This window comes from Flexivirga sp. B27 (assembly GCF_052905685.1).
In genome coordinates this window covers 1,584,493-1,810,246 of the sequence record NZ_JBPYUM010000001.1, presented here as the reverse complement: position 1 = coordinate 1,810,246, position 225,754 = coordinate 1,584,493, and the positions used below count along the sequence as shown (strand labels likewise).

General features: G+C 67.6%; 224 protein-coding genes, 4 tRNA genes, 1 pseudogene and 1 riboswitch (2 of these 230 running past the window's edge). Of the genes and pseudogenes, 152 read left to right on the top strand and 77 right to left on the bottom strand.

Features of this window, described 5'->3' with window-relative positions:
- Positions 1–916, bottom strand: partial view of an EamA family transporter RarD gene (rarD, locus tag ACSZL9_RS08475; RefSeq protein ID WP_446665015.1) — the 5' portion only. The gene continues 53 nt to the left of window position 1, outside the view; 916 of the gene's 969 nt are visible here — the first part of the coding sequence; its start codon is at positions 914–916; its stop codon lies beyond the left edge, outside the window.
- A gap of 235 nt (positions 917–1,151) precedes the next feature.
- Between rarD and ACSZL9_RS08470 the strand changes: the two genes are divergently transcribed.
- Positions 1,152–2,501, top strand: coding sequence for an FAD-dependent oxidoreductase (locus ACSZL9_RS08470; RefSeq protein WP_446665014.1), 1,350 nt, complete (start codon positions 1,152–1,154; stop codon positions 2,499–2,501).
- Positions 2,502–2,519: 18 nt separating this feature from the next.
- Here the strand turns inward: ACSZL9_RS08470 and ACSZL9_RS08465 are convergent, their stop codons facing one another.
- The 3 genes from ACSZL9_RS08465 to ACSZL9_RS08455 all read right to left on the bottom strand — a co-directional run bounded on the left by ACSZL9_RS08465 (position 2,520) and on the right by ACSZL9_RS08455 (position 6,063).
- The gene (locus ACSZL9_RS08465; RefSeq protein ID WP_446665013.1) at positions 2,520–3,602 is read right to left on the bottom strand and encodes a 2-oxoacid:ferredoxin oxidoreductase subunit beta; all 1,083 of its coding nucleotides are present in this window, start codon (positions 3,600–3,602) and stop codon (positions 2,520–2,522) included.
- Positions 3,599–5,473 (bottom strand): 2-oxoacid:acceptor oxidoreductase subunit alpha, encoded by a 1,875-nt coding sequence (locus tag ACSZL9_RS08460; protein WP_446665012.1) that lies wholly within the window; start codon positions 5,471–5,473, stop codon positions 3,599–3,601. Before ACSZL9_RS08460 ends, ACSZL9_RS08465 begins: the two co-directional genes overlap by 4 nt.
- Before the next feature lie 149 nt (positions 5,474–5,622).
- Positions 5,623–6,063 (bottom strand): carboxymuconolactone decarboxylase family protein, encoded by a 441-nt coding sequence (locus ACSZL9_RS08455; protein ID WP_446665011.1) that lies wholly within the window; start codon positions 6,061–6,063, stop codon positions 5,623–5,625.
- Between the two features lie 179 nt (positions 6,064–6,242).
- Here ACSZL9_RS08455 and ACSZL9_RS08450 point away from each other — a divergent pair, with 179 nt between their 5' ends.
- The 4 genes from ACSZL9_RS08450 to ACSZL9_RS08435 all read left to right on the top strand — a co-directional run bounded on the left by ACSZL9_RS08450 (position 6,243) and on the right by ACSZL9_RS08435 (position 9,714).
- Entirely contained in the window at positions 6,243–7,004 is a 762-nt protein-coding gene (locus ACSZL9_RS08450; protein WP_446665010.1) for an alpha/beta fold hydrolase, read from the top strand.
- Between the two features lie 8 nt (positions 7,005–7,012).
- Positions 7,013–8,329, top strand: coding sequence for a cytochrome P450 (locus ACSZL9_RS08445; RefSeq protein ID WP_446665009.1), 1,317 nt, complete (start codon positions 7,013–7,015; stop codon positions 8,327–8,329).
- A gap of 87 nt (positions 8,330–8,416) precedes the next feature.
- Entirely contained in the window at positions 8,417–8,914 is a 498-nt protein-coding gene (locus ACSZL9_RS08440) for an N-acetyltransferase family protein (protein WP_446665008.1), read from the top strand.
- Positions 8,911–9,714, top strand: coding sequence for a hypothetical protein (locus tag ACSZL9_RS08435; RefSeq protein ID WP_446665007.1), 804 nt, complete (start codon positions 8,911–8,913; stop codon positions 9,712–9,714). The genes ACSZL9_RS08440 and ACSZL9_RS08435 overlap by 4 nt, the downstream gene beginning before the upstream one ends.
- A 10-nt stretch (positions 9,715–9,724) precedes the next feature.
- Here the strand turns inward: ACSZL9_RS08435 and lon are convergent, their stop codons facing one another.
- Positions 9,725–12,106, bottom strand: coding sequence for an endopeptidase La (gene lon / locus ACSZL9_RS08430; protein WP_446665006.1), 2,382 nt, complete (start codon positions 12,104–12,106; stop codon positions 9,725–9,727).
- Positions 12,107–12,218: 112 nt separating this feature from the next.
- Between lon and ACSZL9_RS08425 the strand changes: the two genes are divergently transcribed.
- A complete protein-coding gene (locus ACSZL9_RS08425; RefSeq protein ID WP_446665005.1) occupies positions 12,219–12,662 on the top strand; it encodes a VOC family protein in 444 nt (147 codons plus the stop codon).
- A complete protein-coding gene (locus ACSZL9_RS08420; protein WP_446665004.1) occupies positions 12,652–13,308 on the top strand; it encodes a class I SAM-dependent methyltransferase in 657 nt (218 codons plus the stop codon). Before ACSZL9_RS08425 ends, ACSZL9_RS08420 begins: the two co-directional genes overlap by 11 nt.
- Here the strand turns inward: ACSZL9_RS08420 and ACSZL9_RS08415 are convergent.
- Positions 13,265–13,903 carry a GNAT family N-acetyltransferase gene (locus ACSZL9_RS08415; protein ID WP_446665003.1) on the bottom strand — a complete coding sequence of 213 codons (639 nt, stop codon included), beginning with the start codon at positions 13,901–13,903 and terminating at the stop codon, positions 13,265–13,267. The two genes, ACSZL9_RS08420 and ACSZL9_RS08415, sit on opposite strands and share 44 nt — an antisense overlap.
- Positions 13,904–14,058: 155 nt before the next feature.
- Between ACSZL9_RS08415 and ACSZL9_RS08410 the strand changes: the two genes are divergently transcribed.
- Positions 14,059–15,828: an HNH endonuclease signature motif containing protein gene (locus tag ACSZL9_RS08410; RefSeq protein ID WP_446665002.1), complete on the top strand. Its 1,770-nt coding sequence runs from the start codon at positions 14,059–14,061 to the stop codon at positions 15,826–15,828.
- Between the two features lie 10 nt (positions 15,829–15,838).
- Here the strand turns inward: ACSZL9_RS08410 and ACSZL9_RS08405 are convergent, their stop codons facing one another.
- Positions 15,839–16,225 carry an SdpI family protein gene (locus tag ACSZL9_RS08405; protein WP_446665125.1) on the bottom strand — a complete coding sequence of 129 codons (387 nt, stop codon included), beginning with the start codon at positions 16,223–16,225 and terminating at the stop codon, positions 15,839–15,841.
- Positions 16,226–16,265: 40 nt separating this feature from the next.
- Positions 16,266–17,165, bottom strand: a complete 900-nt coding sequence (locus tag ACSZL9_RS08400; RefSeq protein WP_446665001.1) for a sigma-70 family RNA polymerase sigma factor — start codon at positions 17,163–17,165, stop codon at positions 16,266–16,268.
- A gap of 79 nt (positions 17,166–17,244) precedes the next feature.
- Between ACSZL9_RS08400 and ACSZL9_RS08395 the strand changes: the two genes are divergently transcribed.
- The 3 genes from ACSZL9_RS08395 to ACSZL9_RS08385 all read left to right on the top strand — a co-directional run bounded on the left by ACSZL9_RS08395 (position 17,245) and on the right by ACSZL9_RS08385 (position 19,729).
- Positions 17,245–17,688 carry a carboxymuconolactone decarboxylase family protein gene (locus ACSZL9_RS08395; RefSeq protein ID WP_446665000.1) on the top strand — a complete coding sequence of 148 codons (444 nt, stop codon included), beginning with the start codon at positions 17,245–17,247 and terminating at the stop codon, positions 17,686–17,688.
- A gap of 46 nt (positions 17,689–17,734) precedes the next feature.
- Positions 17,735–18,811, top strand: coding sequence for a DNA polymerase IV (locus ACSZL9_RS08390; protein WP_446664999.1), 1,077 nt, complete (start codon positions 17,735–17,737; stop codon positions 18,809–18,811).
- Positions 18,812–18,931: 120 nt separating this feature from the next.
- The gene (locus ACSZL9_RS08385; RefSeq protein WP_446664998.1) at positions 18,932–19,729 is read left to right on the top strand and encodes an isocitrate lyase/PEP mutase family protein; all 798 of its coding nucleotides are present in this window, start codon (positions 18,932–18,934) and stop codon (positions 19,727–19,729) included.
- Here ACSZL9_RS08385 and ACSZL9_RS08380 read toward each other — a convergent pair.
- Genes ACSZL9_RS08380 through ACSZL9_RS08370 form a run of 3 tightly spaced genes read right to left on the bottom strand, consistent with a single transcriptional unit; the run spans position 19,726 to position 22,351 of the window.
- Positions 19,726–20,388 (bottom strand): methionine ABC transporter permease, encoded by a 663-nt coding sequence (locus ACSZL9_RS08380; RefSeq protein WP_446664997.1) that lies wholly within the window; start codon positions 20,386–20,388, stop codon positions 19,726–19,728. The two genes, ACSZL9_RS08385 and ACSZL9_RS08380, sit on opposite strands and share 4 nt — an antisense overlap.
- On the bottom strand, positions 20,385–21,386 hold the full coding sequence (locus ACSZL9_RS08375; protein WP_446664996.1) for a methionine ABC transporter ATP-binding protein: 1,002 nt from the start codon (positions 21,384–21,386) through the stop codon (positions 20,385–20,387). The genes ACSZL9_RS08380 and ACSZL9_RS08375 overlap by 4 nt, the downstream gene beginning before the upstream one ends.
- Complete coding sequence (locus ACSZL9_RS08370) at positions 21,383–22,351, bottom strand: MetQ/NlpA family ABC transporter substrate-binding protein (protein WP_446664995.1); 969 nt, start codon at positions 22,349–22,351, stop codon at positions 21,383–21,385. The genes ACSZL9_RS08375 and ACSZL9_RS08370 overlap by 4 nt, the downstream gene beginning before the upstream one ends.
- A gap of 90 nt (positions 22,352–22,441) precedes the next feature.
- Positions 22,442–22,572, bottom strand: a riboswitch (SAM riboswitch).
- Positions 22,573–22,693: 121 nt separating this feature from the next.
- Between ACSZL9_RS08370 and ACSZL9_RS08365 the strand changes: the two genes are divergently transcribed.
- A complete protein-coding gene (locus tag ACSZL9_RS08365) occupies positions 22,694–23,740 on the top strand; it encodes a serine hydrolase domain-containing protein (RefSeq protein WP_446664994.1) in 1,047 nt (348 codons plus the stop codon).
- A gap of 9 nt (positions 23,741–23,749) precedes the next feature.
- Here ACSZL9_RS08365 and ACSZL9_RS08360 read toward each other — a convergent pair whose 3' ends face one another.
- Both ACSZL9_RS08360 and ACSZL9_RS08355 read right to left on the bottom strand, forming a co-directional pair.
- Positions 23,750–24,574: an ABC transporter permease gene (locus ACSZL9_RS08360; RefSeq protein WP_446664993.1), complete on the bottom strand. Its 825-nt coding sequence runs from the start codon at positions 24,572–24,574 to the stop codon at positions 23,750–23,752.
- A complete protein-coding gene (locus ACSZL9_RS08355) occupies positions 24,571–25,551 on the bottom strand; it encodes an ABC transporter ATP-binding protein (protein WP_446664992.1) in 981 nt (326 codons plus the stop codon). Before ACSZL9_RS08355 ends, ACSZL9_RS08360 begins: the two co-directional genes overlap by 4 nt.
- 132 nt (positions 25,552–25,683) lie before the next feature.
- On the opposite strand from ACSZL9_RS08355, the gene ACSZL9_RS08350 reads away from it, so the two are divergent.
- Genes ACSZL9_RS08350 through ACSZL9_RS08340 form a run of 3 tightly spaced genes read left to right on the top strand, consistent with a single transcriptional unit; the run spans position 25,684 to position 27,470 of the window.
- Positions 25,684–26,283, top strand: a complete 600-nt coding sequence (locus tag ACSZL9_RS08350) for a TetR/AcrR family transcriptional regulator (RefSeq protein WP_446664991.1) — start codon at positions 25,684–25,686, stop codon at positions 26,281–26,283.
- A gap of 9 nt (positions 26,284–26,292) precedes the next feature.
- Positions 26,293–26,697, top strand: coding sequence for an NUDIX hydrolase (locus tag ACSZL9_RS08345; RefSeq protein WP_446664990.1), 405 nt, complete (start codon positions 26,293–26,295; stop codon positions 26,695–26,697).
- A gap of 17 nt (positions 26,698–26,714) precedes the next feature.
- Positions 26,715–27,470: a tyrosine-protein phosphatase gene (locus tag ACSZL9_RS08340; protein ID WP_446664989.1), complete on the top strand. Its 756-nt coding sequence runs from the start codon at positions 26,715–26,717 to the stop codon at positions 27,468–27,470.
- A 12-nt stretch (positions 27,471–27,482) separates the two neighbouring features.
- On the opposite strand, the gene ACSZL9_RS08335 is transcribed toward ACSZL9_RS08340, so the two are convergent.
- Positions 27,483–28,256 (bottom strand): alpha/beta fold hydrolase, encoded by a 774-nt coding sequence (locus tag ACSZL9_RS08335; protein WP_446664988.1) that lies wholly within the window; start codon positions 28,254–28,256, stop codon positions 27,483–27,485.
- A 107-nt stretch (positions 28,257–28,363) separates the two neighbouring features.
- On the opposite strand from ACSZL9_RS08335, the gene ACSZL9_RS08330 reads away from it, so the two are divergent.
- Together ACSZL9_RS08330 and ACSZL9_RS08325 are read left to right on the top strand one after the other, a co-directional pair.
- Positions 28,364–28,804: a hypothetical protein gene (locus tag ACSZL9_RS08330; protein ID WP_446664987.1), complete on the top strand. Its 441-nt coding sequence runs from the start codon at positions 28,364–28,366 to the stop codon at positions 28,802–28,804.
- Entirely contained in the window at positions 28,797–28,976 is a 180-nt protein-coding gene (locus tag ACSZL9_RS08325) for a hypothetical protein (protein WP_446664986.1), read from the top strand. The genes ACSZL9_RS08330 and ACSZL9_RS08325 overlap by 8 nt, the downstream gene beginning before the upstream one ends.
- Positions 28,977–29,006: 30 nt before the next feature.
- Here ACSZL9_RS08325 and ACSZL9_RS08320 read toward each other — a convergent pair whose 3' ends face one another.
- Positions 29,007–29,468 (bottom strand): NUDIX hydrolase, encoded by a 462-nt coding sequence (locus ACSZL9_RS08320; RefSeq protein ID WP_446664985.1) that lies wholly within the window; start codon positions 29,466–29,468, stop codon positions 29,007–29,009.
- 82 nt (positions 29,469–29,550) lie between these two features.
- Here ACSZL9_RS08320 and ACSZL9_RS08315 point away from each other — a divergent pair, with 82 nt between their 5' ends.
- The 14 genes from ACSZL9_RS08315 to ACSZL9_RS08250 all read left to right on the top strand — a co-directional run bounded on the left by ACSZL9_RS08315 (position 29,551) and on the right by ACSZL9_RS08250 (position 45,192).
- Positions 29,551–30,000: an NADH-quinone oxidoreductase subunit A gene (locus tag ACSZL9_RS08315; RefSeq protein WP_446664984.1), complete on the top strand. Its 450-nt coding sequence runs from the start codon at positions 29,551–29,553 to the stop codon at positions 29,998–30,000.
- Complete coding sequence (locus ACSZL9_RS08310) at positions 29,990–30,598, top strand: NADH-quinone oxidoreductase subunit B (protein WP_446664983.1); 609 nt, start codon at positions 29,990–29,992, stop codon at positions 30,596–30,598. Before ACSZL9_RS08315 ends, ACSZL9_RS08310 begins: the two co-directional genes overlap by 11 nt.
- Positions 30,595–31,134 carry an NADH-quinone oxidoreductase subunit C gene (locus ACSZL9_RS08305; RefSeq protein WP_446664982.1) on the top strand — a complete coding sequence of 180 codons (540 nt, stop codon included), beginning with the start codon at positions 30,595–30,597 and terminating at the stop codon, positions 31,132–31,134. The genes ACSZL9_RS08310 and ACSZL9_RS08305 overlap by 4 nt, the downstream gene beginning before the upstream one ends.
- Positions 31,135–32,100: a complex I subunit 1/NuoH family protein gene (locus ACSZL9_RS08300; RefSeq protein ID WP_446664981.1), complete on the top strand. Its 966-nt coding sequence runs from the start codon at positions 31,135–31,137 to the stop codon at positions 32,098–32,100. It begins immediately after the preceding gene.
- Complete coding sequence (locus ACSZL9_RS08295) at positions 32,097–32,558, top strand: NuoI/complex I 23 kDa subunit family protein (RefSeq protein ID WP_446664980.1); 462 nt, start codon at positions 32,097–32,099, stop codon at positions 32,556–32,558. Before ACSZL9_RS08300 ends, ACSZL9_RS08295 begins: the two co-directional genes overlap by 4 nt.
- On the top strand, positions 32,555–33,085 hold the full coding sequence (locus ACSZL9_RS08290; RefSeq protein WP_446664979.1) for an NADH-quinone oxidoreductase subunit J family protein: 531 nt from the start codon (positions 32,555–32,557) through the stop codon (positions 33,083–33,085). The genes ACSZL9_RS08295 and ACSZL9_RS08290 overlap by 4 nt, the downstream gene beginning before the upstream one ends.
- Complete coding sequence (gene nuoK, locus ACSZL9_RS08285; RefSeq protein WP_446664978.1) at positions 33,082–33,387, top strand: NADH-quinone oxidoreductase subunit NuoK; 306 nt, start codon at positions 33,082–33,084, stop codon at positions 33,385–33,387. Before ACSZL9_RS08290 ends, nuoK begins: the two co-directional genes overlap by 4 nt.
- Complete coding sequence (locus tag ACSZL9_RS08280) at positions 33,384–35,438, top strand: NADH-quinone oxidoreductase subunit 5 family protein (protein WP_446664977.1); 2,055 nt, start codon at positions 33,384–33,386, stop codon at positions 35,436–35,438. The genes nuoK and ACSZL9_RS08280 overlap by 4 nt, the downstream gene beginning before the upstream one ends.
- Positions 35,432–36,934, top strand: a complete 1,503-nt coding sequence (locus ACSZL9_RS08275; RefSeq protein WP_446664976.1) for a complex I subunit 4 family protein — start codon at positions 35,432–35,434, stop codon at positions 36,932–36,934. The genes ACSZL9_RS08280 and ACSZL9_RS08275 overlap by 7 nt, the downstream gene beginning before the upstream one ends.
- Positions 36,931–38,379: an NADH-quinone oxidoreductase subunit N gene (locus ACSZL9_RS08270; protein ID WP_446664975.1), complete on the top strand. Its 1,449-nt coding sequence runs from the start codon at positions 36,931–36,933 to the stop codon at positions 38,377–38,379. The genes ACSZL9_RS08275 and ACSZL9_RS08270 overlap by 4 nt, the downstream gene beginning before the upstream one ends.
- Before the next feature lie 82 nt (positions 38,380–38,461).
- Entirely contained in the window at positions 38,462–39,340 is an 879-nt protein-coding gene (gene htpX, locus ACSZL9_RS08265) for a zinc metalloprotease HtpX (RefSeq protein WP_446664974.1), read from the top strand.
- Between the two features lie 17 nt (positions 39,341–39,357).
- Entirely contained in the window at positions 39,358–41,892 is a 2,535-nt protein-coding gene (pepN, locus tag ACSZL9_RS08260) for an aminopeptidase N (protein ID WP_446664973.1), read from the top strand.
- A 4-nt stretch (positions 41,893–41,896) separates the two neighbouring features.
- Entirely contained in the window at positions 41,897–44,380 is a 2,484-nt protein-coding gene (gene pepN, locus ACSZL9_RS08255; protein ID WP_446664972.1) for an aminopeptidase N, read from the top strand.
- Positions 44,377–45,192, top strand: coding sequence for a serine hydrolase (locus ACSZL9_RS08250; RefSeq protein ID WP_446664971.1), 816 nt, complete (start codon positions 44,377–44,379; stop codon positions 45,190–45,192). The genes pepN (ACSZL9_RS08255) and ACSZL9_RS08250 overlap by 4 nt, the downstream gene beginning before the upstream one ends.
- A gap of 5 nt (positions 45,193–45,197) precedes the next feature.
- Here ACSZL9_RS08250 and ACSZL9_RS08245 read toward each other — a convergent pair whose 3' ends face one another.
- The 5 genes from ACSZL9_RS08245 to ACSZL9_RS08225 form a co-directional block, all read right to left on the bottom strand.
- Entirely contained in the window at positions 45,198–48,074 is a 2,877-nt protein-coding gene (locus tag ACSZL9_RS08245) for a helix-turn-helix transcriptional regulator (protein WP_446664970.1), read from the bottom strand.
- Between the two features lie 59 nt (positions 48,075–48,133).
- Entirely contained in the window at positions 48,134–48,343 is a 210-nt protein-coding gene (locus tag ACSZL9_RS08240) for a hypothetical protein (RefSeq protein WP_446664969.1), read from the bottom strand.
- Between the two features lie 128 nt (positions 48,344–48,471).
- Positions 48,472–49,227, bottom strand: coding sequence for a 3-oxoacyl-ACP reductase FabG (gene fabG, locus ACSZL9_RS08235; protein ID WP_446664968.1), 756 nt, complete (start codon positions 49,225–49,227; stop codon positions 48,472–48,474).
- Positions 49,228–49,250: 23 nt separating this feature from the next.
- Positions 49,251–50,282, bottom strand: a complete 1,032-nt coding sequence (locus tag ACSZL9_RS08230; RefSeq protein ID WP_446664967.1) for an NADPH:quinone oxidoreductase family protein — start codon at positions 50,280–50,282, stop codon at positions 49,251–49,253.
- Positions 50,279–51,094 (bottom strand): SDR family oxidoreductase, encoded by an 816-nt coding sequence (locus ACSZL9_RS08225; protein ID WP_446664966.1) that lies wholly within the window; start codon positions 51,092–51,094, stop codon positions 50,279–50,281. The genes ACSZL9_RS08230 and ACSZL9_RS08225 overlap by 4 nt, the downstream gene beginning before the upstream one ends.
- Positions 51,095–51,206: 112 nt before the next feature.
- Between ACSZL9_RS08225 and ACSZL9_RS08220 the strand changes: the two genes are divergently transcribed.
- Complete coding sequence (locus ACSZL9_RS08220) at positions 51,207–51,824, top strand: TetR/AcrR family transcriptional regulator (protein ID WP_446664965.1); 618 nt, start codon at positions 51,207–51,209, stop codon at positions 51,822–51,824.
- On the opposite strand, the gene ACSZL9_RS08215 is transcribed toward ACSZL9_RS08220, so the two are convergent.
- A complete protein-coding gene (locus ACSZL9_RS08215) occupies positions 51,808–52,479 on the bottom strand; it encodes a hypothetical protein (RefSeq protein ID WP_446664964.1) in 672 nt (223 codons plus the stop codon). The two genes, ACSZL9_RS08220 and ACSZL9_RS08215, sit on opposite strands and share 17 nt — an antisense overlap.
- A 239-nt stretch (positions 52,480–52,718) precedes the next feature.
- Positions 52,719–53,216 carry a YajQ family cyclic di-GMP-binding protein gene (locus ACSZL9_RS08210; RefSeq protein WP_446664963.1) on the bottom strand — a complete coding sequence of 166 codons (498 nt, stop codon included), beginning with the start codon at positions 53,214–53,216 and terminating at the stop codon, positions 52,719–52,721.
- 127 nt (positions 53,217–53,343) lie between these two features.
- On the opposite strand from ACSZL9_RS08210, the gene ACSZL9_RS08205 reads away from it, so the two are divergent.
- Positions 53,344–53,427 (top strand) — tRNA-Tyr (locus ACSZL9_RS08205).
- Between the two features lie 75 nt (positions 53,428–53,502).
- On the opposite strand, the gene ACSZL9_RS08200 is transcribed toward ACSZL9_RS08205, so the two are convergent.
- Positions 53,503–55,191, bottom strand: coding sequence for a serine/threonine-protein kinase (locus ACSZL9_RS08200; protein ID WP_446664962.1), 1,689 nt, complete (start codon positions 55,189–55,191; stop codon positions 53,503–53,505).
- Positions 55,192–55,250: 59 nt separating this feature from the next.
- A complete protein-coding gene (locus ACSZL9_RS08195) occupies positions 55,251–56,123 on the bottom strand; it encodes an EamA family transporter (protein WP_446664961.1) in 873 nt (290 codons plus the stop codon).
- Between the two features lie 77 nt (positions 56,124–56,200).
- On the opposite strand from ACSZL9_RS08195, the gene ACSZL9_RS08190 reads away from it, so the two are divergent.
- The 5 genes from ACSZL9_RS08190 (at position 56,201) to ACSZL9_RS08170 (ending at position 59,562) form a co-directional block, all read left to right on the top strand.
- A complete protein-coding gene (locus ACSZL9_RS08190; protein WP_446664960.1) occupies positions 56,201–57,622 on the top strand; it encodes an MFS transporter in 1,422 nt (473 codons plus the stop codon).
- Positions 57,623–57,684: 62 nt separating this feature from the next.
- Positions 57,685–57,918 (top strand): hypothetical protein, encoded by a 234-nt coding sequence (locus ACSZL9_RS08185; protein WP_446664959.1) that lies wholly within the window; start codon positions 57,685–57,687, stop codon positions 57,916–57,918.
- On the top strand, positions 57,870–58,250 hold the full coding sequence (locus tag ACSZL9_RS08180; RefSeq protein ID WP_446664958.1) for a type II toxin-antitoxin system PemK/MazF family toxin: 381 nt from the start codon (positions 57,870–57,872) through the stop codon (positions 58,248–58,250). The genes ACSZL9_RS08185 and ACSZL9_RS08180 overlap by 49 nt, the downstream gene beginning before the upstream one ends.
- Before the next feature lie 211 nt (positions 58,251–58,461).
- A complete protein-coding gene (locus tag ACSZL9_RS08175) occupies positions 58,462–59,154 on the top strand; it encodes a PHP domain-containing protein (protein WP_446664957.1) in 693 nt (230 codons plus the stop codon).
- A 204-nt stretch (positions 59,155–59,358) separates the two neighbouring features.
- Entirely contained in the window at positions 59,359–59,562 is a 204-nt protein-coding gene (locus tag ACSZL9_RS08170) for a cold-shock protein (RefSeq protein WP_446664956.1), read from the top strand.
- Between the two features lie 101 nt (positions 59,563–59,663).
- On the opposite strand, the gene ACSZL9_RS08165 is transcribed toward ACSZL9_RS08170, so the two are convergent.
- The gene (locus tag ACSZL9_RS08165) at positions 59,664–60,017 is read right to left on the bottom strand and encodes an ArsR/SmtB family transcription factor (RefSeq protein WP_446664955.1); all 354 of its coding nucleotides are present in this window, start codon (positions 60,015–60,017) and stop codon (positions 59,664–59,666) included.
- 97 nt (positions 60,018–60,114) lie between these two features.
- On the opposite strand from ACSZL9_RS08165, the gene arsM reads away from it, so the two are divergent.
- The 5 genes from arsM (at position 60,115) to ACSZL9_RS08140 (ending at position 63,501) form a co-directional block, all read left to right on the top strand.
- Positions 60,115–60,924 carry an arsenite methyltransferase gene (gene arsM / locus ACSZL9_RS08160; RefSeq protein ID WP_446664954.1) on the top strand — a complete coding sequence of 270 codons (810 nt, stop codon included), beginning with the start codon at positions 60,115–60,117 and terminating at the stop codon, positions 60,922–60,924.
- Positions 60,921–61,997, top strand: a complete 1,077-nt coding sequence (gene arsB, locus ACSZL9_RS08155) for an ACR3 family arsenite efflux transporter (RefSeq protein WP_446664953.1) — start codon at positions 60,921–60,923, stop codon at positions 61,995–61,997. The genes arsM and arsB overlap by 4 nt, the downstream gene beginning before the upstream one ends.
- A 96-nt stretch (positions 61,998–62,093) precedes the next feature.
- On the top strand, positions 62,094–62,588 hold the full coding sequence (locus ACSZL9_RS08150; RefSeq protein ID WP_446664952.1) for an RNA polymerase sigma factor: 495 nt from the start codon (positions 62,094–62,096) through the stop codon (positions 62,586–62,588).
- A 2-nt stretch (positions 62,589–62,590) separates the two neighbouring features.
- On the top strand, positions 62,591–63,202 hold the full coding sequence (locus ACSZL9_RS08145) for a methylated-DNA--[protein]-cysteine S-methyltransferase (RefSeq protein WP_446665124.1): 612 nt from the start codon (positions 62,591–62,593) through the stop codon (positions 63,200–63,202).
- Positions 63,199–63,501, top strand: coding sequence for a metal-binding protein (locus tag ACSZL9_RS08140; RefSeq protein WP_446664951.1), 303 nt, complete (start codon positions 63,199–63,201; stop codon positions 63,499–63,501). The genes ACSZL9_RS08145 and ACSZL9_RS08140 overlap by 4 nt, the downstream gene beginning before the upstream one ends.
- Here the strand turns inward: ACSZL9_RS08140 and ACSZL9_RS08135 are convergent.
- A complete protein-coding gene (locus tag ACSZL9_RS08135) occupies positions 63,489–63,995 on the bottom strand; it encodes a YqeB family protein (protein ID WP_446664950.1) in 507 nt (168 codons plus the stop codon). The two genes, ACSZL9_RS08140 and ACSZL9_RS08135, sit on opposite strands and share 13 nt — an antisense overlap.
- Positions 63,996–64,189: 194 nt before the next feature.
- Between ACSZL9_RS08135 and ACSZL9_RS08130 the strand changes: the two genes are divergently transcribed.
- Positions 64,190–65,665 carry an MFS transporter gene (locus ACSZL9_RS08130; RefSeq protein ID WP_446664949.1) on the top strand — a complete coding sequence of 492 codons (1,476 nt, stop codon included), beginning with the start codon at positions 64,190–64,192 and terminating at the stop codon, positions 65,663–65,665.
- 9 nt (positions 65,666–65,674) lie between these two features.
- Here the strand turns inward: ACSZL9_RS08130 and ACSZL9_RS08125 are convergent, their stop codons facing one another.
- Both ACSZL9_RS08125 and ACSZL9_RS08120 read right to left on the bottom strand, forming a co-directional pair.
- Positions 65,675–65,950: a type II toxin-antitoxin system PemK/MazF family toxin gene (locus ACSZL9_RS08125; RefSeq protein WP_446664948.1), complete on the bottom strand. Its 276-nt coding sequence runs from the start codon at positions 65,948–65,950 to the stop codon at positions 65,675–65,677.
- A 46-nt stretch (positions 65,951–65,996) separates the two neighbouring features.
- Positions 65,997–66,194: a hypothetical protein gene (locus ACSZL9_RS08120; RefSeq protein ID WP_446664947.1), complete on the bottom strand. Its 198-nt coding sequence runs from the start codon at positions 66,192–66,194 to the stop codon at positions 65,997–65,999.
- A gap of 108 nt (positions 66,195–66,302) precedes the next feature.
- On the opposite strand from ACSZL9_RS08120, the gene ACSZL9_RS08115 reads away from it, so the two are divergent.
- Positions 66,303–67,565, top strand: a complete 1,263-nt coding sequence (locus ACSZL9_RS08115; RefSeq protein ID WP_446664946.1) for a GNAT family N-acetyltransferase — start codon at positions 66,303–66,305, stop codon at positions 67,563–67,565.
- 45 nt (positions 67,566–67,610) lie between these two features.
- Here ACSZL9_RS08115 and ACSZL9_RS08110 read toward each other — a convergent pair whose 3' ends face one another.
- Together ACSZL9_RS08110 and ACSZL9_RS08105 are read right to left on the bottom strand one after the other, a co-directional pair.
- On the bottom strand, positions 67,611–69,515 hold the full coding sequence (locus ACSZL9_RS08110; RefSeq protein WP_446664945.1) for an acyl-CoA dehydrogenase family protein: 1,905 nt from the start codon (positions 69,513–69,515) through the stop codon (positions 67,611–67,613).
- Positions 69,512–70,204 (bottom strand): TetR/AcrR family transcriptional regulator, encoded by a 693-nt coding sequence (locus tag ACSZL9_RS08105; protein WP_446664944.1) that lies wholly within the window; start codon positions 70,202–70,204, stop codon positions 69,512–69,514. Before ACSZL9_RS08105 ends, ACSZL9_RS08110 begins: the two co-directional genes overlap by 4 nt.
- Positions 70,205–70,304: 100 nt before the next feature.
- On the opposite strand from ACSZL9_RS08105, the gene ACSZL9_RS08100 reads away from it, so the two are divergent.
- The 11 genes from ACSZL9_RS08100 to ACSZL9_RS08050 all read left to right on the top strand — a co-directional run bounded on the left by ACSZL9_RS08100 (position 70,305) and on the right by ACSZL9_RS08050 (position 77,249).
- Positions 70,305–71,597, top strand: a complete 1,293-nt coding sequence (locus tag ACSZL9_RS08100; protein WP_446664943.1) for an acetyl-CoA C-acetyltransferase — start codon at positions 70,305–70,307, stop codon at positions 71,595–71,597.
- Entirely contained in the window at positions 71,594–72,961 is a 1,368-nt protein-coding gene (locus ACSZL9_RS08095; RefSeq protein WP_446664942.1) for a 3-oxoacyl-ACP reductase, read from the top strand. Before ACSZL9_RS08100 ends, ACSZL9_RS08095 begins: the two co-directional genes overlap by 4 nt.
- Positions 72,962–72,968: 7 nt before the next feature.
- Positions 72,969–73,829, top strand: a complete 861-nt coding sequence (locus ACSZL9_RS08090) for a MaoC/PaaZ C-terminal domain-containing protein (protein ID WP_446664941.1) — start codon at positions 72,969–72,971, stop codon at positions 73,827–73,829.
- Between the two features lie 77 nt (positions 73,830–73,906).
- Positions 73,907–73,979 (top strand) — tRNA-Thr (locus ACSZL9_RS08085).
- Positions 73,980–74,007: 28 nt separating this feature from the next.
- Positions 74,008–74,084: transfer RNA gene (locus tag ACSZL9_RS08080), tRNA-Met, on the top strand.
- Positions 74,085–74,128: 44 nt separating this feature from the next.
- Positions 74,129–74,299: a 50S ribosomal protein L33 gene (gene rpmG, locus ACSZL9_RS08075; protein ID WP_325550922.1), complete on the top strand. Its 171-nt coding sequence runs from the start codon at positions 74,129–74,131 to the stop codon at positions 74,297–74,299.
- Positions 74,300–74,401: 102 nt separating this feature from the next.
- Positions 74,402–74,851, top strand: a complete 450-nt coding sequence (locus tag ACSZL9_RS08070; protein ID WP_446664940.1) for an FAS1-like dehydratase domain-containing protein — start codon at positions 74,402–74,404, stop codon at positions 74,849–74,851.
- Positions 74,848–75,255 (top strand): MaoC family dehydratase, encoded by a 408-nt coding sequence (locus ACSZL9_RS08065; RefSeq protein ID WP_446664939.1) that lies wholly within the window; start codon positions 74,848–74,850, stop codon positions 75,253–75,255. Before ACSZL9_RS08070 ends, ACSZL9_RS08065 begins: the two co-directional genes overlap by 4 nt.
- Positions 75,255–76,343, top strand: a complete 1,089-nt coding sequence (locus tag ACSZL9_RS08060) for a UDP-N-acetylmuramate dehydrogenase (RefSeq protein WP_446664938.1) — start codon at positions 75,255–75,257, stop codon at positions 76,341–76,343. Before ACSZL9_RS08065 ends, ACSZL9_RS08060 begins: the two co-directional genes overlap by 1 nt.
- Positions 76,344–76,399: 56 nt before the next feature.
- Positions 76,400–76,771 (top strand): hypothetical protein, encoded by a 372-nt coding sequence (locus ACSZL9_RS08055; protein WP_446664937.1) that lies wholly within the window; start codon positions 76,400–76,402, stop codon positions 76,769–76,771.
- 43 nt (positions 76,772–76,814) lie between these two features.
- Positions 76,815–77,249: an NUDIX domain-containing protein gene (locus tag ACSZL9_RS08050; protein WP_446664936.1), complete on the top strand. Its 435-nt coding sequence runs from the start codon at positions 76,815–76,817 to the stop codon at positions 77,247–77,249.
- Here the strand turns inward: ACSZL9_RS08050 and ACSZL9_RS08045 are convergent.
- Both ACSZL9_RS08045 and ACSZL9_RS08040 read right to left on the bottom strand, forming a co-directional pair.
- Positions 77,193–78,269, bottom strand: coding sequence for an adenosine deaminase (locus ACSZL9_RS08045; protein WP_446664935.1), 1,077 nt, complete (start codon positions 78,267–78,269; stop codon positions 77,193–77,195). The genes ACSZL9_RS08050 and ACSZL9_RS08045 overlap by 57 nt on opposite strands.
- A gap of 105 nt (positions 78,270–78,374) precedes the next feature.
- Positions 78,375–80,114 (bottom strand): RICIN domain-containing protein, encoded by a 1,740-nt coding sequence (locus ACSZL9_RS08040; protein WP_446664934.1) that lies wholly within the window; start codon positions 80,112–80,114, stop codon positions 78,375–78,377.
- 165 nt (positions 80,115–80,279) lie between these two features.
- Here ACSZL9_RS08040 and ACSZL9_RS08035 point away from each other — a divergent pair, with 165 nt between their 5' ends.
- From ACSZL9_RS08035 to rplA, 6 genes are all read left to right on the top strand, one after another.
- Positions 80,280–81,125 carry a hypothetical protein gene (locus tag ACSZL9_RS08035; RefSeq protein WP_446664933.1) on the top strand — a complete coding sequence of 282 codons (846 nt, stop codon included), beginning with the start codon at positions 80,280–80,282 and terminating at the stop codon, positions 81,123–81,125.
- A 135-nt stretch (positions 81,126–81,260) separates the two neighbouring features.
- Positions 81,261–81,333 (top strand) — tRNA-Trp (locus ACSZL9_RS08030).
- A 50-nt stretch (positions 81,334–81,383) separates the two neighbouring features.
- Positions 81,384–81,626 (top strand): preprotein translocase subunit SecE, encoded by a 243-nt coding sequence (gene secE / locus ACSZL9_RS08025; RefSeq protein ID WP_446664932.1) that lies wholly within the window; start codon positions 81,384–81,386, stop codon positions 81,624–81,626.
- A gap of 373 nt (positions 81,627–81,999) precedes the next feature.
- A complete protein-coding gene (gene nusG / locus ACSZL9_RS08020; RefSeq protein WP_446665123.1) occupies positions 82,000–82,878 on the top strand; it encodes a transcription termination/antitermination protein NusG in 879 nt (292 codons plus the stop codon).
- A 93-nt stretch (positions 82,879–82,971) separates the two neighbouring features.
- Positions 82,972–83,400 carry a 50S ribosomal protein L11 gene (rplK, locus tag ACSZL9_RS08015; RefSeq protein ID WP_446664931.1) on the top strand — a complete coding sequence of 143 codons (429 nt, stop codon included), beginning with the start codon at positions 82,972–82,974 and terminating at the stop codon, positions 83,398–83,400.
- A 119-nt stretch (positions 83,401–83,519) separates the two neighbouring features.
- Entirely contained in the window at positions 83,520–84,236 is a 717-nt protein-coding gene (gene rplA, locus ACSZL9_RS08010; protein WP_446664930.1) for a 50S ribosomal protein L1, read from the top strand.
- Between the two features lie 78 nt (positions 84,237–84,314).
- Here rplA and ACSZL9_RS08005 read toward each other — a convergent pair whose 3' ends face one another.
- Entirely contained in the window at positions 84,315–85,499 is a 1,185-nt protein-coding gene (locus ACSZL9_RS08005) for a GNAT family N-acetyltransferase (RefSeq protein WP_446664929.1), read from the bottom strand.
- Between the two features lie 127 nt (positions 85,500–85,626).
- Positions 85,627–87,075 carry an MFS transporter gene (locus tag ACSZL9_RS08000; RefSeq protein WP_446664928.1) on the bottom strand — a complete coding sequence of 483 codons (1,449 nt, stop codon included), beginning with the start codon at positions 87,073–87,075 and terminating at the stop codon, positions 85,627–85,629.
- 100 nt (positions 87,076–87,175) lie between these two features.
- On the opposite strand from ACSZL9_RS08000, the gene ACSZL9_RS07995 reads away from it, so the two are divergent.
- Positions 87,176–87,967 (top strand): MerR family transcriptional regulator, encoded by a 792-nt coding sequence (locus ACSZL9_RS07995; RefSeq protein WP_446664927.1) that lies wholly within the window; start codon positions 87,176–87,178, stop codon positions 87,965–87,967.
- Positions 87,968–88,050: 83 nt separating this feature from the next.
- Here ACSZL9_RS07995 and ACSZL9_RS07990 read toward each other — a convergent pair whose 3' ends face one another.
- Both ACSZL9_RS07990 and ACSZL9_RS07985 read right to left on the bottom strand, forming a co-directional pair.
- Positions 88,051–88,590 carry a SigE family RNA polymerase sigma factor gene (locus ACSZL9_RS07990; RefSeq protein ID WP_446664926.1) on the bottom strand — a complete coding sequence of 180 codons (540 nt, stop codon included), beginning with the start codon at positions 88,588–88,590 and terminating at the stop codon, positions 88,051–88,053.
- Positions 88,587–89,528, bottom strand: a complete 942-nt coding sequence (locus ACSZL9_RS07985; RefSeq protein WP_446664925.1) for a hypothetical protein — start codon at positions 89,526–89,528, stop codon at positions 88,587–88,589. The genes ACSZL9_RS07990 and ACSZL9_RS07985 overlap by 4 nt, the downstream gene beginning before the upstream one ends.
- Positions 89,529–89,867: 339 nt before the next feature.
- On the opposite strand from ACSZL9_RS07985, the gene rplJ reads away from it, so the two are divergent.
- Together rplJ and rplL are read left to right on the top strand one after the other, a co-directional pair.
- Positions 89,868–90,488: a 50S ribosomal protein L10 gene (gene rplJ, locus ACSZL9_RS07980; protein ID WP_446664924.1), complete on the top strand. Its 621-nt coding sequence runs from the start codon at positions 89,868–89,870 to the stop codon at positions 90,486–90,488.
- A gap of 84 nt (positions 90,489–90,572) precedes the next feature.
- Positions 90,573–90,962 (top strand): 50S ribosomal protein L7/L12, encoded by a 390-nt coding sequence (gene rplL, locus ACSZL9_RS07975; RefSeq protein ID WP_446664923.1) that lies wholly within the window; start codon positions 90,573–90,575, stop codon positions 90,960–90,962.
- Positions 90,963–91,026: 64 nt separating this feature from the next.
- Here rplL and ACSZL9_RS07970 read toward each other — a convergent pair whose 3' ends face one another.
- Positions 91,027–91,851 (bottom strand): class I SAM-dependent methyltransferase, encoded by an 825-nt coding sequence (locus ACSZL9_RS07970; RefSeq protein ID WP_446664922.1) that lies wholly within the window; start codon positions 91,849–91,851, stop codon positions 91,027–91,029.
- A 156-nt stretch (positions 91,852–92,007) separates the two neighbouring features.
- On the opposite strand from ACSZL9_RS07970, the gene ACSZL9_RS07965 reads away from it, so the two are divergent.
- Positions 92,008–92,703 (top strand): winged helix-turn-helix transcriptional regulator, encoded by a 696-nt coding sequence (locus tag ACSZL9_RS07965; protein WP_446664921.1) that lies wholly within the window; start codon positions 92,008–92,010, stop codon positions 92,701–92,703.
- Here the strand turns inward: ACSZL9_RS07965 and ACSZL9_RS07960 are convergent.
- Positions 92,687–93,115 (bottom strand): cupin domain-containing protein, encoded by a 429-nt coding sequence (locus tag ACSZL9_RS07960; protein WP_446664920.1) that lies wholly within the window; start codon positions 93,113–93,115, stop codon positions 92,687–92,689. The genes ACSZL9_RS07965 and ACSZL9_RS07960 overlap by 17 nt on opposite strands.
- A gap of 59 nt (positions 93,116–93,174) precedes the next feature.
- On the opposite strand from ACSZL9_RS07960, the gene ACSZL9_RS07955 reads away from it, so the two are divergent.
- From ACSZL9_RS07955 to ACSZL9_RS07915, 9 genes and pseudogenes are all read left to right on the top strand, one after another.
- Complete coding sequence (locus ACSZL9_RS07955; RefSeq protein WP_446665122.1) at positions 93,175–94,059, top strand: aminoglycoside phosphotransferase family protein; 885 nt, start codon at positions 93,175–93,177, stop codon at positions 94,057–94,059.
- A gap of 101 nt (positions 94,060–94,160) precedes the next feature.
- Entirely contained in the window at positions 94,161–95,342 is a 1,182-nt protein-coding gene (locus tag ACSZL9_RS07950) for an acyl-CoA dehydrogenase family protein (RefSeq protein ID WP_446664919.1), read from the top strand.
- A 7-nt stretch (positions 95,343–95,349) separates the two neighbouring features.
- Positions 95,350–96,438 (top strand): acyl-CoA dehydrogenase family protein, encoded by a 1,089-nt coding sequence (locus tag ACSZL9_RS07945; RefSeq protein ID WP_446664918.1) that lies wholly within the window; start codon positions 95,350–95,352, stop codon positions 96,436–96,438.
- 267 nt (positions 96,439–96,705) lie between these two features.
- Positions 96,706–97,428, top strand: a complete 723-nt coding sequence (locus ACSZL9_RS07940; protein ID WP_446664917.1) for a S1 family peptidase — start codon at positions 96,706–96,708, stop codon at positions 97,426–97,428.
- 203 nt (positions 97,429–97,631) lie between these two features.
- Positions 97,632–98,129 (top strand): anthrone oxygenase family protein, encoded by a 498-nt coding sequence (locus ACSZL9_RS07935; RefSeq protein WP_446664916.1) that lies wholly within the window; start codon positions 97,632–97,634, stop codon positions 98,127–98,129.
- Positions 98,130–98,178: 49 nt separating this feature from the next.
- Positions 98,179–98,736, top strand: a pseudogene (locus ACSZL9_RS07930) (cupin domain-containing protein); the annotation flags it as partial.
- Positions 98,737–98,804: 68 nt separating this feature from the next.
- The gene (locus ACSZL9_RS07925) at positions 98,805–99,116 is read left to right on the top strand and encodes a helix-turn-helix transcriptional regulator (RefSeq protein ID WP_446665121.1); all 312 of its coding nucleotides are present in this window, start codon (positions 98,805–98,807) and stop codon (positions 99,114–99,116) included.
- Positions 99,117–99,504: 388 nt separating this feature from the next.
- Complete coding sequence (rpoB, locus tag ACSZL9_RS07920; protein WP_446664915.1) at positions 99,505–102,984, top strand: DNA-directed RNA polymerase subunit beta; 3,480 nt, start codon at positions 99,505–99,507, stop codon at positions 102,982–102,984.
- A gap of 110 nt (positions 102,985–103,094) precedes the next feature.
- Positions 103,095–106,991 (top strand): DNA-directed RNA polymerase subunit beta', encoded by a 3,897-nt coding sequence (locus tag ACSZL9_RS07915; RefSeq protein WP_446664914.1) that lies wholly within the window; start codon positions 103,095–103,097, stop codon positions 106,989–106,991.
- A 353-nt stretch (positions 106,992–107,344) separates the two neighbouring features.
- Here ACSZL9_RS07915 and ACSZL9_RS07910 read toward each other — a convergent pair whose 3' ends face one another.
- Positions 107,345–108,307, bottom strand: a complete 963-nt coding sequence (locus ACSZL9_RS07910; RefSeq protein ID WP_446664913.1) for a glycosyltransferase family 2 protein — start codon at positions 108,305–108,307, stop codon at positions 107,345–107,347.
- Between the two features lie 445 nt (positions 108,308–108,752).
- Between ACSZL9_RS07910 and rpsL the strand changes: the two genes are divergently transcribed.
- The 6 genes from rpsL (at position 108,753) to ACSZL9_RS07880 (ending at position 115,247) form a co-directional block, all read left to right on the top strand.
- Positions 108,753–109,127, top strand: a complete 375-nt coding sequence (gene rpsL, locus ACSZL9_RS07905) for a 30S ribosomal protein S12 (RefSeq protein WP_446664912.1) — start codon at positions 108,753–108,755, stop codon at positions 109,125–109,127.
- On the top strand, positions 109,127–109,597 hold the full coding sequence (gene rpsG / locus ACSZL9_RS07900; RefSeq protein WP_123271448.1) for a 30S ribosomal protein S7: 471 nt from the start codon (positions 109,127–109,129) through the stop codon (positions 109,595–109,597). Before rpsL ends, rpsG begins: the two co-directional genes overlap by 1 nt.
- Before the next feature lie 103 nt (positions 109,598–109,700).
- Complete coding sequence (gene fusA, locus ACSZL9_RS07895; RefSeq protein ID WP_446664911.1) at positions 109,701–111,815, top strand: elongation factor G; 2,115 nt, start codon at positions 109,701–109,703, stop codon at positions 111,813–111,815.
- A 133-nt stretch (positions 111,816–111,948) separates the two neighbouring features.
- A complete protein-coding gene (gene tuf / locus ACSZL9_RS07890) occupies positions 111,949–113,142 on the top strand; it encodes an elongation factor Tu (RefSeq protein ID WP_446664910.1) in 1,194 nt (397 codons plus the stop codon).
- Positions 113,143–113,373: 231 nt separating this feature from the next.
- Complete coding sequence (locus ACSZL9_RS07885) at positions 113,374–114,018, top strand: helix-turn-helix domain-containing protein (RefSeq protein WP_446664909.1); 645 nt, start codon at positions 113,374–113,376, stop codon at positions 114,016–114,018.
- On the top strand, positions 114,015–115,247 hold the full coding sequence (locus ACSZL9_RS07880) for an MFS transporter (protein WP_446664908.1): 1,233 nt from the start codon (positions 114,015–114,017) through the stop codon (positions 115,245–115,247). Before ACSZL9_RS07885 ends, ACSZL9_RS07880 begins: the two co-directional genes overlap by 4 nt.
- On the opposite strand, the gene ACSZL9_RS07875 is transcribed toward ACSZL9_RS07880, so the two are convergent.
- The gene (locus ACSZL9_RS07875) at positions 115,219–115,992 is read right to left on the bottom strand and encodes a DUF2785 domain-containing protein (protein WP_446664907.1); all 774 of its coding nucleotides are present in this window, start codon (positions 115,990–115,992) and stop codon (positions 115,219–115,221) included. The genes ACSZL9_RS07880 and ACSZL9_RS07875 overlap by 29 nt on opposite strands.
- A gap of 142 nt (positions 115,993–116,134) precedes the next feature.
- Here ACSZL9_RS07875 and ACSZL9_RS07870 point away from each other — a divergent pair, with 142 nt between their 5' ends.
- The 16 genes from ACSZL9_RS07870 to ACSZL9_RS07795 all read left to right on the top strand — a co-directional run bounded on the left by ACSZL9_RS07870 (position 116,135) and on the right by ACSZL9_RS07795 (position 131,561).
- Complete coding sequence (locus tag ACSZL9_RS07870) at positions 116,135–117,415, top strand: aminotransferase class I/II-fold pyridoxal phosphate-dependent enzyme (RefSeq protein ID WP_446664906.1); 1,281 nt, start codon at positions 116,135–116,137, stop codon at positions 117,413–117,415.
- Positions 117,416–117,650: 235 nt separating this feature from the next.
- Positions 117,651–118,556, top strand: coding sequence for a hypothetical protein (locus ACSZL9_RS07865; protein ID WP_446664905.1), 906 nt, complete (start codon positions 117,651–117,653; stop codon positions 118,554–118,556).
- Positions 118,557–118,814: 258 nt separating this feature from the next.
- Positions 118,815–119,678 carry a pyruvate, water dikinase regulatory protein gene (locus tag ACSZL9_RS07860; RefSeq protein WP_446664904.1) on the top strand — a complete coding sequence of 288 codons (864 nt, stop codon included), beginning with the start codon at positions 118,815–118,817 and terminating at the stop codon, positions 119,676–119,678.
- Positions 119,675–122,059 (top strand): phosphoenolpyruvate synthase, encoded by a 2,385-nt coding sequence (gene ppsA, locus ACSZL9_RS07855; RefSeq protein WP_446664903.1) that lies wholly within the window; start codon positions 119,675–119,677, stop codon positions 122,057–122,059. Before ACSZL9_RS07860 ends, ppsA begins: the two co-directional genes overlap by 4 nt.
- Before the next feature lie 182 nt (positions 122,060–122,241).
- Positions 122,242–123,144, top strand: coding sequence for an ATP-binding cassette domain-containing protein (locus ACSZL9_RS07850; RefSeq protein WP_446664902.1), 903 nt, complete (start codon positions 122,242–122,244; stop codon positions 123,142–123,144).
- Positions 123,141–123,887, top strand: coding sequence for a hypothetical protein (locus ACSZL9_RS07845; protein WP_446664901.1), 747 nt, complete (start codon positions 123,141–123,143; stop codon positions 123,885–123,887). Before ACSZL9_RS07850 ends, ACSZL9_RS07845 begins: the two co-directional genes overlap by 4 nt.
- A 59-nt stretch (positions 123,888–123,946) precedes the next feature.
- Positions 123,947–124,330 carry a helix-turn-helix domain-containing protein gene (locus ACSZL9_RS07840; protein WP_446664900.1) on the top strand — a complete coding sequence of 128 codons (384 nt, stop codon included), beginning with the start codon at positions 123,947–123,949 and terminating at the stop codon, positions 124,328–124,330.
- Complete coding sequence (locus ACSZL9_RS07835; RefSeq protein ID WP_446664899.1) at positions 124,327–124,677, top strand: hypothetical protein; 351 nt, start codon at positions 124,327–124,329, stop codon at positions 124,675–124,677. Before ACSZL9_RS07840 ends, ACSZL9_RS07835 begins: the two co-directional genes overlap by 4 nt.
- 177 nt (positions 124,678–124,854) lie before the next feature.
- Positions 124,855–125,016, top strand: a complete 162-nt coding sequence (locus ACSZL9_RS07830; RefSeq protein WP_446664898.1) for a hypothetical protein — start codon at positions 124,855–124,857, stop codon at positions 125,014–125,016.
- 30 nt (positions 125,017–125,046) lie between these two features.
- Positions 125,047–125,202, top strand: coding sequence for a hypothetical protein (locus ACSZL9_RS07825; RefSeq protein WP_446664897.1), 156 nt, complete (start codon positions 125,047–125,049; stop codon positions 125,200–125,202).
- Between the two features lie 40 nt (positions 125,203–125,242).
- Positions 125,243–125,398 carry a hypothetical protein gene (locus tag ACSZL9_RS07820; protein ID WP_446664896.1) on the top strand — a complete coding sequence of 52 codons (156 nt, stop codon included), beginning with the start codon at positions 125,243–125,245 and terminating at the stop codon, positions 125,396–125,398.
- Positions 125,399–125,961: 563 nt separating this feature from the next.
- Positions 125,962–127,074 (top strand): class V lanthionine synthetase subunit LxmK, encoded by a 1,113-nt coding sequence (gene lxmK, locus ACSZL9_RS07815; protein WP_446664895.1) that lies wholly within the window; start codon positions 125,962–125,964, stop codon positions 127,072–127,074.
- A 5-nt stretch (positions 127,075–127,079) separates the two neighbouring features.
- Positions 127,080–128,078, top strand: coding sequence for a T3SS effector HopA1 family protein (locus tag ACSZL9_RS07810; protein ID WP_446664894.1), 999 nt, complete (start codon positions 127,080–127,082; stop codon positions 128,076–128,078).
- Entirely contained in the window at positions 128,075–129,070 is a 996-nt protein-coding gene (locus ACSZL9_RS07805; protein ID WP_446664893.1) for an LLM class flavin-dependent oxidoreductase, read from the top strand. The genes ACSZL9_RS07810 and ACSZL9_RS07805 overlap by 4 nt, the downstream gene beginning before the upstream one ends.
- 215 nt (positions 129,071–129,285) lie before the next feature.
- Positions 129,286–130,293: a hypothetical protein gene (locus tag ACSZL9_RS07800; RefSeq protein ID WP_446664892.1), complete on the top strand. Its 1,008-nt coding sequence runs from the start codon at positions 129,286–129,288 to the stop codon at positions 130,291–130,293.
- Positions 130,281–131,561, top strand: coding sequence for a M16 family metallopeptidase (locus ACSZL9_RS07795; RefSeq protein ID WP_446664891.1), 1,281 nt, complete (start codon positions 130,281–130,283; stop codon positions 131,559–131,561). The genes ACSZL9_RS07800 and ACSZL9_RS07795 overlap by 13 nt, the downstream gene beginning before the upstream one ends.
- A gap of 64 nt (positions 131,562–131,625) precedes the next feature.
- On the opposite strand, the gene ACSZL9_RS07790 is transcribed toward ACSZL9_RS07795, so the two are convergent.
- From ACSZL9_RS07790 to ACSZL9_RS07780, 3 genes are all read right to left on the bottom strand, one after another.
- Complete coding sequence (locus ACSZL9_RS07790) at positions 131,626–133,560, bottom strand: helix-turn-helix transcriptional regulator (protein WP_446664890.1); 1,935 nt, start codon at positions 133,558–133,560, stop codon at positions 131,626–131,628.
- 360 nt (positions 133,561–133,920) lie between these two features.
- Complete coding sequence (locus tag ACSZL9_RS07785; protein ID WP_446664889.1) at positions 133,921–134,100, bottom strand: hypothetical protein; 180 nt, start codon at positions 134,098–134,100, stop codon at positions 133,921–133,923.
- A gap of 121 nt (positions 134,101–134,221) precedes the next feature.
- Positions 134,222–135,313, bottom strand: a complete 1,092-nt coding sequence (locus tag ACSZL9_RS07780; RefSeq protein WP_446664888.1) for a LuxR C-terminal-related transcriptional regulator — start codon at positions 135,311–135,313, stop codon at positions 134,222–134,224.
- Between the two features lie 219 nt (positions 135,314–135,532).
- On the opposite strand from ACSZL9_RS07780, the gene ACSZL9_RS07775 reads away from it, so the two are divergent.
- Genes ACSZL9_RS07775 through ACSZL9_RS07765 form a run of 3 tightly spaced genes read left to right on the top strand, consistent with a single transcriptional unit; the run spans position 135,533 to position 138,397 of the window.
- Positions 135,533–136,210 carry a FadR/GntR family transcriptional regulator gene (locus ACSZL9_RS07775; protein WP_446664887.1) on the top strand — a complete coding sequence of 226 codons (678 nt, stop codon included), beginning with the start codon at positions 135,533–135,535 and terminating at the stop codon, positions 136,208–136,210.
- Positions 136,207–137,424 carry a CynX/NimT family MFS transporter gene (locus tag ACSZL9_RS07770; RefSeq protein ID WP_446664886.1) on the top strand — a complete coding sequence of 406 codons (1,218 nt, stop codon included), beginning with the start codon at positions 136,207–136,209 and terminating at the stop codon, positions 137,422–137,424. The genes ACSZL9_RS07775 and ACSZL9_RS07770 overlap by 4 nt, the downstream gene beginning before the upstream one ends.
- Before the next feature lie 58 nt (positions 137,425–137,482).
- On the top strand, positions 137,483–138,397 hold the full coding sequence (locus ACSZL9_RS07765) for a helix-turn-helix domain-containing protein (RefSeq protein ID WP_446664885.1): 915 nt from the start codon (positions 137,483–137,485) through the stop codon (positions 138,395–138,397).
- 2 nt (positions 138,398–138,399) lie between these two features.
- Here the strand turns inward: ACSZL9_RS07765 and ACSZL9_RS07760 are convergent, their stop codons facing one another.
- The 4 genes from ACSZL9_RS07760 to ACSZL9_RS07745 are packed head-to-tail and all read right to left on the bottom strand — an operon-like array spanning position 138,400 to position 141,911.
- Positions 138,400–139,119 (bottom strand): ABC transporter permease, encoded by a 720-nt coding sequence (locus tag ACSZL9_RS07760; protein WP_446664884.1) that lies wholly within the window; start codon positions 139,117–139,119, stop codon positions 138,400–138,402.
- A 19-nt stretch (positions 139,120–139,138) separates the two neighbouring features.
- Positions 139,139–140,053, bottom strand: a complete 915-nt coding sequence (locus tag ACSZL9_RS07755; protein ID WP_446664883.1) for an ABC transporter ATP-binding protein — start codon at positions 140,051–140,053, stop codon at positions 139,139–139,141.
- Positions 140,050–140,997 (bottom strand): hypothetical protein, encoded by a 948-nt coding sequence (locus ACSZL9_RS07750; protein ID WP_446664882.1) that lies wholly within the window; start codon positions 140,995–140,997, stop codon positions 140,050–140,052. The genes ACSZL9_RS07755 and ACSZL9_RS07750 overlap by 4 nt, the downstream gene beginning before the upstream one ends.
- Positions 140,994–141,911: an ABC transporter ATP-binding protein gene (locus tag ACSZL9_RS07745; RefSeq protein WP_446664881.1), complete on the bottom strand. Its 918-nt coding sequence runs from the start codon at positions 141,909–141,911 to the stop codon at positions 140,994–140,996. Before ACSZL9_RS07745 ends, ACSZL9_RS07750 begins: the two co-directional genes overlap by 4 nt.
- Positions 141,912–142,027: 116 nt before the next feature.
- On the opposite strand from ACSZL9_RS07745, the gene ACSZL9_RS07740 reads away from it, so the two are divergent.
- The 33 genes from ACSZL9_RS07740 to rplQ all read left to right on the top strand — a co-directional run bounded on the left by ACSZL9_RS07740 (position 142,028) and on the right by rplQ (position 161,042).
- Positions 142,028–142,633, top strand: coding sequence for a heme-binding beta-barrel domain-containing protein (locus ACSZL9_RS07740; RefSeq protein WP_446664880.1), 606 nt, complete (start codon positions 142,028–142,030; stop codon positions 142,631–142,633).
- A gap of 571 nt (positions 142,634–143,204) precedes the next feature.
- Positions 143,205–143,513 carry a 30S ribosomal protein S10 gene (rpsJ, locus tag ACSZL9_RS07735; RefSeq protein ID WP_114930053.1) on the top strand — a complete coding sequence of 103 codons (309 nt, stop codon included), beginning with the start codon at positions 143,205–143,207 and terminating at the stop codon, positions 143,511–143,513.
- Positions 143,514–143,533: 20 nt separating this feature from the next.
- Positions 143,534–144,199, top strand: coding sequence for a 50S ribosomal protein L3 (gene rplC, locus ACSZL9_RS07730; RefSeq protein WP_446664879.1), 666 nt, complete (start codon positions 143,534–143,536; stop codon positions 144,197–144,199).
- A gap of 5 nt (positions 144,200–144,204) precedes the next feature.
- Positions 144,205–145,113: a 50S ribosomal protein L4, sunset domain variant gene (gene rplD, locus ACSZL9_RS07725; protein ID WP_446664878.1), complete on the top strand. Its 909-nt coding sequence runs from the start codon at positions 144,205–144,207 to the stop codon at positions 145,111–145,113.
- Between the two features lie 8 nt (positions 145,114–145,121).
- A complete protein-coding gene (gene rplW / locus ACSZL9_RS07720) occupies positions 145,122–145,421 on the top strand; it encodes a 50S ribosomal protein L23 (protein ID WP_446664877.1) in 300 nt (99 codons plus the stop codon).
- Between the two features lie 38 nt (positions 145,422–145,459).
- Complete coding sequence (rplB, locus tag ACSZL9_RS07715; RefSeq protein WP_446664876.1) at positions 145,460–146,296, top strand: 50S ribosomal protein L2; 837 nt, start codon at positions 145,460–145,462, stop codon at positions 146,294–146,296.
- 3 nt (positions 146,297–146,299) lie between these two features.
- The gene (gene rpsS / locus ACSZL9_RS07710) at positions 146,300–146,581 is read left to right on the top strand and encodes a 30S ribosomal protein S19 (protein WP_188839014.1); all 282 of its coding nucleotides are present in this window, start codon (positions 146,300–146,302) and stop codon (positions 146,579–146,581) included.
- A 1-nt stretch (position 146,582) separates the two neighbouring features.
- Positions 146,583–146,981, top strand: coding sequence for a 50S ribosomal protein L22 (rplV, locus tag ACSZL9_RS07705; protein WP_446664875.1), 399 nt, complete (start codon positions 146,583–146,585; stop codon positions 146,979–146,981).
- On the top strand, positions 146,981–147,805 hold the full coding sequence (gene rpsC / locus ACSZL9_RS07700) for a 30S ribosomal protein S3 (RefSeq protein WP_446664874.1): 825 nt from the start codon (positions 146,981–146,983) through the stop codon (positions 147,803–147,805). The genes rplV and rpsC overlap by 1 nt, the downstream gene beginning before the upstream one ends.
- Positions 147,805–148,224 (top strand): 50S ribosomal protein L16, encoded by a 420-nt coding sequence (gene rplP / locus ACSZL9_RS07695; protein WP_446664873.1) that lies wholly within the window; start codon positions 147,805–147,807, stop codon positions 148,222–148,224. The genes rpsC and rplP overlap by 1 nt, the downstream gene beginning before the upstream one ends.
- Positions 148,224–148,478 carry a 50S ribosomal protein L29 gene (gene rpmC / locus ACSZL9_RS07690; RefSeq protein WP_446664872.1) on the top strand — a complete coding sequence of 85 codons (255 nt, stop codon included), beginning with the start codon at positions 148,224–148,226 and terminating at the stop codon, positions 148,476–148,478. The genes rplP and rpmC overlap by 1 nt, the downstream gene beginning before the upstream one ends.
- Positions 148,475–148,777: a 30S ribosomal protein S17 gene (gene rpsQ, locus ACSZL9_RS07685; protein WP_446664871.1), complete on the top strand. Its 303-nt coding sequence runs from the start codon at positions 148,475–148,477 to the stop codon at positions 148,775–148,777. Before rpmC ends, rpsQ begins: the two co-directional genes overlap by 4 nt.
- Positions 148,778–148,904: 127 nt before the next feature.
- Positions 148,905–149,273 carry a 50S ribosomal protein L14 gene (gene rplN / locus ACSZL9_RS07680; protein WP_188839009.1) on the top strand — a complete coding sequence of 123 codons (369 nt, stop codon included), beginning with the start codon at positions 148,905–148,907 and terminating at the stop codon, positions 149,271–149,273.
- A 4-nt stretch (positions 149,274–149,277) separates the two neighbouring features.
- Positions 149,278–149,628, top strand: coding sequence for a 50S ribosomal protein L24 (rplX, locus tag ACSZL9_RS07675; protein ID WP_446664870.1), 351 nt, complete (start codon positions 149,278–149,280; stop codon positions 149,626–149,628).
- A gap of 1 nt (position 149,629) precedes the next feature.
- Positions 149,630–150,199 (top strand): 50S ribosomal protein L5, encoded by a 570-nt coding sequence (gene rplE, locus ACSZL9_RS07670; RefSeq protein ID WP_446664869.1) that lies wholly within the window; start codon positions 149,630–149,632, stop codon positions 150,197–150,199.
- A 2-nt stretch (positions 150,200–150,201) separates the two neighbouring features.
- Positions 150,202–150,387 carry a type Z 30S ribosomal protein S14 gene (locus ACSZL9_RS07665; protein ID WP_446664868.1) on the top strand — a complete coding sequence of 62 codons (186 nt, stop codon included), beginning with the start codon at positions 150,202–150,204 and terminating at the stop codon, positions 150,385–150,387.
- 136 nt (positions 150,388–150,523) lie between these two features.
- Positions 150,524–150,922, top strand: a complete 399-nt coding sequence (gene rpsH / locus ACSZL9_RS07660; RefSeq protein ID WP_446664867.1) for a 30S ribosomal protein S8 — start codon at positions 150,524–150,526, stop codon at positions 150,920–150,922.
- A gap of 25 nt (positions 150,923–150,947) precedes the next feature.
- Positions 150,948–151,487, top strand: a complete 540-nt coding sequence (gene rplF / locus ACSZL9_RS07655) for a 50S ribosomal protein L6 (protein ID WP_446664866.1) — start codon at positions 150,948–150,950, stop codon at positions 151,485–151,487.
- A 3-nt stretch (positions 151,488–151,490) separates the two neighbouring features.
- Positions 151,491–151,865: a 50S ribosomal protein L18 gene (rplR, locus tag ACSZL9_RS07650; protein WP_188839004.1), complete on the top strand. Its 375-nt coding sequence runs from the start codon at positions 151,491–151,493 to the stop codon at positions 151,863–151,865.
- Positions 151,866–151,899: 34 nt separating this feature from the next.
- Positions 151,900–152,571, top strand: a complete 672-nt coding sequence (rpsE, locus tag ACSZL9_RS07645) for a 30S ribosomal protein S5 (RefSeq protein ID WP_446664865.1) — start codon at positions 151,900–151,902, stop codon at positions 152,569–152,571.
- A complete protein-coding gene (gene rpmD, locus ACSZL9_RS07640) occupies positions 152,571–152,753 on the top strand; it encodes a 50S ribosomal protein L30 (protein ID WP_446664864.1) in 183 nt (60 codons plus the stop codon). The genes rpsE and rpmD overlap by 1 nt, the downstream gene beginning before the upstream one ends.
- Position 152,754: 1 nt before the next feature.
- The gene (gene rplO / locus ACSZL9_RS07635) at positions 152,755–153,213 is read left to right on the top strand and encodes a 50S ribosomal protein L15 (protein ID WP_446664863.1); all 459 of its coding nucleotides are present in this window, start codon (positions 152,755–152,757) and stop codon (positions 153,211–153,213) included.
- 347 nt (positions 153,214–153,560) lie between these two features.
- Positions 153,561–154,883 carry a preprotein translocase subunit SecY gene (secY, locus tag ACSZL9_RS07630; RefSeq protein ID WP_446664862.1) on the top strand — a complete coding sequence of 441 codons (1,323 nt, stop codon included), beginning with the start codon at positions 153,561–153,563 and terminating at the stop codon, positions 154,881–154,883.
- On the top strand, positions 154,883–155,458 hold the full coding sequence (locus ACSZL9_RS07625; protein ID WP_446664861.1) for an adenylate kinase: 576 nt from the start codon (positions 154,883–154,885) through the stop codon (positions 155,456–155,458). The genes secY and ACSZL9_RS07625 overlap by 1 nt, the downstream gene beginning before the upstream one ends.
- The gene (map, locus tag ACSZL9_RS07620) at positions 155,458–156,303 is read left to right on the top strand and encodes a type I methionyl aminopeptidase (protein ID WP_446665120.1); all 846 of its coding nucleotides are present in this window, start codon (positions 155,458–155,460) and stop codon (positions 156,301–156,303) included. The genes ACSZL9_RS07625 and map overlap by 1 nt, the downstream gene beginning before the upstream one ends.
- Before the next feature lie 63 nt (positions 156,304–156,366).
- Positions 156,367–156,528: a hypothetical protein gene (locus tag ACSZL9_RS07615; RefSeq protein ID WP_446664860.1), complete on the top strand. Its 162-nt coding sequence runs from the start codon at positions 156,367–156,369 to the stop codon at positions 156,526–156,528.
- Between the two features lie 306 nt (positions 156,529–156,834).
- Positions 156,835–157,056 (top strand): translation initiation factor IF-1, encoded by a 222-nt coding sequence (infA, locus tag ACSZL9_RS07610; RefSeq protein ID WP_006946284.1) that lies wholly within the window; start codon positions 156,835–156,837, stop codon positions 157,054–157,056.
- Between the two features lie 63 nt (positions 157,057–157,119).
- Positions 157,120–157,233 carry a 50S ribosomal protein L36 gene (gene rpmJ / locus ACSZL9_RS07605; protein WP_446664859.1) on the top strand — a complete coding sequence of 38 codons (114 nt, stop codon included), beginning with the start codon at positions 157,120–157,122 and terminating at the stop codon, positions 157,231–157,233.
- A gap of 212 nt (positions 157,234–157,445) precedes the next feature.
- Positions 157,446–157,820, top strand: coding sequence for a 30S ribosomal protein S13 (gene rpsM, locus ACSZL9_RS07600; protein ID WP_325548875.1), 375 nt, complete (start codon positions 157,446–157,448; stop codon positions 157,818–157,820).
- 62 nt (positions 157,821–157,882) lie between these two features.
- The gene (rpsK, locus tag ACSZL9_RS07595) at positions 157,883–158,287 is read left to right on the top strand and encodes a 30S ribosomal protein S11 (RefSeq protein WP_446664858.1); all 405 of its coding nucleotides are present in this window, start codon (positions 157,883–157,885) and stop codon (positions 158,285–158,287) included.
- A 33-nt stretch (positions 158,288–158,320) separates the two neighbouring features.
- On the top strand, positions 158,321–158,929 hold the full coding sequence (gene rpsD, locus ACSZL9_RS07590) for a 30S ribosomal protein S4 (protein ID WP_446664857.1): 609 nt from the start codon (positions 158,321–158,323) through the stop codon (positions 158,927–158,929).
- A 318-nt stretch (positions 158,930–159,247) separates the two neighbouring features.
- The gene (locus ACSZL9_RS07585; protein WP_446664856.1) at positions 159,248–160,267 is read left to right on the top strand and encodes a DNA-directed RNA polymerase subunit alpha; all 1,020 of its coding nucleotides are present in this window, start codon (positions 159,248–159,250) and stop codon (positions 160,265–160,267) included.
- A gap of 64 nt (positions 160,268–160,331) precedes the next feature.
- A complete protein-coding gene (gene rplQ, locus ACSZL9_RS07580) occupies positions 160,332–161,042 on the top strand; it encodes a 50S ribosomal protein L17, sunset domain variant (RefSeq protein ID WP_446664855.1) in 711 nt (236 codons plus the stop codon).
- Positions 161,043–161,270: 228 nt separating this feature from the next.
- Here rplQ and ACSZL9_RS07575 read toward each other — a convergent pair whose 3' ends face one another.
- Together ACSZL9_RS07575 and ACSZL9_RS07570 are read right to left on the bottom strand one after the other, a co-directional pair.
- The gene (locus ACSZL9_RS07575) at positions 161,271–161,765 is read right to left on the bottom strand and encodes a nucleoside deaminase (protein ID WP_446664854.1); all 495 of its coding nucleotides are present in this window, start codon (positions 161,763–161,765) and stop codon (positions 161,271–161,273) included.
- Between the two features lie 117 nt (positions 161,766–161,882).
- Positions 161,883–163,079, bottom strand: coding sequence for an MFS transporter (locus ACSZL9_RS07570; protein ID WP_446664853.1), 1,197 nt, complete (start codon positions 163,077–163,079; stop codon positions 161,883–161,885).
- A 50-nt stretch (positions 163,080–163,129) separates the two neighbouring features.
- On the opposite strand from ACSZL9_RS07570, the gene truA reads away from it, so the two are divergent.
- Positions 163,130–163,960: a tRNA pseudouridine(38-40) synthase TruA gene (gene truA / locus ACSZL9_RS07565; RefSeq protein ID WP_446664852.1), complete on the top strand. Its 831-nt coding sequence runs from the start codon at positions 163,130–163,132 to the stop codon at positions 163,958–163,960.
- On the opposite strand, the gene ACSZL9_RS07560 is transcribed toward truA, so the two are convergent.
- Positions 163,894–164,958 (bottom strand): alpha/beta hydrolase, encoded by a 1,065-nt coding sequence (locus tag ACSZL9_RS07560; protein WP_446664851.1) that lies wholly within the window; start codon positions 164,956–164,958, stop codon positions 163,894–163,896. The genes truA and ACSZL9_RS07560 overlap by 67 nt on opposite strands.
- Positions 164,959–165,084: 126 nt before the next feature.
- On the opposite strand from ACSZL9_RS07560, the gene ACSZL9_RS07555 reads away from it, so the two are divergent.
- A complete protein-coding gene (locus ACSZL9_RS07555) occupies positions 165,085–166,455 on the top strand; it encodes a WS/DGAT/MGAT family O-acyltransferase (protein WP_446664850.1) in 1,371 nt (456 codons plus the stop codon).
- A gap of 46 nt (positions 166,456–166,501) precedes the next feature.
- Here the strand turns inward: ACSZL9_RS07555 and ACSZL9_RS07550 are convergent, their stop codons facing one another.
- From ACSZL9_RS07550 to ACSZL9_RS07530, 5 genes are all read right to left on the bottom strand, one after another.
- Positions 166,502–169,954 carry a phosphodiester glycosidase family protein gene (locus ACSZL9_RS07550; protein ID WP_446664849.1) on the bottom strand — a complete coding sequence of 1,151 codons (3,453 nt, stop codon included), beginning with the start codon at positions 169,952–169,954 and terminating at the stop codon, positions 166,502–166,504.
- Positions 169,955–170,020: 66 nt separating this feature from the next.
- Entirely contained in the window at positions 170,021–170,899 is an 879-nt protein-coding gene (locus ACSZL9_RS07545) for a 5-oxoprolinase subunit C family protein (RefSeq protein ID WP_446664848.1), read from the bottom strand.
- Positions 170,896–171,552, bottom strand: a complete 657-nt coding sequence (locus ACSZL9_RS07540) for a 5-oxoprolinase subunit B family protein (protein ID WP_446664847.1) — start codon at positions 171,550–171,552, stop codon at positions 170,896–170,898. The genes ACSZL9_RS07545 and ACSZL9_RS07540 overlap by 4 nt, the downstream gene beginning before the upstream one ends.
- A complete protein-coding gene (locus ACSZL9_RS07535) occupies positions 171,549–172,307 on the bottom strand; it encodes a LamB/YcsF family protein (RefSeq protein ID WP_446664846.1) in 759 nt (252 codons plus the stop codon). Before ACSZL9_RS07535 ends, ACSZL9_RS07540 begins: the two co-directional genes overlap by 4 nt.
- A 59-nt stretch (positions 172,308–172,366) precedes the next feature.
- Complete coding sequence (locus tag ACSZL9_RS07530) at positions 172,367–172,555, bottom strand: hypothetical protein (protein ID WP_446664845.1); 189 nt, start codon at positions 172,553–172,555, stop codon at positions 172,367–172,369.
- Between the two features lie 159 nt (positions 172,556–172,714).
- Here ACSZL9_RS07530 and ACSZL9_RS07525 point away from each other — a divergent pair, with 159 nt between their 5' ends.
- Positions 172,715–174,415 (top strand): ABC-F family ATP-binding cassette domain-containing protein, encoded by a 1,701-nt coding sequence (locus ACSZL9_RS07525; protein ID WP_446664844.1) that lies wholly within the window; start codon positions 172,715–172,717, stop codon positions 174,413–174,415.
- Here the strand turns inward: ACSZL9_RS07525 and ACSZL9_RS07520 are convergent.
- Entirely contained in the window at positions 174,412–174,840 is a 429-nt protein-coding gene (locus ACSZL9_RS07520) for a PPOX class F420-dependent oxidoreductase (RefSeq protein WP_446664843.1), read from the bottom strand. The two genes, ACSZL9_RS07525 and ACSZL9_RS07520, sit on opposite strands and share 4 nt — an antisense overlap.
- A 235-nt stretch (positions 174,841–175,075) precedes the next feature.
- Between ACSZL9_RS07520 and ACSZL9_RS07515 the strand changes: the two genes are divergently transcribed.
- Complete coding sequence (locus ACSZL9_RS07515) at positions 175,076–176,020, top strand: phosphotransferase family protein (protein ID WP_446664842.1); 945 nt, start codon at positions 175,076–175,078, stop codon at positions 176,018–176,020.
- Between the two features lie 134 nt (positions 176,021–176,154).
- On the opposite strand, the gene ACSZL9_RS07510 is transcribed toward ACSZL9_RS07515, so the two are convergent.
- From ACSZL9_RS07510 to ACSZL9_RS07495, 4 genes are all read right to left on the bottom strand, one after another.
- Entirely contained in the window at positions 176,155–177,030 is an 876-nt protein-coding gene (locus ACSZL9_RS07510; RefSeq protein WP_446664841.1) for an RNA polymerase sigma-70 factor, read from the bottom strand.
- Entirely contained in the window at positions 177,027–177,608 is a 582-nt protein-coding gene (locus ACSZL9_RS07505; RefSeq protein ID WP_446664840.1) for a carboxymuconolactone decarboxylase family protein, read from the bottom strand. The genes ACSZL9_RS07510 and ACSZL9_RS07505 overlap by 4 nt, the downstream gene beginning before the upstream one ends.
- A 68-nt stretch (positions 177,609–177,676) precedes the next feature.
- The gene (locus ACSZL9_RS07500; RefSeq protein ID WP_446664839.1) at positions 177,677–178,087 is read right to left on the bottom strand and encodes a VOC family protein; all 411 of its coding nucleotides are present in this window, start codon (positions 178,085–178,087) and stop codon (positions 177,677–177,679) included.
- Between the two features lie 177 nt (positions 178,088–178,264).
- Positions 178,265–178,825, bottom strand: coding sequence for a winged helix-turn-helix domain-containing protein (locus tag ACSZL9_RS07495; protein ID WP_446664838.1), 561 nt, complete (start codon positions 178,823–178,825; stop codon positions 178,265–178,267).
- Between the two features lie 215 nt (positions 178,826–179,040).
- On the opposite strand from ACSZL9_RS07495, the gene rplM reads away from it, so the two are divergent.
- From rplM to glmM, 3 genes are all read left to right on the top strand, one after another.
- A complete protein-coding gene (gene rplM / locus ACSZL9_RS07490) occupies positions 179,041–179,490 on the top strand; it encodes a 50S ribosomal protein L13 (protein ID WP_446664837.1) in 450 nt (149 codons plus the stop codon).
- Between the two features lie 33 nt (positions 179,491–179,523).
- A complete protein-coding gene (gene rpsI / locus ACSZL9_RS07485; protein ID WP_446664836.1) occupies positions 179,524–180,030 on the top strand; it encodes a 30S ribosomal protein S9 in 507 nt (168 codons plus the stop codon).
- A 360-nt stretch (positions 180,031–180,390) separates the two neighbouring features.
- A complete protein-coding gene (gene glmM / locus ACSZL9_RS07480; protein WP_446664835.1) occupies positions 180,391–181,746 on the top strand; it encodes a phosphoglucosamine mutase in 1,356 nt (451 codons plus the stop codon).
- An 80-nt stretch (positions 181,747–181,826) separates the two neighbouring features.
- Here the strand turns inward: glmM and ACSZL9_RS07475 are convergent, their stop codons facing one another.
- Positions 181,827–182,390: an NADPH-dependent FMN reductase gene (locus tag ACSZL9_RS07475; RefSeq protein ID WP_446664834.1), complete on the bottom strand. Its 564-nt coding sequence runs from the start codon at positions 182,388–182,390 to the stop codon at positions 181,827–181,829.
- Positions 182,391–182,498: 108 nt separating this feature from the next.
- On the opposite strand from ACSZL9_RS07475, the gene ACSZL9_RS07470 reads away from it, so the two are divergent.
- Positions 182,499–183,128 (top strand): helix-turn-helix domain-containing protein, encoded by a 630-nt coding sequence (locus ACSZL9_RS07470; protein ID WP_446664833.1) that lies wholly within the window; start codon positions 182,499–182,501, stop codon positions 183,126–183,128.
- A gap of 119 nt (positions 183,129–183,247) precedes the next feature.
- Positions 183,248–183,673, top strand: a complete 426-nt coding sequence (locus ACSZL9_RS07465; RefSeq protein ID WP_446664832.1) for an Ohr family peroxiredoxin — start codon at positions 183,248–183,250, stop codon at positions 183,671–183,673.
- A 97-nt stretch (positions 183,674–183,770) separates the two neighbouring features.
- Here ACSZL9_RS07465 and ACSZL9_RS07460 read toward each other — a convergent pair whose 3' ends face one another.
- The 3 genes from ACSZL9_RS07460 to ACSZL9_RS07450 form a co-directional block, all read right to left on the bottom strand.
- Positions 183,771–184,586 carry an MOSC domain-containing protein gene (locus ACSZL9_RS07460; protein ID WP_446664831.1) on the bottom strand — a complete coding sequence of 272 codons (816 nt, stop codon included), beginning with the start codon at positions 184,584–184,586 and terminating at the stop codon, positions 183,771–183,773.
- Between the two features lie 4 nt (positions 184,587–184,590).
- Entirely contained in the window at positions 184,591–185,211 is a 621-nt protein-coding gene (locus ACSZL9_RS07455; protein ID WP_446664830.1) for a carbonic anhydrase, read from the bottom strand.
- A gap of 66 nt (positions 185,212–185,277) precedes the next feature.
- Positions 185,278–186,960, bottom strand: coding sequence for a fumarate hydratase (locus ACSZL9_RS07450; RefSeq protein WP_446664829.1), 1,683 nt, complete (start codon positions 186,958–186,960; stop codon positions 185,278–185,280).
- A gap of 222 nt (positions 186,961–187,182) precedes the next feature.
- Between ACSZL9_RS07450 and ACSZL9_RS07445 the strand changes: the two genes are divergently transcribed.
- The 5 genes from ACSZL9_RS07445 to ACSZL9_RS07425 all read left to right on the top strand — a co-directional run bounded on the left by ACSZL9_RS07445 (position 187,183) and on the right by ACSZL9_RS07425 (position 192,454).
- Positions 187,183–188,493 carry an extracellular solute-binding protein gene (locus ACSZL9_RS07445; RefSeq protein WP_446664828.1) on the top strand — a complete coding sequence of 437 codons (1,311 nt, stop codon included), beginning with the start codon at positions 187,183–187,185 and terminating at the stop codon, positions 188,491–188,493.
- On the top strand, positions 188,490–189,446 hold the full coding sequence (locus tag ACSZL9_RS07440) for a carbohydrate ABC transporter permease (protein WP_446664827.1): 957 nt from the start codon (positions 188,490–188,492) through the stop codon (positions 189,444–189,446). The genes ACSZL9_RS07445 and ACSZL9_RS07440 overlap by 4 nt, the downstream gene beginning before the upstream one ends.
- Before the next feature lie 15 nt (positions 189,447–189,461).
- Positions 189,462–190,310, top strand: coding sequence for a carbohydrate ABC transporter permease (locus tag ACSZL9_RS07435; RefSeq protein WP_446665119.1), 849 nt, complete (start codon positions 189,462–189,464; stop codon positions 190,308–190,310).
- A 22-nt stretch (positions 190,311–190,332) separates the two neighbouring features.
- A complete protein-coding gene (locus tag ACSZL9_RS07430) occupies positions 190,333–191,595 on the top strand; it encodes an ABC transporter ATP-binding protein (RefSeq protein ID WP_446664826.1) in 1,263 nt (420 codons plus the stop codon).
- A gap of 160 nt (positions 191,596–191,755) precedes the next feature.
- Positions 191,756–192,454 (top strand): SDR family oxidoreductase, encoded by a 699-nt coding sequence (locus ACSZL9_RS07425; RefSeq protein ID WP_446664825.1) that lies wholly within the window; start codon positions 191,756–191,758, stop codon positions 192,452–192,454.
- Positions 192,455–192,528: 74 nt separating this feature from the next.
- Here the strand turns inward: ACSZL9_RS07425 and ACSZL9_RS07420 are convergent, their stop codons facing one another.
- Together ACSZL9_RS07420 and glpX are read right to left on the bottom strand one after the other, a co-directional pair.
- On the bottom strand, positions 192,529–193,461 hold the full coding sequence (locus ACSZL9_RS07420) for a carbohydrate kinase family protein (protein ID WP_446664824.1): 933 nt from the start codon (positions 193,459–193,461) through the stop codon (positions 192,529–192,531).
- Positions 193,462–193,464: 3 nt separating this feature from the next.
- Positions 193,465–194,475 (bottom strand): class II fructose-bisphosphatase, encoded by a 1,011-nt coding sequence (gene glpX, locus ACSZL9_RS07415; protein WP_446664823.1) that lies wholly within the window; start codon positions 194,473–194,475, stop codon positions 193,465–193,467.
- 132 nt (positions 194,476–194,607) lie between these two features.
- Here glpX and ACSZL9_RS07410 point away from each other — a divergent pair, with 132 nt between their 5' ends.
- Positions 194,608–195,246, top strand: a complete 639-nt coding sequence (locus tag ACSZL9_RS07410) for a DUF4245 domain-containing protein (protein ID WP_446664822.1) — start codon at positions 194,608–194,610, stop codon at positions 195,244–195,246.
- A 37-nt stretch (positions 195,247–195,283) separates the two neighbouring features.
- Here ACSZL9_RS07410 and ACSZL9_RS07405 read toward each other — a convergent pair whose 3' ends face one another.
- Genes ACSZL9_RS07405 through ACSZL9_RS07365 form a run of 9 tightly spaced genes read right to left on the bottom strand, consistent with a single transcriptional unit; the run spans position 195,284 to position 220,358 of the window.
- Positions 195,284–195,583, bottom strand: coding sequence for an exodeoxyribonuclease VII small subunit (locus ACSZL9_RS07405; protein WP_446664821.1), 300 nt, complete (start codon positions 195,581–195,583; stop codon positions 195,284–195,286).
- A gap of 39 nt (positions 195,584–195,622) precedes the next feature.
- Entirely contained in the window at positions 195,623–196,852 is a 1,230-nt protein-coding gene (xseA, locus tag ACSZL9_RS07400; RefSeq protein WP_446664820.1) for an exodeoxyribonuclease VII large subunit, read from the bottom strand.
- Between the two features lie 21 nt (positions 196,853–196,873).
- Entirely contained in the window at positions 196,874–205,093 is an 8,220-nt protein-coding gene (locus tag ACSZL9_RS07395) for an amino acid adenylation domain-containing protein (protein ID WP_446664819.1), read from the bottom strand.
- Positions 205,090–205,266 (bottom strand): MbtH family protein, encoded by a 177-nt coding sequence (locus ACSZL9_RS07390; protein WP_446664818.1) that lies wholly within the window; start codon positions 205,264–205,266, stop codon positions 205,090–205,092. Before ACSZL9_RS07390 ends, ACSZL9_RS07395 begins: the two co-directional genes overlap by 4 nt.
- Positions 205,266–210,530, bottom strand: coding sequence for a beta-ketoacyl synthase N-terminal-like domain-containing protein (locus tag ACSZL9_RS07385; protein ID WP_446664817.1), 5,265 nt, complete (start codon positions 210,528–210,530; stop codon positions 205,266–205,268). Before ACSZL9_RS07385 ends, ACSZL9_RS07390 begins: the two co-directional genes overlap by 1 nt.
- Positions 210,527–213,916: an amino acid adenylation domain-containing protein gene (locus ACSZL9_RS07380; protein WP_446664816.1), complete on the bottom strand. Its 3,390-nt coding sequence runs from the start codon at positions 213,914–213,916 to the stop codon at positions 210,527–210,529. Before ACSZL9_RS07380 ends, ACSZL9_RS07385 begins: the two co-directional genes overlap by 4 nt.
- Complete coding sequence (locus tag ACSZL9_RS07375; protein WP_446664815.1) at positions 213,909–216,998, bottom strand: thioesterase domain-containing protein; 3,090 nt, start codon at positions 216,996–216,998, stop codon at positions 213,909–213,911. The genes ACSZL9_RS07380 and ACSZL9_RS07375 overlap by 8 nt, the downstream gene beginning before the upstream one ends.
- Positions 216,995–218,257 (bottom strand): beta-ketoacyl [acyl carrier protein] synthase domain-containing protein, encoded by a 1,263-nt coding sequence (locus ACSZL9_RS07370; RefSeq protein WP_446664814.1) that lies wholly within the window; start codon positions 218,255–218,257, stop codon positions 216,995–216,997. The genes ACSZL9_RS07375 and ACSZL9_RS07370 overlap by 4 nt, the downstream gene beginning before the upstream one ends.
- 4 nt (positions 218,258–218,261) lie before the next feature.
- Positions 218,262–220,358 (bottom strand): non-ribosomal peptide synthetase, encoded by a 2,097-nt coding sequence (locus ACSZL9_RS07365; RefSeq protein WP_446664813.1) that lies wholly within the window; start codon positions 220,356–220,358, stop codon positions 218,262–218,264.
- Here ACSZL9_RS07365 and ACSZL9_RS07360 point away from each other — a divergent pair.
- The 3 genes from ACSZL9_RS07360 to ACSZL9_RS07350 all read left to right on the top strand — a co-directional run bounded on the left by ACSZL9_RS07360 (position 220,307) and on the right by ACSZL9_RS07350 (position 223,480).
- Positions 220,307–221,062 carry a 4'-phosphopantetheinyl transferase family protein gene (locus tag ACSZL9_RS07360; protein ID WP_446664812.1) on the top strand — a complete coding sequence of 252 codons (756 nt, stop codon included), beginning with the start codon at positions 220,307–220,309 and terminating at the stop codon, positions 221,060–221,062. The two genes, ACSZL9_RS07365 and ACSZL9_RS07360, sit on opposite strands and share 52 nt — an antisense overlap.
- A gap of 45 nt (positions 221,063–221,107) precedes the next feature.
- Positions 221,108–222,364, top strand: coding sequence for an alpha/beta fold hydrolase (locus ACSZL9_RS07355; protein WP_446664811.1), 1,257 nt, complete (start codon positions 221,108–221,110; stop codon positions 222,362–222,364).
- A 63-nt stretch (positions 222,365–222,427) separates the two neighbouring features.
- Entirely contained in the window at positions 222,428–223,480 is a 1,053-nt protein-coding gene (locus tag ACSZL9_RS07350) for a 4-hydroxy-3-methylbut-2-enyl diphosphate reductase (protein ID WP_446664810.1), read from the top strand.
- Between the two features lie 36 nt (positions 223,481–223,516).
- Here the strand turns inward: ACSZL9_RS07350 and ACSZL9_RS07345 are convergent, their stop codons facing one another.
- Complete coding sequence (locus ACSZL9_RS07345; RefSeq protein ID WP_446664809.1) at positions 223,517–224,731, bottom strand: DNA recombination protein RmuC; 1,215 nt, start codon at positions 224,729–224,731, stop codon at positions 223,517–223,519.
- A gap of 178 nt (positions 224,732–224,909) precedes the next feature.
- Between ACSZL9_RS07345 and ACSZL9_RS07340 the strand changes: the two genes are divergently transcribed.
- The gene (locus ACSZL9_RS07340; RefSeq protein WP_446664808.1) at positions 224,910–225,518 is read left to right on the top strand and encodes a TetR/AcrR family transcriptional regulator; all 609 of its coding nucleotides are present in this window, start codon (positions 224,910–224,912) and stop codon (positions 225,516–225,518) included.
- Here ACSZL9_RS07340 and ACSZL9_RS07335 read toward each other — a convergent pair.
- Positions 225,511–225,754: the 3' portion of a DUF389 domain-containing protein gene (locus ACSZL9_RS07335; RefSeq protein WP_446664807.1), read on the bottom strand. 713 nt of this gene lie beyond the right edge of the window; the window shows 244 of its 957 coding nt (coding positions 714–957); its start codon lies off the right edge, out of view; its stop codon occupies positions 225,511–225,513. The genes ACSZL9_RS07340 and ACSZL9_RS07335 overlap by 8 nt on opposite strands.

Genomic DNA, 225,754 nt, shown 5'->3' with positions numbered 1-225,754 from the left:
CCGTGAGCGAGTCGATCGTCAACAGGATCAACGCGATCCAGACGATCCCGAAGCCGATCCATCGAGCCATCGGCATGTGCTCGTCCAGCAGCAGCACGCCGCACAGCAGCTGCAGGATCGGGGTGATGAACTGCAGCATCCCGATGGTCACCAGCGGCACCCGGCTCGCTGCCGCCGCGAAGAGCAGCAACGGCACCGCCGTCACGATGCCGGCGCAGAGCAGCAGCACGCTGTGGCCGGCGCCGTGCCCACTGAAGGTGGCGTTGCCCGTCATACCGACGACGATCAGGACGCCGATCGCGATCGGTGTGAGCACCGCGCTCTCGGCCGTGAGGCTCTCGATGGCGGTCAGCGATCCACCGATCCGCTTCTTCATGAAGCCGTAGCTGGCGAAGGACAGCGCCAGCACGACCGAGATCCACGGCGGGCGACCGTAGTCGATCGCCAGGTAGACGCAGGCCAGCGCTCCCACGCCGACGGCGACCCACTGCAGGATCCGCAGCCGTTCGCGGAGCACGACCACGCCGAGTCCGACCGTCACCAGCGGGTTAAGGAAGTAGCCGAGTGCCGCCTCGACGGTGTGGCCGGTGATGACGGCCTGGATGTAAACCGTCCAGTTGGTCGCGATGAACAGACCGGCCAGCGTGGTCGCCCCGAGCTGCCGCGGGTTGCCGGCAAGCCTGCGCAGGAAACCGAGATTGCGGGTGACCGCCAGGGCGGCAACGCAGACCACGAGGGTCCACACGATGCGGTGGGACAGCACCTCCCAGGCGCCGGCCGGCTTGAGCGCGTTGAAGTAGAGCGGGAAGGCGCCCCAGATCAGATAGGCGAGGAATCCGTATGCCGCGCCGTTGCCGCTGGGTGTCGAGGATTTCTCTGGTGAAGTCCTCGGGGAAACGGTCTGCACGGCTGCCATTCTGCCAGTGTCTCGTATGGCGATGATGAAGTACAAGCGCAAATTCCTTCACAACCATAAAGCGCTGCTGCATTGAAGTGTTCGCGTAGTGGACGGTTGCCAGAGCCGGTCCAATAGCGATGTTAGGTTTGCCTAACTCAGCGTTTCGGGAGACCCGGCAGCGTGGCCGTGAGCGTCCTACCCACAGCGCCCGAAGACACCCCACTGACCTGACGATCCCATGGGAGACGAACGCGTGCGAGACCTTCGCGTCGCGGTGATCGGTGCCGGCCCGGCCGGCATCTATGCCGCCGACATTCTGGCCAACAATCACGAGAACGCGACGATCGACATCATCGAGCGGCTGCCTGCGCCCTACGGACTGGTCCGGTATGGCGTAGCGCCCGATCATCCGCGCATCAAGGAGATCATCAAGGCGCTGCTGCGGGTGCTGCGCAAGGACCGGATCCGCTTCATCGGCAATGTCGACTATGGGAACGACGTGAAGCTCGAGGAGTTGCGCACGTTCTACGACGCGATCGTCTTCGCGACCGGCGCGATGGATGACCGACGGCTGGACATCCCGGGCATCGATCTGCCGGGCAGTCACGGCGCGGCCGACTTCGTCTCCTGGTATGACGGGCACCCCGACGTCCCGCGCGAATGGCCGTTGGACGCAGAGCAGGTGGCCGTGCTCGGTGCGGGGAACGTCGCACTGGACGTTGCACGGATGCTTGCCAAGACCGGCGACGAACAGCTGGTCACCGAGATCCCACCGAATGTGTACGAAGGGCTGAAGTCCAACAAGGCCAAGGATATTCACGTCTTTGCGCGTCGCGGGCCGGCGCAGATCAAGTTCTCGCCGCTGGAGCTGCGGGAGCTGGCGCACTCGCCGAACGTCGACGTCGTCGTGCACGCGGATGGATTCGAGATCGATGCCGGCAGCGAGCAGGCCATCCAGCGCAACCGGCAGACGAAGCAGGTCGTGAACACCCTGCTGAAGTGGCTCGACAACCCTCCGAGCACCAAGGCGCACCGGATCCACATCCACTTCTGTGAGGCGCCGGCGGAAATCCTCGGCACGGATCGGGTGGCCGGGCTGCGCACCGAGCGGATGGAGCTGACCGGGGACGGCGGCGTTCGCGGCACGGGCGAATTCACCGACTGGCCGGTCCAAGCGGTCTATCGGGCGGTCGGCTACCGGTCCGCACCGCTGCCCGACGTGCCGTTCGACCACGTGGCGGCCGTGATCCCGAACGACGCGGGCCGGGTGTTCGAGGACGACGAGCAGGTGCCGGGCATCTACACGACCGGGTGGATCAAGCGTGGTCCGGTCGGCCTGATCGGCCACACCAAGTCCGATGCGTCGCAGACCATCGACTGCATCCTGGAGGACCAGGACGCGCTCCCGCGTGCCGAGTCCCGCGAACCGGATGCCGTGCTGGAACTGTTGCGGGACAAGGGAGTCGAATTCACGACGACAGAGGGCTGGGTCAACCTCGACACGCACGAGATAGCGGTCGGCGAAGCTGCCGGGCGCACGCGCATCAAGGTCGTCGAGCGTGACGAGATGGTGCGGTTCTCGCGGGTCCCTGCTGCTGATTGACGGCCCGTCGGCGGGCGTTCAGCCGGCGACGTCCCAGGTGTCGCCGCCGTGCAGCAGCGAGATCAGCTCCTCGTCGGTGGCCGGGCCGTTCGGCGATGCGGCGGCGACCTGCGCGCGGACGCCGTCGTCATAGGTCGGCCGCTGGACATTGCGGAAGATGCCCATCGGCACGCTCGTCATCGACGCACTGTCGAGCCGGGACAGCGCGAACGCGGCCGACGGATCGTCGGCGGCAGTGTCGTGGCGCAGGATCCGCGACGGGTCGGCGGTTGCCTCGGTCGCCAACTCGAGCCCGCCCTGGTCATTGCGTATGACGACGCGGGCCTGCTCGCCCTCGCCGGCACGCACCGGCTCGCCGTCGACCAGCCGCAGGATACGTCCTTCGCCCTCGTCGGCGTCCTTGAGGATGTCGAACGCGCCGTCGTTGAAGATCGGGCAGTTCTGGTAGATCTCGACCAGCGCTGTGCCGCGATGCTCAGCGGCCGCGCGCAGGACCTCGGTCAGGTGCTTGCGGTCCGAATCCATCGTGCGCGCAACGAAAGTCGCTTCCGAGCCGAGCGCCAGCGACACCGGGTTGAAGGGCTGGTCGACCGAGCCGAGCGGCGTCGACTTGGTGATCTTGCCGACCTCGGAGGTGGGGGAGTACTGCCCCTTGGTGAGGCCGTAGATCTTGTTGTTGAAGAGCAGGATCTTGAGGTTGACGTTGCGGCGCAGTGCGTGGATCAGGTGGTTGCCGCCGATCGACAGCGCGTCGCCGTCACCGGTGACGACCCAGACCGACAGGTCGGGTCGGCTGGTGGCCAGGCCGGTTGCGATCGCCGGTGCACGACCGTGGATGGAGTGCATGCCGTAGGTGTCGAGGTAGTAGGGGAAGCGGCTCGAGCAGCCGATCCCGGAGACGAAAACGATGTTCTCCCTGCGCAATCCGAGCTCCGGCAGGAAGCTCTGCACTGCGTTGAGGATGATGTAGTCGCCGCAGCCGGGGCACCACCGGACCTCCTGGTCGGAGGTGAAGTCACGCTTGGTCTGCTTCTCACCGTCGGGCAGTTGCGGGACACCGGCGGTGCCTGTGCTCGGCATACCGAGATCGGTGGTGCTCATGAGTGGCTCCCTTCGCTCAGCGCGTCGAGGTGGTCGCCGATCACCGCGGCGATTTCCGTTGCGGTGAAAGGCAGTCCGCGCACCGCAGTGTGGCTCTGTATGTCGACCAGGTATTTGCCCCGGAGCAGCAGGGCCAGCTGCCCGAGGTTCATCTCCGGAAGCACGACGCGCTCGTAGGACCGCAGCACCTCGCCGAGGTTGCCAGGCATCGGGGCGAGGTTGCGCAGGTGCGCGCGGGCCACCTTGGCGCCTGTCGCGCGTGCGAGGCGGGCACCGGCTGCAACCGGGCCGTATGTCGAACCCCAGCCGAGGACAAGGAGTTTCGCGTCGCCACTGGGGTCGTCGACCTCGATGTCCGGGACAGTGATGCCGTCGATCTTGGCCTGCCGGGTGCGGACCATGTGGTCGTGGTTGGCCGGGTCGTAGCTGATGTTGCCGGTGCCGTCGGCCTTCTCGATGCCGCCGACCCGGTGCTCGAGGCCGGGCGTGCCGGGCACGGCCCAGGGGCGGGCCAGTGACTCGGGTTCACGCAGGTAGGGGTGGAACGCCGGATTGCCTTTGGCGTCAGTGGCATTGGGCTCGGTCGCGAAATCGACGTCGACGGTCGGCAACTGCTCGGTGTCCGTCGGCAGGCGCCACGGTTGTGAGCCGTTGGCGAGGTAACCGTCGGAGAGCAGGATGACCGGGGTGCGGTAGGTCGTCGCCATCTGCACGGCCTCGATCGCCGCGGTGAAGCAGTCGGCCGGTGAACTCGCGGCGATCACCGCGACCGGCGACTCGCCGTTGCGGCCGAACATCGCCTGAAGCAGGTCGGCCTGCTCGGTCTTGGTCGGCAGGCCGGTCGACGGGCCGCCGCGCTGCACGTCGACGATGACGAGCGGCAACTCCAGCGAGACCGCCAGGCCGATCGTCTCGGACTTCAGTGCCAGCCCCGGACCGCTGGTGGTGGTCACCCCGATCGATCCGCCGAAGGAAGCTCCGAGCGCGGCACCGATGGCCGCGATCTCGTCCTCGGCCTGGATGGTGGTGACTCCGAAGTGCTTCAGCTTCGACAGGTTGTGCAGCAGGTCGGACGCCGGAGTGATCGGGTAGCTGCCGAGCACCAGCGGCAACTTCGCCCGATGCGCCGCAGTCGTCAATCCGTATGCCGTGGCGATATTTCCGGTGATGTTGCGGTAGGTCCCGGGCTCCATCGGTGCGGGAGCGACGGCATATTGCACCGAGAAGGCCTCGGTGGTTTCGCCATACGCATGACCCGCGCGCAGTGCGGCGAGGTTGGCCTCGAGGACGTCCGGTTGCTTGGCGAACTTGGCGGCCAGGAACGCGCGCGTGCCGTCGAGGGTCCGGGTGTACATCCAGGACAGGAGTCCGAGCGCGAACATGTTCTTCGCGCGCTCCTTCTCCTTGCGACCCAGGTCGAAGTCGGCGAGCGCCTCCACGGTGATCGAGGTGAGCGGCACCGGATGGACCTGCCACGGCTCGAGCGAGTCGTCGTCGAGCGGGTTGGCGGTGTAGCCGACCTTGGCGAGGTTGCGCTTGGTGAACTCGTCGGTGTTGACGATGATTGTCGATCCGCGTGGCAGGTCGCCCAGATTTGCTTTGAGCGCAGCGGGATTCATCGCCACGAGGACGTCAGGGGCATCGCCCGGTGTGAGCACGCTGTGATCGGCGAACTGCACCTGGAAGCTCGAGACGCCCGGCAGCGTGCCCTGCGGTGCGCGGATCTCGGCGGGGAAATTCGGCAACGTCGACAGGTCGTTGCCGAGGACCGCCGAGTCGCTGGTGAAGCGGTCGCCGGTCAACTGCATGCCGTCACCCGAGTCGCCGGCGAAGCGCACGACGACACTGTTGATCTGTTTCAGCTTGCTCACGAAATCTCCCACGCGTGTCTACTACGGCAAATCTACGCGGTGGGTCGGCAGCGATTACATCCGGGTTGGATTCAATAACGAACGATTATATATCTAGTGGACTGGAGGTTTGGGTGAAACGTGATCCAGCTCACAGCATTTCGCGCACCTCAGCGGTTCGCCGGCTGCATCCGCGTCGGTATGGCGAGCCGGTTCCACACGTTGATGGTGGCAATGGCGATCAGCAGATTGGCGACCTCTTCCTCGCTGAACTCGTCGGTGACGCCGTCCCACACCTCGTCGGTGACGCCCTCCTCGCCCAGTCGGGTGACCTGGTCGACCAGCGCGAGCGCGGCCCGCTCCTTGTCGGTGTAGAGGCCGACCTCGCGCCAGGCCATCAGTTCGAAGAGACGTTGCGGGGTCTCTCCGGCCTTCATCGCATCGTGGCTGTGCATGTCGATGCAGAAGCCGCAGCCGTTGATCATCGACGCACGCAGCTTGATCAGCTCGTAGAGCGTGGGGTCGACGTGCGAGGCGGCGTACTTCTCCAGCCCGAGCACTGCCTTGTACGCCTCCGGCGCGACCTTGTTGACATCAATCCGAGGTTCCATTTGCTTGCTCCTTGATTCGGGGTTGTTACCTCAAGGTCCGGTCTACTCCTCGTCGGTGCGGGCCGGTGCACCGAGGGTCCGCGCGAGGGCGAGCTCGGTGGCCGTACGAATGCTCGCTGTCGCCATACGAACCACGCCAGATGCGTGCCGGGCCGCGCGCGACGCATTATTGTGCCCAGATGAGTGTGGGACACGTCGTCGTGGGTTCGGGTCCGGTGCGCGCGATCGCGCTGCACGGATGGTTCGGGTCGTCCAGCGGGTGGGGTGAGTTGCCGCTGCGCATCGACGGGGACCGCTACACGGTCGCGTTCCTCGACTACCGCGGCTACGGCACCCGCAAGGCAGAGACGGGTGACTACAGCCTGGCCGAGATCAGTGCCGACGCTCGGGCTCTGGCTGACGAAATCGGTTGGGACCGTTACGCATTGATCGGACACTCGATGGGTGGGTCGGCAATGATGCGCACCTTCGCGGATGCGCCGGAGCGTGTCACGGCCATGGTCGGAGTGTCTCCGGTGCCGCCGACGGGCGTGCCGTTCGACGACGACTCGTGGGCACTCTTCGACGGCGCGGCCGAGAGCGACGACAACCGCGCGGCGATCATCGACTTCACCACCGGCAATGTGCATCCCGACGAGTGGCTGCAGCAGATGGTGCGCTTCTCGGTGGAGAACTCGCGGCGCGACGCATTCGGTGCCTACCTGGTCCCGTGGGCCAGGACGGACTTCCACCAGGACGTGCCGGCGGTCGAGGTGCCGCTGCATCTCATCGTTGGTGCCCGTGACGGCGCGCTGGGGCCGCAGGTGTGCGAGGGCAGCTGGCTGCAGCTCTATCCGAATGCGCAGATGGCGGTCATCGACGATGCGGGCCACTACCCGATGTACGAATCGCCGGACGCCTTCATGGAACACCTGGGCGACGCACTGGGCGCGCTGGCCTGAGCAGCTGTATGCCGACACCGTCGACCGCGCCCCTGCACGACCCGGACACCTACACGCGAGGTGTGCCCTTCGAGCTGATCGAGCAGTTGCGCTCGGTCGCACCCGTGCACTGGGTGGATGAGCCGGATCTGCCTGGCCTGCCTGCGGGTTCGGGCTACCACCTGGTGCTCGACCACGCTTTGGTCAGCGACGTCGTCAAGGATGCCGAGACGTTCTCGTCATACCTCGGCGGCACGCAGATCCACGATCCGGCGACGCCGCGGGACCTGGCCTATGTGCGGCAGATGATGCTCAACATGGACCCGCCGGAGCACACCCGGCTGCGCAAGATGATCGCGGCGTCATTCACGCCGCGGGCGGTGCGGGCGTTGGAGGGCCGGATCGCGGGGCATGCCGAGGAGATCATCGATCGGATGCTCAACGGGCCGCACGAGTGTGACTTCGCCAAGGACGTCGCCGCGGACCTGCCACTGCTCACCCTCGCAGACATCCTCGGCGTGCCCGCGCAGGATCGGCAGCTGATGTTCGACTGGTCCAACAGGGTGATCGGCTTCTTGGATGCCGACTACGCCAGCTCGGCGAGCTTCGATGCGGCGCAGGGGACTTCACTTGCCCGGGAGGCTGTCGCGCTGCGGCCCGCACCGGATGCGGACGGGCACATGCCGGATCCGCGCGGTCGCGACGGGATGCCGGACCTCTACCGCTACGCCCACCTGTTGGGCGACGCCAAGCGCGCCGATCCGGGCGACGACGTCATGTCGATCCTGCTCGCGCAGCGGGAAGAGGACGGTGGCCAGTTGTCGGTCGAGGAGTTCGAGAACATGTTCTGGCTCTTCGCCGTCGCAGGCAACGAGACGCTGCGCAACGGGCTGCCCGGTGCGATGATCGCGCTGCTGTCGCACCCGGACGCGATGGCCGCATTACGGGCCGATCCGTCGCTCATTCCGGGAGCGGTCGACGAGTTGTTGCGGTGGTGGACACCGGTGATGACCTTCCGGCGGACGGCGACCCGCGACACGACACTCGGCGGGACGACGGTGCACGAGGGGGACAAGGTCGTCGTCTCGTACCTCGCAGCCAACCGCGACCCGGAGGTGTTCGAGCAACCGGACGAGCTGCGTCTGGGACGAAAGCCCAACAACCACAGGGTGTTCGGGCACGGGCCGCACGTTTGCGTCGGAGCGCACTTCGCGCGTGTGCAGATGACGTTGTTGTTCCAGGAATTGCTCACCCGGACGCGCGACATACAACTCGCGGGTGAACCGGCGCTGCTGCGCTCGAATTTCCAGCGCGGCGTGAAGCGGTTGCCGATCAGGTGGGCGTGAGCGACCAACTCACTGCACGTAGCCGTCGACGTCAAGCGCGGCCACCTGTTTGGCCCATCCGCCTCTGAGCCGCCCTACGGTGTCGGTATGTCCGCAACAGTCCGGCACGCGACACCCGATGATCTGCCCGCCATTCGTGCCATCTACGGCCGGGAGGTCCGCGAGACCGTCGCGACGTTCGACTTCGAGGATCCGCCCGAGTCGTATTGGCGGCACAAGCTGGACAGCACCGCTGCCGGCGACCATGTCCTCGTCGTCGAGGACGCCGGGGACATCCTCGGTTACACCTACTCCAGCTCGTTCCGACCGCGCCCGGCATACGAGCGGACAAGGGAGACATCGATCTATCTGCGGCCGGACGCAACGGGGCGGGGCTTAGGTCGGTGGGCTTACACACACCTGCTCGAGCTGCTGCGATCGGACGGCATGCACATTGCGATCGCCGTTGTGGCCGAACCGAATCCGGCGTCGTGCGCACTGCACGAGTCGCTGGGGTTCCGGCTGGTCGGCACGCTGCACGAAGTCGGTCGGAAGTTCGATCGGTGGATCGACACCCGGTGGTATCAACTCGAGCTCGCGCCATGAGCCCCCAGGTCACGACCTATCGCTACGTGCGCTGTTGCCTGCTCGCGCTGCTGCTGGCGCTGGTCGTGTCCGTGGCAGCCGAGACGACTCGCGACGGGTGGCAGACCTCGCTCAGTGCCTACTACTACACACCGGCTGGCCCGGTCTTCATCGGTGTGCTGGCCAGCGTGGGTGTCTGTCTGGTCGCGTTGCGCGGCTTCACCGACGCCGAGAACGTCTGCCTCAATCTCGCCGGGGTCAGTGCACCCATGGTGGCGTTCGTGCCGACGCCGGAGAGCGGGCATCCGCCGGATCGTGCTGCGATCACGAACAACGCAGCGACCTTCCTGACGGTGCTGGCCGTCGGTTACATCGTCGTCCTCCTTTTTGTATGGCGCAGTCGGCGCGCCGGCCACCCGATCTCCGCGTGGAGCGTGATCGGGCTGGCCTGCGTCGCGCTCGCGTGGCTGGTCGGTGTCGTCTGGCTGTCCGTGGACAGCTCGTCGTTCGCCGCGCACGCGCACACGTTGGCGGCGACCTTCACGTTCCTTCCGTTCGTGGCGGTGGTCGCGCTGAACACCGACTGGGGCGTGCGGGTCATCGCCCGCGAGTCGACTCCGAGTCGGACCCGCTTCGACGGTGCCTACTGGGTCGTGCTGGCCGGAATGCTGTGTGCGGGCGTTGTTTTCGGCCTGCTCCACGCGTGGAGCTACGCGCTGCTCGGTTTGGAGCTCTCGCTCCTCGGGCTCTTCGCGGCGTTCTGGATCCTGCAGACCATCGACCTGATGGACTCACGACGGGACGCCGCAACGGCCGCCTGACGCCTGAGCGTCAGGCGGCGGAGTGGGCGCCGGAGGACGCGTGCTCGGACGTGCCTTCGAATGCTGCCGCGAGGATCTCGGCAACGTCGCTCACTGGTCGTATGTCGAGGGCGTTCTTGACCTCGTCCGGCACGTCGTCCAAGTCCGGCTCGTTGCGCTGCGGGATGAAAACCGTCGTCAACCCTGCACGCTGGGCTGCAAGCAGCTTCTGCTTGACGCCACCGATCGGGAGGACGCGACCGTTCAGAGTCACCTCTCCCGTCATACCGACGTCGCTGCGGACCGGGCGGCCGGTCGTGAGTGATGCCAACGCGGTCACCATGGTGACGCCGGCGGACGGGCCGTCCTTCGGTGTCGCGCCGGCCGGCACGTGCAGGTGAATGGCCCCGTTGAGCGTGGCCGGGTCGACACCGTGTTCGGACCCGTGCGCGCGCAGGTAGGAGAGGGCGATCTGTGCACTCTCCTTCATCACGTCACCCAGTTGGCCGGTGAGGGTCAGGCGCGGCTCGGAGCTCGACTCGCCCTCAGCAGAGGCTGATTGGAGCTTCGCGACAGCCGGTGTGGCGGCCTCGATGAAGAGCACGTCGCCGCCCATGCCGGTGACTGCGAGACCTGTGGCGACGCCGGGGATCGCTGTGCGCTCAGGTGACTCGGGCGTGAACCGTGGCCGGCCGAGGTAGTCCTTGAGGTCCTCGACAGTCACCCGGACCGGCGCCTCCGCCTTGTCCGTCGCGAGGTTGGTGGCGACCTTGCGCAGGATCTTGCCGATCATCCGCTCCATCTGCCGGACACCGGCCTCGCGCGTGTATTCGCCTGCCATCTCACGCAATGCGGCGTCGTCGATGGTGACGTCCTCGGCGGTCAACGCCGCCCGCTCCAGCTGCCGGGGCAGCAGGTGGGTGGACGCGATGGCGACCTTGTCGTCCTCGGTGTAGCCGTCGAGGGCGACGAGCTCCATCCGGTCCAGCAGGGCACTCGGGATCGTCTCGAGGGTGTTGGCCGTGGCGATGAAGACCACGTCGGACAGGTCGAGGTCGAGCTCGAGGTAGTGGTCGCGGAAGGTGTGGTTCTGCGCCGGGTCCAGCACCTCGAGCAGCGCGGCCGCCGGGTCACCCCGGAAGTCGGAGCCGACCTTGTCGATCTCGTCCAGCAGTATGACCGGGTTCATCGAGCCGGCTTCCTTGATGGCGCGAACGATCCGGCCGGGGAGGGCCCCGACATACGTGCGCCGGTGACCGCGGATCTCGGCCTCGTCGCGCACACCGCCGAGGGCGACGCGAACGAACGACCGATCCAGGGCTCGTGCGACGCTCTCTCCGAGCGACGTCTTGCCGACCCCGGGCGGGCCGACGAGCGCCAACACGGCACCCGAGCCACGACCGCCGACGACCTGCATGCCGCGCTCGGCGCGACGCCCGCGGACCGCGAGGTATTCGACGATGCGGTCCTTCACGTCGTCCAGGCCGTGGTGGTCGGCGTCCAGCACCTCGCGTGCTGCGGTGATGTCGGTGCGGTCGGAAGTCGTGTGTTTCCAGGGCAGTTCGAGGACCGTGTCGAGCCAGGTGCGGATCCAGCCGCCCTCGGGGCTCTGCTCGCTGGAGCGCTCCAGCTTGCCGACCTCGCGCAGCGCCGCCTCGCGGACCTCGTCCGGCAGGTCGGCGGCCTCGACGCGGGATCGGTAGTCGTCGGAACCTTCGGGTTCGTTCTCACCGAGCTCCTTGCGGATCGCCTCCAGTTGCTGACGCAGCAGGAACTCGCGCTGGCTCTTCTCCATACCGTCGCGCACGTCGGTGGCGATCTTGTCCGAAACCTCTTGCTCGGCAAGGTGATCGCCGGTCCAGGTGATCAGCGTCTCGAGCCGCTTGTCGACGTCGGTCTCCTCGAGCAGCTGCACCCGCTGCTGCGGCGAGAGGTATGACGCCCAGCCGGCCAGGTCGGCGAGCGCGTGCGGGTCGGTCGTGGACTCGACATGGTCGATGACCTGCCAGGCGTTGCGGTGCTTGAGGGTCGCGACGACCAGTCGCTTGTAGTCGGTGGCGAGCTCGGTGGTGCGCTCGGTCGGGACACCGGGCTCGATGACCTCGGCCTCCACCCAGAGCGCGGCGCCCGGTCCGGCCACGCCGCGGCCGATGCGGGCGCGGTCGGTGGCGCGCAGGACAGCGGCGGGCTCGCCGTTCGGCATACGGCCGACCTGCTCGATGGTCGCGACGGCGCCGACCGTCGGGTATTTGTCGTCGATGCGCGGTGCGAGCAGCAGCTGCTCGCTGTCCGCCGCGCGTGCGGCATCGACTGCTGCGCGAGCCTCGTCGTCGAGCTCGATCGGCAGGGTCATGCCGGGCAGCGCCACCTGGTCGTGCAGAAAGAGCACCGGCAGCTGATGTGTTTGGGTCATCGCTCTCCTGGAGTCGTATGGCGGCACGGTGTGCCGCAGCGAAAGTTGAGTCTTACTCACTCAAGGCCGCCGATCGGCACTTTGTTCCCGTGGGCTCCGGCATACTCGGCTGATGGCTGACCGGGCGTTCTTCCTCTACACGCGGAGCAATGACCTGCCGGCGTCTCGGCGGTTCTACCGGGAGTTCATCGGCCTGGAGCAGATCTGGGACGAGGCGGACTCGATCGCGTTTGCCATCGACGATGTCGTGCAGCTCGCCATCGGCCTCGATGCCGAGGCGGTCCCGCTGTCCGCATGGTCGTTCCAGCCGGGTTGGGTCTACGGGTTGGAGGTCGAGCCGGCGCCGGCACACGCGGCGGCCTCCTGGAGCATTGCGCTCGCACCGGAATCGTTTGCCGGTGCGGTGGCTCGGCTGCAGGACGCAGGCATCGAAGCGCTCCGGTCGGAGCCGTTCTGGGTCGGCTACTGGAGTTATGTCGTGCGTGATCCGATGGGCCAGACGGTGGAGATCTCGGATCCGGTCAGTCCGGCGCCGGGGCGGATGGATGCCCGCTGAGCGGGGTTCGGCAGGCTGGTACGGCCAGCTGTATGTCGATGCGGGCGCCGGAGGTCCGGCGGTCGCGTGGGACCACGGGGAGCCGACGCCATACCTGGTGACCTGGCTGGGTGAGCGGTTCCCTGATGGCGTGGTCGGTCGGCGGGCCGTCGTGATCGGGTGCGCGTATGGCGACGACGCCGAGTTGGTGGCGTCATACGGGTTTGATGTGACGGCCTTCGATGTGTCGCGAACGGCTCTGGCCGAGGCGCAGTCTCGTCATGCGGAGTCGACCGTGAACTACAGGACGGCGGACCTGCTCGATCTGCCGGACGAATTATGCGGTGCGTTCGATCTGGTCATCGAGTGCACGACATTGCAGGCGCTGCCGCCGAAATTGCACGAGGCGGCTGCGGCGGGTGTTGCGTCGCTGTGCGGGCACGGGGGCGAGATTCTCGTTATCGCTCGATGCCCCGGTGACGACGATCCGCCGGGGCCGCCGTGGTTGCTGGCGAAGCCGGAGGTGCGTCGAGTAGCGACCGGTGACGTGCGGCTGACCCGAATGCGGCGCATCCCGATGCGCGGTGGCGACCGGTGGGTGGGGGAGTTCGAGCGCGCGCCGTTCAGCGCAGCCCGAAGAACGGGCGACAGGCGTCGAAGCCGTTGATTTCGAGGGAGATTCGCGCGTCTGATGCTGCCCAGTCCTCGCGGCTGAGTGCCAGATGCTGTAGGTCGACGATGCGGTCGCCGGTGTCGTGCGGGCGGACGCCGGTGTCCCGGTAGCCGAGATGCCGGCTCACGCCCAGAGATGCCTGATTGGTCGTGACTGCTGAGCTGACTGCTTGCTCGGCGCCGAGCTGCTCGAACGCGAACGCCAACACGGACGCGCGTGCTCGTATGCCGAAACCCTTGCCGCGAAACGGTTTCGCGATCCATGAGGCGGTGTCCACGGTGCGTTCGGTCGGGAAGTCGGTGCCCTCGAGGGTCTGTATGCCGACGGGTTGGTCGTGTCGCCATATGCCGAAGTCGAGTGCCCAGTCGTCGACCGACCAGCAACCGCGGTGCCGCCATACGCTCTGCGCGAAGCGGCGGGCGCGGTCGTTGCCGGGCGGCAGCTCGGGCAACGGCGGGTAGGTCGGGTCGAGGTCGAAGTCGTCCGGCAGAAGCTCGGCGAACCTCCCGATCTCGTTGTCGCGGACCGGACGCAGCATGAGGTCAGGACCGATGAGCGTCAGGTCGTCGAAGGGCCAGTTCGTGGTCACCGGAGCAGCCTTGCACGTCGAGCGTTGTCGGTCATTCCGTATAACGTGAATGTCAGTGTGCAATCGCGTCGGTAAAGCACGAAAGTAACTGGTATTGAACGAAATATACGGTGAAAACCCTTGCATTTACTATCGAACAAACATACGATATAGGTATGTCGAATCCACAGCTCCTGGTCACCGGTGAGGACATCGCCGGCGCACCTGTTGAGGAGCTGCTCGCGACCGCGCGTGCGCTGGTGAGCGAGGTGGTCGACAAAGTCCGCGCGGGCACGTCGGGCACCTCTCGGGAAGAGCTGGTCGAGCAGGTTGTCGTGTGCCAGCAGTTGCAGAGCTCCACTTGGGCGGCGCAGTCGGTCCGGTTGGCTCAGGTGGCGGCGATCGAAGAAGTGGCGGAGCCGGGGCAGGAGCTGCGAGAGGTGCGGCACGCCATCGGTTCGTATGCCGACGAGTGGCTGCCACAGGAGCTCGGAGTCCGTCTCGGTTGGTCCGACCGGCAGACGACCAATCGCCTCAGCGAGGCTGTCGGTGCGATCCGGACGGTGCCCAGGCTGTTCGAGCGGACCGTCGACGGCAGCCTCGATCCGCGCAAGCTCAACATCGTGGCGGACTCCCTCTGCGGCGTGCGTCCCAAGGTCGCGCGGAAGGTCGAGAGCCGTTTGCTCGCAGCAATCGACGATGCGCAGTCGTCGAATGATGAAGAAGACCAACCGATTTCGATGACCTCCACCAAACTCGTCCGGCGCACCAGGCGTTTGCTGGCCGACCGTGCGCCGGCCGACGCGGAGCGGGTGGCGAAGAGGAGCCGTGCCAACGCGAAGAGTGTCCGGGCCTACCCACACCACGAGCCGGGCCTCACCGCATTCCACGCCATCCTGCCCACCGAGGACGCGGTGCGCATCATGTCCGGGATCAACGAGCTCGCTCGCCAGCTGCACAAGGACACGACCACCGGCAAGTCGCTCGATGAGTGCCGGGTGGATGCCTTCATCGACCTCATGTTGCGGAACATCTCGATCAGCACGACGTGCATCTTCCAGATCCCCGTGCTGCCGACCGAGGGTGGTTCGCCGGCCGCAGGACCGGTGCCCGGCGCAGCGGTCACCGACTTCGGTCAGCGGTCGGAGTCGTCGGACTCATGGGTCGAGGCCGAGTTGGCGGATCTGCTGCGGTCGGCTGCTGAGGATGGGCTGGACACACTGACCAGGCTCGACACCCCGACCATGAACCTCGTGATCCGCACGCCTTGTGATGCTGACGCGGACCCCGAGGCCCTGGTTGCAGCAGGTAGCAGACTCGCACCACGTGTCGAGATACGTTACGGGTCAGGCCATTCCAGCTGTCCGCAGCGACATGATCGCCCGACCGGGACAAGCCCGAAGCAGCGGCGGGCGAGCCGGGTGGACCTCGACAAGCTCGGCCAGCTCGACAAGCTCGGCCAACTCGACAAACTCGGCGATCGGACCTCGACAGGCTCGGCCACCGAGAGAGGGTCGGGCGGTGCGTTCCGGGTCTCCGACGCCGTGGTCGAAGGTATCGGCGTCATACCCGCGGGTGCGCTGGTTGCGATGTGCCGGGCCTTGGGTGTGAAGCTGACGCGTGCTCTCGTCAATGTGAAAACCGGTGCGACAGTGGAGACTTCGGACATCACCTATCGTCCGGGTGCGCGGCTGCGTCGTTTCGTCGTGACGAGAGATCAGCACTGTCGGTTCCCCGGATGCACCAGGCCGGCCCGGCTCGACGACGTCGATCACGTCACTCGCTGGCCCGACGGACCGACCGCGGCCTGGAACCTCCAATGTCTGTGCCGGCACCATCATCGAGCCAAGCACGAAGGCGGCTGGCAGGTCTCGATGACACTGGACGGCGTGTGCACCTGGACCAGCCCGTCCGGGCGTCGATACGTCACCCGTCCGGCCGACTGATCGAAGCCGCTCAGCTCGGGCGCTCCTGCTCTCGCGCCGACCCGGCGTCCAGCGCACCATTGTTCGCGATCCGCACCAACGGCCAGGCACCGATCAGCACCACCCCGTAGCCGAGCACGAAGAGCACCACGATCATCGGCGGGACGGTATCGGCAAAAGACAGAGCACCCGCAACCATCAGCGCTATCCCGAGCACCCCAGCGATCGCTGCGAGCACCGAGGCACATGGCAACGCTGCACGATGCGCGGCCACCCACGCTTCGTCCGAATGCTGAGTGGTCGCCGTTCGTATGCCGATCCCGATGCCACGCGGCAACGAGCCGCGTGCGGCCGCCCACGTCGAGAAGTAAATGGCCGCGGCGCATGCCAGCAGACCGATTCCCCCGGTGAGCCCCATGAACACGTAGCCGACTGTAGACACCTCGTCGGCCGAGGCGTCATGGCGCCCCGAGCACCTCGATCTGCATCAACGCGATGGTGTCCTGATCGGCGCACCCGTCGATCGCCACGACCCGGCCGTCCTGGACGCGTATCGCGATCGCCGACACCACTTTGCCGGTCGGGGCATAGACGGCACCGATCCGCCCATCGATGAGCGCCAGTTCGGCCCCGGCCGCCTTGCCCTGGAAGGCTGCGGCCACGGCCCGCGCACCGGTCAATCGACGATCAACCTGCGGGGCGCCCTCCGGTGCAGCAGCGGCTGCAGCGACCGCCACCCGATCCGCGCGAAGCACGATCTCCGGGTCGAGGATCTCCAGCAGACCGGCCATATCCCCGTTGCGCGACGCATGCAGGAAAGCTGAGACCGCGCTGCGTTGGCTCTGCCGGGCCTTGTCCACATCGGCGTCACGCACCCGGCGGCGGGCGCGCGAGGCCAGCTGGCGCGTCGTGGCGGGAGATCGCTCGATCACCGCCGCCACCTGGTCGAACGGCACCCCGAAGACGTCGTGCAGAACGAGCGCAAGCCGCTCGGCGGGCCCGAGCCGGTCCAGCACCACAAGGAGCGCTTCGCTCACCGAATCATCCAGGACTGCAATGTTTTCCGGATCCTGCGTGGGATCGGACTCCAGCGTGTCCCGGTCATCGAGCTCGTCGAGTTCGTCCTCGGCGCGCGTGCGACGGGACCGCAGCATGTCCAGGCAGATCCGCGACACGACCGTGGTCAGCCATCCGCTCAGGTTGTCGATCCGCGACCGGTCAGCGCCGGCCAGTCGAAGCCACGCCTCCTGGACGGCGTCATCGGCGTCGCCATACGTCCCGAGGACCCGGTATGCGACAGCCCGCAACCTCGTGCGGTGAGTGTCGAACTCCTTCGCCAACAATTCGTCGTCGCTCACCTGTCACATTCTCCTTGCGCCATACGTCACCCGCTGTGAACCATCCACCCAAGCACAAGGAGATCGCATGGAACCCCGTATGACGAACCCTGCCGCGCTGCTCGACCCATCCGGCATCAAGGGTGTGCAGGCACTGGCGGCGGCCGTCCGCGGACAAGGCGTGCCCGACGCCACCCTCGAGCTCGTGCACCTGCGGGTCAGCCAGATCAACGGTTGCTCGTGGTGCCTGCAATACGGCATGGCGAACGCGAAGAAGGCCGGCGAGAGCGACGAGCGGCTCATCTCGATCGCCGGTTGGCGCGACGCGCCGTACTTCACCGACGACGAGCGCGCCGCACTGCTGCTCGCCGAGCACATGACGCGCATCGCCGACAGTCTCGACCCGGTGCCCGACTCCGTCTGGGACGAAGTCGCCGACCGGTATGACGAGCAGGCACTCGCCGCTCTCGTCACCTGGGTCGCCACCACGAACCTCTTCAACAGGATCAACGTCACCACGCGGCAGATCGCCGGCACTCGCTGAACCCCTCCGTCATACGGCAAGCTTTGCTGCAAGCGAGGTGAGCCGTATGACGAGCTGGGTCCTGCACGTCGACATGGATCAGTTTCTCGCTGCCGTCGAGATCCAGCGTCATCCCGAGCTCGCGGGCAAGCCCGTCGTGGTCGGTGGCCGCGGCGACCCGACCGAGCGAGCGGTCGTGTCGACCGCGTCCTACGAAGCCCGCGAGTTCGGCATCCGATCGGGTATGGCGCTCAAGATCGCGGTCAAGCGGTGTCCGGACGCGATCTTCCTGCCGGTGGATTTCCCTGTCTACGAAGCGGTTTCGGCGAAAGTCATGCAGGCGCTGCGTGACTTCCCGGGTGCTGTCGTGGAGGTCCTCGGCTGGGACGAGGCGTTCATGGGGCTGACTGCCGACGACCCCGTCGTTGCCGCACGCGCCGTGCAGGATGCTGTGCATGCGGCGACCGGGCTCGACTGCAGCGTCGGGATCGGCGACACCAAGGTCCGTGCCAAGGTCGCGACCGACTTCGGCAAACCCGCCGGGGTCTTCCAGCTCACCCGGGACAACTGGCTCGACGTGATGGGTGACCGCCCGGTGAAAGCACTCTGGGGCGTGGGTCCGCAGACGTCGAAACGCCTGGAAAGACACGACATTCGCACGGTGCGCGAGCTTGCCGCCGCGTCCGACGAATTGCTTGCGACCGAGTTCGGACCCAACACCGGCCCGCACATCGGCCGCCTCGGCCGGGGCGCCGGCAGCGCGACAGTCGATGACACCCCGTGGATCGCCCGGGCTCATGGTCACGAGACGACCTACCAGCAGGACCTCGTGACGCCGGATGAGATCCGTGCCGCCCTCGGTGAGCTCGCAGCGCTGATCGAGAAGGACATGCGGCGGGAGGAGCGCCCCTGTCAGCGAGTGCACCTGAAGATCCGTTTCGCGCCCTTCTTCACCTTCACGCGTGTCCGCAAACTGGCCGAGCCGACCTATGACCCGACCGTCATCGCGGATACGGCATTTGCCCTCTACACAAAACTTTCCGACGATCGACCGGTGCGTCTGCTCGGCATACGAGGCGAGATGGTGCCGCCCGAGGGCGGGTATGACGCCCCGCGCACCCACGGCCGTCGCGGCGGCCCGTGACCCGTGCTGGTTGAGTAGGTCGGGGGAGCGAAGCGGAGGAGACCGTATCGAAACCGCCTGACCACATCCATGTCGAATTTCCGCGAGTAACCAGTTGCGGGTGTCCGTACCGTGAGTCACATGACGCAGACCGAACTCGCCGCCACCTTCCACGCACTACACGACGACCTTGTCGTCCTTCCGAACTGCTGGGACGCTGCCTCCGCTGCAGTGATCCAGCAGACCGGCGCCAAGGCGCTCGCCACCTCGAGCGCAGCTGTCGCCTGGTCCCTCGGGGTCAAGGACGGCAATGTGCTCGATCGCGACCTGATGCTCGAGCATTTGCGCCGCGTCTGCTCGGTTGCGATCGTGCCGGTCTCGTGCGACATCGAGGGCGGATTCGGCGACAGCACAAGCGATCTCGCCGAAACAACGCGCTTGGTCGTTGAGGCCGGCGCTGTCGGTGTCAACCTGGAGGACGCACGCGGCGGCGCGCTACTGCCCGTCGACGAGGCCGCGGCACGCGTGCGAGCGGTCCGGAAAGCTGCGGCCGGCGCGGGCATCGATCTCTATCTCAACGCACGCACCGACGGCTACTTGTTGGGTGCGGGCGACCTCGATGACACGTTGTCACGTGCCGCGGCATACCTCGACGCCGGCGCGAGCGGGATCTTCGTCCCCGGCGTGACCGACCTGGACACCGTGGCGCGGCTGACTGCTGCCATCGACGCGCCGGTCAACATCCTCACCGGGCCGAGTGCGCCGAGCGTCGGCGATCTGCATGCCGCCGGCGCGCGGCGCATCTCAGCCGGATCATCCCTCGCTGGCGCAATCTTCGGTCACCTCGAGCGCGCAACCCGCGAGCTGCTCGGGTCCGGCACGTATGACGAGTTCGCTGGTGCGCACAGCCATGCCGAGCTGAATGCACTCTTCGGCTAGCGGCGAAGAGCCTTGCGGGCCAACGCGTTTCCGCCGAACTGCGCCAACTGCACCAGCACGATGATCACAGCGACTGCGATCCAGGTGACCGCCCAGTCGAACCGGTGATAGCCGTAGGTGATCGCGAAGTCACCGAGCCCGCCGCCGCCGACTGCACCAGCGATCGCGGTCATGTCGACGACGGCGACGAAGATGAAGGTGTAGCCGAGGATCAGCGGGCCGAGCGCCTCGGGCACGAGCACCGAGCGAACGATCTGCCACGGTCCGGCGCCCATCGCCTCCGCTGCCTCGATCACACCGGGATCGACTGAGACCAAAGACTGTTCGACGATGCGGGAGACTCCGAACGTCGCAGCGATGACGAGTGGGAAGAGCACTGCTCGGGTGCCTATCGTCGATCCCATCGCCTGCAGGGTCAACGGCGCGATCGCGGTGACGAAGATGATGAACGGGATCGGTCGCACGATGTTGACCAGCACGTTCAGCACCGTGTTGACCGCACGGTTCTCCAACAGTCCGCCACCGCGAGTGGTGAAGAGCGCGACACCGAGGAGCAGCCCGAGCAGCCCGCCGATCAGGATGGTCACGACGGCCATCAGCAGCGTCTGCCAGATGGCGGTCTGGAAGGTCGGCCAGAGCGTCGACCAGTCGGTGCTCATGACAGTGCCTCCACTGTTGCGCGCACACCCTCATCGGGACCGCGCAGCGCGACCGTGAAGGACCCGATCGACTCGTGTTTCAGGTCGGTGATGCCGCCATACACGATCTCGAAGTCGACCCCGTGGTCGCGTGCAGCAGCGCTGAGAGTGGAGCCGAATGCACGCTGGTCGGACACGTTGACTGTCACCAGCCTTTCGTCATACGACTCGCGAAGCTGTTGCAAACGCAGCGAATCCGGTCGGTTCCCGACCGTCGCGTCGACGAACCGCTGCGTCACCTCACTCTGCGGATCGCCGAGTATGTCGCGCACGGCGCCGCTCTCGACAACCCGTCCCGAGTCCAGGACCGCCACGCGATCGGCGATGGCACGCACCACGTCCATCTCGTGCGTGATCACCACGATCGTGATGCCCAACTCCTCGTTGACCTGCCTTAACAGCGCCAACACGTCGCGCGTCGTCTCCGGGTCCAGCGCCGAGGTCGACTCGTCCGCGAGCAGCAGGTCGGGATCGGACGCCAACGCGCGGGCTATCCCGACACGCTGCTTCTGCCCGCCGGACAACTCCTCCGGGTAGGACCACGCCTTCTCCAGCAGCCCGACGAACGACAGCAGCTCGGCGACCCGCTGCTCCTGCTGCGCGCGGTCCAGACCGGCCAACTGCAGGGAATAGGCGACGTTGCCGAAGACCGTGCGCGACCGCATCAGGTTGAACTGCTGGAAGACCATCCCGATGCGACGTCGTATGGCGCGCAACGGTTTTCCCTTCAATCGGGTGATGTCGAGACCGTCGACGGTGACCGTGCCGGAGGTGACCTCTTCCAACCCGTTGATGAGCCGGACCAGAGTGCTCTTGCCTGCGCCGGAGTAGCCGATGACCGCGAAGATCTCACCGCGACGGATCTCCAGGTCGATGTTGTCCAGCGCCCGGTGGGCGCTCTCGTTCTTGCCGAAGACCTTGCTGACGGAGTCGATCCGGACGAGCGGATCTGCGCTCACTTCGACGCCACCGTCTTCTCCAGGCGCGTCAGCAGCTTGCGAAGTGCAGCGGCGGGCTTACGCACCAGCACGCTGGTGTTCTTGGACTCCGCGACGACCAGCTTTGAGACGCGCGGGTCCTGGTAGAGCTCGACGACCTCGGCATACGTCGGGTTGTCGTTGTCCTGCTCGCGGGCCACGATCACGTTGATGTAGGGCTGCGCGGTCGCAGACTTCGGATTGTCAGAGTAGAGAGCGGATTTCGGGTCCAACTTGCCGTCGAGCGCGAAGTCGTTGTTGATGACTGCGCCGTCGACAGAGGACAGCGAGGTGACGGTCTGCGAGGCATCCACCGGTGTCACGCGCACCTTCGACGCGCCCTTGTCGATCTCGGCCGGCGTCGACAGGATCGTGCCGCCGCCCTTGAGCTTCAACAACCCCGCCTGCTGCAGCACCAGCAGCGCCCGCGCCTGATTGGTCGCGTCGTTTGGGATCGCGATCTTGGCGCCGGACGGGATCGACCGCACCGACTTGTGCTTGCGGGAGTAGAGGCTGAGCGGCACGACATACGTCGACCCGATGGGGGTCAGCGTCTGATGCGACTGCTGGTTGTAGGTCGCGAGGAAAACCAGGTGCTGGAAGAGGTTGAGGTCCAGTTGTCCTTGCGCCAGAGCGGGATTCGCCTGGGTGTAGTCGGAGAAATTGACCGTTTCCAACTTGATGTTGCGTTCGCGCGCGAGCTTCTTGAAGACCTTCCAGTAGTCCTGGTCGGCGTCGGTCACGCCGATCTTCACCGTGGTCAGCTTCGTGCCGGAGCCGTCCGACGACGCGCGACCGGCGGCGAAACCGCCGCCGCCCCCGAGCACGAGGCCGACGACTGCCGCGCCGATCCAGCTGCGTCGGGTGTGAATGCGGCGGGGCGGCAGGGTCGGCCGGTCCGGCAGGGACGGGACGTCGGTCGGGTCGGGGATGTTGTTGTCAGGCATGGTGTCCTCAGGGTCGCTGGTATGACGAACTGCGCCCGGCCGTGCTCAGGTCCGCCCATGCGCGATCAGCGCAAGACGGTCAAGTGGGTACTGCCGTGCTTGCCGCACTGCGAGATCGTGTGAATCACGCTCTGCGGCCTAGTCATTCACCTGGGGCACCCCGCCACGTGCGTGAGGGTTGCCGCCCAGCAAGCCAGGGCTTGTCGCTGGGTCTCGTGACTGGATCAAACATAAGTCAGCGTTACCGGAGTAGTCAAAACGGGTAGTGTTACTTCACTTTCGTGAGGTGGGTCACACGCGGTTCGAGGAGGGGCGCACACTTGCGCATGGGGGTGATGGGCATTGGTTGGGTCAGTGATCGGCGGGATCGTCGCCGTGGTCGGCCTGGTTGTGATCCTGCGATTCGTGGTCGGACTCGGCGTGGCCGCAGTGCATCGCGCTGGTGCGGTCACCGGTGATGCTGAGGTCGGGTCTGCACTCGAGCGCGCCAGGGACTGGCGGAGCCGGCGCCTCGCAGCCGCAGTGGTTGAGCCACGGCGTGACAACCCGATCCGGGTGGCGACTGTCGACTGTTCGACGGACGACGTCTTCGAGCTCGGCTCGATCAGCAAGGCGATCACCGGGATGCTGCTGGCCGACGCGGAACAGCGCGGCGAGCTCTCCATGAGCGACCAGATCGGCGATCACGTGCCGGAGCTGGCTGACCGCCCCATCGGTGCCGTCACGGTCAGCGCCCTTGCATCGCACCGCAGTGGGTTGCCGCCAATCGCGCTGGGCATCCGCGCGGTGCCCGGACTGCTCGGCTACGGCGTGCTCGGTCTCAGTCCGTATGTCGGCCAAGGAGTTTCATCGGTCGTGAGCCACGCGCGGCGAGTCAGGCTTCGGACACAGGGTGAGCAGGCCTACTCGAGTCTGGGAGCGGCGCTGACGGGTGCGGTGCTGGAGCGCGCAACCGGTTCGACATACGAGGATCTTGTCCGCGATCGACTCGCCACACCGCTCGGACTCACCCATACCTCTGCCGGGCCGAACGCGCCGCGTCGCAGCGGGTGCACCCGGTGGGGGCGATGGGCCCAGCAGTGGCGGCTGACCGGGTATGCGCCCGCCGGTGGGGTGACCAGCAGCATCGACGATCTCGCAGTCCTCGCGGCTGCCCTGCTGCGCGGCGATGCCCCGGGCGCTGCCTCGACACATCGCGACGACTGCTTCTGGGTGCGTGAGCGTATGCCGGGCGGGGGAATCGTGGTGTGGCACAACGGACAGACCGGCGGCTACGCGGCCTATCTCGTCATACGGCCGGACCTCGGCAAGGCCACGGTAGTTCTCTCCGACGTTGCGGACATGGGCCTCGTGGTCAGGGTCGCGCAGGCTGCCGCGACGTCCGATTGACCTGGGTCGCTAGCTCACATCGCGGCGAATTGTCGTCCGCACGGCAATGGCGGTGATGACGACGGCATAGCCCACGATGATCAGCGCAGCAAGCCATGGGTTGAGCAACTCGGCACCGGTTGCCGAACCGAAGGCGCGGTGCCCGGAGTATGCGAGCGACTGCACCGCACCGCCGGGCAGGTAGGGGTACGCCGGCCGGGTGAGCGAGATGCTGTTGATGGTCTGCTCGATCGCGAAGAGATAGATCAGCAACGCGCCCACGGCGGCAATCTGGTTGCGCAGCAACGCTCCCAGCGCGACACCGACGCCGGTCATCACGGCGATCGAAGCGGTGCCACCGACGACCGCGCGCGTCACCCCGGATGCCGTCAACGAGCCGCCGAGCAGGCCGCGGGCAGACAGCCAAGGGGCTGCGATGGCCGAGCAGATGGCTACGACGATGATGCCGACCAGCAGCCCGTAGCCGGTCAGGACCAGCAGTTTCGCGGTGATCAGCCGGCCACGATTCGGCACCGACAGATAGCTCGCGGTGACTGTGTGGTGCCGGTATTCGCCTGCGACTGCAGTGATCCCGACGATCGCGGTGATCATGTAGGCGGTCTGCACGCCGCCGATGAGTGCGCCGGTGAAGATGTCGAGCGGCGTGTGTCCGCTTCCCTCCGATCCGGCGACGGTCAGCACGGTCACCAAGACAGCGACGGCGATGGCTACCAGGCCGAGGACCCACCAGGTCTTGGTCGTGGTGAGCTTGCGCACCTCGGTGCGTATGGCGAGCGCCATACCCGAGGTCGCGTGTGGTTGTGCGTCGGGCACAGCGGTGGTGGCGGCGCTCATCGTGCGTTCTCCTCGGCCAGTCCGGAGGGTGTGTGCTGGTCCGTCGACTCCGTCGACTCCGTCGTGGTGTCGCCGGGCGACGAGGTGAGGCTGAAGAACAACCGCTCGAGCGTGTTGGTCTCGGTCACCAACTGACTCAGCGGGATCCCGGCCTCGTGGGCGATCAGTCCGATGCGGGTGGAATCGATCCCTCGCACCACGAGCGTGCCGCCTCCGGAGTCCTCGACCTCGACCGCCGCGCCCGCAGCAGCGCTGATTGCGGACCGCAGCGCGGCCGGATCGGCGCTGGTCGCTCGCACCGCCGTGGCCCCCACGGCCTGCACTGCGCCCTCGTGGACAAGACGTCCCTTGTCGATGATCACGACGGAGTCCACGAGCTGCTGCATCTCGGCAAGCAGGTGGCTGGACACCAGCACGGTGCGACCCTGCGCTGCCTGCTCACGCAGAAGGTCTCGCAGCCACCGGATCCCTTCCGGGTCCAGCCCGTTCGTGGGCTCGTCACAGATCAGGACCGGGGGCTCGGCCAGGATCGCCGTCGCGACACCGAGCCGCTGCCGCATCCCCAGCGAATAGCCGCGGACGTTCTGGCGAGCGGCATGCGACAGACCGACCAGGTCCAGCACCTCGTCGACCCGCCGGTCGTCCACGCCGGCGGCGAGTGCGCAGACGCGCAGGTGATCGCGACCGTTGCGACCCGGATGGAAACCGTTGGCCTCCAACAGGGCCCCGACCGTGCGCGCGGGTGCGTCCAGATCCTGGTAGCGGCGGCCGCCGATGAGGGCCTCGCCGTGCGACGGCGTGACCAGCCCAAGCAGCATGCGCAGGGTCGTCGTCTTGCCTGCGCCGTTGGCCCCGAGGAATCCGGTGACCTCACCGGGTTGGACGGTGAAGCTCAACTGGTCCACCGCGGCCAACGGTCCGAAGCGTTTGGTCAGCTCGTGCATCTCGATCGCGCACGGCTGTTGCTGGGAACGCATTCCGACTCCTCGTGTGCTCGGTCGGGCGAGGTGTCCGACTACGCTTCGGTCGTCACGTCAGCTGTCGTGTCGACATACTGACGTTGTGTCAATGGGACAATACACAGTGTCCAATTCGAGAGGGGGCCGCAGGTGGTGCAGGACGCCGACTGGTCGGCAACCGTTGCCGGGCACAAGCAACGGCAGTTGCTGAAGATCGGCAAAATTGCGGCCGAGCTCGTCAGCAGCGACGGGCTCGGTGCGGTCTCGATGAGCCGACTCGCGCGGGCTAGCGGTGTCTCTCGCGCGACCTTGTACAACTACGTCCCGGATGTCGTCAGCGCGGTCCGCGAATATCTCACCGCCCAGTCGGACGCGTTCCAGGCGACGGTGGCGGCTGCCGTAGCCGAGGAGGAGGACCCGGAAGCGCAGCTGCGGCGCTACATCGAGGAGCAGGTCGCGTATGCCGCAGGAGCGGACCATCGCGCGGCGGCGGCCCTGCTCGAGTCGGGTGCCGCACTCGGCGGCTCCGACCCGGCCGCGCATCAACGCCGTGACTTCGCAGTGCTGCAGGGCATCCTCGATCGGGGAGAGCGGGATGGGACCTTTCGGCCCGGGCACCAGGCGGCACGGCTCACGCTGATCAGTCGGCTGCTCTACAGCTCGCACGAACTCATGCAGCAACAACAGGTCAGCCGCGACGACACCGTCGCACTCATCACCGACCTCATCCTCGGCGGCATTCGCCGATAGCCTGCCGACGTGCGAGGTTCGCAGATCGTCGTCAGCGCCGTCGTCTTCCGTGACCCACAGGGGCGGGTGCTGACGGTCCGGAAGTCCGGCACCGACAAGTTCATGTTCCCCGGCGGCAAATGGGAGCCGGGGGAGAGCGCGATCGACGCTGCCGTGCGTGAGGTCGGTGAGGAGCTCGCCATTGAGGTGCAGGCGTCGGATCTGACGCTGATCGGCACGTTCACCTCGGACGCCGCCAACGAACCCGACCACACCGTCACCGCGACGGTGTTCGAACACGCCTACGTGCCGGTCGGCGACCCTGCAGCAGAGATTGCCGAACTGCGTTGGACGGGTCTGGCCGATGATGATGCGGACCTCGCACCACTACTCGCGCACCACGTCTTCCCGGCGCTGCAGCACGAAAAGTCCTGACACGTAATGTCTTTGGTATGACCAGCTCGCACGTTCCTGTCTGGCACGGCAGCCGAAACCTGCGCGAACTCGGTGGCCACCGACTTGTAGGCGGTGGGCTGACGAAGCGAAACGTCGTCTTCCGGTCCGGCGCTCCCGAGTGGCTGACTGGCGACGGCTGGCGAGCTGCGCGAGCCGACGGCTTGCGGAAGGTCGTCGATCTCCGCAACGCAGAAGAGCGTGGCCGCAGATCAGACCATCCATCGGTCGACGACAGCGCCTATGAGGGGATCGAGTTCGCGCACGTGCCGACCGAGGACCCCAACGACCCGGTGTTCCTCGCCGAGTGCGGGCAATGGCTCGATCATCCGCGCTCATGGTCTCCGAACATCGCGCTCTACCCGGGCAAATTCGCCGCCGTGTTCTCCGCGATCGCCAGTTCGCCCGGGCCGGTGCTGATCCATTGCGCCGGTGGCAGGGACCGGACCGGGATGGTGTGCGCGATGCTGCTCTCACTCGCGGGCGCCGAGCCGGAGTCGATCTGCGCCGACTACGAAGCCGGCTTTCGCGGTGCCGCCGAACACCGCGGCCACGGAATGGTTTACGACACAGCAGCCGGCCAATGGACAACGGCTGTCAACGAGAAGTGGACCGCTGAAGAACTCGACGAGTCGTTGGCCGATCGCCTGCCGGCGTTGCGCGCCTGGGTCGACGGCACTGATGTGCGGAGCTACCTCATCGAGGCTGGACTCGCCCAGCGAGATCTCGATGTGTTGACAGGTCTGCTGCGATAGCTCCGCTTCGCGCTACGCTCCGCTCCGGTCGCGCTGCGCCTGTATGACGAACGACGCGACGGCTCGGGCGTATTCGTCCGGTTGCTCGACGAATGCGAAATGTCCAGCTTGTTCGATCGTTGTCACTGCCTCGCCCGTGTCCCTCCGGTACGTCTCGATCACCGATGGCGGCGCGACAAGGTCGGCGACGCCATGAATCAGCAGGCTGGGACAGTGCAACTGGGAGAGCTCCAGTGTTCGATCCTCGTACATGTCCGCAACCAACGGCATGTGTGAGAGGCCCCGGGTCCAGTCGAGGCCGTCCGGTGCAGTCTTCATCAGGTCGGTGTAGCGAGTGCGAGTTGCTTCGCCGAAAGTGAACAGCCGCATGTAGTCGGGACCCAACTGCTGCATCGCCGTCAGGACCTCCGGCTGGAAACTGAGTCGTTCGGAGGAGCTGGCCGCGTTGCGACATACACCGGCGGCATCGTGCTTGCCAGCCTCATCCAGCAGGTCGGCCGCGACCGGGAGCCGGTAGCGGTCCGTCGCGTCGCAGTCCCATGCCGGACAGTCGAAGATCGCACCGCGGATCGAGTCCGGATGCGCCACCGCATAATCGAGGGCGTATCCGCCGCCGGCGGAGTGACCGAGGACGAACCACTCGGGGATGCCCAGGTGGGTGCGGACGGCCTCGAAATCGTCGATGAGTGACGGGACATCGATCGGAGCGCCTTCTGGCAGCGGGTCCGAGCGCAGTACCCCGCGCTGATCGATACCGATGACGCGAATGCCCTGGTCGACGAGCAAGCTCCTATCCGTATGCCGCGCGATCACGCCATGGACGGTGCGGTGCGTTGTCCACAGGGCATGTCGAGTCCACTGGGTGAGGAGTGAGTCCCCGATAGATTCAGCCTATGGTCTCCCTTCCTCTGTGGGCGGTCTTCACGGTCGCCTTCGGCTCGCCGATCCTGGCGTTCGTCGGCGTTGTCGTGGCGCAGTTGGTGAGCCGCCGGAGTGCGAACGAACTGGAGGCGAGGTCAAAGCGCGAGGAAACGATGCGGATCTTGCGTTGGGCAGCTGAGCTGGCAGTGAGCGCAGACAACCGAATAGCCAGTCTCGGTGTCGCCGAGTTGGCGACGTTGTTGGACTCTGACCTGCTCGATGACGGGGAGAAGAGTTTCGTTGAGGCCGCTTTGGACTCGGTCTACGAGGATCCGGAAGCCGCGATCGACGCACTCGGCCAGGACGCGGAAGTGATTCAGCTCTCGGCCACCGACGACTCGGACCTTTCCGGCGCTTCTGGGAGCGGCGTATCCTTGGCCACAGAGGAGAGCGGAGGTGACGAGGATGGCTAAGCAAGTCTTCGTGTCGAGCGCACAAAGAGCGGCCGCGGAGGCCATGGTCAATCGAAGCGCCATCACCGGCCGGAAGGTTTCCAAGTCCGTCCGCAAGATCGCCGAGGCCAAGATCGAACCTTCGGGCAACGCCTCCAGGCGCCGCGTGAGCAGCGGCAGCACTTCGGCTTAGTCCGCCGGAATCGTTGTCAGGGCTGCCTTCTCAGACGTTGAACGACCACGCCCGTGGCGAACCCACGGAACTCCCTCCGCGTAGGTAGGCAACCGCCGGAACCCGCAGCGGCTCGTAGGGGAGACGCTCCAACTCCTCGATCGCTGCTGACAGCGCGAACCACCGCACCTCCTCGATCAACTCGTCCGGATCGTCGGATTGCAGGGACGGCTCATCCAACTCGTCGATGTGGGCCGTGTAGTTCCAGGCCCGAGTCTGCTGAGCGCCGGACACGGTGAGCACTTCCGAGACCGGGGAGAGGTCGGCCGAGAGGATCGCCAGCCCGGTCTCCTCGGCCAGCTCACGCGCGGCACCTTCGGCAGGGGACTCACCGTCCTCGACCGCGCCGCTCGGGACGTTCCAGAAGCTGCCGCCCCACGTCGGATAGGACTCGCGCACCAGCACGATCTTGTCCCGGTGGAAAGCGAGCACACCCGCATATCGGCCACCCATTCCGCCAGGCTAATACCGGTCGTAGCGTGCATTCCGGGAGCGCCTCACGCACAAGGCACCGCCTGCTGGTTAGGCTCTCCGGGTGTCCTCGGGAGTGACCGGTTACTTGGTGCTGCTCGGCGTCGGTGTCGCCGGAGCGGTGCTTTTTGTTGCCGCGATGGTCTCTCGGCGGCTGTTGGCGCCCCGCGCGCCCAGCGTCGCAAAGCTGGCGACATATGAGTCGGGCGTCGATCCGACGACCGGCGGCTGGGCGCAGACACACTTCCGCTACATCACCTACGCGTTCTTGTATGTCGTCTTCGCGGTCGACGCCGTCTACCTCTTCCCGTGGGCTCTGGTGCTGCGCGACCACGACCTGGGCGTCGCCAGCCTGGTGGAGATGGCGATCTTCATCGTCGTCGTGCTGGTCGGCCTGTTGCACGCCGCGCGTCGGGGACTGCTGACCTGGAGCGACCGCGAGGACTCGGGGACCTCGAGACGCTCGTCCCTCGCTCCTCGGCCACCTCAGAAGGAGCAGACCAGTGACCACTGACCTGCCCATGCCGCGCGTCGGCGTCGGCCAGGCCGTCGCGCCCAAGCCGATGCGCCTGGTCCTCAACTGGGGACGCCGTTATTCGCTGTGGGTCTTCAACTTCGGACTGGCCTGCTGCGCCATCGAATTCATCTCCGCGTCGATGGCCCGCCATGACTTCATCCGGCTGGGCGTCATCCCCTTCGCACCGGGTCCGCGACAGGCCGACCTGATGGTCGTCTCCGGCACCGTCACCGACAAGATGGCCCCCGCGGTCCGCCGCCTCTACGACCAGATGCCCGAGCCCAAATACGTCATCAGCTTCGGCGCCTGCAGCAACTCCGGCGGCCCCTACTGGGACTCCTACTGCGTGACCAAGGGCGTCGACCAACTGATCCCCGTCGACGTCTACGTCCCCGGCTGCCCCCCGCGCCCCGAAGCGCTGCTGCACGGCATACGCGTCCTGCAGGAGCAGATCGCCGCCGAGAAGCTGCAGACCAAGGGCCTGCGCGCCAAGCTCGGCGGGTATGCCGGCCGCAAGGCCTCCGCCGCCGAGGTCAGCCGGCCGCTGGTGGCTCCTCCGACGCAGGAGAAGAAGACGCAGGAGAAGGAAGCGTGACCGACCAGACCTACGAGGTCCCCACGGTCACCTGCGAGCCGGGGGAGTGGCGCGAGACCCTCGAGCGCGTCCGAGGCGAGGGCTTCGACTTCTTCGACTTCCTGACCGCGGTCGACCAGACCGACGCCGACGAGCAGCCCGGCTTCGACATCGTCGTGCACCTGTATGACGCCACCCCGGGCGCTCTTCGCGAGACGCTCGTGCAGACCCGGATCGCCGACGGTGCCGCCCTGCCGAGCTGCACCTCGCTGTGGCCAGGAGCTGCCTGGCACGAGCGCGAGACCCACGAGATGTTCGGCATCGGCTTCGACGACTTCACCGACGCAAACCACGGCAAACTGCGAAAACTGTTGCTGCCGGACGGTTTCGATGGCCACCCGCTGCGTAAGTCGTTCGTCCTGGTAGCCCGCGCGAGCAAGCCGTGGCCGGGTGCGAAAGAGCCAGGTGGTGGATCGACCGACGGGAAGCCCGCCCGTGCTCCGCGCCGCCGCATGCAGCCGCCCGGCGTCCCTGACGAGTCGTGGGGTCCTAGGTAGATGGGCAGCGACATCCTGGAGATCGTGCTGCGGTCGGCCTGCGTGCTGGCCGCGTTCCTCGTGCTGCCGCTGGTCGTCGGGCAGACCGAGCACAAGGTCATGGCGCACATGCAGGGCCGCCTCGGGCCGATGGAGGCCGGCGGTTTCCACGGTTGGGCCCAGTTGCTCGCCGACGGCGTGAAGTTCGCGCAGAAGGAAGACGTCGTCCCGCTCGCTGCGGACAAGAGCGTCTTCCGCCTGGCACCCGCACTCGGCATCGTGTCCTACCTGCTGGCGCTCGCGGTGATCCCGTTCGGACCCGACTTCTTCGGCGCCAACGTCCCCGGCAGCCTGGTCTGGGTGCTCGCGGTCAGCGGCGTCGGTGCCCTCGGCACCCTCATGGCCGGGTGGTCCAGCGGCAACAAATACTCCCTGCTCGGCGGCATGCGCACCGCCGCCCAGCTGGTCTCCTACGAGCTGCCGCTGATCCTGGTCAGTGCGTCCTTCGCGATCGCCGCCGGCTCGCTGTCCCTGGTCGGCATCGCGCACGCTTGGAACCCCTGGTGGCTCATCTGGCAGCTGCCCGGCGCGCTGGTCTTCCTGGTGGCCGCGACCGCGGAGCTGCAGCGCCCGCCCTTCGACATGCCGGTCGCCGACTCCGAGTTGGTGATGGGGCCCTACACCGAATACACCGGCCTGCGCTTCGCGTTCTTCCTGCTCGCCGAATACGCCGGCATCGTCGTCATGTCGTTCCTGCTGGCCACGCTGTGGCTGGGCGGCTGGACCGGGCCGTTCGACCACGCGATCGGCTGGCTCTGGATGCTCATCAAGGGCGGCATCTTCGCCTTCCTGATCATCTGGATGCGCGTCGCCTGGCCGCGCCTTCGAGAAGACCAGTTGCAGCGTGTCGCCTGGCTCGGCCTCGTCCCGATCGCGTTGCTACAGCTGGCAATAACCGCAGTCGGAGTGGTGGTGACGAGTCAATGAGCAAGTTCCTGACAGGTCTCGCAAAGGGTATGGCGACCACGGGTCGCACCATGGTCACGCACGCGCACACCCAGCAGTACCCGCATGTGCAACCCGACCTGCCGTCCCGCAGCCGCGGCGTCATCGCGCTGCTGGAGGAGAACTGCACGTCCTGCATGCTCTGCGCCCGCGAGTGCCCCGACTGGTGCATCTACATCGACTCGCACAAGGAGACGACTCCGCCGGAGACCGAGGGCGGCCGGGCCCGCCAGCACAACGTCCTCGACCGCTTCGCGATCGACTTCAGCCTGTGCATGTATTGCGGCATCTGTGTCGACGTCTGCCCCTTCGACGCTCTCTTCTGGAGTCCGGAGTTCGAATACGCCGACGGCGACATCCGAAACCTGTTGCACGAGAAGGACAAGCTGGGCGAGTGGATGCCGACCGTTCCGCCGCCGGAGGCGGTTGATCCGTCGTGACGACATACGACGTCCTCTTCACCATCATCGGCGCGATCAGCGTCTCGTCCGCACTGCTGGCCGTCAGCACCAAGCACTTGGTCCACTCCGCGCTCTGGCTCATCGTCAGCCTGGCCGCGCTGTCCGGTTGCTACTTCGTGCTCGGCGCCGAATTCGTCGCATTGGTGCAGCTTCTCGTCTACGTCGGTGCGGTGGTCATCCTGGTGCTCTTCGCATTGATGCTCACCCGCGCGCCGATCGGGCGCAGCCAGGAGCACGACACCCCGCTGATGCAGCGGGCTGCCGCGCTCGTCGTCGGCGCCGCCACCGCAGCGCTGCTGGCGACCGTGCTGATCAGTGCGTTCGGCAACGACGCGCGACGCGTCGACGGCGGCACCACACACGCACTGGCCACGCGACTCTTCGGCACCTGGGTGTGGCCCTTCGAGGCGCTGTCGGCGCTGCTGCTGGTCGCCCTGATCGCCGCTCTTGCCCTGGCACGCCTACCGATCCGAAGCCGCGCCGGTGCGAAGGGGGCGCCCAGGTGATCCACTCCGCGCTCCCGATGGTCCTGGTCGGCCTGCTCTTCGGCATCGGGTTGTATGGCGTCCTCGCGCGCCGCAATGCCGTGCTGGTGCTGATCGGCGTCGAGCTGATGCTCGGTGCCGCAGGGTTGCTCTTCGTCACGGTCGGATCGCTGACGAGCGACGTGGTGCGTGCCGGGCAGGTCATGACGATCTTCGTCATCTCCATCGCCGCTGCCGAGATCGCCGTCGCACTCGGCGTGATCCTCGCCGTCTTCCGGGCACGCGGCAACATCGACATGGCCAAGGCCGGTGAGTCCGAATGATGCTCGGTCTCGTCCCGTCCGACGGGCGCTTCGACCCCGCCACGCTCGCAGTCGACTTCCCGGTCCAGCCCAGCCACCTCGTGGTCCTGCTGCAGGCCGCGATCCCGGTGCTGATCCTGCTGACCACCCGGCGCAGCTCTCGGGCCTTCGCAGTCGCCGGCATCTTCAGCTTCCTCGGGCTCGCCGCAGCTGTCGCACTGCTGGTCCAGCAGACCCGCGGCGGCGCGATCGCCGCACCGGACAGCATCGGGGAGCTGCCGCTCGGCCCCGGCATGGCCGCGCCGCTGCACCTGCAGGTCGACAGCCTGTCGGTGCTGGCCGCGGTCGCGGTCGCCCTCGTCTCCTGGGCGATCCAGCTCTTCACCCGCTGGTATCTCTACAGCGACCCCCGATACCGCCAGTTCGCAGCATCCGTAGGCCTGTTCACCGCTGCGATGCAGCTGGTCGTGCTCTCCGGCGACGTGCTGCTGATCCTCGTCGGCTGGGAGCTGATGGGGTGGTGCTCCTACCTGCTGATCGGGCACGAGTCCGAGCGGCCGAAGGCGAGGCGCGCGGCATACAAGGCGTTCATGGTGACCCGCATCGCCGACACCCCACTGGTGATCGGACTGGCGATCCTCTCCCTCGGTGCGCACAGCACGGGCGTCGACGACATCGTGCGGCACTGGTCGGCAGCGGCCGACACCCACGGCACGGCACTCACCGCGGCACTGCTCTGCCTGATCTGTGCCGTCGCAGGCAAGTCCGCCCAGGTGCCCTTCCAGGACTGGCTCGCCGACGCGATGGAGGGTCCGACGCCCGCGTCGGCACTCATCCACGCCGCGACCATGGTCGCCGCAGGCACCGTGGTCCTCGGCAAGCTCATCACGCTGCTCGAGCTGTCCGACGGCGCACGCGTCGCGCTGGCGGTGGTCGCGTCCGTCTCGATGGTCGGAGCCGGCATCCTGGCGTTCCTGCAGCACGACCTCAAACGACTGCTCGCCTGGTCGACGGTGTCCCAGGTCGGCCTGATGCTGCTAGGGCTCGCCGTCGTGTCCGCCGACACGGACGCCGACCTCGGCATCGCCCACCTGCTGTCGCACGCGATGTTCAAGGCACTGCTCTTCCTGATGATCGGCTGGCTGTCGGTGCTGGTGAGCGGCACCACGGTCGAGCGTCTCTCCGGCGCTCTCAGCAAGCACCCCGACGCCCGTCGGATGGTCGGCATCGGACTGCTCGCCCTGGCCGGGGTGCCGCCGTTCGTCGGGTTCGTCTCCAAGGACCTGATCGTCGACGAGGCGGCACGCCGGGGCATCGACGGTGACCTGTCCGCGCGGATCGCGTTCGCGGCGCTGGTCTGCGTAGTGCTGCTCACCGCGGCATACACGATGCGGATGTGGCTGATCCTGATCCACCGCACCGGCAGCGAGCGGGTCCAGGAGCGCGAGTGGGTCGAGGACAGCTACGACGTGCAGGACGTCGGCATCGTGGAGATGCTCACCGACCTGCCGCAGGTCGACGTCCACGGCCGGCTGGCCGACCGGACCATGGCCATGGAGCTCCCGCCGGACGACGAGATCGAGCTGTCCGACCAGCAACCCGGCGGTGGAGCACGCTTCGGGCTCCAACTGCTCAGCGTGCTCTCCGTCGTCGGCGGGTTGCTCGTGCTGTCCCCGATGCTGGACGTCGACTGGCGCCACCCCAACCTCTGGCTGATCGGTGCGTCACTGCTGCTGATGGGTGCCGTCGCGCTGCTGGTCCGGATGATGTCGGTCGGCACGGTGTATGGCGACGCGGCCGCCCGCATCCCGGTCTTCGTGCGGGCATCGGCATCCCGCGGCTTCGACGTCGACGGGCTGTATGTCGCCTTCTGCCGGCCGATCATCGCTCTCGCACAAGCGGTTTCGCGGGTTGACGACGTGTTCGACCGCCAGGTGCAGCGCTTTCCGCAACTGGTCACGACCGTCGTCCGGCGCGCCGACCGGCTGCACACCCGGCGCCCGACCAGCGGCCTGGTGGCCGTGTCCGTCGGGCTGGTCGCCGTCGGGCTGATGGGGGTGATCCTGTGGTAGCCGCGCTCTTCGCCGCTCCGCTGGCGCCTGTCGTCGCCGGACTGGCGCTCGTCGTCGGTGACCGCAGCTTCCGCTCGGTGAGCCGGCTGACGGCATACATCGTCTCGCTCGCAGCCACCGTCGTCTCGTTGCTCGCCTGCGCCCTGATCGCCTACGACCGTCCGGTCCTCGACCGGTCGTGGGTCCCCGAGATCGGCATGCGGCTACACCTCGAGGTCGACGGGATCAGCGTGCCGCTGCTGCTGATGACCGCCGCAGTCGGCGTGCTCGTCGTGCTGCACGCCCGGCACGAGCAGCCGGCGGGCGGCACACCGGCCACGTTCTACGGCTGCCTGCTGCTGGTCATCGGCGGTGGCATCGCGACGTTCCTGGTGCAGGACGCCATCAGCTTCTTCCTCGCCTTCGAGGTCGTGCTGGTGCCGATGTGGGTGCTCATCGGACGCTTCGGTGACCGCCGCAGCGCGCGCGAACGTGCGCGCGCCGCAAACACTTTCGTCCTCTACACGGTGCTCGGCTCGACGCTGATGCTGGTCGGCATCCTGACCATGACGTTCGCGGCCGGCACCAGCGACTTCGCCGGCCTGGCCGCGGCCCCGATCTCACCCGGCAAGCAGACCGCGGTCGCCGCGATCCTGCTGGTCGGCCTAGGCATCAAGGTGCCGATGTGGCCGCTGCACTCGTGGTTGCCGCGGGCGCACACCATCGCACCGACCGCCGGGTCGATGCTGCTCGCCGCGGTGCTGCTGAAGATGGGCACCTACGGCGTCGTGCGCCTGGTCATCGCGCCGCTGCCGCAGGGCGTCGAGCGGTTGGCGCCATACGTCGGGACCCTGGCGGTCATCGGCATCATCTGGGGCGGTTTGGTCTGCCTGGTCGAGCGCAGCCTCAAGCGGCTGGTCGCCTGGTCGTCGGTCGCACACATGGGATTCGTGCTGCTCGGCCTGATGAGTGGGACGACGATCGGGCTGCAGGCCGCGTTGTTCGCCAACATCGCGCACGGCGTCATCTCGGCGCTGCTCTTCGCCGTCGTCGGCGGGCTCAAGCACCGCTGGGGCGACGACGACCTGGAGACCGCTCGGCGGTCGCTGCGCGACGTGTCGCCCCGGCTGAGTCTCGCGCTGGTGATCGGCTTCGCGGCATCGATGGGACTGCCCGGCCTGACCGGGTTCTGGGGAGAGGTGCTGGCGATCTTCGGTGCATGGACACCCGGCGGTGACCGGCCGCACGGCTGGTTCCGCGTGCTGGCGATGTTCGCGTCGATCGGAGCCGTGCTCGCCGCCGGTTACGCGCTGCGCGTGCTGCGGATCGTCTGGCACGGCAACGCCGACGGCGGGCTCCCGCCGAAGCCCGAGCCGGCCGGTGACGCCCACGGCAACGAGTGGCTGGTCACCTCCGTGCTGAGCGCCGCCGCCGTCCTGCTCGGCGTCATACCCCTGATCCTGCTGCAGACCACGTCCGGTGCCGTCGACCAGCTGATGGCGGTGATCGGCCGATGAAGCTCAGCTACGACTGGTTGCTGCTGGCACCGGTCCTCATCCCGGCCGTCGGTGCCGTGCTGCTGCTCGTGGCCGATGCCGCGGCGCCACGGCTGGGCCGGGTGCACTGGGCGGCCGCCGCCGTGCTGTTGCTCGCCGGAGCCGCAGCGGCCGTGCCCGGCGCGCTGCCGTCGGCCGACAACCCGCGACGCACCCTCTGCCTGCCCGACGGCCCCTGCCTGTATGCCGTCGACCACGTCGGCGTCGGACTGCAGCTGACCGCACTGGTCAGTGGTGCGGTCGTCGCGCTGCTCGCGTTGCCGATCCGCATCCGCGCCGAGGACGCCGCGGTGCAGGCGACCCTCGTGCTCGCCGCGACTGCCGGGGCCGCCGGCGTGGTGGCGGCCCGCGACCTCGGATCGTGGTTGGTGATGCTCGAGCTGGCAACGCTTCCGGCGATCGCACTGGTCGCGTTGCGCGGTCGGCGTGCGGCGGTCGACGGAGCGCTCTCCCTGCTGACGACGTCGCTGGTCAGCTTCGCCGTGACCGCGATGGGCGCTGCGCTGTGGTTCGCGGCGACCGGATCCGCGCTCTTCTCCGGCGACGCAGTGCTGCACGCATCCAACGACCCCGACCAGCGTCGGATCCTCGTCCTGGCAGTGGTGTTCATCGTCGCCGGGCTGGCCTTCAAGATCTCGCTCGTGCCGTTCCACGCGTGGACCCCGGAAGCGTTCGGTGGGGCGTCGGTGCCGATCGGCGCCTTTCTCGCGGTGACCTCCAAGGCCGCTGCGCTCGCGGCTCTGCTGGTGATCTTCCGCGGTGTGACGGTGCTCGGCACGTCCGCGCTCGCCGCGGTCGGTGTGCTCGCCGCCCTGTCGATGACTCTCGGCAACCTGATGGCCCTGCGGGAGAAGAAGACGCTGCGCTTCCTCGCCTGGTCGACGGTGTCCCAGGCCGGCTGGGTGGTGCTGCCGCTCGCGACGGTCTCCTCGCACGCCGTCCGCTCCGCGGCGGGCTACCTGATCGTCTACGCCCTCGCGACGCTGGTCGCGTTCACCGTGGTCACCGCACTGGCCCACGCCGACGGGCGCGAGCACGCCCGCCACCTGTCGTCATACGGCGGCCTGCTGCAACGCCGCCCGCTGCTCGCGGTGACTCTCGCGCTCGCACTGCTGACGCTGATGGGCCTGCCCCCGGCGGTGATCGGCCTGGTCGCCAAGGTCGCCGCGCTCGGTCCGGTCGCAGGCTCCCGCCTGTGGGTGCTCGCCGTCATCGCCGCGATCAACGCGATGCTCGGTGTCGCGGTCTACCTGCGCTGGCTGCGGATCCTCTTCGGAGCGCGCAAGGACCCCGACAACCCGGAAGCGCTGCACCCGGTGCACCAGGCGCTGGTGATCGTGGGCGCACTCGCACTCGTGGTGACGAGCATCGCACCGCACTCGCTGCTGCAACTCGTGGGGCGCTGACCTCGACAGGCTCGGCCATCGAGTCTGGGGGCTCGGCCATCGATTCTGGAACAAACCTGCAGGTCATGGACGTTTCCTCGGTATGCACCGTCATTTCAACGGGTTGAAGACTGCTGCGCTCTTCGCCTCCATCTGGGTCGTGCTGCTCGCGATCGGCGCACTGGTCGCCGGCGGGCGCTACATCTGGATCTTCGCGTTGATCGGTGTGGCGACCACGGCATACAGCTACTGGAATTCCGACAAGCTCGCGATCAAGGCGATGCGCGCCTACCCGGTCAGCGAGATCCAGGCGCCCGAGATGTATCGCATCGTCCGCGAGCTGTCGACCAAGGCCGGCAAGCCCATGCCGCAGCTGTTCATCTCGCCGACGGATGCCCCCAACGCCTTCGCGACCGGTCGCAACCCGTCGCACGCGGCCGTGTGCTGCACCCAGGGCATCCTCGAGTTGCTCGACGAGCGTGAGCTGCGCGGTGTCCTCGGGCACGAGTTGATGCACGTCTACAACCGCGACATCCTCACCTCCTCGATCGCCGCAGCACTCGCCGGCATCATCACCTCGATCGCGCAGATGATGATGTGGTTCGGGATGTTCGGCGGCGGCAGCAACGACGACGACCGCCCCAACCCGCTGGCGATGCTCGCGATGGCGTTCCTGGCGCCGGTCGCCGCCAGCATGATCCAGCTGGCGATCAGCCGCACCCGCGAATACGACGCCGACGAGGACGGCTCCGCACTCACCGGCGACCCGCTCGCGCTCGCGTCCGCGCTGCGCAAGCTCGAGGACGGCACAGCACGCACGCCCCTCGCGCCCGAGCCGAAGGTCGTCAACGCGAGTCACATGATGATCGCCAACCCCTTTCGGGCTCAGGACGTTTCGCGGCTGATGTCCACGCACCCGCCGACCGCCGAACGCATCAAGCGACTGGAGGATCAGGCATACGGCCGGGAGATCGCTCGCTGATGTGAAAGCCTGGCGACATGGGTTCCCTCCTTCGCACTGATGCTCGCGCGCGAGCCGAGCTGATCGACGTCACGTCCTACGACATCGCACTCGATCTCGACCGCGGCAGCGACGAGTTCGGGTCCGAGACCACCATTGCGTTCAGCTGCAGGGAGCCGGGTGCGTCGACCTTCCTCGATCTGGACGCCGTCTCGATCGAGTCGATCACGCTGAACGACACCGCGATCGATCCTGCGTCGGTCGCCGACCGGCGCGTCCAACTGACCGCGCTGCGCGAGGACAACGTCGTGCGGGTCGTCTCGACCATGCGCTATCGCCGCGACGGGGAGGGTCTGCACCGGGCGGTCGACCCGGCGGATGGGCAGCACTACATCTACGGCATGTCGTTCCTGAACGCCGGGCCGTCGATCTTCGCGTGCTTCGACCAGCCCGACCTCAAGGCGCCCTACGACGTTCGTGTCCGTGCCCCGCAGGACTGGGTGGTCGCCGGCAACGGCGCCGCAGAGCAGACCGCACCCGGGGAGTGGACCCTCGCGACGACGCCACCGATGTCGACATACTTCGTGACGATCTGTGCCGGGCCGTATGCCGTCGAGCGCGACGAACACGACGGCATCCCGCTGGGCATCTATGTGCGGGCGTCGCTGGCGGAGCAGCTCGCCGAGCAGCGCGACGACCTCTTCGAGGTCACCAAGCAGTCGTTCGACTACTACCACTCGCTCTTCGGGATCCGTTATCCCTGGGGCAAATACGACCAGTTCTTCGTCCCGGAGTTCAACGCCGGCGCGATGGAGAACCCCGCATGCGTGACGCTGCGCGACCAATACATCTTCCGTGGTGCGCACACCCGCACCCAGCTGCTCAGCCGCGCCAACACCATCAGCCACGAGATGGCGCACATGTGGTTCGGCGACCTGGTCACCATGCAGTGGTGGGACGACCTGTGGCTCAACGAGTCCTTCGCCGAATACATGGCACAGCGCACGACTGCGGAGGCGACCCGCTACACCGAGGCGTGGGTCGACTTCGGCATCTCCCGCAAGACCTGGGGCTACGCCGTCGACCGCAGCCCGTCAACCCATCCCGTTGCGGGCGCACCGGCCCCGGATGCCGAGTCGGCGCTGACCAACTTCGACGGCATCTCCTACGCCAAGGGAGCCTCCGCACTACGCCAGCTCGCTGCGTATGTCGGGGACGACGCCTTCGTCCTCGGCGTGCGAAAACACTTGAGCGACCACAGTTTCGGCAACGCCACGATGGCCGACTTCCTCGGTGCGGTCGAGGCAGCGAGCGGTCGCTCGCTGGAGGAGTGGACGCACGGCTGGCTGCGCAGCTCCGGCGTCGACGACGTGCGGTTGGACGTCGACGACGACAACGGGACGATCACGCGCGCGGAGCTGGTGGTCGAGCCCACCACCGACGACCCGACCCACCGCTCGCACGTGCTCGACGTCGCTGCGGTCACCGACGGTGCCGTGAGCCGAGCCGTCCCGGTGCATGCCGACGGCAACCGCACGCCGGTCACCGAGCTGGTCGGGCAGCCGCGCCCCGCGCTGTTGCTGCCGAACTCCTCCGACCTCACCTGGGCGACAACGGTGCTCGACGAGAAGTCACTCGCCTCGATCGACACGGAGCTGCCGGCGGCGAAGGACCCGTTGATCAGGCTCGGCGTGTGGGCGGCGCTGCTGGGCGGCGCGGACACCGGGCGGATCGACCCGCGACGGGTGGTCGAGGTCTTCGCAGCCAGCTGGCCGCACGAGGAGACCGCGTCGTTGAGCGACACACTGTCCCGCCTGGTGCGCAACCTCTATCCCTATCGTCTTGTGCCGCAGCAGGATTCGGCGCACTCGCAGGCCCTGCTCGCCGACGCCGGTCGGCAGCGGCTGGAGGTTGTCGAGGACGCATCCCCGGCAGCGTTGACCGCGGCGCGGCTCATCGCAACCACCAGCACCGACGCCGAGCTGCTGGCGCGCTGGGCGGCTGACGACGGTCGACCACAGGCTGCTGCCGGCGACAAGGACTTCGGCTGGTCGGTCATCACCCGTCAGGCCGAGCTGGGCCTGATCGACGCCGCGGCGATCGCCGCGGCGGCCGAGCGCGACGACAGCATGAGCGGTCACCTCTCCCAGCTCGAAGCGCGTGCAGCGCTGCCCACCGAGGAGTCCAAGGCATGGGCCTGGGAGCAGCTCTACGGTGAGTCGGAGCTGTCCAACTACGAGGGCCTCGCGGTCGCCGGCGGCTTCTTCGCCGGGTATGGCGAAACCGACGCGACCGATCTCATGCGCGCCCACATCGACCGCTTCTTCGCCCAATTGCCCAGTGTTCCGGACAAATTCGGCGACATGGCAGCGGAGAAGTTCGTCGGTGCGGCGTTCCCGCACCGGGCGACCGAGCCGTCGGTGGCGGCCGCTGCCCGCCGGGCGATCGAGGCACCCGACAACTCCGCCGGTGTGCGCCGCGCACTGGTCGACTCGCTCGATCGGCTGGATAGGGCGTTGCTCGCGCACGAGCGCTTCCCGACGACAGCCGCCCGGCCGAGCGCGGAAGGCTGAGCCCGTGGCCGCACTGCTGCGCACCGAAGCCGAGCACCGCGCATCGCTCGTCGGCGCGGTGACCTACGACCTGGCACTGGACTTCACCCTCGGCGAGCAGATCTTCGGGTCCGCAGTCACGATCCGCTTCGACTGCGCGACGCCGGGAGCGTCCACCTTCCTGGAGTTCATGCCGCACGAGATCGGCTCGATCACGTTGAACGGCAACGAGATCGACCCCTCCCAGGTGATGGACGGCCGGTTGTGGCTGGACCGGCTCGAAGCACACAACGAGGTCGTCGTCGAGGCGACGATGAGCTACGTCCGGGACGGTGAGGGGATGCACCGCGCCGTCGATCCCCAGGACGGCCAGGCATACCTCTACGGCAGCCCCGCATCGTCGACCGCCGGGAAGATCTTCGCGTGCTTCGAGCAGCCGGACCTGAAGGCGCCATACACGGTGCGGGTGAAGGCTCCGCAGGAGTGGCGAGTGGTGGCCAACGGCGTCGCGAGCGGCCCCGCCACCGAGTGGCACACGTTCGAGACCACCCGGCCGATCGCCACCTACTTCTTCACCGTGTGTGCCGGCCCCTTCGCCGTGCAGACCGGTGAGCACGACGGCATCCCACTGGGCATCTACGTGCGGGCCACCCTGGCGGACCAGCTGGCCGAGCAGGCCGAGGAGATCTTCACCGTCACCGGGCAGGGCTTCGACTACTACCACCGCGTTTACGGCATCCGCTATCCGTGGGGCAAGTACGACCAGGTCTTCGTGCCGGAGTTCAACATGGGTGCGATGGAGAACCCCGGGTGTGTGACGCTGCGGGACGACTTCATCTTCCAGGGCAACGCATCCCGTGCCCAGCACCTGCTGCGTGCCGTCGTCGTCATTCACGAGATGGCGCACATGTGGTTCGGCGATCTGGTCACGATGCGCTGGTGGGACGACCTCTGGCTCAACGAGTCGTTCGCCGAGTTCCTCGCGCAGCAGGGCACCGCGGATGCGACGGAGTTCAGCGAGGCATGGATCGACTTCTCGGCCATGCGCAAGAACTGGGGGTATGCCGCCGACCGCGCGCCGTCCACCCACCCGATCGCCGGCACACCCGCGCCCGACGCCAATGCGGCGCTGGAGAACCTCGACGGCATCACCTACCCCAAGGGCGCTTCCGCGTTGCGGCAGCTGGCCGCCTACCTCGGCGAGGAGATCTTCCTCGACGGCGTGCGTGCCTACCTGCATGCGCACGAGTTCGGCAACGCCAGCCTGCAGGACTTCCTGCACGCGATGAGCGAGCAGAGCGGTCGGGACCTGCAGGACTGGGCGCAGGACTGGCTGCTCACACCGGGCACCGACGTGCTGTCGGTCACCGTCGAGGAAGGCGCGGCCGTGATCGCCAGGTCAGCGCCCGAGCAGTTCCCTGCGCAGCGTCCGCACGTGACCGACATTGCGGCCTTCCGGCAGGGAGTGCAGATCGCCCGGGCCGACGTGCGCATCGACGCCGACCGGACACTGGTCGAGGGGCTGCGCCTCAGTCGCGAGCCGCGCCTGCTGCTGCCCAATGCGGTCGACCGCACCTGGGCCATCGTCTCGCTCGACCCGGCCACCCAGCAGCTTCTCCCGGACGAACTGCCGCTGATCGAGGACGCGACGGCTCGCGGCGTCGTCTGGTCGTCCCTGTTCAACGGGCTGGCCATCGGCACCGTCGACCCGGCCGTGCTGTTGGACACCTTCGACGCCGCCTGGCCGGTCGAGGACGTCGACCCGCTGCTGGAGGCCGTCGGACAGATGATGGCCGGCATGCTCCCGGGCCGGTTCCTCCACGTCGCACGGACCCCGGCAGCGCTCGATCGGTTGGCCGCGACAGGGATTCGCGTCTTCGAGGCGACGTCGGCCAGTGACTCGCGACGGCTGACCGCGGCACGTCTGGTGGCGAGCAGTTCCGCAGACACGCACCTGCTGCGCGAGTGGCTCGGCGGTCGCGGACTGCCGCAGTTCCTGGCCGACGACGACCAGTTCCGCTGGTCGGTCATCAGTCGGCTGGCCTCCCTCGGCGAGATGGAGGTCGACGAGATCGAGCAGTGGCGTGCCAAGGACCCGTCGGCGGCCGGTGTGCTGCGGTCCCTGGCCGCGCGCACCCGGATCCCGACCGCGGAAGCCAAGGCGTGGGCGTGGTCCCGGCTGACCGAGTCGGCGAGCCCCAACACTCACGAGCTCAGCGCCGTCGCGCGCTCCTTCTTCGGCGCGACCGACCAGGAGATCACCAGACCCTACGTCGAGCGATTCTTCGACGAATTACCTTCGCTGGCAGGCACACTCGGCGACATTGTGTTGCACCTGCTGGCCAACCAGGGCTACCCCGACACGGTGGTCGAGCCGCAGACAATCACCTTGGCGGAGCGTGCGCTGGCCGGTGACCTGCCGCCAGGCGTCCGGCGTTCGTTCGTCGATGGCACGAGTCGATTGCACGAGCGGTTGCGCTCGCAGGAGAAGTTCGGAGGACTTGAATGACCGGTGGGATTCAGTGGTCGATCATGGCGGTTCGTCTCGACGTGCCGGACGCCGAACCGTGGTTCGCGCAGTCACCGGACCTGGTGCTCAAGACGGCATCGGTCGGCAAGCTGCTGGTGCTCGGGGACGTTGCCCGCCGGATCGGCGACGGCTCGCTGGCCGCCGACCACCGGGTCAGCAAGCAGCACGCTCCTTTCGTGCGTGATTCCGGGCTCTGGCACGCGCTCGACCAGGACGAGCTGACCGTCGTGGACGCCTGCCGGCTGGTCGGCGCCGTCAGTGACAACCTCGCGACCAACGTGTTGCTGGACCTGGTCGGGCTGGATGCCGTTGCGACATATGGTGATTCGATCGGTGCGAAGCCGATGGAGATGCTCGACTACGTGAGCGGCGAGGCGCGTGACCGGTCGGCTCCGGGCGTCCCGCCGACACTGTCCCGCGCGAGCGCGGCGTCGCTGGTGCACTACCTGCGCCGCCTGTATGACGGCACCGTCTCGCCGCGGGTCGAGGAGTGGATGTCGCTCAGCACCGACCTGTCGATGGTCGCCTCGGCCTTCGGCGAGGACCCGTTGGCGCACAACGTGATCGGCGAGCCGGACGGCGACACTGCGCACCCGACCCTGATCAACAAGACCGGCACCGATGACGGCATCCGCGCGGACGTCGGCCTGCTGCGCGACGGGGACCGTGCGGTCGGTTACGCCGCCATCGCCAACTGGCCCACCGACGAGTCGGAGCCCGGCGTCGCTGCGGTCATGGCCCGAATGCGTCGCATCGGCGAGGAGATTCGCGACCGGATGCTCCAGGGCTGAGCCGGTCAGTCCAGCAGTCCTCGCTGGCGTGCCAGGTCGACGGCCTCGGTCCGGTTGGTGGCGCCTAGCTTGGCCAGGATGTTCGACACGTGCACGCTGGCGGTCTTGGTGCTGATGAAGAGTCGTTTGGCCAGCTGGCCGTTCGTCATACCCGCCGCAACCAGCCCGAGCACGTCCCGCTCGCGCGGGGTGAGGGATCCGTCGTTGCTGCGGTCGTCACCCGAGTGACCGCGCAGCAGCGGGATAAACCGGGCCGCGCCGAGCTGGCGTGCGGTTGCCAGTGCGCGCTCGGAAACCGTTCGCGCCTCTGCCCGTTCACCGGTCGAGTGCAACGCCTTGGCGAGCAGGTATTCGGCGACCATCTGTTCGTAGGCGAAGCCGGCATGCTCGAAAAGGCGCACCGACTCTCGGTATTCGTCCAACGCCAGCGAGGTGTCGCCCGAGATCCGAGCCAGCTCGGCGCACGCTCTGGCGAACCACGCCTGTGACTCCTCACCGAGCGAGTCGCGTCGGCCACGCACCGAGAGCACGGCCTCGAGCGCGGCGTTCAGCAGCTCGGCACGGTCCGACCACTGCGCAGCCTCGCGCGGCGCCCTCGCCATGGTGTCCGCCAGGTGGGTGAGCAGCAGCGCGGTCATCCGGATCTGCGCGTCGAAGACCGGCATCCGCCAGATCTGTTTCACGGTCGCGACGGCGTCGTCGTAGGTCTCCGTCGCACCGGCCAGGTCGCCGGTGGAGCCGAGCAGGTCGATCATTGCGGGTGCGGTGTTGACCAGGACATACATGTCCTGGTGCCAGTGCCGGCGGAGCGTCTTGTAGGCGGCGCGTGCTTCGTCGTAGCGGCCGCGTGCGACCGAGACGGTCATCCGGATCGCCATGGCCGCCGCCTTCGCCAGCGGTGGCAGCTTCTCCCAGTCGGTGAGCAGTGAGTCGACCCGCTCCCAGTTGGCCATCTTCGCGGCGAGAGTCGCGGCGAAGATGATCGAGTCCAGGCCGTACATCTCGGTGCGGGCGTTGGCCTCGGCGGCTCGCCGGATGGCTTCGGCATAGGTCGCAGCGGCCTTGGTGTGGTCGTCGACCCGCGCGTGCAGCCCGGCGATCTGGTGCAGCGCACGCAACTCGGCTCGGATGTCTCCCTCAGCGACCGCGCGCTCGCGCACCTGCTCCAGCATCGCGACCGCGGCGGTCATCTCACCGGCGATGCCGTCGAGCTTGGCCTGCGTCGTCATCGCATCGGTGATGATCGACGGCTCCTCGACCGTGCGTCCGATCGTCAGCGCGTCTCCGGCCGCCACGGCCGCCTCGTCATACCGCTCGAACGCGAGCAGGTAGTGCGCCTTGAGCGCGGTCAGCTGGCCGAGCAGGACGGTGTCGTCGGTCCCGGAGGTCCACCCGATCGCGAGGTCGAGCAGCTCGTCGGCCTCGTCCGGCAGATCCTCGACGGACAGGCGGAGATGCATGGTCGGCAGGTCGGTCAGCAGCAGTGCCGACAGATAGAGGCGCAGCATCCGGGCGCGTTCGAGCGACGCGCCGCGGGAGGATCGCAACACGTCGCGCACGAGCTCGGCCGCCCGGTGCGGATCGCCTGCTGCGAGAAGGGCTTCGGCGGCCCGCTCGGACAGGTCGGTCGGCACGTCGGTCATCTCCGGGTGGCCGGCCGCGAGACTGATCGCCTTCTCGAAATGGCGCGCGGCGTTGGACGGCGCGGCGGCGTCGAGCGCGTCGTCACCGGCACGCACCCTGGCCGCCAGAGCGGTCGCGTAGCGCCCGGCCAGTTCGGCGTGTAGTGCCAGGGTCGCAGCACCGCTCGGGTCGTCCAGCCCGGCGAGTATGTCGGTCAACGTGTCGTGCAGTCGCACTCGTTGGCCCGGGAGGAGGTCGTCATACACGGCCTCGGCGAGCAGCGCGTGACGGAAGGCGAACGTGCCGTCCGGTCGAGTGATCAGCAGGTGTGCGTCGATCGCCGCGCGCAGCGCCGTGTGCAGGAGGTCGGGGGAGAGGTCGGTCAGGGCCTGCAGCGTGGTGTCGGTTGCGACCGATCCGGCGACCGACACCGCACGCAACACCTGGCGCGTGTCCGCGTCGAGCGAGTCCACCCGCACCAGCAGCAGGTCGGCCAGGTCACCAGGGATCGACGACCCGGCCAAGTCGTGCGGTTGCAACGAGGCGTTGACGAGTTCCTCTGTGAAGAAAGGGTTTCCGCCGGATCTGCGGACGATCTCGCCGGCATCCCGATCATCGACGCTGGGGAGCAGATGCTCCACGAGCGAGCGCGCCGGGGCCGCTGTCAGCGGCTCGAGCAGCACCCGGCGCACGGCAGGCAGCCGGAACCATTCGGCGAGAGCCGGGCGCAGCGGATGCCGCCGGTGCAGGTCATCGGTGCGGTATGTCGCGACAACGTGCACACCCGCAGGCACGCCACGGGTGAAGAGGTAGGTCAGCAGTTCGCGGGTCGCACGATCGGCCCAGTGCACGTCCTCGACGGCGACCAGCGCCGGCGCGAGCTGGGTGAGCTCGCCGAGCATCCCGGCGACGTTCTCGAAGTATTCGACCGGACGCGCGCCGTCGGCGGGAGCGAGCCGGTCGGCGGAGATCACCTCGTCCGCTGCGGGCAACTCCCGCAGTGACCGGGCGATGTCACCGATCGGCAGGTATGGCGCGACGCTGTCCCCGAGATCGAGACAGCGTCCCCCGACGGCAATGCCTCCTGCGGCGCGACATACGCCGGCGACCTCCTGGACGAGCCGCGTCTTGCCGATGCCGGCGTCACCGCCGAGCAACGTGATCGACGACTTCGCGGAGTCGCTGAGCAACTCCGCGAAGTCGTCGATCTGCTCGGTGCGGCCGAAGATCGGTCCGGCCGGCTCGGTGTCGGTTATCACCACGCCATTCTTGCGTGTCGGCGACTCGGGCGGACCGGTCAGGACCGATCCGCTGGAGGTCACCGCCACCCCAGCTGCCCGGGCTTGACCAGATTGGTGTTGCGACGAGGGGGCGTCGGAGCGTGGTCCTTGCGGCGGCGCCGCCCGAAGATCCGGCGGATGCTCAGCTCCCAGCCGTGTGCGACCGCGAAGTCGTGCGCGATCTGCTGCTGGCGGTAGCCGATCTCCGCCTCGACGATGGGGGAGGTGGAGTAGGAGAAGTTCATCATCAGCGTGCCTTTCGATGTCGTGTGCTCGATGACATCGAGAGTCGTTCGCTGAGGTATCGCACCGCCTCGGGCAGTTGCCCTATTTCCCGCCTGAGGTGCTACCTCAGGCGGGAACCGGCACCGCCGGATCAATCGTAGGGACCGCCCGCGACATACAGCACCTGGCCGCTGACGAAGCCGGCGTCCTCGCTGCAGAAGAAGGAAGCGGCGTTGGCGATGTCGGCCGGGCGGCCGACGCGCTGGACCGGGATCTCCTTGGCAGCGAGTTGCTGGAACTCCTCGAAGTCGATGCCGACCCGCTCGGCGGTCGCCTTGGTCATGTCGGTGACGATGAAGCCGGGCGCGATCGCGTTGGCGGTGACGCCGAACTTGCCGAGCTCGACCGCGAGGGTCTTGGTGAAGCCCTGCAGGCCGGCCTTGGCGGCCGAGTAGTTGACCTGGCCGCGGTTGCCCTGCGCGGACGTGCTCGACAGGTTGACGATGCGGCCGAACTTCGCCTCGGTCATGTACTTCTGCGCTGCGCGCGTCATCAGGAAGCTGCCGCGCAGGTGCACGTTCATCACGGTGTCCCAGTCGTCCGCGGACATCTTGAAGATCAGGTTGTCGCGCAGCACGCCGGCGTTGTTGACCAGCACGGTCGGGGCACCCAGCTCGGTCGCGACGCGCTCGACGGCCTTGGCGACCGACTCCTCGTCACTCACGTCGCAGCCGACGCCGAGCGCCTTGCCGCCGCCCTGGGTGATCTCCTCCGCGAGGACCTGGCAGGCGCCTTCGTCCAGGTCGAGGATGGCAACTGCCAGTCCGTCCGAGGCGAGGCGTCGGGCGATCTGCGCACCGATGCCGCGCGCGGCTCCGGTGACGATCGCGGTTCGCTGGTCTGTCATATCTCTCCTTCAGTGGATGGGTTTCAACTGGTCGGTCGAGTGCCGGGGGAGCGAAGCGGAGGAGGTGTATCGAGACCCGGACGCCAGACCTGTCGCCCGACGGTCGTGCCGGCAGCGAGCTCGGTCAGTCCGTCGGCCAGCTCGTCGAAGCCGAGGCGCTTGCTGATGAGGGGTTGTATGACGCCCGCGTCGGCGAGACGGGACAGCTCGGCATACCCCTGCGCGATGACCGACGGTCGCATCGTTTGGTAGTAACCCCAGTGCAATCCGAGGATCGAGTAGTTCTTCAGCAGCAGATGGTTGTGCGGCGGAGCCTGGATGCGACCACCGGAGAAGCCGACGACGACGATCCGGCCTTCGAAGGCCACGCACTTGGCCAGCAGGTCGTAGGCGTCACCGCCGACCGGGTCGAAGATGACGTCCGCGCCGCGGCCATCGGTGGCTTCCTTGACCGCCGCGATGACGTCCTGCGCCTTGCGGTCGATCACCACGTCGGCACCGAGCTCCCTTGCGGCTGCGGCCTTTTCGGGTCCTCCGACGATCGCGATGACCTGGTTGCCGTTGTGCTTCGCAAGCTGCACGGTGGCCGAGCCGACGCCCCCGGCAGCCGCCTGCACGAGCACGATGTCGTCCGGCTGCAGCTGCGCGCGGCGGAAGAGTGCGGCCCACGCGGTCTGGTAGGCGATGGTCAGGACGGCGGCCGCGTCGTCGTCCAGTGTCTCGGGGGCCAGGACGCTCTCGGCCGGCATCAGCGCGGTCTCGGCGAATGCACCATGCGGCAGTGCCGCCATCCCGATCACCCGGTCGCCGACCGCGCGGTCGGTCACGCCGTCGCCGAGGGCGGTGATCTCACCGCACAGCTCCGCACCCGGTGTGAAGGGCACCTCCGGCCGCACCTGGTAGAGGCCCTGGCACATCAACACGTCGGGGAAATTCAGCGCGGCGCTGCGCACGCGCACCTGCACCTGGCCCGCCGCGGGTTCGGGAGCGGGCAGCTCGGTCTGCTGCAACGCCTCCGCCGGCATCGCCAACTGCTGCACCTGCCATGCCTTCATCGCGCTTCTCCTGTCTCGGCGTTCGTGTGGTCGATCCTCGCCTGCAGCCGCTGCATCCCGCGCAGCCACTTGTCGGTGTCGGCTCCGCGCAGCGCGAAATACTGCTTCACCTCGGGGTGCGGCAGGACCAGGAACTCACCGGCCGCAACGGTTTCCACCAGGCGGTCGGCGACGTCCGACGGCTCGAGTGTGCCGTCGTTGCCGATCACTGCCGCGACTGGGTCGTCGCCCGGTCCGGGATACATGTCGGTGTGTACGCCCTGCGGGCAGATCGCGTGGACGTCGATCCCGCGGTGGCCGTAGGTGGCGGCCAGCCACTCGGCGAAGGACTCGGCGCCGTGCTTGGTGACCGCGTATGACGGCTGGCCCAGCACGGTCAGCAACCCTGCGGCGGAGGCGGTAATGACGAACCGGCCGGACCCGCGCTCGAGCCACTCCGGCAGCAGCAGTCGCGACGCGCGAACGTGCGCCATGACGTTGACCGCCCAGGAGGTCTCCCAGTCGGAGTCCTTAGCCTCGATGCCCTCGCCGCGTGCAACACCGGCGTTGCCGATCCACACATCGACCGCGCCCAGTCGGTCACGGGCACCGTCGACGACCGTGCGGACGCCTTCCTCCGTGGAGATGTCGGCCGGGATCGCTTGTGCGCCAATCTGATCCGCGGTTTCGTGCAGCTGTTGCTCGAGCAGGTCAGTGATCACCACGTGCGCGCCGAGGCCGGCGAGCCGGGTCGCGATCGCGGCACCGATGCCTCGTGCAGCGCCGGTGACCACCACTCGTTGATCCCGCCAGGTCGTGAGTGGTCTGGGCACGGTGCTCCTTCGAGGGCTCGGGCTACTAAGCGCTTGCTTAGCGTGGCACGCTGCGGCATGCTCGTCAACGCGTCGGTGATGGACCGGCGGATGTCGATCGGGAAGGGAGCCCATGGCCGAGCCGGTGGAGGCGCACCCGTCCGAGGCGCAGCGAAGACTGCTGGACGCCGCGCGAGATGCGTTCGGTGCCAAGGGTTTCCACGGCACGACCACACGCGACATCGCTGCCGCTGCGGGCATGTCACCGGCCGCGGTCTATGTCCATCACCGCACCAAGGAGTCGCTGCTCTTTGCGATCTCGCTGGCCGGTCACCAGTCCAGCCTGGCCGCACTGCGGGCTGCTGCAGCGCAGGAGGACACTCCGCCCGGCCAGCTCGCATCGATGATCCGGACCTTCGTGCTCGGCCACACGACCGACCACACCCTCGCCCGGGTGGTCAACTACGAGTTGGCAGCACTGACCCCCGAGCATCGCGTGGTGATTGACGCGTTGCGGCGCGACATACAGCAGACGGTGCGACAAGTGCTGGAGCGTGGCGTGGCGTCGAGGGACTTCGATTGTGCCGACGTCGGCATGACGACCAACGCGATCATGGGCATGTCCATCGACGTTGCCCGCTGGTATGACGAGCGCGAGTCCTGGAAGCCCGCCCGCATCGCCGAGCACAGTGCCCGGATGGCGTTGCGTATGGCGGGGTCCGACCCCGGCGTCGTCAGAGTCCGGCGCTGAGCGTCGTCACCGCAGCGGTGCCGGCGTCCGCGTGTGACACGGAGTTGCGTGCGAATGTCGGGCGCAGGCTGATCGGTCCGCGCTGGAAGGAGATCTGCTCGTTGTCGACGACGACGGAGCGACGGGCATAGGCCTGGATCGTGGACTGGCAGTGGCCGTAGGGCAGCGGTTCGGCAGCGAACCGCGGCTGGCCCTCGGCGTAGCTGTAGGCCGGCTTGCCGGGGGCGTCACTCGGGACGTGGACGAACCCGCCGGAGTAGCGGGTCGTGTAGGCGGTCATGCCCGTGATGGAGGGCGCCGAGGCGTCCCTGGTCAGCGGGCTCCACAGCCGGGAGCTGCCGGCGGCGTAGGACCACGTCAGCTTCAGGTTGGATGGGAAGTAGAACGTCATCGTGGCGTCGGCGATCGTCGTCGTCGGGGTCGTGTTGAAGACCCACAGGCCACGGTCCGGGTAGCTGCCCGCGCCGTCGATGGCCAGCTGCGTCCCGGGGCGCGGGCTGCAGCTCTCGGTGACGGTGACCCATCCCTGCAGTCCGGCAGGCGTGCCGGTCGTGGACGCCGATGCAGCGGGTGCCGCGACGCCGATGGCGATGACGGGAGCGGCCCAGGCGGCTGACTTGGCGACGGCGCGGCGAGACGGTGTGGAGTTGTTCATGTGACGGTGCATTCCCCTAGAAAGGCCTGCGGGCGACTTGCCCTGAGCAGCGCTGTCCCACGCCGAATTGCGTAAAGACAAGGTAAAGTTACTGAACGGTAGGGCTGCCGTACAGGACGATCGTCCAACTTCGCCTGTGATCTTGCTCATGACGCAGAATGGCGGCGGCGGGAGGTCCGTGAACCTCCCGCCGCCGCCGACGTCGTCGTACGCCGCAGCGCGCTGTCAGTGCACCGGTCTCACCGGTAGTTCGTGAACTGCAGGGCCACGTCCAGATCGGCGCCCTTGAGCAGGCGCTGGACCTCCTGCAGGTCGTCACGGGACTTGCTCGTGACGCGCAGTTCGTCGCCCTCGATGCGCGATTTGACCGACTTCGGGCCCTCGTCGCGGATTAGCTTGGAGATCTTCTTGGCGTTCTCCTGGCTGATGCCGTCCTTGAGCGTCGCTTCCAGGCGGAATTCCTTGCCGGACAACTGCGGCTCGCCGTCGTGGGACAGCTCCAGCGACTTCAGCGAGACACCGCGCTTGACCAGCTTGGTCTGGAAGACGTCGAGCACAGCCAGGGTGCGCTCCTCCGAGTTGGCCTTCATCACGATCTTGTCGCCGGACCACTCGATCCCCGCGCCGATGTTGCGGAAGTCGTAGCGGTTGGAGATCTCCTTGGCGGCCTGGTTCAGGGCGTTGCTGACCTCCTGCTTGTCGGTCTTGCTGACGATGTCGAACGACGAGTCGGCCATGATGCTGCTCCTCGGTTGAAGGGGTGCTGTGCTCGTGCCGAGTATGCCGGGCGGTCGCCGGTATGCCGGGTTGGGTATGTCGATTGGCCCGCGCCGCCCGATGCTTGTATCCTCGTCCACGCACCACGCCAGGTTGCCCGAGCGGCCAATGGGAGCGGACTGTAAATCCGTCGCGAAAGCTACCTAGGTTCGAATCCTAGACCTGGCACCAGTGCGGAAGGGCCCCGGCGAAATCGCCGGGGCCCTTCGTCGTGCACGGGTCGTCATACACGGGGTGTGCACGGGTTCAGGGTGTCTCGAAGGTGTCGAGGGTGCGGTCGAGCTGCGTCGTGCCGTCGGGACGGGTGATCGTGAGGTTGCCCTGGGTCACGGTGTATGTCGTGCCCTTGTTCGTCATCACCCAGTTGCTGCCGCTGCCGCTGATGGTCGCGCCCGCGGAGCTGGGGATCTCGACGCTCCCCGTGCCGGCCTGGTGTCCCAGGTAGTAGAACCGGCCCGATTCGCCGGAGGCGATCTCGCAGATGACGAGGTGTATGTCGCCTCCGCCGCCGATCACCACTGCTCGGTCCGTGGCATGGCACTGGGCGGTGCCGTCCGACCAGCCCTGATAGGTCCAGCTGTCGCTGGGCGCGATGGTCGGGCCGTGCAGGTCGGGTGACTCCGACGACGACTCTGAGGACTCGGACGACGATTCAGACGACTCCGAGGATTCAGACGATTCGGAAGATTCTGACGACTCCGAGGTCTCCGACGTGGCGTCAGCGGTCGACTCCTCCGGGTCGGAGGTCGCGGTGTCGGTGGCTGTGCCGGTCGGTGCGGGAGCGGTCGACTCAGCCGTCGGAGCGCCCGTCGATGCGGCCGCGTCGGAGGATCCGCCGAACGACCGGATCGCCAGCCAGCCGGCAGAGATCACGGCGGCCGTGAGGACGACCGCGGCCACGACCCACAGTGCCCGGTTGCCGTTGTCCCGGCGCGGAGCCGGGGCGGGTGCAGGCGGTGCCGACCGGTGCATCGGCTGCGTGTGTGCCGGCTGCGTGTGCGCCGGCTGCATCTGCGTCGGCTGCGGGGGAGCGGCGGCGATCGGCGCGGTGCGTGCGGTGCGCGTCGGCTCGGACGAGACGTCGGCTCCGGGACCGGCGGCCAACGCGGCGCGAGCGTCGCGCAGCATCAGTCCGGCCGAGCGATAGCGACGTGCCGGGTCCTTGTCGAGTGCGTGGAACAACACACCCTGCAGTCGTGCCGCAGACGCGGGTATGGCGTCGCCCGCCGTGTTGCTCGGCAACGGCGGTGGCGCGTCGGTGAGGTGTGCCCGGATCAGCGAGCTGACCTCGCGCTGGTTGAACGGCGGGCTCCCGGTGAGGCACTCGTGCAGGACGCAACCGAGCGAGTAGATGTCGGACGCGGCGGTGACCGGTGCGTCGCTGAACCGCTCCGGTGCCATGTAGCGAAACGAGCCGAGTGCGCTGCCTGCCTGCGTCAGCCGCTGGTCGTCGACACGTGCGGCGATGCCGAAGTCGGCGAGGTAGGCGAAGCCCTCGGACGTCACCATGATGTTCTCCGGCTTGACGTCGCGGTGCACCAGGCCGTCGGCGTGCGCCGCGTCCAGGGCCGCCCCGACCTGGCCCAGCAGGTCGAGCGCCCGCTCGGGGCGCATCGGTCCGTGGTCGCGCAGCAGGGCGCGCAGGTCGCGGCCGCGGACGAGGCGCATGTCGATGTAGAGGATGCCGTCGATCTCGCCGAAGTCGTGGATCGGGATGATGTGCGGCTCGCCGAGCCGACCCGCGATGCGCGCCTCGCGGCGGAAGCGATCCCGATAGTTGTCGTCCCTCGCGAGATCCTGCGGCAGCAGCTTCAGCGCCACGACGCGGTCATGGACCTGGTCGTAGGCCTCGTAGACCACTCCCATCCCGCCGCGTCCGAGCACCGAGCGCAGCTCGTAGTGCCCGAATGTCGTGCCGACGCGATCGTCACTCATCAGCCTCACCCCCACTCACGAGGCCCAGGGTATGTCAGCGCGCCGCGCCATACCCCTCGTCAGACGGTGATCAAGGCGATGCCGGCCAGCACCACGACCGCTCCGACGAACCTCCTGGCGGGCGCCGGCTCGTGGAACAGCTTCCACGCCAGCAGCGACCCGACCACGATGCTCGACTCGCGGGCCGGCGCGACCAGCGCGACCGATGTGGTCGTCATCGCCTGCAGCACCAGCATGTACGCAAGCGGCGAAAGCACTGCGACACAGACGATCTCGGGCCAGTGCCGGCGCACGACCTGGCGCAGGTCGGCGCCGGCGCCACGCAGCCCGGGGATCATCAGCAGCGCCTCCCAGGTCACGCTCATCGCGAAGTAGGGGATCGGCAGCAGCGCCAGACCGGTCATCGCGTGGTCGTCCCAGAGCGTGTATGCCGCAATGGCCACGCCGGTCAGCACGCCCCACTGCAGGCCGATGTATGCCGAGCGGGTATGCCGCCGCGCCCCACCCGCGGAGGGTGCCGTGGCGACGACCGCCACTCCCGCGATGATCACCAGCCCGCCGGCGATCGCGACGGCTCCGGGGCGTTCGGCGATGATCAGGATCGCGACGAGCATGGTGAGCAGCGGTCCCGTGCCGCGAGCCACGGGGTAGACCACGCTGAGATCTCCGGTGCGATAGCCGGTCTGCAGCGCGAGGCCGTAGGCGATGTGCAGCAGCCCGGACAGCGCCGTCGCGCCGAGCAGCGCCCAGCTGATGCGGGCGTCGCTCGCGGCCAGGACGATCAGCCCGATCGGCAGCCAGATGACCGCCGACAGCAGGGCGTAGGCGAAGACGAAGGCGTAGCCGCCGTGTGCGACCCGCTTCGCGGCGATGTTCCAGATCGCATGCAGCACCGCTGCGCCGAGCACGAGGAGCAGGGCTGTCGCGGACATCACTGCGACGCTACCCGGGTGTCGCGGGCACACGGGCGTCCGGGAATTATCCGTCTGCCGGTGGCCTTGTCCCGCAGGTGACCGACGAGGACGGGCCCACGCGGCTGCTCGCGATGAACGAGCCGGCCGGTCGGCGGCTGCTCGCGACGGCGGTGCTCGGCAGTGGCCTGGGTTTCCTGGACGGCACCATCGTCAATGTCGCGCTGCCGCACATCGGTGACGACCTCGACGCCGGCCTCGCCGGCCTGCAGTGGGTGGTCAACGGTTACACCCTGGCGCTGGCGTCGTTGATCCTGCTCGGCGGTTCGCTGGGTGACCGACTCGGCCGCAAGCGCGTCTACGGCCGGGGAGTGGCCGGATTCGCGGTCACGTCCGTCCTTGTCGCGCTGAGCCCGACGATCGAAATCCTGGTGATCGCGCGCATCCTGCAAGGTGTCGCTGCCGCGCTGCTGACACCGGGCTCGCTGGCGATGCTGCAGGCGTCGTTCCGGGAGGAGGACCGGATGCGGGCGGTCGGCGCCTGGACCGGCACGCTCGGCATCGCGACCGCCGGTGGCCCGATCGTCGGCGGCTGGCTGGTCGGCATCGACTGGCGGATCGCCTTTTGGATCAACGTCCCGCTCGGTGCGCTCACCCTGTGGTTGCTGCGCACCGCCCCGGAGTCGCGTGACGCGCAGGCGCCCCACCGGATCGACTGGTGGGCAGTGTTTCTCGCGCCCGTCGCGTTGGCGGGCATCACATGGGCGCTCACCGCCTGGCCGGACACCGGCGCATCCACGACGACGGTGCTGGCGCTCGCGGTCGGGATCGTCGCAGGGGCAGGTTTCGTGCTCGTCGAGCTGCGCGAGTCGCACCCGATGGTGCCGCCGTGGCTGTTCGGGTCGCGGGACTTCTCGGTGATCAACATCGTGACGGTATTCGTCTATGCGGCGCTGACCGGGTCGATGCTCTTCCTGGCGATCTTCCTGCAGGTCAGCGCGGGCTGGACTCCGTTGGAGGCGGGCGCTGCGACGGTGCCGGTCTCGGTGGTGATGTTCTTCCTCGCGTCCCGATTTGGTTCTGTGGCAACCAAATTCGGTGCCCGTATGCCGATGGTCGCCGGTGCGGCCGTGCTGATGCTCGGCTTCGGCTGGTTGGCGGTCGCGCCGAACGACCCGTCATACATCGGACAGATCCTGCCCGGCGTGATCATCATGGGGTTCGGGCTGTCGATGCTCGTCGCGCCGCTGACCGGTGCCGTGCTTGCCGCGGTGCCGGACGGCCAGACGGGCCTCGCCAGCGGCATCAACAACGCGATCTCGCGCACCGCCGGGCTGATCGCCGTCGCGGTGCTGCCGCTGCTCACCGGATTGTCGGGCACGGCATACAGGGACCCGATCGCCGTGGGCGACGCGTTCCGCGCATCGATGTGGTGGTGCGTCGCGCTCGTGCTGGTCGGTGGGTTGCTGACGTTGGTCGGGTTGCGGCGCAAGGTGGCACCCACCACGTCGGCCGTATGACGGCCGCGCGAGGCTGAAGCATTACAATTCGCCATTGTCTACATTTCGTCTACAATGGGGCCATGGCTGCAGAGACCACGACGGTGCGTGTTCGGAGACCGGACTCCGAGCGCCTGCAAGCGCTCGCTCGAAGTAGTCAGACCACGGTCGTCGACATCGTGCACGAAGCGATCGACGCACTCGAGCGCCGGGAGTTTCTTCGCGGGCTCGGTGAGGACTACCAGCGGTTGCGCCAGGACCCGGAGCGGTGGGAGCAGTACCTCGCGGAGCGGTCCGACTGGGACGAACTGACTTGATCTGGCGCGGTGAGGCCCACGCTGTCGACCTCGGCAGTCCGGTGGGGCACGAGCCGGCTCACCGACGGCCTGCTGTGATCGTCTCGGTCGACATCCTGAACAACGGGCCCGGTGGGCTGGTGGTGGTCGTCCCCGTCACGACCGTTGGTTATGGCCTGCGCAGCCACATCGAGTTGGACCCGGTCGAGAGCGGTCTCGACCACACCTCCTACGCGCGCTGCGATCAGCTCCGGACGATCTCCGTCGACCGATTGATCTCCCGGATCGGCACGATCTCGCCAGCGCCGATGCGAAGCATCGACCAGGCGCTGCGTTTCGTGCTCGACCTGTAACGGGCGAAGGATGCGGTCGCCGACGTAATGTGTTCTGAGTGTTGCTCATTGACGAGTCGACTGCGGACGCTGTTACGGCGTATGTCGCCGGTTGGGCGACAGGCGCCGACTATATGAATCGACCGGCTGGACTCTGGGTTTACCGCAGTTCGGGCTCACGAGGCACGCAGCGGGGGGCTGCTGAGCCGCCCATCGTGGCAGCATCACGTTCATGGAGCTACCCGCCGACTCCCACGTCCACAGCGAATACTCCTGGGACGCTGCCACCGACCCTGTGTCGGTCGGCCTCATGCGACGAACCTGCGAACGCGCCTGTCGCATAGGGCTTTCCACGCTGATCTTCACCGAGCACCTCGACTTCGAGGACCATTGGCGTGCGGAACCGGCCGACCTGGATCCACACGAGCGCAAGCTCATCGACGCCACGGGGCATGTGCGACTGCCGGCCTTCGACCTGACGGGATACCTGGAGTCGATCGACCGGTGTCGCCATACGTTTCCGGAGCTGCGAATCCTCACCGGCGTCGAGTTCGGCCAGCCACACCTCTGGGACGGTGCGGCGGCCGACATCATCGGTTCGGGAGAGATTAACCGGGTCAACGGATCACTGCACATGCTCCCGTATGGCGACACCGACCGCGCCGAGCCGATCACGCTCTACCGCAACCAGGATCCGACCGAGGTGATGTCTGCGTACCTCGAGGAGATTCCGCGGATGGTCGCAGGATCGGACACCTTCGCGGTCTTCACCCACATCGACTACGCAGTGCGCACCTGGCCGACGGATACTGCAGGGCCTTTCGAACCCAGCGTGATTGCCGCCAACTTCCCGGAAGCAGCTGCAATGCTTGAGCACTTCGGCTTCCGAGCCGGCACCGAGCCGGAGGACTTCTGGGCTAGGTGAAGACCAGGCTCTGCGAGCAGCCTCCTCAAGCAGCTAGGCTGTGAGGCGGTCGGCAGTTTTCCTTCACGTCTTGAGCGCGCTGGATCCATGCATCGCTCGACGCACCACCACCGTGAGTCCATTTCGGTGTGTGCGCGCGTCGTCGTATGGCCCCGTGCATCGCGCACCGTGTGCGGCTCGGAATATTTTGGAGGGATCGCCAATATGGCAACAGGCACCGTCAAGTGGTTCAACGCCGAAAAGGGCTTCGGCTTCATCGCCCCGGAGGACGGCAGCCCCGACGTCTTCGTCCACTTCTCCGCGATCAGCGGCAGCGGCTACAAGTCGCTCGACGAGAACCAGCGCGTCGAGTTCGACCCCGCTCAGGGTCAGAAGGGCCCGCAGGCCGAGAACGTTCGTCCGCTCTGAGCCACTGAGCCAAGCACCGCAACGTTGGCGGGCGCATCCCGGGAGACTTCTCCTGGGATGCGCCCGCTTCGCTCGTTCGGAGGTATGACGCGCGCGGACTGTCAGCGGCTGACGGCCGCGCGCAGCGCGTCGAACGTCTCGTCGACGATCCGGTAGTAGGCCCACTTGCCGCGTTGTTCGCGGGTGACGAGGCCGGCGTCCGCCAGCAGCTTCATGTGATGCGACACGGTCGGTTGGCTCAGGCCGACTGGCTCGGTCAGGTCACAGATGCACGCTTCCGCGCCATCGGCTGCGGCGATCAGCGAGACCAGTCGCACTCGCGTCGGGTCGCCGAGCGCCTTGAAGGTGCGGGCGAGTTGCTCCGCGGACTCGTCGTCGAGGATGCCGCCGGTCAGGGGAGCGCAGCACGCGCCGATCCCGACGGGGGGGATCGGCAGCTCGGTCCGAGTGGTCATGGCGACCAGTCTATCGATACGCATTGACGAATGTCGATGCGTGATTCAGGATGGTCATATTGAAGTTCATCGATGAATTCGCCGAAGGAGATCGACCATGACCGACACCACCGGGACCACCGACGACGTTCGCGAAGAGGTGCGCAGCCGGTATGCCGCCGCGGCGTCCGCCGTCACGCAGGGCAATCGAGAAGCGCTCGCCGTCGTGGACGCAGGCCAATCCTGTTGCTCGCCAAGCGAAAACGCCTCGTGCTGCGGCGGATCCGGCGAGGTCGACGACGCGTTCGGTGCGTCGCTCTACTCCGCCGACGAGCAGGGCACGCTGCCCGCGGAGGCTGTCGCCGCATCACTGGGCTGCGGCAACCCGATGATGGTCGCCGAGCTGCACGAGGGCGAGACCGTTCTCGATCTCGGCTCCGGAGGCGGGATCGACGTGCTGCTCTCCGCCCGTCGCGTCGGCCCGACCGGCCACGCCTACGGCGTCGACATGACCGACGAGATGCTGGAGCTCGCGGAGTCCAACAAGGCGAAGGCTGGCGCGACGAACGTCGACTTCCTCAAGGGCACCATCGAGGACGTCCCGCTGCCGGACGGGTCGGTCGACGTGGTCATCTCCAACTGCGTCATCAACCTGTCGACCGACAAGCCGGCCGTGCTGGCCGAGATGTTCCGCGTGCTGGCCCCCGGCGGCCGCATCGGCATCTCCGACGTCGTGGCCGAGGACCACCTCACGCCCGCCGACCGTGCGGAGCGCGGCTCGTATGTCGGGTGCATCGCCGGAGCACTGTCCCGGTCCGAATACCTGGACGGGTTGCAGGAGGCCGGATTCGTCGACGCCGCAGTGGAATTCACCCACGAGGCAGCAGACGGGATGCACTCCGCGCTCATCCGCGCGACGAAGCCATGAGTGAGACCCGACCGTCGATCAGGTTGTCGACGCTGGACACCTTCCTCCCCGTGTGGATCGGCGCTGCGATGGTCGCGGGCCTGTTGCTCGGGCGCGTCATACCCGGGCTCGGCTCAGCCCTGGGAGCCGTTGAGGTGCAAGGGATTTCGTTGCCTATCGCCCTCGGGCTGCTGGTGATGATGTATCCCGTCCTGGCGAAGGTGCGCTACGACCGGTTGCACACGGTCACCGCGGATCGGCGACTTATGGTCACCTCGTTGGTCCTCAACTGGGTGCTCGGACCGCTGCTGATGTTCGCGCTCGCGTGGTTGTTCCTTCCCGACCTTCCGGCATACCGCACCGGGCTCATCATCGTCGGTCTCGCCCGATGCATCGCGATGGTCATCATCTGGAACGATCTCGCCTGCGGTGACCGGGAGGCCGCCGCCGTGCTGGTGGCGATCAACTCGGTCTTCCAGGTCGTCATGTTCGCAGTGCTCGGCTGGTTCTACCTCTCCGTGCTGCCCGGATGGCTCGGTCTGCATCAGGAGCGGCTGGACGTCTCGCCGTGGCAGATCGCCGCATCGGTGCTGGTCTTCCTCGGCATACCGCTGGTTGCGGGGTTCCTCACCCGCCGGCTCGGCGAGCGGGCGAAGGGGCGTGAGTGGTACGAAGGCACCTTCCTGCCGCGACTCGGACCGTGGGCCCTCTACGGTCTGCTGTTCACGATCGTCATCCTGTTCGCGTTACAGGGCAAGCAAATCACCGCTCACCCGCTCGACGTGGCACGGATCGCGCTGCCGCTGCTCGCCTACTTCGCGCTCATGTGGGGCGGCGGCTTCGCGCTCGGCCGAGTCGTCGGGCTGCCCTACGAGCGGACCGCGACGTTGGCCTTCACCGCCGCCGGCAACAACTTCGAGCTCGCCATCGCCGTCGCGATCGCGACCTTCGGAGTCACCTCCGGTCAGGCGCTCGCGGGTGTCGTCGGGCCGCTCATCGAGGTCCCCGTGCTCGTCGCGCTGGTGTATGTCGCGCTCGCGGCACGACGGTGGTTCCCTGGCGGCGTTCGTGGCGCGGTCGGGCAGGAGCTGTGAGCGACAGCGACTGAAGTGACAGGCTGACACCAGGAGCAGGACGGTGGAACTCGTCGACCTCACGTTTCGGCGACCCACGGCGACTACCGGGTGATGATGAAGCAACCATTCGAGAACGCGATCGATGCACACGGGCCCACCGTGCTGCGGGTCTGTCGCGCTGTGCTCGGTGTGTCGCCCGATGCCGACGACGCCTGGTCGGAGACCTTCGTCGCCGCCCTGCGGGCCTGGCCCGACCTGCCCGACAACACCAACGTCGAGGCATGGTTGGTCCGGGTCGCGCACCGCAAGGCGATCGACGTGATCCGCGCACGCGGTCGGCAGCCGGTGCCGGTGGACGAGCTGCCGACAGTGGCGGCAAGCGCCGACGGCATACCCGATGAGTCGGACCCGGACCTGTGGTCCGCCGTGGCGGCGCTGCCCGAGCGGCAACGCCTCGCAGTGGCGTACCACTACGTCGGGGGACTGGCCCACAAGGACACCGCCGAGCTGATCGGCGGCACCGCGGATGCGGTCCGCCGGGCAGCAGCTGATGGCATCAAGAGCCTGCGGCAGACCTACGCATCGAACGCATCTCGGGAAGGAGCATGACGATGGGCACCACCGGCAAGACGTTCGACCTGACCGCGGCGCTTCCCGTCGCCGCAGACGAAATTGACTCTCTCCGCAGCCGATTGGCGCTCGCCGCCGATCAGGACGGCCTGCTCGATGTCACCTACCGCACCATCGACAGCCCGCTCGGCGCGCTGTTGCTCGCGGCGACCGAACGCGGCCTGGTCCGGGTCGCCTACGAGCGGGAGGACTTCGACCGGGTGCTCGGCACGATCGCCGATCGGGTCAGTCCGCGGATCCTGCGGAGCACGGCGCGATTGGACGACGCGGCTCGGGAGCTGGACGAATACTTCGCCAGTCACCGCACCACGTTCGACCTGCCCCTGGACCACGCACTGTCCTCGGGGTTTCGCGCGGAGGTGCAGCGCAGCCTGCCGTCGATCGGCTACGGCCGCACTGCGTCATACGGCGAGGTCGCAACGCTCGTCGGCCGACCGAAGGCCGTGCGTGCCGTCGGCACCGCCTGCGCGACCAACCCACTGCCGATCGTCGTCCCGTGTCACCGCGTGGTGCGCAGCGACGGCTCGCTCGGTCAGTATGTCGGGGGAGTCGATGCCAAGACGACCCTGCTGACGATGGAAGGTGCCGCATGATGAACGTGTCGCACGAAAACCGTTCCGGCGCCGGGCAATTCACCCTGGTCGACGCCGACGGAATGCCCTACCTCTCGACCAAGCCCGGGACGCTCGGTGGATATCGGCGTCGTCACATCTGCGGCCGGCTCGATTGCCCGTCCGCCCTGCGCGCGATCGCGCAGGGCGGCTACGTCGAGCACCGCGTCTTCTTCGCGGACGAGGCGACAGCGATCGCGGCTGGCTACCGGCCGTGCGGGACCTGCTTGCGGGAGAAGTATCGGGAGTGGAAGTCGCAACGTCCTGATCAGGACTCGTAGGGATAACCACGATCCAGGAAGGCGGCTCGCACCTGCTGCGCCTTGGCTTCCACTTCGTCTGCGAAGATGCGCCGCCCCTGTTTGCCGTCGATGACGATCTTCTTGCCGTCCCGATGGATCCCCACGATGTCGTCGCGTGCGATCGAGCGACGATCGTCGCCGCGCCGGATGACGAGATGGTCGTCATACACCTCGAGGCGATGGGCGGTGAGCACGATCACCAGGGCGGCGCCGACACCGAGCACGATGCCGAGCGCCGGGCGCGCGACATGCGACCACGGCTGGTCGAAGGAAGCGAGTTGGTCGAGGGCCGCGTGGAACGGCACCGCGGGGATATCGCGCAACCAGCGTGCGATCCACGGAGCCGCGCCGAGCAGGCCACCGGCCAGCACGCCGAAGATCGCCACCATCCAGAGCACGTCGTCACGGGTGAACCCGAGCTTCGCGGGTTCACCGGCGCCGTCGCTCTTGTCGAGATGTATGCCGGAGTTCATGCCTCGAACGCTACGAACCTGCCTCGCGCTGCACATCGTTCGAACGTCGACGGCCGGGTATCGAAAGTCTCACCTTCGGGCCAGCGCTGAAACCGATCCGGGAACCGGTGAAGCCGACGCGAAACCTCGCTGAAAGTCGGCGTCCATAGCTTCCCTCGCAGACCGAACTTCCCCAGCTCTGCGAGGAGGCAGCCATGACCAACGCCACTCTGACCAAACCGCCCACCGCGAAACCCCCTGGCCCGCGGACGTATTCGTCGATTCGCGCCGCGTGGATTCCACTCGCCGCACTCTGTCTCGCGTTCTTCGTCGAGATGGTCGACAACACCCTGCTGTCGATCGCGCTACCGACCATCGGCCGCGACCTCGGCAGCGGCACGACCGCGCTGCAGTGGGTCACCGGCGCCTACTCGCTGACCTTCGGCGGGCTGCTGCTGACCGCCGGATCCGTCGCCGACCGCTTCGGCCGACGACGCGTCCTGCTGATCGGACTCGGGCTCTTCGGGCTGCTCAGTCTCGGCGTAGTCTTCGTCGACTCGACCGGCCAACTCATCGTGTTGCGTGCCCTGCTCGGCGTCGCAGCCGCGATGATGGCGCCGATCACCAACTCGCTGGTGTTCCGCCTGTTCGACAGCAAGGAGCTGCGGATGCGTGCGATGACGGTGATGATCGTCGTCGGCATGTCCGGTTTCATCCTCGGCCCGCTCCTCGGCGGCACCGCGCTGGCACACATCCGCTGGGAGTGGCTGCTGGTCGTGAACGCACCGATTGCCCTCATCGCGGCCATCGGCGTATGGCGCGGTGTCGCGCCGGACACCCGTGACGGCCTCACCAAGGACAAGCTCGACCTGCCTGGTGCGGCGCTCAGCATCACCATGATCGGCCTGGCCTGCTACTCACTGACCAGCGGCGTCCAGCACGGCTGGCTGTCTGCGCAGACCGTGTTGTTGCTCGGCGGGGCAGTCACGGCAGCCCTTGCGTGGGTATGGCGTGAGCGCGCCTCCGGCGCACCGATGCTGGACCTGTCGATCCTGTCCAACGGGACGGTGCGCGGCGCCATACTCGCTCAGGTCGGTGCCGCGATCGCCATGGCAGCGGTGATGTTCGGGCTGATCCTGCACTTCCAGTACGCCTACGGCTGGAGCCCGGTGCGGGCCGGCCTGGCCAACCTGCCGATGATCGCGACCATGCTGGCGGCCACTCCCTTCTCGGAGTGGCTCGGCAAGCGCTTCGGCCACCGCATCGCCTGCCTCGTCGGCGCGGCCTGCCTGACGGTCTCGCTCGTCGGTATGGCGTGGGGCGTCGAGCACGGCTACCCGGCGGTCGCGGTCTCGATGGTCGTCATGACCGTCGGGCTGCGCACCCTGATGACGATCTGTGCCGTCGCACTCGTTGACGCGATGCCGGAGAACCGCACGTCGATGGGCACCGCGCTGAACGACACCGCCCAGGAGCTCGGCACCAGCGTCGGCACGGCACTGGTCGGCACGCTCATCGCCTCGTTGGTGACCGCGACGCTGCCGGCCGGCACCTGGAGCAGCGCTCTGGTGCACTCCTTCTTCCACGGTGAGCGGGTGACCTATCTGGTGCTGGCAGCGGTCGTCGGCATTGTCGCCGCCATCGGTGCGCTCAGCCTGACCGACTCACACTCGGTCGAGGAGCAACACTGAGCGGATGTGTCAGGCGTCGATGACGATGGCCACGATGCTCCGGACCTGCCGAAGCATGGCGGGGCCTACGTTGCCGATCCGGGAACCTACCCGGGTCGTGGCGATGGATCGGATGTGCTGGCATTGCGCGGCGGAGACGGCACCGAGCCCGTTGAGTTCGTCCGGATCGATCACGACCTCGGCTCCGCTGTCGCGGATCGTGCGGGTGAGTGGCACGACCTGGATGACATTCGGTCCGCCGTGCAGGATCCGGTCGGCGGTGATGACAATCGCGGGTCTGTGCATACCGGCCTCTGCGCCGGCGGGCGGGCCGAGGTCAAGCTCGACGACGTCACCCGGCGTCAGCATCGAGCCAGGAGATCTCGTCGTCGCGTAGCGGGGCTGAAAGGTCTTCGCCGATGGCGTCTTGTTCGAGCAGCCGGACGGCGCGCGCGACGGAGTCGGCCACGGTCTCACCACGCCGCGCAGCCAGCTCGTTGAGGACGTCGCGGGTGGTGCGACTGACCCGGATCGTCGTTGTGTCGCTCATGCCCCCAAGGCTACTCCTTGTAGACAAGGTGGTCTACAGCGCAATTTCCGGGCGGAGCCCGGGGGATATCCGGTTGCAAGAGACTCTCCCGGGCGCTTCATTGGTGGGATGGCAGACATACATGTGGGGCCGGCCCACGACGCCCGACGGTTTCTCGACACGGACGAGCTCGTCTGGTTCGCCGAGCCGTCTCGGCAGTCTCCGGCACGGGAACTCTCGGGCATCCGGGAGGACCAGCGGTTCGCGGCCGAGGTCGCGGATGGCGATCCCGCCTACTACGCAGGTGTCTACGGCGTCTACCCGCTGACGCTCACTGTGCCCGGGCCGCAGCAGAGTCTGCGGCAGCTTCCGGTGAGCGGCCTCACCTTTGTCGGTGTGCACCCTGACGAGCGCCGGCGAGGAGTCCTCACCGCGATGCTGCGCGACCACTTCGAGCGTGTGCGTGGCGGCGACTGGTCCGGACTGTCGGTCCTGCACGCCAGCGAGCCGGCGATCTACGGCCGGCACGGCTACGGCGTCGCGTCGCTGGAGACCAGGGTGACGCTCAGCAGGGGCGCGACGTTCACAGCCCCTGGCTTGGAGCAAGCGGCGTCCGAGCTTCGGACCCGTCTCGTCGCCGCGGGCACTCCGGGCGTCGCGGACCGCATGAAGGCTGCCGCGATGCACGCAGGCGCGCTCACCCTCGGCTCCGTCGTTCGGGAGCCGGAGACCTACGAGATGTTCGCCCGCGACACACCACAGACCTTGCGGGACACGGAGCCTCAGCGCCTCCTCTTCGCTGTGCGCGACGGTGTCGATGTCGGCTATGCCTGGTTCCGTCGCAAGGAGAAGTGGGACGAGGGTCGGCCCGACGGCACGGTCGAGGTCGGCGAGTTGATCGGCGACCCCGCGACCGAGCTCGCCCTGCTGCGACGCCTCGTGGACCTCGACCTCACCTCCTCGGTGGTGCTGAACCACCGAGGGATGGATGATCCGGCGTTCGCCTGGACGGGCGGGGACCGGGGCATCCACGGCCCGACATGGGACAGCTTGTGGGTCCGGCTGGTCGACCTACCCCTCGCCATGGAATGCCGTGGGTATGCCGCCCCGGTCGACCTCGTCCTCGAGGTCGAGGACAGTGCGTGTGCGTGGAACCAGGGACGCTGGCGGCTCGCCGCCGATGCGGAAGGCGCCGGGCGTATGACGCGCACCGAGGACAGCCCCGACCTGGTGCTGGACACACAGCAACTGGCCTCCGCCTACTTGGGCGCGCGCGGACTGGAGGCCGCGCGAGAGGCCGGGCTGCTCGACGAGCGACGCAGCGGTGCGGCACGGGAGTTGGATGCAGCCCTGCGGATGCCGCTGCCGCCGGCGGCAGCCGTCGGCTTCTGACCTCAGCTCCTGGTCCGCCGGCCCTCCCCGGAGCGCCACCCCCGGCTATTGCACGATGGGCGCGGTGATCAGGTCCTCGGGTATGCCGAGAGCGTCGACCAGCGTGGGGACCGCACCGCGCAGCTCACGGCACAGGTCGTTGACCGCGGCCGTGACAGCGCGACTGCGTGCCGTCGTGATGCGGCCGTGCTCGATGAACCAGGCCTTGTCTTCCTCGATCGAGCTGAGCGCGTAGAGGATCAGGACTCGCTCCAGCAGATCCTTCGCGGCGCCGTCGGCCATGGCTTGCTGCGCGTCGACGGCCGCCTCCAGCACGATCCGATCGATGTGTGTCCGGGCCGCGAGGAGCACGTGGTCCTGGGCGTTGTTGAACAGCTCGAAAGCGTTGTCCTTGGTGGCCTTTCGCAGTCGGTTTCCGAGGGTCTCCAGGACGTGGTCCGCGCGCTGCTCGAACATCGAGCCGCACCAGGCAAGGCTGTCGGTGGCGGTCTCGTCGTCGCGGCCGGTCGCAGCGTCGATCAGGCGCTGGATGCCGGCGCGGCCCGTGGTCCGCTCGACGATGCGCTCGCTGAGCTGGCCGGCGATCTTGCCGACCATGCCGGGCACGTCGAGGTCGCCCCACATCTCCTTGTAATCGGTCAGCAGGCCCTTGGCGGCCAACTGCAGTAGGACGGTGTTGTCACCCTCGAACGTCGTGAAGACATCGACATCAGCACGCATCTGGGTGAGTTGGTTCTCGGCCATGTAGCCGGCGCCGCCACATGCCTCGCGGCACGCCTGGATGGTGTCGAGCGCGTGCCACGTGGTGACGGCCTTGAGCCCGGCGACGATCGACTCCAGCTCGCGCTGGCCCTCCTGGTCCGGCAGTGCGCCCTCGCCCTGCAACGCCTGCAGGCGCTCGGTCATGGCGTTCTGGGCGAAGCTCAGGCCGATCGACTTCGCCAGCCGTGGGAGCAGTTTGCGTTGGTGCGCAAGGTAATCCAGCACCACGATCTCGTCCTGGCCATCGTCGGCGGCGAACTGTCGACGGGTCGACCCGTAGCGCAGGGCGATCGCCAGCGCCTTTTTCGCGGCGGCTCCTGAACCACCACCGACGCACACCCGACCACGCACCAGCGTGCCGAGCATGGTGAAGAAGCGACGGTTCGGGTTCTCGATGTCGGAGACGTACTTCCCGTCCTCGTCGATGTCGCCGAATGCATTGAGCAGGTTGTCCTTCGGCACGCGCACCTTGTCGAACGCGAACGTGCCGTTGTCGACGCCGGGCAGGCCACCCTTGGGTCCGTTGTCACCGATCGTCACACCGGGCAGCGCATTGCCGGACTCGTCGCGCACGGGCACCAGCACCGCGTGCACTCCGTGGCTGCCCTCGGCGGTGACCAGTTGGGCGAAGACGACCGCCATCCGCCCGTCACGTGCGGCGTTGCCGATGTAGGTCTTCACACCACCCTCGGTCGGGGTGTCGATGACGATCTCCTTGGTCGAATCGTCGTATGTCGCAGTGGTTTCCAGCTCCTGCACGTTGCTGCCGTGACCCACCTCGGTCATCGCGAAGCAGCCGAGCAGCCGGCCGGTCATGATGTCCTCGAGGTATGCCGCGTGGTGGCGCTGCGTGCCCAGTCGGGCGACCGCACCGCCGAAGAGTCCGAACTGCACGCCGGACTTGACCAGCAGCGAGAGGTCGCCCAACGCCTGCATCTCGAAGAGGATGCAGGACGCCGCGTAGTCGAGCTCGCCGCCGAAGGCGGTGGGGAATCCCACACGGCCATAACCCATTTCGGCCAGCTTCAGCAGCGACTCGGTGGTCCGTGCCCGGTGCTCCTCGACGGTCAGGCCGGGCGGTGCCAGCATCACATCGGCGGGCAACTCGGCGCGCGCCCTGCGGCGCAGCTCGAGCCAGTGCCCGTCGAGGACGTCGCGCAGCTCAGATGCGATGGGGTTGTCGGTCATGTTGTGCTCCTTGTGTCGAGGCCGAGCGCGCCGGCCAGTCCATAGGACGCGAACTGCGCCATGTGCCGGACAACGGCACTGCGTGGTAGACGATCGGGGTCGGCCAGCCATCGGTCGGCCGACTCCCGGACGAACCCGATCAGACCGTGCGCCCAGATGCGGGCGGCGGTGATCGGCTGGCCGGCTTCCCGCAGCGCGTCCTCGAAGATCGGCTGCAGCACGTCGGCAATGGTGTCACTGATCCCGATGACCGGGTCGTGCTCGGGAGAGACGTTGAGGGTGGGGCGACGGACCACGAAGCGGTAGACCTCCGGGTCGCGCTCGACCTGTGCGAAATAGCTGTCGATGACCGCCTCGATGACCGCAGGCGCGTCGCCGGTCAAACCGACCCCCGGGTCGTCTCCGGCGTGGCTGAGTGCCTGCTGCAGGTCGCCGAGGACGTTGGTGTCGACGCTCTGGCAGACCGCGAGATAGAGCCCGAGACGGTCGCCGAAATGCCGATAGATGACGGTCTTGCTCGTGCCGGCCTCGGCGGCGATCTCATCCATGCCGACGGTCGCACCATGGTTGCGGATCGCCCGCAGTGCCGCATCGGTCAGTTCGCGACGTCGTTGCTCGCGATGCTCGGTCCACCGGGCATCGCGGCCATCCACTCGGGCATTGACCCGAGTGCTCCGCGAGTTGGTCATGACAGCGAGAGTATCCGAAACCAGCTGTACCTGCTACTCTCAGTATCGGTAAATTTGTTTTCGACAAACCTTGTCTCAGCAATTCTTGGGAGATCTCTTCATGAGCGCTCGTGACCTCCGCGACGTCTATGTCCTCGGCGGCAATCGCATTCCCTTCGTCCGGTCGGGCGGCAAATACCTCAAGGCGTCCAACCAGGACATGCTGACCGCCGCGATCGACGGGCTCGTCTCGCGCTACGGCCTGGCCGGCGAGCGCCTCGGCGAGGTCGCCGCCGGCGCGGTGCTGAAGCACTCGCGCGACTTCAACCTCACCCGCGAGTCGGTCCTCGGCTCGCACCTGTCGCCCACGACGCCGGCGTATGACGTCCAGCAGGCGTGCGGCACCGGGCTCGAGGCGACCATCCTGACCGCCAACAAGATCGCGCTCGGCCAGATCGACTCCGCGATTGCCGGCGGCTCCGACACGACCTCGGACGCCCCTCTGGCCGTTAACGATTCGCTGCGCCGGACCCTGATGAAGGTCAACTACGCCAAGACGCCGCAGCAGCGCATCTCGGCACTGACCAAGATCCGCCCGGGTCAGCTCGCGCCGGACCAGCCCAGCAACGGTGAGCCGCGGACCGGCCTGTCGATGGGCGAGCACCAGGCGATCACCACCAAGGAGTGGGGCATCACCCGGGAGGCGCAGGACGAGCTGACCGCCCGCAGCCACCAGCGGCTCGCCGCGGCATACGAGCGCGGCTTCTTCGACGACCTGCTGACGCCGTTCCTCGGCGTTACGCGCGACAACAACCTGCGTCCGGACAGCTCGCCGGAGAAGCTGGCCAAGCTGAAGCCGGTCTTCGGCAAGGGCGAGGGCGCCACGATGACCGCCGGCAACTCGACGCCGCTGACCGACGGTGCCTCGGCCGTGCTGCTCGGGTCCCAGGAGTGGGCCGACGAGCACCGCATCACCCCGCTGGCCCGATTCGTCGACGGCGAGACGGCCGGTGTCGACTACGTGACCGGCAACGAAGGTCTGCTGATGGCGCCGCCATACGCCATCGCGCGGCTGCTGCAGCGCAACAACCTGTCGCTGCAGGACTTCGACTTCTACGAGATCCACGAGGCGTTCGCCTCGACAGTGCTGTGCCACCTGGCCGCGCTGGAGAGCCCGGACTTCTGCAAGGACAAGCTCGGCCTCGACGCTCCGCTCGGGACGATCGACCGGGACAAGCTCAACGTCAACGGCTCCTCGCTCGCCGCGGGGCACCCCTTCGCCGCAACAGGCGGCCGCATCGTCGCGTCGACCGCGAAGATGTTGCACGAGAAGGGATCTGGCCGTGCACTCATTTCCATCTGCGCCGCCGGCGGCATGGGCGTCGTCGCGATTCTGGAGGCTGTGAACTCATGACCGACACTTACTCGAAGATCGTCAACACCAACCCGGTCGGCAAGAAGGTCGCATCCCAGCTCGGGCTGCCCAAGCCGGCCAAGCTGCGTCGCTACGAGGAGGGTCAGGACCTGCTCGTCGGGCCGGCCGCCGTGGCCGGCATCGCAGACGCACCTGTTGCGGGCTGGGCCAAGGGCATTATCAAGGCCTCCGGCGGCGACGTCGTGGACGCGACGCCCGAGGCGTCATACGACAAGAAGCTCGGTGCGATCGTCTTCGACGCCAGCGCCGCGCGCACGCTCGACCAGCTCGACGAGCTGCGCGCGACCGTCGCGCCGGCGATCAAGAAGCTCGGTTCGTCGGCCCGGCTCATCGTGGTCGGCACCACGCCCGCCGAGCTGGAGGACGCCGAGGCCGCGGCTACGCAGCAGGCTCTCGAGGGCATCACCCGCTCGATCGGCAAGGAGATGCGGGCCGGCAGCACTGCCAACCTGCTGTGGGTCGACCAGGACGCGCAGCAGGACTCGTCCGTGCTCGCGGCCCCGCTGCGGTTCTTCCTGTCCGCCCGTTCGGCATACGTCTCGGGCCAGCCGGTGCGCGTGCGCGCCGGTGACGTGCCCGACGACATCGACTGGCGGCACCCGCTGCGCGGTCGCGTCGCCGTCATCACCGGTGCCGCCCGCGGCATCGGTGCCGAGATCGCCAAGGTCTTCGCCCGCGCCGGAGCCGACCTCATCCTGGTCGACATCCCCGCGGCGGGCGACGCGCTGAGCAAGGTCGCCAACAAGCTCGGCGCCACCGCGCTGCAGCTCGACGTGACCGCCGAGGACGCTGGTGCCCGCATCGCCGAGGCCGTCTCCCGCAAGGGCGACAAGCTGCACGTGATGGTGCACAACGCCGGCATCACCCGGGACAAGCTCTTCGTCAACACCGACGAAAACCGTTGGGGCAGTGTGCTCGACGTCAACCTGCGCGCGCAGTTCCGCATCAACAAGACGCTGCTCGACCCGTCGGTCGCCGGCGGTCTGGCAGAGGGTGGGCGGATCATCGGCGTCGCGTCTATCAGCGGCATCGGGGGCAACCGCGGCCAGGCCAACTACGCGGCATCCAAGGCCGGCGTGATCGGCATGGTCCGTCAGCTGTCGCAGAACCTCGCCGACCGTGACATCACCGTCAACGCGGTGGCGCCCGGCTTCATCGAGACCGAGATGACCGCCAAGATCCCCTTCGCCACCCGTGAGGTCGGCCGCCGACTGAACTCCCTGCTGCAGGGCGGCAGCCCGACCGACGTCGGCGAGGCGATCGCGTTCTTCGCCGAGCCCGGGTCCGCCGGTGTCACCGGACAGGTGCTCCGCGTCTGCGGCCAGAGCCAACTCGGGGCGTGAGGCGAGTATGACGAAAGTCATCGAGATCGAGGGCGAGCCGAGCCTGCCGAAGATCTTCGCGCGGGCCGTGGCGACGTCCAAGTCGCACAACGGCAAGGGTGGCCTGCCCGACGTGCAGGTCGTCCGTCGCGGCGTGCAGGTCGATCCGGGCGCGCTCGCCGACTACGACCACGTGTGCGGCTTCACGTTGCGTGAGCAGCTGCCCGCGACCTACCTGCACAACCTCGTATTTCCTTTGCAGGTCACGCTTTTCGCAGACAAGAGCTACCCCTACCCGCTGATGGGCAGCGTGCACCTGGACAACACGTTGACGGTGCATCGTCCGGTCCTGCTGGGCGAGCCGCTCGACCTGTCGACCTGGGCGACCAACGCCCGGCCGCACAAGAGCGGCGTGCAGGTCGACGTCGTGTCGCAAGCGCACGTCGGCGACGAGCTGGTGTGGGAGGGCCTGGCGACATACCTCTATCGCGGCCAGCGGGTCGAGGGAGAGGTGCCGCCGCGCCCGGAGGAGACGGAGGCTCCGGACGGCGCCGGCATGGTCTGGCGCCTCTCCGGCGACCTCGGCCGCCGGTTCAGCGCCGTGAGTGGCGACGTCAACCCGATCCACATGCGGTCGGTGACGGCGAAGGCGATGGGCTTCCCCGGCACGATCGCGCACGGCATGTGGAGTCAGGCGGCGATGCTCGCCTCGATCGAGAACCGCCTGCCCGAGTCGTATGTCGCGAAGATGTCCTTCCGCAAGCCGGTCCTGATCCCGGGCACGGTGCGTCACGTGGCGCACCAGACCGGCGAATCCTGGGACCTGGCCCTGCGGAACAACCGCAAGGGAACCGTCCTCGTCCGCGGGGAGGTTGCGCCGATTTCGTGATCGAAGAGGCTTTACGGTAGCCTTTTCGCTGCGCTGCTCGAGCAGGGCGACAGCCTTGTCGCGCTCGAGACGGCCAGGCCCCTATAGCTCAGTCGGCAGAGCGTCTCCATGGTAAGGAGAAGGTCAACGGTTCGATTCCGTTTGGGGGCTCGCAGGTGGAGAAGTTGTCCATCGCCGAGGCGGGGTAGCTCAGCTGGTTAGAGCGCACGACTCATAATCGTGAGGTCGCGGGATCGAGCCCCGCCCCCGCTACCAAGACAGACGCACCAGAGACAAGTAATTTCCGAGAGCAGGTTGCCGTGGCCAGCAAGAGCGCAGACATTCGCCCCAAGATCACCTTGGCGTGCACTGAGTGCAAAGAGCGCAACTACGTGACGAAGAAGAACCGTCGCAACAACCCCGACCGCGTGGAGTTCAAGAAGTACTGCCCGCGTGACAAGAAGCACACCGTGCACCGCGAGACCCGCTGACGACTTCTCGTCAGACGGCTCGTCATACAGCCGACGAAGCGCCCCGGACCGGCAACGGTCCCGGGGCGCTTTCGCGTTTCCGGTGCCGACTACTCTGACGCCATGGCTGTGAATCCCGAGGTGGCCGGTCGGAGCTATCCGCCGTCCCCGCCGTATGTCGTGTCCCGGGCGAAGATCGCCGAGTTCGCCAAGGCGGTCGGTGCGACCGACGAGGTCCACTTCGACCCTGCGGTCGCCCGTGAGCGCGGGTATGCCGACGTGATCGCGCCCCCGACGATGGCCGTGATGATCTCCCAGCAGGGCGATGCCAACGTGATGGCCGACCCGGAGGCAGGCATCGACTTCAGCCGTCTGGTGCACGGTGAGCAGGGCTTCGAGCACCACCGGCCGCTGGTCGCCGGCGACGAGGTGCAGGCCACCACGACCATCGAGAAGGTCCGGCAGGCCGGCGGGCACTCGATGGTCACCATGGGCACGCAGATCGCAACACTCGACGGCGAGGTCGTCACCAGCGCGACGTCGGTCGTGGTGATCCGGGGAGATGAAGCATGAGCGTCAGTGCAGGCGACGTGATCCCGTCGCGCACCATCCACGTCGACCGCGCCACGCTGATCCGGTATGCCGGGGCGAGCGGCGACTTCAACACCATCCACTGGGACGAGCAGTTCGCCAAGTCCGTCGGGCTGCCCGACGTCATCGCGCACGGCATGTGGACCATGGGCGCCGCGATCCAGCCGGTCGTCGACTGGCTGGGTGACGCCGGACGCGTGACGGCATACAGCGTGCGCTTCAGTGCGCCCGTGCCGGTGCCGCACGACGGCGGTGCCGACATCGAGGTCGGCGCGACGGTCAACTCCGTCGACGGCGACACCGCGACCGTGGACATCACTGCCACCTCGGGTGGGCAGAAGGTGCTGGTGCGCGCGCGGGCGACCGTGGCGCTGAAGTCCGCCTGATGCGCGAAGCTGCCGGGGTCGAGCTGGCCCCGTTGACGACCATGCACGTCGGTGGCCCGGCCGCGCGCCTCGTGGTCGCCGAGACCACCGACGAGATCGTCGACATCGTGCGTGAGGTCGACGACGCGGACGAGCCGCTGCTGGTGCTGTCCGGCGGGTCCAACCTGGTGATCGCCGACGACGGCTTCCCCGGCACCGTGCTGCGCATCGCCAACTCCGGCATCGAGGTCGAGTCCGACGACGCGTGCGGGGGAGTGCACGTGCGCGTCGCGGCCGGCGAGGAGTGGGACGACTTCGTGGCGCGTTGCTGCGACGAAGGTTGGTCCGGCGTCGAGGCGCTGTCCGGCATACCGGGGCTCGCGGGTGCGACGCCGGTGCAGAACGTCGGCGCCTACGGCCAGGAGGTCGCCCAGACGATCGCGTCCGTGCGGACCTGGGACCGGCAGGAGCAGCGGGTCCGGACCTTCGCCAACGCGGACTGTGAATTCGCTTATCGGCACTCCCTTTTCAAGGGTTCGTCATACCGCGGGGGAGGCCGGTATGTCGTGCTCGACGTGCTCTTCGCCCTGCGCCCGACCGAGCTGTCGCAACCCGTTGCGTATGCCGCACTCGCGCAAGGACTCGGTGTCGAGATCGGTGAGCGGGTGCCGCTCGGCGACGCACGCGACGCCGTGCTCCAGCAGCGCCGCAAGCGCGGCATGGTGCTGGCACCCGAGGACCACGACACCTGGTCGTGCGGGTCGTTCTTCACCAACCCGATCATCAGCGCCGGTGCGTATGACGACCTCGCAGCTGCCGCCGCCGAGCGGTTCGGCGCCGATGCCCCGGCGCCGCCGCAGTGGCCGACCGACGGCACCGGCGTGAAGACCAGCGCGGCCTGGCTGATCCAGCACGCGGGCTTCGACAAGGGTTACGCGATGCCCGGTCCGGCCGCGCTGTCGACCAAGCATCCGCTGGCGATCACCAACCGCGGCGACGCGACGGCCGCCGACGTGGCCGAGCTGGCGCGCGAGGTGCGCGACGGTGTGCGCGACGCCTTCGGCGTGACGCTGGTCAACGAGCCGATCTTCGTCGGGCACGAGCTGTAGCACTCGCGCCTCGGCCGCCCGGGTGCCACCATGGAAGTGGCACCTGGGAGGTCGCGATGTGGCGACTTGTCGAATATGCGGCGGCCTGTGTGGCCCCGGCTGTGATCCTCCTCGCCTGTGACAAGGCGGTGCGGGCGTGGATCGAGCCGAAGCACGCCGTGCGCGACACACCGGTGCCGGTATCACGCGACATCGCCCGGCTCTCGTCCGATCTGACCAGGCTGTATGCCGAACTCGACGTGCTGCGCACCTCCAAGGCGGCCGCGCGGGTGCACCGACTCCGCGCAACCACGCTGGCGTATGACGACGTCCTTGAATCCTGTTGCGCCGCACTGCAAGTGGACGACGGGCTGTCGCCACGGGAGTGGTCCTCGGTCGAGCGGCTAGAGGTGGAAGCGACGCTGGAGGACGCCGGGCTGCGCTGGTGAACTCCGGTGCGGGCACGCACGCGTGCGTGCGAGGATCGCGCTCATGCACTTCACGGAGTACGACACGCGCTTGGCGGCATACGCGGTCATCGTCCGGGACGACGCCATCCTGCTCAGTTGGTTCAACGGGACGACTCGGGGCAAGGCCGGGTGGACGCTGCCGGGTGGTGGCGTGGAGTTCGACGAGTCCATCGAGGACGCCGTTGTGCGCGAGTTGTTCGAGGAGACCGGCTACCGCGTCGAGGTCGGTGCGCCGCTCGCGACGGACTCGTTCACGGTCGCCGACGACGGCCGCGGGCGGCCCTTCAAATCGGTCCGGATCCTCTTCGACGCGACCATCACCGGCGGCGAACTCGGCACCACCGAGGTGGACGGCACGACCGATTTCGCGCAGTGGGTGCCGCTCGCGGAGATCGACGACTCAGGCGCCCGTGTCGGCATCGTCGACGTCGCGCTGGACTTGATCGCCCGACGCTGACGCCAACCAGGCGTCGATGTCGGCGTATGCCGCCTTGCGCACGTCCTCCGGGGCGAGCGACGCGTCGATCGATGAACGCGCCAGTGCGGCCAGCTCCTGATCGGTGAAGTCGTGGTCCTCGCGCGCCGAACGATATTGGTCCGCAAGGCGATTGCCGAAGAGCAGCGGGTCGTCGGCACCGAGCGCGATGGTGGCGCCCGCGTCGACAAGGGTGCGCAGCGGCACATCTGCCGGTGCCGTGTAGACGCCGAGAGCGACGTTCGAGCCCGGACAGACCTCCAGGGCGATGCCGGAGTCGACGACCCGGTTGAGCACCGAGTGTGACTCGACGGACCGCACCCCGTGACCCAGCCGAGTGGGCTCCAGTGACGCCACCGTCTCGGTGATCGCGTCCGGGCCGAGCAACTCGCCCGAGTGCGGCATCCGGGCCAGCCCGGCCTTGTGCGCGATCCGGAACGCCGGGGCGAAATCCGTTGTGACGCCACGGCGTTCGTCGTTCGACAGGCCGAATCCGACGACGTCGCCCGGCTGGTCTCCGGCATGTTTGGCGGCGAGCCTGGCCAGGGCACGGGCATCCATCGGGTGCTTCAGCCGGGACGCCGCGACGATCACTCCGACACCGATCGGCAGGTCGGCGCTCGCGGCCTTCGCCTCGTCCAGCACGATCTCCAGCGCGGGTGTGATCCCACCGAGTCCCGCTGCGTATGACGTCGGGTCGACCTGGATCTCCAGCCAGCGCGAGCCCTCCGCGACGTCGTCCTCCGCCGCTTCGCGGACCAACCGCCGCAGGTCGGACTCGTCCTTCACGCAGGCGCGGGCGGCGTCATACAGGCGCTGGAACCGGAACCAGCCGCGCTCGTCGCGCGCCGACAGGGTCGGCGGCCAGTCGGCCAGGAGTGCCTCGGGCAGTCGCACGTGGTGCTTGTCGGCCAGGTCGCGCAGCGAGTCGATCCGCAGCGAACCGGTGAAGTGCAGGTGCAGGTGCGCCTTGGGCAGGGTTGCCACCGAACGTTCGGGCATCCCCCGAACCTAGTCGAGCCGATCGAGAGGATCACACAGTGACCGAGGGGAGCACGAAATCCGGCAGATTTCGTGCTCCCCTCGGTGCATTGGTGCTCCTCTCGGTCAGCGGACCGCGATGAGGTGCAGCGACTGCGTCGTCGGCGTCGCGTCGCCGCCCTTCCAGTTGCGGTAGGGCTGCGTCGTGACGTTGCTGCCGGTCGCACCGGCCAGGTCGAGCACGAGACCGCTGTAGCGGTTGACTAGCCGGAAGCCGTTGCCGCCCTTGCCTTCGGTGGCCTGGATGAACCACTGCTGGCCGGCCGACGGCCCGTCGTCCGCGACCGCCGACAGGCCGGTCGTGGCACCCCACGCACGGCCCGCCTTCGCCGTGTCGTCGACCCCGAGCGCCAGACCCGAGGTGGAGTTCACGACGGTGTAGGAGCCGTCATCGTTCGACTCGAACTCCCAGTGCGCCCGTGCCGAATTGCCCCGCGTCACAACGGTTTTGGACCCGATCGCACCGAGGACTCCGCCGCCTGCACGGAGCAGATAATCCTGTCCGGCGCGGACCGGGGACTTCGCCGGCTGGTCGCTGTCGATCGTGATCGTTGCGTAGTCGCCGTAGGAGCCGTTCGCGCACGCGATCGAGCAATAGCTGCGGAAGGTCTTGCCGACCATGGTGCCCTGTGTCTTGCTGACCGGGTCGATCAGCCAGCGGTACCAACTGCTGTTGGCGTATGCCGAGCCGGTGTCACCGACCAACTGCCACTTCGGGTGCGCCAGGTCGTCCGTGGCGTAGATGCGCTGCGGGCTGTTGTCCGTCATACTCTCCGGCGTGCCGATGTACTTGCCGAGGTAGGCGTCATACGCGATGTTCAGGATGAACAGGTCGGAGTTGCCCGGCAGCGTGCCCGCCTTCTGCTGCTCGGCCCAGGTGCCCTTGTTCGTCGGGTCGTACTCGTCCTCCGGAGCGACAAACCCGGTCGGTGAGCTGTCGGTCGAGACGACGCCGCTCTCCTTGCCGCCGACGCCCGGCTGGTGCCACTTGCCGTCGTAGTACTTCTGCCACGTGCCGGTCGCCATTTTGCCGCTGATCGGCGCACGCGCGACGTGCTCGGTGAAGCCGCCCCAGCTGCCGCCCTTGTCGACGATCCGCGAGCCGTAATAGACGTAGAAATAGCCCGACTTCATGTCGACGAAAAGACGCGGGTCACCGTCGCCGTAGTAGTAGGTCTGCTCCGGGAACGCTTCGGTGTCACCGCGTTTCGTGCTGTATGGCGAGGTGATCGCGTGGCCCTTGATCTGCCACGTCTTGCCGTGGTCGGTCGACACGGCGTAGTCGATCGCGTCGTAGTGCAGGCCGTCGCCGAACGGTCTCGGCGTGAATTCGTTGTGCACCAAGCCGATCCAGTTGCCGGTGTCCGGGTCGACCCACGTGCCGACGAGGTCGCAGTAGTTGGCCAGGTCGTAGCCCGACCCGGCGGGCGCCTTGGTCGCCTCCCGCCCGGTCGGACCGTTGACGCAGCGCCAGACGGTGTCGTCGTTGCGGTCCTGTGGGTTGTCCGGGTCGGCGGCCGTGGACAGTGCCTCGTCCTTGGTCGCGGTGTCCATGTCCTTGCCGGTGTAGAACTCCCACTCGTGCGGGTCGTTCGCGCCATACAAGGCGGCGGACTGCTGGAAGTGGAAGGTGCCGTCCGCGTCGATGAACGGCGCGGCCGGTGTGTCCGTCGGGTGGTTGTAGGTGCCGATCGTCCCGACGTCGATCGTGTATGCCGCGGCGGCGCTCGCGCCCGGCGCAGCAGCGACGGTGGCGAACGCGAGCGCCGCCACTCCGGCGCTGCGGATGACTGTGTTCCGGTGCATCGTGGGTGACCTCTTCCTGGCCGCGGCGCAGCGAAGTGCTGCGTCCTGGAGCGTGTTCGAGGCTAGTGATCAACTGACGTTAGATGAGCGTTAGAGCTCGAAAACTTCAGCAAAGAGCAGATTCTTGCGCCCCATTGCGACACACCTCGCGTCTAGGCTCTGAGGGTGGACCTGACTCACGTGCTGTGGATCGGCGGCGGAAGCGGGGCAGGCAAGTCAACGCTGGCACGCCGGCTCGCCCATCGGAACGACCTGCGACTGCACCCGGTGGACGCCTACACGTTCGCCCACATCGAACGCACGGATCCGGCGACGCACCCCGCCATGGCGCGTGCGCATGCCGCGTCGTACAAGGAACAGCACGTCGACCCGAGTGCCGAGCAGCAGGCGGTGAACTTCGTCGACTACGCCGACGAGCGTTTCGCGATGATCGTCGACGACATCGAGGCGCGCGGCACCGGCCCACTCCTGGTCGTCGAGGGCCCGCAGTTGTTTCCTCATCTGGTGCAACCGGTGATGGCCAGTCCGGGCCACGGGATCTGGCTGTTGCCGACCACCGATTTCACCGCGCGCAGTCTCGGCATCCGCAACAGCCCGACGCCGTTGGCGGAGGAGAGCGACCAGGACCGCGCCCGCCGGCGCAGGTTGGAGCGGGACGCATTGCTGACCGAGCGGATCCGGCGCGACGCCGACGAGCGCAACCTCGCCGTCGTCGAGATGGACGGCCGGCAGGACGAGGACGAGAGCGAGCGGGCGCTCGCGGAGCTGTTCGGTCCGCTCCTCGGGGCTGGCCCGCGGGCCCGCGACGGCGAGGAGCGTCGCGCCATACGTCGGGAGGAGAACGCCGTCGTCAATCGTCAGATCGCTGCGTTCCGCGCATCGCTCGGCGACAAGGCTCCGCCGGAGAGCGGATTCCCCTTTGTGTGTGAGTGCACGAACCTGGGATGCGATGTGCAGGTGGAGCTCACGCCGTCGGCATACCGGGCGGCCGGGGGAGCGCTGGCGCACTGAGTGCGCGGGAACCTTGATCGATCGGCTGCCGTTTTGTGAGGAGCGGGCCACAACCCGTATGCTTGACCCACCGATCAACCTCAGGCTGATGTGGCATGCCCGAAAGAAGGCGTTCCGCACGGCCTGAACGCTCGGAGGGCACTAGCTCAATTGGCAGAGCACCGGTCTCCAAAACCGGGGGTTGGGGGTTCAAGTCCCTCGTGCCCTGCAAGACAGATCCAGCAGTAACAACAAGTCAGCGAGACAGTAGGAGTCACCGTGAGCACGAGCACCGCCTCGACGCGTGGCACCGCCGACGAGAAGCCGAAGGGCGGCATTTTCGGCAAGATCCTGCTGTTCATCCGGCAGGTCATCGACGAGCTGCGCAAGGTGGTCCGTCCGACTCGTGACGAGCTGAACACCTACACCATCGCGCTCATTGTCTTCCTGGCCGTCCTGATGGCCTACATCGTCGGACTGGACCAGCTGCTGGTGCGCCTCGTCGACTGGACCTTCGCCTGAGACGTATGACGCCGCAAGGCGAGGTGCGAGACACCGTGCGACACGGAACACAGAAGAAAGCAGGGCAATGACTGGCGAGCTGGACCCGCAGGAGACTGCGGCTGTGGATGCGACCCGCGCCGAGGAAACGGCGTGGGACGCCGACCTGACCGCTGAGGACGCCCAGGACGCCGAGGCACTGGACATCGAGCGTGCCGCCGACGCCGAAGCGCCGGCCGACGACGTGCGCGAGACGATCGAGGACGAGCTCGACGTCGCAGACGGTGACAGCGACACCGAGCAGGCTCTGGACGCCGCCGACGAGGGTGCCGACCCCGAAGACCCCGCCGAGCTCGAGGCGGTCCACGCGACCGACGAGCAGGACGGCGAGGAGATCGACGAGGCAGCGGCCGGCATTGCCGACGACCCGCAGGTCGACGCCGAGATCGCCGAGGCCGACGGTGACGTCGCCGCCGAGGCGGACGCCGAGCGCGACGAGGAGACCGTCGACGGCGCCGAAGGTTCCGAGGAGGCCGAGGCGGAGGTTGCCGGCGAGGCCGCGGACCTGGGTGAGGACGTCGCGTCCGACGAGTCGAGTGACGATGCCGAGGAAGGCACCGAGGACGAGGGTCCGGTGCTCAGCGTCGAGGAGCAGCGCGCGGCATACATCGCCGACCTGAAGATGCAGTTCGGCGAGTGGTATGTCGTGCACTCCTACGCCGGCTACGAGAAGCGCGTCAAGGCCAACCTCGAGACCCGCATGACCAGCCTCAACATGGAGGACTACATCTTCCAGGTCGAGGTGCCCATGGAGGAGTTCACCGAGATCAAGAACTCCCAGCGCAAGACCGGCACCCGCGTGCGGATGCCCGGCTACGTGCTGGTGCGCATGGACCTGACCGACGAGAGCTGGGGCGCCGTGCGGCATACGCCGGGTGTCACCGGATTCGTGGGCAACGCCCACCAGCCGTCGCCGCTGTCCATCGACGAGGTCGTGACGATGCTCAACCCGGTCTTCGAGGAGCCGGAGGGCGCCGTCGAGACGGGTGTCGCTGCCGCTGGAGCCACCGCAACGGCCAGCCGCACCACGTCGTCCGCGGACGTCGACTTCGAGGTCGGCGAGTCCGTCACCGTCATGGAGGGGCCGTTCGAGACGCTGCCCGCCTCCATCTCCGAGATCAACACCGACACCCAGAAGCTCAAGGTGCTGGTGTCCATCTTCGGCCGGGAGACTCCGGTCGAGCTGTCCTTCAACCAGGTCGCCAAGATCTGAGTCGACGACAGCACCAGCCCGCGAGGAATGCTCGCCGGGCACATTGCAACCGGGTCATCGCCCACGGCGTAGGCCCACGAAAAGGAACGAAGTATGCCTCCCAAGAAGAAGGTCTCCGGCTTCATCAAGCTGCAGATCCAGGCCGGTCAGGCCACCCCCGCCCCGCCCGTTGGTCCCGCGCTCGGTCAGCACGGCGTCAACATCATGGAGTTCGTCAAGGCGTACAACGACGCCACGGCGGACAAGCGCGGCAACGTCATCCCGGTGGAGATCACGGTCTACGAGGACCGCTCCTTCACCTTCATCACCAAGACCCCGCCGGCTGCCGAGCTGATCAAGAAGGCCGCCGGTGTCGCCAAGGGTTCCGGCGAGCCGCACAAGGACAAGGTCGGCAAGCTGACCAAGGACCAGGTGCGCGAGATCGCCAACGAGAAGATGGCCGACCTCAACGCCAACGACATCGACCAGGCGTCGAAGATCATCGCGGGCACCGCCCGCTCGATGGGCATCGAGACCGAGTGAATCGCACGCTGATCGAGTAGCGACGAAGGAGCGTATCGCCCCACTCGATGAGCGTTCATGACCAACCGTGGTTGGGCCCGCTTCGGCCCGCACAACCACAATTCCGAAAGGGAAAACGAATGAAGCACAGCAAGAGCTACCGCTCCGCAGCGGAGCAGATCGACAAGGACAAGCTCTACGCACCGCTCGAGGCGGTTCGGCTGGCCAAGTCCGGCGCCAAGACCAAGTACGACTCGACCGTCGAGGTCGCGTTCCGCCTCGGTGTCGACCCGCGCAAGGCCGACCAGATGGTGCGCGGCACCGTCAACCTGCCCCACGGCACCGGTAAGACCGCCCGCGTGCTGGTCTTCGCCAACGGTGACAAGGCTGCCGCTGCCGAGGCCGCCGGCGCGGACTTCGTCGGCTCGGACGACCTGCTGGCCAAGGTCGCCGGCGGCTGGACCGACTTCGACGCCGTCGTTGCCACGCCGGACCTGATGGGCAAGGTCGGTCGTCTCGGTAAGGTTCTGGGTCCGCGCGGCCTGATGCCGAACCCGAAGACCGGCACCGTGACGATGGACGTCGCCAAGGCTGTCTCCGACATCAAGGGCGGCAAGATCGAGTTCCGCGTCGACAAGCACTCCAACCTGCACTTCATCATCGGCAAGGCGTCCTTCGACGAGAAGGCCCTGGTCGAGAACTACGGTGCGGTGCTGGAAGAGGTCCTGCGTCTGAAGCCGGCCGCTTCCAAGGGTCGCTACATCTCCAAGGCGACGATGTCGACCACGATGGGCCCGGGCATCCCGCTCGATGCCTCCATCACGCGCAACCTGCTGGGCGAGGAGGTCGACGCCTGATCGTCGACACCACGCACAACTGAAGCGGCCGTCGTCCCTCTGGGGGCGGCGGCCGCTTTCGTCGTATGTCGAGTCGGGTCAGAAGTAGTCGCGGATGTGTGTCGGCACGTTGAACAGCGCGTCCCACACCGGGTCGTGGTCGTCCGGGCCGTTCAGCAGGCCGATCGACCGCAGGCCGGCGCAACGCTGGGCACCGCCGTACAACGCAGCGAGACCGCGTGCGTGGAAGATGGGTCCATCGCCGGAAACCGCTGAGCTGCAACGGAGTTCATCGTTCTCCGCACGTAGCAGGTAGCTGCCGTCGACGTCCTCGGCGAAACCGCCGGTCACACGGAACGGAAGTCGTGCGGACAGGCCGGGCACACCGCGCCGCGCACTCAGCGCCGCCGGTATGTCGAGCAGCGCCAGCATGTAGGGCAGTTCCTTGCTCGGCGGCGGTGGGCCGACCGGCAGCAGGGTGAGAGCCTCGTCCGTGCCCGGAAGTTCGACCTCGACCCGGCCGCTCACCGAACCGAAACTGGCCAGCAGGCGCCACAACGCGCGAGCGGCGTCCTCGGTGCGGGCGATGAAGTCTTCGACCTCGATGGCCGACGACGTGGGGTCGTATCCGGTGCCGCGTGTCCAGCGGACGCACCCGACGACCTGTCCGTCGCGGTCGACTGCGAGGGTGACGGTCGCCGTGCCGGCGAGGTAGTCGGTCGACCAGATGGGCTGGGCCGGCCCGGTCCTGGTGAGCGGCCCGAACTTGTCCGCCGCCCACGCGGCATACAGCTCGCGCACTGCGTCGAGGTCGTCGGCTGTGGCGCGCCTCAGCGAGGCATCCTCTGGCGCGCGGACCTTGGCGAGGTCGGCGACGGTGAGCAGGCGCTGCTCGAGCCCGCCGACCACCTCGTAGCCGAACCGCCGGTAGATGCCCGGCGCCGTCGGGAAGAGGGTGCTGATCGGTTGGCGCTGCTGCCGAGCCCGCTCAAAACCCGCGTGGAACAGCGGACTCAGCAGGCCGGTGCCGCGGGACTCGGCCTGCACCGCGACGCTGGCGACGCCAAGCGTCGGTACGACGTGCCCGCCGGGCACATGGGTGAGGTAGTCCTGTGCCCGGATCTTCGCCACGAGCCGATCTCCGACGCAGCTGCCGAGCACCGCCCCGCCCGTCGGCGGCAACGCGGCCGGTTGTCGGTCCGGGGCGTACCCGAACGCCTCGGCACCGAGACGGTGGTTGGCGTCGCGGTCGTCGTCGGTGAGTTCTCGGATCAGCGGCTGCATCGGAGTGACACTACGGGGTGAATTTCCGGCGAACGCCCACATGTCCGATGCCAGACGGGAGCCATAGCTCCCGTCTGGCATCGGAGAGAGTCCGATCGTGGGCGCTTGGCTGCTGTCACATGTCCCGTCACGACCGGCGCCGGACGCCCAGCACCACGCTGCCGAGCAGCAGCAGTCCGGTCACACCGATGAGGTAGAGCACACCGTGCTCGAAGGAGATCCGCAGGTCCTGCGTCGCGGCGCCGAAGAAGACGAGGCCGATCAGCGCGACGCCCACCGTGTTGCCGACCTGTTGCACGGCCGACAGCGTCCCCGACAACGATCCCGCTTCCGCCGGCTCGACCGTCGCCATGATCGTGGCGATCTGCGACGTCAGGCAGATGCCCATGCCGAAGCCGGTGACCACCACCCCGGGCGCCAGCCACAGCACACCGGCGTGCGGAGCGTCGACGACGACGAGCAGCGTCACCAGGTGCCCGGCCAGGAACACGACGGCGCCGATGACGCGCGCGACGTCGCCGAAGCGGGCGGTCAGCTTCTCCGCCTGCGCGGTGCCGACCAGGTAGGCGACCGCGAGGAAGGTGAACATGCCTCCCGAGCCGAGGGCACTCATGTCCCGCCCGCCCTGCAGGTAGATCGCCAGCACGAGGAAGTACGACGCCATACCGAGAAACAGCAGCGTCTGCATGGCCAGTCCAGTGCGCACGGTTCGTGAGCCGCGCAGCACGGCGGCGAGCATCGGCTGCTCACCACGCGCCAGCAGGACCCTGCACCGTCGGATCAGCACGCCGGTCAGCACCACCGAAGTGGCCAGCGACAACCACGTCCACTCCGGCCAGCCCAGCCGCCGACCCTCCAGCAGCGGAAGCAGCAGGGCGGTCAATGCGCCTGTCGACAGGGCGATCTCGGCCGGATCGAGCCGCGGCGGATTGGTCGACCGCGTGCCGGGCAGCTGCCGCACGAGCGCGAGTATGGCGCCCCCGATCGGCACGTTGACCAGGAAGATGGAGCGCCAGCCGAGACCGAGGACGTTCAGCTGGATCAACGCACCGCCGATCAGCTGGCCGCTCGCGGCGGCGACGCCCATGACGGTCGAGTAGGCGCCGATGGCGCGGGCCCGCGCCGGCCCCTGGTAGATCTCGCCGATCAGCGCCAGCACCATCGGGGTGATGAGTGCGCCGCCGATGCCCTGCACGATGCGTGCGCCGGTGAGCGCACCGATCGACGGGGCGAGGCCGCAGGCCGCGGATGCGACCGTGAACAACGCCACGCCGCCGGCGAACATCCGGCGCCGGCCCCAGCGGTCTCCGGCACGGGCGCCGGCCAGCAGCAGCCCGCCATACGTGAGCCCGAAGCCGGCGATGACCCATTCGACGCCGGTGTCGTCGGTGTGCAGGTCCTGCTGCATCGACGGGAGGGCGACGTTGACGATGAAGAAGTCGAGCACCACCACGAACACTCCCGCGAGCAGTGCCGCGAGCGGCAGCCAGCCGGCGGACGACTCCGGATGTGATGATGTGGGAACGGTTTTCGAGGATGGGCGGCTCACCGGCCGCGCCGTGTCTGTTGATGTCATGTCTTCAGTTGTCCGGCCTCCCCCAGGGGGAGACTCAAGCGGCGAGGACAAATTCGGTGACATTGACCCTCCCCGTGGGGGAGGGTTGAGCGTCGTGGGCATGACTCAGGAACTCAGCATCGGTGACTTCTCCCGGATGACCTTCCTCAGCGTGAAGGCGCTGCGGCACTACCACGACGTCGGGCTGCTGGAGCCCGCGCGGATCGATCAGCACTCCGGCTACCGCTACTACCGACCGGGGCAGGTGTCCGACGCACAACTCATCCGTCGGCTGCGTGACCTCGACATGCCGGTTGACGCCGTACGACGCGTGGTGTCCGCGTCCGACACGGCCGCGCGCGACGTCATCATCGCCGAACACCTGGACCGGATGGCCGAGCAACTGCGACAGACCCAGGACACCGTCGACTCGCTGCGGCGGATCCTGCAGGACGAGCAGCCCGGACTCGACGTCGAGACCGTCCACGAGCCGACGGTGCACGCGCTCGTCGTGCGAGCGCACGTCGCCGGTGACACCGCGATCGCCTGGTGGATCAACACCTTCACCGAGTTGCACCGCAAGCTACGGGTCAGCCACGGCAAGCGAACCGGACCGGACGGCGTGATCTTCCCGACCGAGTACTTCACCGAAGGGGCGGCCGACCTCGTCGCCTACCTCCCGGTCGAGCCCGGCACGCGCGGCGCGGAGGAAGTCCCTGGCGGAGAGTTCGCCGTCACCACATATGACGGGCCGTTCATCGACCTCGACCAGGCGTACGGCACGCTCGGCCAGACGGTGCTCGAGCGGGCGACATCCGGTGACGGACCGGTCCGGGAGCGCTACCTCGCGCGCGGTGACGAGTCCGACCTGCTGGACCACACCACGATCGTCTGCTGGCCGGTCGTCGCCTGAGGGGCGCCGGATGCTGACCTGCCCGGGGAGCCATGAACTGCGCTCGGCATGCGCGACGATGCCGCGCCGGTACGACAACGGCGTCACGCCCTGGCGTGCGCTGCCCGTCCGGTCGCGGTGACGGCGGGCGGGCCGTCCGGTTCGCGCAGTTTCTCCAGCCCACGGTGGCAGGTTGCGCGCACGGCGCCCTCGCGCTTGCCGAGGATGCGGGCGACCTCGGGGACCGGCAGGTCCTCCAGGTAGCGCAGCACGATGACGACCCGCTGGCTCGGCGGCAGCGTGAGCACCGCGGAGAGCAAGTCGTGGCGCTGGATGAATTGCGTTGTCGGATCACTGGATTCGGACCTGTGGTCAACAACTTCGGTGGAGACGATCTCGCTGGCCGCCCGTCGGCGCTTTCCGGACAGGAAGGTGTTGACGATGGTCCGGCGTGCGTAGCTGGTGGGTGACGCCGTGGCGGCGACCTTGTCCCAGTGCACCAACAGCTTGGCCAGGCTGTCCTGCACGAGGTCTTCGGCATCGTGCCGGTTGCCGGTCAGCGAGATCGCGATCCGACGCAACCGGTCGTACTCGCGCGTGACGAACTGCTCGAACTCGTCGTCGGACTGCGTGCCCTGCCTCATTTCAGCAGCCCGGCGGTCTTGAGGTTGGCGACCGTGTCGGTCACGCCCTGCTCGGCGGTTGCCTTCGTCTCCGAGTGTGCGGACACGATGTAGCTGCCGACGACCTGGTAGGCCACGAACCCCGGGTTCGGCCCGGGGGATCGAAGGTCGTAGACGCCGTGGTCACCGGTGATGCCGGGGACCCCGGACCATGCGACGTTCGGGGTCGTGACGTTCTTCCAGACCCAATAGAGGCCGGCTTCGCCCCGTTGGGCTCTCGAGATGGCCGACTGCGCCAATGCCGGTGTCCGGAATCGCACGATGTTCGACGACAGCGACCTGAAACTCGGCCTGGTGTCATCGGTCCCGGTCGAGGCTCCGTCGCCCACGCTCGACACGATGCCGTAGGCAGCGTTCATCTGAGCGGGGGTCGGTGAGCCATCGGTCTGGTCCGCCCCGATGAGGATCTGCACGGGGACTCCATAGCGGTAGCCGTCCGCCAGCGACGTGGCCCACGTCTTCGTGTAGTCGTAGGTGTACGTGCCGCGATACAGCATGCCGGTCGGAAGCTGGCTGCCGTGTGGCAGCAGCCGGCCGGACAGTCCGGCCAGCGGCTTGTCGGTGTCTTCCTTGGGCTGCGGCCGCTTCGTCGTGGCGGGCGGCGTCGGGATGGCAAGCGTCGGCGCGCTGGCCGAGTGAGTGTGCGCAGTCGTAGCGCCACCCGCCGGGGCGAGTCCGGTGCGGCCGCCGGACTCGGGCAGGCCGGTGGCGACCGCGACGGCGCCACCGATCACCAGGGCAGAGGCGACCCCTCCCGCACACATGGCGGTCAGGCGTCTACGCCGGATCCGGACCGCACCGCGGCGGGAGCCGGCGATCGCGCCGGCCGGATCAGCGTGGTCTTCGGGGAGTTCGGCGAAGGCCTGCCGGAGCTCGTCCTCGATGTCGATGGTCATCATGGTCCCCTACCTGGTGGTGGATGCCTACACACCCATGACGCGGTGAGGCGCTCGCCGCGTGACGGCGTGAATCGCACCGATTTGCTCCCCGGTCGCCCTGAACCGTACTCTTGCCCTACCGAAGACCGCCGGTTGTCGATGCGTTCTGCGCATCACCGAAGGTCCCGCACACGAGCGGGCGACCAGCGCAGGTGAACCAGGCAGCACGATCACGCCATACATGCGTTGTATGACGGCCGATCTTCTTGTGAGCCCCGGGCATCTGCGCCGGGGCTCTTTTTCGTGTGTCGGGCCGCGGCGCTCCATCGGGACGAACACCCACCAATGAAGGAGGTCCGCATGGCCAAGTCCGACAAGTCGGCAGCCATCGCCGAGCTCACGGACAAGTTCCGTGACTCGGGTGCGGCCGTGCTGACGGAGTACCGCGGTCTGTCCGTGGCTCAGCTCACCGAGCTGCGCAACTCCCTCCGTGAGCACGCGACCTACACCGTGGTGAAGAACACGCTCACCAAGCGCGCCGCCGAAGCGGCCGGTGTGACGGCTTTCGACGGCGACCTGCAGGGTCCGTCCGCCATCGCCTTCATCACCGGTGACCCGGTGGAGGCTGCCAAGGGACTGCGTGACTTCTCCAAGGCGAACCCTCTGCTGGTGATCAAGGGCGGCGTCATGGACGGCAAGGCCCTGTCATCGGAAGAGATCGCCAAGCTCGCGAGCCTCGAGTCTCGCGAGGTCCTGCTCGCCAAGCTGGCCGGCGCCATGAACGCGTCGCTCAGCCAGGCGGTCCGCCTCTTCGCCGCGCCGCTGTCGCAGACCGCTCGGGTCGTCGACGCGCTGCGGACCAAGGTCGAGACCGAGGGCCCGGTTGCCACCGACGCCCCGGCCGCTGCCGCCGAAGAGACCGCTGCCGAGGCTCCGTCCGAGGCTGCATCCGACGTCGCCGAGGGTGGCGACGAGAGCTGAGCCTGCACGGCCCAGTTCGCTTAAAAATCAACGCCACTCACGGCATACGACCACTGTCGTAGAAACAACGAAAGGTTGCCAACCATGGCAAAGCTCAGCACCGAAGAGCTCCTTGACCAGTTCAAGGAGATGACCCTGATCGAGCTCAGCGAGTTCGTCAAGGAGTTCGAGGACACCTTCAACGTCACCGCTGCCGCCCCGGTCGCCGTGGCCGCTGCTGGTGGCGCCGCCGCCGGCGGTGCCGCCGACGCCGCCGAGGAGAAGTCGGAGTTCGACGTCGTCCTCACCGCCGCCGGTGACAAGAAGATCCAGGTCATCAAGGAGGTCCGCGCGCTGACCTCCCTCGGCCTGAAGGAGGCCAAGGACCTGGTGGACGGCGCTCCGAAGCCGGTCCTGGAGAACGTCGACAAGGACGCGGCCGACAAGGCCAAGGAGCAGCTCGAGGGCGCCGGCGCGACCGTCGAGCTCAAGTGAGCTGACGCTTCACTGCTTCACTGAAAGGCCCCGATCCCCATGGGATCGGGGCCTTTTCGCGGCATCAGGCCCGGATGGCAGTGACTACGACGTACTCCCACTCCATGGCGAAGCTGTCGTCGCCCGCGAGGTTCGCGGCAGCGGCGACTCCTTCCACCGCTGCGTCCAGCGCCCGGGTGCGGTCCGGGTCGTCCGCGTGCAGCCGGTACGTCGCCAGCGACGGGCCGTAGTAGTGGTGGAAGTAGTCACGGAAGTCCGCCGGCCCGGCGAACTGCGCGATGGGCAGCGTATGGCGTTGCACGCTCAGGGATTTCACGCTTCCGGCGAAGAGTTCGCGCACGTGCCGTTCGTCGCCCCACAGCGGTGGCGGTGACGCACCTTCGGGCGCCGGTGGCATGAACTCGCCCATGGCCGCGAACAGCCTGCCGATGGTGCCACCGGGGGTCCACGAGGCGATGGCGATGCGGCCACCGGCTCGGCATACGCGCGTCATCTCGTCCGCGGCGCGCTGGTGGTGCGGCGCGAACATCACGCCGATGCAGGACATCACCGCGTCGAACGACCCGTCCGGGTAGGGCAGCGCCTCGGCGTCCGCGATCTCCCAGTGGATTCCGGCATCCGGCGCCTCGGCTCGTCCGGCGTCGAGCAGCTCCGGGGTCAGGTCGGACGCTGTGACGTCCGCCCCGGCGAAAGCGGCCGGAACGCTCGCGTTACCGGTGCCGGCGGCGACATCCAAAACCCTTTGACCGGGCGCCATTTCGAGCGCCTTGACCAGCTCCTGCCCGATCGGGCCGACGAGCTCGCGGGCGATCCGCGGGTAGTCGCCACCGGACCACATCGCACGGTGCCGTGCCTTCAGGTCGGCGTCGGTGGACGGTATGACGGACATGGTTTCCTCCTTCGGGACCGCAGCGGCCGAAACGGCGCCGCTGCAACCAGCATCCGGTCGTCACCGCGGCCGCTCCAGTTACGAATCTGTACTGGTCACGTCCGCCGCACGAGCGCACCATTGGAGGTGGTGGAACAGCGGGCAGGAGGCAGTCCGATGGCAGCGACATACGGCCAGTTCTGTCCGCTGGCGAAAGCCATGGAGATCCTCGACGAGCGCTGGACGCTGCTGGTGATCCGGGAGCTGCTGATGGGCAGCCGCCGCTTCAACGAGATCCGGCGCGGGGTGCCGCGTATGTCGCCGGCGCTGCTGGCCAAGCGGCTGCGCACCCTCGAGCGGCACGGCATCGTCGTGCACACGGAAGGCGGCAACTACGAGCTGACCGAATGCGGCCGCGACCTGCACGGCGCCGTCACATCGCTCGGCGTATGGGGGCTGCGATGGGTCACCGACCTCGGGGAGCAGGATCTCGACCCGCAACTGTTGATGTGGGACATCAAACGCACGTTGCCGGTCGACCGCTGGCCGGACGAACCCACTTGTGTGGCAGTGGTTTTCACCGACCTGATGCCGCAGCGCTCGCGGTGGTGGGTGGTCGTCGCACACGGTGTGCCCGACTGCTGTGACTTCGACCCCGGTGTGGAGTCGTGCGCCACGATCAGTGTGCCCCTGCCGTTGCTGACTGCCATATGGCGCGGTGAGCGCGGCTGGCACGAGGCCCTTGGTGGTCCCGACCTGCGCATCGATGGGGGCGGGGAGGTTCGTGGCGCCATACCGGGATGGTTCGGGCGATCGAGACTCGCGGATGCGCTGGCGGAGACCGGTGTCGAGCCGACTATTTCTGCAGGCTGAAGTCCGCGAAGTCGAAACCGGGGGAGACGATGCACGCGACGAGCGTCGCGCGCTCCGGGTCGGCGGGTATGGCGCTCTGCCACTCGTCCGCCTCGACGAGATGCTGGCCACCGGGGCCGAGCGTCACGCGGCCGGTCTCGGCGGGGTCGTCACCGGTGCCGCCGAGCGTGAGCTCGACCGGGCCGCCGCCGTGCCAGATCCACAACTCCGACGACCGCAACCGGTGCCAGGCCGACACATCGCCGGGCTGCAGCAGGAAGATCACCGACGTCGCCAACGCCCTTGTGCCGTATGGCGTTTCGACCGTCTGCGGGTGTCGCCAGGTCTCGCGGAACCAGCCGCCCTCCGGGTGTGGTTCCAAGCCGAGGTCTCCCGGGTCAGCTGGGATCGAGTCGGACGCGTAGGGGCTCATGGAGGCTCCGAATTCGTTTGACGACCAAGCGGTTTCGCAGCGATGTTACTGCGGTGAAGATGCACGACGCCGAACTCGACCTCTCCACCGACCTGGTCGGTGAGCTGCTGCGGGAACAACACCCCGACCTGCTCAACAGGCCGATCACGCGCGTCGCCTCGCACGGGACGGTCAACGCGATGTTCAGGACCGGTGACCTCGTCTGCCGGTTGCGACTGGAGGCGGTCGACCCGGACGCGGCGCGCAAGGCGATCGATGCGGAGGTGGACGCCGCGCGCGTGCTTTCTGCCGTCGACGTGCTCACGCCCGAGCTCGTGGCCCGTGGCGAAGCCACGGCGGCATACCCCATGCCCTGGACCGTGTGGCGCTGGATCGACGGCGAGACGGCGAGTCACGCCGACGTCGGCAGCAACGTCGAATTCGCCGAAGCCGTGGGCCGTTTCGTCATCCAGGTGCATGACTTGCCCACCGAGGGCCGGACGTTCGACGGTGTCGGGCGGGGCGGCCGTCTCGCGGACTCGGATGACTGGATCGATGAGTGCCTGCACCAGAGCAGCGGTCTCATCGACACCGCGAGCTTGCGAGCCAGGTGGCAGGAGTGGCGCCGGTTGCCGCAGGATCCCTCGATGGACCTCTGGACCCACAACGACCTGATGCCGGGGAATCTCCTGGTGCGTGGCGGTCGGCTGGTGGGCGTGATCGACGTGGGGCAGGCAGGCGTCGGGGACCCGGCGGTCGACCTGCAGCCTGCGTGGAACCTGTTCCGCGGCAACGCCCGTCGCGCGTTCCGGGACGTGCTCGGCGCGGATGACGAGCAGTGGGAACGCGGCCGCGCGTGGGCGTTCGAGCAGGCGATCGGGAGTCTCTGGTATTACCGCGAGACCAACCCCGAGATGTCGCGAACGGCATACCGGACGCTGACGGCGCTGCTCGAACATCGCTGACGGGGCGCGCAGAACCCGGCCGCCCAAACCACTAAGCAAGCGCTTAGCAGATGAGCTACTGTGAAGTAGCACACTCATGACGACCGAGGGGTTGCCCGACTATGCGCCTGCACATGTCCGACGAGGACGCTGCGTTCCAGCAGCGGATGCGTGACTTCTTCACCACCGAGGTCCCCGCCGACCTCCGGCAACGATGGGCAGCCGGGGGTGAGGTCAGCGCCGACGACATGCGGCAGGCACAACGTGTCCTGAACCAAGCCGGACTGGCGGTCCCGCACTGGCCCGTCGAGTGGGGTGGCAAGGACTGGACCCAGCTGCAACGACACCTCTACCTGCAGGAGATGCAGGCTGCGAGCGTCCCGCCGCCGCTGGCGTTCAACGCCAACATGGTCGGTCCGGTCATCGCCACCTTCGGCAGCCAGGAGCAGAAGGAACGCTTCTTGCCCGCGACCGCGAACCTCGACATCTGGTGGTGCCAGGGGTTCTCGGAGCCGAATGCCGGGTCCGACCTGGCCAGCCTGCGCACGTCGGCGGTGCTCGACGGCGACGAATGGGTCGTCAACGGCCAGAAGACCTGGACCACCCTCGGGCAGCACGCCGACTGGATCTTCGCGCTGGTGCGCACCGAGCCGGATGCGCCGAAGAAGCAGATGGGCATCTCGTTCCTGGTCTTCGACGTGAAGTCCCCGGGCGTCTCCGTCCGACCGATCCAACTCATCGACGGCGGTCACGAGGTCAACGAAGTCTTCTTCGACAACGTGCGGGTGCCGGCCGACCAGCTCATCGGTGAACGGGGCAAGGGCTGGACGATCGCGAAGTTCCTGCTCGGCAACGAGCGGGTGGGCGTCGCGCCCGTCGCCTCGATCAAGCGGGCGCTGAACGAAGCCAAGAAGCACGCGGCGGCCACCAAGTCCGGTGACGGCACCCTGCTGGACGAGCCGCTGGTCGCGCTGCGCTTCGTCGAGCTGGAGACACAGCTGGCCGCGCTCGAGCTGACCGTCCTGCGCGTCGCGGCCAACTCGCACGGCGACAAGCCGGAGCCGGCCTCGTCGATCCTGAAGCTGCGCGGGTCGCAACTGCAGCAGGACGTCCTGGAGTTCACCACCGACATCGCCGGCCCGGCCTCGCTGCAGTGGACGCAGCCCGACGACACCGACCTCGAGGCGTGGACGGCGCTCGCCGCACCGACCTATCTCAACTTCCGCAAGGCGTCGATCTACGGCGGGTCCAACGAGGTCCAGCGCAGCATCATCGCATCGGGCATCCTCGGACTGAAAGGCTGAATTGACAATGGATTTCACCTTTGACGACGAACAGAAAGCCCTTCAGGACGCCGTCCGCGAGCTGGCCTCGCGGCACGCTCCGGGCGAGGTGCACGGCGATGTCCCGGTGGGGCCCGCAGCCCACGACCCGAAGGTCTGGGCCGCCATCGCGGAGATGGGTCTCATCGCGCTGCCCTTCGGCGAGGACGTCGGCGGCGCCGGCGCCTCGACCGTCGAGGTCGCGATTGCGGCCGCCGAGCTCGGATCCGCCCGAGTGGTCACGGCATACGCCGAGGCACTGACCGCGGCTGGGTTGATCGCCCACGGCGGCACCGACGCCCAGCGAGCAGAGCTGCTGCCGGACCTGCTGGACGGTAGCTCCCTGATCGTGCCCGCCTTCGCCGAGCCCGGTCGTGCCTGGTCCCTGCAGGCGTATGACGTCACGGCTTCCGGCGCTGAGGGCGAGGTGACGCTCACCGGCACCAAGGAGCCGGTGCCCTTCGCGGAAGCCGCGGACAAGCTCGTCGTGACCGCCCGGGTGGGGGAGCGCACCGGACTCTTCCTCGTCGACGGGGCCGCCGTCTCCGGGATGCGCGTCCGCTTCGACAACACACCGGCCCTCGCGCTCGGCAGCCTCGACACCGCGGAGCGCGGCATACAGGCGGGTGTCAACCTCGGCATCCTCGCCGTCACCGCCGAGGCACTCGGTGCGATGGACGCCGCACTGCCGATGACGGTCGAATACCTCAAGACCCGAAAGCAATTCGGCGTTCCACTGGCGGCGTTCCAGACGCTCACCCAGCGCGCGGCAGACATGTATGTCTCGCTCGAGCTGGCGCGCAGCACGGTGCTCTACACCGGTATGGCGCTCGCCGCCGACCCGCACGACGCGACCGCTGCTTCCCGCGCCAAGGTCGTCGTCGGGCAGGCGGGGCGACACGTCGGCCAGGAGGCGATTCAGCTGCACGGCGGCATCGGTATGACGGCCGAGTATGCCGTGGGGCACTACACCGCCCGGATCACGGCCATCGAGCACACCTTCGGCGACACTCGGTGGCACCGGGCAGCACTCGTCGAGAGCATCGCGGACCACGAGCAGGTCGACGTCCTGGCGTGACGTCCTGGCGTGACGGAGCACCCCTGACGGGGTGCTCCGTCGACGTGTGGACCTCGACAGGCTCGGCCGTCTCGGTGGCTACCGGGGTGACCTCGGCCACCCCGGAAACCAAGAGCTTGTAAGTGGTTGGTCAAGCCGAGTCCCGGCTTTGGCAAGGTTTCCGATTCTGCCTTGTGCGCACGGTGCTGGGCCGCGAAAGTGGCTGCGCTGTAACCGAGTTGGGCTGCAGCGACAACCTGCGATCAACTGAAGAAGAAGGCAGAAACAATGCGTAGCCTCACCCGTCTGGCGCTGTCCACCGTCGCCGCTGCGGCCCTCGTGGGAGCCGGCACCGGCACAGCACTGGCCGACACCTCCAGCCCGGTCAGCCCGCACATCATCGGTGGCACGAGTGGGAGCTCGCCATACATCGTGCAGTTGGTCTTCGGGCAGAGCGGCGGCACCTACGGGTGCACCGGTGAGGCGATCTCCGCCCAGTGGGTCCTGACCGCCAAGCACTGCATCGACGGTACGCAGTGGATGGACGTCTACTACAGCAACTCGGTGACCAACCCGGGCACTCCGGTCGCGGCCGACCAAGTCGCCGGCTCCTCCAGCGGTGACGTGGCGCTGGTCCACCTGTCCTCGGCCAAGTCCCTCAACAGCTACGCACCGCTGGCGTCGTCATACTCGCCGGCCGGCGGCACCGGCACGATCTGGGGCTACGGGCTCACCGCAGGTGGCGCCCAGCCGACCCACCTCAACAAGGCGACGGTCAACGTCGTCGGCTCCAGCACGGACGCCTACGGCGGCAGCGCGATCCACGTCAAGGGCTCCGACGGTGCGTCGAACCACGGCGACTCCGGCGGTCCGCTCTTCGTCGACGGCAAGGTGGTCGGAGTGTGCTCCACCGGCGACGTCGCCGACCCGGGCAGCGACATCCATGCCGGGTCCAACTACGCCAACCTGACGGCGAGCCGCAGCTGGATCAGGTCCGTCACCGGCGTCTGACCCCGGTCGACCCACAGTCCCGACGAGCGCTGCCGGATCCGAAATTTCTCCGCGGATCCTGCGGCGCTCGTCGTATTTCTGCCGTATGCCGAGACTCGCGCACATGTCCGTGAGTGTCTGACCGATGGCTCCCGACCGCGTCTGCGGTTGGACTGGGTAGGCACGGCCCGCAACCGGTGGGCCACCTTCCAGGGAGAACCGCCATGACATCTCGAATCGCAGTCGCCGCAGGCATTTTCGGCGCACTGACCTCCGCGGTCACCGCCGGTGTCTACGTCGACTTCTCGGCGCGGATCATGCCGTCCTACGGGCGTATGGCGAACGCCGTCGGCATCGCCAGGATGCAGAGCTCCAACCGGTCGATCGAGAACGGGCCCTTCATGCTGGCGTTCTGCGGGGCGGGCCTGGCAGGTGGCTACTTGGTCTACCGCCTGCTGCGGGGTGACCGTGCAACCGCCGACGTGTTGCTCGCCGCCGGAGGCGTGGCCTACCTCGCCGGGCTGCTGCTGACGATGGTCTACAACGTGCCGCTCAACAACCGGTTGGCAGCGGTCGATCCGCAGGCCGCGTCGTCGGTCGACCTGTGGCGCGACTACCTGGCGCACTGGACCGCCGCCAACTCGGTGCGCGCGGCGCTCTCGGTCGGCGCGGTCGCCCTCCTGGTCGCCGGACTCGTGGCAGCTGCGCGTGTCCACGACTGATCTGGCGATCGTCGCGCGTCAGCACGGTCAGTCGTTAGGCTCGGCGATCATGGCCGAGCTGGCAGGGACACCCGACGTGCTCGACGGACCACGAGCCCGTGGCGCGTTCCTGCTGCGCGTGCTGATGCAGCCGCCGTGGGCACTGGAGATCACCGAGGACTCGCCGCTGACGATGATCGCGATGTTGACCGGCGGTGCCTGGCTGCGCCGCACGGACCAGCCCCCGCAGCACCTCGCCGCCGGAGACGTGCTGCTCGTGCGGGGCGGAGCCCGCTATCGGCTCGGCGACGCACCGACCACGATCCCCGAGATCCAGATCGGCCCCGGCCAGGCCTGCTCGGGCGCCGACGGCAGAGACCTGTCCGACGAACTCGCCGCAGGTGTGCGCGCGTGGGGCAACGACCCCGCCGGGCGCGACTCAATGCTGGTGGCCAGCTATCCGGCCCAGGCGCAGCTCGGCACCGCACTGTCCGCGTCGCTGCCCGAGATCGCCGTCGTCCGCGGCGCGGACAGCCCGCTGCTGCCGGTGCTGGTCGCGGAGGCGGAGCGCGACGCGCTCGGTCAGGAGGCCGTGCTGGACCGGATCCTCGACGTCGTGCTCATCTCGGTCGTCCGGAGTGGGTCGCCGCGACCCCGAGCGGTGTCGCGGGCCTGCGGGTCGTCACCGACCCCGCCGTGGCCGAGGCGGTGCGTCTCATCCGCGCCGAGCCGGCCCGTGCGTGGACCGTCGACGACCTCGCAGCGGCGGTGCGCGTCTCCCGGTCGGCGCTCGCCCGGCGCTTCCAGTCCGTGGTCGGGCTACCGCCGATCACCTACCTCGCGCAGTGGCGGTTGTCATTGGCCGCCGACCTGCTCCGCGACACCGACCGGACCCTCGGTTCGGTGTCGCGCGAGGTCGGATACGGCAGCGCCTTCAGTCTCAGCACTGCGTTCAAGAAGGCGTATGGCGTCAGCCCGACGGCATACCGGTCCGGCGTGAGCGCCTGAGCGAGCACACGGCATTGGCATGGGGGATTGGCACGCGGCATTTGGCATCCGGCGACACGCCAGACTTGCCGGTAGCCCTTGACCCGCGGCTTGGAAGGGTGCACTCTCGTGGCGTCGAATCTCGCCGCTGGGGGGCAACTGAGGTCCGACCACTACCCCGTGTGGACATAGGGTCTCTTTTCAGGTAAAGTGTTGCTTTGCGCTGCCCATATCCAGCCAACCCACCCTTGACCGCGCTCTGTCTGCGTGCCCGATCCCGCGTCGGGTATGCCGAAACTCCAGGGCAATGCTGCCGTGCCTCACGGTCGGCGAGGTCGCGGTGGGCGCCGCAGATGTCGGAAGCGCACATCGAAACGCCCGCTTAGAATGCCTGTGGAAGGATCCATCCTTGGCTGCCTCGCGCACACAATCCCTCTCCTCGGCAAAGACGGCTTCGGGCCGTCTGTCGTTCGCCACGATCCGCGAACCCCTGGAAGTTCCAGATCTGTTGGCTCTGCAGACCGACAGCTTCGACTGGTTGCTCGGCAACGAGCGTTGGCAGGCCCGCGTGGCCGAGGCCAAGTCAGCCGGCAAGGTCGACGTTCCGGACCGGTCCGGACTGGAGGAGATCTTCGAGGAGATCTCCCCGATCGAGGATTTCTCCGGCTCGATGAGCCTCTCGTTCCGCGACCACCGGTTCGAGGAAGTCAAGTACTCCATCGAGGAGTGCAAAGAGCGCGACATGACCTATGCCGCGCCGCTGTTCGTCACCGCGGAGTTCATGAACTCCAGCACCGGTGAGATCAAGAGCCAGACCGTCTTCATGGGCGACTTCCCGCTCATGACCGACCGCGGCACCTTCATCATCAACGGCACCGAGCGTGTCGTCGTCTCCCAGCTGGTCCGCAGCCCGGGCGTCTACTTCGAGCGCTCGCTCGACAAGACCTCCGACAAGGACATCTTCACCGCCAAGATCATCCCCAGCCGTGGCGCGTGGCTGGAGTTCGAGGTCGACAAGCGCGACCAGGTCGGCGTGCGCGTCGACCGCAAGCGCAAGCAGTCGGTCACCGTGCTGCTCAAGGCGCTGGGTTGGTCCGAGGCGCAGATCCTGGAGGAGTTCGGCGAGTACGAGTCCATCCGCGCGACCCTGGAGAAGGACCACACCGCCAGCCAGGACGAGGCGCTGCTGGACATCTACCGCAAGCTGCGTCCGGGCGAGCCGCCGACCCGTGAGGCCGCCCAGAACCTCCTGGACAACCTCTACTTCAACGGCAAGCGCTACGACCTGGCCAAGGTCGGTCGCTACAAGATCGACAAGAAGCTCGGCGTCGAGGCGTCCATCAACGACAGCACGCTGGCCGTCGACGACATCGTCGCGACGATCAAGTACCTCGTTGCGCTGCACGCCGGCCAGGAGACCATCAAGGGCCACCGCGAGGGCGAGGAAGTCGACCTGCGTGTCGAGGTCGACGACATCGACCACTTCGGCAACCGCCGCATCCGCAACGTCGGCGAGCTGATCCAGAACCAGGTCCGCACCGGCCTGTCCCGCATGGAGCGCGTCGTGCGCGAGCGCATGACGACGCAGGACGTCGAGGCGATCACGCCGCAGACGCTGATCAACATCCGGCCGGTCGTCGCCTCCATCAAGGAGTTCTTCGGCACCAGCCAGCTGTCGCAGTTCATGGACCAGAACAACCCGCTGTCGGGCCTGACGCACAAGCGGCGTCTGAACGCCCTCGGCCCGGGTGGTCTGTCCCGTGACCGCGCCGGCATGGAGGTCCGTGACGTCCACCCGAGCCACTACGGCCGCATGTGCCCGATCGAGACCCCTGAGGGTCCCAACATCGGTCTGATCGGTTCGCTGGCGTCATACGGCCGGATCAACGCCTTCGGTTTCATCGAGACCCCCTACCGCAAGGTCAAGAACGGCAAGGTCACCGACGAGATCCACTACCTGTCCGCCGATGAGGAGGACAACTACGTCACCGCACAGGCCAACGCCGTGCTCAACGACGACGGTTCGTTCGCCGAGGAGCGCGTGCTCAGCCGTCGCCGTGGTGGCGAGTCCGAGGACGTGCCGGCCGACGAGGTCGACTACATGGACGTCTCGCCGCGCCAGATGGTGTCGGCAGCGACCGCGTTGATCCCGTTCCTGGAGCACGACGACACCTCGCGTGCACTCATGGGCGCCAACATGCAGCGTCAGGCTGTGCCGCTGGTGCGTTCCGAGGCACCGCTGGTCGGCACCGGCATGGAGCACCGTGCGGCGCTCGACTCCGGTGACGTCGTCCGCGCCGAGAAGGCCGGCGTCGTGACCGAGGTCTCCGCCGACCTGGTGACCGTGCTCAACGACGACGGCACCCAGACGACCTACCGGATCAGCAAGTTCATCCGCTCCAACGCGGGCAACTGCTACAACCACCGCGTGGTCGTCGAGAACGGCGCTCGTCTGGAGCAGGGCGCCGTCATCGCCGACGGTCCCGCGACCGACGGCGGCGAGATGGCGCTCGGCAAGAACCTCCTCGTGGCGTTCATGTCCTGGGAGGGTCACAACTTCGAGGACGCCATCATCCTGAGCCAGCGCTTGGTGCAGGACGACACGCTGTCCTCGATCCACATCGAAGAGCACGAGATCGACGCCCGCGACACCAAGCTGGGTCCGGAGGAGATCACTCGCGACATACCCAATGTCAGCGAGGACGTGCTGGCCGACCTCGACGAGCGCGGCATCATCCGCATCGGCGCCGAGGTCCGCGACGGCGACCTGCTGGTCGGCAAGGTCACCCCCAAGGGTGAGACCGAGCTGACCCCCGAGGAGCGCCTGCTCCGCGCGATCTTCGGTGAGAAGGCGCGCGAGGTGCGCGACACCTCGATGAAGGTCCCGCACGGCGAGAACGGCACCGTCATCGGCGTCAAGGTCTTCGACCGTGAGGAGGGCGACGAGCTGCCCCCGGGCGTCAACCAGCTGGTTCGCGTGTATGTCGCCAACAAGCGCAAGGTGACCGACGGTGACAAGCTCGCCGGCCGCCACGGCAACAAGGGCGTCATCTCCAAGATCCTGCCGGTCGAGGACATGCCGTTCCTGGAGGACGGCACGCCGGTCGACGTCGTGCTCAACCCGCACGGCGTGCCGCGTCGTATGAATCTCGGCCAGATCCTGGAGCTGCACCTGGGTTGGTCGGCCTCGCGCGGCTGGAAGATCGAGGGTGATCCCGACTTCGCCAAGCAGATCGCGCCGGACGCGCACGAGGCTCCGCCGAACTCCCGTGTCGCGTCGCCGGTCTTCGACGGTGCGTCCGAGGACGTCGTCACCGGTCTGCTGGACGCGACGTTGCCGACCCGCGACGGCGTGCGCCTGCTGGACCACACCGGCAAGACCCGCCTCTTCGACGGCCGCTCCGGCGAGCCGTTCCCGGAGCCGGTGTCGGTGGGCTACATGTACATCCTGAAGCTCCACCACCTGGTCGACGACAAGATCCACGCACGCTCCACCGGCCCCTACTCGATGATCACCCAGCAGCCGCTCGGCGGTAAGGCCCAGTTCGGTGGCCAGCGCTTCGGTGAGATGGAGGTCTGGGCGCTCGAGGCGTATGGCGCCGCCTACGCCCTGCAGGAGTTGCTGACGATCAAGTCGGACGACGTGACCGGCCGCGTGAAGGTCTACGAGGCCATCGTCAAGGGCGAGAACATCCCCGAGCCCGGCATTCCGGAGTCGTTCAAGGTCCTGATCAAGGAAATGCAGTCGCTGTGCCTCAACGTCGAGGTGCTCTCCAGCGACGGCAGCCTGATCGACCTGCGCGACTCCGACCAGGAGGTCTTCCGCGCGGCGGAGGAGCTCGGCATCGACCTGAGCCGGCGTGAGCCGTCCTCGGTCGAGGAAGTCTGAAAACAGACAACCGGTTGAGGTATGCCGGGCCCAGCTCGGCATACCTCGCCAACACCGTTTAATCCCAACTCTTTTCAGACTTCGCTAGAACACGAGAAGGAAGGCACAACGTGCTGGACGTCAACTTCTTCGACGAGCTGCGCATCGGCCTCGCCACTGCTGAATCCATCCGCGGATGGAGCCATGGCGAGGTGAAGAAGCCCGAAACCATCAACTACCGCACCCTGAAGCCGGAGAAGGACGGACTCTTCTGCGAGAAGATCTTCGGTCCGACCCGCGACTGGGAGTGCTACTGCGGCAAGTACAAGCGCGTCCGCTTCAAGGGCATCATCTGTGAGCGCTGCGGCGTCGAGGTGACCCGTTCGGCCGTCCGCCGTGAGCGGATGGGCCACATCGAGCTGGCCGCGCCGGTGACCCACATCTGGTACTTCAAGGGCGTTCCGTCGCGCTTGGGTTACCTGCTCGACCTCGCCCCGAAGGACCTGGAGAAGGTCATCTACTTCGCGGCATACATGATCACGTCCGTCGACGTCGACCAGCGTCACAAGGACATGCCCTCGCTCGAGGCGCAGATCGAGGTCGAGAAGAAGGAGCTGGAGAACTCCCGCGACAACGCGGTCAACACCCGCGCCGCGAAGCTCGAGACCGACCTGGCCGAGCTGGAGAAGGAAGGCGCCAAGGCCGACGCGCGCCGCAAGGTGCGTGAGTCCGCCGAGCGCGAGATGAACCAGCTGCGCAAGCGCGCCGACCAGCAGATCGAGCGCCTGGAGCAGGTCTGGGACCGCTTCAAGAACCTCAAGGTCCAGGACCTCGAGGGCGACGAGGTGCTCTACCGCGAGATGCGCGACCGGTTCGGCCTCTACTTCGAGGGCGGCATGGGCGCCGAGGCGCTGCAGAAGCGCCTGGAGACCTTCGACCTCGAGGCCGAGGCGGAGTCGCTGCGCGAGACCATCGCGACCGGCAAGGGCCAGCGCAAGACGCGCGCCCTGAAGCGCCTGCGTGTGGTCACCGCGTTCCTGCAGACCAAGAACCACCCGACCGGGATGGTGCTGGACTGCGTGCCGGTCATCCCGCCGGACCTGCGCCCGATGGTGCAGCTGGATGGTGGCCGCTTCGCGACCTCCGACCTGAACGACCTCTACCGCCGGGTCATCAACCGCAACAACCGGTTGAAGCGACTGCTCGACCTGGGCGCGCCGGAGATCATCGTCAACAACGAGAAGCGCATGCTGCAGGAAGCTGTCGACTCGCTGTTCGACAACGGCCGTCGCGGCCGTCCGGTCACCGGACCGGGCAACCGTCCGCTGAAGTCGCTGTCCGACATGCTCAAGGGCAAGCAGGGTCGCTTCCGTCAGAACCTGCTCGGTAAGCGTGTCGACTACTCGGGCCGTTCGGTCATCGTCGTCGGTCCGCAGCTGAAGCTGCACCAGTGCGGTCTGCCCAAGCAGATGGCGCTGGAGCTGTTCAAGCCGTTCGTGATGAAGCGCCTGGTCGACCTGGACCTGGCCCAGAACATCAAGTCGGCCAAGCGCATGGTCGAGCGCCAGCGCGCCGAGGTGTGGGACGTCCTCGAGGAAGTCATCACCGAGCACCCGGTGCTGCTGAACCGCGCGCCCACGCTGCACCGCCTGGGCATCCAGGCCTTCGAGCCGCAGCTGGTCGAGGGCAAGGCCATCCAGATCCACCCGCTGGTCTGCACCGCGTTCAACGCAGACTTCGACGGTGACCAGATGGCTGTGCATGTGCCGCTGTCCGCGGAGGCGCAGGCCGAGGCCCGCATCCTGATGCTCTCGAGCAACAACGTGCTCAAGCCCGCCGACGGTCGCCCCGTGACCATGCCCAGCCAGGACATGATCACCGGCCTCTACTTCCTGTCCGCCCAGGACGGGGAGGCCAAGGCAGGCGACGGCGAGCACCTGCGTGCGTTCTCGTCCCCGGCCGAGGCCCGTATGGCGTTCGACCGCGGTGAGATCAACCTGGGTTCGCTGGCGAAGATCCGCATCTTCGACTACGTCCCGCCGGCCGGTTACGAGATCCCCGAGGGCGTCGAGCCCGACGAGATGGGCCGACTGAAGTCCTTCGAGCTGGACACCACCCTGGGTCGCGTCCTGTTCAACGAGACGCTCCCGGAGGACTACCCCTTCCTCAACAAGGACATCGACAAGAAGGCACTCTCGGGTGTCGTCAACGACCTTGCCGAGCGCTACCCGAAGGTCCAGGTCGCGGCGTCCCTCGACGCGTTGAAGGCGGCCGGTTTCCACTGGGCGACCCGTTCGGGCTGCACCGTGGCGATCAGCGACGTGCAGACGTCGTCGAACAAGTGGGCCATCCTGGCCGGCCACGAGGAGAAGGCCGCCAAGATCCAGACGCAGTTCGACCGCGGTCTGATCACCGACGACGAGCGCCGTCAGGAGCTCGTGGAGATCTGGACCCAGGCGACCAACGAGGTCGCGACGGACATGCAGAACAACTTCGACAAGAAGAACCCCATCTACCGGATGGTGTCCTCGGGCGCCGGCGGTAACTGGTTCCAGGTCCGGCAGATCGCCGGTGCGCGTGGTCTGATGGCCAACCCGAACGGTGAGATCATCCCGCGTCCGATCAAAGCCAACTTCCGAGAGGGCCTGTCGGTGCTGGAGTTCTTCATCTCCACCCACGGTGCCCGTAAGGGTCTGGCCGACACCGCGCTGCGTACCGCCGACTCGGGTTACCTGACCCGACGCCTGGTGGACGTCTCGCAGGACGTCATCATCCGTGAGGACGACTGCGGTACCGACCGCGGCCTGACGCTGCCCATCGGGCAGCAGGGTCCGGACGGCACATTGGTGGAGCACGAGAACGTCGAGACCTCGGTCTACGCCCGCACGCTGGCGACCGACGTCGAGGTCGACGGCACCGTGCTCGCCGCTGCGGGTGCCGACCTGGGTGACGTCAACCTCGACAAGCTGCTCGCTGCAGGTGTCGAGGAGGTCAAGGTCCGTTCGGTGCTCACCTGTGAGTCCCGTGTCGGCACCTGCGCCAAGTGCTACGGCCGTTCGCTGGCCACCGGCAAGCTGGTCGACATCGGTGAGGCTGTCGGCATCATCGCCGCGCAGTCGATCGGTGAGCCCGGCACGCAGCTGACGATGCGCACCTTCCACACCGGTGGTGCCGCGGGTGACGACATCACCCAGGGTCTGCCGCGTGTTGTCGAGCTCTTCGAGGCTCGCACCCCGAAGGGTGTCGCGCCGATCGCCGAGGCGAGCGGCCGCATCCAGCTGGAGGAGACCGACAAGGCCCGCCGCATCCTGCTGACCCCGGACGACGGCTCGGACGAGCACGCCTACCCGATCAGCAAGCGCGGTCGGCTGTTGGTCCAGGACGGCGACCACGTCGAGGTCGGCACGCTGCTCGTGCAGGGTGCGATCGACCCCAAGCAGGTGCTGCGCATCCAGGGCGCCCGCGACGTCCAGAAGCACCTGGTCGACGAGGTCCAGAACGTCTACCGCCAGCAGGGTGTGTCGATCCACGACAAGCACATCGAGGTCATCGTGCGGCAGATGCTGCGCCGGATCACGATCATCGAGGCCGGCGACACCGACCTGCTGCCCGGCGAGCTCGCCGACCGCGGCCGGTTCGAGGACGCGTCCCGTCGCGCCCTCGCCGAGGGTGGTCGCCCGGCGTCCGGTCGGCCGGAACTGATGGGCATCACCAAGGCGTCGCTGGCCACGGACTCGTGGCTGTCGGCGGCATCGTTCCAGGAGACGACGCGAGTCCTCACCGAGGCGGCAATGCACGCCAAGAGCGACCCGCTGCTCGGCCTCAAGGAGAACGTCATCCTCGGTAAGTTGATCCCGGCCGGCACCGGTCTGCCGCGTTACCGCAACGTGAAGGTCGAGCCGACGGAGGAAGCCAAGGCTGCGCTCTACGCGCTGCCCGACTACCAGCCGTACGACTACCCGGTCTTCGGCCCGGGCTCCGGCGAGGCCGTCCGTCTGGACGACGCGTCGCTCGGGTTCGACAGCTGAGTTTTCGGCTTCGGCTCCTCGCAAAACGGCGGCGGCCCGCAACGAACAAGTTCGTTGCGGGCCGCCGCCGTTTTGGTCGTCGCCTTCGCGGCCGTCGGCGTCTCCTTCGGTCACCTTGGTGTGGGCTGTTGCGGACTGTGTCCGGCATACCTGCGCACAAGCCTCAACGGTCGCGGGTTGTGCGCGGGATTCGGGCTGAATGGTGTGCACAAGCCTCAACGGTCGCGGGTTGTGCGCGGGATTCGGGCTGATTGTGTGCACAAGCCTCAACAGTTGCGGGTTGTGCGCCGGATCTGTTCCGAAGTGCCGACGGTCGGTATGTCGGGACGGGTATGGCGCGCCCCGGTATGCCGTCAGTCGACCGGGTCGTCGGTCTCCGCGGAACCGAGCGGGCCGGTGTGCTCGGAGTCGTAGGCGACGTAGTAGCTCGGGCGCTGCTGCAGGGCGGTGTAGGTGCGGCCGACATACTCGCCCAGGATCCCCAGGCAGAGCAGTTGCAGCGCGGAGAAGACGGTCAGGATCACCACGGTGGACGCCCATCCCGAGGTGGTGCCGCCGTTCAGCTTGCTGATCACGACGTAGACCAGGACGGCGGCCGCCACGACGAAACCCAGCAGGCTGAACCACGTCGCGAAGCGCAGCGGTGCTTGCGAGAAGCCGGTGACCGAGTCGAGGGTGAGCCGGATCATCTTCGACAACGGGTATTTGGAGTCACCGGCGGCGCGTACGTCCCGGCGGTATTCGACGGTGGTGGACGGGAAGCCGAGGGTCGGCACGACCAGCCGCAGCACCCGGTTGTGCTCCGGCAGCGCGATGATCGCGTCGACGGTGGAGCGCGACATCATCCGGAAGTCACCGGCGTCCTGGGAGATGTCCAGCTTGGCCAGTCGTCGCATCATCCGGTAGAACGCGCCGGCCGTATGCCGCTTGAACGCCGAGTCCGTGGTGCGGTCGGTCCGGACCCCGTAGACGACGTCGACGTCGCGGGAGATCGCAGCGTCATACATGCGGGTGATGACTTCCGGCGGGTCCTGCAGGTCGGCGTCGATCGTGACCACCCAATCGCCGCGCGAGCGTTGCAGGCCGGCCGAAATCGCTGCCTGGTGACCGGAATTCGCGCGCAGCCGCACCATGCGCAGGCCCGGCCAGTCCCGCATCGCGCGCTGCAGCAGCACCGGCGTGTTGTCGGTCGACCCGTCGTCGACGACGACGACCTCGTAGCGAACGGACAGGTCGTCCAGCACGGGCCGCAACCGCTCGACGAACAACGGCAGCACGTCCTGCTCGTCATACATCGGCACAACGACGGACAGCACTGGACGTGAGGTGGGTTCGGTTCCCGGCACGGACGAGTCGACTTCCAAGTGGTGAGGTGAACGGTGGCACCCGCAAATCTGCCAGATCGCTGGGTGCTGCGTCCGCGCGAGGGCAAGGATCGCATCGATTTTGCGGCGGTGTTGCCGGACGGTAGGATTGCTAGCCGTGCGTGGGCTCTGCCCTGCCCGTCGGTCCTCGGCCCGCTCGAAGCGGTTCATCAGATCGTACGTGGCACCAGACCACCACACGCTCTCGCCGGGCAGCTCATCGGGCGTCGGCCGGTCGGTTTCCGACAGGTCTCCTCGTCAAACGGGAAGTGCGGGGGAGGGCGCCGGTCCGACACTCCCGACTGCGGGGGTCGCGCGGAGCGGGAAACCCAAGGAGTTGGACACGGTGCGAACCCGTGCCAGCAGACAAGATTCGATCAGTTACGGAGACAGTAGGTTGCCTACAATCAACCAGCTCGTCCGCAAGGGTCGGCAGGACAAGATCGGTAAGATCACGACGCCGGCCCTCAAGGGCAGCCCCCAGCGACGCGGTGTGTGCACCCGCGTCTACACCACGACCCCGAAGAAGCCGAACTCCGCGCTTCGCAAGGTCGCGCGTGTCCGCCTCACCTCGGGCATCGAGGTCACTGCTTACATCCCGGGCGTCGGCCACAACCTGCAGGAGCACTCGATCGTGCTCGTGCGCGGTGGTCGTGTGAAGGACCTGCCGGGTGTGCGTTACAAGATCGTCCGCGGCTCCCTCGACACCCAGGGTGTCAAGGGTCGCCAGCAGGCTCGTTCCAAGTACGGCGCGAAGAAGGAGAAGAAGTAATGCCTCGCAAGGGCCCCGCTCCCAAGCGCCCCCTCGTCGTCGACCCGGTCTACGGTTCGCCGCTGGTGACCCAGCTGGTCAACAAGATCCTGCTGGACGGCAAGAAGTCCATCGCCGAGCGCATCGTGTATGGCGCCCTCGAAGGCTGCCGCGAGAAGACCGGCACCGACCCGGTCGTGACCCTCAAGCGCGCGCTGGACAACGTCAAGCCGAGCCTCGAGGTCAAGAGCCGCCGTGTCGGTGGTGCGACCTACCAGGTCCCCGTCGAGGTCAAGCCGGGCCGCGCGACCACGCTGTCGCTGCGCTGGCTGGTCGGCTACGCCCGGCAGCGCCGCGAGAAGACGATGACCGAGCGCCTGATGAACGAGATCCTCGACGCGAGCAACGGCCTGGGCGCCGCGGTGAAGCGTCGCGAGGACACTCACAAGATGGCCGAGTCCAACCGGGCCTTCGCGCACTACCGCTGGTGATGCGTCCGCTGTCCGGTGCGTCACGCACCGGACAGCGCCCGGCCGGCAGACCGCCGTCCACCTATTCGAGTCTGATCAACTTCAACTCACGAAAGAAGACAACGTGGCACTCGACGTGCTGACCGACCTGAAAAAGGTCCGCAACATCGGCATCATGGCGCACATCGATGCCGGTAAGACCACGACCACTGAGCGCATCCTGTTCTACACCGGTGTCAACCACAAGATCGGCGAGACCCACGACGGTGCTTCGACGACCGACTGGATGGAGCAGGAGAAGGAGCGGGGGATCACCATCACCTCCGCCGCCGTGACCTCCTTCTGGGAGGGCACCCAGATCAACATCATCGACACCCCCGGGCACGTCGACTTCACCGTCGAGGTGGAGCGCAGCCTGCGCGTCCTGGACGGCGCTGTCGCCGTCTTCGACGGCAAGGAGGGCGTCGAGCCGCAGTCCGAGACCGTGTGGCGCCAGGCCGACAAGTACGACGTCCCGCGCATCGCGTTCGTCAACAAGATGGACAAGATGGGCGCCGACTTCTACTTCACCGTGCAGACGGTCAAGGACCGCTTGGGCGCCGAGCCGCTGGTGCTGCAGCTGCCGATCGGGTCCGAGGCCGACTTCGTCGGTGTCGTCGACCTGGTCGAGATGCGTGCACTGGTGTGGCCGGGTGACGCCAAGGGTGACGTCACCATGGGTGCGAAGTACGAGACCCGCGAGATCCCGGACGACCTGAAGGCGAAGGCGGACGAATACCGCCAGGCGCTCGTCGAGCGTGTTGCCGAGGCCGATGACGCCCTGATGGAGAAGTACCTCGACGGCGGCGAGCTGACCACGGACGAGATCAAGGCGGGCATCCGCAAGCTCACGGTCAACTCCGAGCTCTACCCGATCCTGTGTGGTTCGGCGTTCAAGAACCGCGGCGTGCAGCCGATGCTCGACGCGGTCGTCGATTACCTGCCGTCGCCGCTGGACGTGCCGCCGATGATCGGTCACAAGCCGGGCGACGAGGACACCGAGATCACTCGTGAGCCGAGCAAGGAGGCGCCGTTCTCCGCGCTGGCCTTCAAGATCGCCTCGCACCCGTTCTTCGGCACGCTCACCTTCATCCGGGTCTACTCGGGTCGGGTCAACGCGGGCAGCCAGGTCTTCAACACGACCAAGGGCAAGAAGGAGCGCATCGGGAAGCTCTTCCAGATGCACGCCAACAAGGAGAACCCCGTGGAGGAGGCCGTCGCCGGCCACATCTACGCGGCGATCGGTCTGAAGGACGTCACCACCGGTGACACGCTCAGCGACCCCAACGAGCAGATCGTGCTGGAGTCGATGAGCTTCCCGGAGCCGGTCATCCACGTGGCGATCGAGCCGAAGACCAAGAGCGACCAGGAGAAGCTGGGCACCGCCATTCAGCGGCTCGCCCAGGAGGACCCGACGTTCACGGTCAGCCTCAACGAGGAGACCGGCCAGACCATCATCGGTGGCATGGGCGAGCTGATGCTCGACATCCTCGTGGACCGTATGAAGCGCGAGTTCAAGGTCGAGGCCAACGTCGGTGCGCCGCAGGTCGCCTACCGCGAGACGATCAAGTCCTCGGTCGAGAAGTACGACTACACGCACAAGAAGCAGACCGGTGGATCGGGTCAGTTCGCGAAGGTGCAGATGACCTTCGAGCCGCTGGACACGACCGAGGGCGAGCTCTACGAGTTCGAGAACAAGGTCACCGGTGGTCGCGTGCCGCGCGAATACATCCCGTCGGTCGACCAGGGCATCCAGGAGGCCATGCAGCTCGGTGTCCTCGCCGGCTACCCGCTGGTGGGCATCAAGGCCACCCTGCTCGACGGTGCTTACCACGACGTCGACTCCTCGGAGATGGCGTTCAAGATCGCCGGTTCGATGGTGCTCAAGGAGGCCGTCCGCAAGGCCAACCCGGTCCTGCTCGAGCCCGTGATGGCCGTCGAGGTGCGCACGCCCGAGGAGTACATGGGCGACGTCATCGGCGACCTCAACTCCCGCCGTGGCCAGATCCAGGCCATGGAGGACATCAGTGGTGCGAAGGTCGTCAAGGCGGTCGTGCCGTTGTCCGAGATGTTCGGGTATGTCGGTGACCTGCGGTCCAAGACCCAGGGTCGTGCCAACTACACGATGCAGTTCGACTCCTACGCCGAGGTTCCCAAGAGCGTCGCCGAGGAGATCATCAAGAAGATCCGGGGCGAGTGACGCTGGTGTTGCGGCATACAGAATTGAACGCCGTGTGCCGCAACGCCTATCGTCAGCCCGGTTTGTAAAACACAACACAACCAATCCAGGCGCCGCCCCGGCGTCAGCGACAGTCCTTGAAGGAGGACCCCAAGTGGCTAAGGCCAAGTTCGAGCGGACAAAGCCGCACGTCAACATCGGAACCATCGGTCACGTCGACCACGGCAAGACCACGTTGACGGCTGCTATCACCAAGGTGCTGGCGGACAAGTTCCCCGACCTGAACAACGCTTCTGCGTTCGAGGACATCGACAACGCTCCCGAGGAGCGCCAGCGCGGTATCACCATCAACGTCTCGCACCAGGAGTACGAGACCGACAAGCGTCACTACGCGCACGTCGACGCCCCGGGTCACGCTGACTACGTCAAGAACATGATCACCGGTGCTGCTCAGATGGACGGCGCCATCCTGGTCGTCGCGGCCACTGACGGCCCGATGCCGCAGACCCGTGAGCACGTGCTGCTGGCCCGCCAGGTCGGCGTCCCCTACATCCTGGTGGCGCTGAACAAGTCCGACATGGTCGACGACGAGGAGATCCTCGAGCTCGTCGAGATGGAGGTCCGCGAGCTGCTGTCCAGCCAGGACTTCGACGGCGACAACGCCCCGGTCATCAAGGTCTCGGCGCTGAAGGCGCTCGAGGGCGACGCTGAGTGGGTCAAGTCGGTCGAGGACCTCATGGACGCTGTCGACGAGTCGATCCCGGACCCGGTCCGCGACACCGACAAGCCGTTCCTGATGCCGATCGAGGACGTCTTCACGATCACCGGTCGTGGCACCGTCGTCACCGGCCGTATCGAGCGTGGCGTCCTGAACGTCAACGACGAGGTCGAGATCGTCGGCATCAAGGAGAAGTCGCAGAAGACCACGGTCACCGGCATCGAGATGTTCCGCAAGCTGCTCGACGAGGGTCGTGCGGGTGAGAACGTCGGTCTGCTGCTCCGCGGCACCAAGCGCGAGGACGTCGAGCGCGGTCAGGTCGTCGTGAAGCCGGGTTCGATCACCCCGCACACCGAGTTCGAGGGTCAGGTCTACATCCTGGGCAAGGACGAGGGTGGCCGTCACACGCCGTTCTACGACAACTACCGCCCGCAGTTCTACTTCCGGACCACGGACGTCACGGGTGTCGTGACGCTGCCGGAGGGCACCGAGATGGTCATGCCCGGTGACAACACCGAGATGTCCGTCCAGCTGATCCAGCCGATCGCCATGGAGGAGGGCCTGCGCTTCGCCATCCGCGAGGGCGGCCGCACCGTCGGCGCCGGCCGGGTCACCAAGATCATCAAGTGACCTCGTAGCACATCGCCGAAAGGCCCCGTCCCCACGTCGGTGGGGGCGGGGCCTTTCGTCATACCCGCGTGCGCCCACCCCCACGTCGACAGGCCCCCCGATGGTCGACAGGCCCGGCGATTGTGCCGATTTTCGACCCGAATCGGCGGTCCGCTCGGTGATCGGGGGGCCTGTCGGCGAGTTATACAAGAGCTCTTGTGTATGACGGGCGGGGCGGTCACGATATATCGCATGCCACGTAGAACAGCCGCCGAGCGGCACACCGACTCCGCGCCCCCCAACGGGTTGCCGGCGATGCCGGAGGGAGCGGCCCTCATCGATGCCTTGCTCGCGTTGCACCACCCGCTGCGCCGGCGGATCTACGAGATCCTCGGCAACGACGGCCCGGCGACCGTCGGGCAACTTGCCGCGCGGCTCGACATCGCCGTCGGCTCGGTCAGCCATCACCTCAAGCCGATGCACAAGGTCGGCTTCATCGAACCGGCGCCCGAGCTCGCGCGCGACACCCGTGAATCGTGGTGGCGTGCCCACCGGCGCCGGTTGTCCTGGAGCACCGACGACTACGAGGGCGGTAGTTTCGCCCGACAGGTGGCCGACGCGGCGGAGCGGGCGAACCTGGAGTACCTCAACGCCGCGACGGTCCAGTGGATGCGCACCCGCGACGAGCTGCCGATCGAATGGCGCGAAGGCCTCGCGACCGACAACTTCGACCTGGCGACCGTGGCCCAGATGGCGGACCTGAAGTCGCGGCTGCGCGACCTCATTGACCAGTGGTCGCAGGAGGTGCGCGCCGACGCCGAGCAGCATCCCGACGAGGAGCGCCGGCCGGTGCGCTTCATCGCGCGGGTCTTCCCCAGTGAGCCCGGTGCGGTATGACGGCGCCGACTCGCAGTGAGCCGCAGCTGACCACGGCTCCGCCGCCTCCGGTGCGGCGCGACCGGATGGTCCAGGCCTACGTGCTGGCCGTGATCGTCTCCGCGGCGGGGGACACCGTCTTCGCGATCGGCCTCGCGTGGACCGCGGTGCACCTCTTCTCGCCGGGTCTGGCCGGTTTCGTGCTGGGCGTCGAAATGTTGCCGCAGGCGATCTGCACCCTGCTCGGCGGCGTCATCGCGGACCGCTACGACACCCGCCGGGTGATGATGCTGGGCGAGCTCGCGCGGGTCGTCGTGCTGGTCGCCGCCGCAATGTGTTGGCAGAGCGGATTGCACGCCGGCGCAGTGCTTTTCGCGGTCGCCATCTGTTTCGGCACCGTCAGCGGTCTGAGTGGCCCGGCGGCGCGGACGCTCGTGCGGCAACTGGTCCGCACCGACGATCTGGTGACGGTGAGCGGCTGGGCGCAGACCGGTGCGCGGCTCGCCCGGCTGCTCGGTGCACCGCTGGGCGCCATCGTGATCCATTGGGGCTTCGGCTTCTCCATGCTCGCGGACGCACTGACCTTCCTCGTGGTCCTGCTCGTGCTGCGCCTCGTCGTGCACACCAGGTTCCGGTTGCCGCGGACACGCCAGGAGACGGTGCGGCAGTCGCTGCGCTCCTGCTGGGACTACATCCGCGGGTCGGAGGTCGCGCGCATCTTCCTGCTCGGACTCGCCGCGTTGAACGTCTTCGTCACGCCGGTGATGTCGGTGGGTGTCGCGCTCCGGGTGTCCCAATCCCATTGGGGTTCGGGCTGGTTGGGCGCATCAGAAGCGATCTTCGCGATCGGCGCGATCGTCGGCTCCGTCGTAGGGACCAAGTGGCAGGGCGACTACCTGCCACGGCGGTCGTTCCGGTTGCTGATACTGCAGGGGATCGGACTCACCGCGGTCGGTATGCCGACCCGGGTGGGCCTCGTCATCGGTATGACGATCGTGGGCGTCACCGCCGGGCTGGCCTCGGTGTGGCTCAGCGGATCGTTCCAGCGCGTGATCGCACCGAGCCATCTGGGTCGGGTCGGATCGGTCAGCAACCTCGGCGATCTGGTGTTGATACCGGCGTCGACCCCGATATTCGGACTGCTCGCCGGGGCGTCATCGGTGCTGACCGCGACGACCGCGTGCGGCCTCGCGATGGCTGCGCTCTGTGCGGTCTTCGCGCTCAACCCACAGATCCGACAGCTGCGCTGAACAGCCAGGGCGTGGTGGGCTGGAGCGTCGCGGCGATGTGGCGCTGGAGCTCGGCCGCGTGCGAAATGGCCACGGGCTCACCGGTTTCCGGGTGCACGACGGTGTTGCCGAGGGCGACATACAGGCTGCGCAGTGTATGCATCGAGTTGCTGGCTGCGGGCGGCACGGGGCCGGGTTGTCCGGTCGCAAACATCGCGGCGATCGGGGCGAGGAGCGGCTGCAGGCCGGCACTGCCGTCACCCAGGAGTATGGCGACCACCGCCGCCGCGACGCGGTCGTCCTCCTGGTCGCGCCAGACGAAATCCGTTGGGGCCGTGAGACGTTCGCCGATGATTGCCAGTAGTCGACCTGTCGGCGCGAGGCCGACGGCCCCGAGCGTCCCGACGGCGTCGGCGCCGTGCGCGACCGCGTGGACCCAGCCGACCGGCTCGGCATACCCGCGCAGGTCCTGCTCCGCCGGCCACCACGTGAGCACGGCGTCGGTCCACCGGTCCGGCCACGGGCCGTCCTCGGACGACCAGGTCGACGCCAGCACCGCGAGGATCAGCGCTGCGAAGGAGCGCGCGTGGGACGCGGAGTGGCTGAGGCGTTCGACCATCTGCTCGCCGAGCCAGTGCCGCTGGTCGCGCGAGAGGCTGCCGTCCGAGAGTGCCGACGCCAGCTGTCCATACGCGCGCTCGTCACGGATGGCCGGATCTTCGGAGGCGAGGTCCTCGGCGAGGCGCTCGACGGTGGCGGTGTCCATCGCCACAGCCTACGAACCCTCGCGGCGACGGTGCTGTGGGGCGGGTCACACGCCGTCCGTCATACGGTCCCTCGGTCGGGCGGGGCGGCTGCCTTTGAGAGACTGTCGTGACCGATTCGGAAGTCCCCCAGGAGAACCCGCCGTGTCCAACGCACAGCCATTGACCGAGCTTTCCGCCGACGAGATCGCTGCCTTCCGGCAGGAGCAGCAGGCGGCATACGACACGCTCAAATCCAGCGGCCTGGGGCTCAACCTGACGCGTGGCAAGCCGTCGGCGCAACAGCTGGACCTCTCCAACGACCTGCTCCACCTGCCGACGTCGTATGTCGACGCCTCCGGCACCGACACCCGCAATTACGGTGGCCTGCAAGGCATTTCGCAGCTCCGCGAGATCTTTGCCGAGCTGCTCTGGGTGGAGCCGGAGCAACTCGTCGCCGGCGGCAACGCCAGCCTGACGATGATGCGTGACGTCCTCTACTACCTGACGCTCTTCGGCGGCGTCGACTCCCCGCGCCCGTGGGCGCAGGAGGAGAAGGTGCGCTTCATCTGCCCGGTGCCCGGCTACGACCGGCACCACACGCTGCTGGAGTCGCTCGGCATCGAGATGGTCACCGTCCCGATGACGCCGGACGGCCCGGACGCCGATGCCGTCGCCAAGCTCGTCGCCGACGACCCGACGATCAAGGGCATCTGGGTGGTGCCGACATACAGCAACCCGGCCGGAGCCGTGTGCACCCAGGAGGTCGCCGCCACGCTCGCGTCGATGCCGACCGCGGCACCCGACTTCAAGATTCTCTGGGACAACGCCTACGCGTTCCACCACCTGACCAAGGACGAGGCCAAGAGCGCCGACATCCTGTCGCTGGCCAGCGCCGCCGGCAACCCCGACCGGCCGATCGTCTTCGCGTCGACCTCCAAGATCACCTTCGCCGGGGCGGGGGTCGGCTTCCTCGCGGCGTCGGTGGCTCAGGTGAAGTGGTATCTCGGCCACCTGGGCAACGGCTCGATCGGCCCGGACAAGGTCAACCAGCAGCGGCACGCGGAGTTCTTCGGTGACGCCGAGGGCGTGCGCGCACACATGCGCAAGCACCGCGACATCATCGCGCCGAAGTTCGCCGAGGTGCAGCGGATCCTGCGCGAGCGGCTGGGCGGCAAGGGCATCGCCACCTGGACGGACCCGATCGGCGGCTACTTCGTCAGCCTCGACGTGCTGCCCGGCACCGCGTCGCGCGTGGTCCAGTTGGCCAAGGAGGCCGGCGTCGCGCTGACGCCGGCAGGCGCGTCATACCCCTATGGCAACGACCCGGAGGACACCAACATCCGGCTCGCGCCGACGTTCCCGGTGCTTGAGGAGGTCACCACCGCGATGGACGCCGTCGCGACGTGTGTGCTGCTGGCTGCCGCCGAGAAGCTCAGCGCCTGACCCAGACTGTCCAGCAGGCCCGGTAGCCCCTCGGCTGCCGGGCCTGCTCGCGTCAGGTTCTGGCGGATCCGCGCACATGACCCGCGAGTGTTGAGGGTTGTTTGCAGGTTTGGGCGGTTCCGCGCACACAACCCGCGAGTGTTGAGGCTTGTGCGCACGCCCGCGGCAGCGTCCCCGGACAACAGCCTGTGGACAACCTCCGAGGCGCTCGCGGTGAACGTGCCAACCTCCGTGTATGACGGAGGCAGTTCCTGAGCTCGGCGGCATCTTCACCTCCAAAGATGCGGTTCGAGCGGGCATCAATCGGCGGCGTCTTGCCGGACCGGAGTTTCGACAGCTGGTCCGCGGTGTCTACATGCCCGCCAGTTCCTCGCCGAGTCTCACCTCCCAGGTCAGCTACCTGCTCGATGCGCTTCCTCCCGCGCGATTCGCGTCCCATCACACCGCCGCGGCGCTGTGGGGTGCGGTGACGCCGCAGGCGTCCGACATACATCTGGGCACGCCCAAGCGGCGGCACTCGACCCATCGGGGCGTGCGGCTGCACTTCTACACACATCGCCCGGAGCTGGTCCAACACCGAGGCGTATGGCTCACCTCGCCGGCGCAGACGTTCCTGGACCTCGCGGCGGTGCTGGAGTTCGTCGACCTGCTGATCCTCGGCGACTCCTTGGTGCGGCGTACGGCGCTGACGCCGGCGCAGTTGCGGGCGTTCGTCGCCGACCGGCGCTGCAACGGTGCACGCCGAGCCCGCGAAGTCGCCGCACACGTCCGCTCGAAGGTCGACTCACCCAACGAGAGCAGACTGCGGCTGTTGATGACGAGCGCCGGCATGGTCGAGCCGAAGATCGGACACGTCGTCGAACTCGGTTCGCGCTACAGGCAACTCGACCTCGCGTATGTCGAGCTGCGACTTGCGATCGAGTTCGACGGGCGACACCACATCACTCGCGAGGAGCAGTGGGACAGCGACATCCTCCGGCGTGAGGAGGTCGAAGGACTCGACTGGCGATTCGTGGTCGTCACTTCCGGCGCGATGTTCGGCGAGCCGGTGCAGGTGCTGGGCCGCATCGGCGACGCGGTGCACCTGCGCACCGGCCGGCCCGTCACGATCCACGACGGCTGGCGACGGCACTTCGGCTGACCCGCCGCTCCGCGCACATAACCCGCGACTGTTGAGGGTTGTTTGCAGGATTGGGCGGATCCGCGCACATAAGCCGCGACTGTTGAGGGTTGTTTGCAGGATTGGGCGGATCCGCGTACATAACCCGCGACTGGTGAGGCTTGTGCGCAGGTATGACGACCGCGGCCCACCCCGTTCGGGCGCCTCGTGGGATGCACCTGGCCTCGCGGACTGCACCAGGTCACGCTCCCTACCGAGCCGTATGGCAGAGTTCGGCCTGTGGATTTCCCGGCCGAGACGCCCGCGACGCCGGTCTTCTTCGTGGCCGGAGGGACCGGGATCTCGGCTGAGACCCTCGGCAACATGATGTTGCAGCAGTTCCCCAGCGTGCGATTCGTGCGCGAGAAGCTGCCGTTCATCAAGACCCCGGAGCAGGCACGCGACGCGGTCGCGCAGATGGACGCTGCCAAGACCGGCGGTGTCATGCCGCTGGTGTTCTCCACCGTGGCCGTCGAGGAGATCCGCGAGATCCTCTCCGGGACAGAATGCGCCTTCATCGACCTGTTCGGCTCCCACCTCGACATGGTCGAGCGCGTCCTGCACGTCAACGCTGCGCACAACGCCAGCAGCGCCCACGGAGTGCGGGACGTGGGGGAGTACGACGCCCGGATGAAGGCAGTCGAATTCGCGATCGAGCACGACGACGGTCAGAGCCTGCGTCAGCTGGAGAAGGCCCACCTGATCCTCACCGCCCCGTCACGGTGCGGCAAGACGCCGACGACCATGTACCTCGCTCTCCAGTACGGTCTGCGGGTTGCCAACTACCCGTTGGTCGAGGAGGACTTCGAGACCGGTGGGCTGCCGCGCCCGATCGCGCCGTACGCCGACAAGTGTTTCGGGCTGCTGTCCACCGCACAGCGGCTCAGCCAGGTGCGCACCGAGCGCCGGCCGGGTTCGACGTACGCCACACTCGCGCAGTGCACCTATGAACTGCGGCGTGCTGAGGCGATGTTCCGCACGCACCGCATCCCTTACGTCAACTCGGCGGCGATGTCCGTCGAGGAGATGGCCGCCATGATCATGCAGACGCGCAAGCTCAGCGCCGGACGCACTCCGCGTCCCAGGAAAGGAATCCCGACATGACGAACATCGAGTGGTTCGCCGATCTCGGCATGAACGACGTCGAGACAGTGGGCGGCAAGAATGCCTCGCTCGGTGAGATGGTCCAGCACCTCTCCAAGGCCGGGGTGAGCGTGCCCACCGGATTCGCGACGACTGCCGAGGCCTACCGGCGGTTCCTGACCGAGACGGGACTGAAGGCGGAGATCGACACGCTGCTGGACGGACTGGACGTCGACGACGTCCGGGAGCTGGCCAGCGTCGGCGCGAAGATCCGCGGCGACATCGAGCAGCAGGCCTTCCCGGCCGACCTCGAGGCCGACATCCGTTCGGCATACGAACAACTCACCGGGGAGCAGGGCGCGGAGGTGACCTTCGCCGTGCGCTCCAGCGCGACCGCCGAGGACCTGCCCGACGCGTCGTTCGCCGGACAGCAGGAGACCTTCCTGAACATCAGCGGCATCGACAACATCCTGCACGCGATCAAGCTGGTCTTCGCCTCGCTCTACAACGACCGCGCCATCGCCTACCGCGTGCACGCCGGCTACGACCACTCGCTGGTCGCTCTGTCCGCCGGCATCCAGCGGATGGTGCGCTCCGACATCGGCTCCTCCGGCGTGATGTTCACGATGGACACCGAGTCCGGCTTCCGGGACGCGGTTTTCGTCACTTCCAGTTACGGCCTCGGTGAGGCGGTCGTGCAGGGCGCGGTCAACCCCGACGAGTTCTATGTCTTCAAGCCCGCGCTGAAGGAAGGTCGCCCCGCGATCCTCAAGCGCAGTCTCGGGTCCAAGGCGACCAAGATGGTCTACACCGAGGACCCGACCGTGGGCGAGACCATCCACTTCGTGCCCGTCGAGGACGAGGACCGTGGCCGGTTGTCGCTGACCGACGACGAGGTCACCGAGTTGGCCCAGCACGCGGTCGCGATCGAGGAGCACTACGGCCGTCCGATGGACATCGAGTGGGGCAAGGACGGCGTCGACGGCAAGCTCTACATCCTGCAGGCGCGGCCGGAGACCGTGCAGTCGCGCGCGAGTTCCTCGACGCTGCAACGGTTCGTGCTCAAGGAGCGCGGGCCGGTGGTCGCCGAGGGCCGTGCGATCGGCCAGAAGATCGGCGCCGGTGCGGTGCGCACGCTCAGCTCGATCGACTCGATGCACGAGTTCCAGGCCGGAGAGGTCCTCGTCGCAGACATGACCGACCCCGACTGGGAGCCGATCATGAAGCGCGCGTCGGCCATCGTCACCAACCGCGGCGGTCGCACCTGCCACGCGGCGATCATCGCCCGCGAGCTCGGCATCCCGGCCGTCGTCGGCACGGGGTCGGCGACCTCGGACCTGGCCGAAGGGCAGGAGGTGACGGTCTCCTGCGCGGAGGGCGACACCGGCTTCGTGTATGACGGCAAGCGTGACTTCCAAGTCGACGAGACCGCCCTGGACGAGATGCCCGACATCCCGGTGAAGATCATGATGAACGTCGGCACCCCGGACCAGGCGTTCGAGTTCAGCCGCCTGCCCAACGCCGGCATCGGACTGGCCCGGCTGGAGTTCATCATCAACCGGCAGATCGGCATCCACCCGCGGGCATTGCTGGAGCTGGACGACCAGGACGCGGAGATCCGCAGCCACATCGAAGCGCTGATCTCGGCATACGACAGCCCGCGTGAGTTCTTCGTCAAGCGGGTCGCCGAGGGCGTCTCGACGCTGGCCGCCGCGTTCTACCCCGAGCCGGTCATCGTGCGTATGTCGGACTTCAAGTCCAACGAATACGCGGGCATGCTCGGCGGCGAGCGCTACGAGCCCGACGAAGAGAACCCGATGATCGGCTACCGCGGCGCATCCCGTTACCTGTCACCGGATTTCGCGGACTGCTTCGCGATGGAGTGCGAGGCGTTGCGTTATGTCCGTGAGGAGATGGGGCTGACCAACGTCAAGGTGATGATCCCGTTCGTGCGGACGCTGGAGGAGGCCGAGGGTGTCATCGGTCTGCTGGCCGAGAACGGCTTGAAGCGCGGCGAGAACGACCTGCAGGTCATCATGATGTGCGAGGTCCCGAGCAATGCGGTCATCGCCGACAAGTTCCTCGACCACTTCGACGGCTTCTCGATCGGCTCCAACGACATGACCCAGCTGACGCTCGGCCTTGATCGCGACTCGGGTCTGGTCGCGGCAGGCTTCGACGAGCGCAACCCGGCGGTCAAGGCGATGCTCGGTATGGCGATCAAGGCGTGCCGCGAGCGGGGCAAATATGTCGGGATCTGCGGCCAGGGCCCGTCGGACCACCCGGACCTGGCCGAGTGGCTGCTCGACCAGGGCATCGAGTCGATGTCGCTCAACCCGGACACTGTGGTCGAGACGTGGCTGCGGCTGGCGAAGCGCAGCGCCGAGAACGCTTCTGCCTGAGGCGGTTTCGCCCGTATGACGTGAGGTGTGAGGCGCCCGTCCCTGGTCAGGGGGCGGGCGCCTGTTCGGTGTCCACGGACCCGAATGCCAAGTCTTTGCTATTTCGCCGCCGTCACCGGGTGGCATAGCGTCGCCGGTGAGCTTGCGCCGACAGTCCGGCGAGAGTACGCGACGGAGGCCAGATGATCGAGTTCAACGGCGTCTCCAAGAGGTTCGGGGCGTCATACGCGGTGCACGACTTGTCGTGCGTGGTTGCCCCGGGGCAGGTCACCGGACTTCTCGGCCCGAACGGCGCCGGGAAGACGACCTCGATGTCGATCGCGCTCGGCCTGCAACGGCCGACTGCGGGAGAAGCACTGATAGACGGGGCTTCCTACCGCGGTCTGTCGGCTCCATTGCGGCAGGTCGGCGCACTTCTCGACCCACACGCAGTGCATCCCGCTCGGACAGCGAGTGCGCATCTGAGCTGGGTCGCCACGAGCAACGGCATCGCATCGGGGCGCGTGGCCGAAGTACTCGACATCGTCGGTCTCAGCTCAGTTGCGGGCCGCAAGGTCGGTCGCTTCTCGCTCGGTATGAAGCAGCGCCTCGGTATCGCCCAGGCACTGCTCGGTGACCCACCGGTACTCATCTTCGACGAACCGGTCAACGGGTTGGACCCTGAAGGGATCGAGTGGATCCGACGTTTCTTGAAGACGATGGCCACTGAAGGCCGCACGGTCCTCATCTCGAGCCATTTGATGAGTGAGATGGCGATGACCGCGGATCACCTGCTGGTGATCGGCAAGGGTCGGCTCCTCGCGGACTCGACACTTTCGGACTTCGTGGCGGCGCACACCCGGAACATGGTGATCGTCCGAAGTCCGACAGCGGCGGCGCTCGCGGAGGACGTGCGGTCAGCGGGCGGCCGTGTCGTTGTGAGTGACGAGCGCATGGAGGTCGAGGGTCTGACGATCGAGGAGGTCGGAGATCTGGCTGCTCGTCAGCGCGTGGTGCTCCATGAGCTGCGGGCGGAGACGGCGTCTCTGGAGGACGCCTACCTCGCCTTCACCCGAGGCAGCGTCGAATTCGAAGGAGCGTCATGACCTCGTGCATCCGCGCAGAGTGGCGCAAGATCGTGTCGGTTCCATCGACGGTCTGGACGCTGCTCGTCACGGCAGTCACCGCTGTCGGCAGCAGTCTGGTGATGGCGTTCGCGTCGGCCATGGGTGAGACCACCGGATTCGAGCCATTGGCGGGCGTCTTCGTTGCCTGGGCCGAATACCCGGTTATCGCTATCGGTGTGTTCGGCGCTCTGGCGATGACTACCGAGTTCGGCACCGGGCAGATCCGCACCACTTTGCTCGCTCATCCGCGTCGGTCCGGAGTGCTCGTCGCGAAGGCAGTGGTCGTCGGCGCGATCAGTCTCGCCCTCGGAGTGCTCCTGGCCTGGACGGTCGCCGTCGGAACGGCGATCGTGTTTTGGGCAAACGACGGCTCCGTAGACCTCGCGAGTGCGGCGAATGTCCGAGCGGTCTGTATGGCGGGAGTCGCCCTCGCATGTATTGCGCTGATGGCGCTCGGAGTTGGTGCCCTGGTGCGGCACACCGCGGGTGCGGTGATCCTCTTTCCGGCTCTGTTGTTCCTCCCTCTGGCGACGCTCAGCCTGCCGATGGACTGGCTGAAGGACATCACCAGGTTCAGCCCGTTGGAGGCGGCTTTCCAGACGGTCTCCCCGACCGCGCGCGGAGATCTCCTGCCGATCGGGTGGGCAACGGTCGTCCTCCTCCTCTGGCCGGTGCTGTGCCTGACCGCCGGAGCGATCGTTCTCGAGCGACGGGACGTGTGATTCAAAATTTATGACCAATCGTTCTTGACTGATCGGTCATAATGAGGTCCGATGGAGACATGGGACGGACACGGAGCTTCGAACTTGCCGAGGTGGCGGCACGAGCCGCTGACACTTTCGTTGAATTCGGTTATGCAGGCACGTCAGTGGATGATCTCGTGCGCGCGACCGGCTTGCACCGGGGCAGTCTCTATCAGGCGTTCGCCAGCAAGCGCGGCTTGTTCTGCGCGGCCCTCAGTGGGGCAGGAGTCGACCGGGCGTCTCCCGCCGCAGTCGATCTGCTGCTTGTGGCGCTGATGGATCTGGCACCCAAGGACACAGCGGTCCGCGAAATGTGTCGAGACGCACTTGGCGGACCGAATGCCCCTACTCAGGAGGAGTTGGGGCATCGCCTACTCGAACGCGCAGGACTCATTCCGAACGAAGGAGATGGAAAAGCATGAACACCGTGAAAATCACTGACACCGAACTGGTCATCGAGCCACACGGCTTGGACAAGCTGCTTTCGTTCAAGAGCGGCATGTCGTTGCCGTGGGAGCACGTGCGTGGAGCCACCCAGGATGACCGCATCGTGGAGGAGTCCAAGGGGATCCGGGGGCCTGGCACGAGGCTCCCCGGAAAGTACTCCGGGACGTTCAAGAAGGACGGCGACGCGTCGTTCTGGAATGTGGGTGGCTCGGGCTCGGTGATCGTGGTCGAACTCCGTGACGAACCCTATGTTCGGCTTGTCCTCAGCGTCGAAGATCCGACCAAAGCGGTGGACGAAATCAACGCACACGCTCGGGCCTGAGGGGTCTGTATGACAGGGCGTCGAGCGCGATAGCAGGGTCTTGCCAGTTGCCGTCATCGGCGGGGGGGAGCAGGGGCAAGGAGTCGCCATTGTTGCGATACGTGCTCCTCTGGTCAGGTGGTTTCAGCGGTCAACCGGCCGCGTTCCTGAGAAACACCGAAGAACAGAGGAGTCATCATGAACGAGCTTCTTGCTGGTTACGCCAGCTACTCGTCGACCGAGGCGATCGTCAGTGAACAGCAGGTGACTGCGTTCGCTGAGATGGAGCCGAACACCTCGCTCACGGTCACCGTGTCGGCGTCGGCCTCGTGGTCCGTCACCTTCACGTGGACCGTCTGAGTAGTCGGTCGAACGAGGAAGGATTTCACGATGAACGAGCTTCTTGCCGGATATGCAAGCTACGCGTCCACCGACGCCATTCTCCAGGAGCACTCGGTTCGGGCCGCTGCGGTCAACGAGCCGGACAGCTCGGTCTCGGCCTCGCTGACGGTCACCGTCAGCTGGAGCTGGACCTGGAGCTGGTGACCGTCGCCGACGGTGCCCCTATAGAGAAAGGTGCATGACCATGAGTAGTGAACTGATTGCCGGCTACGCAACTTACGCCAGCACAGAAGCGATTATGGCGGAGCAGACGTCCGCTGCTGCTGTCGAGGGAAATACCACCGGGTACTTCTCGTTCTCGGCGCACTCGTTTTCATTCTACCCGTCGATATCGGTGTAGCTCAGCTCTGACAGGAGAGTCGCCAAGGAGCCGATCGGCAATCGTTGAGATTGCCGATCGGCTCCTTGTGTGGCTGGCGACCGGCCATCCGATGACCGAGCACACCGACAGTGACTTGCCCTGTCAGAAAGTTCCCGAACGCTTCTGGGCAGGGCAAGGAGCTGCCACTGTTGCCGCGCATTTCCTACTGGTCTGCTGGTCTCAGCGGTCAACTGGCCGCGTTCCAATCAAGTACGGAGGCCTCGTCATGAACGAACTTCTAGCTGGTTACGCGAATTACGCAAGTACCGAATCCATCCTGATGGAACAGTCGCTCGCAGCGCCATACGCAGAGCAGGACGGGTGGACACTGACGGTATCGGTGACTGTCACGACGATCTGCAGTTGCACGCTGTAGCAACGTCCCACGACATCGGTGGCCGGTCGGCATTCTGCGAGAATGCCGACCGGCTTCGTCGTGGCCGGGCTGTATCACCAGACATTTGCTGCTAGCAAGGGACTGGCAGATGTCGCCAGACTGTTGCTCTTTCCGGGGTGTCCTGGGATGCAGTTTCGTGGCCTGCATGAGCACTCAATTCGATGATCCAACAGTCAGGACGACGACTCGAGACTTCGTCGCCGTCAACGTCCAGGACATCTCCGCGATCACTGACCGAGTCGCGCACATCGTCGGTTGTCCGGTAAGTGAGGACGAGGTCCGCGGTTTCGTGGGTCGCAACGACAACCTGCTGATGTCGCTGAGCGATGGACGGCAGGTCCTGGTGAAGCGGCTCCTGGGGCCAGCGGACTCGATCCGGCAGAGACTCGAGTCCACCATTGCGTTCGAAGAGGGACACGCACGCGGCGCAGAGCTTTCCTTCCGGACCCCACATTTCTATGGCAGCGACGATGAGTTGGCGCTGCTGGTGTACGAATACCTGCCTGAATCACTCACCGTCCAAGAGATTCTGTCCCGAGGTTGGCTTGACGAGGACCATGCCGGAGACCTCGGTCGCATGGTCGCCGATATCCACCGGCTGCAGACCGCACGCGACGCTGCGCACCCGGCTCGGTCGGCAAACTCCTTCTACGCGCTGAGTGTCGAAGATTTCGCCAACTGCAGCGGCGCTGAGACCGAGGCGTGGTCCCTGCTGCAGCACGACCGCCGGGTGGTCGAGGCGATGAAGTCGTTGCGGACGATGTCTGAAGAAGCACCACGCAGGCCCGTGCACGCTGACTTGCGCTTGGACCAGTTCGTGCTGAAGGACGACGTCACCTACCTGGTGGACTGGGAGGAGTTCCGGCTCGGCGACCCGGCGATCGATGTCGGCACCGTCATCGGTGAATTCCTCCATTTCGGCGCGGCCGGACTCTTCAAAGACCTCGACGTCGACCCGTCGCTGGCTCCCGGCGCTGCCCATGAAGCACTGATGGCCCAGGGCGCTTCGCACCTGGCCGAGGTTGAACCGTTGGTCACCGCTTTCTGGCGGGCATATCGAGACACGGCGGAGCCCGATGCGGATCTTGCCGTCCGGGCGACTGCGTACGCCGGCTGGCACTTCTTCGATCGACTGCTCTCGGGTGCACTGCACGGTGCGATGTTGTCCGCTGCCGACCGGGGCCTCGCCGGAATAGGCCGCGGGGCGCTCATCGACCCCGAACACTTCGTTCCTTCTCTCGGACTGACCCAGGAGTGACTGCCATGGCTGAGATGTCCATGTCGCGGACCCTGACGACCGCGCTCGATGACCTTGACCACGATCACGATGCGGGCACCGTCGTTGTCGACGGTGAGACGTTCGACTCCGGTGACGAGGTTCGATTCCGCCAGGCGCTCGGCGTTGCGCTCTACCGTGCCTGGCACTCCGGCGCCGCCGCGCCGTCCGAATCGGTCGATCCCCGTCGGGATCTGGCGTTCGAGGAGCTGCTGCGGGAGGCGACACCGCATCGCTCGTCGCGGACACCCGCGGTGATCCGATCGAATGTCGTGGACGGTCCGGTCGGACCACATGTCCTGTATGACGTCGGCCGGGTCCGGGTTCAGCTGCCGCTCAAGGATGCGCCGCAACCACTCCCGGACGTCGGGACCCGCACGATATTGGAACTGCCCGCCATACGACCCGCCCTGTCGCCGGGATTCTTCCTGGTCAACGGATCCGCCGGCGGCAGCGCCGGAGGGGCCGGCGACCCGACGCTCCGGGTCTACATCCACATGGCCGAGTCGTCGATGGCGCCGGCGGTATGGGGAAGGGTGTTGCAGGAGCTGGAACAGACTGGCGTGCCCTACCGAGCCAAGGTGCTGGCCAAAGCGGCGTCGTACCCGCGGCGGGACGCCATCGTCCTCTACCTTCCGCAACCGGCGTGGCATTGCGTCTCCGACGTGGTGGCGGCCCTGCAAGGTCTGCCAGGTCGCGCCCAGGACGTGTCCTTGCTGACAACCCGCCTCGACGACGGGGTCGGGGCCGCGTGGGAGCCGGCTGATTCGCGCGTGGGATGGGGCCGAATGAGTTTCGGGCAACACCGCACCGCCGCAATCGCATCCGGTATTGCGGACCACCTGCTGCGGGACGCCGATCTCTGCGAAGCGGTCCGCAGCGCGCTGATCGAGGCGCGCGTCAGGCCGGATGATCCGGCCTGCAACGTCGACTCACCAAGCGTCGCGGAGGCCATCACCGCATCGACGAGGGAAGAAGCATCATGACTCAGCCGAAGCTTTCGTTCATGTTCCCGCAGCAACCATCCGACCCCGACGCGGTCGTGCCCTATGGGCAGCTGACGCAGGAGATCGGCGCGGCGCGGCTGTGGTTCGGGCAATCACTGCGGATCGAATCGCACCCGGCGCTCGCCTACCTTGCTGGAACCGGCTGTCACATCTCCGTCGGTATGGCGGTAGGCCTGATGGTGTTGCGGCATCCGTATGACGCTGCGCTGCAAGCGCGTTCGTTGGCTCGGGTGATGCGGCAACCTGTCGCAATCGGGTATGGCGCGGCGTATCCCTCGTTCGTGAGGAGTGTGCGCGGTGCGCCGTACGAGAAGCCGGCGAGAGCAGTGGGTGAATTCATCGACATCGCTCGACGGTTGGCCCGCGGCGAAGCTGTGGACTTCCACGGCGACATGTTCGACGTACACACCCAGTTGCCTCCGATGGACACTCCCACCGTCGAGATCGGGGCCGGTGTGCTGCGAGAGACGATGGCCCGGGTGACGGGACGCCGCGGGGACCTGGCGATGACCTGGCTGACACCGACCTCATACATCGAGGACGTGATCATGCCTGCGTTGCAACGAGGTGCCGAGCGAGGGAACCAACCTCGCCCACGGGTGGTCAGTGTCGTTCACGCCGGTGTTGAGCGACCCGGACGGAATGGCATGTTGCTCGCCCAGCACGGGAGCATCACGCACCTGTCCGCTCCGCACTACACCGACATGCTCCGTCGTGCCGGGCTTGACGTCGATGCGTCTGATCCGGTCGCCGGGGCACGAGAACTGGTGCAGGAAGGGATCTATTTGTACGGGAGCCCGGAGTACATTGCCGACGGCATCGCCTCGTACCACGAGGCGGGAGTCGACGAAGTGGTGATCAATCCGACCTCCGTGACGAACATGTACGGCTCCGAGCAGACGATGGAAGACCTGCGCGACATTTTTGCCGCCGTCCGCTCGCGAGCACGCGTTGCGCAGCGCGCGAGTTGAGGGCCCCGATGGTTGAGACTCTCGAAAATGGGGTGCGCATCGTTGCACGACCGACAGACCTCACCGGGTACGTCAGTGTGTGCGCGGCATACGACGTCGGTGGGTTCGACGACCCGATGGGCTCGAGCGGTATGGCGCACCTGTGCGAACACGTGTTGTTCAGAGAGCCACAGGCTCGTCCGCGGTCCGAGCGGACCACCCAGGCGTCGACCGCGGTGGAGCAGACCACCTTCAGCCTGTCAGGTCGCAGCGATCAGCTACATGCGTTGATCGACGAGTCCGCTCGACGGTTGAGGCTGCGTCCGGTGACAGTGGACGACGCCGCGCACCACAAGGCCGTAGTGCGCGATGAGATCCGCCAGAAGAGCAGCATCGCCCAGTTCGGGTCGGGGCTGCGCCGTTCGCTGCGGTTGCTGTTCGGACGCGATCACCCGCTGGGCCGGCCACCGGTCGGACTCGACGACGAGATCGAGGGCATCAAGGTCAGTCAGGTGGAGGAATTCATCGAGCAGAACCATCGCCCTTCCCGGCTGGTGATCGCTGCCGCGGGCTCCTTCGATCCTGGCGCGTTCGCCCGGGCATGCGAGGAGAAGTTGTCTGTCCACGAGCGGAGTTGTCGACCTCAGTTCGATCCGGGCATGGACTTCGCACACCCGGAGAATCTGCGAGAGGACGTGGAGGAGGGGCAGCGCACCGGTCTGGTGCGCGCAACCTTCGCCCTGCCGGCGCTCTGCGCTGACACCGCCATCGTGCGCTTGGCATTCGCGCTCTTGGCGCAAGGGCCGATGTCGCTTCTCGCAGAGGAGATCGGCGCCGACGGTGCGCTCGGCAGTTCAGCAGAATTTGTGACACACGCCGGCTGTCCATCGCTCGGCATGATTCGCATCAGCGTGGGCGATGAGCGCCGCCTCGAGTCCGCTGTCGACGCGATTCACGCATCGGTACAACGGCTCGTTGCCGGCCGGGTATCGGAGGACATGGTGACCGGCGCTTGCCGCCGATTGGTGAAGGCACAACGCACCGAGCTGGCCACTGCGAGCGGTCGAGCGGCGGCCGCAGCGCGGGAAGCCTTGTGGGGCGCATCGGCCGACATCCCGCAGACAGCGGGACTCAGCGAAGCCGTCGTCGACGCGGTGTGCGCGGCGGCCCGTCGCTATATGAGCCACCCGGCACTTGTCGTCTTTCATCCCACCGAAGTTGAGGAACCGTCATGGATCTGCTGATCACGCCTTGGACTTTTCCAGCAGCGGAGACGGCGACGCCCGCCTCAGGGCGTGGACCGCGCGTGCATCTGGTCGACATGCCAGGGCATGGAACCGCCGCCGTCGGAGCGCAGATCGCGCTTCCCTCCAGTGTGGAGTCCCAGGAGTCCGAAGGCATCGTGTCTGCACTGGCAGAAGCTCACCAGCTGGTGTTCGACGGACAACGGACTGCACCGGTATTCAGACGGTCTGCGGTCGCGATGCATGGTGGTTGCGATCATCAGGGGCCGAAATTCCTTGCCGATTGTCTGCCGGACGAGGTGCTTCTGGTCGTCCGGCAGCTGCTCTCGCTCACCGACCCTCCGGCCATTAGTCCCGAGCAGTGGACCGCCCTTCGCGAGCGACGGCTGGCCGAGTTGAAAGCCGAAGCGGACACCCCGCCGGCCCTGGCGAACAAGGTTTTCCAAGAAGCGATCCACGACGCAACTCATCGTTACGCGCGGCCTCTGGGTGGCATGATCTCGTCTGTTGGCCGACTCGACCGGGATGAGCTGACCCGGCTCGTCGAAGCCTGGGTCCGACCAAGTGCGATCGACATCGTGATCGTCGCAGATCTTGCTCGGGTGGCAGTCGCCGACGTATGCCGCCTCGTCGCTGGGTATCGAGATCGCAACCGACGCCCTGAACCACTGGCGGATCCGCCGCGAGGCACGGCTGGACCGAGCGAGACCGTGGTGCCTGCGCAGCTTGCCGGCGAGGACGCGTATCTGATCGCCGGTGACTTCGCGATCGACCGCCGCGACGCTGACTGGCCGGCGGCAAGGATGATCGCGCAGCTACTCGGAGGCACCGTGGACTCGGTCCTGTCCGAAGAGTTGCGCGGTCGCCGGTCCCTCACCTACGGCGTGGAATCGCGTTTCGTGCCATACACGCAGGGCGGCATCTTCTACATCAAGCTCAGTACGGCGCGGGATCGTGTTCGGGAGGCGCAGAGCGCGATCCGGGACACCTTGGCTGCGGTACGCATGGACGGGTTCGATGTCGGTCGGATCATCAGTGAGCGTGACCGGATGGTCGACGATGCCCCGCGACTCTATGAATCGCCGCTGGGGGTGGCTCACCAGTACACCGAGTTGATTTCGTGCGGTCTGGCACCCACGTACATCGATGAGCACATGGAGCAGGTTGCTGCTCTTGAGCCGGACAGAGTGCACGATGCGTTGATCCGCCTGGTGGATCCGGCTGAGATGCACGTTGCGATCGTGGCCAATGGTCTCCAGGGAGCGTGACGCCGACCCGGACGGGGACTGTCGTGATTGCTATGGCACTGCGCTGGCTTTTGAGAGCGCTCGGTCAGGTCGCGATGGGCTCCGTGTCGTGGACCCATGTTGCGACCTGCACGCGCGACGACACGTCCAGCTTGCGCATCACGCTGCGCAGGTGATTGATGACGGTCCACTCGGAGATGCGCAGACGACCGGCGATCTGACGGTTCGTCATACCTTCGGAGACAAGAGCGGCCACCTCGGTCTCACGGTTGGTCAACTCGCTGCGGGTCGCCATCCGGACAGGCCCGCTGCCATGGTGGGAATCTGGCCTCTCGGCCATGAGCACCGGGGCAGTTGCGGTCGGCGCGAGTCCGCGGAGGAGTTGCGTGATTGTGGTGATCGGATCGCCTTCGGCGCCCTGTGCCTCTTGACGCACCATGGTGTTGCCTCCGATGCGTGCCGAAAGGGCGCACTCGAGCTCCGAGACAGGAGTCGGGAGGCCAGACGACGCCGTCGGCGAGTCAATTTCGAGTCGACTGATCGCGCCGAGCAACTGCGCGTGGTGATGAGCGTTCTGGGTCGGGGCCACGCCGCTGACTGCGTCGGCAACCTGCACGACAGCCGCGAGAAGCAGGGTTGCTCCCAGTGGGCGCAATTTGGTGATCGCACGGTCTACATACGCGAATGCCTCGGCACAGTCGTCGGTCGCGACAGCCTGCCACAGCAGCGCAATGGCCGGCGAGTAGCGCTCGCCCCGACACGCACCCTCGGCAATGATCTGACGGCTCACCGGCTGGATCTCGTGGGACTCGTCCTGGCGGAACAACGTTGCAAGCAGGCTCAGCTGCAGGGTTGTCCGCAGGATCGGGTCATCCTTGACCGGCGGCATCTCGGCGACTTCGCGAACGACGTCGCAGCTGTCGCTGAGGATCGCGCGCAACACCTCTGCCCCTGGGTAGCCCGCGGGCAGACGATCAAGGTGGTCGTGTGCGGCTTCGCTCTCGCCACTCGCGCCGAACACCTCTGCAGCGAGCAGGAGAAAGTCCTCGGAGACTGCCGCCGGATGCTGGCCGGCCAAGACGTGAAGCAACGGATCGTAGAGACTGTCGACGTCATTGCATCGCCGTAGAAGCGGTAGCGAATTGACCATGAGGTCGACCGCTGGGCCGTGCTGGCCGGACTCCAACATCATTGCGATCACACTGTGCAGGTTCGGCGACTCGGCGAGAAACTCTTCGGTGACCTGCGGTTCCGCGCTCCCGTGCATGTGGCCGCTCAACCGGTGCAGCGTCTCGACAAGATATTCGGCGTGTCCATGCATGGCCATCACCAGGGGTATGTCGCATGAACTGGCCCACTGAGCCGCTGTGGGGATCGCGCTGACTCGTAGGTGGGCGCGTCGCACGGGACGCCCCGGGCCGGTTGACAGCACTTGGTGAATCAGACCGGCGCGTTGCAGTCGCGTCGTCACGGCGCTCACGTCGGTGCCCGGCAGGACGCGGCGAAGGAGCGACTCGGTGGCGCCGCCGGGGCACAGCAGGAGAGTGCTGAGCAGAGCGCCGTCCTCAGCTGAGATCTCGGCCGAGATCTGCGCTGGCTGCAGCAGGCTGAGCAGCTCGACGATCTGCTCCCTGGTCCCGGGTGCCCGCACGGCATCTACGACGGTTTCAAGGCCGTGCCGGGCGGTGAGTTGGGCGAGCAGGTCCAGTTCCGCGGGAATGCCGAAGGAGGCCGAACACACGCAGGACATGCTCGCGTGGTCTGAACTGGTGGGTGAGAAGGATGGGTTGTGTTGTCGCACCATCAGCACGAATGCCTCGGTGAGCTCCGACGACGACGGCGTGGATGTGGCAATGCTCGGTTGGTTCACCTTCCCGTCGAGCAGGGGCACGGCAACACACAGGCCGTCCGCCACCGCGCCCTCGTCCTGTGCGGTCGCGATCAGGAGGATCGCGTGCTCCTTGCAGCGCTGGAGCACGCGATGACGTTCTTGCGGCGCCATCTTGTCGATGTCGTCCACGAACCCGATCTGGGCAGCGTCACTGCCTGCCGTCTGACTCGTCACGTCGTCGACTATGAGGTCGCGGTCCTTGCTCAGTGCGTCCGTGACCTCGCGTAGCAGTGTGCTGCGTCCGGTCCCTGGGTCCCCGACGAATACCAGGGGCCGGGAAGGCGGACCGTCCAACCAGGTGAGCACGACGGGGAGAACGCGGTGCACCCGGTGGGATGCGCCGGACTCTCCGGGTAGCCCTCGCAGATTCCGATGAGTCGTCCGTGTGGTCATGTGCTGTCTCCTGCCCCATGATTCGGCTCTATGGGCGGTGTCACTCGCGCGTGCGGTGCCACTCGCGCGTGCGGTGCCACTCGCGACGTGCGGAGGTCAGGGGTTGACGGGCGAGGGAGTGGTGTCGTCCCAGATCGGGTTGTCCTGCGACGCCGCGCTTGCCGATGCATGAACCCCATGGGTCGCCGGTGCGGCATCGGCCGAAGCGGTTACAAAACCGGCTGCGGACAGGAGCGCTGCGGTCACGATCGAAGTTGTGATGGTTCGAAGCGTCATGGCTGAATTCCTTGCAGAGATTCGAGTTGTGCTGACGCGGCAATAATTATCGCTGAAACCCGTTATGGGGAGACGCATTTACTCGACATGTCCAATTCAGGTCATGCGTCGCTGCTGAGCGCTACGGCCAGAGACGGACGGAGCCCTGGGAGGAAGTCGGTTGCCGCGAGATCGGCAGGCTCGACTCCCGCTGACTCTTTGTGGCGGCAACATCACGACGTGGCGCATTCCGGTCAGCAGCCGGGCGGGTGTGCGGGCCACCTGTCACTTCTCCAGCCAGCATCACGCCGGCCTGGAACCTGGAGGTTGCGCCGATCGCGTCCATGAGAGCGCGGATGTGTCGCCCGCACGTCCGGACACTGATACCTAGGCGGCGGGCAACCTGCTCATCCGTCAAGCCATGCGCCAGGGCATTGACGAGCGCCACGTCCGCTGCTGCGGGCGCAGTCGATTCCGGCGCCGCGAATGGCTCCGCGGACTCCCACACAGTCAAGTAGATCGTTCGCAGCACTTGGACGATGTCAGGGTCCCGAATGATGATCGCGGCCCGGTCCGATCGTCTACTGCTGCGCGAAACGAGGGCAGTTGTGCCGTCGAAGCACATGATGCGCAACGGGATCGCTGCGATGGTTCGATACTCCGCGCCCGCCTCTTCACACTCCGCGACCGCGTTTCGGACCGCAGCGCTTACCCGGTTGGAAGCCACATAGAGGTTTTTGCGAATGACTCCCCGGGCAAGCATTTCCAAATCCTGTGGGACTCCTTCGACAAGACTCTTGGCGGAGATGCGACGAGTTGGTTGAGCAATCAGCAACTCGTCGCGCACGGTTCGGCAGAGATCCGCCAGGTAGGACGTGATGGTCGGCACGTCTTCCACGACCTCGATGCTGTCGTTGCGTGCCGTCGTTGCAGTGGCCGTTGAGAAGTGCGGCATCAGTTGGGCGTACGCCATGCGTTGCTTACTCACCTCCGACTGCAATTCACGCAGGCGTCGCTCGTCGTCGTCGACGCGCCGCGCGAGTGCGATTTCCGGCGATACGGCATGTAGCCCGACCGCATTGTCACCGATCACCAGATGCAACTCGCGAAGCCTTTGGACAGTCGCTGCTGCGTCGTCCTTGGTCATCCGGAGAGCAAGCGCTGCTTGTGTCATCTCGGCGCCGGGATTGCTGACAATCCAGCTGTAGGCGGCCAACTCCGAAGTTGCGAGCACTGTTCCCCCATATTCGAACGCGACTGGACTCGCTGAATTGACGGCAACCGGGTCCGGTCGGTTCCAGCAGCAGACCCGTCTACGGATCGAAATCTACCGGGCAGGAGAACGGCACGTTCGGCAAACACCGAACTGACCAACGGGTAGGTGAAAACGGCCGTCCGCCAGTGATGGCGGGCCGGCCGCGATCGACAAACATCCCATGTTAGGTTCAATCGCGTGCCGGACCTGATCGATGCCCCGAAACGCACCAGCGAACTCGTCATGGAGCGGATGGAGACACTGATCCGCGAGGGCCGGTGGCCGGTCGGTTCGCGCATCCCGGCCGAACCCGAGCTCGTCGAGCGATTCGGCGTGGGGCGCAACACGATCCGCGAGGCGGTGCGTGCCCTGGAGCACGCCGGCTTGCTCGCCCCGCGGCGTGGCGACGGGACCTACGTGCGCAGCGCCAATCCGTTCGTGGCGGTGCTGTCCCGTGGCGCCCCGAGCGAGCTGCTCGACCTGCTGCAGGTGCGCCGTGCGCTGGAGTCGGAGGCGGCCGCGTCGGCCGCCCGGTCGGCGACCGTCGCCGACCGACGGCGCATGCGGCGTCTGCTCGAGACGGCCGAGGAGGCTTTCGTCGCAGGCGCATCCGACCGCTACGACCAGGCGGACATCGACTTCCACGCTGGTGTGGTGGCCGGCTGCGGCAACGAATTGCTGGTGCAGATCTACGCCGGAGTCGTCGAAGCGATGCGGAAGTCGCACGCGCAGGTCACCCGGGCGCTGCATTCCACCCAGGTGCATCCTCCCGGTCACCGAGAGCTCGTCGAGGCGATCGAGCGGCGCGACCCTGACGCAGCGCGCGCCGCCGTCCACGCCTACCTCGACGACGCCGTCGCAGGCACACGCCGATGAGTTGTGCGCAGGCCGGGGAGCAGGACGCGCAGCAGAAGTCCGCACTGCACGGTGGCGCCGCGATCGCCGCGGCGCTCGGCATCATGTTGGTCGCCGCCAACCTCCGGCCGGCCGTCGTGTCGGTGTCGCCGCTCATCGACGAGATCTCCGACTCCTTCGGATTCAGCAGCTCGACCGCGGGGCTGCTGACGACGCTGCCGGTGCTCTTCTTCGGCATCAGCGCACCCTTCGCGCCACGTATGGCGCACCGCTTCGGCATCGAGCGCACCATCTTCGGGTCGCTCGTGGTGCTCATCGCAGGCATCGCGCTGCGGCTGATCACCTCGGCGGTCGCGCTCTTCGCCGGATCGGTGCTGATCGGCATCGGCATCGGCGTCTGCAACGTCGTGCTGCCGGCGCTGATCAAGCGAGACTTCGCGCACCGCTCGGGGGTGATGACCGGCCTCTACTCGATGACGCTGTCCGGCGGCGCCGCCGTCGCAGCCGGCCTGGTCGTGCCCGTCGACGACGCGCTCGGCGGCGACTGGCGGCTGAGCCTCGGGGTCTGGGGGTTGCTGGTGGCCGTGGCGATGGTGCAGTGGCTGCCGCAGTTGCGCAAGGTGCACCGGGTGCCGCCGACCAGACCGTCGACCCGCATCTGGCGTGACCGGACCGCCTGGGCGATCACGATCTACATGGGTGCTCAATCGCTGATCTTCTACACCTTCGGTGCCTGGCTGCCGAAGTTCCTGATGGACGAGGCGGGGATGACCAGCGCGGCCGCCGGTGGCGTACTGGCGCTGGGGCAGACCGTCGGGCTGACGTGCTCGCTGCTGGCGCCGATCGTGGCGGGCCGGTTCGTCGACCAGCGAGCCATCACCCTGGGGGCGCTCGGGGTCTGCGTGCTCGGCTTCGTCGGCCTGCTCACGGCGCACGGCTGGTGGGTGCTGTGGGCCGGGCTGGTCATGGTCGGGCCCGGGTGCGGCATCGGTCTGGCGTTGCTCTTCATGGTGTTGCGCAGCAACTCGACCGTGCAGGCGGGGCAGGTCTCGGGTATGGCGCAGTCCGTCGGCTACGTGCTCGCCGCGATCGGCCCGATCCTGATCGGTGCTGTGCACGACTCCACCGGATCGTGGACCGTCGCGATGATCGTGCTGGTCTGTTTCGCCATACCCCAGGGAGCGGCGGCGCTGCGCGCGGCCCGCGCGGGCAAGATGGCGCCGGACTCGATCTGAGTCGGCGCGCGCAACGCTGATCAAGCGCGGGTCAGCGCTCTTGCGCCATGCTCGAGCCATGAGCAACGCCGACACGTTCGCACGCTACGTCGAGGTCCTCGCCGAGAGCCTGGACGACGAGTCGACCTCGCCGACGCAACTCGCGCAGCGGCTCTACACCTCGCGGTTCCACCTGGACCGCATCGTTTCGTCGGTCGGTGGAGAACCCCCGGTGGCGCTGCGTCGGCGGCTGCTGCTTGAGCGTTCGGCATACCGACTGATCACCAGTGAACGCCGGATCATCGAGGTCGGGGTCGAGGCGGGCTACGCCTCGCACGAGGCCTTCACCCGCGCGTTCGCTCGCCATTTCGGTATGGCGCCACGCGAATTCCGTTGGCATCCGGTGGATTTCAAAATCCCATCGAACAACGGGGTGCACTTTCAGCCACCCGGCGGCATTCGGCTGCCCGGCGCAGGAGGACTCACCGCCATGGAACTACTTACCAAGATGATCGATCACCACATCTGGCTGACCGGCGAATTCATCGACCGCGCAACACGATTGACCGACGAGCAACTGGACGAGCGGATCGAGTACGGCCTCGACGACGATCCCGACGTGATGACGCTGCGCCGGCTGCTGTCCCGCCTGGTCGGACAGATGGGGATGTGGAACGCCGTGCTGGTCAACCGCGAATACGACTGGGGCATCGAGGAACACGAGTCCGTGAGCTCGCTGCGGTCACGACTGACGGTCGAGGGCCCGCGCTTCGCCGAGAACGTCCGCGCGGCGATCCAGCACGGCGAGCTCGATGACACCTTCGTCGACGCGTCCGGCGAACAGGCCGAGGTCTTCACGTATGGCGGGATGCTCGCGCACGTGCTGACCTTCGCCGCTCACCGGCGGACGCTGGTCTCGCTCGCCCTGGACAAGCACGGCATCACCGACCTCGGCTGGGGCGACCCGATGAAGTGGGTTGCCGAACCTGCGTGAACCTATTCCTCGGAGATCGTCATCGACGCCAGGCGTTGTCCGGCCAGTGCGATGCCGGCACCGAGCGCGACGAGCGCGGCCAGCACGGCATACAGCAACGGGACCGCAGGCTTGGCGTCACCGACGTCAGCGACATGCTGCATCGCGGCGGTGCCCCATGCTCGCGCGGACAACCACTTCACCGGCGAGAACAGCGAGGACACGGTGGACTCCCACAGCAGCCAGAAGAGCAGGCAGCCGACGATGCTGCGCTTCATCAGCGTGGCCAGTGCGGTGAAGATCCCGACGTAGGCGACGGTCGACACGACACCGCCGACGAGGGCACCGACCGCGACACTGCCCGCACCGCCGACCATGACCAGGCCCGCGAGGAACATCATCAGTGCGCCGAAGACGAGGCCCGCGCCGAGCACGATGACCGACTTGCTGGCGATGATCGACATGCGGGAGACGGGTTTGGTCAGCAGGTAGATGATCGACCCGTCGTCGAATTCGGAGCTGATCAGTGTCGTCGTGGCGACCAGGGCAACGACGGGGATCACGACGCCGATGCCGAAGACATTCAGGAAGTTCTGTGCTGAGTCCGGTGCGAGGTCGCCGCTTGCCGTCGCGCTGGTCACGGCGGCGAGCGCGAGCAGGATCACCGGCATCGCGATCATCAGCCACACCCGTGCGCGGCCGAAGAGTGAGCGCAGCCCGAGCCGCAGGATCGGGACGTTCATGCTGCATCCTCCGCGGGCGTCATGAATTCACCAGGTAGCTGAAGACACTCTCCAGCGACTCGTCCGTCGGGTTGACCTCGAAGATCCGAATCCCGTTGTCCCGAGCGAGTTTCGGGATGATCTGGGCGAACCCGCCGAAGTCGTCGGCCTCGACCTCCAGAGCCTTCTCCCCGCGCAGGCGGGCGCCCCGCACGGATTCCTGTGTCAGCAGCAGTGCAGCCAGCTTGCGGTCGTCGGAGCTGCGGACGATGTATTGGTTCGGCCGGTCGGTCATCAGGCGGCGGATGGCCGCAAAGTCACCGCTGGCTGCGTGCCGCCCGGCGACGACCACCTCGACCTGGCGGGCGATCTGCTCGACCTCCTCCAGGATGTGCGAGCTGAAGACGATCGTGCGGCCCTGCTCGGCGAAACCGGTGAGCAGCCCCATCATGTGCCGGCGCTGGATCGGGTCCATGCCATTGAACGGCTCGTCCAGCAGCAACACCGTCGGATCGTGCACCAGCCCGGAGGCGACCTTGATGCGCTGACGCATGCCTTTGCTGTATGTCGAGATCTTCCGGTCGGCCGCAGCTGCCATGTCGACCAGGCCGATGGCGTTCTTGGCCGCGAGCTTCGGTTGGGGAGTCTTCTGCAACTCGGCGTTGAGCTGCACGAATTGCTCACCGGTGAGGAAGTCGTAGAGCGACTCCTGGACAGGGACCAGCCCGATCTGGCGGTAGATCTCGGTGTTGCCGCGGGTGGGGCGCCCGTCGATGGTCACCGTGCCGGCGGACGGCGGCAGCAGCCCGGCCATCATCGACAGCAGCGTCGACTTGCCGGCGCCGTTGGGGCCGAGCAGACCGGTGATCCCGGGGCCGATGTGCATGTTGACGTCGTTGACGGCCACGACGTTGCCGTACCAACGCGAGACGTCGATCAGCTGCAGTTCACTCACAATGCAGCCGCCTTCCGGGTGCGTGCGACAAGGATCGTCACCGACCCGGCGATCCAGCAGAGAGCGGCGACCGCGAAGCCGATGGTCCATCCGGTGCCCGGGTGCAACATCGTGTCGACCGGAGTCGGCTGGTCGAACAACCCGCTGATCAGCTCGGCTGCCACCGAGAACGGGTTGAACAGCGACCCGATGAAGCTGACCGTCTCGTTGTTCGCGTCGTATGCCGCCCCCTGGATCGCCGTGACGATGCCCGAGCTGAGCATCAACGCCACGATGACCGCGGTGACGGCGAGTCCCGACCGGGTCGTGATCGCCGAGACCATCCCGGAGAACGTCGCCAGCAGCAACGAAAGCACGGCGACACCGACGATTGCGGCCAGGTAGTTCTCGGTGTGCTCGCCGTGGTCGACATCGGCGCTCAGCGCCGCGGCATACCAGATGGTCAGCGGTATGACGACGATCGCGAACAGTGCCGTGGTCAGCGCCGCCAGCCTCATCAGGACATACATCGTCCGCGACAGCGGACGGGCGAAATACAGCACGACGGTGCGGTAGCGCAGATCGCGTGCGAACAGCACCGGTGCCTGTGCGGCGGCGAAGATGGTGATCAGCAACTGGGTCCAGTAGGGGAGGCCGAAATAGGTGGCCAGTGGTCCGAAGAGATCCGCCTGGTCGCCCAGGGACATTTTGTTCAGCTGGAGCAGCAGGCCGGCCAGGACGAGTGCGGGGATCAGGATGACCGCCGCCATCAGCCAGGGCATGACCTTCGACTTGCCGGACCGGCCGATCCCGAAGCAGTGCCGCAACGATGTGAGGTAGAGGGACCAGGCGACGGCGCCGGTGCCCTGGCGGCGGCCGGTGAAGGGCCGGTAGCCGATGTCATGTATGACGCCGCGACGCTGCGGTTGGCTGCCCGGATCGCCGTGCACGGGTTCGGTGCTCATCGGGCACCTCCCTGCGCGGTGAAGACTTCTTCCAGGCTGTGGTGCACCTCTTGCAGGCGGACCAGACCGAGGCCGGCGTCGGCGATGAGATCGCGGATCAGGTCGAGCGTCTCGGCTCGTTCGACGCGGACCTCGATGCGCTCGCCGACCGGCCATGCTTGCACACCCGCATCGACCAGTGCCTGCCCGATGCGCTGGTCACTGCCGGGCGGGCCGAGCACCTCGACCACGACGTTGCCGGTCGTGTGGGTCAGCTCCTGGGTGCGTTCCGCGCGCAACAGTCGACCGGAGTCGATGACGATGACGTAGTCGACCGTGCGCTCGAGCTCGCCGAGCAGGTGGCTGGTGACCATGACCGAGATGCCGAAGTCGTGCCCGATCCGGCCGATCAGGTCGAGCATGTCGTCGCGGGCTCGCGGATCCAGCCCGTTGGTGGGCTCGTCCAGCAGCACGAGGTGCGGGCTGTGCACGATCGCCTGGGCGAGCTTGGCGCGTTGCTTCATGCCGGTCGAGTAACCGCCCATCGGACGGTGCCGCTCCTCGGCGAGGCCGACGTGTCGCAGCACGTCCGACGTGCGCTCGCGGGCTGCGCCCTTCGGCAGGCCCGACATCATCGCCATGTGCATCACGAACTCGGCGGCCGAGACGTCGCCGGGCAGCACGTCGTGCTCGGGCATGTAGCCCACCTGGGCACGGACTTGCGCGCCCTGCGTCGTGGGGTCCATGCCGAGCACGCGGGCCGCGCCGCCGGTCGGGCGGAGCAGGCCGAGCAGCACCTTGATCAGGGTGGACTTGCCGGCGCCGTTCACGCCGACGACCCCGGTGATCCCCTCGGGGACGCTCAGGCTGAGCGCGTCGAGCGCACGCACACCGGGGTACTGCATCGTCAGACCCTGTGTGTCGGCGACCCCCATGCATAGACCCTAACCGGCTCCGGGAGCCGACGGGGGCGGCGCGGCGCACCTTCGGGGCGGTGGTAATTTCGAAAATGCTTGTAAAAATGAATCGATTGGAAGTAGAAGGCACCAGAATGTTCGAGACCATCCAGGGTCCGCAGAAACTCGGTCCGTTGACTCCGCTCGTGGGCGAGTGGGAGGGCGACGTCGGAGTCGACCTGTCCTACCACAACAAGGAGGACGAGACCTCGAGGACGAGCTACTTCGAGAAGGCCGACTTCAAGCCGATCCCGATCCAGGAGAACGGTCGGCAGACACTGTGGGGTCTCAACTACTCGATGACCGCGTGGCGGCACGGCGAGGAGGCGATGGATCCGTTCCACGACGAGATCGGCTTCCTGCTATGGGACGCCCAGCGCAAGATCGTGATCCGCAACGTCGTCTTCGGTCGGGGCATCGCGATCCTGGCCGGCAGCGAGGCCGAGCCGCGGGACACCCAGCTGCGCTTCGACGCCACGCCCGGTGCTGTCGACTTCGGCATCTTGCAGAACCCCTACCTCATCGAGCGCGCTCAGATCATGAGCTTCAAGAGCGAGTTCGCGGTCAAGGACGCCGAGACCTTCAGCTACACGTCCGACATCGAGCTGAAGCTCGCGCAGACCGGCGAGACGATGCACCACACCGACGAGAACACCCTCAGTCGCGTCAAGCGCTTCCACCCGGGCAGTCAGTACAACTGATCCGACATACGACGAAGGGCTCGCGCATCACGCGCGAGCCCTTTCGTATGCCGCGCCCGGGAGGCGCCTTCTGCACACAACCTGCGACTGTTGAGGGTTGTGCACGCGTGCGGTTCGAATCGTGCACACAACCCGCGACCGTTGAGGGTTGTGCACACGGATCGCATCGGTAGCAGGCGACCAGAACCCACCGTGGCAGACGTCACTCACGTCCGCACTTGCCTCGATTTGGCCTGTGCTGGTGTCTCTGGCAGACTGTTCAAGTTGCTTGACGCGCAGTGATCACGCGTGTCGTCGGTGATGTGAAGCAATTCGCGTCCGGCGATATGCCCGCTGCCGCCCCGAAAGCGCCCAGTTCGTCGCAACGGCGGACCATGCGGGTGAGGTCGGGAAGCGCAAGCCACTCGGCGCGAGATCGCAGTGATTTCGCCCGGCCACCCACGCCAGAGAAGTCTGCGTCGTGCTGCGGAGCACACGCGACACACCCGAGCGCGGGGGTCGGAGGCGAAGCGAGATCGCACCGACCAGACCTAGTAAGTAAACGAGTACGGCGAGAGAGAGACACGGGCGAATGGCGGGACAAAAGATCCGCATCCGACTGAAGTCGTATGACCACGAGGTCATCGACAGCTCGGCGCGCAAGATTGTCGACACGGTCACTCGTGCCGGTGCAACGGTTGTCGGCCCGGTGCCGCTGCCGACGGAGAAGAACGTCTACTGCGTTATCCGTTCACCGCACAAGTACAAGGACAGCCGCGAGCACTTCGAGATGCGCACCCACAAGCGGTTGATCGACATTGTTGACCCGACGCCGAAGGCCGTCGACTCGCTGATGCGTCTCGACCTGCCGGCGGACGTCAACATCGAGATCAAGCTCTGAACTGAGAGGAATGACTCGATATGACTCACATTACTGAGCGTTCCGTGAAGGGTGTTCTGGGCGAGAAGCTCGGCATGACCCAGGTGTGGGACGAGAACGGCCGGCTCATCCCGGTCACCGTCGTCCAGGCCGGACCGTGCGTCGTCACGGCCGTCCGTGGAGAGACCGAGGGCTACCACGCGGTGCAGATCGGCTACGGCGCGATCGACCCGCGCAAGGTCACCAAGCCGCTGACCGGCCACTTCGAGAAGGCGGGCGTCACGCCGCGTCGTCACCTCGCCGAGATCCGCACCGCTGACGCCGCCGACTACCAGCTCGGCCAGGAAGTCACCGTGGAGACCTTCGAGGCCGGACAGAGCATCGACGCCGTCGGCACCACCAAGGGCAAGGGCTTCGCCGGTGTCATGAAGCGTCACGGCTTCCACGGCGTCAGCTCCTCGCACGGTGCGCACCGTAACCACCGCAAGCCGGGTTCGATCGGTGGCTGCGCCACCCCGGGCCGCGTCTTCAAGGGCATGCGTATGGCGGGCCGCATGGGCGGCGAGCGCCAGACCACCCAGAACCTCACGATTCACGCGATCGACGCCGACAAGGGCCTGCTGCTGATCAAGGGTGCCGTTCCCGGCCCCCGCGGCGGCATCGTCCTGGTCAAGACCGCGGCGAAGTCGTCCGTCAAGGAGGCCTGAGCCAGATGACGACCGTTGACATCAAGAGCGCCACTGGCGCCGCGGCGGGCACTGTCGAGTTGCCGGCCGAGATCTTCGACGTGCAGACCAACGTCCCGCTGATCCACCAGGTCGTGGTGGCGCAGCTGGCCGCGGCACGTCAGGGCACGCACTCCACCAAGACCCGCGGCGAGGTCCGCGGCGGTGGCAAGAAGCCCTACCGCCAGAAGGGCACCGGCCGCGCCCGTCAGGGTTCGACCCGCGCCCCGCAGTTCGCCGGCGGTGGCACCGTGCACGGTCCGAAGCCGCGTGACTACGCGCAGCGGACCCCCAAGAAGATGAAGGCCGCCGCCCTGCGCGGTGCCCTGTCCGACCGGGCCCGTCACGACCGCGTTCACGTGCTGACGTCGCTGGTCGAGGGCGACAAGCCGTCGACCAAGGCAGCAGCCGCTGTCCTGGGCGAGCTGACCGACCGCAAGAACCTCCTGGTGGTGCTCACCCGCGACGAGCAGAACGCTCTGCTGTCGGTGCGCAACCTGGCCGACGTGCACATCCTGTTCGTCGACCAGCTCAACACCTACGACGTGCTGTGCGCCGACGATCTGGTGTTCACCCAGGCCGCCCTGGACCGTTTCCTGGCCGGCCCGGCCGCTGCTGTGAAGGCAGCTGCTCCGGCGGCCGTCGCCGAGACCGCGGCCGCTGACGGTGGCTTCGGTGCCGACTCGGCAGCTCCGCTGGCCGACGGTGCATCGCCGGACCCGCAGACCTTCACGGTCAAGGGCAACAAGGACTCGATGAAGTACCACGTCGCCGGTTCCCGTTGGTATGACGCCACGGTCGCCGAGGTGTGGTTCAAGACGGCCGAGGCCGCCATCGCCGCCGGGTTCGCACCGGCAGGTGGCGCCGCCGCTCAGCAGACCGAGAAGGACAAGTGAGTCTCGCCATGACACAACCAGGCAAGAACCCCCGCGACATCCTGATCGCGCCGGTCGTCTCGGAGAAGTCCTACGCCCTGCTCGACGAGGGCAAGTACACCTTCCTCGTCGACCCGCGGGCGAACAAGACCGAGATCAAGATCGCCGTCGAGGAGATCTTCGACGTCAAGGTCGACTCGGTCCACACCATGAATCGTCAGGGCAAGACGCGCCGGACCCGCTTCGGCACCGGCAAGCGCAAGGACACCAAGCGCGCCATCGTCTCGCTCAAGGAAGGCGCGATCGACATCTTCGGCTCGCAGGCCTGAAGACGATCGCCCGCAGACAAGACTCCTAAGGACAGACAATGGCTATCCGCAAATACAAGCCGACGACGCCGGGGCGTCGTGGCTCGAGCGTGGCCGACTTCGCCGAGGTCACTCGCTCGACGCCCGAGAAGTCGCTGGTGCGTCCGCTGCCCAAGACCGGCGGTCGCAACGCGTCGGGTCGCATCACCACGCGTCACATCGGTGGCGGTCACAAGCGCGCCTACCGCGTCATCGACTTCCGTCGTCTTGACAAGGACGGCATCCCGGCCAAGGTCGCGCACATCGAATACGACCCCAACCGCACCGCGCGCATCGCGCTGCTGCACTACGCCGACGGTGAGAAGCGCTACATCATCGCGCCGAGCCGCCTGAAGCAGGGCGACACGGTGGAGAACGGTGTCGGCGCCGACATCAAGCCCGGCAACAACCTGCCGCTGCGCAACATCCCGACCGGCACGATCCTCAACTGCATCGAGCTGCGGCCCGGTGGCGGTGCGAAGATCGCCCGCTCGGCCGGTGCCCGCGTGCAGTTGGTCGCCAAGGACGGCCCCTACGCCCAGCTGCGTATGCCGTCCGGTGAGATCCGCAACGTCGACGTGCGCTGCCGCGCAACGATCGGCGAGGTGGGCAACTCCGAGCAGAGCAACATCAGCTGGGGCAAGGCCGGCCGCATGCGCTGGAAGGGCAAGCGCCCGACCGTGCGTGGTGTCGTGATGAACCCGGTGGACCACCCGCACGGTGGTGGTGAGGGCAAGACCTCCGGTGGTCGTCACCCGGTCAGCCCTTGGGGTCAGGCCGAAGGCCGCACCCGTCGCCCGAAGAAGGAGAGCGACAAGCTCATCGTGCGTCGCCGTCGTACTGGAAAGAAGCGGTAAGAAATGCCCCGTTCACTGAAGAAGGGCCCCTTCGTCGACGACCACCTCCAGAAGAAGGTGGACGCACAGAACGAAGCCGGCACCAAGAACGTCATCAAGACCTGGTCCCGTCGGTCGATGATCACTCCCGACATGCTCGGCCACACGCTGGCCGTGCACGACGGCCGCAAGCACGTCCCGGTCTTCGTGACCGAGGCGATGGTCGGCCACAAGCTCGGCGAGTTCGCTCCCACACGGACCTTCAAGGGCCACGAGAAGGACGACCGGAAGGGACGGCGTCGCTGATATGTCCACGACTGAGAACACCACCCCGACCGTGGGTGCCAAGGCGCAGGCGCGGTTCGTCCGCGTGACGCCGATGAAGGCACGCCGTGTCGTCGACATGGTGCGTGGCAAGAACGTCCAGGAAGCAATCCAGGTGCTCACCTTCGCCCCGCAGGGTGCGAGCGAGCAGGTCCTGAAGATCCTGAACAGCGCCATCGCCAACGCCCGCCAGAAGGCCGACCAGGCAACCGTCGCGTTCGACGAGCGCCTGCTGGTCGTCACCGAGGCGTATGTCGACGAAGGCCCGACGATGAAGCGGTTCCGTCCCCGTGCGCAGGGTCGCGCGAGCCGGATCCTGAAGCGGACGAGCCACATCACGCTGCACGTTGCACAGCCCGAGCGAAAGGACGGTGGCCGGTAATGGGTCAGAAGGTCAACCCGAACGGTTTCCGTCTGGGCATCACGACGGACCACAAGAGCCGCTGGTTCGCGGACTCGGCGAAGCCGGGTCAGCGTTACCGCGACTACGTCAAGGAAGATGTCGCGATCCGCAAGCTGATGTCGACCGGCATGGAGCGCGCCGGCATCAGCAAGGTCGAGATCGAGCGGACCCGTGACCGGGTGCGCGTCGACATCCACACCGCACGCCCGGGCATCGTCATCGGTCGCCGCGGCGCCGAGGCCGACCGCCTGCGCGGTGCGCTGGAGAAGCTCACCGGCAAGCAGGTTCAGCTGAACATCCTCGAGGTCAAGAACCCCGAGACCGACGCTCAGCTGGTCGCCCAGGGCATCGCCGAGCAGCTCTCGGCCCGCGTCAACTTCCGTCGCGCCATGCGCAAGGGAATGCAGACGGCCGAGCGCGCCGGTGCCAAGGGCATCCGAGTGATGGTCTCCGGCCGCCTGAACGGCGCCGAGATGAGCCGCACCGAGTTCTACCGCGAGGGTCGTGTGCCGCTGCACACGCTGCGCGCGAACATCGACTACGGCTTCTACGAGGCCCGCACCACCTTCGGCCGCATCGGCGTGAAGGTCTGGATCTACAAGGGCGACCTGACCGCCAAGGAGCTGGCACGCGAGCAGGCTGCGGCACCGAGCCGCCCGTCGCGTGGCCGTCGTGACGACCGTCGCGGCGGTGGCCGCGGACGCCGTGACTCGGCACCGCGCAGCACCGAGGCACCGGCCGCCACGGAAGCAACCGCCGAGGCCCCCAAGGCCGAGGCGAGCACCCAGGGAGCTGAAGCCTGATGTTGATTCCCCGTCGTGTGAAGCACCGCAAGCAGCACCACCCCAAGCGCAGTGGCGCTGCCAAGGGTGGCACCGCTGTGTCGTTCGGTGACTACGGCATCCAGGCACTGGAGCCGGCATACGTCACCAACCGGCAGATCGAGTCCGCTCGTATCGCCATGACCCGCTACATGAAGCGTGGCGGAAAGGTCTGGATCAACATCTACCCGGACCGTCCGCTGACGAAGAAGCCGGCTGAGACCCGCATGGGTTCCGGTAAGGGCTCGCCCGAGTGGTGGGTCGCCAACGTCAAGCCGGGTCGGATCATGTTCGAGCTGTCCGGTGTGTCCGAGGAAGTTGCTCGTGAGGCGCTGCGCCTGGCGATGCACAAGCTGCCGATGAAGTGCCGCTTCGTCGCGCGTGAAGGTGGTGACGTCTGATGGCAGTGGGTTCGAAGGACCTGACTCCCGCCAAGCTGCGTGAGCTGGACGACCAGGCTCTGTCCGAGGAGCTCGGCAAGGCCAAGCAGGAGCTGTTCAACCTGCGCTTCCAGTCGGCCACTGGCCAGCTGGAGAACAACTCGCGGCTGCGTGCGGTCCGCAAGGACATCGCCCGCATCTACACCGAGCTGCGCGAGCGTGAGCTCGGCATCGGCCGCGCGGTCGAGCAGGAGAAGGCCGAGGCCGAGGCATGAGCGAAGAAGTGAAGGAGCAGGGCGTGACCGAGGTGAAGGCCGAGGGCGAGCGCAACTACCGCAAGACCCGCCAGGGCTACGTCGTCAGCGACAAGATGACCAAGACGGTCGTCGTCGAGGTCGAGGACCGCGTCAAGCACGCGCTCTACGGCAAGATCCAGCGCAAGACCGCCCGTGTCAAGGCGCACGACGAGCAGGAGACCTGCGGCGTCGGCGACCGTGTCCTGATCATGGAGACCCGTCCGCTGTCGGCGCAGAAGCGCTGGCGCGTCGTCGAGATCCTCGAGAAGGCCAAGTAAAGACGTGCGTATGGCGACAGCTGTCGCCATACGACCACCGCGGTGGCTTCGCCACCGCAACTGCAAACACATCCGTTCCGCAAGGCTCGCCGCGGGCGAGAACCAGTGAGACGACAGGAGAAGAAACGTGATCCAGCAGGAGTCGCGACTGCGCGTCGCCGACAACACCGGTGCCAAGGAGATCTTGTGCATCCGTGTGCTCGGTGGCTCGGGACGTCGCTACGCCGGCATCGGTGACACCATCGTGGCGACCGTCAAGGACGCCATCCCGGGCGGAAACGTCAAGAAGGGCGATGTGGTCAAGGCGGTTGTCGTGCGTACCCGCAAGGAGAAGCGCCGCCCGGACGGCAGCTACATCAAGTTCGACGAGAACGCTGCGGTCATCCTCAAGACCGATGGTGACCCGCGCGGCACGCGCATCTTCGGCCCGGTGGGCCGCGAGCTGCGTGACAAGAAGTTCATGAAGATCATCTCGCTCGCGCCGGAGGTGCTTTAAGACCATGGCAGGCAAGCCGAAGATGAAGATCAAGAAGAACGACCTCGTCCAGGTCATTTCCGGCAAGGACAAGGGCCTGCAGGGCAAGGTCATCTCGGTCGACCCGGAGCGCCGCCGCGTGCTCGTCGAGGGTGTCAACCGGATCACCAAGCACGTCAAGGCCGGTCAGCCGGGCGGCGGTGCCGGTGGCATCGAGGTCACCGAGGCACCGATCCACGTGAGCAACGTGATGATCGTGGACCCCGAGACCAACAAGCCGACCCGCATCCGCATCCGCGAGGAGCAGGTGGAGCGCGACGGTCGCACCAAGACGGTCCGCACCCGCGTGTCGGTCCGTTCCGGAAAGGACCTCTGAGATGACTGCTACCGCTACTGAGAAGGTGGCGCCCCGTCTCAAGGAGCGCTACCACTCCGAGATCAAGGGCCAGCTGACCGACGAGTTCAAGTTCGCCAACGTCATGCAGGTGCCGACGGTGACCAAGGTCGTCGTCAACATGGGTGTCGGCGACGCCGCCCGTGACTCCAAGCTGATCGACGGCGCGATCAAGGACCTGGCGGCGATCACTGGCCAGAAGCCGGCCGTCACCAAGGCCCGCAAGTCGATCGCGCAGTTCAAGCTGCGTGAGGGTATGCCGATCGGCGCGCACACGACGTTGCGCGGCGACCGCATGTGGGAGTTCCTGGACCGTCTGGTCTCCATCGCACTGCCGCGCATCCGCGACTTCCGCGGTCTGTCGCCCAAGCAGTTCGACGGCAACGGCAACTACACCTTCGGTCTGACCGAGCAGTCGGTGTTCTACGAGATCGACCAGGACAAGATCGACCGCGTCCGCGGCATGGACATCACGGTCGTCACCACTGCGAGCAACGACGACGAAGGCCGGGCCCTGTTGAAGCACCTCGGCTTCCCGTTCAAGGAGAACTGAGCATGGCCAAGAAAGCCCTGATCAACAAGGCCAACAAGAAGCCGAAGTTTTCGGTGCGTGGCTACACCCGCTGCCAGCGCTGCGGCCGGCCCCACTCGGTCTACCGCAAGTTCGGCCTGTGCCGGATCTGCTTGCGCGAGATGGCCCACCGCGGCGAGCTGCCCGGCGTCACCAAGTCCAGCTGGTGAAATCGGTGTGGCGAGGGTTCGCCTTCGCCATACCAGCGCAGCCAGCGCACCCTGCATAAACCACGTAACAACTACACCGAAGGTCCGTACCGGCTCCGGCCAGCAGAAACCACGGTGAGAAGGGCAAGAGCCCACCATGACCATGACCGACCCGATCGCGGACATGCTGACCCGCGTCCGGAACGCCAACTCGGCGCACCACGACTCGGCGACGATGCCGCACAGCAAGCTCAAGTCGCACATCGCCGAGATCCTCCAGGCGGAGGGTTACATCTCCGGCTACCGCGTCGAGGGCGAGGGTGTCGACAAGACACTCACCATCGACCTGAAGTACGGCCCCAACCGGGAGCGCTCCATCGCCGGCGTCCGCCGCGTGAGCAAGCCCGGCCTGCGGGTCTACGCCAAGTCCACCAACCTGCCCAAGGTGCTCGGTGGTCTCGGCGTTGCCATCCTTTCCACGTCGTCCGGCCTGCTGACTGATCGGCAGGCGGCGACCAAGGGCGTCGGCGGGGAAGTCCTCGCCTACGTCTGGTAACCGGAACAGATAAGGAGTTAGACAGATGTCGCGTATTGGACGTCTTCCCGTTCCGGTGCCGGGCGGAGTTGAGGTGACCATCGACGGCCAGGCCGTCGCGGTCAAGGGCCCCAAGGGCCAGCTCGCGCTCACCGTGCCGGATCCCATCACCGTCGCCAAGGACGAGGACGGCTCGATCGCCGTGTCCCGTCCGAACGACGAGCGTGAGTCGCGGTCACGCCACGGCCTGACCCGCAGTCTCATCAACAACATGGTCGTCGGTGTCACCGACGGCTACACCAAGAAGCTGGAGATCCACGGCACGGGTTACCGCGTGACCGCCAAGGGCTCGGACCTGGAGTTCGCCCTCGGCTACAGCCACACGATCCTGGTCAAGGCTCCGGAGGGCATCACCTTCGCGGTCGAGAACCCCACCCGGTTCTCGGTCAGCGGTGTCGACAAGCAGCAGGTCGGTGAGGTTGCCGCCAACATCCGCAAGCTGCGCAGGCCGGACCCGTACAAGGCAAAGGGTGTCCGCTACGAAGGCGAGCACATCCGCCGCAAGGTCGGAAAGGCTGGTAAGTAAGCCATGGCAAAGATTGTGAAGCGTTCCACGAGCAAGGCTGCGGCCCGCGCTCGGCGCCACTTCCGGCTGCGCAAGCGCGTGTCGGGCACCGCGCAGCGTCCCCGCTTGGTCGTCAACCGCTCCTCGCGGCACGTGTTCGTGCAGGTCGTCGACGACACCGTCGGCAAGACCGTCGCGTCCGCGTCGACGATGGAGGCGGACCTGCGTGCGCTCGACGGTGACAAGACCGCCAAGGCCCGCAAGGTCGGCGAGCTCGTCGCCGAGCGCGCGAAGGCAGCCGGTGTCGAGGCCGTTGTCTTCGACCGTGGCGGTAACAAGTACGCCGGTCGGGTCGCCGCCATCGCGGACGGCGCCCGGGAAGGCGGACTGACTCTCTAATGGCAACGTTCAACGTCGAAATGAGGAAGCACTGATGCCTGGACCCCAGCGTCGAGGCGCTGCCGGCACCGGCAGCAACTCGAACGACAACAACCGCAACGACAACCGTCGCGACAACCGGCGCGGCGGCAACGACCGCGGCGGTCGCCGTGGTGGTGACGACCGCAACCAGTACCTCGAGCGCGTTGTCACCATCAACCGCGTCGCGAAGGTCGTGCAGGGTGGTCGTCGCTTCAGCTTCACCGCGCTCGTCGTCGTCGGCGACGGGCAGGGAACCGTCGGCGTCGGCTACGGCAAGGCCAAGGAAGTGCCGTCCGCCATCGCCAAGGGCGTCGAGGAGGCGAAGAAGAACTTCTTCCGCGTCCCGATGATCGGCGGCACCATCCCGCACCCGGTGCAGGGTGAGGACGCCGCCGGCGTTGTCCTGCTGCGTCCGGCCAGCCCCGGTACCGGTGTCATCGCCGGTGGTCCGGTGCGCGCCGTGCTGGAGTGCGCGGGCATCCACGACGTGCTGTCCAAGTCGCTCGGCTCGGACAACGCGATCAACATCGTGCACGCAACGGTGACCGCGCTGCAGGAGCTGGAGCGTCCCGAGGCAGTTGCCGCACGCCGCGGTCTGCCGCTGGACCAGGTCGCCCCGGTCGCCATGCAGCACGCGATGGCCGATGCAGCCGCATCCGCGCAGAGTGACAAGGCAGGTGCCTGATGGCGAACACACTGGTTGTGACGCAGATCCGTTCGGAGATCGGTGGCAAGCCTCAGCACCGGCAGACCCTGCGGTCGCTCGGTCTGAAGCGGATCGGCCAGAGCGTCGAGAAGCCGGACAGCCCCGAGTTCCGCGGCATGGTTCGCGCGGTCGCCCACTTGGTGACTGTCGAGGAGAAGTGAAATGACTGAAGAGAAGACGCACGCACTGAAGGTGCATCACCTGCGTCCTGCCCCCGGCGCCAAGACCGCCAAGACCCGTGTGGGTCGTGGTGAGGCGTCCAAGGGTAAGACCGCCGGTCGCGGCACCAAGGGCACGAAGGCGCGTTACCAGGTGCCCGAGAGCTTCGAGGGTGGCCAGACGCCGCTGCACATGCGGCTGCCGAAGATGCGGGGCTTCAAGAACCCGTTCAAGGTCACCTACCAGGTCGTCAACCTGGACAAGATCTCGGCGCTGTTCCCCGAGGGTGGCGACGTCACCGTCGAGGACCTGGTCGCCAAGGGCGCGGTCCGCAAGGGCCAGCCGGTCAAGGTGCTCGGCACCGGCGAGATCACCGTCAAGGTGAACCTCACCGTGCAGAAGTTCTCCGCTTCGGCCAAGGACAAGGTCGAGGCCGCGGGCGGCACGATCACTGCCGCCTGAGGCAGCTCGTGACCACTCACCGCTGAAACGCTCCGTGGGAACGACGAGATCACACTTCTCGTTGTTCGTGCGGAGCGTTTCGCGCATCCCGGCGGCTCTGCCGTAGCGCCCGCCAGGTAATCTCTGGCACCGGGTCGGTTCTGCAGCCGGCGACGCGGTCGCAACTGCCCGCCATACCGACGCAGTCAGCACCCTGTGCTGCACCACCGCAACAAACTTCACAACCAGCTCAACACGTGCCTCCGTCAAACCGGCGTGGGGCCCGGTCGGCTCGACGGTCCCGAACGGACCTGCCGGCACACGTCATGGCTCGCCTCCGCCCGGGGGCGTGCCCAGGAGGACTCACGTTGCTCAACGTCTTCGGCCGCGCGTTCCGCACGCCCGAGCTACGTAACAAGATCTTGTTCACGCTGGCCATCGTTGCGGTGTACCGGGTGGGCTCGCACGTCCCCACTCCCGGCATCGACTACAAGCAGGTGCAGGCCTGTCAGAACGGCGCCACCGGGCAACAGTCACTGCTCGGACTGGCCAACCTGTTCTCCGGTGGAGCGCTGCTCCAGCTGTCGATCTTCGCGCTGGGCATCATGCCCTACATCACCGCGACGATCATCGTGCAGCTGCTCCAGGTGGTCATCCCGAAATTCGAGCAGCTGAAGAAGGAAGGTCAGTCCGGACAGGCGAAGATGACGCAGTACACGCGTTATCTGACCATCGGCTTGGCCATCCTGCAGTCCTCGACTCTCGTCACCGCGGTGCACAACAATCCGCAGTCGATCCTCGGCAGCGGACCGGCATGTGCCGACATCATGACCGACGGAGCGATGCCCACGCTTGTCATCATGGTGATCACCTTCACCGCCGGCACCGGACTGATCATGTGGCTCGGTGAGCAGGTCACCGAGAAGGGCGTCGGGCAGGGTATGTCGATCCTGATCCTCGTCTCGGTCGCCGCCAGCGTGCCGTCGGAGATCTGGTCGATCCGCAACCAGGGCTGGGGCAAGTTCATCCTCGTCGTGCTGATGGGCCTGGTCATCCTGACCATCGTGGTCTACGTCGAGAACTCCATCCGGCGCATCCCCGTGCAGTACGCCAAGCGGATGATCGGCCGGCGCATGTATGGCGGGACGTCGACCTACATCCCGCTCAAGGTCAACATGGCCAACGTGATCCCGATCATCTTCGCCAGCTCGTTGCTATCGCTACCGGTGATGGTCGCGCAGTTCACCAACCCGCAGGGGTCGACCACCGCTCCGTCCGGGTGGGCCGAGTGGATCTTCAACAACCTCGGCAAGAGCGACCATCCGTCATACATGATCGTCTACACCGTGCTGAACGTCTTCTTCACGTTCTTCTACGTCTCGATCACCTATCAGCCCGATGAAGTGGCCGACGGACTGAAGCAGTCCGGCTCGTTCATCCCGGGCGTGCGCGCCGGCAAGGCGACCGCGAAATACATCAACTACGTGTTGTCGCGGATCACCGTCGGCGGCGCGATCTACCTGGCGATCATCGCGCTGATCCCGCTGATCGCGCTCGCCTTGGTGGGGACCAACCAGAACTTCCCGTTCGGTGGCGCCTCCATCATCATCCTCGTAGGTGTCGGTCTCGATACCGTCAAGCAGATCAATTCCAAGCTGCAGCAGCACCACTACGAAGGGTTCCTCCGATAATGCGTCTGATCATTCTGGGTCCGCCTGGTGCGGGTAAGGGCACGCAAGCCGAGCGGATCTGCGCGAAGCGAGGCATCCCGCACATCTCCACCGGCGACATCTTCCGCGACAACATCAAGCGCGAGACGCCGCTCGGCCAGCAGGTCAAGGGGATCCTCGACTCCGGCGGCTACGTCACCGACGAGATCACCAACCAGATCGTCGCGGACCGGCTGGCCCAGGACGATGCCCAGGACGGCTTCCTGCTCGACGGCTACCCGCGCACGGTCGCCCAGGTCGAGGCGCTGGACGAACTGTTGGCCAAGGACGGTCACCAGGTCGAGGCGGTGCTCGAACTGCAGGTCGACGAGCACGAACTGATCACCCGGCTGGTGAAGCGGGCAGAGACCAGCGGTCGTAGCGACGACACCGAGGACGTCATCCGGGAGCGGCAGCGGATCTACCGCGAGGAGACCGCGCCGCTCGTGCGGATCTACTCCGAGCGCGACCGGGTCGTGCAGATCGACGGTGTCGGCGAGCTCGACGAGGTCACGTCGCGGATCGACACCGCGCTGGACGGACTCGCGACCGCGTGATCTTCGGTCGCGAGCGACTGCCGGTCAAGACGCCCGAGCAGATTCTGCTCATGCGTCGCGCCGGTCTCGTCGTCGGCGAGTGCCTCGAGATGCTCGAGGCCTCGATCGGTGACGGCATGACCACCGGCGAGCTGGACGCGCTCGCCGAGGAGTTCATCCGCGGTCGGGGCGGCGTACCGAGCTTCCTGGGCTACTACGGCTTCCCGGGCACGCTGTGCGTGTCGGTCAACGACGAGGTCGTGCACGGCATACCCGGCGCGCGGGTGCTGCACGACGGTGACCTGGTGTCGATCGACTGCGGCGCGATCGTGGACGGCTGGCACGGCGACTCCGCAGTCACGGTCGTGGTCGGCGGTGACACAGCGGCGCGCCCGGAGGACCTGCAGGTGTCGGCGGCGACACGGACGGCGCTCTGGGCCGGCATCGGTGCGCTGCGCCCGGGCATCGGGATCTATCAGATCGGCGGCGACATCGAGGACTCGGTGGTCGCCAGCGGGCGGGCCGACGGTCGCAGCTACGGCATCGTCGACGGTTACACCGGACACGGCATCGGGACCGAGATGCACATGGAGCCCACCGTTTACAACGAACGTGTGCGGCCGCGCGGGCCGGAGGTCCGGGTCGGCGCGACGGTCGCGGTGGAGCCGATGCTGACGCTCGGCACGCACGAGTCGCACGAGCTGGCCGACGAGTGGACCGTGGTCACCGACGACGGGTCCCGCGCTGCGCACTGGGAGCACACCGTCGCGGTCACCGAGGGCGGACTGTGGGTGCTGACCGCGGTCGATGGGGGAGCGGCCAGTCTGGCAGCGGTCGGGGCGACATACGCCCCCGTCACCGCGTAATCGTGGCAGGCTGGTGCATTGACCGAGGCGTCGATGCCTCGGCATACACGAGGGGAAGAAGACATGACGCAGACACCCGACGACAACGAGCTCGAGGCCGACGGCTGGGCCGCGTGGTCGACGAAGGACGACGAGGACACCAAGTCGCCGGAGGAGGGCCGGCTCGGCTCCCGCAAGCAGGAGAAGCCGGAGCAGGAGACGGGGGACAAGCCCGCGTCGTCATGAGCTGAGCAACGCTCGTAGGTGAGGTGGCCGGCCCGGAACCGCATGGTTCTGCGGTCGGCCGCTTGCGTCGGCCCCGGTGTCCGTCCTCTTGTCGATTTGGGGCGGCACGGGACGACGGGTAGACTGACTCTTCGGGTCTGGAGTGTCTGCGTCACGTGGCACTCGGCCACCACCCATCAGGTTCGAGGTCGTGCACCTCGCGGCGTGATCGGTGTGTGTCCGGAGCCGGTCGCTCGCGCGCCATACCCGTGTCACCAGAGGCCCCCTCAACCGGAGGGTGTCTCGCCGAGAAGCAGTTAGGAAGGCATGGCCAAGAAGGACGGTGTCATCGAGATCGAGGGCACGATCGTCGAGGCCCTCCCGAACGCAATGTTCCGGGTGGAGCTGACCAACGGTCACAAGGTGCTCGCGCACATCTCCGGCAAGATGCGACAGCACTACATCCGGATCCTCCCCGAGGACCGCGTGGTGGTGGAGCTGAGCCCGTATGACCTGACCCGCGGCCGGATCGTCTTCCGCTACCGCTGATTCGTCGGCATGTTCGCACCGCCACCGCTGCACGCGGTGGCCTGACTTCAAGACAGTAGGCACATGAAGGTCCAGCCGAGCGTCAAGAAGATTTGCGACAAGTGCAAGGTGATCCGCCGTAACGGTCGGGTCATGGTGATCTGCGACAACGCTCGCCACAAGCAGCGTCAGGGCTGATCACTCGCACGACTCGCGTCTTCGCACAACGGACGCACGAAGTGAACAACTGAAAATTTCGATTTGCGTGGTCCTTACTTCACGTCATACGCACCATCCGACGTGGACGTCACCCCGGGCGCAGAGGCCCGGGACCCAGCAAACCAGCCACTCCGGCTGACGCGGGACCGATCACGCACCAGACCTCTGCGAAACAACAGGAGAAATGCCAGATGGCACGTTTGATCGGTGTCGACCTGCCGCGCGAGAAGCGCGTCGAGGTTGCACTTACTTACATTTTCGGTGTGGGCAAGACCCGCGCCGCCGCGGCGCTGGAATCCACCGGCGTCAGCCCGGACACTCGTGTCCGCGACCTCTCCGAGGACGAAGTCGTCAAGCTGCGTGACTACCTCGAGGGCAACTACCGCCTCGAAGGTGACCTGCGGCGTGAGATCGCCTCCGACATTCGCCGCAAGGTCGAGATCGGTTCCTACCAGGGCCTGCGCCACCGCCGGGGTCTGCCCGTGCACGGCCAGCGCACCAAGACCAACGCCCGCACCCGCAAGGGTCCGAAGCGCACGGTCGCCGGTAAGAAGAAGGCCAAGTAATCCCGTCGCTTCCGCGACAGGGACACCTCACACCTCAACGTCTTTAGTTTTCAGGAGAATTCATGCCTCCCAAGAGCCGTATGGCTTCCGGCGCCAAGAAGGTGCGCCGCAAGGAGAAGAAGAACGTCGCTGCGGGCCACGCCTACATCCGCAGCACCTTCAACAACACGATCGTCTCGATCACCGACCCGACCGGTGCGGTCATCTCGTGGGCGTCCGCCGGCCAGGTGGGCTTCAAGGGCTCCCGTAAGTCCACCCCGTATGCCGCGCAGATGGCCGCCGAGGCCGCCGCGCGCCGCGCGATGGACCACGGCATGCGCAAGGTCGATGTGTTCGTGAAGGGCCCGGGTTCGGGCCGCGAGACCGCCATCCGTTCGCTGGCCGCTGCCGGCCTCGAGGTCGGAGCGATCTCCGACGTCACGCCGCAGCCGCACAACGGTGTCCGCCAGCCCAAGCGTCGTAGCTGAGCGCGACCAAACACTTCAAAGGAGATTTGACTCATGGCCCGTTACACCGGCCCGATCACCAAGAAGTCGCGTCGCCTCAAGACCGACCTCGTCGGCGGCGACAAGAACTTCGAGATGCGCCCCTTCCCTCCCGGCCAGCACGGCCGTGGTCGGGTGCAGGAGAAGGAATACCTCACCCAGCTGCAGGAGAAGCAGAAGGCCCGCTTCACCTACGGCGTGATGGAGAAGCAGTTCGTCCGCTACTACAAGGAGTCCGCACGGCGCCCCGGCAAGACCGGTGAGAACCTGCTGATCATCCTGGAGTCGCGCCTGGACAGCGTCATCTACCGCGCCGGCCTGGCCCGCACCCGTCGCGCCGCCCGCCAGATGGTGACCCACGGTCACTTCGAGGTCAACGGCAAGCGCGTCGACGTCCCGTCATACCGCGTGGAGCAGTACGACATCATCACGGTCCGCAAGCAGTCGCTGGAGAAGTTCCCGATCCAGCTGGCCCGCGAGATCGTCGGCGAGCGGCAGGCCCCGGCCTGGATGCACGTCGTCCCGGAGACGCTGCAGATCCTGATCCACTCGCTGCCGACGCGCGAGCAGATCGACATTGCGCTCACCGAGCAGCTGATCGTCGAGCTTTACTCCAAGAACTGATCTCTCGTTCCTCGAGACCAGTTCTTTCCGTCGAGTTCCTGGCTACGGCTCCTCGCGGATCGGGTGGCGATCGCAAGCTCCGCCACCCGATCCGGTCGTTGCCTCCGCGCCGGTCGGCTTGTCGTTCAGGTGCGTTGGTCTGGGCTGTCGCCAGTGACGGCTTCCTCGCCGAGTGACGGTGAAATTTCACCGTCACTCGCACGGATGGCCGTCAGTCGGCGAGCGACATACAACTGAATAACGGCGGACGAGTACAGAGTCGCCCGCCGCTTCACAGGGCATCAAATAGCGGTTGCCCTGAGGAAAGGAAAATACGAAGTGCTTATCGCACAGCGCCCCACTCTGAGCGAGGAGGTTGTCTCCGACAACCGCTCGCGTTTCGTCATCGAGCCGCTGGAGCCGGGCTTCGGCTACACGCTCGGCAACTCGCTGCGTCGCACCCTGCTCTCGAGCATCCCGGGTGCCGCCGTCACCAGCCTGCGCATCGACGGTGTCCAGCACGAGTTCTCCACGATCCCCGGTGTCAAGGAAGACGTCACCGAGATCATCCTGAACGTCAAGGGCCTGGTCGTCTCCTCGGAGCACGACGAGCCGGTCGTCATGTACCTGCGCAAGCAGGGCCCCGGTGAGGTCACCGCCGCCGACATCGCGCCGCCGGCCGGTGTCGAGGTGCACAACCCCGACCTGCACATCGCGACCCTCAACGACAAGGGCAAGATCGAGGTTGAGCTGACCGTCGAGCGTGGCCGCGGCTACGTCTCCGCGCAGCAGAACAAGTCGGCCGACCACGAGATCGGCCGCATCCCGGTCGACTCGATCTACTCGCCGGTGCTCGCCGTGACCTACAAGGTCGAGGCGACCCGTGTCGAGCAGCGCACCGACTTCGACAAGCTGATCGTCGACGTGGAGACCAAGAACGCCATCGCCCCGCGCGACGCCATGGCTTCCGCCGGTAAGACCCTGGTCGAGCTGTTCGGCCTGGCCCGTGAGCTCAACGTCGAGGCCGAGGGCATCGACATGGGCCCGAGCCCGACCGACGCCGCGCTGGCTGCCGACCTGGCGCTGCCGATCGAGGACCTGGACCTGACCGTCCGCTCCTACAACTGCCTGAAGCGCGAGGGCATCCACACCGTGGGTGAGCTCGTCGGACGCAGCGAGGCCGACCTGCTGGACATCCGCAACTTCGGTGCGAAGTCCATCGACGAGGTCAAGGACAAGCTGGTCGAGATGGGCCTGCAGCTCAAGGACAGCCCTCCCGGGTTCGACGCGAGCGCCATCGCCGATCGGTATGACGACGAAGACGCCGACGGCAGCTTCGCCGAAGACGAGCAGTACTGACGCGCCACTGAGATCGCTCCAATCGCGTTGCAGGGCAACGTGATTCGACATACAAGGAGAAGTAATGCCTACCCCAACAAAGGGACCCCGTCTCGGTGGCGGCCCCGCGCACGAGCGGCTGATCCTGGCCAACCTGGCGCAGGCACTGTTCGAGCACGACCGCATCACCACGACCGAGGCCAAGGCCAAGCGGCTGCGCCCGCTCGCCGAGCGACTGGTCACCTTCGCCAAGCGCGGTGACCTGCACGCCCGTCGTCGGGTCATGACCGTGATCCGCGACAAGGGTGTCGTGCACCGTCTCTTCACCGAGATCGCGCCCGACATGGCCGACCGCCAGGGCGGTTACACCCGCATCACCAAGATCGGCCCCCGCAAGGGCGACAACGCGCCGATGGCCGTGATCGAGCTCGTCCGCGAGCCGGTCAACGCCAAGCCGAAGCGCGCCGTCGTGGCCGAGGCCGAGGGCGCCACCAAGCGCGCGGTGAAGGAAGAGGCTGCTGAGGCCGCCTCGGCTCCGGCCGAGGGCAAGTTCGGCCCCGAGTCGGCAGCGCCGCTCGAGGACGGTGCGTCGCCCGACGCCGAGAAGTTCACCGTCAAGGGCAACGAGGACTCGATGAAGTACCACGTCGCGGGTTCGCGCTGGTACGACTCGACCGTCGCCGAGGTCTGGTTCACCACCGCCGAGGCTGCCGTCGCGGCTGGCTTCGAGCCGGCCGGTGGCGAGAAGGCCCAGCAGGTCGACGCCGACTCTGCCGAGGACGCCGACGAGGAGTGACCATCCCGGTTCGAGAATTGGCCCGGATCCGCGATTGCGGATCCGGGCCATTTCTTTGGTTGGACCGCGTTGGTGTGTGTATGTCGGGACCGGGCTCGTCATACCTGCGCATAACCCGCGACTGTTGAGGGTTGTGCGCGGGTTTGGCCGGTTTGGTGCGCATAAGCCTCAACCGTTGAGGGGTTGTGCACGTGCGGGGCGGCGCGAAATCAGGGCGCCGCTGAGTCGTCATACTCCGTGCAGCCGGGCGTGCAGCGCGCGGACCTCGTCGGCGAGCTCCGGCGCCGGACCGGCGACCTCGACACCCGGTGCGACTGCGCGGATCGGCAACGGTGCCACCGGACCGGGCGCGACGCCCCACTCGTTGAGCCAGTCGGTGAGTTGCTCGGTGCTGGTGGCGTAGACGATCTTGCCGAGGCCGACCCAGGCGTGCGCGGCGCTGCACATCGCGCAGTGCTCACCCGAGGTGTAGGTGACCGCGGTTCGGCGCTGCTCCGGCGTGAGGTGCTCGGCGGCCCAGCGGGCGATCGCGAACTCCGGATGCTGTGTCGCGTCCCCGCCCTGCACCCGGTTGTGGTCCTCGAAGAGCGTGTTGCCGTCGGCATCGACGAGCACCGAGCCGAACGGCTCGTCACCCGACGCCAGTGCCTCGGTCGCCAACTGCACGCAGCGGCGCAGTCGGGTGAGGTCGGTGTCGGTCAGCGTGCCGTCATACGCAGTCATGCCGGCACGGTACCGCCCGCCGAGTGACGGTCCGCCCGCCGAGTGACGGTGAGATGAGGCCGTCGCTCGGCGAGGAAGCCGTCACTGGCGATGTATGGCGGTCGGGTGGTCGGGGGGTCAGGTGGTGGCCGCCGCCAGGCGGTCGCGGTCGAACACCTTCGCCAGAGGAAGGAGTATGACGAGCAGGACGACCGGCACGGCATACCCGATGCGCAGCGACCCGGTGCCGATGGCGCCGGTGAGGACCGAGCCGATCAGCGCGCCGACGTAGTTGAACTGGTTGAACCTGGCGATGACGGCGTCGCTGCGTGCGCGCAGCGTGTCCGGGTCGAGGTCGCCGGAGCCGCGGGCCAGCGCCGCGGCTGCCGAGTAGGACAGCGGGGCGACGACCGCGATGCCCGCGCCGAGCACCAGGAACCCGGCGACGCCGACCGGCCACGACGGTGCCGCGACCACGATCGCCAGACCGACGATCGCGACGAGCGCACCGGCTTGCAGCAGGCGGGTGGCGCCGACCCGGTCGGTGAGCCGGTCCCCGGCGATCCGCGCACCGAGCGACGCGACCAGATAGGGCAGGGTGGCCAGCGCGACCAGGCTCTCCGGCGCGCTCAGCGTGTGGTCGAAATAGATCGAGCCCCACGTGGTCGACGCCGTGTCGACGGTGTAGAAGATCACGCACGCCGCACCGACGAGCAGGATCGGCCGCCACGGAATGCCTTCTGCCGCCTCCGGGTTGGGTGCGCTGCCCGAGCCCGGCAGGAACCTGGCGAACGCCACGACGAGCGGCAACACCGCCAGCCCGCTCGAGAGCGCGGCGATCGACGCATGCGGCAGCGCGAGGGTCAGCAGCGTCCCGGTGATGCCGCCGGCGGTCCACGCGCCGTGGAACGACGGCAGCACCGTGCGCCGCATCTGGTGCTCCAGCGAGACGGCCTGCATGTTGGTGGTCGCGTCGACCAGGCCGAGCGCAACGCCGTAGACCGCGAGACCGGCGACCAGCAGCGGAATGCCGGGCGCCATACCGCTGACCAGCAGCGCGACGGCGATAGCCAGCAGTCCCGCACGGAGCACGATCGCGCTGCCGCGCCTCGGGGCGACCTTCTCGGCGAGCAGCGAACCGCAGCCGGCGAGCAGCACGATCATCAGCATGATCAGCGTCAGGCCCAATTGTGAGATGCCCCAGTGGTCTTCGAACTTCGGCAGGCGCGTCGTGAGCGACAGGAAGACGCAGCCCTGCGCGAAGTAGCCGGCCGCGATCGCGGCGCGTGGGGAATAGCTCATCATCGGCATCCTGGCACGGTTGGGTGTCAGCATGGGTCGAATTGGACGATTGACCATGTATGCCGCCCGATAGGCTCGCGCTCATGCGGCTGCGGATCGACTTCGGGTATGACGGCACCGACTTCTCCGGCTGGGCAGCGCAACCGGGGCGCCGCACCGTCGAGGAGGAGTTGTCCACCGCCCTGGCCACGATCCTGCGGTGTGACCCGCCGAAGCTGACGGTCGCCGGGCGCACCGATGCCGGAGTCCACGCGCGCGGAGCCGTCTGTCACGTCGACGTCGATGAGCAGCTGTATGCCGCCCTGCCGGGACGCTCGGACCGCACACCCGGTGCGGCGGCGGCCAGCAGGCTCGGGGGAGTCCTGCCCGCGGACGTGGTGGTGCACCGGGTCGCACCGGCGGCGCCGGGATTCGATGCCCGCTTCTCTGCCGTGTCGCGTCGCTACAGCTACCGGCTCGTCGACGACCCGGCTGCAGCCGACCCGATCCGACGGACCGACACGGTCGTGGTGCGCGGCCCGCTCGACGTCGGGAGCATGGACGCTGCGGCACGAAAGCTGGTGGGGCTGAAGGACTTTGCGGCGTTCTGCAAGAAGCGGGAGGGTGCCACGACAGTCCGCACCCTGCTGGACTACCGCTGGCACCGCGATGCCGACGGCGTCCTGATCGGCACCGTGCTGGCGGACGCGTTCTGCCACTCGATGGTCCGGTCCCTGGTGGGTGCGGTTGTCCCCGTGGGGTCAGGGCGGCATACCGAGCAATGGCCGGCGGAAGTGCTCACGGCGGGACGTCGCGACCCTGGTGTGACGGTGATGCCTCCGCACGGCTTGTGCCTGGAGGAGGTCAGCTATCCGCCGGCTGCCGACCTGGCGGCGCGCGCCGAAGAGTCACGTGCGGTGCGCGAACTGCCCTGAGCGGCAGGGAGATTCGACCGCACGAAACGACCGACCTCACGCATTGCCGCCGCAGCTTCGGGCACCCATGACGCGGCCGCCTGGAAGACATGCACCTGCCCGGTCCAGATCTGCAGCGTTGTCGGGACGCTTGCGGCGGCAAGCCGGTCGACCATCTCCTCGGCATCCGGACGCAGGATCTCGCGAGAGCCCATCTGGATCAGCACCGGCGGCAGACCCCGCAGGTCGGCGTCGATCGGGCTGACGCGGTCACCGTCGATCTCGTGATCGGCATCGACCTGCGCGATGAGGCGTTGCAGGGCGCGGCAACTGCGCACGCTGAACACATCGCACTTGTCGCGGTGCGGGCTGGCGGCCTTGCGCTCCGTGTCGAGGTCGAGCAGGGGCGACATACCGGTGATCGATGCGGGCCTCGGCAGCCCCTCGTCCCGCAGCGCGAGGGCGAGTGCGAACGCGAGGAATCCGCCGGCGGAGTCGCCGACGACGCTGATCCGCTCGGCGGGGTAACCCTCGTCGAGCAGCCAGCGGTAGCCGGCGAGGCAGTCGCCGAGCATGCCCTCGAGGGTGACTTCGGGCAGCATCCGGAAGTTGACGTTGAGCACCGGTTGCCGGGTGACGCGGGAGGTGGCGGCGACCAGGCGACGGTGCGAGGCGAGGCTGCAGACGATGAACGCGCCGCCGTGCAGATAGAGCACCGCGCCGTCGTCGCGGGTGCGTGCGGCTCGGATCCATTCGGCGTCGCACGGGCCGAGCTGCACCGTCGCGACAGAGGTGCCGGTCGGCAGGGCGAGATGATCGGCGGTGCGGTCCATGATGCCGGACAGGCGGGACAGTCCGGGCGCGTAACTCCAGGCGTTCAGCGCAGGCTTGCCGACGGTGCGCAGTCCGCCGGCCAGCGCGGCCGCACGGCGGCTGGTGCGAGGGAACTTGATGCGGCTCGCAGCGTGCGAAGCAGCACCGGTTACGGCACGGGATGCAGGCCGTGCGGTGGACGTCATCGTCGCTCCTCGGGTCGTAGCAGGGTGTCCACGAGGTGAAGCTCCCTGGTCAGATTCCCAACCCTAGGCCTACGGTTGCGTAACCTGGGTGAACCGAGGCGGAGAGGCGGGCAACGTATGCCGGGCATGGGACCAGTCGATTCGGGCTTCCTGATGATCGAGTCGCGTGAGCACCCGATGCACGTCGGCGGACTGCAGCTCTTCACGGTGCCGGACGGCGAGTCGCCGGAATGGGTGCGGGACCAGCTGACCGTCGCCGAGGACCAGGTCAGCCCGCGGTTCCGCCTGAAACCGAAGGATCCGGTGGGTCTGCTGGGCAATTTTCGCTGGTCCGTCGACCAGCACCTCGACCTGGACCACCACATCCGGCGCTCCGCGGTGCCGGGTCCGCACCGGCTGCGGGAGCTGTTCGAGCTGGCCTCGCGCTGGCAGGGTTCGCTGCTGGACCGGCACCGTCCCTTGTGGGAGGTCCACATCGTCGAAGGCCTCGCGGACGGCCGGGTCGCTGTCTTCTCCAAGATCCACCACGCGCTGGTCGACGGCGTGTCGGCGCTGCACCTGATGCAGCGAGCTTGCAGCCCCGACCCCGACGCGACGGACTGCCTGCCGCCATATGCACTGCCGGCCGCCACGATCCAGGCGACGGCCGCCCGGAAGCGGACCGGTCACTCGTTGCCCGACCCCGCCTCCGTCGTGCGCGGCGGGCTCGACCTCGCCGGTGAGCTGGCCAGCATCGGACCCAACTCGCTGAAGGTCGCCTACCGGTCGCTGCGGGACACCGGGCTGACGACGCCCTTCGACGCACCCCGCACCGTCCTCAACGGTCGCATCGGCGGCGCTCGCCGGTTCGTCGCGCAGTCGTTCGCTATGAACCGTTTTCGGCAGGTCGCCAAGGCGGCGGACGTGTCGCTCAACGACGTCGTGCTCGCCGTGTGCGGCGGTGCCTTGCGGCGTTATATGAGCGAGTTGGACGAGCTGCCGGACCGCTCGATGACGGCGATGTGTCCGGTCAACCTGCGTGATGAGAGCAGCGAGGTCGGCGGCAACGAGATCGGTGCCATGATCGCCACGCTGGGCACCGATGTCGAGGATCCGGTGGAGCGGCTGGAGGACGTGCACGAGTCCACCACCGCGGCGAAGACCACCATGCGCGAGCTCACGCCGTTGCAGTTGCTGCTGATGTCGGGCTACAACATCGCCGGGCTCGGACTGTCGATGCTGCCGACCTACAGCCTCGGTGGCAGGCCACCGTTCAACGTCATTATCTCCAATGTGCCTGGCCCTCGAAAACAGATGTATTTCAACGGTGCTCACCTCGAGGGCACCTACCCGGCGTCCATCCCTGTCGACGGTATGGCGATGAACATCACCCTCGTCACCTATGACGACCAGGTCGACTTCGGCATCACCGCGTGCCGTCGGAGCGCGCCCTCCGTGCAGCGGATGATCCACCACCTGGAGGACGCGCTGGCCGAGTTGGAGGGCGCGGTCGCCTGAGCCGCGCGCAGCATTGCGCGTATGCCGGACGACCTGCACGCACCCGTCAGCCCACCCGGATCGTCGCCTTCCGGGTCACCCCGTTGACCGCGACCGTCAGCTGAGCCGTGCCGTGCCGCAACCCGGTGAGTTTGCCTGTCTCCGGGTCGAATTCGACGATCGCCCCGCCGCGTGGCCGCGCTGAGTTGTCGACGTGCACACCATCGCCGCCCCAGGACGCGCTGACCGGCCAGCTGACCGGAACCTTGCGTGTCTCGTCCTGCCCGATGGTTGCACTCGCCTTCATGGTGCCGCCGACAGGCAGTGTCGCCGGCGCAATGAGACTCAGCGAGTCGACGCGGGCACGAGTCTCGTCCCGCAGCCACGGCAACCGTGCACCGGTCCGTGGCACCGTGCCCACCCGACCGGCGGCGGGGTCGACACCCAGCATCGTCCAGCCGGTGAACCCACCGCGATCGGCCGACCCGCTCGGTGTCTTGCCGGAGTTGCCGTTGGTCACGCGAGTCACGCCGCCCGCGGCATCGGTGTAGAAGATGCCGATGTGCCCGTTGACCTGCGCGATCGACTTCCCTGTGGTTGCAGTGAAATTCGTCAGGGTGCGCTTCAACGCCGCAGCCCCGTAGCGGTCACCGAGCTGTGACGCCTTGTCCGGCTGCGGATCGTCGACGGGGTGATGGTTGAAGACCAGGACACCGGTGATCCGCGGGTCGCGAGCAGCGTCGGCAAGCTGCTGCTCGAGCATCTGCAGCTGCTCGGTCGAGCCGTCCGGATGCAGGGTGCCCGAGGACGAGTCGAGGGTGATGATCTTGGTCCCGCCGAGGTTGCGGTGCGTGGCAGTGGCTCCGAAGACGTCCTCGAAATTGCTGATCGGCCCGCCCATCACCTCGTGGTTGCCGGGGACGTAGATGTAAGGGACCTTGGTCCCGATCTCCTCGTCGAGAACCTTCTTCGCGAACGCGATGTCGGCAGGTGACGCTTCGTCGACCAGGTCACCGTCGATGACCAGCAGGTCGGGGTGGGCCGCGACGATCTCGCGCATGGCGCGACGGCCGGCCTTCACGATGGGCGAGTCGGGGTCTCGCGCGACGAACTGGGTGTCGCTGAGGACCGCGATCCGCTGCGGGCTGTCATCGGTGCTGCCCGCGTCGGACACGGCCGGATCGTGCGGCCAGCCGGCCTCGGGCACGTCGACGGCGGGCGGCACCTGAGCGGCGAGGCCGGCGATCGCCAGGTGGTCGCTGTAGGTCGCGTCCGACCGGGTCTCCATGAAGCGGACCTTGGTGAGGGTCAGTGGGTATGGCGTGCCGGCCGGGACCGGGAAGCGCACCTGCTGCCAGCCCTTCCAGGTGACGACGGGGTTGCTGCCGCCCTTCTCCGGGTCGAGATTGGTGGTCGTGCCGTCACCCTTGGTGACCATCAGCCGTGGCCACTCGCCCTTGCCGTTGCCGTTGACCCACATCGTCAGGGCCTGAGGCTGCCCGGGTATGGCGATCGGGGCGGGCGGCACGGCATACGCCCCTCGGGTGGCGGTGGTGGCGCCGAAGTCGAAGTCGAGGGCCAGACCCTTGCTGCCTTCGGGTCCTTCCGTGGGTGCGACCGATCCCGTCGCACGGTCGGCGGCGAAGGTCCAGGACGATGCGTCGGAGAAGTCGGCGAGGGTCTGCTCGTCATACCCGACGGTCACCGGGACGGTCAGTTCGTGACCGGCGACGGTGAAGCTGATCGAGGTCGCCAGCTTGTCGGATGCCGGAGTCACGGTGAAGCTGTCGACTCCGTCCGCGGCGACGGTGACTCCGTCACCGGCTCGCACCTGCACGTCGCGGGTCTCGACAGGGACGCTGAAACCGTCGGCGTCCGTGGCGGTCAGCGACAGCTTGCCGGTGGCGTCACCGGATGGGATGGACAGCACCGAGGACGAGGCGGACAGCCGAGCTACCTTGCCGTGCACCGTGATCGGGACGGTTTGGTGGGCGCGTCGGGAGCGGAAGGTGACCTTCGCGGATCCGGTGGCGCGACCGCGCACGACGACCCGGCCGGGGTCTGTCGAGACCTGCTGCAGCACTCGTCCCGGCGTCGACGTGAAGTGGCCGCCGCCCGGGGCGGGGCCGAGGTCGGCGGACAGTCGGGTGCCGCGCAGTGTGCGGCTCAGGCCGACGAGAGTGTCGGTGGCGCCGTCGGCGGGCAGGCCGGCGGCCGGTTGCAGGTCGGTGCGCAGGGACACTGCGCTTGAGGGTCCGGTTGCGGTCGAGCGGAAGACCAGGGCGTTGGACACGTGACGCTCGCCGCCGTCGGACGGGCGCCCGACGACCGAGCGATCCGCGGTCCCGGCCGGGCGAGCGACCATCGTGGTCGAGCCACCGCCGTCCAGGTTGACGGCATTCCAGGCGCCGAGGTCGTCCATGAAGGCCGCGAGCTCCTGGATCGTCATACCGTGGCTGTCGCCCTGGCGGCCGTCGAGACTGACGACCCAGAGGCGGCTGCCGTCCTTGCTGATCCCGATCGCGGTCCTGGCCGCGGTCACCTCGTCGTCGGTGGTCTTCCGGCCGTCGGCCAGCAGCCGCTGGCTGCCGCCGACCGCGAGGTCCACCGCGGCGTTGGCCTTCACCGTCAGCTCGACGTGGTTGCCGATCTCGAGACCGGCGAGCTGCTTCGTGGCGCTGCCGCGGGCGACGAGCAATGAGCTGCCGGACGGTATGTCGGCAGGCTCGTCGAGTGCAGCGCGGTCGTCGCTGGTCGCGGTGACGACGCCCTTGGTGACGGTGACCGCGCGGACGTGCTCGCTGGTGCCGATCAGGCGACCGATCGGGTACTTGCCCCACAGGGAGGTGAACAGGCCGACCGAATCATCCTGGAAGGTGGGTGAATTCACCGCTGCGACCTTGGCGGTGGTGCCTTTGGCGCTGAGCGTCGCCGCCGACATCAGCTGTCGGATCGCGGCCTTGCCGTCCGTGACGGTGAACGCCTGTCGTGGGGTTGCTCCTGCGTTGTGCACCTTGCCGGCGGCGATGTCCGTGCCGACCGGTGCATCGGAGGCGTTCATGTCGTAGTAGTCGCCGTTGACCGCAGCGACGACGTGCGACCGGTCGGCGAATTCACTCACCGGAGCGTTCGCTCCCGAGACGGCACCGCCGTCGGACAGGCCGAGGGAGAGCGATGGTGTGTCGAGGTCGGCGGTCATCACCCGCCCGGTGACCCACCCGCCGGGCTGCATCCGCTGGAAGGACGTCAGGTCCAGGCCGGGAGCGATCGCCGTGCTGCGCTGCCGGTTGTAGACCGAGTCGGCGCCGTCCAGGCCGGCGAGTTGGTCACCGGAGGTGGTGGGCGGAGCGGCCGCGACACGGGTGGCTCCTGGAGCGGTTGCTGGTGCGGCGGTGGTCGCGGCGACAGCGGGTCCGGTCGGTGCGACGAGCGCACCCGCGACGAAGAGTGCGGTGACCAGCGCGAGCAGGGTGCGCAGTGTGGAGGAGGGCGGCGGTGAACTGTGACGGGGTGAGAGCACCACAACACCTTGGCGGTTCAGCCTGCCCGTGGCAAGACTTTCGAGCGTGTTGCCACTTTGTGTTCATTATTGCCGCGGAGCGCGAACCCGGAAGCGGATGCCGGTCCCGGGCACGCACTGCGCCAGCCGATCCAGGTCGGCTGCGTCGACCACGCCGATCACCGGGTAGCCGCCGGTTGTCGGGTGATCGGCGAGGAAGACGATGAGTTCGCCGCTCGGCGGAGCCTGCACCGCACCGAGCGGGATCGCTTCGCTGGGCCGGCTGTGACCGGTGCCGGACAGTTGAAAACCGTTGAGCCGTATGCCGACCCGATTGCTGTCGCTGGACACCGTGCCGCGGGTGCGACTCAGCGCGTCGCGGTCGGAGCGGCCGAGCGACTCCGGCCGCGGGCCGAGGGTGAGGCCGACGGTCACCTCATCGGTCGGGGTGACCGGCAGCAGCGTAGCGACGGTCGGAGGCAGTGCCCGCGGGTCGCCGACCGGGAGCCGGTCACCCTGCTGCACCGGCGCTGGGCCGATGCCACTGGAGGTGTCCGTGCTCCAGGAGCCGCCGAACGCACCCTGCGGGGTGAGCCCGCCGCGCACGGTCAGGTAGCTACGCAGCCCGCGGTGTGTGGCGCCGAGCCGCAGCACCGCTCCGGCCGGGACCAGCACCGGACTGCCGAACGCCGCAGTCGTGCCGTCAATGGTGATCGGACACCACGCGCCGGTGACGGCGACGAAAACTGCTGTGTCCGGGCGCATTTCGAGGCCACCGAGCAAGACCTCGAGTCCGGCCGCGCAGGCGGCGTTGCCCAGGAGGCGGTTGCCCTGGACGAGTGAAGCGCGGTCGACCGCACCGGAAGCGGTGACGCCCTGACCCGCGAGGCCGGGGCGACCCAGGTCCTCGACCAGGCACAGTGGGCCGGTGCGCAGGATCTCGAGATTCGTCAGGGGGTGCGTCATCGCAGTGCTTGGAATCGGACGTGATCGTTCGCAGCGAGCGTGGCGCCGGCCGACGTGGCGTCGAACATCACCTGGTCGGTGCTCCCGATCAGCTGCCAGCCGCCGGGGGACGACCCCGGGTAGATGCCGCAGTAACTGCCGGCGAAGCCGACAGATCCGCCGGGGATCGACGCACGTGGTGACTCGCGTCGGTCCATCGGCTTGTTGTGGTCTGCGCGGGTCAGGTAGCCGAAACCTGGCATGAATCCGAGGAATTCGACGGTCCAGGGGGAGTCGGTGTGCCACTGGATCAGGGCGTCACGGGACATTGCCAAGTGCTCGGCCACGGTCAGCAGGTCGGGGCCGTCATACCTCACGGGGATGGTGTGTATGGCGCCCGTGTCCGTGGCGACTTCCGGGAGTGTCGACAGGTCGAGATCGCTCAGTCGGCTGCCGAGCCGGGCCAGGGCCCGCCGAGCGTCCTGCTCGGCGACGGACAGGTCCGAGACATCGAGCAGCACCGTCGACTCGGCCGGTATGACGTCAACGTCTCGGTGGTCGGTGGCATCGAGCCAGGCGGTGAGGGCGCGGCGGGTCGCGGCGTCGGGGAGCTCGACGAGGACTGCTCTGGCGCCGAAGGGCCGGAGCGTCAGTGTGGTCCGATCCTCGCTCACGAGATGAAGGGTGTCACGTCGACACCGTTGTCCGACAAGGCATCTCGGACCGCGGTCGCCATCGCCACCGCACCGGGCGAGTCCCCGTGCACGCACACGGACTGCGCGTGCACGCTGACGATCGACCCGTCGGTCGCGACGACCTGTCCGTCACGGGCCATGTGCACCGCACGAGCCGCGACCGCGTCGGGGTCGTCGAGCACGGCGCCCGCCTGGCTGCGCGGCACGAGAGTGCCTTCGGGCGTGTAGCCGCGATCGGCGAAAGCCTCTGGCACCGTGCGGATCCCGGCATCCGTCGCGGCAGCGAGCAACGCGGAGCCGGGTAGTCCCAGGAGTGGCAGATCGGCACCCGCGGCGGCCACCGCGCGGACGACCGCGTGCGCCTGCTCCTCGTGGTGCACGACCGTGTTGTAGAGCGCGCCGTGTGGTTTGACGTAGCTGACCCGGCTGCCGACGCTGCGGGCGATGCCGTCGAGTGCACCGATCTGGTAGAGCACGTCGGCATACAGGTCGTCGGGGGCGACATCGATGAAGCGTCGGCCGAATCCGGCCAGGTCGCGATAGCCGACCTGCGCACCGATCCGCACCCCGCGCTCGGCAGCCGCAGCGCAGGTGCGGACCAACGTCGCCGGATCGCCGGCGTGGAAGCCGCACGCGACATTCGCGGAGGTGATCACCTGCAGCAATGCCTCGTCGTCGCCCAGCTGCCAGCGACCGAAGGACTCGCCGAGGTCGGCGTTCAGATCGATGTGCACGGTTTCAGGCTAGTTCGTGCACGTTCGGGCGAGGCCCGGACGCGGTGTCGGACGAACGATCAGTTGAACGGACCGTTGTTCATGCTCTGGTTGTGCCGCCGGTAGATCTGCGCCTCGGCGTTCTGCAGCGCGTTGTGGTTGTCGACGCCGGTGCCTCCCCGGATGTTGCCGCCGCCGCGGAGACGGACGATGAGCGTCAGTGCCGTGCAGAGCACGAGAAAGACGCCGAAGAAGTAGATCCAGAACATGGTGTCCTCCCTGATGGATCTGGTGATCTGACTACTGCCAGTAGACCACCTGGGCGGTGCATTCGGTTGTCACGTTGCCGGATCTTCACCGACGGACCCGGTCGTGTGGGGTGAAACCCGGATGACGCGTGCCCGGTGCATACGTGATGCTTGACGGCTGTGGGTCATATCGATGTGAACGCAGTGCACTACTTCCTGCCCGACGGCCGGCCGCTGCTCGGCGGCGTCAGCCTGCGTGTCGGCGAGGGCGCGAAGGTCGGCCTGGTCGGACCGAACGGGACCGGCAAGACGACCCTGTTGCGGATCATCGCCGGCGAGATCGACGCGCACGAGGGCGCGATCACCCGGTCCGGCGGGCTCGCGGTGATGCCGCAGTTCATCGGCCGGGCGCGCCCCGAGGGTGAGGGGTTCACTGTCCGGGATCTGCTGCTGACGGTCGCGCCGGAGCGGATCCGCAAGGTTGCCAAGGCTGTTGACGAGTCCGAGCTGGCGATCATGGAGCGCGACGACGAGCCGGCGCAGCTGGCGTATGCGCAGGCGCTCGCGGACTGGGCCGAGGTGGGCGGCTACGACTGGGAGACGTCGTGTGACGTCTGCACGGTGTCGGCGATCGGCATACCGTTTGAGCGAGCCCAATTCCGCGATGTTTCAACGCTTTCCGGTGGTGAGCAGAAGCGCATCGTCCTCGAGGCGTTGTTGCGCGGCCCCGAGGAGGTGCTACTGCTGGACGAGCCGGACAACTCCCTCGACGTGCCGACCAAGCGGTGGTTGGAGGATCAGCTCAACGCCTCGCCGAAGACCGTGCTCTTCATCAGTCACGACCGCGAGATGCTGGCGAATGTCGCCACCCGCATCGCGACCCTCGAGCCGGCCGCGTCCGGCGCGAACGCGTGGGTGCATCCGGGCAGTTTCGCGACATACCACCAGGCGAGGATCGACCGGATCAACAAGCTGGAGGAGCTGCGGCGCCGCTGGGACGAGGAGCATCTGAAGCTGAAGCAACTCGTGCAGATGTACAAGGTCAAGGCGGCATACAACTCGGACATGGCCGCGCGCTATCGCGCCGCGCAGACCCGGCTGGCGAAGTTCGAGGATGCCGGGCCGCCGGAGGTGGTGCCCTTCGAGCAGCACGTCAGCATGCGGTTGTCCGGTGGGCGCACCGCCAAGCGCGCGGTGATCTGCGAAGGGCTCGAACTCACCGGACTGATGCGTCCGTTCGACCTCGAGGTCTGGTACGGCGAACGTGTCGCCGTCCTGGGCTCCAACGGCTCGGGCAAGTCGCACTTCCTGCGGCTGCTCGCGGCCGGCGGCTCGGACCCCGATGTGGAGCACCGTCCGGTGGGAGACAACCCTCCGAAACCTGTGCAGCACAGCGGAATCGCGCGACTCGGCTCGCGTGTGCGGCCAGGCTGGTTCGCGCAATCGGCGCAGGCCGGCAGCACGCACGCCTGGGAGCAGCGCACGCTGCTGGAGATCCTGCACCGCGGCGATGAGCATCGCGACGGTATGCCGCGGGAGCAGGCATCGCGGGCGCTGGACCGCTACGAGCTCGCGCGTGCGGCAGAGCAGGTCTTCGCCTCGCTCTCCGGTGGTCAGCAGGCGCGCTTCCAGATCCTGCTGCTGGAGCTGTCCGGCGCAACGTTGCTGCTGCTGGACGAGCCGACGGACAACCTCGACCTGCACTCGGCCGAGGCGCTGGAGGCCGGTCTCGACGCCTTCGACGGCACCGTGGTTGCGGTGACCCACGACCGTTGGTTTGCAAGGGGATTCGACCGCTTCCTGGTCTTCGGATCCGACGGGAAGGTGCGCGAGGCGGCCGAGCCGGTGTGGGACGAGGAGCGCGTCGAGCGCGCCCGTTAGTCGCGCGCGCCGCCGACGTTGCGGATGTTCGGCTGCAGCTCGTGCGGTGGCCGGTCGTCGCCGATGCCGAAGCTGAGGATCCGCGTCGGATGGATCCGGATGAGGCCACCGCCGTCGATGTCTTCGTCTTCGATCGCCTCGGCGCTGCCGCGGATCTCGATGCAGCGCACTCGCCACGGGTCGGTGGACGGGAGGTCGTCGATCACGAAGGCGACCTTGCCGTTCACCGCGATGTTCCGGAACTTCCGGCTCGCCGACATCCGGAAGCCGTGTATGTCGATGGCGCCTGTCTCCGGATCGACCGAGAAGCCAACCGGATTGACCTGCAGGGTGCCGTTGGGCTGCTCGGTCGCAAGTCGGCCCAGGTGTTGGGAACGCAGATACTTCAGCTCGTCGGGAGTGAACACTTTCGTGTCGGGTGTCATGGCTCGGACGCTAGATGTTGAAGTGAGCTTCAAGTCAAACGCGTTGCTCCGGAGGTCGTTGACCTGCCTTGAGGTCGTTGAGTTGCCTTTGAGGTCGTTGAGTTGCCTTTGAGGTCGTTGAGCTTGTCGAAACGACGCCGGGGACCTCGACAGGCTCGGCCACCTCTCGTGGGACGGGCTCGGCCACCCCTCTCGTGGGGCAGGCCCGGCCGGCTCGTGGTCTAGCGTCGGGTTCATGCCCGAGCGGGACTGGCGAGAGAGCGGCTTCCGACAGCGTCGACCGTCCGACGACACTTTCGCCTGGGTCGCCGCGTCACTGGGGCGAGGCAGTCGGGTCGTCGGCTGCCGCCGGCTGACCGGGGGTGTCTCCTCGGCCGTGCATCGCCTGACGGTCGAGGACGACGGATCGCGGGAGTTCGTCATACTGCGGCAGTATCCGGCCGGACTTGGGCTGGACGAGGCGCTGCAGCGGGAGTGCACCAACCTCGAACTGGTCGCGGGCAGTGGGCTGCCGGTGCCGAGCATCGTGGCGGCGGACGTCGACGTCGCGTCGACCGGTGGGTTGCCGTCGCTGCTGATGACGTGCTTGCCGGGGTATGTCGACCTCGACCCTGCGCAGCCGGGACGGTGGCTGACGCGGATCGCCGAGCTCGCCGCGCAGGTGCACTCGCTCGATCTGCCGGCGAAGGCGTTCGACCCCTGGACGGACTCGTGGATCGCTCCGCGCGGCGACCTCCACGTGCCGACCGATGCACGGAGGCCGGACGTGTGGATGGCGGCATTCGACTCGATGACCGAGCCGCCGCCCCGGGACTCGAGCGCCTTTCTGCACGGCGATTTCCTGCCGGTGAACCTGCTCTGGTCGCAGGGCAGGATCACCGGCCTCGTCGACTGGAACGGCGTCCATCGAGGATCACCCGCCATCGACATCGGCCACTGCCGACGATATCTGGCGGCGCTCCACTCGACCGAGTGGGCTGAGCAGCTTCGGTCCAGCTACGAGTCGCTCGTCGGGGCGGTGCTCGACCCGTGGTGGGACCTGTACGCGCTGCTGCACTACGACGACAACCAGGCCAAGTGGATGCGTCGCCAGGTCGCCGGGCGGTGTGCCGTCGACATACAGGGCATGACCGGTCGGGTCGAGAGCCTGATCGAGGCAGGGCTGCGGCGTCTCGAGTGACGGCGAAATCGTTGACTGACGGCGCCATACAACCGTCACTCGGCGAGGAAGCCGTCACTGGCGAAATGGGGCGCGCGAACATGGGGCGCGCGAACATGGGGCGCGAACATGGGGCGCGCGGAATCCGAACGCGCTCAGCGGGTCAGCTCGACCTCCTGCAACCGCTGCAGCTTCTCCGGGTTGCGCACCATGTAGACGCCGGTCACCATGCCGTCCTCGACCCGTGCGGAAGCGATGAGATCGGTCTCACCGCCGATGGTGAAGCGGAGACCGAGTCCGCCGTTGACGTGCACCTGCTCGGCGGCGCCGCCCTCCGGGTAGACACCGGCGAGGAAACGCAGCACCTTGTCGACGCCGACGATCGGGCGCAGCGCCGCCTTGCGCAGGCCGCCCCCGTCGGTGAGCAGCACGACGTCCGGCGCCAGCACATCCATCAGGCTCTGCAGGTCACCGGTATCCGCCGCGGCGAGGAACTTCGCCGAGACCTCCGCCCGTCGTTGCGCGGACGTGGTGTCGCGCGGGCGTCGCTCCGTCACGTGGTCGCGCGCTCGTTTGGCGATCTGCCGCACCGCAGCGGTCGACTTGTCCACGGAGGTGGCGATCTCGTCATACGACAGCTGGAAGACCTCGCGCAGCACGAAGACTGCACGCTCGACCGGCGGCAATGTCTCCAGCACCAGCAGCATCGCCGTCGACACGCTGTCCGCGAGCTCCACGTCGTCGGCGACGTCCGGCGCGGTCAGGAGCGGCTCCGGCAGCCACGGCCCGACATACGCCTCACGCCGCCGCGCCTCGGTCCGCATCTTGTTGAGCGACAGTCGAGTTGCGATGCGCACGAGGTAGGCGCGCGCCTCGCGCACCGTCCGCTGGTCGACGTCGTTCCACCGCAGCCAGGTGTCCTGCAGGACGTCCTCGGCGTCCGCGGCCGACCCGAGCAACTCGTAGGCCACCGTGAACAGCAGGTTGCGGTGGGTGACGAAAGTGTCTGTGGCCTCTGCGGATTGACTCACGACTGCGATGGTATGGCGAGCGGCAACTCACACACATCCGAATATCCCTGCGAGGCAAGGCCCGCCGCCGAGTTGAAGCGGGACCGCATGTTCTCCAACGCGACCAGCTGGGTCAGCTCGACAATCGCCGGGTCACCGAGGTCCTCCCGCAACTGCGCGACCATCTCGTCGGTGACCTCCGGGGGAGTGGCGGTCATCGCCTCGGCATACTCCATGACCCGACGCTCGAGCGGGCTGAAGACGTCCGACTCCCGCCAGCGCGGGACCTCGCGCACCTTCGCCAGGTCGAGGCCGTCGTCCTTGGCGGTGAAGTAGCCGAAGTCGAGGCACCAGCTGCAGCCGATGACGCCGGCGGCAGCCATCGTCGCGTAGCTCTGCAGGTGCGGGTCGAGTGCCTTCCAACGCTGCACCTTCTGCTCGAAGCCGAGCACCGCCTTCATCACCGGCTTGTTGTGGAAATAGACGTATCCGTTGTCCGGCACCTCGCCCCACTTGCGGCGCGCGTAGGTGCGCATGACCGCGCCATACACCCCGGTGATGGGCGCCTTGGGGATCCGGAACGTACTTGTGGAGGGCATGTCGATCGCCTTTCGTCGGTGTCTGTCAGGCATGGGACACCGGCCGGCGCCGATCTGTGACAGCCGGTTCAGCTGCCCTGACTCGGTGGTGGGCCGACGACTCCGATCAGCCGACCCTCCGGGTCGGTAAATTTGCCCATGGTCATACCGCCGGGAGCGTCATCCGGGCCCTGCATGCGAGTGCCACCGAGGGCTTCGGCGCGCGTGAGCGCCGCCTCGACGTCGGGGACCTGGACGAACGCGGTCACGCCACCGGCGTAGCCCTCGGCACGTGTCGGTCCACGCCACGTTGACGAAGGGACCTCGGGCACTCCGAATACCGCACCATCGATGCCGACGCTCCTGTCCTGGCGCTGGATCACTCCGTAGTTGCCCGGGTTGTCTGCATTGACCGCCCATCCGAAGAGCTCCGAGTAGAAGCTCTGCAGTGCCTGGCCGTCCCGGCCCTCGATCTCGAAGTACACGATTGGCTGTCCCACCTGGACCCCTCCTCGTCGACGCGGGTCTCTGTTGCGACCCGATCGCCGCAGACCCCGGCTACCCAGACAATCACCGTGTGCACCGGCGCCGTTTGATATCGGCCTCCTGGATTTGTCCGGGGCCGGCAGAGAGTGCGGTATGGCGCACGATCTGCCGGTCCGGGCCGAGAAATGCGGTCAGGTGCTCGGCGGCGGATCCACCGGCAGCAACGCCGTGTATGCCGCAACCCGCTTCGCGCCCGGCGACCCCGCACCTGCCCGCCGGTAGCGCTCCATCACCTCGGCCATCTCGGCGGCGAGGGCGGTGAGCTGCTCGGTCGTCACCAGGACCGCGTGGTCGGCGAGGCCGCAGTGCTCCTGCCAGGTCGCGGGCCAGCTCGCGCTCTCGTCGATCCAGGCATCGGCCCGCTCGGCGAAGTGCTCCACGTAGTCGCGCTGCAACCACTGCTCGGCGGCGAGGTCGTCCTCGTCCATCGGCTCGGGATCGGCCGACCGCACCGGCTCGGCGGCTGCCCAGACCCGGCGGCGACCGGTGCCGGCGCCGGTGTCCTCGATCAGGCCCGCCTCCGCGAGCCGCCGCAGGTGATAACTGGTCGCGCCGGTGTGGGTGTCGAGCGCGGCGGCGAGCTCGGTCGCGGTCGCTTGTCCGTGCACGCGCAGCTGGGCCAGCAGGCGGGACCGCAGCGGGTGGGCGAGCGCGCGCAACTGGTCCGATCCGGTGGAGCGGGAGGAGGCCATGAATGCACAATAGTTGTGCACACGTCGTGTGTAAATGGTGTGGCGCGTTGCGTCATACAATCGAAAAGCGTTGGTATGACGCCAGATCCGCTCGATTTGGGCGGTATGTCGGCGGCCCGTAGAATTGAGTGCTGTTGCGCATTGCGCGCAGCCACCGAGCTACAGGGTGACCACCGGTCGCCCCGAGTCCACGATCAACAAGAAAAGGCAGACTCGTGCGTACCTTCACGCCCAAGCCGGCGCAGGTCCAGCAGGACCGCGTGTGGCACGTCATCGACGCCTCCGACGTCGTCCTCGGCCGGCTGGCCACCCAGGCAGCGATCCTGCTGCGCGGGAAGCACAAGCCGACCTTCGCGCCGAACGCCGACACCGGTGACTTCGTCATCATCATCAACGCCGACAAGGTCGCGCTGACCGGTGCCAAGCTCGAGAAGAAGAAGGCCTACAGCCACTCCGGTTTTCCGGGCGGTCTGAAGACCACCTCCTACACCGAGCTGATGGCCAAGAACCCGGCCAAGGCCGTCGAGAAGGCCATCCGCGGCATGCTGCCGCACACCTCCCTGGCTCGCCAGCAGCTGAGCAAGCTGAAGGTCTACGCCGGCCCGGAGCACCCGCACGCCGCGCAGCAGCCCCAGCCGTTCGAGATCACCCAGGTCGCGCAGTAAGCGCCCGCCGGACTTCCAAGGAGAATTGACGAGATGACCGACCAGACACAGGTCGACGTCCTGGAGGACGACGAGCCCCAGGTGACCAGCTACACCTCCGAGTCGAGCACCGCGCCGGCCGGCGACGAGCCCACCGCGCGTCCGAGCGCCTCGGCTCCGGGCTCCGGCACCGGCCGCCGCAAGCAGGCCATCGCCCGCGTGCGCATCGTGCCCGGCACCGGTGAGTGGAAGATCAACGGCCGCACCCTCGCGGAGTACTTCCCCAACAAGGTGCACCAGCAGATCGTGAACGAGCCGCTGACCGTGCTCGAGCTCGACGGTGCCTACGACGTGCTCGTGCGCGTCCACGGTGGTGGCCCCTCCGGCCAGGCCGGTGCCGTCCGCCTCGGTGTCGCCCGTTCGCTGAACGGCGTGGACGAGGAGCTCAACCGCCCGGCACTGAAGAAGGCCGGCTTCCTCACCCGCGACGCGCGTGTGCCGGAGCGCAAGAAGGCCGGTCTGAAGAAGGCCCGTAAGGCTCCGCAGTACTCCAAGCGCTGAGCCTTACTCCTCGCGCTATACGACAAGCGCCGCAGCGAACAAGTTCGCTGCGGCGCTTGTCGTATAGCGGTCGTCGTGCGGCTGCAGGTCGGCTTGTCATCCGGCCGCCTCGATCTGTGCTGTCGCCACTTCCAACTGCCGCTGCCGCGCGTCCCGAAGTGCCGTCGGTCGGTCGGTGGGGACGGGACGATGGCGCCATACAACCTGCGGCTGTCGTCGTACGTCATACATGATGTGATGAGGCGCACGTCGGCCTGCTCGGATTTACCGGCGGGCATCGCCGTCGCCTACCCTGCTGAGGGTTGAATTTCGACCGCCGACGCATTCGCGCGCCGCGGTCACGAGAGTTTGAGGTGATCCATGGGGCGCTTGTTCGGCACCGACGGTGTGCGTGGCCTGGCCAATCGGGACATCACGGCTGAGCTCGCGCTCGACCTGTCGGTCGCAGCCGTGCGGGTGTTGTCCGAGGAGGGCGAGCTCTCCGGGCACCGGCCCATCGCCGTCGTGGGGCGCGACCCGCGCGCGTCGGGTGAGTTCCTCGCCGCCGCCACCATCGCCGGCCTGGCGTCGGCGGGCGTCGACGTCTTCGACGCCGGGGTGCTGCCGACGCCGGCGATCGCCTACCTGACCGCAGCGATCGGCGCCGACCTGGGCGCGATGCTGTCGGCGTCGCACAACCCGATGCCCGACAACGGCATCAAGTTCTTCTCGCACGGCGGCCACAAGCTGCCCGACGCCACCGAGAACGCCATCGAGGCCCGCCTGCGCGGTGACTGGGAGCGCCCGACCGGTGACCAGGTCGGCCGCGTCAAGCCCTACCCCGAGGGCGCCGAGAAGTATGTCGCCCATCTCCTCGGTGCGATTCCGAGCCGGTTGGACGGGCTACACGTCGTGCTCGACACCGCGCACGGCGCGGCGAGCGAGATCGGGGCCAAGGCGTTCGAGCGGGCCGGCGCAAAGGTCACGCTCATCGGTGCCGACCCCGACGGCCTCAACATCAACGACGGTTTCGGCTCGACGCACCTGGAGCACCTGCAGGAGACGGTGCCGCAGGTGGGAGCCGATCTCGGGCTCGCATTCGACGGGGACGCCGACCGGTGTCTCGCGGTCGACGCCAACGGAGTCGAGGTCGACGGCGACCAGATCATGGCGATGCTGGCGCTCGACCTGCACGAGCGGCATGCGCTCGCGGGCGACACCCTGGTCGCGACGGTGATGAGCAACGAGGGCCTGATGCAGGCGATGAGCGCGGCCGGCATCAACGTGATGCGCACCGACGTCGGTGACCGCTACGTGCTGGAGGAGATGCGCCGCGGTGGTTATTCGCTCGGTGGCGAGCAGTCCGGGCACGTCATCCTGCTGGAGCACGGCACCACCGGTGACGGGGTGCTCACTGGTCTGATGCTCGCCGCCCGGGTGGCATCCACCGGTCGCTCACTGGCCGACCTGGCGACCTGTATGACGCGACTGCCCCAGTGCTTGGTCAACGTGCGCGGCGTCGACAAGCACGCCGTTGACGACCACCCGGTGGTGCAGGCTGCGGTCGCCGACGCAAAGCGCGAGCTCGGCGGACTCGGCCGGGTCCTGTTGCGCAAGTCCGGCACCGAGCCGGTGGTCCGGGTGATGGTGGAGGCTGCCTCCGCCGAGCGGGCGCAGCAGATCGCCGAGCAACTCGCCGAAGTCGTCGCCAGAGAGTTGGCGATGGCGACGGCCTGACCCGGCACACATCGCGAAGGGGTGTGCGGAGCAACTGGCTCCGCACACCCCCTTCGCGTATGACGCTGTGGCGACGCCGCTCAGGCGGCGCCGGCGGCCGTGTCGGACTGTGCCGCTTCGGTCGCCTGCACGAGCGAGGCAAGGGTCGCGCGCAGCGCAGTGCTGATCGGCTCGTGGGTCGCGACGTCCACGTCGGCCAGGTCGCGCAGCGCGAAGGTCGCGCTGGCCTCGGGCAGCGGCTGACCGCCGGCGATGGTCACGGCGAGGTGCGCATGCTCGACGACCGTGGAGGTGTTGATGGCGGCGGAGGACACGGCGACCGGCTTCGCGGTCAGGCAGGACTCACCATAGGGGCGCGATGCCCAGTCGATGGCGTTCTTCAACACGGCGCTCAGCGTGCCGTTGTTGGCCGGGGCGAGCAGCAGCGCACCGTCGGCGGCAGCGATCTGGGCGCGGAGGCGGGCGACCGCCTCCGGCGCATCGTCGGTGTCGATGTCCTGGTTGTAGAGCGGAAGGGTGTCGAGGTAGTCGACGATCTCGACGGTGGTGCCTTCGGGCGCGACCTGCGTGGCGACCTGCGCCAGCTGTCGATGGATCGACGCAGAGCGCGGACTGCCGACGAGTACGGCAAGTGTGGTGGTCATGTGCTGCCTTTCACGGCTTGGGGAAACTTCCGAAGAGACTAAACGGACCATAGTCCGTTTTTCTTCCGTCGGGCAACCCGAGTGTCCGTGGGATGGAACACTGTGGGCATGCCCACACCGCGACCCCTGCCGATGGCGACCGCGCAGCCGCGCGCCCGTCGGGACGCCGCGGCCAACGCGGACCGGATCCTCGCCGCCGCACGCGCGGTGATCGAGCGGGACGGCGCCGCAGCGCTGACCATGGACGGCTTGGCCGCCTGCGCCGGTGTCGGCAAGGGCACGATCTTCCGGGCGTTCGGCAGTCGCTCGGGTCTGTTCGCCGCGCTGACCGACGATGCGGAGCGCGCCTTCCAGCGCAGCTTCCTGTCCGGGCCGCCGCCGCTCGGCCCCGACGCGCCGCCCCTCGAGCGCCTGCTGGCGTATGGCGCCGCGCGGGTGCGCCTGTTCGCCATACACGGGCCGCTGCTGCGCGCGGGATCCAGCGACACGGTCGACAAATTCCGCGTCCCCGCCCGCGAGGTGTCGGCGACGCACGTGCGGATGTTGTTGCGACAGTGCGGAGTCCGCGACGGCGTGGAGGTGTTGGTCGAAGCGCTGCTCGGACCACTGGACGCCGAAGTCACCCAGCACCTGATCGCAGAGCGTGGCCTGACGCTGGGCGAGATCGTCGGTGGCTGGCAACACGCGGCCCGGGCGATGGTCGCCGCTCGGTCGGAGCCCGAGGTGACTGGCCAGTAAGGGGGACCGCCGCACACCCGCCGAGGGCGGTGTGTGAAGGTCGGAGTACACATGCCGACGCCGCCGTGGCTCCGGTGCCGTGGTCGTCGGTGTGATCACTTCCTCCGAAAGGCGATGAGATGTCCGAGAAAGTCACTGAGGTTATCTACACGACGGCTGCGACCGCCAAGGGCGGCCGCGACGGCGCGGTCAAGAGTGCTGACGGTGTCGTCGACCTGCCGCTCGGCAAGCCGGGCAGCGCGGCCAACCCGAAGGCCAACCCCGAGACCCTTTTTGCCGCGGGCTATTCCGCGTGCTTCGGCGGTGCGCTCAACGCGATGGCTGCCAACGACGGACTCGACACCAGCGAGTCGACGGTCACGGCCGACGTGACGTTCGGCAAGACCGACACGGGCTTCGGCATCGCGGTCGCGCTGACCGCGAAGATCCCGGGTGTCGATGCAGCCAAGGCGCAGGAGCTGGCCGACAAGGCTCACGACTTCTGCCCCTACTCCAAGGCGACCCGCGGCAACATCGAGGTCACCGTCAAGGGCGAGCCTGCCTGAGGCTCCGCCACCGATCGAGCGGCGTACCTTCGCAACGAGAGGCGCACCGAATCCACGTGATTCGGTCCGCCTCTCCATGCATGGGTATGCCGCTCGATCAGGATTGGGCGACCACCGAATCGCCGATGCGGATCTCGCCCTCGCCGTCGGGGATCAGGTGGTGGCAGAACCACGTCTTGCCGTCCCACTTGCGGTGCTTGCTCAGCGTGCGGATCGGCTCCTTGCCCTTGCGCAGATCGGCCGACGCGGGGTCGATCAGTGTCATCACGCATCGGTCGATGGGGTGGGCGGCGCGCAGCCGCACCGGGCCGATCTGCACCGTCGTCCACGTGTCCTCGGCGAACGGCTCGTCGCCGTCGATCACGACGTTGGGTCGGAAGCGGTCGATCTCGACCGGGTCACCGCCGGCCTCCGCGATCCACTCGTTGAGGCGACGCAGCGACGCCATCGACGCGATGCTGACGGGCGAGTTGTCCTGCAGCGCCGCATAGTCCGTCGGCCTGGAGAATTTCGGGTTGAGCGAGCGCGCCCGCGGGTGGGCACACCACACGAGGTCCAAGCCGGTGCGTCCGGTCACCCGCGCCAGCCATGCCGACGCACCCGGTGCGCTGCCGCGCACGGTCATCGGCGGTCGGGTGAACATCGTCACCGGGAGATCCGGACCCGCAGCGTGGGCGGTGTATGACGAACCGGCCGCGGACAAGGTGACACTCGGAGCCTCGGCGGTGCCGCCCGGTTGCGCATGTATGCCGAACAACGCCGGCACCTCCCGGGCGGTGACCAGCGCACGGTCGGCATCGACGACCATCCACTCGCGATCGCCGCGCAAGCCGGCGAAGCCGACATACGCGCTCGAAACCGGCGTGATGGCAGTGCTTTTCACCGGGTGAATGCGCAGCGAGACGACCTGCATCGGCTCAGATGCTGACGTCGCCGACGACGCTGACCGGGGCGACGATCCCGTCCTCCAGCTGATAGGTCGCGCTGACGATGGCGGTGCGACCTGCCTCGACCGCTTCGCGGATCAGCCCGGACTGCACGAGCAGCTGAGCGGGGACGGCCTTGGTGTGCTCGTCGACGACCTCGCGGTAGTCGGTGATGCCTCGGTTGGCGCAGTCGAGCACTGTCGGGATGATCTTCTCGGCAACCGAACGCACGAATCCCGGTGGCAGCTGGCCGGTTTCGACAGCGGACCGGGCTGCACCAACTGCTCCGCACGAGCTGTGACCGAGCACCACGAGCAGCGGCACGTCCAGCACGTGGATGCCGAACTCCAGCGAGCCGAGCACGGCCTCGTCGAGCACTTCGCCGGCGCTGCGCACGACGAAGACGTCACCGAACCCCTGGTCGAAGAGCGTCTCGCAGGGCACCCGGCTGTCGCCGCAGCCGAAGATGACCGCGTTGGGTTGCTGACCCGACACGAGGGACGCCAGCGTGGCGGCGTCCTGATGAGCTCGTCCGGGGTGCCCGGACGAGAACCGCCGGTTGCCCTCGACGAGTTGGTCCCACGCCTGTTGCGGGGATACGCGTTCAGTCACGCTCACTGGTTTGCCTTCCTTGGATGAACGGGCCCGCGAAACAGCGGGAAAGAACTTCGCGGGTGTTTAAAGGCCCGGTCGAGTGGTGATCGTGAAAGCGGCCGGCTTGGCGGTGGCAGCGAAGAAGTCCTCGCCCTTGTCGTCGACCACGATGAATGCCGGGAAATCCTCGACCTCGATCTTCCAGATCGCCTCCATGCCGAGCTCGGGGTATTCGAGGACGTCGACCTGCTTGATGCAGTCCTTGGCCAGCCGCGCCGCCGGGCCGCCGATCGAGCCGAGGTAGAAGCCGCCGTGCGCCTTGCAGGCGTCGGTCACCTGCTTACTGCGGTTGCCCTTGGCCAGCATCACCATCGAGCCGCCGGCAGCCTGGAACTGCTCGACATACGAGTCCATCCGGCCGGCCGTGGTCGGACCGAACGAGCCGGATGCGTAGCCGTCCGGCGTCTTGGCCGGTCCGGCGTAGTAGACCGCGTGGTCCTTGAGGTATTGCGGCATCTCCTCGCCCGCGTCGAGCCGCTCCTTGATCTTGGCGTGCGCGATGTCTCGGGCGACGACCAGCGGCCCGGTGAGCGAAAGCCGTGTCTTGACAGGGTGTTTGGTCAGCTCGGCGCGGATCTCGTCCATCGGCCGGTTGAGGTCGATCTGCACGACGTCACCGGCTTCGGCCAGGTCCTCGTGCGTCGTGTCGGGCAGGAAGCGTGCCGGGTCGGTCTCCAGCTGCTCGATGAAGACACCCTCGGAGGTGATCTTGCCCAGGCACTGTCGATCGGCCGAGCAGCTGACCGCGATCGCGACCGGCAACGAGGCGCCGTGCCGGGGCAGGCGCACCACGCGCACGTCGTGGCAGAAGTACTTCCCGCCGAACTGCGCGCCGATGCCGAAGTTGCGCGTCAGCTCCAGCACCTGCTCCTCCAGCTCGACGTCCCGGAAGCCGTGCGCGGTCGCGGCATCGCCGGAGGTCGGCATCGAGTCGAGATATTTCGCGCTGGCGTATTTGGCTGTCTTCAGGGCGAATTCGGCGCTCGTGCCGCCGATCACGATGGCCAGGTGGTATGGCGGACAGGCCGACGTGCCGAGCGTCCGCAGCTTCTCGTCGAGGAACCGCATCATCGAGTCGGGGTTCAGGATCGCCTTCGTCTCCTGGTAGAGGAAGGACTTGTTGGCCGAGCCGCCGCCCTTGGCCATGAAGAGGAACTTGTAGGTCGTTTCGTGACCGGCCGCCGTGTCGGCATACAGCTCGATCTGCGCGGGCAGGTTGGAGCCGGTGTTCTTCTCCTCCCACATGGTCACCGGCGCCATCTGCGAGTAGCGCAGGTTGAGTCGCGTGTAGGCGTCATACACACCACGTGCGATGGCCTCCTCGTCGGGCGCGTCGCCGCCGACGAGCACCTGAGAACCCTTCTTGCCCATGACGATCGCGGTGCCGGTGTCCTGACACATCGGCAGCACACCGGCCGCGGCGATGCCGGCGTTCTTCAGCAGGTCCATCGCCACGAACTTGTCGTTGTTGCTGGCCTGGTCGTCGTCCAGGATCTTGCGCAGGAACGCCAGGTGCGCCGGGCGCAGGTAGTGCGCGATGTCGTGCATCGCGGTGTCCGTCAGCAACTGCAGCGCCGCGGGGTCCACCTCCAGGAAGGTCCGCCCGCCGGGGCCCTCGACCGTCCGGACACCGCTGTCGGACAACTTGCGGTATGTCGTCGCGTCGTCTCCGAGCGGCAGCAGGTCTTCGTAGGCGAATTCGGCCATGACTGTTGGCAATCTCCTTGCGGGGTACGAGGTCAACTCAGGGTAGACCTGGGCGATCGCCCTCGGAGCCGCGGCCGAAGGACCTAGCGAGTTGGACGAGCGACCTGCACCGGTGAGCCGAATCGTTGTCAGATGTCTGGCCTGTACCCGAGACAACCGGTCGGAACTGGTGTAGACACCAGAGACATGTAACTGCCCGATTTCCCCGACGGAGCGATGCATATGAAACGTCTGAGGCCACCTCGTCGTGGCATAGCCCTCACCGCAGCACTGATGATGGCGACGACCGGGCTGGCTGCTTGTGGCGGAAGCAGCAGCAGCGGATCCGGTCCGGCACACCTGACCTGGTACATCAACCCCGACATCGGCAACGCCGACGCGAGCAAGGGCGGCCAGGCGACCCTGGCCAAGGAGTGCTCGCAAGCGTCCGGCGGGAAGTACGACATCAAGGTCCAGTTGCTGCCGAACGACGCCAGCCAGCAGCGGATCCAGTTGCTGCGCAGGCTCGCCGGTGGTGACAAGACCATGGACCTGATGAGTGTCGACCCGGCGTTCGTCAGCGAGTTCGCGGCGGCCGGCTACTTCGCGCCGGTCCCCAAGGACATGATCAAGGAGTTCAAGGAGGACCGGGTCCAGTCCGCGATCGACGCGTCGACCTACGACGGCAAGCTGATGTCGGTGCCGTTCTGGTCCAACACCCAGCTGCTCTGGTACAAGAAGTCGGTCGCCAAGAAGGCCGGCCTCGACATGAGCAAGCCGGTCACCTGGGACCAGCTGATCAAGGCAGCGCAGACCAGCAAGACCGAGATCGGTGTGCAGGCCAAGCTCTATGAGGGTTACGCGGTCTGGATCAACGCGCTGGTCGCCGGGGCGGGCGGCAAGATCGTCAAGAACCCCAACGCGACCTACGAGAACATCAAGCTCGGACTCGACTCTGCGGCAGGCAAGGACGCGGCGCGCATCATCAAGAAGGTCGCCACCACCGGTGTCGGCGGCCCGGCGATGGGCAGCTCGACCGAGACGGAGTCGCTGAACCTCTTCATCAGCAAGAAGGGCGGCTTCCTGGTCAACTGGCCCTACACGTATGGCGCCTACACGGGCAAGGACAAGTCGGACGTCGCGGCCACCATGTATCCGCAGACCGTCGACGGCAAGAAGGCCCGCCCGCCATACGGTGGCATCCAGCTGGCGGTCGGCAAGGACAGCCAGCACACCGACCTCGCCTACCAGGCGGCCGCGTGCATCACCAACACCAAGCACCAGGCCGACTACATGGCCAAGGCGGGCAACCCGGCCAGTCGCAAGGCTTCCTACGAGACGGCCGAGGTCAAGAAGGCCTTCCCGAACGGCATTGCGGCCAAGATCCGCGCGTCGCTCGACGCTGCGGAAGCCCGGCCGCTGTCGCCGTACTGGGGTGACATCTCGACTGCGATCCAGCAGCAGTTCAGCCCGCCGAGCTCGGTCACGCAGAAGACGCCGGCGAAGGCGCAGTCGTTCATCCTCGATGTTCTGAACGGAAAGGCTCTGCTATGACCAGCGTGGCTGAAACCGGCAAGAGCGAACTCACCACCGAGGAGCAGGCACACCTGTCCGACCGGGCCAAGGGCGAACGCCGCCTGGGCTGGCGGCTGGCCGGCCCGGCATTCATCGTGATGCTGCTGGTCACGCTCTACCCGATCGGATATGCGGTCTACCTGTCCCTGTTCAACTACCGGCTGACCGACCCGGCCGGCAAGAAGTTGGTCTGGCTGCAGAATTACGTGACCGCGTTGTCGGATCCGCTTTTCTGGCAGGCATTCTGGACGACCTTCATCATCGTGGTCGTCACGTTGGTCTTCGAGCTCGTGCTCGGCATGATCATCGCGATGGTCATGCACAAGGTGGTCTGGCCACGGCGCACGTTGCGCACCGTGGTGCTGATTCCCTACGCGATCGTCACCGTGGTCTCGGCGTTCTCCTGGCTGTATGCCGCGCAGATCGACACCGGGTTCTTCAACCACTGGCTGCACACCTTCACGTTCGGGGCGTGGGACGAGCAGTTCAACTGGTTCTCCACCCAGTCGCGGTCGTTGACGATCATCTGCCTGTCGGAGATCTGGAAGACCACGCCGTTCATGTCGCTGCTGTTGCTGGCCGGCCTCGCGCAGGTCGACTCGGCTCAGGAGGAGGCCGCCAAGGTCGACGGCGCCACCTGGTGGCAGCGCTTCTCCAAGGTGATCCTGCCGAACATGAAGGCCGCGCTGATGGTCGCGCTGCTCTTCCGCACCCTGGACGCCGTCCGCATCTACGACAACCCGCAGGTGATGACCGGCGGTGCGAACAAGACCATGAGCTTGTCCATGCTGGTCGGCACCGAGACCGTCAGCCGGGTCGAGATAGGCATGGGGTCGGCGCTCGCGGTCATCCTGTTCGTGATCGTGCTGATCATCGCGTTCATCTTCGTCAAACTCTTCAAGGTCGATCTCACGACCAGTGGAAGGAGCTGAGCCGTGGAGACCACCATGAGCACGAAGTCCAAGAACGGTCTCGGCATCGTCGCGATCGTCATCATGATCTGGACCGTCATACCCCTGCTGTGGATCCTCGGCACATCGCTGAAATCCGATGCAGCGCTGGCGGATTCGAGCAAGAACATCCTCGGCAACTTCTGGCCGAAGGAGATCAGCTGGGACAACTACAAGCTGATCTTCTCCGGTGGCGCGTCCGACCTGTTCGTCCCGGCCCTATGGCACTCGATCATCGTCTGCCTCGTCGCGACGGTCATCAGTGTCGTGCTGGCGACGTTCTGTGCCTACGCGATCTCCCGGCTGGATTTCCCCGGCAAGAAGATGATCCTGACCGTGTCACTCGCAGTGTCGTTCTTCCCGGTGATCGCGATGGTCACGCCGCTGTTCAACCTGTGGCGGCAGATCGGGCTCTTCGACACGATCCCCGGGCTGATCATTCCCTACCTGTCGCTCACGCTGCCGTTGTCGATCTGGACACTGTCGGCCTTCTTCCAGCAGATCCCGTGGGAGATGGAGCAGGCGGCCCAGGTGGACGGCGCCACGAGCTGGCAGGCGTTCATCAAGGTCATCGCGCCGCTGGCGGCGCCGGGTGTCTTCACTACGGCGATCATCGCCTTCTTCACCGCCTGGAACGACTTCGTCTTCAGCTCCAACCTGACGGCGCAGCACGCGCAGACGGTGCCTGCAGCGTTGGCGTTCTTCACCGGCGCGAGCCAATTCACCCAGCCGACCGGAGCCATCTGCGCCGCAGCGGTCGTCGTCACCATTCCCGTCGTGATCCTCGTCCTGGTCTTCCAGAAGAGGATTGTTGCCGGACTCACGTCCGGAGCCGTGAAGGGCTGAGGCCCTCGCAAAGGAGAGATCAATGTCGAGCATCGAACTCAAGCACATTGTCAAGAAGTACGGCGACGGCTTCCCGGCCGTCAACGACGTCAACCTGGACATCAAGGACGGCGAGTTCGTCATCCTCGTCGGCCCGTCCGGGTGCGGCAAGTCCACGCTGTTGCGGATGATCGTCGGGCTGGAGGACATCACCTCAGGGGACCTGGAGATCGACGGCAAGCGGGTCAACGACCTCGCGCCGCGCGACCGCAACCTGGCGATGGTCTTCCAGAACTACGCGCTCTACCCGCACCTGACCGTCTTCGAGAACATCGCCTTCCCGCTCCGGCTGGCCAAGGGCAAACACAGCAACGACGAGATCGACAAGAAGGTCCGCGACGCCTCGGCGATGCTGGAGCTGGACGAGCACCTGGAGCGCAAGCCCGGCAACCTTTCCGGTGGCCAGCGGCAGCGGGTGGCGATGGGTCGCGCGATCGTCCGTGACGCCGACGCGTTCCTCTTCGACGAGCCGCTGTCCAACCTCGACGCGAAGCTGCGCGGACAGATGCGCACGGAGATCGCGCGCATGCAGCGCCGGCTCGGCATCACCACGGTCTACGTCACGCACGACCAGACCGAGGCGATGACACTGGGCGACCGGGTGTGCGTGCTCAAACGCGGTGTGCTGCAACAGGTTGCGTCGCCGCGGGAGCTCTACGAACAGCCGGTCAATCTCTTCGTCGCCGGCTTCATCGGCTCGCCGCCGATGAACTTCCTGCCGGCGAAGGTCGAGGGCAACACGTTGCAGCTGCCGTTCGTGGAGGTCCCGATCGAGGGTGAACTCGCCGAGAAGGTCAAGGGCAAGGATGTCGTGATCGTCGGCCTCCGGCCGGAGCACCTGAAGGACACGACGGTCGAGTCGGGTCCGGAGCACTCGGTGAAGTTCACGGCGATCGTCGACCAGACCGAGTGGCTGGGCAACGAGCAGTACGCCTACGTCCCCTACGAGGCCGACGGCGCCGTGCGCGAGCAACTCGAGGAGCTCGACCGCGACCTGGACGGCGAGGGGCTGCGCACGCAGATGATCGTCAACCTCGACCCGCGCTCGCGGGTCCTGGAGGGCGACGAGGCGCAGCTGGCGTTCAACCCGGCGTCCATGCACGTCTTCGACCCGCACACCGGCGACAACCTGACTCGCGATGACGCGAAAGCCGCTGAGATCGCTGCGGACTCGGAGAAGATGCGCAAGGCTGCGCTGGAGCGGGCCCGCAAGCGGGATGCGGAGCAGGCCAAGAAGTCGGCCTGACCCGGTCCTGCCCGGTCCACAACCGAGCGGACACACAAGCACCGAGGGGACACGAAAATGGGGCGTCCCAGCCACCATTTTCGTGTCCCCTCAGTGTGTTTCGTGTCCGCTCGGTGATGAGGGCCCATGGGTCGGTCGAGCGGTCGCATACGGTTGATCCATGACTGCTCGGACACGCCCTGTCGTACTGATCACCGGAGCCACGCGCGGCATCGGTCGTGCTGTTGCTGATGCGCTGGCCGAGGACCATCGCCTGCTGATCGGTGGGCGGGACGAAGCTGCCGTCGCGGGTGTGTGCGGGGCACTGCCGGACGCGCTGCCGTTCGTCGCGGACCTCACCGACGCGGGATCCGTTGCCGCTGCGGTTGATTCACTTGACGACGTGCCCGCGTTGGCGGGTGTCGTGCACTCCGCGGGCGTGCTGGGCAGCGGCGAGATCGCGGATCTCGGTCGCGATGCTTGGCGCCATACATTGGAGGTCAACGTCGTCGCGGTGGCCGACCTGACCCGCCTGGTGTTGCCGCTGCTGCGGGCCGGGCGGGGCACGGTGGTGGTCGTCAACTCCGGCTCGGGTCTGCGATCCAATGCGTCCGGCAGCCTCTACTCGGCGTCCAAATTCGCAGTGCGCGCGTTCGCCGACGGGCTCCGGCAGGAGGAGCGCGACAGCGGCGTGCGTGTGTCGACCGTCTACCCGGGGCGCACTGCCACCGACATGCAGCGCGAACTGCGCGAGTTCGAGCACGGGGAGTATGACGAGAGCGCCTACCTTCGCCCCGAATCCGTCGCATCCGCAGTGCGTTTCGTGCTCACCGCGCCGCCCGAGGCGTCGGTCGAGGACCTGTCGATCCGCCCGCGCTGAGCGGACGGCGCCTCCCGCCCCCAGGGTGACTTAACCTTCGACGGTCGAGGGTTGGGGCGGGTATGCCGGAGCGCTCAGCCCAACTCGTCACGCGTCGGCGGGTTGGCACCGGCGCGGGAGACGGTGATCGCCGAGGCCTCGATGGCCCGGTCGACCGCAGGCCGCAGGTCGGCGAGCTGCGCGGCCCGCAGTCGGTCACGGGCCTCGACCGAGCCGAGCAGGCCGGCATCGAGCAGCCCGGACAGCAGGCCGGACTGGAAGGAGTCGCCCGCACCGACTGTGTCGGCGACGGAAACACTTCTGCCGGCTACGGATTCGGTCTCGCCGGTCGATGAGACGTGCATCAGCGCACCGTCGCCGCCGCGCGTCATGACCACCAACGACGCGCCGAGCCGACCCCAGAGGCGAAGCACCTCGGCCGGGTCGACGTCCGCGCCATACAACCAGGCGATGTCCTCGTCACTGGCCTTGACGACATCGGAGTAGCCGATCAGCTGCTCCAGATGCGCCCGCACGTCGGGTGCCGAGCCGATCAACGTCGGGCGCGGGTTGGGGTCGAACGACACCGTCGCGTGCCTGCGAGCCAGCAGCATCGCATCGGCGACCCTGGTCGCACCGGGCTGCAATGCGGCAGCGATCGAGCCGGTGTGGAAATGCCCGATGTCCGTGGGCAGCTCATAGGGGACATCCCACGTCAGGTCGAATTCATATGTCGCAGAGCCGTTCTCGTCGAGGTCGGCCAACGCGGTCGGTGTGCGCGGCGCCGTCAGACTTCCGTCGACGAGCGGCACGTCGTCAGCGGCGAGTTGCTGCACGATCAACCGGCCGTGCGCATCATCCGCGATGTATGCCGCCAGGCGCGCCCGATGTTGCAGTCGCGCGAGGCCGATGGCGACGTTGAGGGGACTGCCCCCGACGTGCTCGCTGACCGGGCCGTCGGCCGGCCGGACGATGTCGATCAGGGCTTCGCCGACGACCAGCGTGTCGGGGGTGGGGTGGGTCGGCAAACCTCAGCCTTCCTGCTGCAGTCCGGCGTTGAGTTGCTCCAGCTTGGTCACCGGGTGCACGGCGTCGATCGACCGGATGGTGCCGCTCTTGGAGCGCATGACCAGCGAGTGGGTGGTGCAGCCGCCCCCGCGGTAGCGGATGCCGCGCAGCAGCTCACCGTCGGTGATGCCGGTGGCGACGAAGAAGCAGTTGTCGCTCTGGACCAGGTCGTCGGTCGTCAGCACGGCGTCGAGATCGTGACCGGCGTCGGTCGCCCGTTGGCGCTCGTCGTCGTCCTTGGGCCACAGCCGACCCTGCAGCACGCCGCCGGTGCACTTCATCGCGCACGCGGTGATGATGCCCTCGGGGGTGCCGCCGACACCGAGCAACAGGTCGATGCCGGTGTCCGGGCGGGCGGCCATGATCGAGCCGGCGACGTCACCGTCGGCGATGTAGCGGATGCGGGCTCCGGCATCCCGGATCTCCTGCGCCAGCTGCTGGTGCCGCGGCCGGTCGAGGATCACCACGGTGACGTCGGAGACGGAGCCGTGCTTGGCCTTGGCCACCCGGCGGATGTTCTCGGCGACGGGCAGGCGGATGTCGACGTCGTCGGCAGCCTCCGGGCCGGTCGCCAGCTTGTCCATGTAGAAGACGGCGCTGGGGTCATACATCGAGCCGCGTTCGCTGACCGCCATGACGGACACGGCGTTCGTCATACCTTTGGCGGTCAAGGTGGTGCCGTCGATCGGGTCCACGGCGACGTCGACGTGCGGGCCGGTGCCGTCACCGACCTGCTCGCCGTTGAACAGCATGGGCGCTTGGTCCTTCTCGCCTTCGCCGATGACCACGACGCCGGCCATCGACACCGAGGAGATCAGGTGTCGCATCGCGGCGACAGCGGCGCCGTCGGCGGCGTTCTTGTCACCACGGCCGACCCACCGGCCACCCGCCATCGCCGCGGCTTCGGTGACGCGCACGAGCTCCAGCGCGAGGTTGCGGTCCGGAGTCTCCGGGATGATGGCATCGGGCGGCATGGGATCTCCTCGGAGCGCGCGGGCTGGTTTCGGCGACGACTCTATCGGGCGCGCCGGCGTCGGGTGCCGTCGCGTTTCGTATGCCGCCGCCCGGTGCGCGAGGGCATCGCGTCCGTTTGGGACCATGGGGCCGTGAGCGACAGTCAATCTCCCTCCGCCGCGCCCGCTGATGAGCAGCCGCCCACTGAGCAGGCCGCCCCTCGACGGCGCGGGATGGGCTCGGCGCGGAGCATGATCATCTCCATGGTGCTGGTCGTGCTTGCTGTCCTCGCCTGGTGGGCCTGGGTGCCGCGCGCCGACCAGACCCAGCACACCGTCGTCGACGTGGCGGGCATCGCCCGCGAGGTCGGGCTGAGCAAGCACTGGGACCCGGCGATCGCCGCCGGCCTGCCGAAGAGCTGGCAGCCGGTCAACGTCAGCCTCGTCTCGACCGACAACCAGCCGGACACCTGGCAGGCGGGGTATGACGCCCCGGGCGGCAGTTACGCGCGCGTCGTGCAGACCGAGAACGGCTCACCGGACTGGGTGCGGGCTCAAACCGACAAGAGCGAGGCAGCCGGCACGGTGACGTTGGACGGCGTGCAGTGGAAGAAGCTCTCCCGGCCCGACGGTGGCGAGCGCGCCCTGGTGCGCTCCAAGGACCTCGCGGGACTGAGCACCGTCGTCTCGGGGACGGGGGACTGGTCCCAGCTGCAGAAGTTCGCGGCGTCGCTGCGGCCGTTGAGCAAGAGCCGGCTGGCGAAGCCGACCGGCACGGCACCGCGCTCCTGACCCGCAGCTCACCGGCCGGACCGGCACCGGTGGCAGGTCAGTCGTCGGTCGCGGGGATGTCCTTCTCGGTCATCGAGTCGATCGTGCGCTGGGCGCCGTTGAGCCATTGCTCGCAGTGCGTGGCGAGTGCTTCACCGCGCTCCCACAGGCGCATCGACTCCTCAAGGGTCTCGGTGCCGCCCTCCAGCCGGCGCACGATCGAGGCCAGCTCGTCGCGCGCAGCCTCGTAGCCGAGCTGGGCGACGTCGGCGTTGGTGTCGGTGCCGTCGTCCATGGGGAGGTCATCGTCCGAGTCGGCAGCGACGTCGTCGCGGGTATCGGTGGGCTTCTTCGGCATACCCAGGACTGTAGGACACGGGTGTGACCGGACCGCCGGTCAGGAGACCGGCCGGACAGCGAAGTCGCCCGACGCGACGGTGACCCGCAGCATCTCGTCCGCGTCGACGGTCGCGACGTCGGTGACGACCTGTCCGTCGGTATGCCGCACCACGGCATACCCCCGCTCAAGTGTCTGCAGCGGCGAGAGGGCGCGCAGCTGCCCGCGCAGGTGACCGACCTGGTCGTGTGCCCGGTCCAACCGGTGCGTCAGCTGCTCGCGGGCCCGGTCACGCAGCGCCTCGATGGTGGCCCTGCGAGTGGTCACCATCGTCTCCGGCGCGAGCAGCACCGGGCGGCTGCGCAGCTGCTCCAGATGCCGTTGCTCGGCGGCCAGCCGCTGCCGCAATGCTTGGGCTCCGGCAGCGCGGGCTCGGGCCAGGCCCGCGAGCTCATCGGCCAGGTCGGGCACGACCCGCTTGGCGGCGTCGGTCGGTGTCGAAGCCCGCACATCGGCCACGAAGTCCAGCAGCGGCGTGTCCTCGTCGTGGCCGATCGCGCTGACGACCGGGGTGCGGGTCGCCGCAACAGCTCGCACCAGTGACTCGTTGCTGAAGTGCAGCAGGTCCTCGAAACCCCCGCCGCCGCGCGAGATGACGATCACCTGCACGTGCGGCATGGCGTCCAGCTCCTGCAGCGCGGCGGACACCTCCGGGACCGTGCCCGGCCCCTGCACCGCGACCTGGCGGATCTCGAATTGCGTTGCCGGCCAACGGCGTCGGGCGTTCTCGACCACGTCCTTCTCGGCGGCGCTGGCGCGCCCGCAGATGAGACCGACGGTGTGCGGCAGGAAGGGCAACGGCTTCTTGCGCGCCGGGTCGAAGAGCCCCTCGCTGCGCAGCAGCTGTTTCAGGTGCTCCAGGCGCGCGAGCAGCTCACCGACACCCACGGGGCGCATCTGCCGTGCGTCCAGATGCAGCGAGCCGCGCTTGGTCCAGAAGCGCGGCTTGGCCTGCACGACCACCCGCGCGCCCTGCTGCAGCCCGGGCCCCATGGCGTCGAGCGTGTTGACGTGCACGGTGACCGACAGCGACATGTCGACCTCGGGGTCACGCAGGGTGACGTATGCCGTGGGCGCGCCCGGTCGCCGGTTGAGCTGCACGATCTGACCTTCGACCCACAGGGCCGACATCTTGTCGACGTAGTCGCTGATCTTCACCGACAGCTTGCGCACCGGCCACGGCTGCTCCGCGGTGGTGTCTGCGGCCTTCTCCGGCAGTGGATTGCTCACCCGGCTCACTGTAGGGCCGAGTCAGGACACCTGCGGATCGCGTACGGGTTCGGCAGCCGAAGCCTCCTCGTAGCGCACCTCCAGCATGGCCTGGATCTCGGCATATTTCGCGGCGACCACGTCGTCGTCGAGCTCGCCGCCGACCATCACGTTGGCGACGAACGACATGACCTCGTGATCGACGTCGGAGCCCGGCTGGGCGGCCGGTCCCGCCCAGAAGACATCGTCCCGAGCGCGGATCGCTGCGAAACCGTCGATGGCCTGCACCGTCCCGGATTCGGCTGCGAAGAAGGAGAATCCGGCAAGCGGAGCGGCATACTGCGGTTTGCGGCGACGGGCCTCCCGGCCGAGAGCGGCGGCGACGAGCTCGGCGCCGGGACTGATTCCGGTGGTCATCAGCAGCTGCTCGGGGATCATCGAACCGCCCGGGCGGCCGGGGTTGACCTCGGTGATCTGCGCACGGCCCTCGTGCAGTCGCAACTCGACGTGCGCGACCGTGTTGTCCAGCCCGAGCGCGAGCACGGAGTCGCGCGCGACCTGCTCCAGCGCTGCCTGCTCGGCGGGACTGGTGTTGTAGGGCGGTGTCACCAGGACCAGTTCGAAGTGGTTGCGATCCATCAGTGCTTTGTCGACCACACCGGTGCACTCCACGATGCCGTCGCGCACGACCACGTCGATGCTGTATTCGCGGCCCTGCATGAGCGACTCCACCAGGAACACGTGGTGCGGGTCGATCGGTGCGCCGTGCTCGTCCTCGACCGGCTGGTCGTAGAGCCGCCCGATGGGGTGCTCGCTCATCGAGGCAACCGCGGCGGCATACGCGGTGCGCAGCTCGGCAGCAGTGCGCACGAAGCTGATCAGATGGCTGCCGGCGCCGCTCACCGGCTTCATCACGGCGGGTAGCCCGGTTGTCTCGAGCACTCGGTCGACGTCGTCGGCGGACCTCAGCAGGCTGAAGCGTGGTCCGTCGATTCCCTTGTCCTGCATTGCTATTCGGGCGAGGTATTTGTTGCGGCACCGAGCTATGGCGGCAGCGGACGTGCGGTCGATGCCGATCATCTCCGCGGCACGAGCAGCGGTGTAGGTCGTGCCGTCCCCGTCGCCGATCACGGCGGCGACGGGTGCCACCTCGCCCAGTTCCCGGACCGCAGCGGCGACCTGGGACTCGTCGAGGATGTCGTCGACCAACGCGATGTGTGGGGTATGGCGACGCAGCTTCGCCACGTCCGGCCCGTCGGCGGTGATCAGGCCGAGCAGACAACGCTGCTGGGCGGCGATCGCGGCCATGCCCTCGGCCGTCCGCAGGCTGCGGTCGCGGAGCATGACCAGCATCTCCTGTGGCTCGACGACACGGTCGTCGGCTCCGGGATCGCCCTCCATCACGATGTCGATCTTGGCCATCAACTCGTGGTAGCTCTCGATGAGGTCCTCTTGGTCCAGGTAACCGAGGAGGATTGCCTGAACGACGAATATCTCGTGGTCGGCGGTGAATTCGTCTCCCGGGTCGACCCCGACCGCAACGTGTATGACGCCGTCGGCGTCCTCGAGATCCTCGACACCGGCGACGTGATGGAGCACCCCCGAGCGATCGGCGTATTTGGTGAGGAAGGCGACCGGGACCGGCACCATCGGCGTCTGACGTGTCGCCGCACGACCCGTCGCGGCAGCCAGCAACTCGCGCAAGGTGTGCACGCCCTGTGTCATGGCGGCGGCGACGCCGACCAGTCCGCCGCCGGGTCGGCCGGCGTTGACCTCGATGACCTGTGCCTCGCCGTCGTGCACCATCACCTCGATGTGCGCAACGGTGTTGTCCAGACCCAGGGCGTCGACGGTCTGCTGCAGCAACCGGTCGACAGCGGATTCGTCACGGGCGTCACGCCATTCGGGCGGGAAGATGCTGACGGCCTCGTAGCTGTGCTCGTCCATCAGCACCTTCTGGCAGGCGACGAGTTGCTCGACGACACCGTCGCGGATGCTGATGTCGGCAGCGACCTCGGCACCCTGCAGGAGTCCCTCGACGAGGAAGGTCCGCTGCGGATCCAGGTCGTGTCCGTCCGCGACACGCAGCGGCTCGGTGTAGTTGGTGGCGATGTCGCTCTCGGCGAGTGCTCGCACGGCGCGGTCGTATGCAGCACGCAACTCGTCCGTGGAGTGGACCTTGTGGATCTGATGGCTGCCGGTGCCGTTGATCGGCTTCAGCACGGCGGGGAAGCCGACCGTCTCGGCAACACGTGACACGTCATCCGCCGAGCCGATGAGCGCGAAGGCCGGGCCGCGGATCCCCGCTGAGCGCAACGCTTCCCGCATCAGGTACTTGTTCCGGGAGCGCTCGATGGCGGCAGCTTCGGTGCGCGAGACACCTAGTCGTTCGGCGGCGGTCACGACCGGGATCATGATCGCGTCGGAGAGGGTCAGCATCGCGTGGACCCGGTGCCCGTCAGTCATCTCGGTCGCGGCCCGGACAAGCTGCTCCACGTCGGTGACGGTCTCCACACACGTGACCCGTGCACCGGTCTCCTCGACCTCGCGCACAGTGTCGGCGTCGTGGGGGAGGGTCACGATGCCCGGCACGAAACCGAGCTGCTGCACCTGCTCGACGAGCGCGGGGATGCGTGAGGTCAGTCGCTCCTGGACGAGCACGATCATGTCGGACACGGGTTCCTCCTGCGGGTGGCTGCGTTCGGCAGTCTCGATGGCTTCGTTCACCGACGGGGCCATGGCGGCGAGCGAGCTCGCGGTCGTCATGTCCAGGTGGGTGCCGGGGATGGTCAACTGGTCGACGCGACCGGTTGTGAACGGTGTCCACTCGCGGGCGCCGTCGTGGGTGAAGACCGAGTGATCGGCCATGACAGCCAGCACGTCGAGATCCGACGTGGTGTGGGTGTGTCGGCGGACGACGTGGTCGGCCCGCTGCATGACGCGCTGGATGCGCGTCAAGGTGCTGCGGCTGAGGTCGGCGAGCGGACTCCGCCCGGCCCGCAGGCGGCTGATGACCTCGGGCAGGGTGAGGGAGCCGACCTCCGCGGATCTGTCCCCGAGTCCGCCCATCGCCAGCATGGCGAGCAGCGTCCGTTGCAGAGCCTGGTGCTCGTGCAGCGGATCCACCTCGTCGATGCGGTGCGAGGGCAGCGCGTCGATGATCACGACTGCACCCACCTCGCGGCCGCGGCGACGCAGTGCTGCTGCGACCGGGTGCGCGAGCACACCGCCGAAGGACCAGCCCGCCAGGTGGTAGGGGCCCGCCGGTTGGTGCGCACAGATCCGGTCAGCCATCAGCTCCGCGAGCTGCGCCAGATCGTCGGCAGGCTGCTCGCCGTCGCGCAGGCCGGGCAACTGCAGGCCCACCAGGCCACGCCCCGGCGCGAGGTGGGACGCCAATCCTGCGTAACACCAGGTCAATCCGATCGCGGGAGGCAGCACGAAGAGCGCCGGCAGATCGCCACCCGAGCGGAGCTCGACGACCGGATCCAGCAGCGCGTCGTCGGAGGACGTGGCAGTGTGCAGCGTTGCTGCGAGCGCATCGGGGGAGGGGGTCGCGAAGACCTGCGCCACCGGTGGCCGGATCCCGGTCGACTGCTCGATCCGAGTGACCAACTCGACGGCCAGCAGCGAGTGACCGCCGAGGTCGAAGAAGCTGTCGTCCGGTCGCACTCCGTCGTGCTGCAGGACGTCGCGGAATGCAGCCAGCACCGCTGACCGGTCCGCTTCGTCGGCCCGCCGCCGGTCGGGTGTCCCGCTGCCGGCAGGGAGGTCCGGGGCGGGCACGGAGATATCCGTCGGTGCCTCGGCAGGGTCGGTACGGTCATCGCCGGCCCGGTGGGCGGCGCTCGCGCAAGCTGCCCGGACGAGCGTGTCGACATCCGTCCCGGGGTCGGTCACGATGTCGGTGAGCACCGTCTGTAGGCGTGTTCGGACGACGTCGTGGAAGCTCGCGTCCCACAGCGCGGCATCGGTGGTCAGCTCGCACCACAGTCCTGCCGTGGTCTCCGCCGCCTTCAACTCGACATCGAAGCGCGAGCTCGCGACCTGCAGGGGAGTCCAGCTGATGTCATCCGCAGTGCCGTCGGCCGCACCGGCGTGACCGGTGCGCTCGAAGTTCTGCAGCGCGAGGGTCGCCTGGAAGAGCGGCGACCGGTCGGTGTGTCGCGGCAGCTGCAACTGCTCGATGAGCAGCTCGAGCGGGATGTCCTGGTGCTCCAGCGCGCTCAGCACCGCGTCACGGTGCTCGGTCAACAGGTGCGTCACATCCGCGTCGTCGGGGACCGCGCACGGGATGGGGACGGTGTTGACGAAGAGACCGACGGTGCCCTCGGTCCCCGGACGGGTGCGACCTGCGACAGGGGTGCCGATGACGAACTCCCGTTGCCCCGACAACGACCGCAGGACCAGCGAGTAGGCCACGAGCAGTGCAGTGAACATCGTGGTGTGATGACGTTCGGCCAACGCACGGAGTGCGGTCGAGGACTCGGGCGGAAGCATGAAGCGAGTCACCTGGCCGACATACTGCTGCTCGGCGGGACGGGCGAAATCGGTTGGTATGTCGAGAGGCCCGGTCGTGGGAAGCTGCTCCGCGACCTCGGTGATCTCCGCGGTGAAGTCGTGCCCGCGCTGCCATGCCACGAAGTCGGCGTATGGCGCGGGCTCGTCGTCCCAACGCACGGGGTCTCCCGCCGCGAGCGCCCGCAGCGCGTGCGCGAGGTCGGACACGATGACCTCGGTCGACCATCCGTCGGTCACGATGTGGTGGGCGCTCAGGCACAGGAGCGCACCGGAGTCGTGTCGGATGAGCTGCGCTCGCAGCAGCGGCCCGCTCGCGAGCGCGAACGGCTCGTCGTCGAGCGTGGCAGCCAGTTGCTCGGCGGCCGCCGCGTCGGCCGCGACGTGCGTGGTGAGTGGCACGTCCGGATTCGGCGAGATGGCCAACTGCGGGCGTCCGCTGTCATCGGCGGGGAAGGAAGCGCGGAGTTGCGGGTGACGTGTCGCGACGGCGTGGAGAGCCGCGCGGAGGATGTCCTCGTCCACATCCGCGGGGAGTGGCACGGCCGTCGGAACGTGGTAGCCGATCGTGCCCGGCGCCAGTTGGTCGATGAACCACAGCCGCTCCTGCGCCGAGGAGAGCTCGGAAGAGCCTGTGACAGAGCCTGTTTCGGCCGATGATGGCTCTACCGACTGCTCGCCGCAGCGGTCCGCGATCAGCGCTGCCTGTGCCGCCAGAGTCGGCGCGTCGAAGATGTCCCGGACGGTGACGGACACCCCGGTCTCCCGCTCGGCCAGGTGCGCGAGCCGCAGCGCCAGCAGCGAGTGGCCACCCAATGCGAGGAAGGTGTCGTCGGGACGTGGAGGGGCACAGTCGAGCAGTTGCTGCCACCAGCCGGCCACACGTCGCTCGGGCTCGGTCAGTGGTGCATCCGGTTGCGCGGTCTCGACAGAGCGCCCGGTCGGGGCAGGCAGCGCCGCGCGGTCGAGCTTGCCGCTGCCGGTGGTCGGCAGTCCGGGCATCGACACCACCGCGGCAGGGACCATGAAGTCCGGAAGTTGCGATCGCAGGTGGTCTCGCACCGCCTCGGCCGGTGCCGCGCCGACGACATACGCCACGAGCCGCTGGTCACCTGGCCGGTCCTCCCGCACGATGACCGCCGCGTCCTCGACGCCGTCGAGTTCGCGTGCCACCGCGGCGATCTCACCCAGCTCAATGCGCTGTCCGCGGATCTTCACCTGATTGTCCGCACGACCGAGGTATTCGAGCGTCCCGTCGGCGCACCAGCGCACCAGGTCGCCGGTGCGATACATGCGAGATCCGTTGCCGTTGAACGGATCGGGGACGAATCGGGCAGCGGTCAGGCCGGTGCGGTTGCTGTAGCCGGATGCGACCTGCGGGCCGGCGATGAAGAGCTCACCGACGACGCCGACAGGTTGGACGTGACCGGCGGGATCGAGCACGTAGAGCCGCGTGTGCGGGACGGGCCCGCCGATCCGGACCGGCTCACCTGGACGGTGACGCCACCGGGTGACGTCGATGCTTGCCTCGGTCGGCCCGTAGAGGTTGTCCAGGTGGAGCCACGGATGCCGGCGCAGCAGCTCGTCCGCGGTGTCCTGCGGCAGAGCCTCACCGGAGCAGACGACCTGGCGCACGGTGCGTGGCAGGTGTTCACCACTACGCAGGAACATCGTCAGCATCGACGGGACGAAGTGCAGGAAGGTCACGCCGGCCCGCTCGCACAGTTGCGCGATGTACCGCGGGTCGCGGTGTCCACCGGGTTCGGCGAGCACGACGGTGGCGCCGGTGGCAAGCGGCCAGAACAGCTCCCAGACGGACACGTCGAATGTCGTGGGAGTCTTCTGCAGGATCCGGTCGGCGGGCCCTGCGGCATACGCCTCCTGCATCCACGCCAGGCGGTGAGCCAGGCCCTCGTGCGGGACCACGACACCCTTGGGGCGCCCGGTCGATCCCGAGGTGAACAGCACGTATGCCGGGTCGCCCGGTCGCACGGGTGCGTCCTCAGATGTGGTCTCAGGTGTGGTCTGCGGTGTCGCCCAGCTGCGGGATGCGAGCTGCTCCTGCTGAGTCAGCGTCATTGCGGCGCATGCGGTTTCAAGCATGTAGCTGCGCCGCTCGGCCGGGTGCTCGGGGTCGAGCGGGAGGTATGCCGCCCCGGCTCGTGCGATACCGACGAGTGTCGGCAGCAGGGCGATGCTGCGCACGGCGTCTAGCGCGACGACGTCGCCGGTCGAGATGCCTCTCGCACGCAGACCGACAGCGACCCGAGACGCCCAGGCATCGAGCTCGGCATAGGTCAGCGTGTCCTCGCCGAGGACGACCGCGAGGTGGTCACCGTGCCGGTCCAGGTCACGCAGTCCGTCGGGGAGAGTCAGCCATGCTGGAGGCGCGGAGTCGGTTGCGTTGAAATCATTGAGGATCCGGTCACGCTCGGCCGTGCTGAGCAGCGAGTGCTCGTCGATGCGGTCGCCCGGTCGGGCGAGGCAGGACGCGAGCAGGATCTCGAACTGGTCGGCGAAGCGCTCAGCGCTCTCGCGGTCGAAGAGGTCGGTGCGGTATTCGACGCGAAGATCATTGCGGGAGATCTCCAGGAAGAGCTCGTCCTTGGCGTAGCCGAAGGTGCGCCCCAGTCCCACGTCACCGAGGTCGTTGAAGCCCAGCTGGAAGAGCGGCTGCAAGCCGGGTTCCCTTGGCAGATCCAGGGTTTCGATCACTCGCTGCAAGGGGGTCTGCTGGTGAGCCCAGGCGGACAGCGCGGTCTCGCGCACTCGTGCGACCACATCGGTGAAGGTAGGGCGACCGGACAGGTCGACGCGCAGCGGCACGGTGTTGACGAACATCCCGATGGTGTCCTCGATCCCGGGCAGATCACGGACCGCGACCGGCACACCGATGACGACGTCGTCGGGCGACTCAGGACTGAGCCGGTGCACGAGACTGGCGTATGCGGCGAAAGTGACCATGAACGGCGTGACGCCCAGAGCGGCCGCGGTCGCCGTCACCCGCTCGTGGGTGTCTGCTGCCAGGACCCGGGTGAAGTCCTCACCGGGCTGGCCGTGCTCCGCCGTTCGCGGGCGATCCAGGGGGAGCCCGTGGTGCAGCGGTGCTCCGGACAGCCGGTGCTGCCAGTGGTCCAGGTCGGCGATCACAGCCGGGTCGCTCTCCTGGGACCGCTGCCAGGCCGCAACGTCGGCGGGCTGCAACTCGATCGTCGGCAGATCCGGTGTGGCACCGGCGGCCTGCGCGTCCAGCGTCTCCTGCAGCTCCCGGAAGAGACGGACGTGGGAGGTTGCGTCGAAGACGGTGTGATGACCGACGACGAGCAGGATGAGGCGATCGGCGAAGTGCAGCAGGGCGAAGCGGAACAGCGGCGCCTTTCCGAGATCCATGACCTCGCGGGCAACGGCTGTGGCCGCCGGTGCATTCCTGCCGAAATCACTGTCCAGCCAAGTGATCTCGGACAGATCGACTTCCTCGACCAGGTAGTCGACCGACGGCAGGACGACCTGCTGCAGGTCCTCTCCGTCCAGCCGGAACTGCGTGCGCAGTGACTCCTGGCGCCCGCCGATGTGCTGCAGCGCAGCGGTCACGGATGCGGCCGTGGTCCCAGGTGCCAGCGGGATCCAGCCGCAGACGTTGTAGAGCGGGTCGTCCGGTGCGAGCTGGCAGGCCAGCCACACGCGTTCCTGGTCGTATGACGCCGGCGCGACCAGGGACGCAGCCGGATCGTCCTGGCTGCTCACAGTTGCGCTCGCAGCGAGGCAGGACGCAGGTCCGTCCACTCGCGATCGACATACTCCGTGCACGCCGCCTCGTCGCCGGTGAACCCGGTGCTGGTCCAGCCGTCCGGGATCGGCCGGTGCTCGGGCCAGAGGGCGAACTGCTCCTCGGCGTTGCACACGACGACATAGGTCATCAGCGACGCTCCAGCTTCGGGATCGCAGGTGCCGCGGGTGCTGCAGATGCCGCAGGCGCTGCCTGCTTCTCGTCGCGCATCGCCTCGATCCCGGCGCACAGCTGCGTCACCGTCGGCATCTCGAAGAGGCTGCGCATCGGCAGCTTCACCCGTGTCGCCTTGCGGATCTCGGAGATGAGTTGCACTGCGACCAAAGAGCTTCCGCCGAGTGCGAAGAAGTCGTCGGTGAGACCGACCTGCTCCACACCGAGCACACGCTGCCAGATCTCGGCGACCGTTCGCTCGAGGTCCGTTCCGTCGACCACGGTTCCCGGAGCAGCCACGTCCGAGTCCTGCGGAGCGGGCTCGTCCGGGTCTGCAGCGCGGGGCTGGTCGGCAGCTGTGTTGCCGGCGACCGGGCGCGGCCGACTGAACAGGAGGTGACCGCCGGTGTGGCCGGCAAGCACTCGCCGCATCGCCTGGGCGCCGAGTGCGGGCGAAATGCCCTGTCCGGCAATGTGTCCCGCGGGAGCGGCTTCGGTGACGTCGCCGGGTGCCATGACACCTGCAGTCACCTGGCGCAGCGTGTAGTCCTCGATCTCGACGAGCACGTTGCCCGAGACATCGGTGATCGTGATGTCGGCCGTCGCGGTGGCACCGGCACCGTCCTGATAGCGCAGATGACTCCAGATCTCCTGCGGCAGGTCACCGTGCACCACGACCCGGCCGTAACCGAGTGGGAGGTATTGGCCGTCGACGTGGCCGAATCCGAACGACGTGGCGATGTCCAGCAGCGCCGGGTGCAGAGCCCACCGGTCGGCGTCGACCGTGCCCGCTGCCGGCAGCACGACCCGCGCGAGATCCTCACCGGACCCGGTGAAGGTCTCCTGCAGGCAGTCCCAGCGCGGACCGAAGGTGACCAGGCTGCCGCGCTCCCCGGACGCTGCGTCGCCGGAGACAGCTTGCATCCGAGTTCGTATGGCGGACAGGTCGACTCGCGTGGACGGCGTGGACGGGAGACGACCCGCCATACCCACTGCATGGGTGGCGGTGCGCCCGTCCTCGTCGGTGCTGCCGACGGTGAGCCGGCCGTCCTCGGCGAGGTCGACCCGGTAGGTGGCGACGTCACCCTCGGCGACCGCGAACGGAGCCTGGAAGAGCAGATCGCGCAGCTCGACCGGCCCGTCGCCGGGCAGGAGGGCGCGCACCGTGGACACGGCGTGCTCCAAGTGCCCGGTGCCCGGCACGACCGGGACACCTTCGATGCGGTGCTCCCGCAGCAGCCAGTGCGTCTCGGGCGAGATCGGTCCGAAGGCGGAGCCGGCGTCGAGCCGGCTGAGCACGGGGTGGTCGTTGGTGCGCTCGCTGAGGCTGCGGACCTCGTCCGGCGCCTCGGTCTCGGCCGCCATGCCGACCTCCGACCAGCCGCCCCACCCCACGGAGACGACGCGTGTCGGACCATCCGGCTGGCTGAGCGCCAGGGCGTCGAGGTAGGCGTTCGCGGCGCAGTAGTCGACCTGCCCGAGGCCACCGAGTGCACCGGTCACCGACGAGCACAGGATCAGCAACTCCGGCTTGCCCTCCGTGACCAGCTCCGTGACGGCGCGGGCGCCGTCGATCTTGGGCCGCACCACGTCGGCGACCTCGCTGTCCTGCTTCAGCTCGATCATGCCGCCGCCCGGCACGCCGGCTGCGTGTATGACGGCCAGCAGCCGCTCGCCGAGCAGCTCTTCCCGCAAGGTTTCCGCGGCACCGGGTGCCGAGATGTCGCAGGCGACGACCCGCACGGTGGCTCCGCGTCGCTCCATGCGTCCGATGGCCGCGATCGCACGCGACTGTGAGGTCGAAAGACCGTCCCGCTCAAGGATTTCCGCCCACTGCTCGCGTGCCGGCAGGCCGCGACGCGAGGTCAGCACGACGCTGCGGACACCACAGCGGACCAGGTCGGCGGCGAGGGTGATGCCGATGCCGCCGAGCCCGCCGGTCACCAGCAGGGTGCCTTCGCCGTCGAGCTGGAACGAGTCCGAGCCGAGCGTGGTCGGGGTGATCTCTCGGACCCAGCGGCGACCGGTGCTGAGGGAGACCTCCGGCTCGCTGCCGAAGGCCACCTCGCGGGCCAGCAGGTCGATCGACCGGCCGTCGGTCAGGTCGAGCAACCGCACGGTCAGGTCCTCGATCTCCTCCGGTGCGACGCGGGCGATCCCGGCCAGGACCGCTTGGTCCGGCAGCTCGACCCGGCCGACGGGGTCGGTGGCGCCCCGGCTGGCCAGCACCAGCTGGACGTCGGTCGCGCCGGCGAGCTGTTGTGTCGCGGACAGTGCGGGCAGCAGCAGGTCGCGCCAGTCGGCGTCGTCGGCCGCGTCGAGGGCGCGTGCGTCGACATACGTCGTGCCGGCGACGGGTGCGCCGACCACGGACGTGACCTCGATTTCGGGCACGAGCGTCCGCAGCGACTCGACGAGCTGGCGCGCGATCGGTCCGGTGCCGAGCACGCGGACCGGTCGGGTTGCCGTGCCGTCGGAAAGCGGCGCCAACTGGCGCCATACGGGCACCGAGAACCACTCCTCGGGAAGGTCCGGTGACACACCCGGTAGAGCGGTGGCGACCTGCTCCACGGGCGATGCGGGCTCGGTCGTGCGCGGGTCCGGGTCGACCCAATGGCGTTGCCGCTCAAAGGGGTAGGCAGGCAGCGGCACACGGTGACCCTCGGCCGGCAGCGACACGTCCACGCCGGAGCACCACAGTGAGCCGACAGCGGCGAGGAAGGTCTCACCGGCGCCGACACGGCCGCGCGCGTCCGGCAGGCTGGCGACCGGCGGTGCCGCATCGGTCGGGACCTGCAGCCGTGCCAGACCGGTGAGCTGCTTGCCCGGGCCGCACTCCAGGAGTGCCCATTCGCCGTCGGCGAGCAGGGTGGCGACGTTGTCGCCGAAGCGCACTGCGTGCCGCAGGTGTCGTGCCCAGTAGTCGGGGTCGGTCGCGTCAGCAGCGGTCAGCCAACCGCCGGTGACATTGCTCAGCACCGGTAGAGCGGGCTCGTGCCGCGGGGTGCGCGCCACAGCGTCGCGGAACTCGTCGACGATCCCGTCCATCATCGGCGAGTGGAACGCATGCGAAGTGCGCAGCGCGCGGGAGGCGATGCCGGCCGCTTCGCAGCGGGCTGCCGCCGCGGTGATGCTCTCGGACGGGCCGGCGACCACGCAGGTGCCCGGGCCGTTGATGGTGGCGACATGGACGTCGTCGGGCAGATGGGCGGCGACGTCGTCCTCGTCGGCCATCACCGCGAGCATCGAACCCGCAGGCGCGCTCTGCATCAGACGACCGCGCTCGACAACGAGTGCGACGGCGTCGGACAGGGTGAAGACGCCGGCGAGGGTCGCGGCGACGTATTCGCCGATGGAGTGCCCCAGCAGCGCGCCCGGCTCGACGCCCTTGCTGATCCACAGTTTGGCCAGCGCATATTCGACGGCGAAGAGTGCGGGCTGGGTGTTGGCGGTCTGCGCGAGGGCGGTCGCTGCATCGCTGCGGGAGGGAGCCGGCTCGCACACCAAGGTCCGGATCTGCGGATCCATCAGCGCGAGGCACTCGTCGAGAGCCGCGGCGAAGGCGGGCTCGTCACGGGCGAGTTCAGCTGCCATTCCTGGATATTGGGAGCCCTGACCGGAGAACATGAAGGCGACCTTGGGCGCGGTGGCGCGGCCGGTGATGATCCGTCCCGGATCCTGCAACGCGTCGATCGCGTCATCCAGGTCGGTGGCGACGACGGCGGCGCGGTGGGGCAGCTGCTGGCGGCCGAGCCGCAAGGTGGTGGCGGTGTCCTGCAGCGGCTGCTCGGGTGCGGTCGACAGATGGTCGGCCAGCAGGCGGACCGCTGTGTCGCGTGCGGTCGGGGTGTGCGCCGAGACCTGCAGCAGCTCCGGTGTCACGTCCGTCGACGTGGCGTCCGCTGAGGTCGTGACTGGTGCCTGCTCGAGCACCAGGTGAGCGTTGGTGCCGCCGATCCCGAACGAGCTGACGCCGGCCCGGCGCGGACCGCCGAAGGCGTCGAACGGCCGGAGCGTGTCCGCGACGTAGAAGGGTGTGTCCGGGAAGTCGATCTGCGGGTTGGGTGCGGTGTAGTGCAGCGACGGCGGGACGAGACCGTGCTCCAGTGTCAGCACGGCCTTGGCGAACCCGATGATGCCGGCGGCCTGGCTCAGGTGACCGATGTTGGACTTGACCGAGCCGATCGCGCACCACTGCCGGTCGCTGCTGCCGTGTCCGTAGACCTGGCTGAGGGAGCTGATCTCGATCGGGTCGCCGAGCGCCGTGCCGGTGCCGTGCGCCTCGACATAACCGATCGTCCGCGGATCGATGCCCGACACCGCCATTGCCGTCGCGATGGCGCCGATCTGTCCGTTGACGCTGGGTGCTGAGAAGCCGGTCTTCTCGGCTCCGTCGTTGTTGATCGCGTTGCCGCGGACGACGGCGCGGATGTGGTCGCCGTCGGCGAGTGCGGCGTCGAGTCGCTTGACCAGCACGGCGCCGACTCCCGACCCCCACAGCGTGCCCGACGCGTCCGCGTCGAACGCCCTGCACTGACCGTCGGGAGTGGTGAAGCCCTCCACGCTGACGTAGCCGTGGTTGAGCGGCAACTCCAGGCTCACCCCGCCCGCAAGGGCCATGTCGCACTCGCCGGACCGCACCGCCTCACAAGCCAGGTGCAACGCGACCAGGGAGCTGGAGCACGCGGTCGAGACGGTCAGCGCCGGGCCGCGGAGGTCGAGGCGGTATGCCGCGGTGGTGGCGATGTAGTCCGGGTGGTTCGCGGTCGAGACTGACAGCTGCCCGGCGGTCGTCTGCCAGATCTCTTTGTTCTCATGCAGATTGAGCCACTGGTAGCCGGACGAGGCGCCACCGGCATAGACGCCGATGGTGCCGTCGAAGCGGTGCGGGTCGTAGCCGGCGTCCTCCAGGCTCACCTGACAGGTCTCCAGGAAGAGCCGGTGATTGGGGTCCATCACCATGGCCTCGCGCGGGGACATGCCGAACGCAGGTGCGTCGAAGGTGTCGGCATCCGCCAGCGACGGCACCGCCGAGACCCAGTCGGGGTGATTGAGGTCCTCCTCACTGACCCCGAAGGCACGTTGCTCGTCCTCGGTGAAGTGGGTGACGCAGTCGCGCCCCTCGACGAGATTGCGCCAGAACTCTGCGACGTTGGCCGCACCGGGCACCCGCAGGCCCATGCCGATCACGGCGAGCGGCTCGACCGTCTCCTCCTCGTGGACTGCGATGTTCTCGGTCATGGGCGACTCCTTCGACGGGACCGCGCGCGACGAGCGGCGGCAATGGTTGACGCACGCTCCATGGCGGCGTCTGCGGTGGCCCCGTCCAGGAACCGTGCGACGGCACGGATGGTCGGGTGCTGGAAGAGCGCGACAACGGGGATGTCGCGCTGGAACTCGGTGACGAGGCGGCTGTGCACCCGGCTGATGGCCAGGGACGACCCGCCCGCATCGAAGAAATTGGTGGTCGCCGGAATGTGCTCGACCTGCAGCACGTCGCACCAGATCCGGGCCACGCGCGTCTCGGTGTCGCCGGTCAGGGTCCCCGGACCTGCTTCGACCTGCTGGGTGATGGCGGCGCTCGCGGCGGGCGCCACCGTGTCGGTGCGGAAGACACCGGCCACCGAGCCGACCGGACGGTCCGGTTTCGCGGCACTGTCCGACAGCACGTCGACGAGGGACGACAGCAGGTCCGACATCCGTGTGGCGTCGAAAAGGTCTGTGCTGTAAACGGTTTCGAGGCGCGTGCCGGCTTCGTCCTCGATCAGGTAGACGGACAGGTCGAAGGGTGAACCGACGGGTGGTGCCGGCAGGCGGTCGACCTCGAGGCCGTCGAGGGCGGGACGCGCGGTCGGGAAGTTGTAGACGTTGAAGGCGACCTGCAGCAACGGCTGGCGCCCCGGCTCCCGACGCGCGCGCAGCGCGGTGACCAGGTCCTGGACCCCGGCCGCGGCATGGTCGGCACCGGCGAGCAACTCCCGGTGGGTCTGGTCGATCAGCTCGCCCGCAGCCACGTCGTCGTCGATGCGCAACCGGACCGGCTGCATGTCGATGTAGAAGCCCAGTGCGGACTCCAACTCGGCGAACGGTCGGTCGACTCGCATGCCGGCGACCAGCAGGTCATGCTGTCCGGTGAGCCGGCGCAACGCGACGCCCAGCGCGGCCAGCACAACTGCTGCGGGAGTGGCCCCGCGGTCGGCCGCGACCTGCCGGATCGCCTCGGCGGTGGCGACGTCGAGGATGTGACTCGAGGTGCCGGCACGCTCGGACGGCTCCATCGGGCGGACCCGGTCGCTAGGCAGCTCCAGCACGTCCGGTGCGCCGGCCAGGTGCGTCGTCCACCACCGGAGGTCCTGGTCGAACCCGGCGCGGTCGCGTGCCTGGCGCCATACGGTGTAGTCGGCGAATCTGCCTGTCGGCAGGGTCTTTTCGGGATCCGCGTAGGCAGCGGCGAGTTGCTCGAAGAGGGCCTTCTCCGACCAGCCGTCGATGACGCAGTGGTGGAAGGTGAGCACGAGCACGGCGGCGTCGGCGGCCTGCAGCAACGTGGCGCGCCAGGTGTCCCCGGTGTCCAATGACAGGTGCACGGCGCCCGCGGTCGTGATCGCCTGCTCCCAGTCGTCGATCCGGCACGGCCGCACCTCCAGCGGAACCTGCCGGGGCGGTCCGACGGCGATGCGGGGACTGTCGTCGGTCCCGACGAAGCGCCAGCGGAGCACGTCGTGGGCCTCCTCAATCCGGGTGAGCGCTCGCCGGAGGCGGTCGACGTCGAGGCCGGGGCCGATCCGGACCGCGAAGGAGACGTTGTATGACGAAGCGCCTTGCGCGCTCAGGCGATCGACCAGCCAGAGCCGTTGCTGTGCCGATGTCGGCGCCGGAGCGCTGTGCTCGGGCAGCCGATCGGCCGTCGGGGCGGCCCGGTCGACATACGCCTGCAGCGCGGCGAACGTGCGACAGCGGAAGACGTCCTGGACCGACACGTCGCGCGCCAGTGTGGCGCGCACGCCGGCGACGAGCCGCATGGCGGAGATGGAGTGGCCGCCGGCGTCGAAGAAGTCGCTGTCCGGTGCAGCGGGTGCGCCGAGGACCTGCGTCCAGAGCTGTGCCAGTGGCCCGGACGCTGTCGGCGCTGCGTCGACGGAGTCGTCGATCAGTAAGTCGCCCAACGCTTTTCGGTCCACCTTGCCGGTGCCGGCCAACGGCAGCTGATCGATGGCCAGCACTCGCGACGGCACCAGTGCGTCGGGCAGGTTGGCTGCTGCGAACGCCAGGACGTCGTCGGTGTCGACGCTCGCCGGTGTGACGAACGCTGCGAGCGTGGTGTCGACCCCGGTGCAGGTGGTGACGACGGCGGCTTCGCGTACGTCATCCATCGTGCGCAGCGCGTGCGCCAGCTCGCCCGGCTCGACCCGCTGGCCGCGGATCTTGACCTGGTCGTCACGGCGACCGAGATAGACCAGTGCGCCGTCCGGCTCGCGACGGACGAGGTCGCCGGTGCGATACATCCGCTCGCCGGGTGCCCCGAACGGATCGGGCACGAAGACGCACGCGGTGCGACCCGGCATCGACTGGTAGCCGCGTGCCACGCCGAGACCGCCGATACACAACTCGCCGGTCTCACCGTCGGCCACGGGCACCAGGTCCGGAGCCAGGACGTAGGTGCGTTGACCGGGCAGGTCGTGGCCGATCGGCATCGGATCGCGGTGCGTGGACCGTACCCGGATCGCCGTCTGGCTGACAGTCGTCTCCGTCGGCCCGTAGGCGTCGAACACAACGCGGCTATGGGCGTCGTCCGCCCATGCCGTGGCCTGGTCGGCGGGCACCGGCTCACCGCCGAGCACCAGGGTGCGTAGCGCCGGTAGATCGTCCGGTGCGAGCAGCGACAGCAACGTCGGGGTGAAGAAGCCGAAGCTGCACCGCATCCGGCGCAGGGCGTCGCGCAGCAGCATCGGATCAGCACGTTCTGCGTCGGAGACCAGACCGATGGTCCCGCCGTGAGCGAGCGGGAGGAACAGGTCGTATGTCGCGGCGTCGAAACCCCAGGAGGCGACGCCGGCGGAGCACATGTCGGCACCGACACCGGGCGCCCAATCAGCAACGTGCGCAACGAATTCCGCGATGTTCGCGTGTGTGGTGAGCACGCCTTTCGGGCGTCCGGACGATCCGGAGGTGTAGAGCACGTGGGCGAGTGCGTCGCGTGGCGCACTGTCCACGGTCACCGCGTCGAGCGGGATCGTGCCCTGGTCGAGCGGCTCGGCGGGAGCCTGCACCAGACCCGCGCCGACCGAGTCCGTCAAGGTCACACACGGTGCGCAGTCGGCAATGACCGCAGCGATCCTGGCAGCTGGCCAACGGACGTCAAGCGGCACGTATGCCGCCCCGGCCAACCAGCAGCCGAGCATGCCGGCCAGGCCGTCGCAGGACCGCTCGGCGCAGATGGCCACGCGCTGCTCCGGTCCGGCACCGAGCAGGCGCAAGCGGTCTGCGACGGCGCCGGCGCGGCCGAGCAACTCGGCGTAGGTCATCTCGAGCGCACCACGGACGGCGTTCGCGTCCGGTGTCTCCTGTGCCCTGGCGACGATCTGCTCCGGCAGCAGGACAGCGGGGGTCGCGTGGCGGCTAGACATCGGTCACCTGCAGCCGCAGCTCGCTGCAGTAGGTCTTCCCGCTGCGGTCCGGGAGCCAGCACTGCTCGGTCGTAGGGAGCATCTCGCTGACGACAACCTTCGTGTCCGGGCCCGCCGACTCGTGGCCGGAGGCCAGGGTGGTGGCCAACGCACCGACCAGCCACGGACTGCGAAAGTCGACGAAGAACGGTTTGGTCTCGGAGCCGACGGACACGAAAACCCGCTCGGGGAAATCATTTTCGGCACACCAGCGTCGGGCGGCAGCGAAGCGGGCGGCAAGGCCTGCGCCGCGCCAGAGCGGCACCGATCCGATGTCCGTCCGCCAGTTGCGTCGGGCCAGAGCCATCGCGCCTACGGTGATGCGCGGGGTGTAGGGGCGGTCGGTCAGCTGCCGGAAACCGTCCACCGTGGCGATCGAGAGCAACCCGGAAAGGGTTTCCAGTAATGGCCAGTCGCGCTGTCCGGACGAGCTGCCGGGGTGCGTGCGCACCCGCAGCTGCCCCGCATCGTCACGCACCACGTGCAGATCCGAAACCTGCACGATGTCGCCACCGGGTCGCGGCGCGGCCTCGGTGAAGGCCAGCCAGACGTCGCCCTCGTCCTGCAGGTAGGTCACCAGTCGGCCGGTGTTGCGTGCCCAGGTGGTCGGCAGCAGCGGGCGAACCACCGGACCGCCGAGATCGTGTCGGAGAGCAGCCCGCTGCTGCTGCGGATCGGGTTGCGACTGAACAGAACTCGCGTTGTCGAGCGTCGCCATGCCGGCATGCCATTCGCCGAGGACGACGGTGCAGTCGCCCGCCTGCAGCCGATCGACGGAGGATGCCGCGATCTGCAGGTCGGGGCTGTGGATGCGGGCGCCGGACCACAGGATCGGCGAGTCGGGGAAGTGCTGCGTGACCCGATCCTCGAACTGGTCGATGTCCATCTCGATGGCGATCTCGCTGTTGACCTCGTCCGCGGCGTCCGCCCGAGTCTGCGGTCGTGCGTCGAGTCCGAGCACGGCATCCCAGCGGCGGGCGAAATCCGCCTCGATCGCTGCCGTCGGTGATTCCCCGGAGCCGACGGTCGCTGCAAGTGCCACGAGCCACAGCTCACTGAACGGGACCACCGGGTCCATGGCGGCCTGCTCGTCATACACCTCTGACAGCTGGCTGGTGTATGCCGCACCGACCTGGGCACACCACCAGCGGGCGGCCCGGGTGAGCATTCGCAACTGACGCTCGACCGGGCGCAGCACGTCTCCGCCGATGGTGACGTCGAGATCACGCACGGTGTCCTGATAGACGACGTCGCGACCGGCGTAGGTCTGCCCCGGTGCACGGCTGCTCGGCCCGCCGGTCAGCTCACGGAAGATGTCACGCAGCTCCTGCAGTGCCTTGTCCGTCGCGCTGGGGGAGCCGCCCGCCTGCTCTGCAGTGTCGACCGCGCTCAGGAGCCGTCCCCAGCTGTCACGAGCGGCGTCCAACTCGGTGTGATCGGTCAACCGGTCGAGGGTCGAGGTGAGCCACGCGGTGGCCGTCGGGTCCTGCGGGACCTCCGGGCCCCAGCGCAGCAGTCCTTGACCCTGCAGGTGGTCGAGCAACTCGACACCGGCGCCGGTGCCGAGGCCGAGGAGGTGCAGCAGCTCGCGTGCGGGCCTCGTGCCGTCGACGAGGGTCAGTGCCTGTATGCCGGTGCGGCTCAGCTCCACCCACGGGCCGGGTGAAGCGCACGCGCGCCGGCCGGGGGTGTCGACCAGAACGTTCCAGGCCAGTCGCGGGGAGAGCAACAGGCGCGTCGACGGCTCGGCGAAGAACGTGTCGGCAACGGCCTGGACGGCCCAGCACTCCAGGATCGTCCGGCGTTCACGGACCAGTGCCGGACCGGGAGTCACGCGGGTGGGCTGCTGCGGGTCGAGGTGCGCAAGAGTCAGTGGACCGAAGAAGCCGACGGTGTCGTTCTTGGCGCAGTAACGCTGCCAATATCGGGCGATCATCTGGCGATCCCTGCGCCGGCGCCGGTCACCCATCGGCATACCGGCGGTCAACCGGAGTGCGGCCGCGGCTGCCGCGGGGTTCTGCCAGGCGAGCGCTTCCTGGAGGAGCGGGTCTGCGGCGATGCCATCGACCTCGGTGGCGCTGTCGTCCAGTGCCTGCGCAAACGCTGTCGCCCACGCGGTGTCGGAGAGACGGCCGGACAGGAAGTCGTCGGCGGCCGTGGCTGCGTCGGCACTGTTGAGTCGCTGCAGGCCCTCGATGGGGAAGCCTGCCGAGCGGACGACGGCATCGGTCCACAGCAGGTTGTCGCCGAGCGAGCAGTGATGCGGGGCGGGGGACCGACGGGTCGGAGCCGGCTCGTGCGATGCGTCGGACGGCCACGACTGCAGGATGTTCGTCGCGATCTGCCGGACGTGATCGCGCAGGAAGAAGTGATCGCCCGGCAGCAGTTGCAGGGCGAATCCCGCACTGGTGTGTGCTCGCCACTGCGCGGCCTGGTCGTGGCTCACGGCACGGTCGAGTGCACCGGCAAGAGCGAGCAACGGCACCGGGATCGGCTCCGGGTCGTGCACGTCGAGCGCGTCGATCCACGCGAAATCGGCACGCAACACCGGCAGCACGATGGCCATCAGGTCCGGCTCCGCGAGCACCGCCTCCGGGATGCTGCCGGACCGACGCAACCGCGAGGTCAGGCGGGCATCGCTGAAGGTGGAGATGCCGTCCAAAGATCCGGTGCGTGGCAGATCCGGCGGACGGGACGCACTGGTCACGACCAGCGACGGCGGCCGGTCGCCGGACGCGAGGAGGTGGCGGGCCGCGTCATACGCCAGCCGGCCGCCCATGGAATGCCCGAAGATCGCATAGGGCCGGTCCGCGAGGTCTGCGATCACCCGGGCGACCTCGGGAGTGCTGAATGCGGGATCCTCCGCTACCCGGTTCTCCCGGCCGGGCAACTGCAACGGGACCACCTCGACGCCGGAGTCGGCGAATGCGGCGGGCCACTCCCGGAACGTGCTCGCGCCGCCGCCTGCGAAGGGCAGGCAGAAGAGCAGGCGGGATGCCTCGGGCGAGATCGGGCGGGTGAGCCAGGCGGTGCTGTCGGTCATGCCTGTGCTGCTTCGAGCGAGGGTTCGAGCCAGTAACGACTCCGGTGGAACTGGGTGTGCGGCAACGGCTTTCGGGTCTCGCCCGCCAGTGGCGCGTTGGCGATGATGAGTTGTGCGTTCGTGCCGCCCAGCCCGAAGCTGCTCACGGCGACGACGCGATCCGGCGCCTGCCATGGTGTGGTCCGCTCTGGCAGCTGGAGGAAGTCGAGGTCGACCTCGGTGGAGGGCGTTCTGGCGTCGGGGTGCACCGGGATCCAACCGTCGCGGACGACGGAGATCGCCTTGATCAGGCTCGCCGGCCCGGCTGCTGCGTCCAGGTGCCCGACGGTGGTCTTGGCGGACCCGAGGGGCAGCGGTCGGGTGCGGCCCGCGAGAGCCTGTCGGATCGCGGTGATCTCCAGCGCGTCACCGAGTGGCGTGCCGCTGCCGTGGCCCTCCCAGAAGCCGATGTCGTCGGCGCCGACGTCGGCGACCGCCAACGCCTCCGCGGCGACACCGACCTGTCCGGCGACCGACGGCGCATTGAATCCGGCACGATCGGCTCCGTCATTGCCGATGGCCGAGCCGATCACGACGGCGTGCACGGTGTCGCCGTCGGCCAGTGCGTCCTCCAGACGGCGCAGGACGACGATCCCGACGCCACTGGTGAAGGCCGTGCCGTCCGCGGTCGCGCCGAAAGCGTGCGTGCGCCCGTCGGACGAGACGAGTGCCGGGTCGTAGCTGTGCTCCGGCAGGGTGACGTTGACACCGCCGGATATCGCAGTGTCGCAACGGAAGTCGTTCAGCGACTGGCAAGCCAGCGCGACTGCGGCGAGGCCACCGCTGCAGGCCGACTGCACCGTCAGTGCCGGCCCGGTCAGACCGAGACGGTAGGCCGTGCGACTGGCGAGGTAGTCCACTCCGTGCAGGTCGTGACGCAGGCCGCTGAGCAGGTGCCCCTGCCGGTGCATGAGGTATTGGTTTGCTCCACCGGACGCGAAAACTCCTGTGGTTCCTGGTGTTTCCCCCGGCAGGTGGCCCCACTCCTCGACGGCCAGCCAGGCCTCCTCGAGGAAGATCCGTTGCTGCGGGTCGAGCAGCAGCGCGTCGTCGGCCGAGAGTCCGAAGTGCTCGGCTGCGAAGAGTTCGAGCCCGGGCGTCGGCCGACCGGACAGGTCGGTCCCGGTTCGGACCGCCGCCAGGAATTCATCGACGGTCGACGCACCGGGGAAGCGGCCACTGACGCCGACGATCGCTACGGCATCGTCACGAAAATCCATTTGTTCAGCGGCCTTTCGCGGATCGGCGGCGCATCCGTGCGGCGACCGCATCCTGTCGGCGGCGCACGGTGTCGCCGGCTGGTGGTGCATCACGATCCGGGCTCACCAGCGATGTCATCGCGCGGATCGTCGAGTGGATCATCAGGTCGGAGAGGGAAACTGCGGTCTCGAAGGTCCGCTGGATCTCCAGCTGCAGGGTGGCCAGTTGCAACGAGCTGCCGCCGGCCTCCAGAAAAGGCACGTCGGGGCCGGCAGGGCGGTGCCCGAGCGCTGTGGTCCAGCACGCCGTCATGGCGGTGGCCGGGGCGAGAGTCGCCCTCTGGTCCGAATCCAGCTCCGTGGCGCCGGCACCGGGGTCGTCGGCTGCTGCCCGGTGATGGTCGGTCAGGTGCCGGGCGCGCAACGCGAGCACGTCTGCCTTGCCGGTCAGCGTCAACGGGATGTCGGTGACGACGCGCAGGTGCTGTGGGATCACGGCACGGGGCAGGACACCGGCCAGTCGCTCGCGGACCGAAGCGACAGTTGCGCGGGGTTCGGCGCTCACGGCATACGCCACCAGCTCGGGGCACAGTGTCCCAGGCACCATGAATGCAACTCCCCGCGTGACGAATGGATCGCTCTCGAGCGCGTTCTCGATCTCGTCGAGCTCGACCCGCACTCCGTTGACCTTCACTTGACGGTCGCTTCGCCCGGCCGGTTCCAACGCGCCGTCGGGCAGCGTGCGTGCGAGGTCACCGGTCCGATAGGTCCGCCCGTCGCGGCTGTAGCGCTCCGCGGTGCGTGCCGGATCGCGCCAGTAGCCGAGCGACAGGTGGTCGCTGTGGATGAGGATCTCTCCGACACCGTCGGCGTCCGGCCGATCGATCGTGGCGTGATAGCCGTTCAGGGCGTGCCCGATGTCGAGTACGCCGGTGCCGGAGGTCTGGGTCGGCGGCGCGGCGAGGTCGATGAATCGCTGGACCGAGAAGCTCGCTTCGGTGGAGCCGTAGCCGTTGACGAGCGTGGTGTCCGGGCCGAAGAGGCGGGTCGCACGATCGATGTCCTCGAGGTGGGTCGGTTCCCCGCCGAGCAGCGCCATACGCACGGAGCGCAGTGGTGGCGAACCGGAGTCAGTGCCGGAGCCAGTGCTGGCGAGACTGCCGGCCTGCGAGAGGAACCGGAAAACCGTTGGCGTGGAATGGAACACGGTCGGTTTTGCGGCGCGGAGTGTTGGCAGCAGGTTCGCGAGTCCGAGCGTCGGGGTGTCGTGGGTGAGCACGGTGGCGCCGGAGAGTAGGCCGCCGTAGAGGTCACTGACCGCCATGTCGAAGCAGAAGGAACTGAGCAGGGTGACGACGTCGGCGGCGCCGAGCTCGAAGTTGCGCAGGTGGTTGCCGATGCCGTGCAGCACCGACCGGTGGGTGTGCACGACGCCCTTCGGGAGACCGGTCGATCCGGAGGTGAACATGATGTACGCCGGGCGGGACGCCTCGACCTGCGGCGCCGCGATCGGGGCCGGAGCGGCCATCTCGACGTCCAGGCAGGTCACGGTGCCGGTGACCTCGACGCCCGGGCCCGCGCCCAGGACGAGGACGACGTCAGGGTCGGCCAGCTCGACCATCGTGCGTAGCCGCGCGGCGGGCCATGCGGGATCGAGCGGGACGTAGCACCAGCCGAGCAGCGCCGCCGCGAGTTGTGCGCTCACCATCGATGCTCCGTGTGGGAGGAGCAGCGCCACCCGAGGTGCGGCGGGGTCTGCGGGAGTGACCTCGTGCAACATGGCCGCGACACCACCCGCGCGCAGCGTGAGTGCGGCGTAGGAGCACGGCGGATCGATCCCCGCAGCATCACGCAGTGCCACTGCGTCGGGGGCCCGGTCAACGGTCTGCAGGAACGCGGTGCCCAGCGTGAGGTCGTCGCATCCGGGCAGCGCTGGACGACGTACTACACCAGTGATGATGGACCCCTCGTGAACAGCGCTTAACCTTCGAAAACGAACATTAGCGAGAATTGCACACTCGATGTGAAAAGTTGACAGACAGGTTTTCCAGCGGGAAGAGGAATGACGCGATGGGTGTCCTGAGCGACTGCACGGTGTGGTGCTGGCGCGGTGCCGCGACACCCGCCGCTGCTGCGGGAGTGCTGAGCGCCGGGGAACGGGAACGCGCGTCGAAGCCGGCTCGGGAGGGCGACCGGGTGCGTTCCGCCACCGGTGCCGGTCTGCTTCGTCTCGCGGTGGCCCACTGCCTGCTCGATGAGGAAGCACCCGCGAGCACGGCGGGCACAGGAGGCACCGACCGCAATGCTCTTGCCGGTCGACTCCACGTCGACCGCGTGTGTCCGACGTGCGCGAAACAACACGGCCGGCCGGTGGTACGTGCACCGTGGCCGGGCCGGTGCCCCGAGGTCTCGGTGACCCACACCGGCACCGACGACGAGTCGGTGGTCGTGATCGCGGTCAGCAGGGCCGGCCGAGTCGGGGTCGACGCCGAGACGGTCACCGGCCAGGACTTCACCTCGATGGCGTCGCTCGTGCTTTCTCCCGCCGAGCTGGCAGCGGGTCCGCCGGGGGACCAGAGCGGCTGGTTCCGCGTCTGGGTGCGCAAGGAAGCCGTGCTGAAGGCGACGGGTGACGGTCTGCGCACGCCGATGTCGGAGCTGGTGCTCGGAGCGGGCCCGTCGCTGGTCTCCTACGCCGGGCGGCCGATGGACTGTGACCTGCGGGACCTCGAGCTCGGCGGCGACGTGGCCGCCGCGATCGCCGTGCGGGGTGCGCAGCGCCCGGGCGTCATACAGGTGAGGGACGCGGTCGACCTGCTGCACTGACCTCGCCGGCTGTCCGGGACGGCTGCTCCAACTAGCCTGGGACGTATGACGATCCGCATCCCCGGCCTGGCGCTCACCGACCACACGTTGCAGGTGCCGCTCGATCACGCGCGACCCGACGGATCCACGATCGAGGTCTTCGCCCGCGAAGCCGTCGCGGTCGACAAGGTCGACGACGACCTGCCGTGGCTGGTGTTCCTGCAAGGTGGGCCGGGCGGGGAGAGTCCGCGTCCGCTGCGCGCTGACGGGTGGCTGGGGCACGTCACCAAGACGCACCGGGTGTTGCTGCTGGACCAGCGCGGCTGCGGTCGATCGACCCCCGTCACTGCCCGGTCGACGGCCGGGATGTCGGGGGAGGAGATCGCGGCATATCTCCGGCACTTCCGGGCCGACAGCATCGTGGCCGACGCCGAGCTCTTCCGGCAGCAGGTCGCCGGCGGCAAGCCGTGGACCACCTTGGGGCAGAGCTACGGCGGCTTCATCACGCTGACCTACCTGTCGCAGGCGCCCGAAGCGCTCACCGCCTGCCTGGTCACCGGCGGGCTGTCCGGGATCGACGCGAGCGCTGCCGACGTCTACGCGCACACCTTCCCGCGGATCGCGCGCAAGAACGCCGCCTACTACGAGCGCTACCCGGACGACGTCGTGGCCGTCCGGCGCATCGCCGACCACCTGGCGGCCCAGGAGGTCCTGCTGCCGGACGGGTCGCGCCTGACGCCCGAGCGCTTCCGGCTGATCGGCAGCATCTTCGGGATGAGCTACGGCTTCGAGCACGTGCACTGGCTGTTGGACACCGCCTGGGACGGCGAGGAGATCTCTGACCGGTTCCGGCAGGCAGTGATGACGGAGACGGCATACGTGGGCGGCCCGATCTACGCGCTGCAGGAGTATTGCTACGGCGCTCCCGGAAAGCCGACCGGGTGGGCGGCCGACAAGGAGCTCGCGAGCCGCCCCGAGTTCGCGGCGGATGCCGACCCGCTGCTGTTCACCGGCGAGACGATGTTTCGCTGGATGTTCGACCAGATCCCGCTGCTGCAGCCCTTTGCCGAAGCGGCCGACATCCTTGCGGCGATCGACGACTGGCCCGCGCTGTATGACGCCGAGCGTCTCGCCGCCAACACCGTCCCGGTCGCCGCCGCGGTCTATTTCGACGACATGTATGTCGACGCCGACCTCTCGCTGGACACCGCGCGCCGGGTCGGCAACGTCCGGCCCTGGGTCACCAACGAGTTCGAGCACGACGGCCTGCGCTCGGGCTCCGTTGTCGAGCGGCTGATGGACATGGTCGCCGGCAAGGTCTGAGCGTATGGCGCGGGCGAACCGTCCGGTTTCGTCCGTGCGCGGGCTCCGACCTAGCATGGACACATGACTTCGTCCACAACGACCGACCCGCAGCAGGCCGCCACCACGGGGGCCGAGCAGGGCGCCAAGCGCGTCCTGCTGGCGGCGCCGCGCGGCTACTGCGCCGGTGTCGACCGTGCCGTCGTGACGGTGGAGAAGGCGCTGGACCTTTATGGCCCGCCGGTATACGTGCGCAAGCAGATCGTGCACAACAAGCACGTCGTGGCCACCTTGGAGAAGCGCGGCGCGATCTTCGTCGACGAGACCGACGAGGTGCCCGAGGGCGCGACGGTCATCTTCTCCGCGCACGGCATCGCACCGGAGGTCCGCGAGCAGGCCAAGGCACTCTCGCTGAAGACCATCGACGCGACCTGCCCGCTGGTGACCAAGGTGCACCGTGAGGCCACCAGGTTTGCCTCCGACGAATACGACATCCTGCTGATCGGCCACGAGGGCCACGAGGAGGTCGTCGGCACGGCCGGTGAGGCGCCGGACAACATCATCCTGGTGCAGTCGCCCGAGCACGCCGACACCGTCGACGTGCGCCACCCGGACAAGCTGGTCTGGCTGTCACAGACCACGTTGTCGGTCGACGAGACCATGGAGACGGTGCGACGTCTGAAGCAGCGCTTCCCCAACCTGGAGGACCCGCCCTCGGACGACATCTGCTACGCGACCCAGAACCGCCAGCATGCGGTCAAGCAGATGGCGCCGCGCACCGACATGATGCTCGTGGTCGGCAGCCGCAACTCCTCCAACTCGGTGCGGCTCGTCGAGGTCGCGCTCGAGCACGGCGCTCGCGACGGGCACCTGGTCGACTACGCCGACGAGATCGAGGACGCTTGGCTCGACGGCGTCAGCACCATCGGTGTCACCTCGGGTGCGTCGGTGCCGGAGATCCTGGTGCGCGACGTGCTGTCCTACCTCGCCGAGCGCGGGTATGCCGACGTCGAAACCATCACCGCCGCGGAGGAGAGCCTGCTCTTCGCACTGCCGACCGAGCTGCGGCGCGACCTCAAGGCCCGTGGCCAGGAAGCCTCCGCTCAGGTCCGGCACGACGCCGGATCGCTGCACTGACCGGAGCGATCGCTCAGCACTGAGCGGAGCCATCGCTCAACCCGCGTCCGCGGCGCCCGAGTCTCGCCCGTGCCGGTCGTTGACTCCACGGCCGGTCGGGCCCAGATCGAGTGTCGGCCGGGCGACGTCCTCGTCGAGGGCGTCGATCAACTCGTGTGCGGTGAGTGGCCGCGTCGGGGTCTCGATGACGTGCAACTCCTCCGGCGGGGCGTCCTGCGCCAGCCCGAGCGCGTGCATCTGGCGCGCGGTGACCAGCACCCGCGACTCGAGCGTGCCGATCATCGCGTTGTAGGCCTCCACGGACCGGGTGAGTGACTGCCCGACACGAGTGGTGTGCCGGCTCATGGTGCCGAGCCGGTCGTAGAGCGTCTGCCCGAGGGTGAGCAACTCGCGGGCCCCACGCGCCAGGCTGTCCTGCTGCCAGGCGGCAGCGCTGGTCCGCAGCAACGCGAGCAGCGTGCTGGGGGAGGCGGGCACGACCTTGCGGCTCATCGCCCGATCGAGCAGCGACGGGTCCTGGCGCAACGCTGCGGCGAGCATGGCGTCGGCCGGCAGGAAGCACACGACAAGCTGCGGCGACTGCTCGAAGGCGCTCCAATATGCTTTGGCCGCAAGCGAATCCACGTGCCGCACCAGAGCCTTGGCATGTTGGTCGAGCAGGCGGTCCCGGTCCTGCGGGGGGAGACCCTCGGCCTGCGAGTCCAGGAATGCACGCGTCGGTGCCTTGCTGTCGATCACCAGCACGCGATCGGCGGGCAGACGGACAACGACATCGGGGCGGACTCGTGCGTCGTGCCGGCTGACCGCCGTCACCTGCTCCTCGAAGTCGCAGTGCGCGAGCATGCCGGAGTGCTCCAGGACGCGCCGGAGCTGGACCTCACCCCAGGTGCCGCCGGTCGACGTCGCGCGCAACGCGCCGGCCAGCTGCGTCGTCTCCTGGTGCAGCGCGCCGGTCACCCGGCCGACCTCGGCCAGTCGCTCGCCCAGCTCGCCGAACTGCTCGACCCGGTCGCGCTCCAGCGTCGCCACCTGCTTCTCGACACGCCCCAGCGTCGCGCTCAGCGGACCGAGGACGGCTGCGGTCTGCTGGTCGTCACCGACCGCGGACTCCAGGTCGATCACGCGCTCACGCAAGAGGTCGCGCTCGGTCGTCAGGGAGGCGTGTCGGGCGGCATACGACTGGCGGAGCAGCAGCCAGGTGGCAGCCGCGGCCAGAACAACACCGAGGACAACACCGATCAGGAACGTCATGGCTGCAGCCAACCAGCAGGGTGTGACAACTGGGCGTTCCACCCGCCATCGGACATGCCGCATCAACGACGCGATGAGCGGGATCCGTTCGGACTACGGCGAATTGATGGACGAATTGGTGCGACGAATAATGCGGAAGGCCAGACGCGCACGAGGATCTTAACTAGGCTTGAGTCCCGTGCCCCCTCGCCGACGGATGACCCCTGCTCAACGCCGGGTCCAGCTGCTCGATGTGGGTCAGAAGATCTTCGACGACGGTGAGTTCGAAGAGCTCTCGATGGACGAGATCGCCGCCAGATCGGGCGTGACGCGGGCGCTGCTCTATCACTACTTCACCTCCAAGGCAGACTACTTCGCGGCCATCTGGCAGCGTGCCCACGAGACGCTCGGAGCGGTCCCCGCGCCGGCGCCGAACGATTCGCTGCGTGATTGGGTCGCCGACCAGCTGGTGGCATACCTCGACTTCTATCGTGCACACCCGCACCTGGTGATCATCGCCAACCGGAGCTCGGTGGCCGCGAAACCCGTTGTGCGCGATGTGGTTTCAGTGCACTTCCGAGCCATGGCGGCGGCGTTGTTCGACGCTGCAGGATGTCATGGGCACGAGCGGCTGTTGGCCACGGCCGCATTCGAGGGGTGGATCGCCTTCATGCGGGAGACCACGGTTGCCACTCTCGTGGAGCAGACCATCACCGCCGCGGAGAACCTCGAGCTCGCGCTCGCGGTGCTCGATGCGACCGTCGGTGTCCACGCGCGCCTCGACGACGTCCCACTGGCGGTCAGCTGAGTGGCTCGGCAGTCCGGCTGCGACGCCGCTCGAGCCGACTTCGGCCGAGGCGTTGTATGCCGAGTGCGGCCACCCCGGCGACGACCATCCCGGCCGGGTTGAGGCCGAGTTGCGTTGCGGATCCACCGATCTCGGCGCCGGAACCTGTCGCGAGGCCGAGCGCCAGGTTCCCGGCGGCCGGGACAGTGGTCACGGAGATGAACACACCGACCATGGCAGCCGCCTTGTCGGTGGAC

Coding starts and splice junctions, on each gene's coding strand:
- ACSZL9_RS08050 (WP_446664936.1), top strand. CDS start 76,815: ATGCACTTCACGGAGTACGACACGCGCTTGGCGGCATACGCGGTCATC.
- ACSZL9_RS07545 (WP_446664848.1), bottom strand. CDS start 170,899: ATGACGCACCCCCTGACGAATCTCGAGATCCTGCGCACCGGCCCACTG.
- ACSZL9_RS07555 (WP_446664850.1), top strand. CDS start 165,085: ATGGGACCAGTCGATTCGGGCTTCCTGATGATCGAGTCGCGTGAGCAC.
- ACSZL9_RS08390 (WP_446664999.1), top strand. CDS start 17,735: ATGACGAGCTGGGTCCTGCACGTCGACATGGATCAGTTTCTCGCTGCC.
- ACSZL9_RS07880 (WP_446664908.1), top strand. CDS start 114,015: ATGACGGCGCCGACTCGCAGTGAGCCGCAGCTGACCACGGCTCCGCCG.
- ACSZL9_RS07390 (WP_446664818.1), bottom strand. CDS start 205,266: ATGACCTATGTCGTCGTGTGCAACGCCGAGGAGCAGTTCGCCCTCTGG.
- rpsQ (WP_446664871.1), top strand. CDS start 148,475: ATGAGCGAAGAAGTGAAGGAGCAGGGCGTGACCGAGGTGAAGGCCGAG.
- ACSZL9_RS08435 (WP_446665007.1), top strand. CDS start 8,911: ATGAGCCCCCAGGTCACGACCTATCGCTACGTGCGCTGTTGCCTGCTC.
- ACSZL9_RS07865 (WP_446664905.1), top strand. CDS start 117,651: ATGACGGAGGCAGTTCCTGAGCTCGGCGGCATCTTCACCTCCAAAGAT.
- ACSZL9_RS08150 (WP_446664952.1), top strand. CDS start 62,094: ATGAAGCAACCATTCGAGAACGCGATCGATGCACACGGGCCCACCGTG.
- rplP (WP_446664873.1), top strand. CDS start 147,805: ATGTTGATTCCCCGTCGTGTGAAGCACCGCAAGCAGCACCACCCCAAG.
- ACSZL9_RS08195 (WP_446664961.1), bottom strand. CDS start 56,123: ATGTCCGCGACAGCCCTGCTCCTCGTGCTCGGCGCAGCGGTGCTGCAT.
- rplK (WP_446664931.1), top strand. CDS start 82,972: ATGCCTCCCAAGAAGAAGGTCTCCGGCTTCATCAAGCTGCAGATCCAG.
- ACSZL9_RS07965 (WP_446664921.1), top strand. CDS start 92,008: ATGGCAGCGACATACGGCCAGTTCTGTCCGCTGGCGAAAGCCATGGAG.
- ACSZL9_RS07770 (WP_446664886.1), top strand. CDS start 136,207: ATGAGTTGTGCGCAGGCCGGGGAGCAGGACGCGCAGCAGAAGTCCGCA.
- ACSZL9_RS08425 (WP_446665005.1), top strand. CDS start 12,219: ATGGCTGACCGGGCGTTCTTCCTCTACACGCGGAGCAATGACCTGCCG.
- ACSZL9_RS07475 (WP_446664834.1), bottom strand. CDS start 182,390: ATGACCACCACACTTGCCGTACTCGTCGGCAGTCCGCGCTCTGCGTCG.
- rpsM (WP_325548875.1), top strand. CDS start 157,446: ATGGCACGTTTGATCGGTGTCGACCTGCCGCGCGAGAAGCGCGTCGAG.
- ACSZL9_RS07615 (WP_446664860.1), top strand. CDS start 156,367: ATGACGCAGACACCCGACGACAACGAGCTCGAGGCCGACGGCTGGGCC.
- ACSZL9_RS07460 (WP_446664831.1), bottom strand. CDS start 184,586: ATGCAGGTCGTCTCGCTGCGCATTCACCCGGTGAAAAGCACTGCCATC.
- ACSZL9_RS08120 (WP_446664947.1), bottom strand. CDS start 66,194: ATGAGCGACACAACGACGATCCGGGTCAGTCGCACCACCCGCGACGTC.
- infA (WP_006946284.1), top strand. CDS start 156,835: ATGGCCAAGAAGGACGGTGTCATCGAGATCGAGGGCACGATCGTCGAG.
- ACSZL9_RS07830 (WP_446664898.1), top strand. CDS start 124,855: ATGAACGAGCTTCTTGCTGGTTACGCCAGCTACTCGTCGACCGAGGCG.
- ACSZL9_RS08040 (WP_446664934.1), bottom strand. CDS start 80,114: ATGCACCGGAACACAGTCATCCGCAGCGCCGGAGTGGCGGCGCTCGCG.
- ACSZL9_RS07795 (WP_446664891.1), top strand. CDS start 130,281: ATGGATCTGCTGATCACGCCTTGGACTTTTCCAGCAGCGGAGACGGCG.
- ACSZL9_RS07970 (WP_446664922.1), bottom strand. CDS start 91,851: ATGTCCGTCATACCGTCCACCGACGCCGACCTGAAGGCACGGCACCGT.
- rpsC (WP_446664874.1), top strand. CDS start 146,981: ATGGGTCAGAAGGTCAACCCGAACGGTTTCCGTCTGGGCATCACGACG.
- rplJ (WP_446664924.1), top strand. CDS start 89,868: ATGGCCAAGTCCGACAAGTCGGCAGCCATCGCCGAGCTCACGGACAAG.
- rpmD (WP_446664864.1), top strand. CDS start 152,571: ATGGCGAACACACTGGTTGTGACGCAGATCCGTTCGGAGATCGGTGGC.
- ACSZL9_RS07825 (WP_446664897.1), top strand. CDS start 125,047: ATGAACGAGCTTCTTGCCGGATATGCAAGCTACGCGTCCACCGACGCC.
- ACSZL9_RS08405 (WP_446665125.1), bottom strand. CDS start 16,225: ATGGGGCTCACCGGGGGAATCGGTCTGCTGGCATGCGCCGCGGCCATT.
- ACSZL9_RS07575 (WP_446664854.1), bottom strand. CDS start 161,765: ATGACTGCGTATGACGGCACGCTGACCGACACCGACCTCACCCGACTG.
- ACSZL9_RS08005 (WP_446664929.1), bottom strand. CDS start 85,499: ATGCAGCCGCTGATCCGAGAACTCACCGACGACGACCGCGACGCCAAC.
- ACSZL9_RS08360 (WP_446664993.1), bottom strand. CDS start 24,574: ATGAGCGCCGCCACCACCGCTGTGCCCGACGCACAACCACACGCGACC.
- ACSZL9_RS07385 (WP_446664817.1), bottom strand. CDS start 210,530: ATGACCGAGAACATCGCAGTCCACGAGGAGGAGACGGTCGAGCCGCTC.
- ACSZL9_RS07350 (WP_446664810.1), top strand. CDS start 222,428: ATGACTTCGTCCACAACGACCGACCCGCAGCAGGCCGCCACCACGGGG.
- ACSZL9_RS08170 (WP_446664956.1), top strand. CDS start 59,359: ATGGCAACAGGCACCGTCAAGTGGTTCAACGCCGAAAAGGGCTTCGGC.
- ACSZL9_RS08220 (WP_446664965.1), top strand. CDS start 51,207: ATGGCCGAGCCGGTGGAGGCGCACCCGTCCGAGGCGCAGCGAAGACTG.
- ACSZL9_RS07885 (WP_446664909.1), top strand. CDS start 113,374: ATGCCACGTAGAACAGCCGCCGAGCGGCACACCGACTCCGCGCCCCCC.
- ACSZL9_RS07430 (WP_446664826.1), top strand. CDS start 190,333: ATGTCGAGCATCGAACTCAAGCACATTGTCAAGAAGTACGGCGACGGC.
- ACSZL9_RS07935 (WP_446664916.1), top strand. CDS start 97,632: ATGACATCTCGAATCGCAGTCGCCGCAGGCATTTTCGGCGCACTGACC.
- ACSZL9_RS07380 (WP_446664816.1), bottom strand. CDS start 213,916: ATGTCTAGCCGCCACGCGACCCCCGCTGTCCTGCTGCCGGAGCAGATC.
- ACSZL9_RS07445 (WP_446664828.1), top strand. CDS start 187,183: ATGAAACGTCTGAGGCCACCTCGTCGTGGCATAGCCCTCACCGCAGCA.
- rpsK (WP_446664858.1), top strand. CDS start 157,883: ATGCCTCCCAAGAGCCGTATGGCTTCCGGCGCCAAGAAGGTGCGCCGC.
- ACSZL9_RS07560 (WP_446664851.1), bottom strand. CDS start 164,958: ATGACGTCCACCGCACGGCCTGCATCCCGTGCCGTAACCGGTGCTGCT.
- rpsJ (WP_114930053.1), top strand. CDS start 143,205: ATGGCGGGACAAAAGATCCGCATCCGACTGAAGTCGTATGACCACGAG.
- ACSZL9_RS08060 (WP_446664938.1), top strand. CDS start 75,255: ATGCGCGAAGCTGCCGGGGTCGAGCTGGCCCCGTTGACGACCATGCAC.
- ACSZL9_RS07990 (WP_446664926.1), bottom strand. CDS start 88,590: ATGAGGCAGGGCACGCAGTCCGACGACGAGTTCGAGCAGTTCGTCACG.
- ACSZL9_RS08090 (WP_446664941.1), top strand. CDS start 72,969: ATGACGAAAGTCATCGAGATCGAGGGCGAGCCGAGCCTGCCGAAGATC.
- ACSZL9_RS08115 (WP_446664946.1), top strand. CDS start 66,303: ATGGCAGACATACATGTGGGGCCGGCCCACGACGCCCGACGGTTTCTC.
- ACSZL9_RS08110 (WP_446664945.1), bottom strand. CDS start 69,515: ATGACCGACAACCCCATCGCATCTGAGCTGCGCGACGTCCTCGACGGG.
- lxmK (WP_446664895.1), top strand. CDS start 125,962: ATGAGCACTCAATTCGATGATCCAACAGTCAGGACGACGACTCGAGAC.
- ACSZL9_RS08320 (WP_446664985.1), bottom strand. CDS start 29,468: ATGGGTGGCCGATATGCGGGTGTGCTCGCTTTCCACCGGGACAAGATC.
- ACSZL9_RS07530 (WP_446664845.1), bottom strand. CDS start 172,555: ATGTTCTGGATCTACTTCTTCGGCGTCTTTCTCGTGCTCTGCACGGCA.
- rpmC (WP_446664872.1), top strand. CDS start 148,224: ATGGCAGTGGGTTCGAAGGACCTGACTCCCGCCAAGCTGCGTGAGCTG.
- ACSZL9_RS08250 (WP_446664971.1), top strand. CDS start 44,377: ATGACCGGTGGGATTCAGTGGTCGATCATGGCGGTTCGTCTCGACGTG.
- ACSZL9_RS07495 (WP_446664838.1), bottom strand. CDS start 178,825: ATGGCCTCCTCCCGCTCCACCGGATCGGACCAGTTGCGCGCGCTCGCC.
- rpsE (WP_446664865.1), top strand. CDS start 151,900: ATGCCTGGACCCCAGCGTCGAGGCGCTGCCGGCACCGGCAGCAACTCG.
- pepN (WP_446664973.1), top strand. CDS start 39,358: ATGGGTTCCCTCCTTCGCACTGATGCTCGCGCGCGAGCCGAGCTGATC.
- ACSZL9_RS08130 (WP_446664949.1), top strand. CDS start 64,190: ATGACCAACGCCACTCTGACCAAACCGCCCACCGCGAAACCCCCTGGC.
- ACSZL9_RS08280 (WP_446664977.1), top strand. CDS start 33,384: ATGATGCTCGGTCTCGTCCCGTCCGACGGGCGCTTCGACCCCGCCACG.
- ACSZL9_RS08340 (WP_446664989.1), top strand. CDS start 26,715: ATGACCAGCTCGCACGTTCCTGTCTGGCACGGCAGCCGAAACCTGCGC.
- ACSZL9_RS07370 (WP_446664814.1), bottom strand. CDS start 218,257: ATGGATTTTCGTGACGATGCCGTAGCGATCGTCGGCGTCAGTGGCCGC.
- ACSZL9_RS08135 (WP_446664950.1), bottom strand. CDS start 63,995: ATGAACTCCGGCATACATCTCGACAAGAGCGACGGCGCCGGTGAACCC.
- rplL (WP_446664923.1), top strand. CDS start 90,573: ATGGCAAAGCTCAGCACCGAAGAGCTCCTTGACCAGTTCAAGGAGATG.
- ACSZL9_RS08370 (WP_446664995.1), bottom strand. CDS start 22,351: ATGCCTGACAACAACATCCCCGACCCGACCGACGTCCCGTCCCTGCCG.
- ACSZL9_RS07450 (WP_446664829.1), bottom strand. CDS start 186,960: ATGGCCGAATTCGCCTACGAAGACCTGCTGCCGCTCGGAGACGACGCG.
- ACSZL9_RS08215 (WP_446664964.1), bottom strand. CDS start 52,479: ATGAACAACTCCACACCGTCTCGCCGCGCCGTCGCCAAGTCAGCCGCC.
- ACSZL9_RS07805 (WP_446664893.1), top strand. CDS start 128,075: ATGACTCAGCCGAAGCTTTCGTTCATGTTCCCGCAGCAACCATCCGAC.
- ACSZL9_RS08450 (WP_446665010.1), top strand. CDS start 6,243: ATGAGTGTGGGACACGTCGTCGTGGGTTCGGGTCCGGTGCGCGCGATC.
- ACSZL9_RS08440 (WP_446665008.1), top strand. CDS start 8,417: ATGTCCGCAACAGTCCGGCACGCGACACCCGATGATCTGCCCGCCATT.
- ACSZL9_RS07750 (WP_446664882.1), bottom strand. CDS start 140,997: ATGAGCACCGAACCCGTGCACGGCGATCCGGGCAGCCAACCGCAGCGT.
- ACSZL9_RS07360 (WP_446664812.1), top strand. CDS start 220,307: ATGGGTGTCCTGAGCGACTGCACGGTGTGGTGCTGGCGCGGTGCCGCG.
- rplA (WP_446664930.1), top strand. CDS start 83,520: ATGAAGCACAGCAAGAGCTACCGCTCCGCAGCGGAGCAGATCGACAAG.
- ACSZL9_RS07355 (WP_446664811.1), top strand. CDS start 221,108: ATGACGATCCGCATCCCCGGCCTGGCGCTCACCGACCACACGTTGCAG.
- rpsS (WP_188839014.1), top strand. CDS start 146,300: ATGCCCCGTTCACTGAAGAAGGGCCCCTTCGTCGACGACCACCTCCAG.
- ACSZL9_RS07665 (WP_446664868.1), top strand. CDS start 150,202: ATGGCCAAGAAAGCCCTGATCAACAAGGCCAACAAGAAGCCGAAGTTT.
- ACSZL9_RS08270 (WP_446664975.1), top strand. CDS start 36,931: ATGAAGCTCAGCTACGACTGGTTGCTGCTGGCACCGGTCCTCATCCCG.
- ACSZL9_RS07520 (WP_446664843.1), bottom strand. CDS start 174,840: ATGACACCCGACACGAAAGTGTTCACTCCCGACGAGCTGAAGTATCTG.
- ACSZL9_RS08385 (WP_446664998.1), top strand. CDS start 18,932: ATGACGCAGACCGAACTCGCCGCCACCTTCCACGCACTACACGACGAC.
- ACSZL9_RS08185 (WP_446664959.1), top strand. CDS start 57,685: ATGGCTGCAGAGACCACGACGGTGCGTGTTCGGAGACCGGACTCCGAG.
- ACSZL9_RS07945 (WP_446664918.1), top strand. CDS start 95,350: ATGGATTTCACCTTTGACGACGAACAGAAAGCCCTTCAGGACGCCGTC.
- ACSZL9_RS08410 (WP_446665002.1), top strand. CDS start 14,059: ATGTCGAATCCACAGCTCCTGGTCACCGGTGAGGACATCGCCGGCGCA.
- ACSZL9_RS08295 (WP_446664980.1), top strand. CDS start 32,097: ATGAGCAAGTTCCTGACAGGTCTCGCAAAGGGTATGGCGACCACGGGT.
- ACSZL9_RS07765 (WP_446664885.1), top strand. CDS start 137,483: ATGAGCAACGCCGACACGTTCGCACGCTACGTCGAGGTCCTCGCCGAG.
- ACSZL9_RS07405 (WP_446664821.1), bottom strand. CDS start 195,583: ATGCCGAAGAAGCCCACCGATACCCGCGACGACGTCGCTGCCGACTCG.
- ACSZL9_RS08100 (WP_446664943.1), top strand. CDS start 70,305: ATGAGCGCTCGTGACCTCCGCGACGTCTATGTCCTCGGCGGCAATCGC.
- ACSZL9_RS07440 (WP_446664827.1), top strand. CDS start 188,490: ATGACCAGCGTGGCTGAAACCGGCAAGAGCGAACTCACCACCGAGGAG.
- ACSZL9_RS07465 (WP_446664832.1), top strand. CDS start 183,248: ATGTCCGAGAAAGTCACTGAGGTTATCTACACGACGGCTGCGACCGCC.
- ACSZL9_RS07960 (WP_446664920.1), bottom strand. CDS start 93,115: ATGAGCCCCTACGCGTCCGACTCGATCCCAGCTGACCCGGGAGACCTC.
- ACSZL9_RS08300 (WP_446664981.1), top strand. CDS start 31,135: ATGGGCAGCGACATCCTGGAGATCGTGCTGCGGTCGGCCTGCGTGCTG.
- ACSZL9_RS08045 (WP_446664935.1), bottom strand. CDS start 78,269: ATGCCCGAACGTTCGGTGGCAACCCTGCCCAAGGCGCACCTGCACCTG.
- ACSZL9_RS08445 (WP_446665009.1), top strand. CDS start 7,013: ATGCCGACACCGTCGACCGCGCCCCTGCACGACCCGGACACCTACACG.
- ACSZL9_RS08065 (WP_446664939.1), top strand. CDS start 74,848: ATGAGCGTCAGTGCAGGCGACGTGATCCCGTCGCGCACCATCCACGTC.
- ACSZL9_RS07835 (WP_446664899.1), top strand. CDS start 124,327: ATGAACACCGTGAAAATCACTGACACCGAACTGGTCATCGAGCCACAC.
- ACSZL9_RS08200 (WP_446664962.1), bottom strand. CDS start 55,191: ATGAGTGACGATCGCGTCGGCACGACATTCGGGCACTACGAGCTGCGC.
- ACSZL9_RS07625 (WP_446664861.1), top strand. CDS start 154,883: ATGCGTCTGATCATTCTGGGTCCGCCTGGTGCGGGTAAGGGCACGCAA.
- arsB (WP_446664953.1), top strand. CDS start 60,921: ATGAGTGAGACCCGACCGTCGATCAGGTTGTCGACGCTGGACACCTTC.
- ACSZL9_RS07745 (WP_446664881.1), bottom strand. CDS start 141,911: ATGGGGGTCGCCGACACACAGGGTCTGACGATGCAGTACCCCGGTGTG.
- ppsA (WP_446664903.1), top strand. CDS start 119,675: ATGACGAACATCGAGTGGTTCGCCGATCTCGGCATGAACGACGTCGAG.
- ACSZL9_RS07425 (WP_446664825.1), top strand. CDS start 191,756: ATGACTGCTCGGACACGCCCTGTCGTACTGATCACCGGAGCCACGCGC.
- ACSZL9_RS08380 (WP_446664997.1), bottom strand. CDS start 20,388: ATGAGCACCGACTGGTCGACGCTCTGGCCGACCTTCCAGACCGCCATC.
- rpsD (WP_446664857.1), top strand. CDS start 158,321: ATGGCCCGTTACACCGGCCCGATCACCAAGAAGTCGCGTCGCCTCAAG.
- ACSZL9_RS08230 (WP_446664967.1), bottom strand. CDS start 50,282: ATGAAGGCATGGCAGGTGCAGCAGTTGGCGATGCCGGCGGAGGCGTTG.
- ACSZL9_RS07515 (WP_446664842.1), top strand. CDS start 175,076: ATGCCCGAGCGGGACTGGCGAGAGAGCGGCTTCCGACAGCGTCGACCG.
- ACSZL9_RS07940 (WP_446664917.1), top strand. CDS start 96,706: ATGCGTAGCCTCACCCGTCTGGCGCTGTCCACCGTCGCCGCTGCGGCC.
- ACSZL9_RS07875 (WP_446664907.1), bottom strand. CDS start 115,992: ATGGACACCGCCACCGTCGAGCGCCTCGCCGAGGACCTCGCCTCCGAA.
- ACSZL9_RS08240 (WP_446664969.1), bottom strand. CDS start 48,343: ATGATGAACTTCTCCTACTCCACCTCCCCCATCGTCGAGGCGGAGATC.
- ACSZL9_RS07505 (WP_446664840.1), bottom strand. CDS start 177,608: ATGCCCTCCACAAGTACGTTCCGGATCCCCAAGGCGCCCATCACCGGG.
- ACSZL9_RS08165 (WP_446664955.1), bottom strand. CDS start 60,017: ATGACCACTCGGACCGAGCTGCCGATCCCCCCCGTCGGGATCGGCGCG.
- ACSZL9_RS08210 (WP_446664963.1), bottom strand. CDS start 53,216: ATGGCCGACTCGTCGTTCGACATCGTCAGCAAGACCGACAAGCAGGAG.
- arsM (WP_446664954.1), top strand. CDS start 60,115: ATGACCGACACCACCGGGACCACCGACGACGTTCGCGAAGAGGTGCGC.
- ACSZL9_RS08465 (WP_446665013.1), bottom strand. CDS start 3,602: ATGAGCACCACCGATCTCGGTATGCCGAGCACAGGCACCGCCGGTGTC.
- rplR (WP_188839004.1), top strand. CDS start 151,491: ATGGCAAAGATTGTGAAGCGTTCCACGAGCAAGGCTGCGGCCCGCGCT.
- ACSZL9_RS08105 (WP_446664944.1), bottom strand. CDS start 70,204: ATGACCAACTCGCGGAGCACTCGGGTCAATGCCCGAGTGGATGGCCGC.
- rpsI (WP_446664836.1), top strand. CDS start 179,524: ATGACCGACCAGACACAGGTCGACGTCCTGGAGGACGACGAGCCCCAG.
- ACSZL9_RS07810 (WP_446664894.1), top strand. CDS start 127,080: ATGGCTGAGATGTCCATGTCGCGGACCCTGACGACCGCGCTCGATGAC.
- ACSZL9_RS07435 (WP_446665119.1), top strand. CDS start 189,462: ATGAGCACGAAGTCCAAGAACGGTCTCGGCATCGTCGCGATCGTCATC.
- ACSZL9_RS07955 (WP_446665122.1), top strand. CDS start 93,175: ATGCACGACGCCGAACTCGACCTCTCCACCGACCTGGTCGGTGAGCTG.
- ACSZL9_RS08070 (WP_446664940.1), top strand. CDS start 74,402: ATGGCTGTGAATCCCGAGGTGGCCGGTCGGAGCTATCCGCCGTCCCCG.
- ACSZL9_RS08330 (WP_446664987.1), top strand. CDS start 28,364: ATGGTCTCCCTTCCTCTGTGGGCGGTCTTCACGGTCGCCTTCGGCTCG.
- ACSZL9_RS08125 (WP_446664948.1), bottom strand. CDS start 65,950: ATGCACAGACCCGCGATTGTCATCACCGCCGACCGGATCCTGCACGGC.
- ACSZL9_RS08455 (WP_446665011.1), bottom strand. CDS start 6,063: ATGGAACCTCGGATTGATGTCAACAAGGTCGCGCCGGAGGCGTACAAG.
- rplB (WP_446664876.1), top strand. CDS start 145,460: ATGGCTATCCGCAAATACAAGCCGACGACGCCGGGGCGTCGTGGCTCG.
- ACSZL9_RS08175 (WP_446664957.1), top strand. CDS start 58,462: ATGGAGCTACCCGCCGACTCCCACGTCCACAGCGAATACTCCTGGGAC.
- rplX (WP_446664870.1), top strand. CDS start 149,278: ATGGCAGGCAAGCCGAAGATGAAGATCAAGAAGAACGACCTCGTCCAG.
- fabG (WP_446664968.1), bottom strand. CDS start 49,227: ATGACAGACCAGCGAACCGCGATCGTCACCGGAGCCGCGCGCGGCATC.
- ACSZL9_RS08395 (WP_446665000.1), top strand. CDS start 17,245: ATGACGAACCCTGCCGCGCTGCTCGACCCATCCGGCATCAAGGGTGTG.
- ACSZL9_RS07850 (WP_446664902.1), top strand. CDS start 122,242: ATGATCGAGTTCAACGGCGTCTCCAAGAGGTTCGGGGCGTCATACGCG.
- rpmJ (WP_446664859.1), top strand. CDS start 157,120: ATGAAGGTCCAGCCGAGCGTCAAGAAGATTTGCGACAAGTGCAAGGTG.
- htpX (WP_446664974.1), top strand. CDS start 38,462: ATGCACCGTCATTTCAACGGGTTGAAGACTGCTGCGCTCTTCGCCTCC.
- ACSZL9_RS07785 (WP_446664889.1), bottom strand. CDS start 134,100: ATGACGCTTCGAACCATCACAACTTCGATCGTGACCGCAGCGCTCCTG.
- ACSZL9_RS08355 (WP_446664992.1), bottom strand. CDS start 25,551: ATGCGTTCCCAGCAACAGCCGTGCGCGATCGAGATGCACGAGCTGACC.
- ACSZL9_RS07470 (WP_446664833.1), top strand. CDS start 182,499: ATGCCCACACCGCGACCCCTGCCGATGGCGACCGCGCAGCCGCGCGCC.
- lon (WP_446665006.1), bottom strand. CDS start 12,106: ATGACCCAAACACATCAGCTGCCGGTGCTCTTTCTGCACGACCAGGTG.
- rpsG (WP_123271448.1), top strand. CDS start 109,127: ATGCCTCGCAAGGGCCCCGCTCCCAAGCGCCCCCTCGTCGTCGACCCG.
- glmM (WP_446664835.1), top strand. CDS start 180,391: ATGGGGCGCTTGTTCGGCACCGACGGTGTGCGTGGCCTGGCCAATCGG.
- rpsH (WP_446664867.1), top strand. CDS start 150,524: ATGACCATGACCGACCCGATCGCGGACATGCTGACCCGCGTCCGGAAC.
- rplE (WP_446664869.1), top strand. CDS start 149,630: ATGACTGCTACCGCTACTGAGAAGGTGGCGCCCCGTCTCAAGGAGCGC.
- truA (WP_446664852.1), top strand. CDS start 163,130: ATGCGGCTGCGGATCGACTTCGGGTATGACGGCACCGACTTCTCCGGC.
- ACSZL9_RS07845 (WP_446664901.1), top strand. CDS start 123,141: ATGACCTCGTGCATCCGCGCAGAGTGGCGCAAGATCGTGTCGGTTCCA.
- ACSZL9_RS07345 (WP_446664809.1), bottom strand. CDS start 224,731: ATGACGTTCCTGATCGGTGTTGTCCTCGGTGTTGTTCTGGCCGCGGCT.
- ACSZL9_RS07950 (WP_446664919.1), top strand. CDS start 94,161: ATGCGCCTGCACATGTCCGACGAGGACGCTGCGTTCCAGCAGCGGATG.
- ACSZL9_RS08055 (WP_446664937.1), top strand. CDS start 76,400: ATGTGGCGACTTGTCGAATATGCGGCGGCCTGTGTGGCCCCGGCTGTG.
- ACSZL9_RS07375 (WP_446664815.1), bottom strand. CDS start 216,998: ATGACCGACAGCACCGCCTGGCTCACCCGCCCGATCTCGCCCGAGGCA.
- ACSZL9_RS08140 (WP_446664951.1), top strand. CDS start 63,199: ATGATGAACGTGTCGCACGAAAACCGTTCCGGCGCCGGGCAATTCACC.
- ACSZL9_RS08325 (WP_446664986.1), top strand. CDS start 28,797: ATGGCTAAGCAAGTCTTCGTGTCGAGCGCACAAAGAGCGGCCGCGGAG.
- rplO (WP_446664863.1), top strand. CDS start 152,755: ATGACTGAAGAGAAGACGCACGCACTGAAGGTGCATCACCTGCGTCCT.
- ACSZL9_RS07760 (WP_446664884.1), bottom strand. CDS start 139,119: ATGAACGTCCCGATCCTGCGGCTCGGGCTGCGCTCACTCTTCGGCCGC.
- rplV (WP_446664875.1), top strand. CDS start 146,583: ATGTCCACGACTGAGAACACCACCCCGACCGTGGGTGCCAAGGCGCAG.
- glpX (WP_446664823.1), bottom strand. CDS start 194,475: ATGCCGCCCGATGCCATCATCCCGGAGACTCCGGACCGCAACCTCGCG.
- ACSZL9_RS07740 (WP_446664880.1), top strand. CDS start 142,028: ATGTTCGAGACCATCCAGGGTCCGCAGAAACTCGGTCCGTTGACTCCG.
- rplW (WP_446664877.1), top strand. CDS start 145,122: ATGACACAACCAGGCAAGAACCCCCGCGACATCCTGATCGCGCCGGTC.
- ACSZL9_RS08095 (WP_446664942.1), top strand. CDS start 71,594: ATGACCGACACTTACTCGAAGATCGTCAACACCAACCCGGTCGGCAAG.
- ACSZL9_RS07985 (WP_446664925.1), bottom strand. CDS start 89,528: ATGATGACCATCGACATCGAGGACGAGCTCCGGCAGGCCTTCGCCGAA.
- ACSZL9_RS07570 (WP_446664853.1), bottom strand. CDS start 163,079: ATGCTGACACCCAACCGTGCCAGGATGCCGATGATGAGCTATTCCCCA.
- rplQ (WP_446664855.1), top strand. CDS start 160,332: ATGCCTACCCCAACAAAGGGACCCCGTCTCGGTGGCGGCCCCGCGCAC.
- ACSZL9_RS08145 (WP_446665124.1), top strand. CDS start 62,591: ATGGGCACCACCGGCAAGACGTTCGACCTGACCGCGGCGCTTCCCGTC.
- rplF (WP_446664866.1), top strand. CDS start 150,948: ATGTCGCGTATTGGACGTCTTCCCGTTCCGGTGCCGGGCGGAGTTGAG.
- ACSZL9_RS08000 (WP_446664928.1), bottom strand. CDS start 87,075: ATGACATCAACAGACACGGCGCGGCCGGTGAGCCGCCCATCCTCGAAA.
- ACSZL9_RS08420 (WP_446665004.1), top strand. CDS start 12,652: ATGCCCGCTGAGCGGGGTTCGGCAGGCTGGTACGGCCAGCTGTATGTC.
- ACSZL9_RS07840 (WP_446664900.1), top strand. CDS start 123,947: ATGGGACGGACACGGAGCTTCGAACTTGCCGAGGTGGCGGCACGAGCC.
- ACSZL9_RS07820 (WP_446664896.1), top strand. CDS start 125,243: ATGAGTAGTGAACTGATTGCCGGCTACGCAACTTACGCCAGCACAGAA.
- rplC (WP_446664879.1), top strand. CDS start 143,534: ATGACTCACATTACTGAGCGTTCCGTGAAGGGTGTTCTGGGCGAGAAG.
- rplD (WP_446664878.1), top strand. CDS start 144,205: ATGACGACCGTTGACATCAAGAGCGCCACTGGCGCCGCGGCGGGCACT.
- ACSZL9_RS07995 (WP_446664927.1), top strand. CDS start 87,176: ATGACTCAGGAACTCAGCATCGGTGACTTCTCCCGGATGACCTTCCTC.